We start from the raw sequence: 230686 nt of genomic DNA, 5'->3' as shown, positions 1-230686 counted from the left end.
GGTCGTCCTGATGAAAATCAACGCACCATTGAACGGTTATTTTCTATTTTATAGGGACAAGGGAACAACAGGAAGTTATGATGCAACGCTATTTTAAAATTTTAACCTTATTTTGGGAAACTGCGATTTCGGCAGAACTAGAATATCGGGTAAATTTTTTGATTTCTGCTATCACTAGCTTAGGGAGTTTAATTGGCAGTATGTTTAGCCTGTTTCTATTTTATAGAACCGGGTATAGTTTTGAAGGATGGAGTTGGGAAGAAGCCTTAATTGTTCTGGGGATTTTTACAATTTTACAAGGAATTTCTACAACAATATTAGTTCCCAATTTAAACAGAATTGTTACCCATGTTCAAGATGGAACCTTAGATTTTGTCTTACTTAAACCCCTCAGTAGTCAATTTTGGCTATCCACCCGGATGATTTCTCCTTGGGGAACCCCAGATTTAATTTTTGGTTGTTCAATTGTTGTCTATGAAGGTAATAAACTCGGCTTAACTGGAAGAGATTATCTCGATAGTTTATTGCCTTTATCCTTTGGCATTATGAGTTTATACAGTATATGGTTTATCTTAGGAGCAACCAGTATTTGGTTTGTTAAAATTTATAATGTCACCGAGGTATTACGGGGATTATTAGAAGCCGGACGATATCCAATGGTGGCTTATCCCATGGCTTATCGTTTCTTTTTTACCTTTATTGTTCCCGTCGCATTTTTAACAACAATTCCCGCCGAATCTATTTTAGGACGAACGCAAATCTCCTGGGTGATGGGTTCAGGATTATTAGCTTTAGGGCTATTAATATTTTCGGCAAAGTTTTGGGAATTTGCTTTAAAATACTATACCAGCGCATCAAGTTAATTTCCAATTATAACCCCGCTTTATTATCCAATAATTCCAACTAAATTGGCAACTGTAAACAATAATTCATGGGATTCTACAGGTTTTGCCAAATGAGCGTGAAATCCTGCCGAAAATGCTGCTGTGCGGTCTTCAGCTTTGGCATAAGCCGTCAACGCTAAAGCCGGAATTTGACCTCCTTCTTCTGGGGGTAATAAACGAATTCGACGTAATAAAGAATAACCGTCTCCTTGAGGCATTCCAATATCACTCACTAAGATATGAAATGGAGATGTACTACTGTTGTCTTTTAATAAATTAAATGCTTCTTCAGCACTACCTGCCGTCACCACATTTGCCCCACAATTTTGTAAAATATGAGCCACTAAATCACGAGCATCAACTTCATCATCAACGACTAACACTCGTATTCCTTTTAATTTAAAACAACTTTCTAGGAGCAAATCATTATCACTGAGAAAATCTTGAAAATCATCATTTTCTTCTAATAACTCTGATGTCATAAAAGGTAACTTGACCGTAAAGGTTGTACCCTGTCCTAACCCAGGACTATCAACGCTAACAGTTCCCCCATGCAGTTCAACTAAATGACGCACAATGGCTAATCCTAATCCTAATCCCCCTTGTTTGCGAGTAATAGAACCATCAGCTTGTCGAAAACGCTCAAATACAAAAGGTAAAAAATCTGGACTAATTCCTTGTCCTGTATCACTCACTTGAATTTCTCCATATTCTACCTTTTCAACTCCTTCCGAAAACGACCCATTCCGTTGAGTTAGAGAATCTAAACGAGAACCGGAATTTTCCTCTTGAAACTTACCAAGTCGCACTTCAATTTTTCCGCCTTCTGAGCTAAATTTCACTGCATTTGTGAGTAGATTCCAAATCACCTGCTGTAAACGATTGCTATCCCCCATCACAATCCCAATATTAGATTGAAGAGAAACATGAATCTTAATATTTTTTGCCTCCGCCGCCGGACGTACTGTGTCAATGGCAGCTTCAATAATTGGAATTAAAGAAGTTGGAGCCAGACTTAAATGTAATTTGCCACTCATAATTCGAGAGACATCTAATAAATCCTCAATGAGTTGAGCTAAAGAACGGGTATTGCGGTTAATTGTTTCTGTAGCTCGATTAAAAGTTTCTGCATCTAAATGTTTCGACATTAATAGTTGTGTCCATCCCAACATGGCATTCAACGGTGTTCGTAATTCATGGGAAAGTGTTGCTAAAAATTCATCTTTGAGACGGTTTGCTTCCGCTAACTCTTCCGCACGGGTGCGGAGTTGAGCTTCTAATTGTTTACGGTTGGTAATATCGCGTAAAGCCGTTACTTGAACTTGACGTCCTTTATAAACATGGGGACGACCGATAATTTCTAAATTAAATTTTATCCCATCTTTTTTTAAGCCAAAAGCCTCAACTGGAGCTTCTAAATTCTTCCGCAAATTGTGTAAAATTAAAGCGTGACTATCAGGAGTAACAAAATCTAAAAAAGACGCTCCAATCATGTTTTCTAAACAGCAATCAAACATAATAGCTGCCCCTTGATTAGCCTCTAAAATCATCCCATTTTCATGAATAATAATTCCATCAAACGTCGTTTCAATTAACGTTCTAAACCGAGCTTCACTTTCTTGTAATTCTTCTTCTGCGTGTTTTCGTTCTGTAATATCTTCATAGATAAAAACCACTTCCCGAATTTGACCAATTTCATCCCGCACCGGATAAATATAAGCTTGTATCCAACGTTGAGCATAGCTATAACGAGATAATCCTGGGAAGGTTTCATGGGGATCATACAAAATCGGAGGAATGGTCACCGATTCCCCAGCAAATCCCCGTTTAATATAAGAGATAATTTCTTTTTCAATGAATTGTTTATCGTTAAAAAGATTGTAATCTTTGATATTTTCTCCTTTAATTCCCCACAAATCTTCCCAGGCCCGGTTGACACGCTGAACAGAGCCATCTACCGATAAAATTAAAATACTCAAAGGAGATTGTTCAACCATCGTTCGATATTGCACTTCTGAACGACGTAATAAAGCTTCCGCTTGACGGCTTTCTGTGCGGTCAATCGCCACCCCCCCGACTAACGGCTGTCCGTAAGCATCCCAAATCGGAAATTGATAAACTAAAAATTCTCCCATAGTGCCATCCCGTCTAGGGACAGACTTAATCACTTCTAAAACACGGTTTTCTGAAGCAACAATAGAAATACAATCGAGGAATTCTGAAGCTAAGTGGGAAGGAAATAGATCAACAACTGTTGTTCCTAAAGCTTCCTTGAAAACATTAAAGGTTTGAGTATAGCTTTTACTAAAATATAACATTCGACCTTGGCGATCGCAAATCCAAGCGCTGGCTGGACTATAATCCATAAAAGCTTGAAATCGGGCTTCACTATCTCGCAACGCTTTTTCGGATTTTCTTAATTCTGTTGCCGTTTTTTCAGCAATACGTCGGGCTTGAATTTGCGATCGCATTAATCCAAATAAAATAATACCGACTAAACTCCCTGACAAGGCAATATAGGGAGCAATCAAACGTTGAGAATTAAAATCCAGTTCCGGGCGAGACGTATATTTAATTGTCCAAGTTTGTCCAGCAATCGAAATCATTTTCCGTCGCTCAAATCGAGGCTTGAATCCAAAGGGATGCTGCTGAGAATTAGAATCATACAAAAGATGGGCTGGGGTAATCGCTAAACCATCATAAATTTCAAAATCAATCAAAGACTCTCGATTACTCCCGAAAAGTCCTTGCATCAAATCTCCCATCCGAAATGGACTATAGATAAATCCCCGTAATTTCTGCCGTCTTTCTGCTACCGTTGGCGGAATAGAATTGCCTTGATAAATGGGAAAATAGATTAAAAAACCCGCTTGTTTTTTCTGGTCAATTTCTTGGCGAAGAATGACTCGACCGGATGCGATGGGTAGACCCGCATCACGAGCACGTTCCATCGCCTTACGACGCACAGGTTCGCTAAACATATCAAAACCAATAGCGGCTTGGTTGCGTTGATCTAAGGGTTCTAGGTAGATAATGGCATAATATTCCGGGCGAGGATAATCAGGATGAGGCGTAAAGTTGGACATCCCTTCCTGTCGCATTCGGTCAATTAATTGATCTTTTTCCGAGGGCGAAAACCGAATACTAAATCCAATCCCTTGAATACCCGGATATTCTTCACGCAGTTGTAACCGTTCCATGTAGGCGCGAAACGTTTCTCGATCTACAGTCTCTTGAGCCGCAAATAATCCACTTCCCGCCCGCAGTAAGGCAATATAGGTTTTAACATGATCTCGGATTAAATTTTCTGTGCGTTGGATAGAAGAGTCAAATCGCAACCGATCTTGAGTACGCGCCGTAGATTCCACATAATAGGTTGCCAGTGCCGTCAGCAGCAATGTGCTTAACAGAACCAGATACGGAACAATCTGCCGATTGGGTGACAAGAACTTATAGAGCCATTTACGCTTCATAGAGGCATAATCGAACGTCTGATGATTAGGAACGCAGGTAGACAATAAGTGATCTGGGCTACTTCAATTATTACTCTTTCTGAGCGGATCAGACTTACATCGCCTATTTTGATTGTGATGCAGGCTTGGCTCTAATGTCACATTCATTTAACAAATACTTAGATTTTCTATCCGTAGACAGACTGATCTCATACCCTTTTCAATTTCTGAAGGGAACAAGGAACAGAGATAATACTTCTGGCTGTTTCATGTCAGTTGTAAATTATTAAAATCTATTTGGGATTGCTATAGGTGCTGATTTTTAAAGGCTAATTCTGTTTTTTATTATTCTCTATTTCGTTTTTTAATCACTAACTTCCTCTAATAAATACCCCAGTGCTTCTATTTCTTAAAAAAAAGTGTAGGGGGGAATCAAAGCTCAGATTGATGGGAACTTCGATTTTATCTACTTCCGCCCCTACTTACAAACCCGCTACCACATCTTTCAACAGGGATGCTACCGGATTGAGTCTACATCTGGCTCCTCTGAGTCACTTAAGGAGATTAAGTTCTAACCTAGAAATTCCTTAAGTGCATAGGACACATCTCTCTGCTACTGTGCGCCTATTATCTCAATGAAACTAGAGGCTTGAAAATCCATAAAGTTAACAAGTTGCATCTGTAAAATTACTGATCCTTGTACATTGGGAGCAAAGACACATATTTTGTGTATTTTGTCAATATACACAAATGGGTGTTTTTGTAGACAAAATTCAGAAGATGATACAAAAAATGTAGCCAATATTTTCAAAATTGTATTCAAAAAGTAATGCTGTAACTCTCCATCCCCAAAATTTCCTGAATCTGTAGGCCAGCCGAAGGAAAGATCCGGTTAAAGATTCCTCTGAAGCGTTTAGCTTTCTTCTGCTATGAGAGTTCATCCTCGATTCATTGCTCTACTCGGTGTTCTGTGTTTACTTCCGGCTGAACCCCTCTATGCCTTTCCCCTCCAAGCAAACAACAATTCAGTTCCTGTTGCTCAGTTTGTGAATCCCTCTAATCCTTTGACTTCTGACTTTCCAATATCCCTTGCAGCTTTGGTCAAACAAAAAGCTATGGAACTTACTGGTGTTCCTGCATCGAGTGTCACCCTTCTCAATGCAGAACGTCGCATCTGGCCTAATGGCTGTTTAGGTCTTTCCTTTCCCGACATCGCCTGTTCCCAAAGCCAAGTCGAAGGCTGGTTAGTCACCGTTAAGAGTGGCGAAAAAGGTTTACTATTTCGCACGAATAACCGAGGGAATACAATTTATCTGGAAAATGGTTTGAGTGTTTTACCTGTTTCTGTAAAAGAAGCCGTATTAAAAGCGGCACAGTCCCAGTCAGGAATTCCCCGGAATCAACTTCAAATTATTCAAGCCAATTCTCGTCTTTGGGATGGATGTTTAGGCGTTCATCAACCTGATCAAATGTGTCCTCAAATTGCAATTTTCGGTTGGCAAATCACCGTCAGAGGTAGGGGTCAACGTTGGATTTACCATACAAATCAGGATGGATTTCAAGTCCGACTTTATAGCACCACGGCTCAAGGAAATAGCAATATTGGAACCCTGCAACCGATTCCCTTTAGTCCCACTGAAGTCTCTCCTTCCTTACCCAGAGGTGCTGTATTTCAGACCATTTCTTCTGGGGGAATTACGGGAGGTTTGTCTAAAGTAACGTTGTGGTCAGATGGATGGATTACTTCCCAACAATTAAACGGAGGTCAACCTTCTATCATTAAACGGAATTGGATTCCACCCCAAGAAGTTCAGGCTTTCCAAAGACTGCTGACTACACAACCGTTCACTCAATATGATCGTCTCAGTTTTCCCGCGCCTTCAGGAGCCGCTGATTTCATCACCGTAACCTTAGTGGGACAAGCCACCGTAACCCGCTATGCCGATTTAAACGTTCAATTTCTCCCCCAACCCTTACGCACTATTATTACCGCTTGGGAACAGATTCAAAACTGAAGGTAAATGATTGATAGTTTCTTTCCCCAAACGTCTTTCAATTCTTAACGGTTTATTTACAAAACTTTGCACAACTGTTAAAGTATTTGTCATTTTCGTAACAAAATTTCGATAAGGGATAAAGTGGAATTAAAAAAGAAATAGAAAAGTTTGGGGAGGAAAACCTACAATGTTTATCAATCTTTACTGGAGGAAACCCCTTTCTCATCCACACCTAGAAAAACCGACCCTAGAAACGCCGATTTTGACCCAGACCCAAAGCAAAAGCCTCGCCAAAAAAGGACAATTAGTGGCGCGTTGGGTAAAGGATGAAAATTCTCGGCTTTCTTGCCAATGGGTGAATGAGTAGTTTTATCGTCCAAAAACATTCAACAATTTATGCAAGTTCACAGTATTAACCGATCAGGACACCATGCTTCTGATCGGTTTAAACATTTTTAGAGTTTCATTTCTTTCAAGCTGCTGCGGGGATTAAACGTCCGAGTCGCGCGAATTTTTTCATAATATTCTCGTTCATTGGGATTAAGTTCTTTAGGGGGAACTACAACAATTTTAACTAATTGATCCGTGCGTCCTCCTCCCTTGGGTTTTGGCCATCCTTTGCCTCGCAATCGCAAGGACTGTCCTGAACGAATTCCCGGTGGAATATTCATCGTTACCATCCCATCGGGTGTAGGAACTTCAACAGAGGTTCCTAAAACCACTTCATCCGGGGTTAAAGGCAGTTCACAAACCAAATTTTCCCCGTCAAATTGGAAAAAAGGATGGGGTTGCAGTTCCACTTTCAGGTATAAATCCCCCCGTTGTTGGGTGTAGGGATCGAGTTGACCTTGACCACGAACTCTAATTTTACTCCCCGGTTTTACTCCCGCCGGAATCGTGACTTCCCCGGTTCCATAGCGTTTTTGGGTTCCATGAAAGGCTTCACTGAGAGAGAGCGTGACAATCGCTTCCGAATCGGCGATGGCAGAAGTGTTGCGGCTATTAAATCCAGAGGAAAAATCATTATAAGCACCCCCTCCAAATCCCGAAGGATTTCCGGGTTGGGTACGATAGGAATAACTGCGACTGCTACTTGCTCCAGGTCTTGGCCCTCCACCCGCACGGCCTAAAAGAGCATTAATAAATTCATCAAAACTGTTAAATTGGCTAAAGTCAAATCCGCTAAAATCTACGTTGGAACCTGCCCCACCGGGCCATCCGGCACTTCCGGCTTGATTCCAATATTGACCAAATTGATCGTATTTTCCCCGTTTATCAGTGTCGGACAAAACTTCATAGGCTTCGTTCACTTCTTTAAAACGGGCTTCGGCTTGTTTATTCCCTGGATTCATATCCGGGTGATATTTCCGGGCAAGTTTACGGTAGGCTTTTTTAATATCATCAGCCGTTGCCACTTTCTCCAATCCTAAAATCGCGTAGTAGTCTTTATAGTCAGTCCCAGGCATTCTTCCCCTCTCCTCAATACAGTGATCCTGAAGCCAGTTGTTTTTTGATTAATATTCTTTAATATAGTTCAGCAGATTAATTTCCTAAGCTGCTCCTGATCTCAATTTAGGGGTTTAATCAGGCTGGATTTCCCGACGCTCAACATCCCCTATCTCAGTGCTGCTTAATCTTTACTTACAAGGTATCAAGGTTTTTAAGGCAATTGGGTTCGGTTGTTGCTGATGGAATCAGCGCAATGTCCGAACTTTACGAAATCAGGATCTCAACGGAAACATCACCCAAGATCGCCAGGAATCGGTAGGATCAGTAGAGATAGAGTTCTGAAAAAACTCGGTAATTCATACCGTTACCAGGAGAATCGTTCATGAGTCTGGTTATACTCCAGAATGGATTAGATAATATATCCTTTGCCCTTTTATTTGCCACCCTGTTATTGTATTGGGTGGGGGCTGCATTTCCTAATATTCCTTATCTCTGGGCGTTGGGAACCGCAGGAATGGCGATCGCTAATCTTTCGATTGCAGCCCTATTGGGAGCGAGATGGATTGAGGCAGGTTACTTTCCTATTAGTAATTTATATGAATCGCTATTTTTCCTAACGTGGGGTATTACAACGATTCATCTGATTGCTGAAAATATGAGTCGTAGCCGTTTAGTGGGAGTTGTAACTTCTCCTGTGGCGATGGCAATTGTAGCCTTTGCAGCTTTAAAATTACCGCCCCAAATGCGCGTGGCTGAACCGTTAGTACCCGCTTTAAAATCTAACTGGTTAATGATGCACGTCAGCGTCATGATGTTAAGTTATGCCACCTTAATGGTCGGTTCTTTGTTAGCGATCGCCTTTTTAATTCTGACACGGGGACAGGAAGTTGAATTAAGTGGTAGTTCTCTCGGAACCCGCATTTCTCGAAATCATCAGAAACCGGTTACTAATTTAGTCACCTATTCTCTGTCCACGGTTACAGACTCCAACCCCCAAGGGTTAACAACGAATGGAAATAGTACAACGGCTGTCTTAGAAGCGGTTAAACTCACAGATAATCTTCTCTCTGTTCAACCTCTGTCTCCACAGCGATTAACGTTAGTGGAAACGATTGATAATATCAGTTATCGGATTATTGGATTAGGATTTCCGCTTTTAACCATTGGGATTATCGCTGGGGCTGTTTGGGCGAATGAAGCTTGGGGTTCCTATTGGAGTTGGGATCCCAAAGAAACCTGGGCGTTAATTACTTGGTTAGTGTTCGCCGCTTATTTACACGCACGCATTACTCGCGGTTGGCAAGGACGGAAACCTGCTATTTTAGCAGCCACAGGATTCGTCGTGGTGTGGGTGTGCTATTTAGGAGTTAATCTATTAGGAAAAGGGTTACATTCCTACGGTTGGTTCTTCTAAATGAATTTGAACCCTTTTGAGGGTAATTCCCTTGCACAAAAGACAATTTACAGGACACAGAAATGAGCGATTCAACTTATATTCTCAATGATGATGATGTGATTAATACCAGTGAAAGTGCCTTGATGTTTCAATGCACATTTAAAGCTAGTGAATTTTTGTCTATTATGGAATCTAAGTTAGAGGAGGAAAATTTATTTAAGGAAGGGATCGAGTGTCAACTGCTACGTCCTGGTAAATCTTGGCAAACCGGGAAGTTTCGGATTCGTTTAGAATTTTGCCCCGATGAACCCGATGCAGAACCTAAAGGTATTCCCACGTCGGAATTTACTTCCCCCCCAACAACTCCTGCTGTTCCATCTGACTCTGATTCGGATATTCCTCCTTTTGTTCCTCGACCCACTAAGAGTGTAGGAATGTGGAGTTAAGGATTAGAGTTATTCCTCTCAAATTTGCCGAATTTTATCAAGGCTCATGATTCAAAGTTCAAGAAATTGGATTTTGAATTTTGAGCTTTAACTTTTGAGGTGAAAACACCGAACACCTATCTCCTGGCTTCTGTAGAGATAGGATTAATTCTCCCAGTTTTTTAAAAGAGTCTTCTATAATGGAACCAACATAAAGTAGTGATAGATGGGATTTCCTTGTCTTCTGATCTGACAGAAGATTTTGACGATGGGGAAAACTGCAAGCGAACTGTTCAAATTTAGATCGTCAACTGGAGGATATAACCATGAATCCACAGAATTCGACGTTTTTTCCGATTACAGAAACCACTGTAGCGGGAGATGACGCAATTGCTGCATTATTTAAACGCATGGCGCGTTATCCTTTACTCAAACCCAATGAAGAAATAGAACTCGGTCGTCATATTCAAACCCTGGTTAAAATTGAAGAATTACAAACTCGACTGACCCTGGAATTAGGGTACTTACCTACTCCCGTAGAACTCGCCACGTTTCTAGGCATTACGGAAACAGAACTCAAACATCAACTAAAATTAGGAACGGCGGCTAAAAGTCGGATGATTAGTTCTAATTTACGGTTAGTGGTTTCTATTGCTAAACGTTATATTAATCGAGGGGTTCCGTTTTTAGATTTAATTCAAGAAGGGGCTTTAGGACTCAACCGCGCTACGGAGAAATTTGATCCAGATAAAGGATATAAATTTTCTACCTATGCTTATTGGTGGATTCGTCAAGGGATTACCCGAACCATTGCTAATCAAGGACGCACCATTCGATTACCCGTTCATGTTGTTGAACAATTGAATAAACTCAAGATAGCTTACCGAGATTTAAAGCGATCGCTTCAACGAAAACCTACGGAAGAAGAATTAGCAGAAGCTGTTGCGATTACCCCCCAACAAATTCGCATTCTTGAACAAGTTCATCGGAAATCTCTATCATTAAATCACCGAATTGGGACGGAAGAGAACTCGGAATTAATGGATATTTTAGAAGATCAAGAAACTCAAACCCCTGAAGCTCAAATGAATGAAATGATGATGCGTCAGGATTTATTGGAAGTTTTAGGAACGGTTTTAACGGAACGGGAAAAAGATGTTTTAGCTTTGCGATTTGGATTAACCACCGGAGTTCCTTACACCTTAGAAGAAGTGAGTGGTCTTTATGATCTTTCACGGGAACGAGTGCGACAAATTCAAGCCAGAGCCATGCGAAAGTTACGTCGTCCTCATATTGCAGAACGGTTAAAAGGTTGGATTAAATAATTTTTTCCGGTAGGATTGATTTGAATTGTTGTATACTGACAAAAATCTAACACGTTAGAAAAAATTTGATTGTCATTATCAACTGTTCAAAATCGGATATGTCAAAATCAGCAATTTTAAGACCAGCAACCCTTGAGGATATTCCTGTTTTATTCCAACTGATTCAAGCCTTAGCGGAATACGAAAACCTATCCCATGAAGTGAGTGGAAGTGCGGAAAACTTAAAACAACATTTATTGGGTTCTCCATCCTATATAGAAGCAATTTTAGCTGAAGTTAAAGGAAAAGCCGTTGGTTTTGCCTTATTTTTTCATAACTATTCTACGTTTTTAACCCAACCTGGAATTTATTTAGAAGATTTATTTGTCCTTCCTGAATATCGTCGTCAAGGGATTGGTAAAGCCTTAATCACTCATGTAGCAGAATTAGCAGTATCCAGAGGGTGTGGACGTTTAGAATGGTCTGTTTTAGATTGGAATCAACCCGCTATTGATTTTTATGAAAAAATAGGCGCGAAAATTTTCCCCGACTGGCGCATTTGTCGGGTCACTGGAGCTTCTTTAGCAGCATTGGGAAACCCAAAATAATCTGTCCTTTTTACTTTTTTGAGCCTTGTGCTTGAATGTTGATAAAATAAAAGCCATTCATGGGTATTGAGTCAGGAGAAAATTTACAATGACCATTTGGGTAAATGAACAACTTGATCCGATGGGAATCGTCTATTCTTGTATTGCTTGTTGTGATGAGAAGCAAGCTCAAGATTGCCATCAGTCCTTTCAAAGAAACTTAACAGAAATCCAAAAACAACAAGGTTGGGTTGCTATTCTGAGAACCGTTGAATCTTGGGATGATGTTCCTGTCAGTGCCTTAAAATTAAATTAAGTTTGTATGAGTCAAATCACTGGCTAGGCATGATTGAGATCACAGTATAACATCCTAAGAATCACAATTGTTATTGAGGTTTAATCACGTCTTTGAAGCCCAAACTCTGAAATAATAGCTGTAAAGATTAAAAGTTCAAACCCCCTTATTTAATAGTTCTCATCGAATTACAGGCTAAAACTCTACAGAATTATCTCTAAATCTGTGGAGTTTTCCAAATTCTCGATTCTCCATCATCACATCAATTCAGTTATCCCAACTAACCGGATCATGGAACCACCTATTTGTTTAATTGAGTCCGCACTCAGCGAATTGTTCGTTAAAGTTAATGAAACAGGTCAGATCACATTAGCTGATCGCTATGGGTTATTGGCTGCAATTTTTGATGAGAGTTTAACGGAAGAGGAATTGCGATCGCTCAGTCGAATTTATCGGTCTATTGCACGCAAACAAATTGAAGTGGTGGATGAAATTTCTAGCCTTCAAGAGTAAATTGTGATTCAATCTCTGTAAGTTCATTTGCCAACACCCTATTTCCCTTGAACAATCAATACCGCACAGGGGGCATGATGGACAACATGATAACTCACACTCCCTAAAAGTGTTTCCATAACCGCACTTTTTCCACGTCTTCCCATGACGATAATATCAGCATTCCAATTTTTAGCGACCTGACAAATCAAACGTCCTGCATTCCCTTCTTTCCAATCCCATTCGGCTTGAATTCCTGCTTCAATGGCACGGTTTTCTAACCCAGTTAACCATAACCGCACTTTTTCTAAATCTTGTTCTAACTTCTCTTGAACAAATTTATAATGGTGAACAATCTTTTCAACTTGCACACTGGTATAAGTATAACTTTCCGGTTCGTCCAAAGACAAACGGTGAAAAATCATCAACTGTCCCGATGATTTCCGCGCTAATTCTAACGCGGCTTCAAATACCATTTTACTTTGCACTGACTGATCAATGGCGACTAAAATTCGTTGATAATTCATACACCGTTTTTGTGCTTTAGCACCTCCTCTTTGAATTCATTTTAACCTAAAAAGTAAACACTCAGAAACCGGGTTTCTCACTAGACTGTTAGCTCTAACGAAGAAATACTATTAGAAACCCGGTTTCTAACTCATTGAATTAACGTTGAGTTACAACTTCTTTTTCCTTAGCTAAGAATTTTTCTAATTCTGTTAACGCATCCGCATCAACTTTCGTTTGCATCGGACAGAATTTAGGGCCACACATCGAACAGAATTCAGCCGTTTTGTAGATATCCGCCGGAAGGGTTTCGTCATGATATTCCTTCGCCCGTTCTGGGTCTAAGGATAACTCAAATTGACGAGTCCAATCAAAATTATATCGCGCTGTGGATAACTCATCATCTCGGTCACGGGCTCCAATGCGATGACGGGCAATATCGGCAGCATGGGCGGCAATTTTATAGGCAATTAACCCATTTCTGACGTCTTCTGCATTGGGTAAACCGAGGTGTTCTTTTGGCGTGACATAACATAACATTGCAGTTCCGTGCCAACCTGCGATCGCCGCCCCAATAGCTGAGGTAATATGATCATAACCGGGGGCAATATCTGTTACTAACGGCCCTAAAACATAGAAGGGCGCTTCTGAACACTCCTCCATTTGTTTTTTAACATTAAATTCAATTTGATCCATCGGAACGTGACCGGGGCCTTCTACCATCACTTGTACATCATGTTCCCAGGCGCGGCGAGTTAATTGTCCGAGGGTTTTGAGTTCGGAAAGTTGAGCATCATCGGAGGCGTCATGGGTACAACCCGGACGTAGAGAGTCTCCTAAACTAAAGGAAACATCGTATTTTTTGAAGATTTCAATAATATCGTCAAAGTGGGTATAAAGGGGATTTTGTTTATGATGATGGAGCATCCAACGAGCAATAATTCCGCCACCACGAGACACAATTCCGGTAATTCGACTTCTGACTAACGGCAGATATTCAATTAATAATCCCGCATGAATCGTCATATAATCCACACCTTGTTGGGCGTGTTTTTCAATCACATGGAGAAAATCATCGGGGGTGAGATTTTCAATTTTACCGTGAACACTTTCTAAAACTTGATAAATGGGAACTGTACCAATGGGAACTGGAGAAGCCTTAATAATTGCCGTCCGAATTTCATCTAAATTACCGCCTCCAGTGGATAAATCCATCACGGTATCGGCACCATATTTAACGGCTAAATTCAGTTTAGCAACTTCTTCATCTAAATTAGAAGAATTAGGAGAGGCGCCAATATTAGCATTAACTTTACATTTAGAGGCAATTCCTATCGCCATCGGTTCCAAATTGGGATGATTAATATTAGCAGGAATAATCATCCGTCCCCGTGCGACTTCTTCCCGAATTAACTCAGCCGGAAGGTTTTCCCGTTGAGCAACATAGTTCATTTCTTCCGTAATAACCCCTTGACGGGCGTAGTGCATTTGAGAAACGTTGCTCTGTCCATGCCGTTTGGCAATCCATTCTGTCCGCATCTTGAATTTCCTCTTATTAACAGCTTCCCTCCGCCGGTACTAACCGGACTCAGGTTCCAAGGGTGTCTTTTCTCAGCCTGAACCTAGCAGGCACCCCTAGCTTATTAGCTGAAAATGGTATCACAATTTTTGTTAAATGAGTACAATTTAATTAAATCTTTGGAAAATTAGGAATATTTAGGGCGTAATTATACTCATTTAATTCAATCCTAATACATCTTCATAAATTTCTGAGACAGAACAACTAAAATTAATACTTTCTAATTGAAGAGTTTCCTGGGGTTTATAGGTAAACAATTCCCATCGTCCGTCTGAATTTCGTCTAAAACATTCAATATTAATTTTATTTTGGCTAATCAATACATATTCTTGTAAGGTTTCAATCTGTCGATAGTCGGCAAATTTATCACCTCGGTTAAAGGCTTCAGTTGAGGCAGATAATACTTCAATAATTAAACTCGGATATTGTTTAAAATAACCATTATTTCTGTCGCGGGAGTCACAAGTTACCATAATATCAGGATAATAATAAACGTCTGCGGTTTTGTCGGTTATCAAATTAAATGTCGCATTTACCACATTAATGTCGCTTTGAGAAACAGGACTAAAACCCTTTATTGATAAGCATTATAGCATTTTTTTGAGTAAAAGACCCTTCGCTTCAGATTCACACATTATGTGTCGCTCTTTGAGAATTTAACAATTTAGTTGTCGTTTCTTAGAAAAATGCCAATTTTGAGTAGTTTTCTACTTTCCACAAAATAGATGTCGTTTTCTATAATATTGATTAGGTAATCAATTTGATGCAAGGGTCAACTTCTCTGATTCAACTTTAGCCTTGGCCCTATGTTCTGCTCAGATAGATTCTCCTGATGGCTCTCCTCAATAAATAGTGTAAAATGTAGCGTAAGCTACGTTTTACACTCCGACTGAATATGGACTTTCAACTAGAGCGTTTGCTCAACCTCCCGAATATTACGGTGTTCACTTGTCAAGAACAAGAAGGTTTTATTGTTCTTAAATTAGACTTATTAAACGAGGGAATTACTTGTCCACATTGTCAAAATTATACCGATCATATTCATCAAACTCGCTCGATGTTAATCCGAGATCTATCTATTTGTGGGCAGGGAGTTTATCTGCATCTACCCCGTCGCCAATTTTATTGTGCTGGATGTAAAAAATATCCAACAGAACCCTTAGAATTTGTAGAGAAAAGGAGGAATTACACCATTCGTTATAATGAGAGCCAAGGTCAAAGAGGTTTCTGTGGATATGTGGGGAGGATTTAAAAAAGTGATTCGGGAAGTTTTTCCTAATGCTTTAATTGTCATTGACCGATTTCATGTGATGAAGTTAGTCAACAGTTCTCTGAATCAACTTCGACTTAAATTAGAACTAAAAGGCTTAAAAAATCGGTGCTTACTGCTCAAAAATTATGTCGATTTAACCCCCGAAGAGAGAAGGGATCTGAAACTGTTGTTAAAGGCCTCCCCCTGTTTGAGTATCGCTTATGAATTAAAAGAGGAACTCCGAGATATTTATGAAAGCAGTACAACGGTTCTTAGGGGAATGAGAAGATTAAAGAAATGGCTCAATTCGGCTCTTATTGTTTTTGGAAAAACCGCCCAAACTCTTAAACACCATCTTCCCGATATTTGCCATTATTTTATTAATCGAACAACCAGTGGAGTTATGGAGGGATTAAACAACCGGATCAAATTAATTCTTCGTCAAAGCTATGGCTTCAAAAATTTTGAGATGATGCGCCAAAAGCTACTAGCCTGTCTTTTTATATAAGCCTTACTTATAACCATAAGTATAGGAGAGCCATTAAGTTAAACGACATTAATTTGTTAATCAGCCTGTTGAACGACAATCAAGTGTGAAAAACGACACTAATTTGTGAATAACGACAAATAATGTGATAAACGACATTAACCAAAACTTGACGATTGCCAAAATATTGTCTACTATAGTAATAGTGCAAGGGGCATTACTGGTTTCGACAGGGTAAGGAAAGCTACCAAGTGATGCAGGCCGAGAGTGAGTCACCTCTCGTAAATCCAGGCTCAAACAAAATGTAACTGCGAACAATATCGTTCCTTTTGCTCGTAAATCAGCCGCTGTTGCTGCCTAAACACCTCTTGTAGGTTCGAGCGTCTATCGTTTGACTCCGTTAAGGACAATAGACCAACCCCCAACGGATGCTCTAACTTCGTTCCTCTGGTTGAGAGTTAGCTAAGATTTAACCAGTGCATCCCACCCTTCGGGATAATGAGGGGTTCCCGCCTTGAGGATCAGAAAGGCTAAGTCTGTGAATGAGCAAGGAGTAAATACTTGTTCTGGACATGGGTTCGATTCCCATATGCTCCATTCCCCTACACCCTAAAAAACCACCTTGGTAAATTCCGAGGTGGTTTTTTATTGAGGTTCTATTAATTCTGGGTGGAAACGGAAGAAATCGTTTGATTTTGTTGATAACGGATAGCGAGTTCGGACGCATGGGACAGGAATTGACGCACCAAAACTTCCTTCCCGGAGTGGGGAACATGGGAATGATCCCAAAACGGTAACTGGGGTAAAGATACACCGAGTATTAAAGTCATCAGCGCTAGAAGACCATATTGGAAGATAGGTCGGCTGAATCGTCCTTTAGGATTGAAAGACACCATAGGAGTTGAAAACCAATCTAAACAAAAATCTCCCTCTCAGTTGGCACTGCGGGAGATAAATTCAGGGTGCATCTACTTAATAATTGAAGTATAACACATAAAATGAGGGGTGTCACCCCCTAGTGTAAAAACCCCTTGTTTTGCAGGAAGTTTGACGGCAATTAACGCTGACAACGGCATTCTGAAGGGGTTTCAGAGGTTAAAGAGTCCTGACACTGTTTAACTAATGTGGCTAAATTGGGCCGTCCTGTTAACTTTAGTCGCCAGTCAGCCCAAATTTCATAGAGTGTATTCATAACGGGGCCAATTAATGGCCAACGAGTGGGTGCATAAATCCAACCGAGTCCCAGAAGTTGATAAATTTGATAAAATACCTCTAAATTTTGGATGATTGTGCCATCAGGAAGTAAGCCATGAATTCGTCCCATTGCGGCTTCAAAAGAAATCCCGCCATGATCTTCAGGACGATAATTAATATCACTAATATTAACAAAGGCAATTAATCCTCGTCCTGCGTCCCGTTTCTGTAAAAAATTTACTTCTCGTAAACATAAGGGACATTCACCATCATAAAGCAATTTAATTTTCCAAGAAGTTGATGTGATTGAAGATGGATTCGGGTTTTCTAAGGTGGGATTCATAAACAACAATAACAATTAAGAGGTAATGCTATTGTATAGCAATCCCAAATAGAGTGTAATAATTTACAACTAATATGAAACAGCCAGAAGTATTATCTCTGTTCCCTGTTCCCTGTTCCCTGTTCCCTTTTGCTCAAGAATTTTGAACACAACTCAAATAGGATTGCTATAGATAAATTTATCAAAAATCACATCTATTTTGACCCCGCTTGGGGAAGGGTAAAGGTAAACGAGGTTTGACCCAATTGAGGGGGATCTAACGTCAGATCTCCTTGGTGGGCGCGGGCAATTTCTCGTGCTAAACTTAATCCTAATCCGATCCCTTCAATTTGGCGAGTTCGCGCCGGATCACCTCGATAGAAACGATCAAATAAACGATCTCGATCTTTAAGAGGAATATCTTTAGAGGTATTAGTAACAGTAATAATAACCTTTTTCCCCCGTTGATAACCTTGAATCTTGATCCAACCTTCCGGCAAATTATATTTAATCGCATTACCAATTAAATTTTGTAATACTTGGGTTAATAAATCTTGATCTCCTGATACAATGAGTTCAGGATTAATATCTGTTTTAAGTATTAAATCCGGTGCTAATAATTCTATATCTTCTATCTGGTCTGCTAACACTGAAGATAAGTTGACCGGGGTTTGATACAATCGCATTTGTCCAGCATCAGCTAAGGATAATAATAATAATTTTCGGGTTGTTCCTCCTAAACGTCTAACTTCATCTAAAAGATGACTTAAGGCTTGCTGTGTGGATGATTCTGTTTCTGCTTTTTGTAACATTTGTTCTAATTCTCCTTGAAGAATAGCCAGGGGAGTTTTGAGTTCATGAGCCGCATCTCCACTGAAGCGAGACGCTTGTTTAAAACTACGTTCTAAACGTTCTAACATTTGATTAAACACTTGAATTAATTCGACAAATTCAATATCTGTTGTATTAATAGGAACACGCTGATCTAGTCCTTTTGCTGTCACTTGTCGGATACTTTTTGTTAATCGTTGAATCGGGTGTAATGCACTACTGGATAAAAGCCAAGAAGCACCTACAATCATTAATAAAAGGATAGGAATTGACACTAAAAATCCATTCCGCATTGATGCCATTTCCTGTTCAATACCCCTGAAACTCACGGCGATCGCTACTTTTTGATGGGGAAACGTGACTAAACCGACACGCCACAACCCCGAAGAAGACCGTCGGGTCATAATTTTAGCTTCAGGAGGAGGGGGAGGGAAATGGGGTTCAAAATTACGGGGAGGACGTCGCAAACGACGGGGAGCATCGGGAAAATCGGGGGGACGAGACCTATCGGGAGTATGGGGAAAATCTAAATGATGGGGAGGTAAGGAGAATGGGGGAAAATCAGAAATTTCGAGGTTAAAATTTGGCATATTGGGGGAGCGATATTGAGTAAAACCCTCTCGATCAATGACCCAAATAGTGATAGGAATATCCTTAAAATGATGGCTTAATTGAGTTTCATAAACCTGTAATGAAGGTTGTCCTTGAATATGATCACTTTGTAATAGTTGATTTCTAAGTTCTGCGTCTAAACGGGCGAGATGAGCATTATAATTTAGCCCCCAAAATCCTAAACTAAAGGCGATTAAAGACCCTCCGGTTAGGGTTGCAGATAACAGCGCAATACGGACTCGAAAAGAATGGTGTTTCATGTTCATGACTCCGGTTTCCGAAAGCGATAACCTACACCGCGCACGCTTTCAATACAATCATTTCCTCCGATACAATCAATTTTTTTTCTAATGCGTTGAATACAGACATCGACAACATTTGTATTGGGATTGAAATCATACCCCCAAACGTGTTCTAAGATTTGTGTTCGAGTTAAGACTCGTCCCGGCGATCGCATTAAATATTCTAATAAATTAAACTCACGGGTGGTGAGTTCAACAATTTGTTGATCACAGGTCACTTCTCGGGTAATTCGATCTAATTTTAGAGCACCATAAGCAATAATATTTTGGCGTTCTCCGATGCTCCGACGGACAACTGCATGAATCCGCGCGATTAATTCTTCGACAAAGAAAGGTTTAGAAATATAGTCATCTGCACCTAAATTAAGTCCTTCCAGTCGGTCTTCTAATTCATTGCGTGCGGTGAGTAAAATAACCGGAATATTCCGTCCGGCTTTGCGGAGACTTTTGAGAATGGCTAATCCATCTTTTCCGGGGATCATAATATCGAGAACAATTACATCATAGTCATTGTTCATCGCTTCTAAATACCCGTCATCGCCGTTGTCACAATAGTTAACCACAAACCCTTGTTCTTTCAAACCCATTTGTACAAAATTGGCGATTTTGGGTTGATCTTCAATCAACAGGACATTCATAAGTTTGATGAGAATTGGATGAGAATTTGATGAAAGCTTCCTTAATAATAATGGGATTAATCAGCTTGTAATATTACAAATTTGTAATCTCCGTGAAAGGAAGTGGTAATTATAGCTTGGCTTAATAGAACTATTCAGGATGAGGGAATTAAGCCATGCAACTATTTCAACTTGAATTTAATCCAGTTTCTTTTGCAGCTTTATTAGGATTTTTAGCGGTTGGTGCTTATATTCTAACATTACTTCCAACCACGTTAAGAATTGTTTTCCCAGCCACGACTAAAACAGGGATTCCTAAATGGTTGTTGAAATATCGGCGTTGGATTGGTCTTTTATCATTTTGTTTAGCGGTTGGTCATGCTTATATTTATATTAAACAAAGAAATTTTGATTGGTTAGATATTAAAACCTATTGGTTCTATTTTCAAGGCACTTCAACGTTAACGATTTTTACGTTATTGGCAATTACTTCTAATGATTGGAGTGTTAAACGCCTCAAGAAAAATTGGAAGAAATTACAACAGTTAACGTATTGGGCAATGTTTTTATTAACCTGGCATATTTGGGCAATTATGGCTCACCATTGGACATATTTAACACCCTTTGGCATGGTGTCAATGTTAATCGTTATTATTTTATTTTTGTATCGTCAATGGATTGTTCATCATCAAAGCAATTCTCAAAAACAGGGTTTCTGTAAAAAAATTTAATTTATATCTAAAGATCTCGCTCAGAAACCCGTTTTTTTCTACAAGATTAATGGAGAAAATTTAGATGTTTATCAAACAAATTAATTGGAAAATTTCAACAGTTTTAGCAATGACAACCGCAGTTATTATGGGTGTTCCATTAGCAAAGAATTTCTCAAGATTAAATGCAACATCCCCTGAGCTTAAATCAAGTTTATCATTGTCCTCTATGCAAACCTTAAAAGATCATTCAGGATGGATTTATGCGATCGCAATGACTCCCGATGGTCAAACATTAATTAGTGGAGGTTATGGCGGTTTTATTAAAATTTGGAATTTGCAAACAGGTCAATTACAAAAAACCGTAAATGCTCACGTTGATGCCGTTGAATCTTTAGCGCTGAGTCCTGACGGAAAAGTGATCATTAGTGCGAGTTGGGATAATGAAATTAAACTGTGGAATTTTACAACAGGTCAACTGATTCAAACCCTTAAAGGTCATAGCGATGATATTAAAGCAATTGCCATTAGTCCCGATGGTAAATTGTTAGCTTCTGGGAGTACAGATCACACCATTCGGTTGTGGAATTTGTCTACAGGTCAACTTCTAAAAATCCTTGATAATAAAGATTGGGTGACTTCAATTGCCTTTAGTCCTGATCGTCAAACTTTAGCAACGGGAAGCGAAAATGGTAATATTACAATTTGGTCTTTAACCGATGAAGGAAACTATACCTTAATGCAGCATTCTGCGGCGGTTCACGCCTTAGCTTTTAGTCCTAATGGTACAATTTTAGCTAGTGGGAGTGCAGACCATAGCGTCAAATTGTGGAACTTTAAAACCGGGAAAGTTCTGCATTCGTTAAATCACCATTCCGCAGATGTTTTATCCGTTGTTTTTAGCCCCAATGGAGATATTTTAGCGAGTGGAAGTTATGACAAAACCATTAATTTATGGAATCCCACTACGGGGAAACTCTTAAACCATTTATCGGAACATCATCATCCTATTTGGTCATTAGTCTTTAATCCTGAAGGTACAATTTTAGCGAGTGCTAGTGGGGATGAAACGATTAAACTTTGGTCAATGCCTCATCCTCAACCTTTGGTACAAAAAGCACCTATACCGATTACTAATAGGGAATTAATTCAACACTTAAATCAACAACTTTATGATACAATTGATCAACGTTGGCAAGCTAATTTAATGCTTAAAAATTTATTGATTTATCAAGTTGTTTTAAATGAAAAAGGCAAAATCATTGCCTATAAACCCTTTAACTCAGCTGCTGTTCAGGAAATGCAAAAAACCGCCCCCTTGTTCCAACCGGATGCTCAATCTTCCCTTCAATCTTTTGCTCAATTTCAGGTGGTCTTATCTCCCTCTGGACTGCTGGAAGTTACGCCTTGGGAAGGGTGGAGATAATTGATGAATCGATAACTTTTGGGTTCCCTTCTATTTAATGTTGCCTGAATGGAGTAGACTATAAAGATAAACCCATAATCCAAAATCAAGCAGTATTGAAGGGAACGCCGTGTTAGATATTAAATTAATTCGGGAAAATCCAGTCGAAGTGCAAGAACGCCTAAAGGTACGAGGCGAGTATGATTTGCAACCGATTTTAACCTTAGATGAACAACGCCGCCAACTGGAACAGGAACGCATTGTATTGCAAACCCGAAGTAATGATATTGGTAAATTAGTTGGGGAGAAAATTAAATCAGGATGTGACCCGAAAGGGGAAGAAATTAAAGCCTTAAGAGAGGAAGGTCAACAACTCAAAATCCAGTTGAGTGAATTGGAACCGAAGGAAAAAGAAATTGATGCTCAAATCACTCAATTATTATTACCCATTCCTAATTTACCCAGTGAATCTACTCCGGTAGGAAAAGATGAACGGGAGAATGTAGAAATTAGACGCTGGGGAGATGAATATATTCCCCAAAATCCTAATATTTTGCATCATGCAGATATTGGAGAAAAACTGAATTTATTAGAGTTTAAACAGGCGGTTAAAGTTGCTCAAGCGAGATTTGTGGCGTTAAAAGGAGCAGGTGCTGCCTTAGAACGATCATTAATTCAGTTTATGTTAGACCGCCATACGAATAACGGTTATATTGAAGTCATGCCCCCGTTATTAGTGAATAGTACCTCCTTAACTGCAACGGGACAATTACCCAAATTTGCCGAAGAAAGTTTTAAATGTGATTCCGATGATTTATGGTTAATTCCAACCTCTGAAGTATCCGTGATGAATTTGTATCGAGATGAGATTTTAGAGGCGGAACAATTACCCATTTATCATTGTTCCTATACCCCTTGTTTTCGTCGAGAAGCCGGAAGTTATGGGAAAGATACCAGGGGGTTAATTCGGTTACACCAATTTAATAAAGTGGAAATGGTGAAACTGGTTCATCCTGAAACATCCGAAGCAGAACATGAGAAATTAGTACAGGATGCCGAAGGGGTTTTACAAGCGTTAAAATTACCTTATCGGGTGATAGAATTATGTACGGGAGATTTAGGATTTTCCGCCGCAAAATGTTATGATATTGAGGTGTGGTTGCCCTCGGCGGGAACCTACCGCGAGATTTCTAGTTGTTCCAATGTTAAGGACTTTCAAGCTCGACGTGCCAATATTCGCTTTAAAGAAGCGGGTAAAAAAGGCACACAATATATTCATGCGTTAAATGGTTCTGGGTTAGCCGTTGGTCGCACTATGGCTGCGATTTTAGAAAATTATCAACAACCCGATGAAACCATCCGTATTCCTGACGTTTTACAACCCTATTTAGGACGAGAAATCCTCTAATTCGTAGGGAACCCTTCAGGGTTCCCTATCCTTAATTTTAGGGCTTAAGCTGATCAATATTTAGACTGCATTTTAAAACTATTACTGCTATTTCCAGTACCGTTATTGTTCTAAGGCTGCGATCGCATTGCGGACTGTTGTACCATTTGCCGAGCTTGGTGACGGTAAGCTTCTGCGAGAGCCTGGGGTGCATTATTAAGGTCAATAGAAATCTATTGATGTTCCTCTCGAAGAACTTCAATCTGATTGTGAAACGCTGAAATTGCAGCCTCAAGCAATGGTTTCGATTTTGGTTGGGCCATATTTTGAGTTAATCTTGATTAACGGTTTGAGCAGTGGGTATCCCCTCTATATCAAAATTAGAAGCCTATTCCACGCAGAATTTAATGTTACTTAACTTTACATTTGAGAGAGTGTTAATGAATCAAATGATTAACTTTAGTTGATTTCACTTGCAATTCAGAGGAAGGTTTATTACAGTATTAACAGAAGCAAAGAAAGCTTCCCTGACAGATAAGCAAACGATGTTCAAACGGTTATATCTCATCTAAAAGGAGGTCATAAAAACGTTTTATTGGGCATCGAAGTTGAGTGAAATTAGGAGGTAAAAATACTGTTTCATCTAACGTCTGTCATCTTCCGCAGCACCTCTTCCTTTGGTTGCTGATATTTCCTCAAGTGAATCAACCGGGAGCAATGTAGCTTCGTGATTAACAAGTTTACAACTCCGAATTTGATAAATTGTAAATGAGGAAATTCCTCAGTTTGACTAGGAGGTAGGTTACGCTGTTAAACGTCAAAACAATTTGTTTCGTCGAAGTCGAATATAAACAACAGTACCCATCGTTAATCCTTACACTTCCCCCAATTATGGTAAAGGGAGCAATGCAACTAAGCATTAAACCTTAGTGCAACTCTACATCATCCAACACAGGAGAGGAAATCACTGAGGAAACCGGATTTGGGTACTGTTGTTTATTGTAAGTTAATAACTAATAACTGACAACTAATAACTGACAACTGACAACTGATAACTGACAACTGACAACTGATAACTGATAACTGATTAAAGTTGCCAGAAAAATAATAAACAGAATTGTCCGATTAACCGTTCCACCCTAGACCGACGTTGCCAATCTTTGCGATTCACCAAATAACTATTGGCAAAACCCTGTTTAAAAAACGTTTCTATTTGGGGAATCACTTCAGGTTCAGACGTAGAAAGATTTAACTCATCATTCTTAAACAAACTACGCGGATCAAAATTAGCACTACCTAAACTCACCCAATGCTCATCAACTAACCACGCCTTAGCGTGCATCATGCTTTTTTGATATTCATAAATCTCAATTCCTCCCTGCAATAAATAACCGTACAATTCACGGGACGTATAATGAACAAACGGTTTATCACAGGTTTTTCCCATCGTTAAAATCCGAATATCTACCCCTCTGCGCTTCGCCTCAAATAAAACTCTACGGGAACTCGGATCAGGTAAAAAATAGGGACTAGCAATCCAAAGTCGATATTGAGAAGCCTGAATTAAAGATTGATATAAAGAGCGAATTTCTGAATCTCGATAACTCGGATCTTCTCCGGGGGTAATAATTACCTTCGGTTCATGTTCAGGAGTCAAAACCAAAGGATCTAAAGCCAAATCCGCCACACCGCCACCATCCATCCAATGTTGTAGAAAAATACCGCGTAACCGGGCAACTAGAGGGCCTTCAAAGGCAATTTCATAGTCAAACCAAGGACAGCAACAACCATTCCCATCTAAACCATCCCACTCATCGGAAATTCCCGCCCCTCCAATCATCGCTAGATGTTGATCAATTAACAATAACTTCCGATGATTGCGTTTGAGATGATAGCTTAAATCTTTCCAACTTAATTCATTAAATAATTCAACTTCCACCCCGGCGGCTTCCAACCGTTGCCAATAGTCGGGAGACATCGATTGGCTGCCATAATTATCCGCTAACAGTTGAACTCTAACCCCCGCTTGAGCGCGTTCAACCAAGGCGGCTGCAAACTCATTAGCCCGTCGCCCCGGTGTCATCATATAAGTTTCAAACTGAATCACCGTTTGGGCTTTGCGAATAGCATCCAGTCGGGCTGCATAAATTTGATCCGCTTCGACCCAAAACCCGGTGACTTGTCCTGCGGTAATGTAGGAATCCGATAGACAGGCAACGGTAAAAGCAAAATTATCGGCGGTGGGTGGGGGTAAATTTCTAATCTGATAGTGGTGTTTGTCTCGAAAAACCCCTCGAAAATAAAGAATTAGAAGGATCACAATCACCACGATGAGGAGCATTGTTCCTACTGATATCAGATCCATCCCTAGCTGACTCATAGAATTCACGAAATAAGTTCACCCCCGTTGAACCCAGAAGGCTCAACCAAGGGTGAGTGGAAATTCTGGAGATTTAGTCGATATTAAGTTGGTTTCCCCGACGATATTGTTGGTACGCTGCGAAAAATAACCCTAACAGCGTCACGACAACTAAACCCAGAACAATTCCTGACAGTAATGGTTCTACCACTGGATCTCCTTCGGTGTTAACTTGAGCAATAACCCTCTATGATACCGTTAACGGTTAACGGTTAACTGTTGGGCGCTCTTGCTCTTCACTCATCAACGCTATAAGCTAGTTACAGTGTAAAGATTTTTGTAGATAATTCTCAAATTATTAGAAACACCTTGGATAACCAGCTTGCGATTACACAAATTGAAGTCCTGATTAAACGGGCCACCGTCGTCAGCCTAGCGTTGATGGTTTTTATCCTGGGTTGGATTTTTGTCCTTCCTAAGCTACAGGTTTTTGATCCCTATGTGGAAAGTGTTCTGTCCCTTAAAGGCGACCCGGTAAGGGGACAGGACATTTTCCTCTATAACTGTGCTGGGTGTCATGCTTGGCAAGCGAGTAGTCAAGTAGGGCCAAGTCTGCATGATGTTTCCCAACGGAAGTCAGAAGTCGGGATTATTCAGCAAGTTATTGGCGGTAATACCCCTCCCATGCCTAAGTTTCAACCCAATATTAAGGAAATGGCTGACCTGTTGAGTTATCTCGAAACCTTATAATTTAAAAAACTGCAAAAGGAGTTGATCAAAATTAACAACTTTTGCTATAGTAGAAGACGTTGCTGGTGTAGCTCAGTGGTAGAGCAGCTGATTTGTAATCAGCCGGTCGCAAGTTCAAATCTTGTCACCAGCTTTGCTTTGACCGACTGACTACAACACATCTTCTCTACTATTGAGCTAACAAACCCAATACCGTTGCTCAGAAACTACTCAACTTGTATTTAAACTAACAGCAAAACGAGTAACTCACCTTTAAAGATATTATTAGAATAGTTTATACAAATTACAGTGATCGCTTAATTTTTACTTATAATCCGTAAATAGACGATATTTATAAGTCATATCACCATTACCCTTACCTTCCCTGTCAACTTTCAGATTTACTTCCTGACGTATGTACTTAGGGAAGTAAAGAAAACTGGTTCTTCAGTCTTTCTTGTTTTCTCTGCTTATCTAACTCCTGATGGATTGGCTCTATCTCTAAAATTATTCCAATCCCTTTATGCTGATGACGTGAGACGACTTTTACTCCTTCTAGCTCCAGAAGTTCTGTGAGCATTTTAATTTCCCTTGAGGAAGCCATTGTTATCCCTTTACTCTAAAGTTACTCTTTTTCTGATTAATGATATCTCTTTTTCCTGCTGAATTTGCTCAAAAGCTAACAGTAATTAGTGTAGAGGAGATTTTAAACAAAATGCTAACCTCAAAGCTTAAGTTTAAACATAATTATTGATGATTTGCTTCAGCAAGTTCAAGCAACAACCTCCGATGATGCAGAAGCGTCCAAACCCGCACCTGACATTGTAGAAGTGGCATTAAGCAAAATCCAGCTTTCTTTCTCTGAGGTCGTGATGCTGGCCGACACCCCCTACGATATCCAATCTGCTCAAGGGGCTAACGTCGGTGTAATTGCCTTTCGTTCTGGTGGGTTCGATGATTCGCAACTGACGGGTGCACTGGCTATTTACGATCATCCCGCCGATTTATTAGCCCATTATGAGCATTCCCCTTTAGCTAAATCAGTTATTAGTTAATCAAACTATTTCCTAGAACCGTCTTTAACGGCTGCGAAACGAGAAATTGAAGAAGAACTTGGCATCAAAGCTGAAGCATTAATTGAGCTAGGATTCTTTGATTTAGATATCTCTATTGTTCATTGTCCCGTGCATTTATTTCTAGCTAAACAGTTCAGCTTTACTGAAACCCATCAAGAAGGAACGGAAACCATAGAAACGGTTTGTCTTCCTTTAGAACAAGCTGTCAAAATGGTGATCAATAGCCAAATTACCCATGCTCCAAGTTGTGTGTTAATTCTTAAAGCGATTCATGCAATTTAATCATCCCTTCATCAAATACTTGATCTTCAGGATCAATAGCGCGAATTATGAGATGATCAGCATAAATTTCAATCGCCGTAAATCCTAACGTTGAAGCGGAGGTTGCTGTCCATTCTGAACGTCCCACTGAGCGAATGGGTGCGCCTCCGATACCTGTTGTTAAATAAGTGGTACCCTCAATCGGTTTCGTGCGTTCATAATCATGTTCGTGACCATTCATATAAAGTTGAACCTTATATTTTTTAAATAATGGCGTTAATCGATTAATTAATTCTTCATTAACACCATATAAGCCAGAAGAATAAATGGGAAAATGACTATAAACAATTTTCCAAGGAGATTGACTTTTTTGCAGTTGGTTTTCTAACCAAGGCATTTGGTTTTCCCAGTCCGCATTCTGATTAGCATCTAAAACAAAAAATTCCACCGGATCATATTGAAAACTATAGTAACGACCCTTCATGTTAAATAAAGGATAAGTCACTTGACGATCTCCATTTTCTGTTCTAATATCGTGATTTCCTAAACACGCATAAAATTTAATATTTTCTTTGAGTAAGGGTTGATAGGGTTTCTCAAAAACAGCGTTGATTTTCTCAATTTCACCGTTTGTATAAATATTATCTCCTAGTAAAGTTACCACTTGAAAAGGATTGTTTTGATAATAGCGAAACATGGCATTAGCGACATCATATTGTCCTGTCTCTCCTGTCCCTGTATCTCCAATCGTGATAAAACGGAATAAAGGTTGAGGACTAGGAACTGCTGCGATCGCATGATCTGTTAACGGAATTTCTTGATGTGAAGTTTCAGAAGTCGTCAAAAACCGCTTTTTAATGTCCCATCCAATCACACTACACGCACTCAGACCACTTAACCATAAAAATTGACGGCGATTCAATGACATAAAGAGAAAGAAATTAACCCAATGTATCACTAATACAATAGTACATTTTGTAACCTTCGGCGAAACCCTCAAGATATCACAACGGTTTCTCCCCGGCGTTCGTAGCTTCCCGCTTTTATCAACCGTCTGTAAACAAACTCTACAGTTAAAGTTAGATACATTATAAATTATTGATTACCTAGAAGATTGAGTGGTGCAAAATCCAGTAGAAGGTTTACCAATCATGATTTTAAAGCGAAGATTTCGATCTGTGATGAAATCAGGGGGAACTTTCTGATTTCAGAATCGTCTAAGATGGATTTTGCATCTGATTATCTCAAATATCAAGATTTAATCATAATAATGTTCATAATAATCTTTCTTTAGAAAGATGTATTATCTCCGTGTAAGTACGGAGAATAAAAACGTAATTTCTACAGCAATAACCTCACCATTTCGTAACGAGATGTCAACAAAAATGAATAAAATTAACTTGATCGTTGAGACTTGTTTAGAGACAGGCTATCTAACAGTCGATGCTGAAGAGCGTTTGCGGAACCTTTTGCAAACAACAAAATACAGTATGGAGGATTTCCATGCCTTTTTCAAACTACAAGAAGCGGTTATTGAGGGATTAGTCCGTCAGGAATCACGGGAACTAATTTTTAATAACAGTTCCGTTTCTAATTTATTAATTGTCTAACTGTTAAGCTGAATCTGAATCGGAAGAATAGGAGTCAGAAGGCAAGATTCAACAACAGTGGAGCAATGAAAAGGATGCTTAAGGGTTCAGGATCACAGCCATTATTAATTTCATAATGGTCAGGCGAAGTTGCTATATTTTCCAATTTTCTGGTAGAAATTAAATCATAAGATTGCACCTCTGTTTCCTTCAAACACTATGCAATTCCAGGGTTTTGGATCTAAGGTTTAGATTGAGTTGGAACGTTTCGATTGCTAAAATAGGTTTTAAAAATGTCATGGGCAATTGGAGCCGCAGAAACTGCTCCAAACCCTCCCGCTTCCACCACCACAGCGATCGCAATTTCCGGTTTATTTGCAGGCCCAAACCCAACATACATGGAATTATCCGGCTGTCCAGGGATTTCAACTGTTCCCGTTTTTCCCCCCGTTAAAGGAATTGTGCCATCATTTAATCCTCGTCCCGTTCCTTTTTTCACCACATCAATTAATCCAGCCCGAATCAGATTAAGAGTGGATGCAGAAATTTTTGTTTTAATCGGTTTGGTTTCAGATGTATTTGTTTGAGACATTAATAAATGGGGTTGAACTCGCCAACCATTATTAGCAACAGTAGAAATCATCACCGCCAATTCTAAGGGGGTAACTAAGACTAAACCTTGACCAATTGCCATCGTTACCGTATCCCCTACATACCAAGGTTCTCCATATAACTTTTCCTTTTCTTTAGGGGTAGGAATTTGCCCATGATTCGCTCCATCTAACCCCAATAAATCTAAATTAATCGTTCCCGCCAGTCCCAATTCTTTGCCCCATTTTGCTATATTTTCTGGCCCTGTTTTCATTCCCACTTGATAGAAAAAGGTATTACTACTAAAAGCTAAAGCATCTTTAAATCCAATCACCCCATAACCATTTCCATGTTCATGAAAGGCAATCCCGCCAATATTAATCGCTGAAGCAGTTGCTAATTTAGAAGTGAGTGAAAATTGTCGTGATTCAATCCCCGCCGTTGTCGTCACAATTTTAAAGGTACTACCGGGGGGATATCCCTGTAAGGCTCGATTTAATAAAGGTTGTTCAGCACGTTGGAGTTGTTTCCATTCCTGGGAAGTCACTTGATCAGTAAACAGATTGGGATCAAAAGTCGGCCCACTGGTTAATGCTAAAATTCCTCCGGTTTTAACATCTAAAACCACAACCGCCCCTCGACGATTGGCTAAGGCTTTTTCGGCGGTTTTTTGTAAAGCTAAATCTACCGTTAAACGCATAGATTCTCCTTGTTGAGGAGATTGCAATCCTAACTCTTGAATTTCCTGTCCTTGCGCATCCACTTCAATTAATCGATTTCCCCAAACTCCCTGGATTTTAGAATTGGCTAATTTTTCAATCCCCATTTTTCCAACCATCATTCCCATGGGATAATCAGGATTTGCTTTTAATTCTTCCGATGTTGCTTCCCCAATATAACCTAAAATATGAGCCAATAAATTGCCATTAGGATAACTTCTTCGGGATTCTCCCCGCACTTCCACACCGCGTAAATTTTCCACTTTCTCGGCTAAACCAATAAACATTCGGGGGGATAAATTCGGGCTAACCCGCACCGGAATTCGAGAACGATAACCGGTTTTTTCTAATTTTTCCCGAATCTCAGAAGCGGGAACTTTTAAAATAGATTGCAGTTGTTGGGCGGTAATTTTCCATTCTTGAGGAGATTGTTCTTGGGGCCATAAATAAACCGAGCGAGACAGTTGACTTCCTGCCAATAAAAACCCGTTTCGATCTAAAATTTGACCTCGTTTTGCAGGCACAGGAATCAAACGTAAGCGATTATTTTCGGCTCGAACTCGATGATATTCTCCTTGAATTAATTGTAACCGGGCGAGTTGAATTCCTAAACCGCTAAAAAAACATCCGATTAATAATAAGAAAGCAACGCTTTGGTGCATCCGGCGACGTCGGATCGTTGGGTGTTGTTGTTCAGCAATTGTGACATAATGGGATTGACCCGGAAATAGGGATTCGTTAGCCATAGTTTAAGATTTCTCAGGGTAAGCTTCATCATTCTTAATTCTTCATTCCTGTTTCTTGCTTTAAAATCAGAATAAACCGCTACGTTTTAATCGGGGTCAGACGAATGAGTAGTAGTCATCATCTCGTTTTTCCTCCCCAGAGTTATTCTTGGGAATGTCTTACTGCCTCTGAGGTTTTAACTCAACAAAACTCTCCCAACGGGGATCTCCGGGTCGGGAATGATTTACTGATGTTTTTAGCTTTACAAGCTCTGCAACGACAAGTTCCGCCTCGTCTGAACTGTTTTAAGACTTTTTCTCCCGAAATTCAACAAGAAATTTATAATTATTTTGGCAGTTACCAACAAACTTGTCTGATTGTTGAGCAACTGTTATTAAATCTGCAAAACCCGACTTTTATTAGTCAATCTTGTCAGCAAAGTTCCTTGGGAAAAAAACTTCCCAATGCCTTATATATTCATCGTTCAGCTTTGTGTGACTTAAATATTGTGTTACGAGTTTATGAACAATTAAGCCGTTTTTATTTACCCTTGCTCAAACCCTTTACTCTTATCAAATTTCATACCAATCAACCGGTTATTTCTTATTTGTTTTATCCTGACTTTGATCAAGATCCCCATCCAGCTTTAACCGCCAGTTTTCAAGTTAATGTCAAAACCGGACAAGTGAATCTTATGGATTATTCTAATAGTGATAATCCGCCGATTTTACATCGAAAAGAAACCTTTGTGAGTGCTGATTATCCCCATTATGAAAAATTCACCCAACTGACTCAAACTGAAGAAAAATTAGGATTATTAGAACCTCGGCGAATATCCGTCTCTGCTTTGGATGCAGAATTGATTCAATCAGAACAACGTCTCTATCGAACCATTGGAACTCGCAAAGGATGGCAACAACACTTAAATAAACATGGGGTAGAAATTCAAGATCATCAGGTGATCAAAATTGGAGATCAGGGCGATCATTTAATTCCGATTAATTCCGATGATCCCTTAGCTTTCATCCCTAAAATTGAACGTCATCGTGCTGCCCTTCCTCGTAAAACCTTATCCCGTCCGGTTCGTTTAGCCATAGAAGCAGAACTCTTTCAACAAGAGACTACTTTTTTTGATTATGGCTGTGGATATGGGGGAGATATTCAACGATTAGCAGAACAGGGATATATTAGCACCGGATGGGATCCTTATTATTCTCCCCAGACCCCTCGCGTTGAATCAGATATTGTTAATTTAGGGTATGTGATTAACGTGATTGAATGTCAAACGGAACGACGGGAAGCGTTAATTCAGGCGTGGAATTTAACCCGAAAGGTGTTAATTATCGCAGCACAAGTATTAGTCGATACTCAAGAAAAAGGCATCATGGTTTATGGAGATGGAGTGATTACCAGTCGAAATACCTTTCAGAAATATTATCAACAGGAAGAACTCAAAGTTTATATTGATCAGGTGTTAAATGTTGATGCAATTCCTTTAGATTTAGGAATTTATATTGTTTTTCGGGATGAAACAGAAGCTGAAAAATTTCGCGCCTCTCGCTTTCGTTCGCGGTTAACTTCTCCCAAAGTCCGGTTAAATATTAAACGCTTTGAAGATTATCAAGATTTACTGCAACCCTTGATTCAATTTGTTAGCGATCGCGGTCGTTTACCAGTAGAAACCGAACTTCCAGAAGAAGAGCCGATTAAACAAGAATTCGGCAGCCTGAAACGTGCATTTCAACTAATTTTACAAGCAACAAATCCCGATGAATGGGATGTAATCGCCCATAAACGCCGTCAAGATCTACTGGTTTATATTGCCTTAAGTCGGTTTGGTCGTCGTCCTAAACTGTTTCAGCTTTCAGAACAAATGAAAAATGATATAAAAGGTTTATTCGGTAGTTATAAAAAATCTTGTAATTTAGCTGATCTAATGTTATATACTCTTGGTGATCCTAAAATTATTGCCAACCATTGCCAAAATAGCGCGGTCGGTCAAAAACGAGCCAATTCCCTCTGGATTCATATTTCAGCGCTGGAAAAACTTGATCCTTTACTGCGACTCTATGAGGGATGCGCGAGTCAAACTCTAGGTCGTCCCGAAGGTGCAAACTTAATTAAGTTTCATATCAAAACCCCCAAAATTTCTTATTTATTTTCCCCCGATTTTGATCTTGAACCTCATCCGACTCTGAGCACTTGTATGCAAATTGACTTGCGGGATCTTCAGGTGAGCTATCAAGCCTATGATGGCCCCAATCCCCCCATATTGCATCGCAAAGAAACCTTAGTCACGCCGGAGTATCCCCACTATCAACAGTTGGTTAGACTTAGTGACCAAGAAGAAAAATGGGGACTGTTGGATAACTTTCGTTTGATTCGGACGCGCCTGGGTTGGTTAAAATGTTTAGAAGATCATTGTGCTGAAATCAGGGGTTATCGTGTCTACTGGCGTACCGATGCCGATCCTTACCGGGTTAAATTATTGCGTTCTGCTCGTCGGGCTCGAAAGAAATTACAGTCCTGTGATCCATAAGGGGATATTGGCATCAGTACCGACTTCAGTTTCTAGTCAGACTAACACGAATTAAACAAAATATTAGAGAATGGACATTAAACAATTAGTTGAAAAATATACTCACGGGGAAAGGGATTTTCGAGGTGCTATCTTAATTGGGGTTCAACTCAATGGTGTTGATTTGAGTAGCGTCGATTTAAGTGGTGCAAATCTCATTAATGCCGACTTACAGGGAGCAGATTTGAGTGAAGCCGATTTAACGGGAGTCAACTTAATTAATGCTAATTTAAGTGGTGCGGATTTAAGCGGATCAGATCTCAGCCGTGCTTATCTCAATGGGGCTAAATTAGTCGGTGCTTATCTCAATCGTAGCCATTTAGTTAATACCTATTTAAGTGGAGCTAACTTAATCTATACTAAATTGATTGGCGCGAATTTAACAGGAGCTAATCTCACGAATGTTAAATTAATTAATGCCAATCTCACCCGTGCCACTTTGACGAATTCTAATCTCACAGGAGTTAATTTAATTGGTGCAGATCTTAAGGGTGCTATTCTGACTGGTGCGGATCTCAGAGGTGCGAATTTAAGTGGCACTTTAATTGATGAAACCACCGAACTGAGTGAGAAATGGCGTCTGGTTCAGGAAATTGTCACCGAAGGTGGAATTGAACGGGATTTGAGTTATACCGATTTGAGAGATGCTAACTTAATTGGAGCAAATTTAACAGGGGCAAATTTATCGTTTGCTGATTTAAGTGGCTCTAATTTAAGCGGTATTTATCTCACCGATTCTATTGTGGAAAATGCTAAATTTTTAGGGGTTGTGGGACTGTCTCCTGAAGCAAAACTCAACCTCAAACAACGGGGTGCTATCTTAGATTAGCGATTTCTGTAGGGTGCGTAAGCCTAGCACACGCACCCCCTAATCTAATATTATAACAACGCCAAACTTTATTAGCTGGTAGAATCTGCTAAAATATCTAAAAACTCACCAGCACTTACAATAGGAATTGGGATTTTTTCTCTAATATTCATTAGAGAACCTGGAAAGGCTTACCTCGCCAAAAAAGCTCAGAAATTACAGTATTAGTATCTAAAATAATTCGCATAAACTTAAGCCAAGTTTCGCTTTTCTTGCTTATAAGCTTGAATTTCCTCTTGAATTTCTTCCTCAGAAATTGGATCAATTTCATTCAGTTTAGAGAGACGATCTGCAATTTCAAAAAAACTTAAAGATCCCTCTAAATCAACAGTTTTTTGATGTTCAATAAACTCATTTAATAAAGGCTTTTTAACCTTTTTTAAAATAATAATATCTTCTTCTTCCCACAGGACAAACTCATCTCCTGGGTGCAACTTAGAACGGATTTCCGGTGGAAGTTCTAACTGTCCATCTGCTGTACCTTCCCTCTAACTGTTAATTTACTTCAAAGCTTGTAAATTTTGCCAAGCTGAAATAATATTACCCTGCATCAATTGAGCAACCCCTAATAAAGCTTTAAATTCCGGTTGATTGGGTTTTAACTCTAAGGCAGGTTTTAACGCCTGTTCTGCTAATTTTGGCTGTAAATTATACAGATAAACAAATGCTAAATAAGCATGAGCATTGGGGTTTTTACTGTCTAGTTGAGTGACTTGTTTTAAAGCGGTGATCGCTCCTTTTGCATCCTGTTGTAAAACATTTGCTAACCCTAAATTATACGCTAAATCTAAACGGAATGGTTCTTGTTTTAATCGATATTCTAACGCTATTTCCGCTTGATGGGTATAATCTTGAGTCGGATCATATTGATTAATCCGTCCCACCTCGGCAAAAATCGGATCTAACCCTTTTATTCCTTGAGGTAAATTCACTGATAATATTCTTAACTGCGTCACTAAATCTAATTCTGGTGCTGTTATTGGAGGAGCTTTAGGATTAATATTTAAGGTAATATTAGGAGATTCTATTTTATAAGTTTCACCTGTTTTTCGGTTTAAATAAGTAGCTTCTAATTGATAATTTCCAGGGATAAGATTAACTGGAGGAAGCATCGCCATCTGTTCTGTCACTTGATAACTCTGATTTGATGAATGACCATATAATTCTCCCATACCAATACCATGATCATGAATCCAAGAGGATAAACCTTCTTTTTGAGGAAGGGTCAATTTCCAGGTTAAAATTACTATTCCTTCCTGCAATTGTTGTAATGATCCTTGCCATTGATAAGTCACAGGAACCGCAATCCCTGGGGGTGCTTGTTTAGGAATTAAAATTTGTTTTAGCTGTACTTTAGATAAGGATTGTTTCAGGGGGTCAACTTTGACAAACGGAATGATTCTTTGATATAAATTTAAAAAACTATTATCGGGTAATAGCCATTGTTTTTTTAAGTTAAATTCTGGACTGGTTTCTAAAGTTTGCATGGTCATTTGTTGAGCATCCTGAACCCTATCTACTGAACCTTGTTGTCCAGTTTTAGTAACAAACCAAGACAATGACCGCACATCTTGTAAAACGTTTTTTTTCTGGGTTCCTACTTGTCTGGCGTAAACTTGAGAATCTTGTAACGAACCATAATAGTTTAAATTATGCTGATTAATTTCTGGCATTGAAGGTAATACCCCTAAATTAGCTTTTAAATAAGGTTGAGATTGAATAATTTCTGCAATCACTTGTTCATTCGGCCAAGGCTTTCCTAAATAAACATGATGTTCATTTCCAGGGTTTAAAGTTCTCATAACTTGTCTAACTGGATAACTGCCGATGGGCCATAAATTAAAAATCATTAATATTATGCCTAAACTAACCGTAAACCAGCGAATTTGTCGTCCCCATCGTTGCGGAAATAAGGTTAAAAAATAAGCTAAAATAATCGCTAAAACCGGAAGCAAGGGTAAAGTATACCGAAAATCCTTATTAATATTTAAGGTAGAAATAAAATATCCCCCAAACCAAAATATAGCTAACCAGTTTAAGGATATCCAGTTTAAGTCTAATTTAGGAAAGTGGGAAAAGGGATGATGTTGTTGATTTGCAGACAAAGAATAATGTTTGATAATATAGAATAATAATCCTATAATCGGGATAATTAATAACGGCCAGGAAAGATGAGCCGGAAGTAATTTAAAATAATAAGTCCAAGCGTCTAAACTGGTTAACGCTGGATCGCCTTCTGCGATCGCAGAATCAATGGTTGCTCTTTTTCCAGAGGTTAACATTAATAACCAATTAGTTCTCGCCCAAGGGAAAATAACGGCGATTGATAATAATAACGCGATCGCTAATTGTAAAAAACGTTGCCATTGACGCTGTTTAAAAATTGTCGCTGTTATCCATAATAAAGGAATAAATAGGAAAAATAAGGCGGTTTGTTTGGTTAAAAGAGCCAGTCCAAAGGTTAACCCAAATCCAATCGAAAATCGCCAAGATTGATTAGACTTAGAAAACCACCACAGCGTTAAGCCATAAAAACTTAACGTCACCATTGCGGTTAACGGATAATCTAATAGAAATTGTAAGCGGTGGTGATAAAGTCCGGGGAAAATCGCGCATAAAACTGTTGCCCAAAATCCCACATTTGGGTTAAATAAGCGGGTTCCTAAAGCATAAACCGAAGCGAATAAAATTGCACTAAATAATAAATGAACTGCATTGGTTTGATCCGATCCTAATCCTAATAAATTTTGAAAGGGAATCGTTAATAAATAGGTTAAAGGTGGGATTTTCGGTGACAGCATCCACATCTGAGTCCACCAGTCCCCGGAAAACCATTGGGGATGTTGCCACACTCGCCAATAATCTAGGGCACTATTGAGATAATCGGCTTGATCCCAAGCGGGCACCGAACGATCCATCCTAAACCAGATGCGATCGCTCACCGCCACCAAAAGCCAAATTAAGCTGACCCCAATGAGCTCTACAGGGGGTTTTTTGTGCCTCATGCTGCTATCCCATCTGCTGTCTCATTCACTGTATCAAAAAATTTCTCTTCAGGGGGTTGCCAAACGCGATTAGATTTGCTAGATTAATAAAAGTGAAAAACAAGCCGGGATAGCTCAGTCGGTAGAGCAGAGGACTGAAAATCCTCGTGTCGGCGGTTCAAGTCCGCCTCCTGGCACTCCATAAAACCCCTTAAAGTGTTAACATTTTGAGGGGTTTTTCCTTTCTACTTCCTCAATCTCTTTAATATAGCCAATACAAGTATTGGTATCAAGCAAATTCTAATCCCAGTTTCAGCTTTATTTCTAGCTGACAACTGGCTTTTAAATTGTTTCAAATATTTATAAATTGAACATAATATTTCTAATTCGAGGGGGTGTTAGTAGGATAGAATCAGATCATACAATCCTTGATTAGGATCAAAGTATCAGAATGCTGATTACCGTTATTATCATCAATATTTTAATTTCTTTAGTCTGTTTGTATATCGCTCGAAAAATCTGGCTCTTTACTTTAATGATTAATCGTTTAGATAAACGGTTAATTTTAATGGAGCGTAACACCCGATTTTTTTTAGAAAGAGCACCGAATTTTATTGATTATGGACAACAGGGAAGTGTTCAACTCAGGCAAAATTATAAGCAACTTCAACGACAACTGCAACAACTTAACCAAGCAATGGCGTTAGTTTCCTTTGCGGTTCGATTTTGGCCAAGAGGCAGACCCGGAAGCAGATCAACCTTCTAGGAACAAAATTGCTTACAATAAATAATGCTGAGGACTTATTTATTCTAGGTTTCAATCCCTCAAAGGGATTAGTGGTTATTATAACCTCCCAAAAGACCCGGCTGACCGAACAGCAAATTGTTTCAATCCCTGAAAGGGATTAGTGGTTATTATAACATTGCACACTAGCTTCAAGTACCCCCAACAAGATGTTTCAATCCCTGAAAGGGATTAGTGGTTATTATAACATCGTGTCAAGATCAATGGTGCTGTATCAATTATCGAGGTTTCAATCCCTGAAAGGGATTAGTGGTTATTATAACGCTTCAGGAGCATTCATCGCCGCAAGATTAACCGGAAGTAGTTTCAATCCCTGAAAGGGATTAGTGGTTATTATAACAAAAGTTTAAATCTCAAATAGAATCAGATCCCGATGTTTCAATCCCTGAAAGGGATTAGTGGTTATTATAACCTCATCCCTACTCAAGAATTGGAAGAATTTTCACAGTTTCAATCCCTGAAAGGGATTAGTGGTTATTATAACTAAGGATAATCGTTATGTTCCTGATAAGTCAGCCTATAAGGTTTCAATCCCTGAAAGGGATTAGTGGTTATTATAACGTTTACCCAAAATAACACCACATAATAAGCCATTAGTTTCAATCCCTGAAAGGGATTAGTGGTTATTATAACCCCTCAGTTTTATTGTAAAAATATCCCCAACTTGAGTTTCAATCCCTGAAAGGGATTAGTGGTTATTATAACTCCACAGTTTCATCGTTTCCCGTAGAACAAGGATCAGAATTGTTTCAATCCCTGAAAGGGATTAGTGGTTATTATAACTGTTGTTTGACCAACATAAGACAGTCCGGTTTCTTGTTTCAATCCCTGAAAGGGATTAGTGGTTATTATAACAACAACTGGAATTAAACCTTGATGACTGTGAGCAGTTTCAATCCCTGAAAGGGATTAGTGGTTATTATAACCCGAAATCTATCAGGAGGAATTCTAACCATGGGCAAGTTGTTTCAATCCCTGAAAGGGATTAGTGGTTATTATAACTCTGTTGCATTTCTGCACTGGTCGTTGCATTTCTGGTTTCAATCCCTGAAAGGGATTAGTGGTTATTATAACTCTAACTTGTTAGCCTCTAAATCTTCTGGTTTTGCGCTGTTTCAATCCCTGAAAGGGATTAGTGGTTATTATAACCTGCGACCTGATGGAACCATTCAAGGGAGACTTTGTTTCAATCCCTGAAAGGGATTAGTGGTTATTATAACAGTGCTTTTGTAACCTTCACCCCATCCTTTTACCTGTTTCAATCCCTGAAAGGGATTAGTGGTTATTATAACCCGTATCTACAGCATCCGCAGGTTTTGAGTCGTTTAATACTACGTTTCAATCCCTGAAAGGGATTAGTGGTTATTATAACTAAACAAGAAAGGCAGTACACGTCGTTTAAGTTCGTTGTTTCAATCCCTGAAAGGGATTAGTGGTTATTATAACCCCATTGCTGAGGATTGAGAATTGAAACTTATAGTCTTACGTTTCAATCCCTGAAAGGGATTAGTGGTTATTATAACTTAGATCCCAATCGCCCTTCAGTAATTTAGTGGCTGTTTCAATCCCTGAAAGGGATTAGTGGTTATTATAACACGCGAACGACTGGGTTAACCATGACCCCAGCAATGTTTCAATCCCTGAAAGGGATTAGTGGTTATTATAACTATTAAAATTCTGAGCTTTTGCCTCTTTTATGCAGTTTCAATCCCTGAAAGGGATTAGTGGTTATTATAACTACCCACGAAAAACCCCCGGAAACCGAGGGCCAAGTTTCAATCCCTGAAAGGGATTAGTGGTTATTATAACTACCTTAATCCAATGGCTCACTTTAAGACCTCAACGTTTCAATCCCTGAAAGGGATTAGTGGTTATTATAACCCAGCAATAGGAGGAGGGAGTCTATCTAGTTGCCCGTTTCAATCCCTGAAAGGGATTAGTGGTTATTATAACCAACGTTTCTGGGGTACTTCATAAGAAAAAGACTGGTTTCAATCCCTGAAAGGGATTAGTGGTTATTATAACGCTTTAAGCCATCGAGGATTGATTTTGCTTATGATGTTTCAATCCCTGAAAGGGATTAGTGGTTATTATAACCAGCTTGCTCAGTAGGAAGTCGGATGGCTTTTGTAGCGTTGTTTCAATCCCTGAAAGGGATTAGTGGTTATTATAACGCTAAATTCTAAATATGCCGCCAAAAAACAAAAAAGTTTCAATCCCTGAAAGGGATTAGTGGTTATTATAACAAACCCATTAGGGAAGAAATTAAAAAGTATAGATACGTTTCAATCCCTGAAAGGGATTAGTGGTTATTATAACCGCAGGCTCCTGAAACCGTTAATTTATATAGTTTTCGAGGTGCGATCGCGCCAACTTGATCTGAATATACCATTTCAGCCATCGACTTGACAATAAGGAAAAACCAAAAAACGCTGAAAGCCTTATATAGTATTGCTTTCAAAAGTTGCGCCAACCTCAAAAGATAACCAACAGAGTTCAAACCCTCAACAGACAACAGTTTCAGCCCTGAAATTTCCCCATGAGTTTTGAACAGCGATAGGTTGTCGCAACTTAGAGTAGTCAAAATTCATTAGTTTTGCTGCTGAGTCATGACAGATGACTGATCATTATTCTGGCGTTGACGTTGGAGATAAGACACAATTGCAGGTAAGAACAGACAAATCATGCCATTAATCAGAGCCAGTAATAATCCGTAGGTTACGTCTGTATTCATTTTTACTAAGTCTCCAGAAACGATAGTTTTTGTGTTGCTTGTATTTGCTTATTATGAACCCCAAACCTGGAAAACGCCTACCCTGTAATGGTTTGAATTACTTTTAGATTTGATAAGTTCTCTAAATCAATGACACGCTCAAGCCTGAAGACAGCCTCATGTCCCCACTTCTCTCCTTTCCTGATGACCCAGAAAACGCGGAAAATCCCCAGTTTTTCCTCAGTATAAATACGGAGTCAATTTCTGCTGCACTCCTGAGATACATTGAGATTGCTCAAATTTTAAGTATAAATACGAATCAACTTTCTTCAGACCCACCTTATTATTGTTCAACTTGATACCCTAAATCCGCTAACTGACTGCGGGACTGTCGCCATTTCGGTTGAACTTTCACAAACAATTCTAAATAGACTTTTCCGTCAATTAACTTTTGAATTTGTTGACGCGCATCACTTCCAATGGTTTTAAGCATACTTCCCTGATGACCAATTAAAATTCCTTTTTGGGAAGGTCGCTCAACATGAATGGTCGCTAAAATTCGAGTAATTTTAGGATCTTCCTCCACACGGTCAACGGAAATCGCAACAGAATGGGGGACTTCTTCGCGGGTATTGTATAAAATTTGTTCTCGAATCAATTCCCCAATAATGAAACGTTCAGGTTGATCCGTCACTAAATCAGGGGGATAATAATAGGGGCCAGGTTCTAAACGATCAATTAATAACCGTTGTAAATTATCAACACCTTCCCCGGTTAAAGCAGAAAATTTAGCAATCGGCCATTGATAAGGTTGGGCGAGTTGTTGATAGGTTTGATCAAGATATTGATAATCGGAAGGTTGTTGATCTTGTTTATTGAGTCCCAGAATTACCGGAACCTGGACGTGTTCAAGTAATTCTACAATATAGCGATCGCCTCCGCCCGCATCCACCGAACTATCAACGACAAATAATAAAACATCAACAGACTGAATCGCTAATTTAGCATTTTGAACTAAAACCTTACCCAATTGATGATGGGGTTTATGAATTCCAGGGGTATCAACAAAAATAATTTGAGCGTCGGGAGTGGTGAGAATTCCGCGCAAACGGTTGCGTGTCGTTTGAGCAACAGGGGACGTGATGGCGATTTTTTGACCCACCATCTGATTCATTAAGGTTGATTTCCCGACATTCGGACGACCAATAATCCCGATAAATCCCGATTTATATCCCTCTGGCGGTAAGGGAATCGTTACACCTTCAAACCCATCCATGAATATTGTGTTCCCGTTGATGTGGTAATCCTTTGTTCTATTCATTGTACTTGATTCTCCGCCCCCTCTTCCCGAACACCGGGTTCATAGGTGGCCTGCTTGTCCCCCATCTCCCTTGATATAGAGAGTAAAATTTGATAGAGTTGCCAAGTAACTCTATCTTAGTGATCTAAGATAGAAACCCAGTCCAACTCAAAAAGCGATTGCTTTGGTGTTAGATAATTCACGCTGGTGAGATTGAGGAGATGAAAACAATGAAGTCTAAACTGCTTGGTGGGTTATGCGCCCTAATCGCAGTAGGTTCACAATTACCTGCTGTGGCTCAAAATCCGATTGGGGTACCTGTGGTTCCCTCTGACTTTGACTATAAATATCAACCCAAAGATCCCGATACCGGACGGGTTGATCCCCCTATCTATGAAACTTTACCTGATTTAGCGTTACCGGATAGAACCTTACCTTCTGCATTCAAATATCCGATTATCTATGAATTAGGCGTTGATAAAAGCATTACCAGTGACGCGGTGATTACCGATACGGTGTTTATCCCCAACTTACCTCCGATCCCCAATGGTATTACCTTAGATGATGTTCCTCGGATTCGGGCTGAATATACCCGCAAAGTCGAAGAATGGGGAGAAGCGATTCAAGGATGTCTGGGTTTAAGTCCTTTACTCATCAAAACTGATACAGGCAACCCGATCTTAATTCAACAAAAACCAGCCGGAACAATTGTTCTCAACGCCAATAATATTGCTGTTTGCCCCAAATAAGCGGATTTAACCCTCCTTATTTTTTCACCTTCCTGTTAATCACGGGGAGGTGATTTTATTATCAAAACAAAAACCCGGTTTCTGAATCAATCCATTAATTTCAGGTTCAGGGGAAGCCAAAGAAACCGGGTTTTTCAGAAAATGGCACAATAACAGTAGGGCAATAGGGTAAAACCAATGATAGAACTTGAACAAGTGGCAGAAGCCCTAGACCGTCAGGACTACCGCCAAGCCGCAAAACTCTTAAAGCAACTGCAACAGCAAGTACCCCAAAATCCTTGGGTAAAATTGTATGCGGGGCGTTGGTATGAAGGCACAGATAAACTGGAAACGGCGGAAAAGGTTTATCGAAAATTATTGAAGGATGCCACTAACCCTAAAATCGTTGCCCAGGCGCGTCAGGGATTACAACGAATTGAAACCATTGAACAAAATCGACGCCAACAGGCCATTGTTGACGCTAAAGCTGATCCGAGTAATACTGAACCCGGTGTTTTAATTTTAGAACCTCTGGCCCCCGAACAAAAGCAAAATGCCGCTAAAACCCTGGCGCGAATGTTAAAAACCGATCCCTATACCGCCCGAATGCAGCTACAAAGTCGGGGTTGGCGACTGTATAAAACAGGGGAAATGGGAGAATTAAAAGTCTATGGTCAAGAAATGTTAGAGGCGGGAATTCCTGTGTTTTGGGTCGCCTTAACAGAGATTCAAAATCTTCATGTATTTCGGGTTCAATCCCTGCAATCTTTATCGCCACAACCGACAATTATTTGTCAAAATGAACAGGATCAATTGGGTTCTCTGACGTTTAGTTGGCAAGAAGTTAGTCAACGGGTTGAAGGAGTATTACCGTTATTTATAGAAATGTTTGATTATGATCCACGTCGTCGAAAATCAGATCGATTTCGGCATAAAGAAATGACTCAAGATTATGCTCAAATTTTGGATTTACATTTACCAAAACGACGTTGTATTTTAAGATTTTGTGATCACAGTTATAATTTTCAAGACGGAATAGATTTTAGTCAATTTTCTCAGGAAACTCAAGCCCTTCCCCAAAGCCAAAACACCACTCGCATTAACTGGAATTTGTTAACTGAACAGTTAAATCAATCTTTAACCCAGACTCAACTGTGGTCAGAATTTACGCCTTTTGCAGAAACCACCTTAGATTATACTCAACTTCTAGGCCGTCTTATCCCTTATATTGATGTACCTCGTAAATCGGAAAGTCTTTGGGATAATGCCTTTCATCTTTATAGTGGTTTAGTTTTTTTTAAACAATTATAGAAACCCGATTTCTTCAAGAAACCGGGCTTCTGATGGCGTGGTTTTTATTGATTTTTAAGCCTTAATTAAAGTTGAGCATTCACATCATTAGAATGGGTCGTATCCATGAAATCCCGACGTCCACCACCTCGGTCGGGTTCATAGGGGCCATTGAGTCGGGTGCGGGCGGAAAGTAATTGTTGGTCAGTTAGAATATCTGATAATTGATGGGCACTAGGATTAACAGCTAAAGCGTTAGTTGTCAGACCAATCAATAAAGAAACTGATAAAACTAAAGATGTATAGGTTTGCATAATAGAGTGTCCGTTTAAGTCTATCCACTTCTGTATACAAACCCTGAGTCTTTAGATCAGGATTAGTCGGAAAACGTTTTTGACTTCTCCTGATTTAATCCGGGTATTAACCCTTTTTTAACGGGTGTAAAAGTTAGAAATCAGTCTGATCAATAAACTGACATCAATTAACTTTCAGAAAACCGCTTTTAAGGGTTTTGAATGGAATTCAAGGTTTCTACAATTAACCAATTTCCTGAAAGATTGAATCGTCCGTAAAGCGTTAAGGTTGAGGGACTAATAAGGTTTTGTAATTGTTCGTTAATTTCTGGGTGTAACGTGACTAATTTTGCCGTTTGACCTGTAAATTTTCCTTGAGTTAGGGTAAAGGTATAATCTTGATCCTGTTGACGCTGAAAAACACCTGAAAAAGGCTGACTATTCGGAGAAGGATAGGAAGAAATTCCAAATGCGGGACAATTAGCATCAATCGGATATAATTCAGGGTGATCTAAATAATAATATTGCCACTTTAACCAATCAGGGTGATCGGGAGTTAAATTAAATAAAGGAATCACCGCTTGCGGAGCAATTCTATCAGTTAGCAAAGCATTTTGTAACGTTCTAACCGATAATTCATGGGGTTTTATTCCTTGTTCAATACATAACGCTGCTGCCATTCCTGTCGCCTGTCCTATTCCTAATACCACAGGTTGTAAACGAGTCGCACCGTTAGCAATATGGGAAACAGAAATATTTTTTTCACAGACGAATAAATTATTAACACTAATAGGAATTAACGCTCGATAGGGAATAGTAAAAGGAGTTCCTGTCCAACGTCCTCCCCAACGTAAACTTTTAGGTTTTACAAGCCATTCAAAAGTGGTATAATGATGATCATTAGCATAATTTCCAATAGCGATCGCTTCACATTCTCCCCTTTCATTGATGGGTAATAAAGCCGTATAACCCTTGTCAGTCGGTAAAATATCCTGTTCTCGAATGGTAGTTAATCCTTGAACTCGACGGCTTTCTCGATAATAAGGATGTAAAGCAAAAGCGGATAAAATAGTTGGATTTGTATTAAAATTAGGTCGATTTTCTATGGGGAAAGTTCCCGTTGCTAACCCATAACGTCGTCCGAGTTGTTGTTGAATAAACCGGGCAAAACTTAAACTATGCCAAAAACTTTCTTGCCAAAATTGTAACCGTTCAGTTTCGGAACCGATTAAACGATCTAATTTTTGATCATAATCATTTCCGTGAATCGGCCAATTAATCATAAATCGTTCACCCGGAAGTTTCCCATAGTTGAGAAACGATTCTGCACCGTAATTTTTCCAAGCATTTGTAAATAATTCTGGAGTCTCAATTGGAGGTGCTGGAATTTCTGGGGCGATTTGATTTTCTCCAAAATCCTGCATCATAAACACCCAGGTAGGAGCTTGAATAGGGGTATTTTTGATGATGGGGAATTCTCCTAGAGGAGCGCTGGGTTCTTGCCATTGAGTTTGTAATTCCCATCCCCAACGATAGGGAATTTCAGCGAGTTCTAAAAGGTCGCCTAATTCTGTTGCATCTAAGATGATTTTCGCTTTAATTATATAAGATTGAAATCGAACCTCTGTAATAGAATTTTCTTGTTTAACAACTTCTAAAGGGTACTGTCCTGAAATCCATAATAAATTAGGTTCTGCTTTCACCCAATCTGCTAAAATATTAGCTCCTATTTTGGGATGATAAGTAAAGAAACTCACCCAAGCATAATCTAATCCTCCCGGTTGACGCTGGTTTAATTCCCGGAGAAATGCCCCCCAAATTCCCGTTTGAAATGCTACTAATTCATTACCATCCGGCGCTGGAACTCCCCCAGATGTTAACATTCCTCCTAACATTGACCATTGACTGACTAAAATCGTCTTTGCCCCTCGACGAGCGGCTTGTAATGCTGCCGCAGTTCCCCCTGTTCCTCCCCCAACCACTAAAACATCCGCTTGTAATTGATTCATGAGAAGTTTTTTAACAAAAACAACGATAAAAATTATCGGTTAAAATCAGGTTTAGTGTCAGGGTGATTTGTTAATTCTTGTAGTAAGCCCTTCAGGGCTGAATACAAAAGATGGGGGAAAAGCCCTAAAGGGCTTACTACGCATAATATTTGGATTCAATGGCAAAAATTCTATTTTCAAAACCCAAATTAACCCTATGGGGGTTTTTCGTGACCGTTGCGGTCATCGTTGGACATTCATCAACAACCCAGGCTCAATCGCCCTTTTCTCAAGCGATACAGGTTCCTCCATCAACCGGAAATTTCCCCGTTGAAGATAGCCAAGGTTATACCCTAGGGCCAGGAGATTTGCTCCAACTGGATATTTTTAATGTTCCTGAATATAGTGGCAATAATGGTCAGCATCAAGTTGGAATTGATGGTTCTGTAAATTTGCCCTTAATTGGGAATTTGGTGGTGAAAGGGCTCACCTTAGACCAAGTAACCGCCATTGTTCAACAACGCTACGGGGAATATTTACAACGACCTTTATTAACGGTGCAATTACTCGCAGCCCGTCCTCTACAAATTGCTGTGACTGGAGAGGTTCAACGTCCGGGGTCTTATATGTTGTCTGCGAGTACAGACGCGCCATGGCGCGTCTCTACGAACAATTCCTTAATGGCGACTCCAGAAGTGCAGAAGATGGGGGGGCGTTTACCAACCATTACCCGTGTTTTGCAAATGGCCGGAGGAATTACCGCCTCGGCGGATGTTCGACAGGTGAAAATTCGTCGTTCTCTGGGAAATGGGGGAGAAAAAATTCTGAATTTGGATTTATGGGAATTGGTACAAACGGGGGATTTACGCCAGGATATTACTTTGCGCGATGGTGACACGATATATATTCCCACCGCCACAGAACACAATGCGCTGGAATCTTCCCAATTAGTTACGGCTAATTTTGCCAGTAATAACAATCAACCGATTAATGTAGCGGTTGTTGGGGCGGTTAATCGCCCTGGAACCCATACCTTAAGGGCTGAACCCATTCCCCAAGTTTCCCCAGAACCGGGTCAATTAACTGAAGGTGTTGTTTCAACGGCCAGTGGGGGAATATTGACTGTAACACAAGCCTTGAAAGTGGCGGGGGGAATTACGTCCCAAGCGGATATTAGAAATATTCAGGTAAGACGTCTGACCCGGACGGGAACAGAACAACACATTCAGGTTGACTTGTGGAAACTTTTACAGGAAGGGGATGTCACTCAAGATGCGATGTTACAACAGGGAGATACAATTATTGTGCCAACGGCGACAACGGCTGAAACGGAAGAAAATGCAGAAGTAGCCGCCGCGAGTTTTTCTCCCGATACGCTAAAAATTAGTATTGTGGGTGAAGTGGTCTCCCCAGGAGCGAAAAGCGTTGCTCCGAATACATCCCTCAATCAAGCATTGGTGGAGGCGGGGGGATTTAATGAATCTCGTGCTAATAAGAAAGAGGTGGAGTTAATTCGCTTACATCCCAATGGAACAGTTTCTCGACGACCAATTCCGATTAATTTATCGGCGCAAGTAAACGAAGAAACGAATCCTAAGCTGAGAAATAATGATGTTATTGTTGTCGGTCGGTCGGGGGGGGCTTCCTTCCGAGATGGTTTAGGAACAGTGTTAAATTCCTTAAGTCCGATTAACAATTTCTTGGGATTATTTCGGTTTGTTAATATTTTTTAGGAGAGGGAATAGGGAATTACGAATTAAGAATTACGAATTACAAAACTTAAATTGTTGAAATTACCCCCAAAATTAAGATGAAAACTAGGAAATTATCTCGGTTATCTGCTGCTCATCCTCAAAATAAACCGCTCTATTCTGTAGAAAGAATTCCGTCCGGGAGTCCTGTATATTATGATGCAGATTTATATCCTTTGGAATATAATCCGGGAGAAAAATTTAATTTTTGGCAGGTTTTATGGAAACGAGCTATTGCGGTTTTAGGAGTGACAACAGCCGTTACTACTGGAGTTTATCTGTGGACAATTAATCAAACTCCTGAATATAAAGGGTCGTTTCAAATTTTAGTTGAATCTCAGCCTCAACTTCAGCCTAAATCCTCTGAGGTAGAGGGGAAGACCGATTTAGATTATTATTCCCAAATCGAAATTTTACAAAGTCCTAAATTAATGTCAGGAATTCTGAAAGCGATTCAAACCCGCTATCCTGAAGTGACTTATGATTCTCTGTTTAATAAAACAACAGGACAAACCTTTTGGAAACATGATATTCTCTCAATTAAACCGTTAAAAGCAACTCGAATTGTAGAGGTAAGTTATCAAGATGCTGAACCTCAGAAAGTGCAATTTGTTTTAGAAAAACTTGCTGAGGGCTATTTAAAATATAGTATTCCTGAAGATAAAAAGGCTCAAGATCGGGAACAAAAATTCAAGTTAATTCAACAGCAAATTACTCAATTAGAGAAAAAAATTCCGCAATTTCAGCAAGAAATTCAAAAAATACAACAACAATATAAATTTATTGACCCCCAACTCCAAACTCAATATTTAGCTCAACAAAATAGTCAAATACAATCCCAAAAGTTAGAAACTCAAGCTCAACTTCAGCAACAGGAATCTCAATATCAAACCTTACAACAACAATTAGGATTAAAACCCGAACAAGCATTACTCGCATCCGCCTTAAGTCAATCTCCCCAATATCAAAGCTTATTGCAAGAGTTACTACAATTAGAGACAAAAATTGCCATTGAATCTGCCCGTTTTAAAGGAAATGCTCCTCAAATTCAAGTATTATTAGATCAGCGATCGCAATTATTACCCTTATTAGAACAGGAAGCGAAACGGATTTTAGGAAAAAATTCTGATCAGGTTGATCCTAATATTATCCGGTTTCAAGATTCTATTAGAATGGAACTCATCCAGCAGTTAGTGATGACGGCTAATAATATTGAGATGTTGAAGGTGAGAAATGAAGTTTTAGAAAAAGCGGCTCAAGAATTTAACCAATATTCTCAAGTGTTTCCGGTGGTTTTTAGTCGTTATAACAGTTTACAACAACAGTTAAAAACCACGAATACTCAACTGACAGAACTCACCAATAAACGCCAAGCCATGCAATTAGAAGTTGTTCCCAAAACGAAACCGGAACCTTGGGAACTAATTGCACCTCCTCGCATTCCCAGCCAAACCAATGGCGAATTACTGGCTGTTTCTCCCAATGTTCCTTTAAATTTAGCATTAGGAGGATTAGCGGGATTATTCTTAGGAGCAATTACGGCTCAAATTCTGGAACGATTCAATAATGTTTATCGCACGACCCATGAAGTTACTGATAGTATTGGTTTACCCTTATTAGGGGTAATTCCAGCCAGTAATGAGGCGTTAATGCTTCCGGGTTCTGTTGCACCGACTCTTGATATTTCTAATATCACCTATCCCGCTTGTAGCCCATTCCAAGAGGCATTCCGAGCTTTAAATACAAATTTACGCTTACTCAATCCTGAAGGAACTGTGCGTTCCTGTGTGATTACATCTGCAACTCCATCTGATGGAAAATCTACCATTGCCATGAATTTAGCACAAGGAGCAGCAGCAATGGGTCAACGGGTTTTGTTAGTTGATGCTGATTTACGTTGTCCTCGAATTCATACCATGTTAGAGCTTTTAAATCAACAAGGTTTAACTAATATTATTACAGAAAAACTAGAGTTTAAAACCGTGATTAAACAAGCTCCTAACGAGGATAATTTATATGTCTTAACCGCCGGAGACTTTTATCCTGATCCGACTCGGTTATTATCCTCAAAACAAATGCAAGAGTTAATGAAGCAATTGCAGGAATCTTTTGATTTAATTATTTACGATACCGCTCCAATTTTAGGGTTAGCTGATGCTAATTTATTAGCACCTCATACGGATGGGTTAATGATGGTTGTGGGTTTAGGAAAAACTGACCGAGAAGCTTTTAGTTTAGCTTTGAGAGAAATTAACACCGCCGGGGTTCCTGTATTAGGAATGGTTGCTAATGGAGATAAACAAGAAACCCATTATTATCGAGATTATTAAACCCATTGTCGAACTTCGGTCATGGAATATTTTTCTTGAACAATGGGAATGTTCAATCTCAATAAATTTAGTTGAATTAGAGCTTGATTTAGCCTAGAAAGATAAAGATTTAAGGTTATTAATTCTCTGTTTAAAGTTTAATCAAAACAAATAAAACGAACTCAACTTCTGAGTTTTGAAGATGATAAGATATAATAACTTTCAAGTTTTTTCATCTATCTTTAGATAGAATCATTCTATCTAGTCTCCCCTTTACCCAAACCTGAGCTCGTGAACAACAAATATACGCAAGTCAAAGAAGTTCTCAGTCTGTGTTTACCTGCTGAAAATGTTGTCTCCTTGTTGGAGCAAGTTCATCTTCAACTGGATGCCGATCCTGATACCGTGCTGGAAGTTGTAACAACAATTCGAGATTTTTCCCAGCGTCAGGGTTGTTCCTTTGGAACCGCTTTTTCCCTATTTCGGCAGTGTCGTAACTTAGGCGATTGGCAACGATTAAAAAACTTATAATCTTATATCAGATTCTAGCATTTTTTTACTCAATTGCCAACTCTGCATGACTTTTCTTTAAGTACAGAGGTCAGAATTTTTTACAATTTCTATTAGCTTTTATTAACCCCTAACCCCACCCCAGTTTATCCCCAAGCGGAATAATTGAGGTGGGGTTTCTGTTAACTTCTTCAGCTTAGGTGGTACTCGGAAGATCGGTTGGGTTAGGGTTGGAAGAACTGGGAACGTAATACTCAGCCGAACTGGGAGCCACACCGCCCGCACCATTGGGGCCTTTTCCTTCGTTGGCATTTTTTGCTTCTTCTTGAGTAATGGTAGGATTACGATTAATGGCGGCGACTCTCGCACCTGGATTTTGGGCGACTTCTTCGGGTAAAGTCTCCGAATTTTCAGTTTGATTTTGACTCATCATTTTCTCCTGATTTTATATCCAATTTTGAGTATCTTTTTACTAAGATAATGATGTTAAATCAATCATCCTTCCTCCAAAAGATGTAAATTTTTCTCTATTTTTTACCCCAGGGACTAGGAAAAATCAACATCTATTGATACACTAAACAACGTGATCAATACGGGGGGTTTCTGATGTCTACTTATGATGTCATCATCATTGGTGCAGGCCATAACGGGTTGGTTTGTGCCGCTTATCTTCTCAAAGCTGGGTATAGCGTTTTATTGTTAGAAAAACGTCCCGTTCCAGGGGGGGCTGCTACGACAGAAGAAGTCATCCCCGAAGAGGCACCGGGATTTAAGTTTAACCTCTGTGCTATTGATCATGAATTTATCCATCTTGGCCCCGTTGTAGAAGAATTAGAATTAACAAAATATGGCTTAGAGTATTTATATTGTGACCCCGTTGTGTTTTGTCCTCATCCCGATGGACGCTATTTTTTAGCTCATCGTTCTGTGGAAAAAACCTGTGCAGAAATTGCTCGATATAGTGAACGAGATGCCCGCAAATATAAAGAATTTGTTGAGTATTGGCAACGATTAATGAATGCCGTTAGCCCTTTATTTAATGCGCCTCCGACTTCAATTCTTGATATTGCCAAAAACTTTGACCGAGAAGCATTTATTGATTTATTAGCAGTCTTGGGAGGAAAAGATAAAATCTTAGATTTTGTCAGAACCATGTTAATTAGTCCAGAGGATTTAGTGAATGAATGGTTTGATACCGAAATTGTTAAAGCTCCTTTAGCAAGATTAGCATCAGAAATTGGCGCTCCTCCCTCTCAAAAAGGCATTTCTGTCGGCGCAAGTATGTTAGCAATGCGTCATCATCCGGGAATGTCTCGACCTCGCGGGGGTACAGGTGCATTAACTCAAGCCTTAGTGAATTTAGTTAAACATTTAGGAGGCGTTATTTTAACAGACACTCCGGTTCAAAAATTATTAATTGATAACGGTCGTGCTGTTGGGGTTAGAGTTTCAAACCAGCAAGAATATCGTGCCCAACGGGGAGTGATTTCTAATATTGATGCGCGACGGTTATTTTTACAGTGTTTAGATGCGGCAGATGTGGATGCGGCTGATCCCAATTTACGAGAACGGTTAGACCGTAAAATGATTAATAATAATGAAACGATTCTCAAAATTGATTGTGCATTATCTGAACCTTTACGATTTGATGCCTATAATCATCAAGATAGTTATTTAATCGGATCAGTTTTAATTGCAGATTCTGTTAATCATGTTGAAAAAGCCCATAATTTATGTACCGTTGGGGAAATTCCTGATCATGATCCTTCTGTTTATTTAGTAGTTCCAACAATCTTAGATCCCTCTATGGCTCCTGAAGGAAAACATACCTTATGGATTGAATTTTTTGCCCCCTATCAAATAGCAGGAGCCGAAGGAACGGGGTTAAATGGAACCGGATGGACGGATGAGTTAAAATATAAAGTCGCTGATCGAGTGCTGGATAAAATTGCTGAATATTCTCCTAATCTCAAGCATTCAATTTTAGCGCGTCGGGTCGAAAGTCCGGCGGAATTGGGAGAACGGTTAGGGTCTTATAAAGGCAATTGTTATCATATTGATATGACCTTAGATCAAATGATTTTTTTCCGTCCCCTCCCTGAATTAGCCAATTATACCACCCCCATTCAAGGTTTATTTTTAACGGGTGCAGGCACTCATCCAGGAGGATCAATTTCAGGAATGCCGGGTCGCAATTGCGCTCGTGTATTTCTTCAAGCTCAAAAACCCCTGAATCAAGTTTTAAAACAGACTCAAAATTCCTTCAAGTCGATTTGGCAGTCCCTAGGACAAGGTTAATCATGGAGATCTATTAAGGTAGCATTTAATTCAGGATTTTTTTAGCTGAACGTTAATCCTTGACACAGACTCAATTCCAGAATTGCGATTAAATTTGAGTTTCAGGGATTTTGTTACAAAAATAAGTGATCGCTGATTTTTGTAACTTCAAGTCATTTTTTATACCTTTTAAGAGTATAAATACTGATCAATTATTAATAATCTCGTTCATAAAATGGCTTGTGTTCCTGATCAGAATTTTTCTGTTGGTAATAACATCAGTCTGAGTCTCTCGGTGGATAAAAATTAAAGAATTACCCAGTATCCACTTTGAGTTATAACAGAAGTATAGTTATAAACGCTTAATCATAAATCCCATGAAGCCAACAAAACATAGTCCGACCTCTATTTTAATGAGCTCTCGTGAATTATTAGATCGTTATGCAACAGGAAAACGGGGTTTTATTGGGGTGAATTTGCAGGGTGCTGATTTAAGAGGCGCCGTATTAAAAAGTATTTTGCTTTGGCAAAGTAATTTAAAATCGGCGAATTTAAGTGGCGCTGATTTAAGCAATTCTCATTTATTTGCTAACTTAATTGAAACCAATTTAAGTGGTGCTGATTTGTCGAGCGCTAAATTAATTTATGCCGACCTCAGAAAGGCAGATTTAACCTGTGCTAAATTATTTAAAACCAATTTGAAAGGCGCCGATTTAAGAGGGGCTGATTTAAGAGGAGCTAAATTAATTTATACAGATCTCGAAGATGCTAATTTAATAGGAGCTAATTTAAGGGGGGTAATTTTATTTGCGGTTAATTTGAATCAAGCTAATTTAGCTGGAACTGATTTAAGTCAAACTACATTTATTAAAACTGAGACTACATCTGCTATTTTATCAGATCCAGAAGCCAACTGAAAACAAAATATCTGAATCTTAAAACAGTCAGTTTTTGTAATAGCTTGATTCTCAGCACTAGGGGCATTTATCAAAACAGGATTTCAAGCCTAAAATTTTTAAATTTAAAATAGTTTCTACGGTTAATTGTTGATCGGTTTTAAGGTTGGTTTGGGAATAGCGATCGCTTAAATAATCCAGATGTTTATGTTCTCCAGTCGAAACACTGAATAAGCGATTTTCTTGTTTTGCTTTTGTAAAAACTGTGGTATAATCACCTCGATTGAGTAATAATATTTCACCTAATTTTGCCCAATAATCTTGATTTCCCACAAGATGAAACAACTGATCCATATCATTTAATCCTGGAGATAACCCAAACACGCCTCCGTAAGAAATAATAATCAATTCAGAGGAAAGATATTGTTTTAAATAAGGGAGGGAAGCCAACGCCATTCCTGTCCCTGTACTTCCGCATAAAAAGATCAGTTGACTAGGAGTAGATTTTGGTAAACCCAAGCGGTTTAATACACAGTGTGCAATATCTTTGCCATAATAATTAGTAAACCCTAAAATTAAAAGGGTTTGCCAAAAGTTGTGTAAAGACATCACCCATAAAGGTAGGGGTTGAAGGTGTAAAAACTTCCAAAATTGGGATAAAATTAAGGTTTTATGGGTCAACGGTTGCCAAGGAAAGGGTTCAGCAATAATTTGATCAATTTGATAACTTTGGGTAATTTTATGAATAAAATTGATTTGTTCTGGGTCTAAATTTTCTTGGGTATAGTCACTAATTCCAGTAATAAAAACTAACGCAGTTTGCCAAGGTTTGGTGGGTATTTGGGTTTGTTGAGATTGTTGATGCCAGGTATACCACCATAGCATCGTTTCTATTCCGGTGAAAAATAGAATGAATGCGATCGCACTGAATATAATGTCTATAACTAATATCATTGCTTTAAACAGAATCTCGACGTTGAATAAATTCAAACCCTCCCTCTTCGGTTAATTGCATAATATGTCCTCTCCAGTTAATAGTTCGGGGTAAAAACAGGGAAATAATAATATGAAGGGGTAGTAAAATTTGCACAAGAATTAAGACGATAATATGGGTCTTGGGTGTTGCATTCCGCAGATAATTTTGATTAAAGTTGCTTAATAGGGCATAATTTAAACCAAAGTAAATTAGTCCATAGATTAACCCATAAACGGAAGGAAAGAATAGAGTATAAAGGAAGACGATAAAAGGAAACAGAGTGGGCAAAAATGCCATTAAATAAAAGACAATTAATTCTTGAACAGAAGAGGATTTTAAAATTGAGGCTTGAGGAAAAATAAACCAGCGTGTGATCAAGTTAAAATAGTGGGTAGAATCTTGAATTTGGGTACTAATTCCATGACAAACGGGAGTTTGGGCGAGTTGATAACCCTGTTGGCGGAAGTGTTGGGCGATGGCATAATCATCTACAATAAATTTATCTAAAGTTGCAAATCCATTCACTTTTTCTAACACCTCTCGTTTGATTACAAAAAACATTCCATTAATTGTAAAGGGATTAATTAGATAAGTATAGGGAATATAGGTGAGTAAGTTATTCCCATTCACAACACTGGAGACTAAGGTTGACCAAAAATTAGAAAAATTGATATAATAAGGTAAACCAAAAACAACACCAATCTCCGGTTTTTGTAAATAGGGAAGACACTGATCAAAAGCTTGATTGGGTAACATCGTGTCATCGTCTAAAACCGCAATAATATTACCCGTTGCCGCCTTCAGTCCGGCAATGAGTTTAAACATTTTTGGACTAATTTGATTGGGAGATGGAGGTAGAGAAATTAATTTAACCTTAACATCAGGATAGGTTTCTATCAATTGATGACATCCCACCTGTGCGACTGGATCATTGTCATCTATTAACCAAATAAATTCTAGTTGATCAGATGTTTTTAGAGCTAAATTGTGGCTCAGACAGTCCCATAATGTCGGATCACCGCTTAAAATGGGTTGTAAGATAGAAATTGTATAGGTTTCCAGTGGGAGGAAAGATTCAGACTCAAGTTTGGCTTTTTGAAAAAATTGTTGAATTAAAATCCATTTGATCACCCGTTCTGCTAATCCAATTAACCCTAAAATTAATATCAACAAATTCATAATTTTCTCTCATTAAGTTAGCTACAAATTAACAGTTTAATATTCTAAAACCATCCCCCCAACGGAAAATCCGGCGGAGGTTCCTAATAATAAAATGCGATCGCCTCGATGAATTTTATCTTGTTGAATCGCTTCATGGAGGGTCATCGGAATCGAAGCCGCGATGGTATTTCCGTGATTGTGAGCAATAACCATCCATTTTTCTTCAGGAATATTTAATCCTTTACGAATTAAACCCATTGCCATTAAACTCGCTTGATGGGGAATAACAAAATCAATCTCTTCTAAGGTTAACCCCGCAGGTTGTAACAATCGTTCCAAAAATCCGGGTAAAATTTGAGAAGCTAAACGGTAAATTGCCCGACCTTGCATTTTAAATAAAAATCGATCCAGATTGTCCGAATATTCACGGGGATGATAACGATTTCCTCCGGCTAAACATTGGGATAATTCTGCACCTTCACTATAGGTTTCTTGGCGAGAACAGATAATTTTTGAACCCTCTTGGGGATCAGTTTTACTAATAATTGCAGCAGCGGCCCCATCTCCAAATAAGGTACTGGTTTCTCGATTGTTCCAATCAACAGCTAAGGCAATTTCTGAAGCCACTAAGAGCACCCGTGAATAGCGTCCTGCATCTACTAAATAAGAGAGGGTATCTAACCCAACAACAAAGCTTAAACAAGTTGAATTAATATCAAAAGTTGCAATTCCTGAAGACTCTCCTCCCAGTTGTTTTTGGACTAAAGCAGCAGTACAAGGAATAGACTGTTCAGGAACACTACTGGTACAAACAATACAATCAATATCATTTAAGGATAATCCCGCCGTTTCTAATGCTTTTTTAGCTGCCATTGCTCCCATTTGAGAAGCGGTTTCATCTTGAACAAAGTGACGAACTTTGACCCCAGATTTCTTTTCAATCCAAGCGGCTTCAATTCCTAATTTTTGCCCTAATTGTTCAGCAGTAACTTGATTTTTAGGTAAGTATTTTCCCGTTGCTAAGAGTTTCACTTGTCTAACTTGGGCTAAGTGATGAGCAGATTGGGAAGTTTCTAGGGTTTTTGTCCTGAAATGGGGAGAATTATTGAGATGGCTACGACTAATCACCATATTGTTCTGGACTTTGCTAATATTCCCAAAGCCTATCATTGTTTTTTTGAGGTTGAGAACAATTTAAAGATTAAATTTAGATTCTTTAGGTCTGTTCCTTTTGAGTTTTGATGGCAGACCCGAAAAGTTGAATTCCGATGCCAAAGTTGAGCTTGAGGAACAGATCAAATCTAACGGAATTTTCCGGTCTAAACTGTCTGATCTCCGCCATTAGAAAGGGGGAAATCCTCTTCACTTTTAACTTAGACCCACCTATCCGATTACAAACGGCTGTTGTCGGGATGGCCGTTGTCGGTTTCCGGATCAGAAAGACTGTTCTGCCCACTAGAGCTAAAATTACTCCAGGTGCTATCGTCAGAGATGAAAAGCGGATTCCATCTGAATCGCTCTTTTCCAACTTGGGAGCATAAAAACTTAAAATTCTGAAATTAGCTCATAAAACCGAGAAGATATGCTAAACTTAAAATTGAGAGTTCTTGAGTTTTTGGGCAAATTGCTCAATGCAGAATAGAGCTATTTTCAAGGGTTGGCAGGATAGTTAGGAACACAACTCAAACTTGTTCTAGCTTGATTTTCCTTGTCCGACGATCACCCCAGATTGATCCTTTGTTGCTCTTGTCAATCGATAGAAACTTACTCGGATTGACAAGAGGAGAATTTAGCATCAAGCTGGCATTCAATCTTAAAATTTATTAGGTTAAATTGGATATGGTACCCAGAGAATTTTTAAAGACTGTAGCCACGAGAGTAGGAATTTCCGACAATGAACTCGAAGTCATGGCACGGGCAATCCAAGGCGAACCCATGACCACAATTTCTAAGCATTTAGGAGTTCGCAAGGACGCCTTGCAGAAACGTTTAGGAGAAGTGTATAGGAAATTAAACATTACCGGGGCTGGCCCAGGAAAGTTAGCCAAACTTCAGCAACGGTTATTAGCAGAATATCAATCGGAAGGAAATCAACTCGGCGGACAAAACGGCCAATCGGGTCGCAAAAAACGCTTACTGGGAGGGGGTGATGCTCAGGGTTTCAGTAGTAATGTCCAAATTGATTGGGGTAGCGCGCCTCGATTAGGAGCTTTTTATGGCCGTTCAGAACCCTTAGCCACCTTAAAACAAGGATTAGTGACAGAACGTGTTCCTCTGATGATGCTGGAAGGGATTGGAGGAATTGGAAAAACCGCATTAGGGGTAAAATTAGTCCAAGAAATTGCCCCCGACTTTGACCAAGTAATTTGGCGATCGCTGCGAGATAAACCCTCTCCCAGTGAATTTATTGCCGCTACGTTTCCCGCTACCTCAAAACCCCCCTTAGATTGGGATGATTCGGAACAAATTGCTGAATTCATCAAAACCCTATCCAATTCTCGATATTTACTGATTATCGATGAAGTGGAATATATTTCACAACTGGGAAGTAAAGATGCAGCCTTCAAAAGTTATGAATTCCTCCTGCAACAATTGAGCGAATCTTCCCATCGCAGTAGCGTGTTATTAATGGGTTGGGAAATTCCTCCCTCCTGGCAAAAATTTGCCTCTAAACCGTCTATTCAGTTAACAGGCTTATCTGAACAAGACTCTCAACAAATGTTACTTTCCGGTCAGGAAACCCTCTATTTGGATGGAAAATACCTGTCAGAGTTAGTGCATTTATGTGGGGGTAATCCCTTAATCTTAAAATTATGGTCGGCTAAAATTCCGGATTTAACGATAGGAAATCTGACCAAATTAATCAAGCAAAATACCTTAGTGATTGAAGAATTGGTTCGTCAATATCTGCGAGCCGATCAAGAATTGTCAGAGCTTGAAATTCGTTTAGTTTGTTGGTTAGCCGTGAATCCCAAACCAGCCACCTTAAGTGAGTTGGCAACGGATTTGATCCTCTCGGAAACCGGAACGGAAGTTCAAATTTCCTTAGATTTCTTAATCGAGCGATCGCTGTTAGAAGCCGTCCCATGTCAACCCATTAGTTACACCATTAACAGCAATTTCAAGAAAGAAATTTGGTATCAATTGATGGGTAAATCCTTCAATGAACTGGGTTATAAACACTATTTAGAAGGAGAATTCCAATCCGCTAAAACTGATTTATTGCAAGCCGTTCGTTATCATCCCGCCTTAAGTGCAGGTCATTATAACCTGGGGTCTACTTACGAGAAACTAGAACAGTTTGAACCCGCGAAAAAACATTATCAAATTCTCGTTGATGTTGACAATAACCGGGCAGCACAAGCGGCTGTTAATAATTTAGCTCGGTTAGAAATTTTAGAAGGCAAAACCCACGAAGCTATTGATAAATTAGAAAAAACCCTCGTACAGGTTAAAGATAAAGGAGTTCGCTCTGCTTTACATAAAAATCTGGGCTGGGCTTATTTCTTGCAAAATAATCCTAAACAAGCTGAAGTTGAGTTACGTCAATCTTTAGAATTAAAAGAATCTAATGCCGTAGCTTACTATATTTTAGCTCAAGTTTTAGAAGCCCAAAACCGTCACAAACAAGCCCTAGCATTTTGGAAAACGGCTTTAGAACAGGACGAAACGGATCAACAATCTAACGGCGTTACCTGGCGTTTACCCGAATTACTCACCTGGCGCATGATGGCCCGTCAACGCTTACAATAAAAACGTTTAGAAACCAGAGGGGGATGTAGGATATTAACAGTTAACCGTTAAAAATCTCTTCCCCCATCTCCCCATCTCCCCATCTCCCCATCCCCTCATCCCCTCATCCCCTCATCCCCTCATCCCCTCATCCCCTCATCCCCTCATCCCCTCATCCCCTTGTCCCCTTGTCCCCCCGTCCCCATCTCCCCCCAACAAAAAAAAGGGCAAATCAATACAGATGCCCTGATATTCAAAGAATTCTACAGTTAAGTTTTAATTACGCCCACATTAGAAGATTAAGTCAATCATTTGCGTTTTTACCCATGATTTTATTTTGGAGATGGGTAGAACCTAGCATGAAATTTAAAATTATCCTTATTCTTTATAATATTTTAAGATTTAACCCCTAAAAAAGGATCTTCTGATTGAAAAACATCAGATTTTGTATCCTGCTTACTAAAGGAATACGAAGCGAAAACTGTACGATTTGAAAATAGGGTTTATGCAGGTGGATTTCAGGTGTTTCCAACCAGTTCTTAAGAAGATCAAAGGTCTGGCAGAAACACACTCAAATTTTTAAATCAACCCGTTTGTACTCAAACAGAAACGGGTTAATTCAGCGTCGTTATCAGGACGGGAAATCACTATGAACTCTACTTTTCTGAATCCCCCTAAAACCGCCACAATCGCGATCATCGGTGGTGGTTTTAGTGGTGCTTTGGTCGCCACCCATTTACTCAAGACCGCAACTCAACCTCTCACCATTAAGTTGATTGAGCGTAGTCATTCCTTTGGCAAGGGAATTGCTTACAGCACTGATGCCACCTGTCATTTACTGAATGTATCCGCAGGTAATATGAGTGCCTTTCCCAACGATCCAGGACATCTACTCCGTTGGCTTCAACACAATAAAAACACCTTAAAACCTCTCCTTGGTGCAGAGGTTAATCCCAGTACCTTCATTCCCCGCAAAGTTTATGGTTTATACATTCAGTCGATTTTGGCAGAAGCAGAAGCCACAGCCAATAGCGATATTCGCTTAGAGCGATTAACCGATGAAGTGGTTGCGATCGCCCCGTCAGGAACAGATGCAATCCTGTCTCTGGCAAGTGGTGACTCCTTTTATGCGAATAAAGTCGTTTTAGCATTAGGGAACACACCTTTTACCTGCCATGCCAACGAGAATATAGCCAGCTATCAACGCCATGCTTGGTCAGCCGATGCCCTAACGGATCTCGCTCAAGACGCACCAGTTTTGATCATGGGTACGGGACTGACGATGGTAGATATGGTTTTGTCTCTCCATGAACAAAAGCATCAAGGCAAAATTTATGCCGTGTCTCGACGAGGATTGTTTCCCCAGCGACATCAAGCCACTCAATTTTATCCCAGCTTTCTGACTCCAGAAACAGCACCCACAACAGCCCTGAGTTTACTGCATCGAGTTCGTGCTGAGGTGAAGTCTGCTGTGTCCTTGGGCTATGACTGGCGAGGAGTGATTGATTCTCTGCGCCCCATTACTCCCCAACTCTGGCAGCAACTATCAACGGTTGAACAGCAGCGTTTTCTACTTCATATTGCCCCTTATTGGGATGTTCATCGTCACCGAATTGCTCAAAAAGTAGCAGATATCTTAGGGGAACTGTTAGATTCCGGTCAATTGACGATTACAGCAGGGCGGATTCAAGATTATCAACAATTACCCGATGGTGTAGCCGTCACGGTTCGCCAACGCAACACTCAAACGAATACTATTTTCAACGTTAGCCGTGTGGTGAATTGCACAGGCATAACGGTTGATTATCGGAAATTTGACCATCCTCTAATTACCAGTTTGCGATCACAAGGGCTCATTCGTCCGAATCCTCTTGGCTTAGGATTAGATACCGCCGTCAACGGGGCTCTCTGGTCAGCCGATGGACAGATTTCGACTCTCTTTTATACCCTAGGAACTCCACGCAAAGGGGATTTGTGGGAAACGATCGCCGTTCCAGAAATTCGAGAACAAGTCCAAGCCTTAGCCGAGACGTTATTGCGCTCACTCCCGTTGTCTGTCCGTTCTATTCCTACTATCCATCTATACCCCTTGTCGCGAGAGGATCGTCAAGTTGTAGAAGAACTCAGCCCAGGAATTTTCCCCTCAAACTTACTCTTTCGCCAATTCTTTGACCCGGAAACCAGTAGCTACACATACTTGATTGCTGATCAACAAACAGGAGATGCGGTTTTGGTCGATCCCGTTTTAGAGCAGGTTGACCGTGACTTACGAGTATTAGATGAACTGGAATTGAAATTAAAGTATTGTTTGGAAACCCATCTCCATGCCGATCATATTACAGGGGCTGGCAAGCTGAGAAAACAAACGGGTGCTCAGGTGATTGTTCCCCAGAATCCGACAGTAACCAAAGCCGATCATTCCTGGGTCGGTGGTGAAACGATCAACATCGGCTCCGTCATGATTGAGGCGATCGCCACACCCGGCCATACGGCTAGTCACATCGCCTATTTAGTGAATAAGACCCATCTGTTAACAGGGGATGCCTTATTGATTCGGGGTTGTGGACGCACGGATTTTCAAGGAGGCGATCCGGGAACCCTCTATGATGGGGTAACGCAACGGTTATTTACCTTGCCAGACGAAACGTTAGTTTATCCGGCCCATGACTATAAAGGCTGGACTGTTTCCACCATTGGCGAAGAAAAGCGACAAAACCCTCGGTTTGCTGATCGTAGCCGTGAGCAGTTTATAACGATTATGAACAATCTCAATTTAAGTTATCCCAAAAAGATGAAGGCTGCCGTACCGGCCAATGAATATTGTGGGGATTTCATCTCTGACGATCCCTCAAGCCTGGCCACAAGTTCTGCCACCGAGGAAGAACAAAAACAAATAGAACTAACTGTTTCCACCAATACTGAAATTTACAATGATTATTTTGCTATGTATATCTAAAATAGTTAGCTCTCAACACTCTCAATTTTAAGGAATTACTGATGCCTGATCAATATCGTTTTGAAACGCTACAAATTCATGCGGGTCAAGAACCTGATCCAACGACCAATGCTAGGGCTGTTCCCATTTACCAAACCACATCCTACGTTTTTAATAATGCTGAACATGGGGCGAAGTTATTTGGTCTTGAGGAATTTGGCAATATCTATACTCGGATTATGAATCCGACAACGGATGTCTTTGAAAAGCGGGTTGCAGCCTTGGAAGGTGGAGTTGCAGCCTTAGCCACCTCAAGTGGTCAAGCGGCGCAGTTTTTAACGATTAGCACCATTGCCCAAGCTGGAGATAATATCGTTTCCACCAGTTATCTGTATGGCGGAACCTATAACCAGTTTAAGGTCAGTCTGCCCCGTTTGGGAATTGACGTCAAGTTTGTTGATGGGGATAATGTCGAAGATTTTCGGGCTGCTATTGATGACCACACCAAAGCCCTTTATGTGGAAACCATTGGTAATCCCCAGTTTAATATTCCTGATTTTGTGGCTCTGGCTCAGGTGGCTCACGAAAATAATATTCCTTTAATTGTGGATAATACCTTTGGCTGTGTCGGCTATTTAGCGCGACCCATTGACTACGGAGCCGATATTGTGGTGCAGTCTGCGACTAAGTGGATTGGTGGTCATGGAACCTCAATTGGTGGGGTAATTGTGGATTCAGGGAAGTTTAATTGGGGAAATGGCAAGTTTCCTTTATTTACTGAACCAGCACCGGGCTATCACGGTTTAATTTTTCAAGATGCCTTTGGCCCCGATAGCCCCTTTGGCAATATTGCTTTTATTATTCGCGCCCGGGTAGAAGGATTACGAGATTTAGGCCCAACTTTGAGTCCGTTTAATGCCTTTTTGTTATTACAAGGTCTGGAAACTCTCTCGTTACGAGTTGATCGCCATGTCGAGAATGCACTGGCTTTAGCCCATTGGTTAGAAAGCCATCCCCAGGTGGCATGGGTGAGTTATCCAGGGTTAGAAAGTCACTGTTATCACGAACGAGCCAAAAAATATCTCAAACATGGTTTTGGAGGCGTTTTAACCTTTGGAATTCAAGGCGGATTAGCGGCAGGGCGCAAGTTTATCGACAGTGTTAAACTGGCCAGTCATCTGGCAAATGTGGGGGATGCTAAAACCCTCGTCATCCATCCGGCTTCGACCACCCATCAACAATTAAGTGAGGCAGAACAGCGATCATCGGGGGTAACACCTGAATTAGTTCGGGTTTCCGTTGGTTTGGAACATATTGAGGATATTAAGGCTGATTTTGAGCAAGCGTTTCAACAGACATTGAGCCTTTAATCTCATTTTGTCTAAGTCTAGCTTCGTTTTAATGCTGTGACTATCCTCCCTGTTCCGCTTGCTCAGGGGGGATCACAGCTTAATCGGGATCACTTCAACAGGGTAGAAAGCATGGATTACCAACAATTTATTTCACCTTTAACCCAGTTTTATCAACTCCCTCAACCGTTTCAACTTGAATCCGGGGCGGTTTTGGAGAACGTTCAGATTGCCTATCGTACCTGGGGAACCCTCAACCCAGCAGGGGATAACGGGGTTTTGGTTTGTCATGCCTTTACGGGTTGGGCAGATTTAGAGAATTGGTGGAGTCCATTGTTGGGAACGGGGCAAGCTTTGAATCCAGACCAGGATTTTATTGTCTGTAGCAATATTTTGGGCAGTTGCTACGGTACAACGGGGCCGACTTCGATCAATCCCCAAACTGGGCAACCCTACGGCCCCACGTTTCCTAATATTACGATTCGGGATATGGTTCATCTCCAGGCTCAGTTAGTTGCAGCCCTGGGAATTCGCTCCTTGCGTCTGGTCATTGGTGGGTCATTAGGAGGGATGCAGGTTTTGGAGTGGGCTTTGCTTTATCCCTCACGGCTACGGGCGATCGCTGTCATTGCGGCATCGGGTCGGCACTCGGCTTGGTGTATTGGGTTAAGTGAAGCTCAACGTCAGGCAATTTATGTCGATCCAAATTGGCAAGGTGGTTATTATTCGCCTGAAAAACCACCTCATCAAGGTTTAAAGGTGGCTCGGATGATTGCCATGACCACTTATCGTTCCTGGCCTAGTTTTAGTGAACGTTTTGGCCGTCAAACCCAAGCTGAAGCTAAATTTGCGATCGCTAATTATTTAAACCATCAGGGGGATAAATTAGTCGAACGGTTTGATGCGAATACTTACATCACGTTGACTCGAGCAATGGATTCTCATGATGTTACCCGTCCCGAAAAAACCTATGAAGCGGTTTTACAAAGTATTTCTCATCCCACGTTAATTATCGCCATTGACTCGGATGTTCTGTACCCCGTTGTTGAACAGGAAGAGTTGGCTGCTTTGATTCCCCAGGCTAAGTTAGTATTTTTGGACTCCCATCATGGTCACGATGCGTTTTTAATGGATATGGATGCTTTGAACCGTCTGTTACTAAGGTTTCAAGCTGACATTTGATTGGAAATATCAGCCCAACAGAGAAAACAATCCGTCTGTCAAATCGTTATCATAGTTTGGATAAACATAAAATTATTGATTAGCCCATCCTAGAAAATCTCAGATTTTGATATGAGAGAGGTTTCCGTGTCCGTCTGTCCAGTTCCCCCTGAACAACGTCCTGTAAATGAATATCAAGAATTGAAAGCATCTTGGTTTTTTAGTTGGGTGATGCTCAACTGGCCCCAATATTTGAGAAAATTAGTTTGGGTGTGGTTTATTAGCTGGGTGATTTTTTGTCCTGTAGCTGCTGCTAGTTTTGCCCCTAGTAAATACCCAGGCCAATTAATACTCAGTGCGGCGACAGGAGCAAGTTTTATTTTAACCTTAGTCGTGATTCGGTTATCTTTAGGCTGGTACTATATTAGATCCCGTCTGTTGAGTTCTAGAATTTTTTATGAAGAATCAGGATGGTATGATGGCCAAACTTGGCTCAAAACCCCTGAATTTTTACTTCAAGATCAACTTATTCTTACCCACCAAGTTCAACCGATTCTGACTCGATTACGAAAAACTTATTACGGTTTAGCAGGATTGTTGGCAGGAGGCGGACTAATCTGGATCTTATTGTAAAGACTCACCGAATCCAATTCAAATATAATCTTAAATATGACACGGGGAAAACGAACACAAGCCAAAGAACTGGAAGTTAGACTCCTGCGGGAAGGACTCGTTGAGTCTACCCATCGGGTGCAAGCGACCGTCTGTGATAGCCGAGGACGAGTATTATCTGTTGCGGGAAATTCCGACACGGCGACTTTTATCCGGTCTGCCCTAAAACCGTTTCAAGCCTTAGCGGTGATCACAACAGGCACACTGGAACGATATGATTTAACCGATATTGACTTAGCGATTATTTGTAGTTCTCATCAAGGAACCATCGAGCAAGCGCGACAAGCGTTTAATATTCTCTGGCGAGCAGATGTTGACCCCGTACAACTCCAGTGTCCCATTCCTGAAGGCAAAAATAGCCGTTTGCAGCATGGCTGTTCTGGGAAACACGCCGGAATGTTAGCGGTTTGTCAACAATGCCATTGGCCGTTAGAAAGTTATTTACAACGGAAACATCCTCTACAACAACTCATTATCGGTAAAGTCGGAGAATTATTAGCATTACCCCCCGATGAGTTCCTCAGCGCTAGGGATGACTGTGGAGCACCTACCTATTATCTGGAATTAAGCCAAATGGCGATACTCTATGCTCAGTTGACATCGGGGGATAACCTGGATCGAGAGAGAATTGTTCGCGCCATGACCCATCACCCGGAAATGGTCGCAGGAGTTGGACACTTTGATACGGAATTAATGCGTTTAACCGAAGGAGAACTCGTCAGTAAATCTGGAGCCGAAGGGGTGCAATGTGTTGGACGCATTGGCGAAGGTATGGGATTAGCGATTAAAGTCATGGATGGCTCACATCGCGCTAAATATGCCACCGCCATTCATCTATTAAAACAAATGGGATGGATTACCCCCACCATCGCCGAAACCCTTGGTGAAAAATTTCTCACCCTCAACGACTTCAAACGCTTAGATGTCATGGGGGAATTGTCGTTTCTTTAAAGTGAGCTATTGACAGCTTGACACTGCGCTGCCCTGAGCCTGTCGAAGGGAGACTTCGGCCTCCCTCATCTCTCCTTGTCCCCTTGTCCCCTTGTCCCCTTGTCCCCTTGTCCCCTTGTCCCCAAAAAATATTTTAAAAAAGGGGTTGTCAAATCCAGAAGGTTATGGTTATACTAGGAAAGGAACAAGCGACGCGGGGTAGAGCAGCCTGGTAGCTCGTCGGGCTCATAACCCGAAGGTCAGTGGTTCAAATCCGCTCCCCGCCATTTTAGAGGTTCTGGAATACGAGAGTTAATCTGGATTGACAAATTGTTGTCCACTTTAACACAATAGTCTCCTATTTGTCTTTTGAACAAGAACTTGCTAATGGCATGGCGAGTTCTTGTTTCTATTGGGTAGATTCTCCTTCTTCTGTCACTTTGAAAATGATTTCCCAGCATTTTTCCATATCTGGAAAATCCGTCAACCGATAATCAGTCCAACCCAGTTGTTGTTTACGTTTGGGGTCATTTCGGTGACTGTCCCCATCCTACTGATTAAGTGCTGATCGCCTCCTCTATCAGTAGGGATAGAATTTTTTAATAAGCCAGGTTAGCCTTGATATCTTAATACCGGGGGGTTTTTCAATTTCCCTCAAAAAGGTCTAAAGTGATAGAAACCTAGACAACCCAAAACACAACGAATGACTTCCATCCTTGTTAAACCGTCTTCGTCTCGACCGATTAATACCCCAACTGTTCATCACCTCTCAAATGGTTTAACCATTGTGGCGGAACAGTTACCTGTGGATGCTGTCAATCTCAACGTTTGGATTAATATCGGTTCGGCGATTGAATCCAATGATATCAACGGGATGGCGCATTTTTTAGAACATATCGTTTTTAAAGGCACACCCCATCTCCAGTTGGGAGAATTTGAACAAAAAATTGAACAACGGGGTGCGGTTACCAATGCTGCCACCAGCCAAGACTATACCCATTACTACATTACCACTGCCCCTCAAGACTTGGCGGATTTAGCTCCTTTACAGTTTGATGTAGTTCTCAATGCTAGTATTGCGGATGAGGCGTTTGAACGAGAACGATTTGTGGTGTTAGAAGAAATTCGTCGTTCTGAGGATAACCCCGGTAGGCGTTCTTTTCGCCAGTCCATGGAAATCGCCTTTGAGCAGCTTCCCTATCGTCGTCCGGTCTTGGGGCCAGCATCGGTAATTGAGCAGTTACATCCTCAACAAATGCGAGATTTCCATCGCACCTGGTATCAGCCTCGCTCTATGACGGTAGCAGTGGTGGGAAATTTACCCGTTGATTCTCTGATTCAAACCGTAGAAGATGCCGTTACTTCAGTTTATCCCGGATCAATCAGTTCTGCCCTCCCAGAGCGTAAACACTGGACTCCTGAAGCCAGTTTTCAGAGCATTGTCCGTCAAGAAATTATTGATGATACGTTACAACAAGCTCGATTATTAATGCTGTGGCGTGTCCCGGGTTTAGAAGAACTGTCCGAAACTTACCCCTTAGATGTTTTAGCGTATATTTTAGGCCAAGGAAGAACAGCACGACTGTTTCAAGATCTCCGCGAAAATCGGGGGTTAGTTTCGTCGATTTCTGCGAGTAATATGACTCAGCGTTTGCAAGGGGTCTTTTATATTTCAGCCCGTTTACCCGTAGAAAATCTGACCGAGGTTGAAGCGATTCTGTGTGATCATATCTCTCAACTTCAAAACGAACCAATTACAGAAGAGGAAATGACAAAAGTTAGGACACAAGTGGCAAATCGGTTTATCTTTAGTAATGAAACACCGAGCGATCGCGCGGGATTATATGGCTATTACCAATCCTTAGTCGGGGATTTAACCCCAGGTCTGTATTATCCTGATCATATTCAAGCATTGAGTTCTACAGAAATTCAACAGGCAGCACAACAGTATTTATCGGCTCATGCTTATGGAATCGTCATCCTGAAACCTCCTGTTCACAGCACAGATTTAGAGGGATGATCGGGATATCTCTAAATTCTTCCCGAATATCGGTAAAATTGTCCTGACAACTTTGATGTCTATGCTTTTGAGTCATTGATGAGAACCAGCCCCTATGAAACTACAGGATTTTATCGGTAAAAATACTCGATATGATATTAAAGCCATTGCTGAAGATGACGAACTCACTCGTCAGATCCAAACTCAACTCATTGGGTTAGGTTTGCTTGATCCCCCAGCCGATGGCATTTTTGGCCCTAAATCAACAGCTTCATTACATCAATTCCAAAAGTTGATGGAGTGTGGTGAAGCGGGTTATCTGGGTGCAATTACTGCGAAAAAGTTAATCGAAACAAAACGGGAACAGATTCCCGTTACCACCCCGATATTGAAAACCCTTAAAAGTACCGTTTTTAAGGTTAAACCGATTGCTTCTTCTCAACTAAATGACTCAGAAAAATTTTCGATTCCTGGCGGAAAAGAATTTGCTGTTTTAGCCTATGACCCCATTCGTGGACATTTACGAGTCGCTTTACGAAATGAGTCTTTTGGAGGATATTCGGTTTTATATATTTGGGGAGAACACGCCCAAATTTATGACAATGGAAAACTGGTTTATCCTAAACCGATTCCATCCAGTTATCGTCTCAATGTTCCCTATAAATCTCAATTAGACAACTGGTTTAATCCCACGGGTTCATGCAATGTGACTTCCATCTCAATGTGTTTGGAATATTTCAAAGCTCGTCGTAAAACCAGTTCGGGTCAACTGGAAGATGAACTTTATGAATATGCGATTAATAAAGGCTATAGTCGTCATGATCCTTATGATTTAGCTCGAATTGTTCGAGATTATGGTTGTCAGGATTATTTTACTGACAATGGAACTATAGACGATATTAAAGATTGGATTGCGGCTGGAAATCCGGCTGTTATTCATGGGTATTTTACTTCCTTTGGCCATATCATCGTTGTTGTGGGTTATGACGAATACGGATTTATTGTTCATGACCCCTATGGGGAATGGTTCTCCTCTGGTTATCGCACCGATTTGAGTGGATCTTATTTACATTATTCTTATCGCTTGATCACGCGAGTTTGCATCCCTGATGGGAATTTTTGGGTGCATTTTATTTCTAAGTAGCCTTTATCAAAAGCTCAGAATTCCCCCTAATTCAGGGGGATTTTCTTTAAGAATATTTAAGCTTAAAATTTCATCGGGGTTATCAAGTTTGAGGATGTTAAATTTTCATGCTTAAATCTAACCAAGTTGAACGGGTAATGGGGGCACTGGTTGAAATATAATCCACCCCGGTTTCTGCAACGGAATGAATAGTTTCTAAGGTAATATTTCCCGATGCTTCTATTTTAATACCAGGATTATTCTGACGAATTAGATGAACTGCTTCCTTCATTAATTCTAAAGACATATTATCTAACATAATAATATCCGCTTGATGTTCTAAGGCGATTTTGACCTGTTCTAAAGTTTCTGTTTCTACTTCAATTGTTAAAGGATAAGGCATGATTTCTCGAATTTGAGTGATCGCTTTTCCAATTCCACCCACCGCCGCAATATGATTATCTTTAATCATAATTGCATCATCTAATCCCATGCGATGATTTTTTGCACCCCCCACTTGAATCGCATATTTTTCTAATACTCTTAATCCGGGTGTTGTTTTGCGAGTATCAACTAATTGACAAGGTAAATCTGCGATCGCTTCTACATATTTTCTCGTTGCTGTCGCTATTCCACTCAATCGCATCGCTAAATTTAATGCCACTCGCTCACCCGTTAATAAGGCTTCTAAACTTCCTTCTAAAGTTGCAATTTTTGTCTCTTTTTCACAATATTCTCCATCCTGAATTAAAGGTGTAAATTGCATCTGATGATCTAAGAGTTGAAATACTCTCGCCGCTACGGATAACCCAGCAATGACACCCTTTTCTTTAACAATCCAATCCGCCGATTTTATCTGATTTCCAATTAATAATCCTGCGGTACTATGATCGCCTCTTCCGATATCTTCTAATAACCATTGTTGTAATAGAGGATCTAAAATAATTCCAGGGGGTAATATCGCCTTCATATTCAATCTATTAGGAATCTCAAAATATCATATAATACCAGGGGTCAAAGAAACCGGGTTTCTAGGCAGTAGGGTAAAAGACTAAAGCCTCCTTCCGATTTATCACTGGAAGAAGGCTTTAGTTGGATATTAACCTGGCACCGAGCTATTTTTCCAGGCGGCTACCCGCCAAGTATCTTCGCCGTATCAGCGTTTCACAGCCGAGTTCGAGATGGGTCGGAGTGGTTCCACTGAGCCATAGGCACCAGGAAAGCTTTACAAACTTTTCGGTGATGATTGAGGAGTTAGCAGTTTTGTGTTTCGCTTGTTTTCCTCTCACAATTTACTAATCTACTCCCTTTCTCGATGAATGTCAACCCCTTTATCAAAAAAAATTTTTGATCGAACTCACGTCACGTTAAAATATAAAATGTCTTGCTATGCGATCGCTTTGAAACTCTCCGCCGTAACTAAGCTAGATGCAACACCATTGAGGCTAACGAGAACTTCTTGGTTAAAAGAGATTAACGTTCCGGTCGCCCCTTGAGTTATCGAAAGTTGCGCGAAAGTTAAACCTTCTGGCAATCCCAAGACATCAACCTTATTCTCAAAGTCAGTCACCACATCGCCACCACCACCAGAGCGCAAAACGAAAGTATCGCTACCTGAATTACCCGTTAAGGTGTCGTTACCTAAATCTCCGAAAAGGATATCGTTACCTTCGTCGCCATTAAGAACATCATTTCCCGCGCCTCCAAAAACAGTATCGTCACCCCCTAGACCCGAAATTTGATCATCGTTGCGATTGCCATTGATGAGATCAGCCTCAGCCGAACCCGTGATGATATCGTTACCATCGAGCGATCGCAGTCCACCCAGTCGTCCCGCCAGCAATCCTGACGCCACTGTAAACACATTATCGTCATCATTCAAGTTAAAAAACTCCGAGGCGAGAGCCGTATCGCTGCGAACCGTCAAGTTTTGAATGCGCTCGTCTTCGGCTGCTGGCACATCGGCCTCGTTGAACAATCCAATCGCCGCCAGATAATCCGCAACCGCCTTTTGCTCCCGACCTGGGGTATTAAAAGTTGAGTCAGATCCTGCCGCTGCGAGGCTGACCGGGTTAGAGGTAGCCGCAAAGTCTGGGAAGGGATAGCCATCGCCTCCATCTGCCAGAAACTTCAGGGTTACAGTACGGAAAGAGCGGTTCGGGTCGCCGACTAACTGACCATTTTCTACCACAATATCCGTAACACTGCCCGATTCATCTCGTAGCGAGAGAGCACGCAAGCGCTGTCCTACAGGTAAACTGGCATCGAAGCTAAACGCCATCCCCCCAACTTGTGGGAACTGACCCGGAGTTGCCCCGGCTGCTGTTTTCGCCAAGCCATGCTCAATTACTTGTTGCAGTTGCGATGCCGTTAGGGTCAGCACCGTTAACTCATTATTGAATCGCATAACGTTTTCAATATCGAGTTGGGAAACTTGTCCCGCTTCCTTCCCAGCAATAGGATTAGCGATCGGTGGGATTTTTTCACCCTCGCTACTAATAGCCCCGATGGAGTAGCGGATACTTCCCCCATTTTTAATTGAGATCGCTACACTCGGATCGACTTGGCGAGCCGCAAACAAATTAGCATCGGCGCCGAGATTACCCAGATTGGTTTCTTGGGTGCGAACATCGCTGGTGTCGCCGTTGAGAAATACCTCGCTGCGGCCAAAGGTATTCCCGTCTTTGGGAACAATGGAAAGTTGTCCCGCAGCCAAGCCAACCGATAATTCCTCATTGGGTGGGACGTTTCCCGTCTCGATCACCCCCGTTTCGTCCGTAGCAAAAGCTCCACTGATCTTGGGGTCAATGCTTGAGGGAATTAGAACCCCATTATCATCAAAATCCGCTACCAAACGCCCCACATACTTATAGTTGCCCTTAGTATTCACAATCGCAACGGGTTGCCCGGTGGCGGAGGTTGTGAGGATGGGGTAGAGACCATCAGCCGTATCTCCGACTCGCAGACGGTCAGTAGCATCCGCCAATATATCGTTAGATCCCCCCGCCACAATCACATCCACATCCCGCAGGCCAGAGGCAAGTTCCTGGTCAATATTCAGGTCTCTCAGATGGGACAACAGAACAATTTTGTTAATCCCTTGGGCGGTGAGGGCATCAATAGAGGGTTGAATGGTGGCCGCCAGAGCCTCGATATCGTTAGGGTCTGAGGGGGATATACCAATATTGCCAGGAGACGAGAGGCTGCCCAAAAGAGGAGTTGTAGCCCCAACAATGCCGATGGGTTGCCCTTGCACGTCAATCACTGTGCTTTTGGCGATGCTGTTGGGTTGGGGGGGCTGTCCGTCAGGAACCACAAATTTTGCTAAATTACTGTCGGTGCTGAAGTCGAGGTTTGCACTCAAAAAGGGGAATTTAGAACCTGGATAGTTATAGACTCCTTCGATAACGGGGTCTGCGGGAATCAAGGAGGCGAGGAGACCCGTACCGAGGTCAAATTCATGACTGCCGAAGGTGGCGGCGTCAAAGAACAAGCCATTGTTAGTTTCAATATCGGCTCGTCCTGCACCGGGTTTACCAATAACATCGCTCAGTGCGGGATCGCTACTGGCGAAGAAAAACGGGCCGGGAATGTATAAATCTCCTGAAGTTAGAGCCAGGGTTTGTTCAGGAAATTGAGAACGCAGGCCGTTGATGACGCTGGAAAAAGGGAGGATATCTTCTAGGGCTTCAACCCCTGCCTCTTGGTCGGATGTATGCAGAATTTGGAGAGTAAAAGTCATAATTTAAACTAACAGTAATATGTTGATATTCACCATACCAGATCCATCTTGAGGTTTAGCTGTTTTGACGCTCTCAGGGCTAAAGTCACTGAGATTTTTTAATCAAAAAAATGACTTGCTCAGGCAGGATTCTTTAACCGGAGTAGAGGACTTATCTCCTAAAGCGTTGCTATAGCGCTACCCATTACGGTTAGGATATTTCTGAATTCTCAAACCCTTTCACCTCTTGCTGTTCCCTGTTCCCTGTTCCCTGTTCCCTGTTCCCTCTTCAAGTAGCGCTATAGATCTTGAAAGAAACCTGGTTTCTGAGAGTGTTAAAAGACTAAAGCCTCCTTCCGATTTATCACTGGAAGAAGGCTTTAGTTTGATATTAACCTGGCACCGAGCTATTTTTCCAGGCGGCTACCCGCCAAGTATCTTCGCCGTGTCAGCGTTTCACAGCCGAGTTCGAGATGGATCGGAGTGGTTCCACTGAGCCATAGGCACCAGGAAAGCTTTACAAACTTTTCGGTGATGATTGAGGTGTTAGCAATTTTGCGATTGGCTTGCTTTCCTCTCACAATTTACTAATCTACTCTGTTTCTCGATGAATGTCAACCCCTTTTTCAAAATTTTTTTCTAGCCTCAACCTGAGCTACAACCTTAAAGCCTGAAACGGCTAGTTTAACGTTGAGTCAAATTGGCCATGATTATGGGGGTTGGTTTGGTTTTCAATCCTTATATGACAAAATTGTAGCAACAGAACCGGATTAATTAGAATAATATTCTAATTGAGGAGATTTGATTATGCCAATTGATTTACCTTGGGCTTTAGCATTTGTGATTGTTTCTGGCTTAATTCCCGCCTTAAAAGCCATTTCAAATCCTTCTCTTTCTCCAACTTCCAACTCATCTCAACATTCTGCCTCTGTAATTGTAACTCAAAATTCAGGATTCACCGTGAGTGATGTTAAATTAGTGCGAGTTGGAGAAGGAACATTAATTCGTTATTCCATTGAGGGAAAGGTTAAAAATAATAGTACAACTTCAATGCGATCGCTGAAAGTTAACTATCGAGAATATCAACAACAGAATGATCAATTAGTCCCATTAGAAGCCGGAGAAGCAACCGTTAATCCCACAGAACTTAAACCCGGAGAAACGGGAATATTTGGTCGTGTCGTCAATAGTCCATTGGAAGTCATACTTATTGAAAGTTTAGTATCTCCTGATCATGGAGAAATTGCTATTAACCAATGTTATGCTAATAATTTAGAACGGCGAGAAATGTGTCGTAGACAATTGAATCCTCAAGGGGTTTATCCTTTATTATAATAATGTGAATTCGAGGGATTAAAAACAGTATGAGATAATGCAGTTAGGTTTTTTGAGTAGATCAGTATAAGCCACCAAAGCCGCCAACAAGTTGAGCAGAAAATTAAAGCGATCGCAACCCATCGAACTCACGTTATTTTAGCAACGTGCAAAAAACTAAGTTTCTGTGAGGAGATTTGGGGTTAAGAGAAGTTGAAAAAATACGATTTATGAAATTCAAAGGATACTTTCTGGTATAATGCCTAACTAAAGTTAATCTCTATATACATGGATATAGATATATTGGCATGAATAAAAGCCAAGAAATTCAGAGCATTATCGCCCAACGTCAGCCCCTCGCCCAAAAGCTGGCAGACATTGAAACGGGGTTATCATCGCTTTATGCTTCGCTCCAGCGATTAGAACAAGAACGCGATCGCCAGCTTCCTCATTGGTCAGGAGATGAGGCTACCAAGTCCAAACTCCAAAAACTGGATTTTGCCAGTTTTGAGCAAAAAATCAGGGAACAGTTAGCCTCACTGCGTAGACTCCAGGGGAGATTTTCCCGCAAAACCCTAAATATTGGGGTAATTGGTCAGATGGGACAAGGCAAAAGCACCCTATTACAGAGTTTGACTGGACTAGAAAATGAGGTAATTCCAGCCCTCCCAGGAAAAGCTTGTACTGCTGCACGGAGTACCATTTGTCATCAATCGGGGAATTTAACCACCGCAGAGATTCAATTTCATGATCACCACTCATTTTTACAAGAAGTCATTATTCCCTATTATGAGAAACTGGGACTGATACCAATTCCCAGTTCTTTGGAAGCCTTTGTTCATGGGGAAATTCCGAGTTTACCCCAAGGCACGAATCAAACGAACATTAATATTTATAATCGCCTCAAAGATGATTATCACACTAATGGTAAAAAATACCAAGAATACTTGGGACGCGGTTCTTTGAATATTCAAGACCCGTCGCAAATTTCTAATTATGTGGCATCAAAATATAATCAAGATTATCAACTGATTAACCATGAATGTTTGGCGGTGAAGCACGTTAAAATTTCTTGTCCGTTTCCTCTGGATGAAATTGGCGCGATCGCTCTGGTGGATGTTCCCGGTTTAGGGGATTTTCGCTTAGGAGATGAGAGTTTAGTCATTGAAGCCCTGGCCCAAGAAGTGGATTTTATTCTATTTATTCGCAAGCCGTCCAAAGACCGGGCAAACTTCGAGCGAAGCGACACAGAATTATATAATTTGGCGAATGAAGCTTTAAACGATTTGCCTTCTCGGTCTATTTTTGTCCTCAATGCTGATCGCAATGGAGAAAATCATGTAAGTTGCCGTTCTCTGAAACGAGATATTGATTCGGAAACGGTGAAAATGCCCGTCCTGGATTGTGTGATTGCTGATTGTTCTTCCCCAGAAGATGCCAATAACAAAGTGCTTCAAGCAGTTCTGGATAATCTGCGATCAAATGTGACGGAATTAGATCGGAATTATACTCAACAAAAAATCACCGATTTGCAAGCCAGTCTGACAAAATTACAGCAGCAATTGCAACTAGCCCAGGGAATCTTACCGGATATCGATGAAGATGAAATGGCTAATGAGTATGATGATTTATTTGATGAATTTTGGGGCAAAATTACCGATGAAATGACCGCATTGCAAAAGGAGCTGATTAAAACTCGCGAAAACCACGATGAAAACCTAAAAGAGCAAATTGAGACCGTACTGCAAGACTGTCGGCAAAATGTGGAAATGCCCACTACTGAAGAAGTGGAAAGACGCCGCAACCGGCTGGATTCTTACGCCAGCACTTACAGTGAATACTTGAAAGAATTAAGAACCAATCTATCGCGAAAATTTCTGGATATGGATAAAGGATTGAAAAAAACCATTGAAGGAACCAAAGCGAAAGTCGCTGATGTTTTAGTAGAAAAGTGTGATTTAGGTGGATTGGCAAAATCTCGCGGGGCAGACTTTCTGGCGGAAGTTGCCAGTCAAATTTCTCCAGACTATACGGAACTGAAAAAAGGTTTTGATATTCTGTCAGGATTTAATCTCTCTTATCGAGGATTAATTCAGCATCGGATTCGCTTGCAATTAGATCCGTTAACCCCGGATAAAACCGCAGAATTGAAAACAGAAGGGGCGAATGCTCAAAATATTTTAGACCACTTACACGAACTGTATCAAGAAACACTTTACAACTGTGAAAATGCCTTGAATGGATTTTTATCAGAACCAAGTCAAGCGTCTTTTGCAATAGTGGAAGAATTTGCTGATCGTGTCCTCCGGGCAAAAAGCGCAGAGAAGGAGTGGAAACGATTTTTGCGACGCAAGCGGGGTCAGATTTGGGAAGATTTTGAGAACCTGCAAAAGCAAATTGATGCCAGTCGAGAATGGTCAAGACTTTTAGACTCAGTTTCTAGCCATATCGATGACTTAGAAGGGTCTTTAAAGAATTTGTAGAATCATCAAAAAACCAGAGTAACGTTGTGAGGAGCGTCAATGACATCTTTTTGGAAAACTCTATTCAATATTCCCCAGGAGCTACCAGTGCTAAACGTCACCATGCTTGGCCCCACTGGAGTTGGGAAAACCAGTTTGCTGACAGCCATGTATGATCAATTTGAAAATGTCAGTCAGGATTTACAGCTTTATGCTGAGGAGGAAAATAAATCTGAGTTAAATACAAGACTCAAAGAACTGAAAAGTCTAGTGGATTGCAGCACCATTAAATTAAAAGATGGTGTTACACAAACAAAAGGTAAACCACGCTCATTCAAGTTTGAGTTTGGACAAACGGGAACAGCACCCGCTCTAAAAATTAATTTCCAAGATTATCCAGGAGAATGGTTAGGAGAAGACGACAACAAAAACAAGGTGAAAGACTTGATTCGAGAATCCGTAGCCATATTGATTCCCATTGAGACCCCAGCTTTAATGGAAAGGGGAGGAAAATACCATGACGATTTTAATCAGCCCACGCAATTAAATGAGCTATTCAAAACTCTCTACAAGGATTTAGATTCACCTCGTTTAGTAATTCTGGTGCCGATCAAATGTGAAAAATACATGAAAAACCCCACAGAGTTATTCAGAAAGGTGAGAAAAAATTATCAGAAAATGCTGAATCAGTTTGCCAGTGAGAAGTTATTGTCCAAAGTGGCGGTAGTGATTACTCCAGTTCAAACCGTTGGCAGTGTGGTGTTTTCACGTGTTGAGGAAATTGACAATCAGCCAATTTTCTACTATCGCAAACCCCAGCCTAGCGACCCCTATCAGCCGAAAAATACTGAACTTCCTTTGCGGTATCTATTGCGCTTTTTGCTGAAATTACATCTGGATAAGAGACGCGCTTCTATATTTACCAGAATTCTCGATTTTTTTGGCCAAAATGATGGGCTGAGAAATGCAGTGAGTCGCTTTGCGGAACCCAAACCCGATGAAGCTGAGATTGTTCAAGGGATAGAGTTATTGAAACTATAAGGAGATAAATTATGGATATTTATGTGCAAAGCCGAGGGGTTTCTAAGGGATATTGCTGGTTAGATAAAGATCAAAAGAAAATTTCCGATCTGCCGGATAATTTAAAGCGGATGCTCGAAATGGTGGATGGCGATTATTTTTCACTGGTGATTTACCGTGCCAATGGTCAGTTATCTTTATTGGTTACAGCCTTGAAATCGCAAAATCGCATCGATAACCGGACTCGGAAAATTTGTAATTCGCTTTTGTGGGTTGGTGATAATTCTAATTCTGATGAAGCCACTTTGCGATCGCTTTCCATTCAAGCTCTGAATGACGAGTTAGCGGCTAAAATTGATCAAGCTGTTGTTTCTGAAAATAATACTCAAGGGTTTAAAGTCAATTTTGAGAAATTAGAACCGAAGAATCTTGGTCTTCCGTCTGTTGAAAATAACGGCTCTGATTCCTCTAAAAAAATCGGCAACTTATCCGCCTTGAAAGATAGCCTAATTGACGACCTGAAAAAATATTCTTTGCCCAAACATGACGGAATGTTAGTTGTAGTGTGTTCAACGGTATCTAAAGATAATCTTGAGCAAAAACAAGTTTGGCGTGGTTTGTCCGATCAAATTTCTGATGATGAGTGGATTGACTTACCCGTAAAGGGGGATAAAGATGACAACTTTCGCCATCAACCTTCTGATTCTAATCGTGATACTAATACATCTTCACAGTCAGAAAAAAGGAAATCTGGAACTACTTCTACGCCTTCTGCGGGTTTACCGACATCTTTTTCAGCCTCTTCAAGAAGTGATAAAAGAAGTTCAGAAGATTCTCCCCTGAAAAAATGGATACCGATTATTGTTGCTTTTGTAATCGGTTTATTAATTGGTATAGTTGGACATTACTTATATTACAGTAATATTCCCAATATGCAAAAAAAACAAATTGAACAAAATGAAAAAACAATTGGCGAACAGGGAGACAAAATTGCCAAGCAGGACAAAACAATTAATGATCAGAAAGACATCATAGACAAAAAAGCAAAAACTATAAAACAAGAAGAAAAACTAATCGAAGACATCTTTAATTATACTAAGGAATTTAGTGATAAAAGCTCACACTTAATAGAGCGTATCAATGGAATTCAAAAATAAATAACCACTAGAAATTGTATAGTGATCGCCCATAATTGGGTCAACAGCCGTTGACCCCTAACCGGGTTTCTTGATCCCACGCGATCGCCCTCAAAATAAGTTACAATTAAAAGACGCAATAACTCCAACTCTTAAGTAGGAGACAAATATGCAAATTCAAAGCAACAATGAAATGGGAAAAGTTTTCGCCACTCTAACAATTACTAACCGCGCCGACCAAATTCTAGCAGAGGCTGGGGTTAAATCAGAAGACCAAATACGCTCAATTACCCTCAAAAATGTATTAGTAGACACGGGTGCAACTACCCTATGTTTACCACAAGAAGCGATCGCCAAACTGGGGCTAAAACTCCTAAAAGAAGTGGACGTAGCCACCGCAATGGGTATTGGTAAAGCCAGAATTTTCCGAGATGCTACCCTATCAATATTTGAGCGGGAAGGAACCTTCGAGTGCTTAGAATTACCAGGAGGTCAAGATGCTCTTTTAGGAGTCATACCTTTAGAAGCTTTGGGGTTAGAAATCGACTTAAAAAATCAAACCTTGAAGGCGTTACCCATCAGTCCAACAGAAACTTATTTAACGATTTTGTAGCAGAAGAAAAAGGAAGGAGGAAGCAATTAAGAACGTCCTAACATCTGCTGCGACTGCTATAGCGCTACTTGAAGAGGGAACAGGGAACAGGGAACAGGGAACAGTAATAATTGAAAGGGTTTCAGGATTTAAAAATGTCCTAACTGTAATGCGTAGTGCTATATATAAACCTATAATTTACTAGAAAATTGGGCTAAAGCCCAACAACAAAAAAGCCCCTCTCCTGTTAGGAGAAGGGTTTCAAAAAAGATAGAATTAAACCAAATTAAGACTCAGCGCCTTGAGGTAACAATTCCCGGTCAGCAGGACTTTGAAGCACCACCACTTGACCGTTTTCATCCACATCAACAACAGCAGTATCCCCTTCTTTGATGCGTCCAGACAGAATTTCTTCTGCTAAACTATCTTCGAGTAACCGCATAATGGCTCGACGCAGAGGACGCGCCCCATAACTGGGGTTGTAACCTTCTTCCACTAACCGTTCTTTGAACTTGTCCGTCACTTCCAAGGTAATGCCTTTTTCGACCAAGCGTCCGAAGACTTCTTTTAACATGATCACCGCAATTTCCTTGACTTCTTCCTTGTTCAACTGACGGAAGACAATAATTTCATCTAAACGGTTGAGGAACTCAGGACGGAAGTATTGTTTCAGTTCTTCATTCACCAAATTGCGGATGCGGTTGTATTGAGCATCGTTTTCGTTTTCGGAGAACTCGAACCCTAAACCACCGCCACCTTTTTCGATCACCTTCGATCCAATATTAGACGTCATAATGATCAAGGTATTCTTAAAGTCCACCGTCCGACCTTTAGCATCGGTCAAACGACCATCTTCTAAGATTTGCAACAACATATTGAAGACGTCGGGGTGGGCTTTTTCAATTTCATCAAACAGCACCACCGTATAGGGACGCCGACGCACCGCTTCCGTCAGTTGTCCGCCTTCGTTATAGCCCACATAGCCTGGAGGCGACCCAATTAACTTAGAAACGGTGTGACGTTCCATATATTCGGACATATCCAAGCGGATCATCGCTTCTTCTGACCCGAAGAAATAGGACGCTAACGCCTTGGTTAATTCGGTTTTACCCACCCCTGTAGGCCCAGAGAAGATAAAACTGGCGATGGGTCGGTTGGGGTTCTTCAGACCGACACGGGCACGACGAATGGCGCGGGACACGGCTTTAACGGCTTCATCCTGACCAATTAACCGTTGATGCAGGGTTCCTTCCATATTCAGCAGTTTCTCGGACTCGGACTCGGTGAGTTTGTTCACCGGAACCCCTGTCCAACTGGCGACAATTTGGGCGATGTCTTCTTCTGTAACGATAGGGCTATCGTCTTCACTGCGGGTGGTTTCGGATTTTTTGGTTTGGCTAATGGAACGAATTTGCGATTTAATTTCCATTTCGCGATCGCGCAATTCTCCGGCCCGATCAAAGTCTTGGGAACGTACCGCCTCGTCTTTTTCTTTCAGAACTTGCCGCAGTTCCTTATCCAATTCTTTCGCTGCTGGAGGCAGTTGAGAATTGATTAAGCGTACCCGTGAACCCGCTTCATCAACTAAGTCAATGGCTTTATCCGGTAAATAGCGATCGCTAATATACCGATCCGAGAGTTTAGCCGCTGCTTCTAACGCTTCATCGGAAATTTTCAGTTTATGGTGTTGCTCATAGCGTTCGCGCAACCCATAAAGAATTTCAATTGTTTCAGCAACGGACGGTTCACCCACCATCACGGGTTGGAACCGACGTTCTAACGCCGCATCTCGTTCAATGTGTTTGCGGTATTCATCTAAGGTCGTCGCCCCGATGCACTGTAACTCACCCCGTGCTAAAGCGGGTTTGAGGATATTCGCGGCATCAATGGCACCTTCGGCTGCACCCGCGCCGATGAGGGTATGAACTTCATCAATTACCAGGATCACATTTCCGGCAGAGCGGATCTCATCCATGATTTTTTTCAGACGTTCTTCAAATTCCCCCCGGTATTTAGTTCCAGCCACCAACAAACCGATATCTAAGGTAACAACCCGTTTTTCTTCTAAAATATCGGGAATATCATTGGTGGCGATCCGTTGGGCTAACCCTTCTGCAATGGCGGTTTTACCCACGCCGGGTTCCCCAATTAACACGGGGTTATTTTTCGTCCGCCGACCGAGAATTTGGATCACCCGTTCAATTTCTTTTTGACGACCGACCACCGGATCGAGTTTGCCTTCGGCGGCCATTTGGGTTAAATTTGATCCAAACTCATCTAAAGTTGGAGTCTTGGTGCGGCTGTTACTGCCACCCGCGGCAACTTCAGCCGTTTCACCCAACATCCGAATCACTTGAGTCCGAACTTTCGAGAGGTCAACCCCAAGGTTTTCTAAGACTCTAGCCGCCACACCTTCCCCTTCGCGGATCAGACCGAGAAGAAGGTGTTCTGTACCAATATAGTTATGTCCGAGTTGGCGAGCTTCTTCCAGGGACAGTTCCAGGACTCGCTTGGCGCGAGGGGTAAAGGGAATCTCAACGGCGACAAACCCAGACCCACGACCAATGATTTTTTCTACCTCGATCCGGGCATCTTTGAGATTGACTCCCATTGATTTTAGGACTTTGGCAGCAACACCTGTGCCTTCCCCAATCAGACCCAAGAGGATCTGCTCGGTTCCAACAAAGTTATGTCCCAGGCGGCGTGCTTCCTCCTGGGCTAACATAATGACTTTAATGGCTTTTTCTGTGAAGCGTTCAAACATGGCTAATTCCCATCACCTGCTGCTTACCCGTTACGCTAATTTTAGCGTGAGACTCCTAACTTCGGAAAAATTAAAACGTTTGCTAAAAAATGAAAGGGTTCATTTTGGCACTTTAATTTCTCGCGCTAGTCAGGTTCTAGGTTGGCGTTGCCTGGTCTCCTTCAACTGGGAATCTTTGCCCAACTTGGGGTTGACCTACAACCTTCCTAGAAATTCTGAGAAGATTGATTTTGCAGGAAAAAATATCCTGCCCTACGGTTGTTTTTTATAAAGTTAGACACAACGACTGACTCAAAGGTGAGCCTAAATCCTTATTCCTCCTCTTGAATCGGCAAGATCAGGATAGGGATCAAGACTTGAATAGAGACAGCTTACTCTAAATAGAATTTTGATTCTGTATAGAGGTTGTCTCTCTGCAAGCCTCAACTGTGTTGTGGCTAACGGGATGACTTTCGATTATTAGGGGTCGAGGGGGGCTTTACAACCCCCGACTCCCATTCAAAACCGTGAAGAGCGACTTTCACCGCACACGGCTTAAGAGTCTAGTTAACTGTTGTCATCAGAACATCCGGTTTCTTTTGAGTTGTAAGACCCATCAGTTGCCGTTTTAGTTGTAATATTCTTTTTTGTTGATGCTTACATAGATTCTTGACATTGCGTCATGGGCTGAACGTCCGGGTCTAAATCCATAGCTCTCACCCTCGAATCTGGCTTCCCACTGAGGTTCTAAAGCAGATTTAACCAAGGCTTGCCTCACTCTATCTTGTATAGTTGGGATACCTAGGGGTCGTTTCTCTCCGTTGGGTTTGGGTATCCATTTCCTACGGAGTGGTTTTGCCTTTTGGTATTTACTCAAGTTGTTGGCAAGTTCTAATCGCTGTTTGGGTGTAATGGATTTTATTCCATCGACCCCGGCTGTCTTCTTGCCTTGATTATCCTGAGTCACCTTTCTAATTGATAAAAGTTTGGCGTAATATGACTTGACTAGAAGTTTTTGGAGCTTCCGAGCTTTTGCATTTTGTCCCGATAATGATGCCTGGTAAATTCTCTTTTGCAGCTTAAATACTACCCGTTGGACTTTCGCCCAATTGATAGAATTCCATGCACTCGTAGTCTTGGTTATACTCGTTTTCACCGTTTTAACTGCTAATTGAAACCTTACCTAACAACTAAACCGGAATCTATCAGCGTATCCTGGACATTACATCTAGGCTTTGGCTTCTGACTCCATCTCTCGCCCTCATAACATCCGCCTTAGATTTGTGGCTACCTAGCAGTCTTCGACCTCTGTAGGAGTAGATGAGGGGTTTTAACGTTCCTTGAAAATGGGTTTATTGCCTTTAGAATCATCCTATCTGCCGGGGTACTTTTGGGAGTCTTAGTAAGTGTTGCAAATATAACCTTACCTTTGTAGATGAACAGTAAAATCTCTACCTTTCCCCTTGTTCTTTTGAACGCAGCGTAATCAAGTCAATTTCGCTACTTCATCCTTTCGACAGTTCAAGCCGGATGTTCACTTTCGTTATTCTTGGGCAATTGGCTAGAGAACTACTTAGATATTTGACTTATTAGTTTTTTATGGAGAACACATTGGACGCGAAAATTGGGAATTTCCCTTGGTTAAACTCCTGTCCTGGCTAACTTTACTCGTGGGTTTATTATTCTTGCTCTTGATTCCTCTAGGCGTTTTTAATACAATTCGCTTGGATAAACAAGCTCAAAGTCAAATTAGCTCTCAAGTCCAGCAAAATATTACCCAAATTCAGGAAGTCAAAAAACAACTGGCTACAACCCAAACGGCTGAAGAGATGAAAGCTTTATTGCGCCGTTTGGATAATCAAGGTCGCGCTCCTGATATTCAAACCTCAGAACAACTCCAAAAAGTCAAAGATGAACTTTCTAATTTTATCTCTAAAACGGAAAATCAATTGTCAAACCAAGCCAGTATAGTTCAGTCTGGTCAACGTCTAACATTGCTGAAAAATTCCATTAAGTGGAACTTGGGTGCTTTAATTTCAGGGACACTTTTCATTATTATCTGGCGTTCTACCCGTTGGGCTCGTTAGCTCAAGTTTGGTATTTCTGGAGGTGACTTTATATTTACCCCCCTTATGTAAAGTCCTCCAGATTGATTTTCCCCAAAAAATTTATAAATTTAGATTATGGAATATTCCCCTGTTTAGGAAATTTAGCCTAGGGAAGAACAGAAGAAAACATAAAATTCTGGATTTATCAGCCAAACGATCCTCTCAAACTGTATTTAAAGCTACTTTTTCAGGATTGTTATATAAAAAAAAATTATAATCCCCCAATTTTAAAGAGTTGATGAACTTGTTGCGTGAAGCAATTGAGTTTAGCAAGTTAAGTATATTCTTAAAGAGATAGAACAAAATTACATCTACTCAAAGACATAAACTATGAAATTCAATACTATTCTTCCTTCTTTCTTTATGGCTGCCAGTGTTGCAGTTGCAACCAGCTTACCCGCTCAAGCGTTAACTTTTGATTTCTCCGGTACCGATAATGGGGGAACAGGTTCAGCCACGATGAACTTTACAGGCTTAGGAACCCAAAATGTTACGGTTGATTTGTGGAATACTTCTCCTACCACGTTGAATAACAATACTGGTTCTAATGCTTCAGCTATTACTGGCTTTGGCTTCAATAATTTAGGAACATCTGATCCAGGAATCACTTCTTGGACGCTGCAAGCGTTAAATAGTTCAGGTGTTATGGAGACCATTGGTAGCAGTAGCAACAGCAGCTTACCTTGGGGCCGGGTATCTGACAACAACGTAGCTGGTGTTAGCCTCGATTATATATTTGCCGCTCTCAACAACGCTGGTAATGAGGCCCAGATTAAAGGAGCACTCTATAACCCTGATGCTATCGGTTCAAGTGCTTTAGCTGCTTTACCTAATTACTTTACTAAAGCCACTATGAATTTGACGTTTGCCTCCAATTTCACGCTTGATACCGCCGGTATGAGTCCCTTTGTCAGAATGCAAAACGTGGGTAATGGTGGAAGCTTGAAATTGGATGGTACGCCACAGAAAGAAGTCCCCGAACCTCTGACCATTTTAGGTTCAGCCGCTGCTTTAGGGTTTGGTTCAGTCTTGAAAAAGCAAGCCAATAAAAACAAAAATAAAGCCGCCACTAAAGACACAATCTCAGTATAAATTTACAATTTTCAAGTATCGATCAATATCTATGAATATAGATCAAAACTGTGGAGCGGGTATTTAGCCCGCTTTTCGTATTTCTTTACAATAACCTCAAACAAATCTCTTGATACCACTGATGGAGAACTTGGGGAAAATGGGGACGATGAAGATCCCCTCGCCAGAGAATTAAGGCATCTTCTCCGGTATCTTGGTAATAGCCTTTGCGGCGGCCTGCTTCTTTAAAACCAAATTTCTGATATAAATTAATTGCCCGTTGATTAGAAACTTTAACTTCTAGGGTAGCGCGTTCGAGTTTCCGTTTCCAAGCTGATACTAATAATTGAAATAATAACGCTTCACCTAACCCTTTTCCTTGATAGTCTGGATCAATGGCTAAAATTGTAATATGCGCTTCTTCTAAGATTGCCCATAAACACCCAATTCCTATAATTTCATTACCCGAACTTCCCGGATTTTTTAATTCTATTTTAGGTAATTTTAAGTCTTCTAAGATCGGTTGTGAATTTTCGGTTTCATTAACTCGTTTCCAAATGATTAAATCACTATTAGGGCTATCAATTTCTCGTTGATATCCGTCTATTGTCCAAAGTCCTCCTAAACAGCGTTGATCGAGTTCGACAACCGCAGAAAGTTGATCATCGCTTAAAAGTTGTAATTCTAAATATTGTTTTCCCATTGCTCCTACAATCTTCTAATTCAGATTAGACCCTAGATTAACTAATGATTAAACTTATACTCAATAGACATCTCCATCCTGAGTGATTATAATCTTAATACATTCATCGAAAATTTCTATTTCCCTCCTATGGCTGGTGAGGGGGGACAACTTTAAGGTAAAATCAGATCCATAGAAGTGTTAATATAGTATTTCCTGTGCAAAATTCTGGACTGCAATACCTATCGGCATCAACGGATGCCAGTGAAACGCGATCGCCTAATCAACATCTACTCCCTCTAACGGCGAAAGTCAACCCCCAAGATCACTTAGAAATTGGCGGTTGTGATGTTACTGCTTTAGTTGAACAATTTGGCACACCCCTTTATATTGTTGATGAAACCACCCTGCGAACGGCTTGTCAACAATACCGGGAAGCCTTCAAACGTCATTATCCGGGTGAATCTTTAGTTTTGTATGCCTCCAAAGCCTGGAATTGTTTAGCGATTTGTGCAATTGTCGCCTCTGAAGGATTAGGCATTGATGTGGTTTCAGGAGGCGAACTCTATACCGCTTTACAAGCAGGAGTTCTACCCCAGAAAACCTACTTACATGGTAATAATAAATCCTCAGAAGAAATTCAATTAGCCATTGAAAATGAATGTACGGTTGTTGCAGATAATTGGTCAGATTTAAAGATTCTGGCTCAACTGAGTCAACAATCGATTGTTGATCATCCGATTCGGGTTATGATTCGGTTTACCCCAGGAATTGAATGTCATACCCATGAATATATCCGCACCGGACATTTAGATAGTAAATTTGGTTTTGATCCCGGTCAATTGGATGAAGTGTTTCAATTTATCAGTCAACAACCGGGTTTAGTTTGTATTGGGGTTCATGCTCATATTGGTTCGCAAATTTTTGAATTACAACCCCACGAAGATTTAGGATATGTCATTATTGATACATTGACAAAAGCGAATCAATATGGTTTAAATCTTTCAGAAGTTAATATTGGTGGGGGTTTGGGTATTTGTTATACTGAATCAGATGACCCTCCAAGCATTGAAGAATGGGTAAAAATTGTTACCGATTCCATTGTAAACGCTTGTCAACAGAAACAATATCCCCTACCGCGATTATTATGTGAACCGGGACGGTCGATTATTGGGTCTAGTTGCGTTACAGCTTATACCGTTGGTTCTCAAAAACAAGTCCCTGGAATTCGCACCTATATTGCTGTAGATGGCGGAATGTCCGATAATCCCCGTCCGATTACCTATCAGTCCTTATACCGAGTGGTATTGGCGAATCAAATGTCTGCACCCATGACTGAACCAGTCACCCTGGCAGGAAAACATTGTGAATCTGGGGATATTTTAATTAAGGATGCTCAACTTCCGAAAGTTGAATCTGGGGATATTCTCGTGGTGATGGCAACCGGAGCCTACAACTATAGTATGGCATCGAACTATAACCGACTGTCTAAACCTGCGGCGATTTTAGTCAACGATGGCGATGCTAACGTGATTATTGAACGAGAATCTTACCAAGATTTAATCGGAAAAGATCGACTTCCCGAACGGTTGACACTCAACCCTTAACGATTAACAGTTGACGGTTGACAGTTGATACTTTAACAATCAAGAGTCAACCGTTAACCACTAACAATTTAACTCTAAAATTTGATAATAATTTTCGATGAATACGGCGCCTATTCATGACAAAGCAAGGAATTCCTCCCTGGTTGATTCAAAGTCTTGATATTGGATTAGTTTTTGCCGTCGCTTATGTGGTCTTAGTCATCATTGGAGAACGCCGTACTCTATGGATGGTGCGAGGGTTTATTATTCTGATGTTGGCAACGGCTCTGAGTAACTGGGCTAATTTAAGGTTATTGTATATTGCCCTCAATAGTTTAGTTACAGGGTCTGCCGTAGCGATGGCAGTCATGTTACAGTCGGAATTTCGCCAATTTTTAGAACAATTGGGTCGGGGAGAAGTTTCGCAACTGTTTGGTCAAGGTCGCCGTGTGATTCCCGAACCCGATGGAGTGATTGATCAAATTGTAGAAGCTGTTAAAGAACTTTCACAAAACCGCACAGGTGCATTAATTATTATTGAAACAGCCAGCCCCATTGATGAACGGGATTTTTCGGTTCCGGGGGTTAAACTAAATGCAGAAGTCTCCAGGGAACTGTTACAAACCATTTTTCAACCCAAAACCCTGTTACATGATGGGGCGGTGTTAATTCGGGCGTCTCGAATTGCGGCGGCGGGGGTAATTCTACCACTATCTGAACGAATGGCGTCTCGACAATTGGGAACTCGTCATCGAGCCGCGATGGGAATTACGGAACGGGTGGCAAAATGTATGTGTATTGTAGTGTCAGAAGAAACGGGTTCAATTTCTTTGGCGGAGAAAGGAGTCCTCAATCGACCCTTAACTAGCAGTAAACTGAAAGAGCTATTAGAAGCTCGGTCTTGGACATCCAATGATGACAGAACTGCTGCTTCAATTTCGATTACCCATTGGGGAAACCGCATTGGTTCCCAAGGAAGGGCTTTAGTATCTGGCCTATTCCGTCCTCGTTCCAAAGCTTCTCGGGAGAAAAAATGAGTGCTAAAACAAGGGTTATATATGAATTACCCGCAGATTTAGACCAAAGCCGTTTGCCCAAACACATTGCTGTGATTATGGATGGCAATGGTCGTTGGGCGAAACGTCGGGGTTTACCGCGAACAATGGGTCATCGTCGGGGAGTGGATGCCCTCAAAGAAGCCTTACGCTGTTGTCGAGATTGGGGTGTGCAAGCACTAACAGCTTATGCCTTTTCTACAGAAAATTGGGGCCGTCCGTTAGAAGAAGTGGATTTTTTAATGGCGTTGTTTGAGCGGGTTTTAATGCGTGAACTACGGGAAATGATGGAAGAGGAAGTGCAAATTCAGTTTGTGGGAAATTTAACGGCACTTCCCCAGTCTCTACAGAAAAAAATAGAATATTCAATGGAGGAAACGAAAACCAATAAGGGGATTCTATTTACCATTGCTACGAATTATGGCGGACGACAAGAAATTTTAACGGCTTGTAGAGAAATTGCAAATCAAGTTAAACAAGGGTTCATTCAACCGGAAGATATTGATGAAACGCTGTTTGAACAACATTTATATACAGCCGGAATGTGTCACCCAGATTTATTAATTCGCACCAGTGGAGAATTGCGAATTAGTAATTTTTTATTATGGCAACTTGCCTATGCAGAAATTTATGTTACCGATACTCTCTGGCCGGATTTTGATCATCAGGAACTCCATCTAGCCTTATCTTCCTATCAAAAACGGGAGCGGAGGTTTGGGAAAGTTTGAATCAGTTATCAGTTATCAGTTATCAGTTGAGATGTTAGTTGGGTTGCAGAAGTTTTGGAGAGATTGGGGACGACAGAGGGAAAAATGATTTTTGCACTTCTTAAAAAGACTCGAATCAGGGATTACTATTTCGTCAGCAGTTATGAATAATTACTGTAATTACGTTATGCCTAATCGACAACAAATACTCACCCATAACTGATAACTGATAACTGATAACTGATAACTGATTATGGCCCGCCAAAAATAGCTGCTTCGAGATCTCGGCGAGATAGGGAATATTTAAAGGAACGTTGAATATCTTGACCGTTGTTGGCGGCTCCAATATAACGCACGGTAATTTGGTCAACATCTAACCACAAATCTGCTGTCCAATTTGGGTTTTTAATGCGCCAATAATGAAGCTCTTTACTATTTTGTTCCCCCCCATGAGAGCGTAACCAGTTTTCTATATCGGGTAAGGGATGATTATATAACGGTGTATCGGAACTGGGCAAGGTCATAAACAAGAGATAGGAGAACGAATTTGTCCTAAATGTTAATTATAGCATTTTTTACAAATCTTAATAAATCAATGTTTTAAAATATTAAAAACCCTAGAGGTTGGATGGATTCTACCCCACTCCCGGAACGAGTTAAACCGATAAAAATAGCTAAGAATAAACACCCGATTAAACTCAGTCCCATGAGAAATAATGCAAAAATCTCTCCGGCGGAAAGGGGACGGTCTGTTGGGTCTAAATAAGCAGAAGATTTAGGATAAGGATGGGTTTTAGATAATGGTTGATTAAAATTAGTCGGAACCTGAATGACATGATATCGAGAATAGCCAATTGTTAGATCATAAGATTGACGTCGTTGTGGGTTGCTTAAGGTGGCGTAAGCTTCATTGAGTGTTTGAAATTTTGCCGTTGCGATCGCTTTTGATAAGGTTGTTGTATCAGGATGGTAAAGTTTACTCAATTCCCGATAGGCGCGTCGAATTTCTATGGGGGTGGCGCTAGGATGAACCCCTAAGAGCGTGTAATAACTAGAATTGAGTGCGGGATGGTTTTCGGGTTGGGGTTGCTGTTGGGATGAAGTTCCTGGGGAAGTCACGGCTATCTACTCAACATCACATAAACAGTTCTTTTATTATATGGGATGTAGAAGACAGAAGACAGAAAATCAGAAAATCGGTAGAGGAATTATAGGGAACGCCTCTACAAAATCCTGGAATTAGAGCAATTATTTATTCATCCGACGAAAAATTACGCTCTAGGAAATCTAACGCATAGTTTCGTAATTCATAATATTCCGATGATTCTCGGAGTTGATGGCGATCGCGAGGATGAGAAAACGGAACTTCTAATATTTCTCCAATATTAGCATGGGGGCCATTGGTCATCAAAACAATTCGATCAGACATATAAATAGCTTCATCAACATCATGGGTAATCATCATCACCGCTTGACGATTTTGTTCCCAAATATCTAAAACTTGTTTTTGTAATTTTCCTCGTGTTAACGCATCTAATGCTCCAAACGGTTCATCCATTAATAACATTTTAGGCTGAATGGCTAAAGCTCGTGCAATTCCCACCCGTTGTTTCATTCCGCCTGAAATTTCATGGGGATATTTATCAGCAGCAGCCGTTAAATTCACCATAGCAATATGTTCATTGACTAAACTCATTTTTTCCGCAGAAGACATATTTTTCAGAACTTCATCAACGGCTAAACGGATATTTTCTCGAACGGTTAACCAAGGTAATAAAGAATAATGTTGAAATACCATCATTCGATCTGAACCGGGTTTGCGAATTTCTTTTCCTTCAATTCGGACAGAACCCGATGTTGATTTCTCCAACCCCGCTACTATTTTTAATAGGGTTGACTTTCCACAACCGGAATGACCGATCACCGAGATAAATTCATCCTCACCAATGGTGAGATTGATTTGATCTAAAACCACAAATTCTCCGCCATTGGCATTAGGGTAGGATTTTACTAAATTCTCAATAGTTAAAAATCCAGAGGCGTTTAAAGTAGAAGTTGGGGTTGAGATTGAAGTTGGGAATTGTTTCATAATAAACCTCACGAGATATTCAAGATAAACTAAGATAAAAATAAAGATTGAGGACGATTAGCCCGAATTTCAAAACTCTTAAGATAACCGACTGGATCACTCGGATCAAAAGCTTTTTTATCAATAAAAAATTCAGCAGGTTCGATTTTATAATCCTCCTTCGGACATTCAATTCCCATTTCGTTTGCAATCTCTCGATATAAATCCGTTCGCCAAGCTTGGTGGGCTTTTTTCTCAGCATCTTTAGGTATTTCTTTAATTTGTCCCCAACGAGCCGCTTGAGTCATTAACCAAAGGCTTTGAGACTGCCATAAAAACGTAGAATGAATCCCTGGAATATACGATAAGCTGTTGTGTATTTAAACTGTGATTATAGCATTACCTTTGTTTTTAAGTTTACGTCCCCATTTAATAGATAACTGTCCTTCATTTAAAAGCTGATGTAATAAACACTCTAGCTCATCAACTGATTTAAAGAGTCGATGAGCTATATATTCTTTAGCTGAATGCCAGACTAATTCAATTAAATTATAATCTGGACTATATGCTGGAAGAAATTCTAAATAGACATTCGGCATTTCTGCTTTAATTTTTTCTAGGTACTCTTCTTTTTTGTGAAAACTTGCATTGTCAAGAATAATCAGGATCTTAGCTCCTTTTTCTACAAATTCTTCTGCTTGATTTCCCGCTAATACCCATTCATAAATTAGCTCTTGATAAAAACTTTTTAACACTTGATAAAAATTATCTGCATTTCCTTTATCCAGAAATTCTACAAATCTTTTTTTATCCGAGTACCTCAATCCTCCCATCACATTAACTCTTCCTTTCCTCCTGTCTCCTCTAATCTGTTTCCTCTTCCCTTTTTTACACCAATTCTTTCTTTTTATCACTCTTAAATTAAATCCACTTTCATCCCAAAACCATACCTGTAATTGTTCTGGACTTTCTTTTGCTATTTTCAAATATTCTTCTATTTTATCTTTAAATAATTTTCTTTTTTCTGGATCTCTTTTCTCTTCTAAGCTATACTTTGCCCACAAATAAACATACTTTTTTTCCTTTAATATCTTTCTCACTTGTGAACTACTTAATTTGATTCCTGTGATTTGTTCTAAATAAGTTGCCAATCTTTCTCCTGTCCATCTCCCAAATTCATATCCTAATTCTTCCGGTTCTTTTTCTACTGTTTCTAATAATATCTCTATATATTTGTCTGTGGCTTTTCTATAATTTCCTTTCATTCTTTCATCTTTTAGGCTTTCTAATTTGTCAGGGTCTCCATGTACACACCAATAACATACTTTGTTTAATGAGCAGCCCAAAAACTTGGCAATTTCACTTTGCTTTTTACCATCATTTAGCAATAATAAAATCAAGATTCTTTCTCGGATTTGTCCATTTTCTTCCTCTTTCAATCTTTTCTGTAGTTTCTCTACTTGCTTTTCATTTAAATGATTTTTAGCAGGCATCTTTTGATTGATTTTTCTAAACTTGGTTTTTCATTATACCCTATTTAGATGCTTAACAGCTTAACTTCGGAGGAGAATCATAAAAAATTGTCGTATAGGGATCAGAAATAATTCGTTGTTGGTTATCAAATCCGCCATAATTATAATCCCCCACAATTCCAGGTTTAGTAAATTTATCAATGGCTCCTTTTTTCGGTTTTGCTCCCGTAAAAGAAGGGTCAGTAATTAGTTGAGCAACTTCCGGTCGATTAGCAGGATTACTACAATATTGACAAGCCTCAATCATCGCTTTTACTAAACTGCGATAAGTTTTGGGATTTTCATTAATAAATGATTCCATCACACCTAATAATCGATCAGGGTGTCCATACCAAATTTCAGAGCCTTGAGCAAAGGTAAAACCCACATTTTCATTGCCTGTAATGGCGCGAGTATTCCAAGGTTCTGCCACCATATAAGCTTGCATGGCGCCAATTCTAATATTGTTCACCATTTGAGGTGGGGGAATAATAATAATCCGAAATTCTTGGATCGGATCAACCCCAGCCGCCGCCGATAAATAGCGGGCAAAATATTCATAAATTGCCGAACTTAAGACAACTGCCCAGATGCGTTGTTCAGGAGGCAAAGCATCAAAATAGCCTCGAAAATCTCGCCCAAATTCCTCTAAATTGCCGTTATATTCATGCCAAGGACGCAAACCATAATCCCACATGGCTTTATTCATCGTCATGGCGTTTCCGTGGCGGTGAATGGTCATGGCGGCACACAAGGGGGCTTTTCGTGCACCTTCGGCTCCAATACGGGCGTTGGTAACAGCACCCGAAACGACGGGAGACGCATCTAAACGCCCGAAAATAATACCATCCCGGGAATTAGCCCAACTTGCCTCACGGGATAAGGTAACATTGAGTCCGTATTTGCGGAAAAATCCCTTTTCATAGGCAACAGCAAAAGGCGCGCAATCATTAACAGGAACGTAACCAACGGTAATATTGGGCTTTTCTAAGGTTTTGGGGTCAACAACGGGTTCAACGGCTAAGGCGGCTTCCGATAATTGGGCGGTGGGAGGTTTACCCACGTTGCAGGAATACAACGCCAGTCCCGTCGCCGTCAGTCCCATTGCGTGTAAAAATTGACGTCGGGTAGTCATATTGTTTTTGGATTTTGAATTGAACTTTTATGAAATTAAACTCATGCTTGTACGCGGTGATGAGTTACTAATGCTTGAATTTGACCTAAACCGTAATCGAGTAATAATCCGGTTATTCCGATTACAAATACGGCTAAGAATACCGAACTTAAATTCAAGCGATTCCATTGATCCCAAACAAAGAATCCAATCCCCACACCTCCGGTTAACATTTCCACCGCTACAATCACTAACCAAGCAATCCCTAAACTAATCCTTAATCCGGTAAAAATATAAGGTAAACTGGCGGGTAAAATGATTTTAATCACTCGTTTCCATTGAGGCATTTCTAACACTCTGGCTACATCTAAATAATCAGGATTAACGCTGGCAACTCCTAGTGCTGTATTGATAATAGTCGGCCATAAAGACGTAATAAAAATCACAAAAATGGCGGAGGGTTCAGCTAAGTTAAAAATGGCTAACGCAATGGGCAACCACGCCAAAGGAGAAACAGGTTTAAAAATTTGAACTAAAGGATTTAACGCTAAAAATGCAGGGCGTGACATTCCAATTAAAAACCCTAATGGAATTGCCACCACAGCCCCTAATAAAAACCCTAAGATCACTCGGCGTAAACTGGCAATTAATAGCCAACCTAATCCTAAATTACCCGGCCCTTTTCTGAAAAAAGGATTAGCATATTCTCGGCTATCGATTAAGGCTTCTAAAGGGGTTGGCATTAAGTCTGTGAGGAATGTTGCCGCAAACCACCATAGAAAAATTACCCCTAAAAATCCTAACGTTGGTAATAGAAACGTATCCCGAAATAAGATGGGCTTGGTTTTTTTCCACGCCATCTGTCCAGCGACTGCGAGAGTCGCAAGATTCAATTGTAAGAACATTAATTTTCCTCAGAGTCTAGGTCAGTGAATGCGAAGAAAAAGATACTGGCCTGGAACACTGAATCTCGTCAGATTATGAATAATTCTGACTGTTTCAGTCTCCTCCCAATGCCTACGGAGTTAGCTGACGGGCTGGGGTTGAGAGATACCCTTCTCTTTATTATTTATCAAAAGAGATTAGCCCCAAAAATTTGGTTCCCCCGCTCTTGCTGACTATCGCTAGTCAACAGCAAGACTCGGCTGACTTCTTCGCCATATTTGACTATGACGTTAACACATCGTTTTTAAAGTTGCAAGGGTAAAGTTGAAATTTGCTCTGAGTTCTAACGTATTTCTCTGGGATTTAAAAACAGAAATTCTTTCAGACTAAAGGTTTCAGCCCGATTTTAATTTTCCCCTGCAATAGCCGTGTTCTATCTTTAGAAATAAGTAATTGTAGGATTTCCTTTAAGCTTTAATAAATAGTTTGGATAGAAAATTACAACTCTTACCGAGGGTTTAAAGTGTTGAAGCTATTGCCAATATAATCATCAAAAATTGCACCCCTACTAATGAGATCATTCTTGGCTTCTGGTGAAATCCCTAGGTTCGATCTAAATTGAGTCTTTTTAACAATAGCTCCACTCAAGTTCGTGAGACTTAAATTAGCGAGATTTAGAGAGGCAAAACACAAATTAGCCAAACTTAAATTCGCTTGAAACAAATTTGCTCTCGTTAAGTTTGCTCGGCTAATATTACTTTCCACTAAATTTATTTTCGTTAAGTTGGCTTCACTTAAATTCGCTCCCATCAAGTTAGTTCCGCTTAAGTTCGCTCCCATCAAATTTGTTTTATTTAAGTTGGCTCGACTGAGGTTGGCTCCACTTAAATCCGCATAACTTAAATCAGCTTCACTGAGATTTGCTCCCATAAAATAAGCTTCACTGAGATTAAGTCCACTTAGGTTGACTCCTTTTAAGTTGGCTTGACTTAAATAAACTTGATTCAGGTCAGTTTCGATTAAATTGGCATTTCCTAAATAGACTCCACTGAGGTAAGCTTTACTTAAGTCTGCGCCACTCAGATTTGTGTAGCTGAGATAAGCTTCACTCAAGTCTGCTTCTCTGAGGTTTGCTGCTTTTAAATTGGTGTGAATGAGATTAGAGTTACTGAGGTTGGCTCCACTTAAATTTGCATTCTCTAAGTTGGCTCCCATTAAGTTAACACCACTTAAATTCGCTTGGCTTAAGTTGGCTTGACTGAGGTTGGCTTCAGTTAGGTTAACGCGACTTAAGTTGGCTTGACTCAGGTTAACATTTCTTAAGTCAGTTTTTGCCAAATTAAGACCCTTTAAATCAATACCCACTAAATCTTTTGTCAGGTCAATTCCGATGAGTTTTGCTAATTCTAATAAACTATCTGTGTTGGCATTAAAAAGGGTCTTAATATAGCTTTTTGCTTCTTCTTGAATCTGTTTGTCATTCATGGCTAAAACTCCATTATTTTTGAGTTAGATTTGATTTTATCAATCATTAATATAGTAGAATTCATTGTTATCATACCGAGCAAGATTAGGAGTGAGAGTTGAGGAAAGAGAAGCTCTTCTCTGTTTTAGCTGGAAACACCAAGCTTTTCTTTGATAGTGTTGAGGGTGTTTACCCGTTTGACTGTCCTTTGTTTATAGTTTGTGTTTTTTTTAATATAACATTATCTTCACTCATTTTAAAACGCCCTATCAAAACTTAAGAATTTTTGAAAAGATTTTTTAATAGAAATGGTAACGTCTTCCCGCAGTAACTCTTTTCCTGATCCCCGGTCAATATTTACCCGGTTGTCCCTCCTAAATTGTTCAAACTGGATTAATATTCTGAATCAAAATCAAGTCTTCTGGCTGCGATGAAACTTGATTCTATATCAGCTATAATATAATGAGAAAAGGTTCAACCCTTCTGGAATGTAGGGTGCGTCAGTGACAAACGCACACACCATTTCTCAACACCCAACCTCCAACCCCTGACAACCAGATTATGAATTTCCTAGAGAGTATCAAAATGGCAACTACAACGCTATTAGCCAATAAAATGCGAAGTAGTTTAACCATGTTAGGAATTATTATTGGGAATGCCTCTGTTATTGCCATGATTGGTATTGGAGAAGGAGCTCAGAAATTTGTCAATAATCAAGTGAATTCTTTGGGGCCAAATGTTTTATTTGTGTTACCTGGAAGTCCAGAATCTCAACGTCGTCCGGTATTTCCCCCCCAAAATTTAGTCTTAGAAGATGCAAGAGCGATCGCAGAACAAGTCCCATCTGTTGAACAAGTTGCTCCCTCTTTGAATGGCAGTGAATTAATGACTTATCGCAGTAATAATGCCTCGGCTGCGGTCGTCGGAACAACACCGGAATATTTATCGGTGCGGAATTTTGATATTGCTAAAGGTCGATTTATTACGGATTTAGACTTAAAACGTAATGAACAAGTTGTAGCATTAGGATCGGAATTAGCTCAACAATTATTTGGCAATGAAGACCCCATTGGTAAATCTGTTCGACTGCGAAATATGAGCTTACAAGTGGTGGGAGTCATGCAGCCAAAAGGCTCCAGTTTTGGCAGTAATGAAGATATGAATGCCTTTGTCCCCTTAACTACAATGGCGAATCGAATTATCGGGAATAAATCACCTTATGGAACTCAAGTAACGTTTATTTCCATTGCCATTGATAGCCAAGATAATATGGCTGCGGCTCAATTCCAAATAGAAAATTTACTGCGGTTACGTCATAAAGTGATTGATGAAGATGATTTTACCGTTCGTAACCAAAAAGATTTAATGAATATTTTGGGAAGTATTGCCGGAGCTTTAACCATTTTGTTAGCAGCAACCGCCGCCATTTCTTTGTTAGTGGGTGGGATTGGAATTATGAATATTATGTTGGTTTCGGTGACGGAAAGAACCCAAGAAATTGGCTTAAGAAAAGCGATTGGAGCCACCCAATCTGATATTTTAATTCAGTTTATGATTGAATCTGTAATTTTATCCGCCGCCGGGGGTTTAATTGGAACCTTGATTGGGGTGGGTGGTATTTTATTAGTAGGTGCGTTCACTCCTTTAGAAGCCGGAATTTCTACCGTTGCGATTGTAACAGCCGTTAGCATCTCTGGGGGAATTGGATTATTTTTTGGTGTTGTTCCCGCCAAACAAGCGGCTCAACTTGACCCTATTGTTGCTTTAAGAAGTGTTTAAGCTGTCAACATTAAATTATGAAAACATCAATTTCCACCCAACCAGAAAATCAAGATTTACAACCCAAACCTGTTATTATTCATTTAGAAAATGTTACCAAAGTTTATGGCATGGGTGATATTCAAGTTCAGGCGTTAAAAGGGGTAACTTTAACCGTAGAACAAGGAGAATATTGTTCTATTATGGGGGCATCGGGTTCGGGAAAATCAACGGCGATGAATATTATTGGTTGTTTGGATCGTCCCTCCACAGGTTCCTATTATTTGGATGGGGTGAATGTAGCGAAAATGTCAGAAAATAATTTAGCCAAAATTAGAAATATTAAATTAGGATTTGTGTTCCAACAATTCCATCTTTTACCGCAACTGAGTGCCTTAGACAATGTGATTTTACCGATGATGTATGCAGGAATTCCCGCCACAGAACGTCGAGAACGCGCTAAAGAAGCGTTAATTCGAGTTGGGTTAGAAAATCGGTTAAATAATAAACCCAATCAACTCTCAGGGGGTCAACAACAACGGGTCGCCATCGCTCGTGCAATTGTTAATCGTCCGGTGTTATTATTAGCAGATGAACCCACCGGGGCGTTAGATTCTCAAACGACTCAAGAAGTCATGGATATTTTTACAGAATTAAATGCCAGTGGAATGACCGTTGTAATGGTAACTCATGAACCCGATGTTGCCCGTCAAACTCATCGCATTGTTTGGTTTAAAGATGGGGAAGTAATTCATTCCCATCTTAAGCCCAATGATTTACACAGTGCTATTTTTTAATTTTTTTTAATCAGCTAGAATTTTACCGACAAACCGGATTTCTTCAAGAAACCCGGTTCTTCTGTCTAGGGATAAAATGGCTATATGTCTTATTTTAGACTTTTGTTCTTTTTCAACAGTAATCCTAACCCTAATCCGGTTAAAGCAAATACGGTACTGGGTTCAGGAACAGACTTAGAATTGAATTCTTTTTCAATAGTTGCATAAGCAGCATCCGCTATTAATTTGTGACCTGCCGTTGTCGGGTGGAAATCATCCCAGAATAAGTATTCATTAGGATTAGTACAACCGACTAACAAACATCCATTAGTAACATTTGTCAACCCGTACTTAGAAGGTTTTTTGATCACATCTTTGAACACGTTATTAACATCAAACAGGGCAATATTAGAATTAAATAATGATTGATTTAAGTCTTTGATTTCTTTTTTGAGTAAAGCATTATGAGCTTTAACTGTCTGTTGTAATTCATCGGCTGGAACTAATACACCACTACTTCCTAAAGGAGTTTTGCTTAAATCGGGTAAATTGCCAATTAAGAAATTTCTGGCACCGACACTATATAAACTATTGATTGCCCAAGATAAATTACTAACAACTTCTGTAGTATTCTTATTACCGTCATAGGTATAATCATTCCCTCCAGCCCAAAGAACATACAAACCATTGGGGTCAGCAGTTTGACCTTGTTGTAATAAGGGTTGAATAAAGGCTCCGATTTCTTGCTGTACACCGGGTAATGGAGGAAGACCAGGTTTCAGCTTATTAATAATGTTTGTACTTCCTGTAGTTGCTCCACCAAAGGCATAGTTAACCCCTTGGCTTGAGGTAATTCCACTGGTATAAGGAGTGGGGTTAAGTTCTAAATCCTCTGCTAAATACTCTGTCCAAATATCACCATTAGAAAAATGTCCTTGATAATAAGCTGCTGGAGGAGCAGGAATTAACCCACCCGTCAGATTAAACATATTACCGGGGTCACTTAAACTATCCCCAAAAATGTTAAGCTGTTGTGTATTTAAACTGTGATTATAGCATTACCTTTGTTTTTAAGTTTACGTCCCCATTTAATAGATAACTGTCCTTCATTTAAAAGCTGATGTAATAAACACTCTAGCTCATCAACTGATTTAAAGAGTCGATGAGCTATATATTCTTTAGCTGAATGCCAGACTAATTCAATTAAATTATAATCTGGACTATATGCTGGAAGAAATTCTAAATAGACATTCGGCATTTCTGCTTTAATTTTTTCTAGGTACTCTTCTTTTTTGTGAAAACTTGCATTGTCAAGAATAATCAGGATCTTAGCTCCTTTTTCTACAAATTCTTCTGCTTGATTTCCCGCTAATACCCATTCATAAATTAGCTCTTGATAAAAACTTTTTAACACTTGATAAAAATTATCTGCATTTCCTTTATCCAGAAATTCTACAAATCTTTTTTTATCCGAGTACCTCAATCCTCCCATCACATTAACTCTTCCTTTCCTCCTGTCTCCTCTAATCTGTTTCCTCTTCCCTTTTTTACACCAATTCTTTCTTTTTATCACTCTTAAATTAAATCCACTTTCATCCCAAAACCATACCTGTAATTGTTCTGGACTTTCTTTTGCTATTTTCAAATATTCTTCTATTTTATCTTTAAATAATTTTCTTTTTTCTGGATCTCTTTTCTCTTCTAAGCTATACTTTGCCCACAAATAAACATACTTTTTTTCCTTTAATATCTTTCTCACTTGTGAACTACTTAATTTGATTCCTGTGATTTGTTCTAAATAAGTTGCCAATCTTTCTCCTGTCCATCTCCCAAATTCATATCCTAATTCTTCCGGTTCTTTTTCTACTGTTTCTAATAATATCTCTATATATTTGTCTGTGGCTTTTCTATAATTTCCTTTCATTCTTTCATCTTTTAGGCTTTCTAATTTGTCAGGGTCTCCATGTACACACCAATAACATACTTTGTTTAATGAGCAGCCCAAAAACTTGGCAATTTCACTTTGCTTTTTACCATCATTTAGCAATAATAAAATCAAGATTCTTTCTCGGATTTGTCCATTTTCTTCCTCTTTCAATCTTTTCTGTAGTTTCTCTACTTGCTTTTCATTTAAATGATTTTTAGCAGGCATCTTTTGATTGATTTTTCTAAACTTGGTTTTTCATTATACCCTATTTAGATGCTTAACAGCTTATGCGCTTGTTCCTCCGTAATATCACGGGGGTTTTGTAAAGTTTAAGGAAAGCTATTGTAAAATTTTGGTAAACATCCAAAGAGTTGACAGTCTTGGCTTTTCTGCCTGTCTTTGTCCCCTGTTGATAAATTCATGATCACTTCTGTACCCCAAGACTCGTAAAATAGTGAAGTTAAGACTTTGCTCCTGCAATTTGGGTAAAATTCAGTCCCCAGGAGTGAACTTTTGTTAACATCACCCCTATACACAAGCTGCATCATGGTATTGGCAAGCGAAATTAACTCGCCGTTGGAGAACTCTCAGTTTGATTTATCGGCGTATCTGACCCAACGGCAGACCCTGGTAGAACAGGCTTTAGATGCGTCTCTTCCTCTAACCTACCCTGAAAAAATCTATGAGGCAATGCGTTATTCCTTGCTGGCTGGAGGAAAACGTCTACGACCGATTTTGTGCCTTGCCACTTGTGAGTTAGTCGGTGGGACTGTAGAGATGGCGATGCCGACCGCTTGCGCCTTAGAAATGATTCATACCATGTCCTTGATTCATGATGATCTTCCGGCTATGGATAATGATGATTATCGTCGGGGAAAACTGACGAACCATAAGGTTTATGGAGAGGATATTGCGATTTTAGCCGGGGATGGTTTATTGAGTTATTCCTTTGAATTTGTTGCCACCCAAACTCCTAACGTTCCTGCCAATCAAGTATTACAGGTAATTGCCCGTTTAGGTCGGGCGGTGGGGGCCGCAGGCTTAGTGGGGGGACAGGTCGTGGATTTAGACTCTGAAGGATTAACGGATGTTTCCGAAGAAACCCTGACGTTTATTCATACCCATAAAACCGGGGCGTTATTAGAAGCTTGTGTCGTCTGTGGCGCAATTTTAGCAGGTGCGAGTGAAACCGATATTGAACGCTTATCTCGGTATGCGCGTAATATTGGTTTGGCGTTTCAGATTGTCGATGATATTCTCGATATTACCGCAACTCAGGAGGAACTCGGAAAAACCGCCGGGAAGGATTTAACCGCCCAAAAAGTGACCTATCCCAGTTTATGGGGAATAGAAGAATCCAAACGTCAAGCCCATCAGTTAATTGCAGACGCAAAAGCGGAATTATCTCACTATGGAGACCGGGCAATTCCCTTGTTAGCGATCGCCGATTTTATCACTAATCGCACTCACTAAAGCTATTTTTTCTAGTTTATGCAAGATTTTGCTCAAATCCTCGATAACCAAGTGTTATGGGTTGCCCTGTTAGCCTGTATTCTAGCTCAACTGTCTAAATTAGCGGTTGAGTTAGTCCAACATGGCAAAATTAATTTGCGGGTGTTAGTGACAACAGGAGGGATGCCCAGTTCCCACTCCGCTTTTGTCGGGGCTTTAGCAACGGGAGTAGGCAAAACAATGGGATGGGGAAGTCCTGATTTTGCCATTGCTGTTGTTTTCGCAGTGATTGTCATGTATGATGCCGCCGGAGTTCGTCAAGCGGCGGGAAAACAAGCACGAATTTTAAATCAAATCATTGATGAAGTTTTTGAAGAACATAAACAGTTAAGTGAAGAACGATTAATTGAATTATTAGGTCATACCCCATTTCAAGTGATTGTCGGTTTAGGATTAGGCATTGTCATTGGTTCGCTTGCCGAATTAAATTGGCCTTTGCATTTTATCCAAGCTTCATTGTAGAAACAGGGAACAGGGAACAGGGAACAGGGAACAGGGAACAGGGAACAGTCAAGAGTTGGAGTTTCCAGATGCAATTTAGAAGCCTATGCGCTTAAGGTTTAATTGCAGGACTAATTACTGTTACCCGATTACTATCGACTAACATTGACCAAAAGCCACGACTACTTAATTGTTTTAAGGTTGCTGTTGCTTTGTCAGAATTTGTGGTATATTCTACTAATAAATAAGGTCGTTGACCATAGGAAACTAAACCCACATCTCCGCCAATAACTGTTCGTAATTGTAGGGCTAATTCCGGTTGATTAAAATAATCCACTAAAACTGCATAACCTGACCCCAAAGGTTGAGGATTATATCTTGTTGATTCTGGCTTAGAGGCGGAGGAGGGAGGGGTTTCTCGAACAACCGGGGTTGAGTTAGAACTGGGACGAGATACCGGGGTAGCTTCCTGTTTAACAACATAGGCAGGTAACTTGACTTTATCTTGCAGGTACGCCGCCCAATCTTCAGCAACCAGTTGATCATCAAACCCCCCTACCCTAGTCACTAAATTACTCAAATAGCGACACACTTCACTCTTGATATCATTCGGTAACGTGCGCTGCACCAATTTCTGTTCCTCTGGAGTGTTACTGACAATCAATAACAGATATTCTCCCGGTTTTGGTGCTACACACGTTTCCTGAGCTAAACTGCTTCGGGCTGCTAGACTCCAACTGCTGATCGTTAGAAGACTAAAAACGAGTATTGTGGACAACCCTTGAACACCATTTTGACGCATAAACAGGAGGTCTACCAAAAAATTAATTAGGTTTAAAGCCCGTAAGTTCTACTTAGGCTTTATTGTAGTTATTCTAGTTTAATGTATAAAGATTCGTCACATCCCAACCTTCTTTTAACATATTGACATGAATAACTATTTCTGTCGGTTCATCGGGATGTTCTACTTTCCCCATTTATCTTTTTCCAGTAGAGAGGGTGCAAGACGATAGTATCGAAATCCACCGCCTCCTTTCCAGTTTACTGCTTTACTAATTCCCCCTTGATCTTCACCATCAATGACTTTTTTAAGTCGGGGAATAATATGGGTATGGCAATGTTCTCCTAGTTCAATCATAATCCAACGTCTTCCCATTTTGTGCGCGACTGCGCCTGTAGTTCCTGAGCCTGCAAAGGAATCAAGAACAATATCATTAGGATTAGTTGCTAAAAAAATAATACGGTGAATTAATTTTTCTGGTTTAGGGGTATCAAACGCCTTAATGTCATTAAATATAGTTTTTATTTCTGCTTTTGATGTTCGATTACTGCCCACATCTGTATGATTCCAAATCGTTTCTGGAGGGCGAAAGGATTGAACATCTCCATAAATACGATAATAAGGAGACCAACCCTTTCTACTTTTAATCCACTCAATTAAATGTTGATCAGATTCAGTTCTCTCTTGACTCCATCGCCATCTCCCCTCACTCCCATCTTTTCTAATAGGGAAGACATCAGAAGCGTCTGGTGCAGTCAGTGGAAAAAATAAGGTCGGTCTAGCTTCTCTTGAATCATCTCCTCCCATTGCTCTAAGAGGTTTTAAATAATAAGGTCTTCCTGCATCATCAACTTTATCATAATGTTTAGCTAAACCTTCTTCATTCACTGATATTTTATTAATGACAAACTTTTTTTTGTTTTTGGCAAAAACTAAAATATGGTCATGTCTTGTAGAAAAAAAATGTGCATCCATCCTAGGACTATCGGCTTTTTCCCATATAATATTTGAGATAAAATTATGTCTTTCAAAAATTTCATCACACATCACTTTCAAATAATGGGCTTCATGATCATCAATCGTAATCCACAGAGATCCATCTTCTGATAATAAACGACGAATAATTTCTAAGCGATCGCGCATTAAAGACAACCAAATTGAATGTTCAACCCCATCATCATAATGTTCAAAAGCTGATCCTGTATTGTAGGGCGGATCAATAAAAACACATTTAATTTTTCCTGCAAACTCTGACTCTAACGCCTTAAGAGCTAACAAATTATCCCCAAAAATCAAGCGGTTATCAAAACTATCATTTTCACTCATCCGATGGTCAGCATGATAGGATTTATCTGGATCTTCAAGCAAAATTCGAGGCTCCAATTTGGGGCGAATTTCTTTACCAATCCAGGTTAATTCTAATCTTTGCTTCTGACTCATATTTTGTAGTAACTACTATTTCTGTGTTACCGCTAAAAGCTGTGAGCTAACCCTGTGTTATATCAATAGGGAACCTTATTTTAATTTTTCAAGATCACAACTATTTTACTGATCATTTGATTCCACAGGAAATCACTGATGTACTTATTAACAGGCAAGATGCCTGTTCTACAAAAATTGAGGAGCCGGATGCAGGGAAACGTTCACATCCGGTTTATCAGACTAGCCAGAGAGTCATCTTTCTGACTTAGTTTAACTGCTGTTCTCCAAGGGGGCAGATTTTAAAGAATAAAGCAACAGCTTTCATTGTCCTGACTCAGGGTACAACTATTGAACCCTTGATTTTTAAGAGGCTGTTGCTAACGAGGCTAAAGCATCAGGAATACCAGCAGTTGGGGCTTGAAATTCTCCGGTGAGCACATACTCTAAACGTAATTTCAACCAAGTCACCACTTGTTTATTGGTAGAAACAATGGCGACCGCAGGTTGAGGGCATTGAGCTTTAACGTCTGCCATGGAAGGTGCTTCCAAAAAGGCAGGTTGCTGCACTAACCAAAAATCAAGTTCCTTTTCATTTTCCTGATAGTTGCGGGTGCGTTCCCGTAACACTTCTTCTAAGGGTTCTTCCTCAATCAAAAATTTGCGACTGCCTAAAACGTAGTAATAAGTCTGCATGGTGAATCATTGTAAATGCTGCAATGGGACGATTTGGGGGTTAGAGTTTCCCGTTAATCGCTTGTTTCATTTCTCGAACGGCTTGATCTAAACCGACGAGAACTGCCCGACTTATTATTGTATGACCAATGTTGAGTTCTTCCATCCCTTCTATCGCCGCAACGGGGTAAACATTCCAATAAGTTAACCCGTGACCTGCATTCACCCGCAGTCCCGCTTCTAAGGCTAACTTGCAACCTGTCGCTAAAATCTCTAATTCTCTGGTTTGGTCTTCCCCTTTCGCCTCCGCATAACATCCCGTATGCAGTTCAATAAATTTTGCCTTAACTTGCGCCGAGGCTTCAATTTGTTGGGGGTTGGCATCAATAAACAAACTCACCGGAATTCCAGCACCCTGTAGAGTGTTGACTACATCAGTCATCCGAGGAATTTGTCCCGCAATATCTAACCCCCCTTCGGTGGTAATTTCCTCCCGGTGTTCAGGAACTAAGGTAATATAGTCGGGCTTGATGTCCAATGCGATGGCCACCATTTCATCAGTCGCCGCCATTTCTAAATTCAGATGGGTTCTTACCGTTTGTCGCAACAGTCGCACATCTCGATCTTGAATATGGCGTCGATCTTCGCGTAAATGCACCGTAATACCATCAGCACCTGCTAATTCAGCAATGATAGCCGCCGCAACGGGATCAGGTTCAACGGTGCGACGGGCTTGGCGAATGGTGGCAATATGATCAATATTGACTCCTAAAGTCGGCAATTGTCTTTTCTCCTTGCTGCTATACCGTCTTTCACCTTGCCAAAAAATTCAACTCAGGTCAAGTCTATAGCGCTACTTGAAGAGGGAACAGGGAACAGGGAACAGTAAGAAGTGAAAGGGTTTCAGGGTTTAAAAATGTCCTAACCGTCAGGCGTAGCGCTCTATTAGAGATTAGTTTAAGTGTTGGGAAAGAGTATCTTATGAGTCATGCCAGTTCAAAATTAATCGGATTTGACTCACTACATCTGGTGCTTTAAAAGGTTTAGTAATAATGCCAGCGATCGCTAATTGAGCAAACCGATTTCGATCACTTGCTTGTGCTTTAGCCGTCAGCAAAATAGTAGGAATTGACCTACTTATAGGATTAGATTGCATTTTATTAAAAGCCGTAATCCCATCCATTTCAGGCATCATAACATCCAGCAAAATCGCATCTAGTGGTTCAGTTTCAGCAAGAGCAATACCAGCTTGACAAGAATCTGCAACAACTGTTTCCCAGGAAGCAATCACTCGAAATGCAACAGGGAGGACTTGACGAATTCCAGGTTCATCATCAATCAATAAAATCCGTTTCTTTACCATCTTGATCACCCTCTAAAATTGGTAAAGTGAAATAAAAACAACTCCCTTTTCTGATTTGTAAGTTGCTTTCTGCCCAGATTCGTCCTCCATGTTGTTCAATGATACTTCGGCAAATTGCTAATCCTAAGCCTGTTCCGCCTTTTGAGCGCGAATCAGAAGCATCCAATTGCTGAAACCGTTCAAAAATGCTTTCTAGCTGATGACTGGGAATGCCACGCCCTTGATCCTGAATCATAAACTGTAAACAGGTGACAGGAGATAAATCCTCCACAGACAGTGAAGAAAACTTCTCTACCTGAATTTTAATAATCGAATCGCAAGGAGAGAAACGAATCGCATTACTCAGTAAATTAGTTAGAACTTGGATAAGACGATCGGGATCAGCCTGAATTGGATAGGAGACCACAGACACCTCAAACTGAATATCGGATTGATTTGCCAAGTCCTTCATTTGGTTGATGGCAGTCTGAATCAGATCGTTAGGGTAACAAGACTGTTTTTCAAGGTGAACCTTACCGGAGTCGAGCCGTTCTAAATCGAGGATATCATTCACCAAACGCACCAAGCGATCAACTCCTTCGGCCGTTACATGAATCATCCCTTGTCCCTCTTCCGATGTCGGATCAACCCATTTTTGATCGAGCAAACTCAAAGCAACTTGCATAGAAGTTAGGGGAGTCCGCAGTTCATGACTAACAATAGAAACAAACTCACTTTTGAGTCGTTCCAATTTATGCTGTTCGGTAATATCTTTACCAATCCCAATAATACCGATTACGCTAGTCTGTACGGGAGAACCTATTGGATTTCCAGTCGTATCTTGCAAAACGGTATTATTCCAGACAATGATTCGTTCTTCCCCAGATTTCGTGATAATTCTATTCTGATAATGGGAATAAGGAACGTGCTGCTCCAGCAAATCAACAAAATGGGTTCGTGACACTTGCCATTCTTCAGCAACCACAAACGTTTTAAACCACTCTTGACCCATCACTTCTGGCTCGGTGTAACCCGTAACTTGCAAGAAAAAAGGGTTAACATACTCCACCACCCCTTGAGTATCTAATCCCACCACCATCAGTTGTACCTGATCTAACAGACTTCGCCATCTCCGATTTGATTCTTGCAAGGTGGCTTCGACTCGTTTGCGATCAGTCACATCCAATACCGTACCAAATAACCAAATCAGTTCTCCTCGCTCATTAAAAATTCCCGGTTCTGCTCTGGCTTCGATGTAGCGTACCTCTCCATCAGGACGGATAATTCGCAGATCAAATTCATAAGCCTCCCCTCTGACTGATGCGTTAAACATAGCTTGATGAATGTCTAAATCATCAGGATGGATATATTTATCCCGCTTTTGGGCATCCGGTACAGCACTATTGGGATCAAGTCCGTGAATGCGATAGATTTCCTCAGACCAGATAATCTTTTCATTGTCTTGTTCCCATTGCCAACTGCCTACATGGGCAATCCGTTGGGCTTCTCGTAGGGCAAATTCACTTTGACGGAGTGCCTGTTCTACCCGCTTACGCTCCGTGACATCCAGCACCGTGCCATACAAGTGTAATAATTCTCCCTGAGCATTGAAAATTCCAGGTTCTCCTCGTGCTTCAATATAGCGAATTTCCCCGTTAGGGCGAATGATGCGTAAATCCACTTCAAAGGAGTGCCCAGCCAGCGCTCGCTCAATTAACTGTTGATAATCAGCAAAGTCGTCTGGATGGATGTAAGGTTCAAGTTCTTTGCCTTGAGGCGGAGATTGGTTAAGATCGCACCCATGAATCTGATACATTTCTTCTGACCAGATGACGGTGTTTGTAATTTGATCCCAATGCCAACTTCCGACATGAGCAATTCTTTGGGCTGTACGCAGATTAAATTCACTCTGTTGTAATGCTTCGATGACTTGTTTATACTCAGTGATTTCTAGGACGATACCACCGACAGCAATGACATCACCCGTAGTGCTGGAAATGGGAAAAAAAGAGTTGATGCAATGTCGTAAAACTCCGGGTTGACTGGGTACATAACCCGATATTTCTAAATTTGAGATCGGCTGTCTGGTTTCAATGAGAGTTTGCAGTAAAGGTGTTAGGGTCGGGGCAAGTTCGGGTAACAAATTGGCTAATAATTGACCTAAATGCTCCTGAATAGAATACCCGTTGATGTCTGCTAAGACTTGATTAATATGGAGGAATCGTAGGTTTTTGTCAACAATAAATAATCCCACGTTGGACTGAGTTGCCGCATTAAAAAAGCCTGCAAACAATTGCTCTGATTGAAGAAACTCTTGATCGGGTTGTTCAGATGACGGCAAGACCCCGGACTTTTGCTTCAGCATCGCAACCTCGGCTCTCAGGGCTTGCAACTCTTCAATCAATTCGGTTTTGGTCTTGGCATCATCGTCCATCCTGACGTTCTCCTTTGTATCCCTATCAATTTTAAGGGGTTTAGGACTGATACCTTGACTAATTTGATCCACCTGGCAATTAGAACAGGGTTAGCGGTTAAAGATTACTTTTTTAATAGTATAACTGGCAAAGCTGAAAAGGGATTAGAAATCTCTGTGATTTCTGTTGTGGAAGTAGAAACTCGTTTAGCTTATACTTTTAGTTTATCTCTGGGATACTCGCTCTAAAAAATCTCCAAAAATAGCTTTATTATTTAGCACTTGCGCTTACTCCCTTAAAACGATATAATAGAGGGAGTTATAACCTTAAAATAAGCTATTTGAGGTAATCAAATATTAGGCATGACTTTAGAACAAGTAATTCAACAAGCAAAACAACTTTCCGCTTTGGAAAAAATGCGTTTAATTCAAGCGATCGCACCCGATGTTGAAAAAGAATTAATTCCAACTGAAATTAAACCTCGCCGTTCTTTATGGGGAATTTGTGCTGATTTAGGACAAGCTCCCTCAGCAGAAGATATTGATCAAGTTCGTCAGGAGATAGGGTTAGGCTTTGAGAGAGAGGATATATAATGTTAAAGGCGATCGCTGATACTCATACTATTATTTGGTATATTTTCGCTGATTCTCGTCTTTCACAAACAGCGCGCTCAACAATTGATAATCTTGCGGCTAATGGTGATTGGGTAGGATTTTCTATAATTACTATTGTTGAAATTATTTATGGTTCTTCAGTATTTAGTATGCTAAAGATTTAGTTAAAATGCCAATTCAGTAAACATCTTGATTGAAAGTTTTTGAAATTCCTGAATCCATAAGCCGAGCGTTTAATCAGTTTCAGCTTGTTATTAATTCCCTCCACTACCCCACTGGTTGTTCTGTGATCAAAGTAAGCAATATAAGCTTCTGTATCCTTTCCACAGATCTATGCTGACTTCTTCTACCTTTTCTAGCACCTCTGTTCCCCATCCCAGCAACACTTTTTTGATTTCTTCTTGTGTTCTTTTTTGGAGAATTGCAATTAACTTCGACTTATCTAAATCTATTAAAACTGCACAATAATTTCCTTTTCCTTTAATCAATGCTATTTCATCTATTCCTAATCTTTTTAAATCGGTGGGTTTGAACTCAGCTAATTCTGATGATGCGTCTTTTAACATCCTTTCTATTTCTTCTGTTGTCACTAATCCTTTTTTGGCAACACTGTTTATATCCTTTTCTAAAACTTCTTGTACGATTCTATTAGCCAATCTTTTTGTATAAGTCCTTCTTTTTTCCACGAAATCTAACTCCTCACTAAACGGCCTTTTACATTTCTTACATTTGAACTGTCGTCTATTTATTTCCAAAAATACTGGCGATTCTCCCCAAGGTAAATCTTTAATTATATATCGATGGTTTTGATGTAATTTATGACTTTTTTCCCCACAACGAGGACAAATACTTTCCTGATGGATTGGCTCTATCTCTAAAATTATTCCAATCCCTTTATGCTGATGACGTGAGACTACTTTTACTCCTTCTAGCTCCAGAAGCTCTGTGAGCATTTTAATTTCCCTTGAGGAAGTCATTGTTACTGATTTACCCTGAATTTACCATTTTTCTGATTTTAGTTAACAACACAGATGGCTTAACTGTCAACCGGAAAAAGCTTTTCAGCTAGGGGTAGATATATTTTTTGTCTTTCTTGATTTTATTAACTATAATTTTAGCATACTAGATACTGAAGAACCAAAAAAAAATTGATCAGCTTACAGCAAAGTTATGGGAAGTAACAGATGAAGAACTAGAATCAATTCAATTAGTCTTATTAGAAAAAAAAGAGGTTGATAAAGGTAAAAAAATTATAGTATCTGATGCTGAAGAAGATTAGGCTTTAATTTTAATGTATGTAATAGCAATAACATGACTGATTACTGCTTCAGTCTTTGGCTACGTCGAATGCGATTGCAAACTTGAGTCGATAGTTCTTCGGGTACAATTGGCTTGGCTAAATAGTCATCTGCACCACAGGCAAACACCTGTTGTACCGTCTGGCGATCCGTTTGAACGGTCAGAATTAGAATGGGTAACCAACTCCATTGTGCTGTTTCTCGAATGAGTTGGCAGATCTCTAATCCATTCATCTCAGGCATATTAATATCTAAAATTAACAAATTGGGCTGAACATTTTCTAAGGTTTCCCAAATTTGTGTTGGTTTTTCTAATGTAGTCACTTGAATTCCCTCATTTTCCAGAATTTGTTTAACTAAGATAAGAATTATGGCATCATCATCGACTGCCATGATCCGGATCGGCTGAGTATCAAAAGGGAAATCCTGGGAAGAATTAAGTTGAATCAAAGAATTTTCTTCATGAATAGAATTAATGGGTTGCTGTTCTAACTCTAGCCGTAAAGTTTTGACTAATTGAGTGAGTGAATGTGTCGTTTTTAGGTGTATAGCCTGATTTTGTAATAGGATTTCTATTGCCTTAGCGATATAAGCAGCGGCTTCAAAACCAAAGGTAGCAACTGTACCTGCAAGCTGATGAGCACTTTTTTGGGCTGTTTGTAGCTGATTTTGATCTAATATTTGAGATTGCAAACTTGTGACAGCTTGTTCTAACGTTTTAAGATGATTAAACACTCCTTCTCGAATATTTTGCCAAATTTGAGCAATCGCATTCTCTAATTCTTTTCCTGGCTCCGCAGACAAAGGAGAACGAGAGGAGGAATCCTGTAAAAAACTTGGATTAATTCGATAACCATGTCCATACAAAGTTTCAATTAAATCTTCTGCTCCCACAGCTTTTAATTTGTTGCGAATGCGACGGATATGGGATTTTACAGTATCTTCCGTAGGCAGTTTATCCAATGACCAAAGATGATCAACAATATCCATTCGGCTAAAAACACGACAAGGATGACGTATAAATAATTCTATTAATAAATATTCTTTGCGACTAAAAGGTATAACTTGCCCCTGATAAGTAATTTGTCGCATTTCGGGATTGAGCCGAATATCTCCACAGGAAAAAATGATTGTTGATTGTTCTGTTAATCGACGAGAGAACACTCGAATTCGAGCCAGCAACTCTTGAATATCAAAGGGTTTTATTAAGTAATCATCGGCTCCGCTATCCAATCCCATTAGTTTATCGGTCAAGGAATCCTTTGCTGTGATCAGCATAACCGGAACTTGTAGATTGTGTTCTCGTAAGCGACGACATAAACTAATGCCATCCAACTTCGGCAATATAATATCGAGTAATACTAAATCATAAGAAATGATATTCATCATCTCCCAACCCATTTCACCGTCAGTTGAAACATCCAAAATATAATTGTGTTTACTGAGAACGGCACTCAATGCTTGAGCTAAATTATGGTCATCTTCAACCAGTAGAATTCGCATATTTTCCCAATGCTTCACTTTGATTAAATAGGAATTAATAAAAATTTCCTATTCAGATTCAGGATTGGTATAGGGATCAATATTGGGGTCTTTCACGGGTTCAGGATGAGGATTAGTATAGGGTTCTAAGTTAGGGTCTGTATTAGAATTGGGATCAGGATTAGTATAGGGATCGATATTTGGATCTTCGACTTCTTCAGGATGGGGATTGCTATAAGGCTCTGTATTGGGATCTACATTGGGTTGAGGATGACTAGAAGTAGACATTAGCTTATAACCTCATGAATTTTAGATAGGTCTTTTGTTCAAATCGGGGTCTAAACAGTAAATTTTCCTAGAAGAAATTTACTTTTTTAAACTAATCTGTAACCAGATCCTATATTCTATCCTGCAAAAGTAACAAAGTGGTGACAATTCAAGGGGTCTTTTCTTTGAGTTTAGCTGATCAACAAGACACAACATTACTGGCACAATAGAAATCAATAATGCACCTGAAGATGACAATAACATTAGGATTACTACGAGGATTTTGTTATGCCTTATGCCTTTGAACAACTGCGATTTCACTTTATTGAACATACCGTTCGCCGAGTCTGGTATGAAGGGAATACGAAAGATGAATTGATTCATGCCATCCGTAGTCAATTGCAGCAGGAGTTAACCGATGACGAACATTTAGCCCTACAGGATCACGTCAACTTCCTTTGTAACGAAACGGAAAAGCTATTACGCAGCCGCATTCCCCATGATATTGCGCCTAGGGAGACTGCAATCGAACTGTGGGGATATCAGCAAATCCAACCCTTGGCTCCCAATCTCTACATCCATCATAACCAACCGACCCAGCAGGATTTTGAGCAGCATTTTCAACTTCCCCCAGGAGAAGTCTGGGCGTGGAATGTGGTTTATACGACGACTGGGCCTTATTATGGCGTGCAGACCAATACAGAAGGAACACCCGCAACCCATTATCAGGATTTAGGGTCAGCATCGTTTTTGTTGGATCTAGCAGCAACGTTAAAATCGTTCAAGGGATGTAAAGTATTGGGGGATCTCACCTGGGATAATATGGATGGTTTTACCCTCGAATTTGATGAATGTAAGGCAATCTATGAAACACTACAGAGTCAGAATGATGTCCTTAAAACCGCCCTCAATCCATTAATTGAGGAAAACCCAACCTTTAATCAGTCGGAACAGCTAATCGCCACGTTAGCTTCCCCCTTAAAAAGTGCTTTAAACAATGGTATTGCTCAATTTAAACGGGGAAGAATGCTCTAGTTAGAAACAGGGGGCGCAGGGAGAGCAGGGGAGGCAGAGGGAGAAGGGGGAGCAGACAATTTTTGCTTGTCTTCAAACTAATAACGGGTGACTAAAAGCCTCCCGTCCCCACTTTTTCTGATAACTGATAACTGATAACTGATAACTGATAACTGATAACTGATTATGGCTGCTCAAGATTTTAAAGATTACTACGCCATCTTAGGTGTTGATAAAGCAGTTGATCAGGATGCTATTAAGAAAGCCTATCGAAAACTGGCTCGTCAATATCATCCTGATCTCAATCCTAATGATAAAAAGGCAGAAGAACGGTTTAAGGAAATTAACGAAGCCTACGAAGTTCTATCTAATGAAGAAAACCGCAAGAAGTATGACCAGTACGGACAATATTGGAAATATGCCCAGGAGGGAATGCCACCGCCAGGGACAGGCGCGACCCAGTATGAAGATACGGACTTTGGACAATATGGGGATTTCAATGACTTTATTAATCAACTGTTGAATCGTTATGGTCAGGGCGATCGCCAGGGTCGTCGCGCTTATCGTTATTACACCAGCGATGGCTACCCAGAAGAGACAGACGAATTTGATCCGGGGTATCGTTCCCCCTATCATAGCTATGCGCCCCAACCTGACGTTGAAGCGGCGATTGTTCTGACGATGGCAGAAGCCTTTCAAGGTGTGGTTAAACAGTTGCAACTCGAAGGAGAACCGTCGTTTAAAGTCCGGGTTCCCCCTGGTGCTAAACCAGGTAGCCGGATTCGCATTAAGGGAAAAGGGCGAATGAATCCCTTTACCAAAGAACACGGCGATCTATATGTGACGATTGATCTCGCTCCCCATCCCTTCTTTAAGCTGGACGACCAAACGAATATTACCTGTGAAATTAACCTCGCGCCCGATGAAGCGGTATTAGGAACTGACCTTCAGGTTCCGACACCCGATGGACTGGTGACGATGAAAATTCCCCCCGGTGTAAAATCAGGACAGGTCTTAAGGTTGCGGGGTAAGGGATGGAAATTACTTAAAGGGGAGCGTACCGATCAACTGGTCAAACTGATGATTGTGGCTCCCAAGGAAAATGAGTTGAGTGAGATTGAACGCACCAGCTATGAAACGATTCGCGCCCATCGGATGTTTAACCCCCATGCCAATCTGGAGAATATCACCCTATGAACGAAGACATGATTGATTTAGTCTCCTCCGAATCCGCCACTGGGGAGGAGCGTTGCTATACCGTTGAACAGGTAGCCACCCTGACGGCGGTTTCTGTGACTTTGGTACGTCGGTTAGTGGCTTTGAATGTGATTGAAGCGGAACAGGATCAGTTACCCGCCAGAGAAATTACTCGCCTGACCCAAATTTTACGGCTGCGACGGGATCTAAGCGTTAATTGGATTGGGGCTCAAATGGTTCTCGATATGAGCCAGGAAATAGCTCGCCTCAAGGCGCTTTTGCAAGCCTATGAATCCCACAGTGCCCGTAACAATTTTGAGAAATGATGACGAAAACTTCCCTCTCCGGTGTTAGCGTTTGTATTCTTACCCCTAGCAGAAGCACGATGGGTTTCGTTGCTCATGACCTTGTTGCTGTTGATCCTGTTGGGATATGGTCGCGCTCGAATTGGGATGCGTGCAGTGTTACCAACGGTTCTACAAACCGTCGGGATTGCTGGATTAGCAGCGATCGCAGGTGTTCTAATCGGGAAACTGATTGATCTGCACTTTTGATCAATACCTCACAGGACTGAAAACCGCTATAAATTAATAGGATTTTGCACGGTTTTGTCACTTTTTTGCAATAAACTCCAGTCAATTATGGTGATGATTCTCCTAATTTTGTCTATCTATCGAATGGACTAGCAAAATCATGTTTAATTTTTTTAACAAATTGAGTTTTGTAGCGATAGGAACAGTGTTACTCTTTCCTAGCCTTCCAGTTCAAATAGCGTCAGCCGCTCCCAGTTTAGGTGATGGAATTATCTGTGTTGCCAAAGGTAGGACAAATCAAGGTCATAAAATTTACTTTTATACCTCTGTCATCGATAACAATAGCATGGAGAAAAAACAACCTGTTTCAGTCACCATAAATGAATCTATAAATGGACAAATGCAGCCGGCTGGATTAGCCTCTACAACCTATCAAGGGAACGATACTTATAGTGGAAAATCTCAAGCTGGAAGTCCTATTAGTTTTAGTTTATTGGGTAACTATAGTGTAATTCAAATTCAGCATAGTGGTCAAACCTTTACCGGAATTTGTCACTAAGATTTGGGTGAATTACTAATTAATAGGAAGCCAGAAAATTTGAATGATGATCTTTGTGAAATTTATCATTAGGATGATCATTCAACTTCATTTAAAAAATACGATGATTAATGGAGTACATTCAGACAATGGGAGCCAGAAGAACCGCACCAAACTAAAAGCTTTTTTCGTTGGTGCTGGTTATATGAAATCTTTAAATATTTGCTACAAATAACTAATCGGATAACTCATCACTTTTTCCGCTCCCCTATTCCCGATTTTCTTTTCCCCCCTGTTCCCTGTTCCCTTTTATAGCATTCTTTTCAAGATTTCATATTACTTTACTTTTTTAATCTTCGTTCCAAAAGCACTGAGTAAATCGGTCTTCCTCCCAATCCCTCAGCCGTAGCACTAGCCATAAAACAACTGACTAAAATTGGCAAAATTAACTGATAATTAGCCGTCATTTCTAAGGTTAATAAAATTGCCGTTAGGGGAGCGCGGACGGTGGCAGAAACCAATGCTCCCATCCCAGTAATTGTTAAGACTTGAGGTACGGGTAAAATACTCGGAAACCAAAGATAAATTTGTTTAGCAACACCTAACGAGAATAAAGTTGCAATTGAAAGCATGGGCGCAAAAATTCCGCCCGGAGCACCAGACCCATAGCACAGAATAGTCATTCCAAATCGAACCATAAATAATAATAAGAGAAAATCAGTAGGTTCTACATTATTAAACGACCAGATGATCATCTCTTCCCCACCGCCAGTCGTCGGGGCATAAAGCCAACTCATTAACCCAATAAAACCCCCCACAAATAGCCCCGTTAGTTGATAGGGAATGCCGCGCAAACTTGAAAAAAAATCTAAACTTTTCACTAAGAAAGCATTAAAATAATACCCAATTATCCCAAAGGCAACTCCTAAAAGGGCAAAAATCCACAACGAGGCGAGGGGTGGCGTTTCAAATTGAGTCAGTTTTAAAACAGGCCCAGTCCCCAAGATGAGTTGCTGTCCAATCGTTGCGGTAATACACGATAATGTTATGGCTCGATACGCATGAACTTGATCCTCAAACACGGGTTTCATTTCTTCAAACACAAACAGAATTCCCGCCAAAGGCGCGTTGAAAGCCGTTGCTAGTCCCGCTCCGGCGTTAGCTGCAACCAACACTCTCGTTTGTTCGTGAGAAGCCCGAAACCAAGTACCGACCATCTTGCCGATACTGCCTCCCATCTGAATCGTTGGCCCTTCCCGTCCCATCACCATGCCACTACCCAGGATGAGAAGACCCGTAGCGAACTTAATCGGCAGTACCCGTTGCCAAACTAGGGGTAAATGCCCTGATAGCATCCCTTCAATTTGGGGAATGCCACTACCGGAGGTATCTGGAGCAAAGCGTCGCATCAAGCCAAATCCCAGATAGACCATGACACTTGATACAACAATCGAGATAATCGCCCCTTTTCCAGGCATCTGATCTAAAGAATGAATCCAACGCACCCGGTTATCTAGGATTACTGAGACTAGAAACCGAAAGCTACCCCCAATCAATCCGGTCATCAATCCGGCTAGAGCCGCCCAAAACAGAATCGGGTTGAGTTTTCCCAGGATAGCTTTGAAAGCTGTGGATCGGAAAATTGAGTGAAGTAGGTTGATATTTTGAGGATTAGGTTTAGATTCCATAGCCGCAGGAATAACTGAAATGTTCCGTTCAAGGGTGAATGGGGATGGGTTCCGATGGAATCAATTTTGGTGAACTACCAACACCGCCCTAATCGGGTCGGTGTTGGCTTCTGAATTCACAGACCGATGCCCCTTACTTGAAAAGTAGGTGGTCTTACACAGCCTCCATCAGCAAAAACGGGGTTCCCTCCGCCTTCAGTTAATATTCTGATGCCTTCATTCCTGATATTAAGTGCAGCGTTTTCATCACGGTCATGGTGAGTTTGGCAATTTGGGCAATCCCATTCTCTGATATCCAGAGGCAACTCACTTAGTATATGACCGCAACTCGAACAAGTTTTAGAGCTAGGGAAAAAGCGATCAATTTCTATAAATTCGCCGTTTTTTTGCTTCAGCTTATAATCAACAAAGTTGACAAATTTTCCCCAACCCACATCAGATATCGACTTAGATAACTTTCGGTTCTTAACCATTCCCTTGACGTTGAGGTTTTCAACGACAATCACTTGGCTTTCGTTTACCAATTCTCTTGATAATTTATGCAAGAAATCTTGGCGGGAGTTGGTTATTTTCTCGTGAACCTTAGCAATAATTTTTCTGAATTTCTCTCTCGATTTACTACCTTTGGTTTTTCGGGAGAGTTTTTTCTGTTTCCGGGCTAGATTTTTCTGATGACGCTTTAAATGTTTTGGATTAGCGTATTTGGTTACTTTTTGTCCATCATGAACAATTGCGAAATCCTTTAGCCCTAAATCAATTCCAATAACTTTATTTCCCGATTCCTTGACTCCATTTGATTCTACTTCACACAGAATAGAAGCAAAGTATTTATTACTTGAAGTCTTGGAAATTGTTACTGTTTTAATTTTTCCTGTAATCTCTCGGTGAAATATTGCTTTGATTTCACCAATCTTGGGAACTTTTAGATATTCACCGTTAACAGTAACACTTTGAGGATACTGAATTGATTGCTTGTGATGTTTAGATTTGAAATTAGGAAATTTAGCTCGTCCCTCAAAAAAGTTTTTGTAAGCTCTGTCTAGGTTGATTGCGATACACTGGAGAACCGATGAGTAGCAATCCTCTTTAAGCCAAGGATACTCTTTTTTAAGTTGAGGTAACATTCCCTTATAAGATGCTAATTTTAGGCTTTTGCCAGTTTCTTGATAGTGCTGAATACAGGCGTTTAAGGCAAAATTCCTTTTGCGATCTTGCACAACCCAATGACTTAGCCAATGCTAATGCCTGTTCTGTTGTTGGATATAGCCTAACTTTTGTTGCCTTCAGCACTTTGGATCACCTCCTTTTGTTAATTATTATAATCTATTTTACAATCATAAAACCCAACCGCAATTCATCCCACGCTGCCCTAACGGGTCAGACGTGGGGCACGAGTGCGGAAGAAGCTAAACAATTAATGGACAACCCCGGAAAAGTTTACAGAACAAAAGTGTCAAACCCGTGCAATAAAAAGATGTCGTGGCTGAAGTTATAAGGATTAGATAATGTAGCGTTAAGTATAAGGTAGGCAGTTCTTGAAAAAAATTGACTTAGGAGTGAAATTGACCTGAGTTTGTCACTTTTCTTTGTTAGAGTTGCAAGTGCTTTTAGAAGATATGTCCAAATCATTGAAAATATCAGTTTTGTCTCAACGTTCAACAAAGGAAAACTTAAATTATGGCAGCATTGACGGTCTGGAAATTTAATACGGCTGATGGTGCAGATAACGCCCTCAACAAATTACAAGACCTGCAAAAACAGCAACTAATTCAAGTTCTTGATGCGGCAATTGTCTCTTGGCCAGAGGGTCGCAAACGTCCTAAAACCTATCAGGCGATGGACACAACAGGAGCAGGAGCATTAGGGGGAGCATTCTGGGGAATGCTGTTTGGACTCATCTTCTTTATGCCCTTTCTGGGAATGGCAATGGGAGCCGCCATTGGTGCGCTTTCAGGTCATTTTACAGACTATGGAATTAATGACGACTTTATCAATGATGTCAAAAGCAAGGTTACAGAAGGAACTTCTGCCCTTTTCTTGCTGACGGGTCAAGTCACAATTGATAAGGTGGAAGACGCTTTTACACCTGAAGAACGAGGCGAATTAATTCAATCTAACCTCACCCACGAGCAGGAAGCCAAACTGCGCCAAGATTTTGGCGTCGAGGAATAGTTCGGGCAAATATTATTAGCTAGTTTTTAGACTACAAAAACCGGGTTTCTAGTTCAGATTTTATCAATACAATCGAGATTTTTTCGTCAGAAACCCGGTTTCTGTTTTAACGAATATTTAACGATATGAACGCTGAACAAAAGCGAGTTCAAGAAAATAGTGAATCACAAGTCTGGAGTCAATGGGGCCCTTATTTAAGCGAGCGCCAGTGGGGAACGGTACGAGAAGATTATTCACCTCATGGTAATGCCTGGGATTACTTTCCCCATGACCATGCTCGTTCCAGGGTTTACCGTTGGGGTGAAGACGGGTTAGGGGGATTTTGCGACGCTGCGGGCGAAATCTGCTTTGCCTTAGCGTTTTGGAACGGACAGGATTCTATTTTAAAAGAACGGTTGTTTGGGCTAACGAATGCTCAAGGCAATCATGGTGAGGATGTCAAAGAGTATTACTATTATGTAGATAATACTCCCAGTCATTCTTATATGCGCTGGGTTTATAAATATCCACAACAAGCTTATCCTTATACCGAATTAGTTAATGTTAATGCAGCCCGAACCCGACAACAAGGAGAATATGAATTAATCGATACAGGCATCTTTAAGGATAATCGCTATTTTGATATTACGGCAGAATATGCAAAAGCGACTCCAGACGATATTTGTATCCGAATTCATATTGTCAATCGAAGCCCAGAAACTGCCGAAATTGATGTTTTACCCACCCTCTGGTTTCGCAATACTTGGTCATGGACAGGTCGTAAACCGACCCAACAACTGACAGCAACGGATGGGGGCATTAAACTTTATCATCCCGACTATGGGGACTATTGGCTGTATTGCGATCACGTTTTTGGCAATAGCCCCTCGCTCTTATTTACCGAAAATGAGACAAATTTTAAACGCTTGTTTGGGAGCGAAAATCCGACCTCTTATGTCAAAGATGCTTTTCACACCTATCTGATTCAGGGTCAGTCAGAAGCTATAAACCCTAACCAAATTGGCACTAAATCGGCAGCCCACTATCATCTCACCCTCACGGCGGGAGAGCGCGTAACGCTGCAATTGCGATTCACCCATCAACCCGTTGAGGCAGCATTCGGCTCTGAATTTGCAGCCCTATTTAACCAACGGCAACAGGAAGCAGATCAGTTTTATACAAACTTATTTCCGGGGTTAAATGAGGATGATCGCACGATTCAGCGACAAGCCTTTGCAGCATTGCTGTGGAGTAAACAGTTTTATGACTATGACGTACATACCTGGTTACAGGGTGATCCTGGGCAGCCTCCTCCTCCGACCGAACGCTTGACGGGACGAAACAAAGAATGGCAAACGCTCTATACCAAAGCCGTGATTTCGATGCCGGATAAATGGGAATATCCTTGGTTTGCCGCTTGGGATTGGTCGTTTCACTGCGTTGTCTTTGCCTTAATTGATCCTGGGTTTGCTAAACAACAATTACTCCTATTATGCAGTGACGAATGTATCAATTTACAGGGGCAAATTCCGGCTTATGAATGGTGTTTTAGTGATGTCAATCCCCCTGTACAAGCTTGGGCAGCTTGGAAGATTTATCAATATGAAAAACAGAAAACTGGACAAGGCGATCGCAACTTTCTCGAACAGATCTTTCAGACATTACAAGCCAATTACTATTGGTGGCTAAATCGGGAAGACAAAGATCAAAAAAATCTATTTCAGGGTGGTTTCCTGGGGTTAGATAACATCACCATCTTTAACCGCAGTGCCGCGTTACCCACGGGCGGTTATCTGCAACAGTCCGATGGGACTGCCTGGATGGGAATGTTTTCCCTCAACATGATGATAATTGCCCTGGAGTTAGGCCGTAGCGATGGCGTTTATCGGCAAACAGCCCTGAGTTTTTTGCGTCACTTCCTGAATATTGCCCAAGCGATGGATCGGGTCGGAGACGATCATCATCTTAGCCTCTGGGACGAAACCGCAGGCTTTTTCTTTAGTGCCTTAACTCTACCCGATGGGCAAGAAATCTCCCTCAAAATCTATTCCCTAGTCGGGTTAGCTCCGTTACTGGCGGTTTGTACCCTGGAACCGGAAGTTCTCGAACAATTTCCCGACTTTCAAGCCGGGATGGAAAAATTGATCCAACGTCGTCCCGATTTAATGCAACATATTGCTTCCCTGAAGCTCAAAGGCAAATCAGAACGACGGTTGTGTGCCATTGCTACACCGGAAGAACTGAAACGAATCCTCAAACATTTATTGGATGAATCGGAGTTTCTGTCTTCCTATGGGATTCGATCGGTATCACAATATCACCGACAGCATCCCTATCACTTAAATAACCAGGGACATGACTATGTAATCGACTATGAACCCGCCGAATCCACCACAGGGGAATTTGGAGGAAATTCTAACTGGCGTGGCCCGATCTGGTTTCCGATGAATTATTTACTGATTGAATCCATGCAGCGATATTACCGCTATCTGGGGGATGATTTTCGCGTGGAATGCCCGACGGGATCAGGCAATCTGATGACGTTGAAGGAAGTCGCCGAAGAACTATCGCAACGGCTGATTAACTTGTTTCGTAAGGGCGCAGAAGGTCGTCCGATATACGGTGATATCACCAAATTCCAACAAGATCCCCACTGGCGAGATTTACTTCGGTTTCATGAATATTTTCAGGGCGACAATGGCGTCGGATTGGGAGCCAGTCAACAAGCGGGATGGACGGCACTGGTCGCCAAACTGATTCAGGAGGTGAATGATAAAGCCTTTTATGACCAGCTTGGGCAAATGCTTTTGTTTTAGCTCCCCTGATTTCATCACTCAATTTTCAGCAGATTAACCATTGAAATCCCACGATTATCAGGATTGTTATTATGGCGCAAACATCATCAACCTCTCAACCTGTTCCATCTGGAACCCATCATCAGGTCTCTCGGTTTGTCATTATTGTTTCGGCGATCGCAGCTATTGGCGGACTGCTGTTTGGCTACGATACGGGGGTCATTTCAGGAGCAATTTTGTTCATTAAAGAGCAATTTCGCTTAGATTCCACCATGCAGGAATTTGTCGTCAGTTCGGTGCTGGTGGGTTCAGTGACCGGAGCGGCTTTAGGTGGACTGCTGGGCGATCGCTTTGGACGGCGACACATGATTATTCTCGCTGGCATCATTTTTGGTTTGGGTGCGTTGTTAACAGCCTTTACGCCTAACCTAACTATTTTGGTGATCGGACGGATTATTGTTGGGGTTGGGATTGGGATCGCGTCTTTTATTTCTCCAATGTACATTTCGGAAGTTGCACCTAAGAGTATTCGGGGAACACTGGTTTTCCTGAATCAATTAGCCTTAACCCTGGGAATTTTGCTGTCTTATTGGGTCGATTACCTGTTTACTAATGTGTCAGAGGGTTGGCGTCTGATGCTAGGGTTGGCAATTGTTCCCGCTTTAGCACTGGCTTTGGGGATGGCAAAAATGCCCGATAGTCCCCGTTGGTTGATCATGCGAAATCGGGGCGGACAGGCGCGCAAGGTGTTACATCAGATTCGCGGTACTCAAAATGTCGATGCAGAACTGGAGGAGATTCACAGTAGTTTGGCAACGGAAGGTTCATCGCAATGGTCTGATTTGCTTAAACCCGCATTACGATTACCGTTGATGATTGGCATTGGGTTGGCAATATTCCAGCAAGTCACCGGAATTAATACCGTGATTTACTACGCACCGACGATTATGGAATTTTCCGGTTTAAAATCGGCTGGGGCTTCAATTCTAGCAACAACGGGGGTCGGGGTGATTAACGTGCTGTTTACTATTGTTGGCTCTTGGTTTGTTGATCGAGCCGGACGGCGACCCTTGCTGTTAACCAGTTTGATTGGGATGGCAATTTCTCTGGCTTTATTGGCAGTTTCCTTTCAATTGCCCCAACTAGCTTCGTCTCTGGGTGTTGCGGTTGTTATAATTCTAATGCTGTATGTGGCATCGTTTGCCATTGGTTTAGGCCCTGTGTTCTGGCTATTAATTTCTGAGATTTATCCGCTTAATATTCGCTCTAAAGCTATGAGTGTGGCGACGGTTGCCAACTGGGGCGCAAACCTAATCGTGGCGATGACGTTCCTCTCTATTGTCAACGCCTTGGGGCGTCCGGGTGCCTTCTGGCTCTATGCTGTACTTACCCTTTGCTCGGTAGTCTTTACCTACTTACTGGTTCCAGAAACCAAAGGTCGGACGCTGGAGCAAATTCAAGAAGAATTGAAAACCCATCATCTCAAATAGCGGATTCTGAAACTAAGGGAACAGGGAACAGGGAAGAGGGAACAGGGAACAGGGAACAGTAAGAAATACCATTAATGGATACACAACTTCTCAGTACATTTGCAGCTAGTTTATTTGCACTGCTCAATCCTTTGGGGGTTTTGCCCGTTTTTATCAGTTACACCGCTAAAGAAAACAAAGGGGTACAAAAATGGCTCGCAGTCTTACTTTCACTCACTGTATTAGGCTTGCTTCTGCTGTTTTTATTGACGGGATCGTCTCTCCTTCAGTTCTTTGGCATTACCTTAGATTCATTCCGAATTGCTGGGGGTATTTTGCTGTTACTAATTGGGATTAACTTGGTAACAGGTAATATGAAAGGTAAGGTGCAAGATGTTGCTGAACAGGACAATCAAAGTGATTTGGAAGAAGCGAAGTCTGTTTATAGAAAGATTGTGATTCCCTTGGCAATGCCCCTGCTGGTGGGGCCAGGTGTAATTGCCAATGTGATTCTCTATGCCAATGAAATTCAGGCTAACAAAGATGGATTTCAGATTGTTGAATTGGCTGCTGTTTGTGTCTTTATTTCATCTATTGTCTGTGCCATTTTGCTTTCAGGACAATGGTTGCAACGAATATTAGGTAATGTGGGGTTAAGTATTGCGACTCGGATTTTAGGCTTACTGGTTGCTTCTATTGGGGTGCAATTTATTACAAGTGGATTAACTAGCATTCTGGTTCATCAAATCGCCCCCCAACTCCGACTATGACCGAATGTCCTCTCTGATGTAGTATATTTGAAGTTAAGCTATATTTCAAGGCTTGACAAAACTAGACGGTACAGTCTATCCTAATTTTAGGAAAAGACTATACGGTCTAGTTAATTAGCGTGAGGGTTTACTCATGGATATTATTTCTTTAACCATACTCTTAGGTGTAATTGTAGCGACAGATGAAATTCTCAATAATCAATTGAAAGTGTCAAAACGCTTATTAGATTGGCTAGATAAGCAAGAAACCCCCGAAAAAAAGTCTAATGAACTGATCCGCTAAACCCTGATCACAGGTTAACAGGGTTAACAGGCAAGATGCCTGTTCCACATTTTTTCTTAAATCTATTTCTAAAGATAGATGTTAATAACGGTTAATTTTAGGTTCCTTTCATCGTAAAATCAAACTAGGGCACCGAATTTAAACTGTTGTGTCATTTTCAATATGTCTTATTATATTTCACCTCGCTTTCTCGATAAACTGGCTGTTCATATCACCAAAAATTTCTTACAATTACCTGGTGTCCGGGTTCCTCTAATATTAGGAATTCACGGACGCAAGGGAGAAGGAAAAACCTTTCAATGTGAATTAGTTTTTGAGAAAATGGGATTTGAACCCGTGATGATATCCGGTGGGGAATTAGAAAGTCCTGATGCGGGAGATCCGGCGCGATTAATTCGATTAAGATATCGGGAAGCCTCGGAACAAGTGAAAGTTCGGGGACAAATGTGTGCTTTATTTATTAATGATTTAGATGCGGGTGCTGGACGGTTTGATTCGGGTACTCAATATACCGTGAATACGCAATTAGTGAACGCTACATTAATGAATATTGCGGATAATCCCACTAATGTTCAATTACCGGGAAGTTATGATGAAACCCCCTTACATCGGATTCCCATTATTGTCACCGGAAATGATTTTTCCACATTATACGCGCCCTTAATTCGGGATGGACGCATGGAAAAATTTTATTGGGAACCTACAAGGGAGGAACGCATTGGCGTGTTACGGGGAATTTTCCAAACCGATGAATTATCCCAACAAGATATTACTCAATTAGTTGATACTTTCCCTGAACAATCCATTGACTTTTTTAGTGCTGTGCGATCGCGAATTTATGATGAACAAATTCGAGATTTTATTCATAAACAGGGAGTTGAACGTATTTCTAAACGGATTGTGAATAGTGCGGAAAAAGCTCCTGAATTCCAGAAACCCAACTTTAAACTACCCCATTTAATTGAAATGGGTCAACTGATGGTTGCGGAACAAAAACGGATTCAAGAAATGCGATTAGTCGAAGAATATAATCAATTTCGCACGTTTAATAGTCAATTTGGAGCTTCCCCCATTCCCCAAGAAAATCGTCAACAATCGTTAAATCCCATTCCTCATAACCCCTATAATCCCATTATGCCTCCCCATAGTATTAATAGTACAGGGGCAACCGTAATGCAAGGAGATGCCAGTGGCAGTACATTAGTGAGTGGGGGAAAATGCGTTAGTACAAATTTAGGGATTGAAGTCTTAGAACAAATTGATCAGATTATATCCAGTGGCTATCGGGTTGGATTAGAATACGCCGATAAACGACGGTTTAAAACTGGATCTTGGAATAGCTGCGGGTTAAATGGTAATCAATCAGAAGGAGATATTCTTCGAGGAATTGAAACTTGTTTAACAGAACATCCCCAAGATTATATTCGCTTATTGGGAATTGACCCCATTGCTAAACGGCGAGTTGTAGAAATGATTATTCAAAAACCCCAATAGATCAGGGTATCAAGCGTTAGATCAAAATCGGGATTCTCGTTAGTTAAAAACAGGCTATGCCTCTGGGGGTGTCAAGTCTTGTGAGTTCAATTTAGTATTTTGTTCTGAATGGGTAGAAAATCCCTTGAATCAACGAAAGGAAATCACAACTTAGGGGTGAAAACCCTCTTGAGGGAATGTTCTCTACGTTGTTATTTTCCTTTCTATCTTTTGAGCAGAATTTATTACTATCAAGGGACTCACCATGACAACACCTGTGGAATTTTCAGCCCCAACAAACTTATCAGAAGTTAATTTAAAACCTCGTGGTAAAGTTTATCCCAGCCCTGACGACTGGCGCGATCAAATCTTGTATTTTCTGTTACCAGATCGCTTCAGTGATGGGGAAGAATCCAAACGCCCCCTGTTCGATCGCCATCATCCCGAAGACTGGAAAACCCTAGATAAAGCAGCTTGGATGAAAGCTGGAACCAAGTTTTCAGGGGGAACATTAAAAGGAATTGAAAGTAAATTAGATTACTTAAAAGAACTCGGTATAACTACCCTTTGGATCGGCCCAATTTGGAAACAACGGTGTGATTTACAAACCTATCATGGCTATGGAATTCAAAACTTTTTAGAAATAGATCCTCGGTTTGGAACTCGTCAAGATTTAAGAGATTTAGTTGATGCGGCCCATGAACGGGGAATGTACGTTTTACTCGATATTATTTATAATCACACCGGAAATAACTGGTTTTATCAAGACGAAAACGGTGAACACAAAGATACCCTTTCCTATCGCTATTCTCCGGCTCATCCGGTTGCTGGATGGCGTTCTCAAACTGGAGACTGTATTGATAAACCCCAGTCTATTGAAGATGGCGTTTGGCCGCAAGAATTTCAAAATTGGGACTGGTATACTCGCGCCGGAAAAATTGAACATTGGGACGCAGCTGCTTGGGAAAATGTCATGCACCCAGATGTTGAATTCCGCCGGGGTGACTTTTTTGATTTAAAAGATCTTTGCCTTTCAAAAGATGAAGTTTTATCCGCTATTATTAAGGTTTATCAATATTGGATTGCCTTAAGTGATTGTGATGGATTCCGTATTGATACCGTTGAACTGTATCAAAATCGAACCGCCGTTCATGTGAACTTGCCCCCGGCGGGAATGGTAATTCTAGCGTAATCTTATCAACCTTATTAAAATACCCCAGCCTCCCTGAGAAACTGGGGTTTTATACTATCCCTTTTCCTAAAATTATCACGTTGTCATGATAGAAATTGGTAGTCTAGTATAATAGATTAATTGATTCCAATGAACCAACCAAAAATTAATTAATCTGGCTCTATATAAGGTATATCTAAACGTTTGAAATCTCGATCAAAAGAAGCAATAAATTCATTTTCTTTACGAGCTACTTCTGCAAGATAAGCATCAACAAAATCAACATTTGCTGTTGCCATACTATCAAGGGCTGTTATTACTTGCTCACTAGATTCAAGAATAATACCCTCTGATGTTAACAAACCTATCAAAACATCTGCAACTTGTTGTCGAGAATAACCATAAAAAGAAATTAATACCCAAACCACTTCAGCCACAACAATTGAAGATACCTTGAGTGTAATTTCTCCTTGTTCAGCTTTCTGTAAAAATTTAGCAGCTCGTTCAGCGAGAGCGAGAGGATCATTAGTAATGAACCTTAATAAAATATTGGCATCTACCCAATAATTACTCATGATTATAACTGATTAGATTTCTGAGCTAAAGATTGAGCTACAGCTTGGCGTATAGTTGTCTTACCCGGATAAGCTTGAGTGGCGGGTAAAACTCCTCGGAATTCACTCAGCCGTTTTCTTTTAATGGGTTGTAACCTAATTTCATTTCCGGTAACAATTAATAGGAATTCATCTCCCTGTTTCAGTTCTAAACGCTCACGAATTTTAGAAGGTATAGTAATCTGTCCCTCTTGATTAAGTTGTGTTTTCATGATTGAGCTATTTTCTGAGATGGGTTGTTTTGATTATATCTTAAGCGATCGCTCTCTTGACCATGATTAAAAGCGAGCCCCAAAACACTCTTTTTAGGTATACTCAATGCTGAGAAACCGGGTTTCTTAACAACAATCTCAGTTGGGAGACAAAAGCTTTTTGAGAAACCGGGTTTTTTAGTCCCTACTGAACTTCATCCGTATGAAAATCGCTGTAATACAGAACATGGTATAATATCTCACAAAGCAAACTCTAACTTTTATACCACCTATCTAACTAGCGAAGATATGATTGATATTCCTATTTCTATTCTGATTCAAGTCGCTAAAGATATCTATGTATTTCTTAACAAAGATAATAATCCTGACGGTCTTAGTGGTGATACTTTAGCATTTTTTCAAGGATTTAAAAAAGCTTATGAAAGTAAGGATTTGGAGGAAATAGGAAAGCTGATTTCAACCTCTTATTCAGGAAATTTTTTTTATACTAGCAACCGAGAAGAATTGTTAAAAACATTTGATTTAATTTTTAAAAAAGTTCCTGATCTATGCCAATTAAAACTTATAATTAAAAGACATCTCCGAAAATCTCCAAATGCCCTCTATCGCTACTTTTGGAATCTCTAGCACTCCTGTGCCGGCTTCTCCAAAAGTAACGGATTCATAGGCTTTTTCAGTCACATTAATAATAACTAATGAATTTTATCTCTGATATACAATTATTTCTCAAAAGAATTCTGGGCAATTCTTAGATGGTAATACAATCGCTCCTATTCGCCATCTTATTAATCCACATACTGTCAAGATTACTGCTTCATAATTTTGCCTCTTTAACCGAAATCTTTCTGAAGCAACTCGATAAATTTTTATCAGTCTTATTAAATGTTCAACTACAATCCTTTGTTGGGCTTTTAACCGATTTTCTTCTCGCTTTTCCGCCGACATCTCTTGATTCCTCGGTTTCTTATACGGTGTATTAATTGCTGTTTCTCCTACATAAGCTTTATCCCCTCTGTATTTTTGATTATTCCCCAATTCCTGGCTTCTTTCTCTCCACAATTTCAGATCACTTGTTGCTCCGGTATAACCCACAGCTACATCCACTATTTCTTTTCCATTTGGCATGACAATGACTTGATTTTTAAAGGTATGTGTCTTTTTCTTTCCTGAGTAATATTTTTTCTGCTCTTCATTGTCTGTTGGTCTTTCCCTGGGCTGTTCATAGCTATCTACTACTAACTCAAATTCCACCAGAATTTTTTCTACCCACTCCCAATCACTCTCGTTTTTTTTTACTTGCTCTAGCAAACTCGCTGGTAGTAATTCTCTCAAGATTTTTATCCAGTTATGGAAAATATCATTCGCTGTTGATTCACTGACTTCAAACTGTAACCCTAACATTTGAAATGTCGGCATTTGATGCAGATAAATTAGAGTCAGTAAGATTTGTTCCTCCACAGATAATTTCTGCCGACGACCCCCACCTGCTTTAATCAACCTGATTTTAGTTTTTTCTTTTTCCTGTCGTTTTTCTTCTTCTAATAACTCCGCAGCTTGAATGAGTTCTATCATCTGTTCATATTCCATCCCTAATAGCCTTTTTGCTTGCTGGGGATTCTTGTCCAGATAGTCTCTTAATTTACTCATCTCTAATCCGGGGTAAAATTTAATTTTATCATCTTTTTACCCCTCCTTTTTTCTATTTTGGAGATGTCTAATGAATTAACTGTTTAACCGTTAAATTTTGAATTGGAATATTTTCGGCTTCTGAAGCTTTTTTTAAAGGATTTAATGAAGCCATTAATAACTGAGTAAAGAAACTATCGAAATTGGCATCAAATTCAATATTTTCTTGAAAACTAGAATCATTTCTAACCCAATTCTGGACTTGTTCGGGTTTAATATCTTCAATAATAATATCTTCGCTTTGAGAAATTTGTTTCAAACAGCGTAACGCATAAATCGCTAACCGCGTTGAGAACTTATCCTTAGAGGATAATAACGCCGCATCCACTTGAATGGCTTCATCCTGAGTTAAAAATTCCATAGCTTTATGTAATAATTGAATATAGGAGTCGCTCAAGTAGGGTTAGGACAAAGATTGTTGCAGAAAACCAGATATTATGTCTGTCTTTTCCTCCCTGTTCCCTGTTCCCTGTTCCCTGTTCTCTCCTATAATTAAATACCCACACCGATGTTCCCCATTCACAATCCAATGGGTTCTTTCTACGGTACAATCTTCTAAAATTGCCCCAAACATTTCTAATTCATGACCACAAACACTGGGAAATGATTCCGCCACATTAGAAATGGCACAATTATGTTCCGTTAAAATATAACGTTCTCGCGGAGTATCCAGTTGTTCTGACTCCACCAAATACCACTCCGCCATATATCCTTCGGCTTTCCGCAATTCCACTAATTTTTCCACTCGTTCTTTGAGCGAACCCTTCCCAACTTTTTGTCGATATTCAATAGCTTTACGCTGCCATTGTTTCTGTAAAATTTGACTAACCTGTTCATGTCCGACGGTTTGCGCTAAAGTATCCAAAAAGGAAATCGCAAACTCATCATAACGGTTCGGAAAACGTTCCCGTCCTTGAGTCGTCAATTCATAAACGTGCTGAGGTCGCCCCATCCCCACCTGAACCGAGTTATAGGCAATTAACCCCTCCAGTTCCAAATCTTTGAGATGACGACGAATGGCTTGGGGACTAATCTCAAGGGTTTCCGCTAACTCCTGGGCCGTCGCCTGTCCCTGTTTGAGAAGGAGTTGCAGAATATCGTGTTTTGTGGACTGCTGCTGAGTGGTGGCCATCGTCTTAACAAAAATTTATAAATTTGGACTTTGACAATGCACTTGTTGTTAATGTAGCTTAAAATAGACTTAAGTAACAAATCTGTTGCTTAAGTCAACAGCCTACCACCCGTCTGCCATCCTTTGAGAACTATCGAACACTAAATTTAAGGTTATGAGTGCTTCCGTTAAAACCCTAGTCAACCAGCCGTATAAATACGGTTTTGTTACCGATATTGAGTCAGACACCATTCCCCGTGGACTCAGTGAGGATGTTGTCCGCCTGATTTCGGCTAAAAAAAATGAACCGGAATTTATGCTTAACTTCCGTCTACGAGCCTATCGACAATGGCTGAAGATGGCAGAACCCACTTGGCCCCACGTCAACTATCCGCCCATTGACTATCAATCTATTATCTACTATTCCGCTCCCAAAGTTGAAAACAAAAAAGCAAGTTTAGAAGAAGTTGACCCCACTTTATTAGAAACCTTTGAGAAATTAGGTATTCCTTTAAGCGAACAGAAGCGTCTTTCTAATGTAGCCGTTGATGCGGTTTTTGATAGTGTTTCCATTGCCACAACTTTTAAAGAAAAATTAGCTGAAGACGGGGTAATTTTCTGTTCCATTTCCGAAGCCGTTAAGGAACATCCTGAACTGGTGGAAAAATATTTAGGAAGTGTCGTTCCCGTTGGCGATAATTTCTTTGCTGCATTGAATTCTGCCGTTTTTAGTGATGGATCATTTGTTTATATTCCCAAAGGTGTCCAATGTCCGATGGATTTGTCTACCTATTTTCGGATTAATAACGGTGATTCTGGACAGTTTGAACGGACTTTAATTATTGCAGAAGAAGAAAGTTCTGTCACCTATTTAGAAGGCTGTACCGCCCCCATGTTTGATACCAATCAACTGCACGCCGCCGTTGTAGAATTAGTCGCGTTAGATAATGCGGAAATTAAATATTCTACGGTGCAAAATTGGTACGCTGGAGATGAAGAAGGCAAAGGCGGAATTTACAACTTTGTCACCAAACGGGGATTATGCAAAGGAGTGAATTCTAAGATTTCTTGGACACAGGTAGAAACGGGGTCTGCTATTACTTGGAAATATCCCAGTTGTGTGTTAGCTGGGGATAATTCAGTGGGTGAATTTTATTCCGTTGCGCTGACGAATAATAAACAACAAGCGGACACCGGAACCAAAATGATCCATATTGGGAAAAATACCCGCAGCACGATTATTTCTAAAGGAATTTCTGCTGGAAAATCCGCTAATAGTTATCGCGGGTTAGTGAAAATGGGGCCGAAAGCCGAAGGCGCGAGAAATTATTCTCAATGTGATTCTATGTTAATCGGAGATCGAGCCCAGGCGAATACGTTTCCCTATATTCAAGTGGAAAATAATAGCGCTAAAGTCGAGCATGAAGCCTCTACGTCTAAAATTGGAGAAGACCAGCTTTTCTATTTTGCACAACGGGGAATTTCTGCTGAAGATGCTGTCTCCATGATGATTAGCGGTTTCTGCAAAGATGTGTTCAATAAATTGCCGATGGAATTTGCCGTTGAAGCCGATAAATTATTGAGCTTGAAATTAGAAGGAACCGTTGGTTAATCATTCCCCGACCCCCCCCTCGTTTCTAGGTTCTACCTAGAAATGAGAAATAGAGGCTCTGCCTCTAGTAAAAAAGGAGGCGGAGCCTCCCGACTACATTCCCTGGTAGAACCAGGGAACTAGAAAACTAGAAAAAATCTCACAACGGACAACCATGATTAAAGAGAACAGTGAAATTATTCTATCCGTTAAAAATTTAACGGCTAATATTGACGACAAACAAATCCTTAAGGGGTTTAATTTAGAAATCAAAGCCGGAGAAATCCACGCTATTATGGGTTTAAATGGTTCAGGGAAAAGTACCTTTTCTAAAGTTTTAAGCGGACATCCGAGCTACGAAGTCACTGGAGGGGAAATTACCTTTTTAGGTCAAAATTTATTAGAATTAGAACCTGAAGAACGCGCCTTAGCCGGAATTTTCTTGGCGTTTCAATATCCCATTGAAATTCCGGGAGTGAGTAATTTAGACTTTCTGAGAGTTGCTTATAATGCTCATCAAAAACATAAAGGATTAGAAGAATTAGATGCCTTTGATTTTGATGAATTAGTGCGGGAAAAATTAGACATTGTTAAAATGCGCGATGAATTTTTAGAACGCAGCGTTAATGAAGGATTCTCTGGGGGAGAGAAAAAACGCAATGAAATTTTACAAATGGCGTTATTAGAACCCAAATTAGCCGTTTTAGATGAAACAGATTCGGGTTTAGATATTGATGCGTTGCGAATTGTTGCCAATGGTGTTAATCAGTTAGCCAACGAAAATAACGCCTTGTTAGTGATTACCCATTATCAACGGTTACTCGATTATATTGTGCCGGATTATGTTCATGTTGTGTCCGATGGACGCATTATTAAAACGGGGACAAAAGAACTCGCCTTAGAACTGGAAGAAAAAGGCTATGATGATGTTGTTGCTTCGGCAATGGTGGGGGTTTAATGAACAATAGTACAATCACAGAAAAACAGGAAGTGTCCTATTTAAACCATCTGTTAGAACAAATTCAAAGCGAAGTCTCTCAACCGTCTCTTCAAAGCTCCTTGGCATCGGAAGTTACCCTTCAATTGCAAAATATTCGGGATCATGCCTTAACTTGGGTTAAAGAATTAGAAATCCCTACCAGACAAGATGAAGAATGGCGGTTTACCGATTTATCTTCGTTATTAGAATATCAATTTCAAGTCGCTCCTTTTGTTCAATTACAACCCGAAGCGATCGCCTCTTTAATTGTACCGGAAGCCGAACACAAACGGATTGTCTTTATTAATGGGATTTATGCTCCCCATCTTTCCGATCTTCAAGACATTCCCGACGGGGTTTTTATTGGAAATTTAGCACAACTTCCTGAAAAATTACAAGAAAATCTTCCCCATTATCTCAGCCAACAACAAGGAAACCAAGACGTTTTTGCTACTCTTAATACCACTGGGTTTAAGGATGTTGCTGTTGTTTGGGTTGAAAAGAATAAAACAATTGAAACCCCGATTCATTTATTATTCATCGCCTTACCGGATAACCGCCCGGTGATCAATCAACCCAGAGCATTAATTGTAGCAGAAACAGGAAGTTCATCTACTGTTATTGAACATTATGCAACCGCCGAAGTATTCGGATGTTCTGATCAGGTAAAAGTTCAACCCTATTTTACCAATGCCGTAACTGAAATTTACCTCGAAGAAAATGCCGAAGTCAACCATACAAGGCTACAACGGGGAGCAGGCACAGCATTTCATATTGGTAAAAATGTTGTTTTCCAAGGTCGAAATAGTCGCTATACTTGCCATGCTGTGAGTTTAGGTGCTAAACTATCCCGCCATAATTTAGAGATTTATCAACGGGGAGAAGCAACGGAAACGACGCTCAACGGATTAACATTAATTGGCAGTGAACAGTTGGCTGATACCCACAGTGCCATGATACTTAATCATCAACATGGGACATTTAATCAAGTCCATAAATGTATTATAGATCACAAAGCACATGGCGTTTTTAATGGTAAAGTCTTTGTGCCACAAACGGCACAGTTCACCAATGCTAATCAACTGAGTCGGAATTTATTGCTATCTTCAAAAGGAAGAATAGACACCAAACCTCAGTTAGAAATTGTGGCAGATAATGTCAAATGTTCCCATGGTGCAACCGTCAGTCAATTAGAAGAAGATGAAGTCTTCTATTTACGCAGTCGGGGGTTAAGTGAACTGATGAGTCGTCATCTGTTAATTGATGCTTTCGCGGCAGAAATTCTAGGCAAATTACCATCCGAAACGTTAAAACAGGTCTTATCCCGTTGCGTTTCTTGTCGCACTGAGTTTAGTTAACTCCAAAAACCGGGTTTCTCATCAAAATTTTTAGTTCAGAAACCTGGTTTCTATAGGAGCCTAAAATTAAATTTAAGGATCTTCAAAATAATGCTAACTCAAGAAAAAACACTTGCTGAAATTGTTCGTCAAGATTTCCCAATTTTGCATCAGGAAATCAACGGTCAACCCTTAGTTTATTTAGATAATGCCGCTACATCTCAAAAACCCTTAGCGGTCTTAAATGCTATTCAAGAGTATTATCAAAATTATAATTCTAATGTGCATCGGGGAGTTCATGTCTTAAGTGCAAAAGCAACGGATGCCTATGAAGCTGCACGGGTTAAAGTTGCTCAATTTATTAATGCTAAATCCTATCAAGAAATTGTCTATACCCGCAATGCCAGTGAAGCCATTAATTTAGTTGCCTATTCTTGGGGTTTAAATACCTTACAAGCCGGGGATGAAATTATTCTCAGCGTCATGGAACATCATAGTAATTTAGTTCCTTGGCAAATGGTTGCCCAAAAAACCGGGGCTGTGATCAAATTTGTGGAATTAACAGAAACTCAAGAATTCGACTTAGAACAGTTTAAAACCTTAATCTCAGACCGAACAAAATTAGTGTCTGTTGTGCATATTTCTAATACTTTAGGTTGCATTAATCCCATTGAAGAAATTACTCAAATTGCCCATGAATACGGTGCAAAAGTATTAATTGATGGTTGCCAAAGTGCGCCCCATACCCCCTTAGACGTGCAGAAAATTGATTGTGATTGGTTAGTGGCATCCGGTCATAAAATGTGTGCTCCAACGGGGATAGGCTTTTTATACGGCAAATTAGAAGTATTAGAAGCCATGCCACCCTTTTTTGGAGGGGGAGAAATGATTGCTGAGGTGTATTTAGATCATTTTACCGTCGGAGAATTACCCCATAAATTTGAAGCTGGAACTCCAGCCATTGGAGAAGCGATCGCTTTAGGGGCTGCTATTGATTATTTAATGTCAATTGGCATGGATAAAATCGCTGATTATGAACATGAATTAACGGCTTATTTGTATGAAAGATTGCGAGAAATTCCTGAGTTAAAACTCTATGGCCCCCTCCCCAATACTCAGGGAGAAGGAAGAGCCGCCTTAGCGTCTTTTAGTGTGGATGGAATTCATGCCAATGATTTATCAACCATGTTAGATGATGCGGGGGTTGCCATTCGTTCAGGACATCATTGTACCCAACCTTTACATCGTTATTTAGGGGTTAATGCTACCGCCAGAGCGAGTTTGTATTTCTACAATACAAAAGCCGAAATTGATGCGTTTATTGTGGCGTTAAAAGATGCGATCGCATTTTTTAAACAAATGATGAATTAAAACAGGGGTAGGGTGTGTCCGCGTTGACCCTATCTTAATTTTGAGCTTGGATACCCGGAAGCATTGATCACAACAACCGAATCACTCTAGCATTAACAACAGGGTAAACTTATGCAGCAGAATCTAACCATCAATGAAATCAACTATTTGGGAACTCGATTTTTATAGTCGCCCCCTGCGGGACGAAGAAGGTAAAAAAGTTTGGGAAGTCTTAATCTGTGAAACCCCGGTCAATATTGAAGATCGCGCTGAAACCATGTTTCGCTACACCCAGTTTTGTCCCAGTAACCAAGTTAACTCAATTTGGTTAAAAGAAGCACTTGAAACGGCGATCGCCCAAGCCCCTACCTCCCCCTCTCGCATTCGCTTTTTCCGCCGTCCCATGGCGAATATGATTTCCAAATCTTGTAAAGAATTAGCCATTCCTGCCTATGCGAGTCGGCGTACCTATGCCCTTTATCAATGGTTACAGGAACGGATGGAAAAATTGTATCCGACTTTAGAAAATTATCAAGAAGGTGCTAATCCTTCCGTTCAGTTTGTTCCATCTCAACCTCAACCCCTTCCTGATGCTTTGCGGGGGGATAAATGGGCATTTGTAACCTTAGAAGCTAGTGCTTTTTCTGATATGTCAGAATGGGATATTAGTTTTGGGGAAGCCTTCGGATTATCGATGGTGGGTTTAGCACCAGAAACCTTGATTCCAGGGTTCATTATTTACTCCTCTAGGGCGACTCCTTTAGCTGCTTGGATGTCAGGATTAGAATTAGCATATTTACGATTAGATAGCGGTTCTCGTCCGAGTTTATTATTAGAAACAGGGGAAAGTGAAAGCTGGATTTTAGCTAATTTACCCGATGCTAAAACCCAAGAGGAAGCTAAAAATTTTGAACTCACCAAAGAAAAGGCAAAAAATGTACATTTTTTAGCGGTTCAATCTAATCCCAATTCGGAATCCTTCGCCGGATTTTGGCTATTACAAGAACTAAAATTCTAATCCATCAGGTGCGTCAGCCTAGTGCCCGCACCACTCCTCAACTTAATGTTAAAATAAAATATACGTTCTCTTAAAATTAGGATGAAACCATGACAACTCTAGTTTCTATTCCTGAATTGGCTCAAACTCCTCAATGGCAACCTGCCACTTGGGAAGATTATTTAAGTTATGTTAATAATCGTTCTTTAGAAACCGTTAATATTACTTTTGATCAAGGATATTTGTGGATTGATATGGGAAATGAAGGAATTAATCACTCTAATGTGAACGATTTATTGAGTTTTTTATTTTATGTTTGGTTTTCGCGGGAACCTGGGGTATTAGCAAATTCCTTTAGTGGTTGTGTGATCGAAAAACCCAACCAACGGGCTGCTTCACCGGATAAAGTGTTATATATTGGTGAAAATTCTCCCAAATGGCAAGAAGGAGAACTACGCAGAATTAATTTAGAAAAGTGGCGAGTTCCTGATTTAGTTGGGGAAATTTCAGATACGACTTTAGCGATGGATTTAGATGAGAAAAAACAACTTTATGCAGCATTAGGAATTCCTGAATATTGGGTGATTGATATTCGCGGAAAACGGGTGATTGCGTTTCGCTTACAAGACAATGGTAAATACCAGGAAATTACCACGTCCATTGCTTTAAACGGTTTACCCATTGCTTTATTAGAATTAACCTTAGAACAATTAGAAAAAACCAATAATTTTAACGCCGCATTCTGGTTTTCTCAACAAATTTCTAATTTACAAAATCCCTCTTAGAAACCCAGTTTCTTCAAAAAACCGGGTTTCTAAGATTTCTGAATTAACTTTTTAATAACCGTAAACCACTTAATGTGACTAATACCGTTGATCCTTCATGTCCAATCACCCCAATTGGCATATTAATAGAACCGAAAAAGTTAGAAATTAATAAAATTACAATAAATGAAAGTGCAAAGGCAATATTTTGTTTAATAATACGGTTAGCCCGACGACCCAGTTTAATCGCTTTTAATATCTTACCCAATTGATCCGTCATTAACACAATATCAGCCGTTTCTAACGCCACATCATTTCCCGCACCCCCCATGGCAATGCCCACATCTGCTAAGGCTAAAGCGGGAGCGTCATTAATGCCATCTCCCACCATTGCCACCCCTTGATAACGGGTTTTTAATTGTCGAACAATGGTTAATTTATCCTCTGGTAATAAGTTAGCATAAACCAAATCAATATTCAACTGTTTTGCCACACTATCTGCGGTTCTTTGATGATCTCCCGTCAGCATAACAACTTGTTCAATGCCAAATTTTTTCAAATTTTTAATTAAGGTTTTTGCCTCTAACCGCACGGTATCAGCCACCGCAATTAACCCTAAAGTTTGCTGATTTTTAGCAATCCAAACCACTGTTTTTCCATCGGTTTCTAAATGATCACTAATTTCTATTAACTCAGGATTAACCTGAATCTGATGTTGCTCAATCCATTCTAATTTGCCGATAAAAATCTGGTCATCATCCACTTTTCCAATAATCCCTTCCCCGATTTGAGTGGCGACATTAACGGCGGTAATTCGAGGAATATTTTTTTCCACAGCAAATTTAGCAATAGCTTGTCCGATGGGATGTTCTGAAACGGATTCTACTGCGACCGCTAATTGTAATAATTCACTTTCTAAAACCCCAGCCGATGGAATAATATCGACAACTGTTAATTTTCCGGTTGTTAAGGTTCCCGTTTTATCAAAGGCGATGGCTTTTATGCGTCCAATTTTTTCTAATTGCGCCCCATTTTTAAATAAAATTCCATGTCTTGCCCCCGTAGCAATTCCTGATAATAATGCGGGCATAATAGAAGCCATTAAGGCACAGGGAGAAGCCACGACTAAAAAAATTAAGGCGCGATAAATCGTAGTTTCCCAATCCCATCCCAGGAATAAAGGCGGTAAAATTCCTAATGCTAGACCCATTAAAACAATGACTTGAGCATAACTTCGTTCAAATTTTTCCATCCATTGCTGAGAGGGAGGAGCATCGGTTTGGGCTTGTTCTACTAAATGAATCACCCGTTGAATTAAACTACTTTCAGGAGGTTGATGAACTTTTAATTGCAGTGCCCCATTTCCATTTAAAGTTCCCGCAAAAACCTCATCTCCAACGGTTTTATCAACGGGAATGGATTCTCCGGTAATGGGAGCTTGATTAAGGGTACTATTCCCCGATATAATAACAGCATCGGTGGGAATTCGTTCTCCCGGTTTGACTAAAATAATATCTCCAATTTTTAATTGATGAATCGGAATTTTTTGCTCTTGTTGATCCTTAATAACAGTAGCCGTATCAGGGGTTAATTCCATTAATTTATGGATATTGCGTTCTGTTTGCTGCATGGCAATACTTTCTAAAGCACCACTAATGGCAAAAATTAAAATTAAAATTCCGCCATCAATCATTAAAAAATAATCTTGTTTCCAAACCCCTAAAATAGCGGCTCCTAAAGCCGCAACAATCATTAATAAATCGACATCAAATTGTTTCTCTTTAAGAAGTGTGCTTAACCCATCTTTGGCACTTTCATAACCCCCAATCACATAAGCAATGGGTAATACTAAAAATGCGAATCCGACCCAGCCGAATTGTAAGCAAACCCAACCCATTAAGACCAAAATGGCACAAACTATTGCTGCAATTGCTTCAGGATAGTGCTGGAAAAAGTCCCGCACAGAGACTAGGGAATTAGAACGTTGATTCATCACCGGAGAATAAAGACTGCTGTTCTTAGGATAAACCGTGACCAGGAATTTTGAATTTTAGATTTTTGAGTGCAGGTTACTCCTGAAGATAGGGGAAACCCCCTTCCCAAAAAAAATGAAAACGATTATCATTATAGTTAAGTCAAGTTCCATGCCAAGGGTGCTAGTTCGCGGCGGGTGCTTGGTAAAGTGAGCAAGAAGGTACATTGAGGACATCAACATGAGGTTGTGCGTTTATCCCCCAATGGTAATGCTATTATTGGGGATCGGTTTAATCAGTGGGTGTAACACCGTTTCTACACCTAAAAATTTGGCTGAAAATAACCCCTCACCCGCAACAAAAACATCAACGGAAACTGCTAATTCTGTAATAGATATTACGGTTAGTATTATGCCACAAAAATATTTTGTAGAAAAAATTGGGGGGAAGAATGTTCGAGTTAATGTAATGATTCCCCCAGGGGTGGATTTACATAATTATGAACCCAAACCTCAACAATTACAAGCATTAAATGATGCCGAAGCTTATATAACCATTGGTGTTTCCTTTGAAACCGCTTGGATGGATCGAATTAAAGCCGCGAATCAAACAATGTTAATCGTGGATTCAACTCAAGGAATTGAGAGGATTCCAATGGTGGAACATCACCATGAAGAAGGAGAAAGTCACGGGGTTGAAGAAACTTTAGATCCTCATATTTGGTTATCTCCTAAATTAGTTAAAATTCAAGCTCAAAATATTTATAATGGATTAGTTAAAATTGATCCTAAACATCAAGCTGAATATCAAGCCAACTTAAATCAGTTTCTCACAGAAATTGATCAACTGAATCAACAAATTAGCCAAAACTTAACTCCCCTCAAAAATCGAAAGTTTATGGTCTTTCATCCCGCTTGGGGTTATTTTGCTAAGGATTATAACTTGGAACAGGAAGCCATTGAAGTTGGGGGACAAGAACCCAGTGCTGCGGAGTTAGCAGATTTAATTTCTGAGGCTAAACAAGACAATATTAAAATTATTTTTACCCAACCTGAATTTAGTCCGCGTTCTGCGGAAACCTTAGCGAAAGAAATCGGAGGTCAAGTTGTGTTCATTAGTGATTTAGATGAAAATTGGTCTGATAATTTATTAAAAGTTTCTGAAACCTTATCTCAAAGTTCAAACCCCTAATCATTTTAAAGTTAGCCATGATTTTACTTCCTAAATTTACCTTTGTACCTGTGTCAAATTCTCAAGATTTACCCCCAAACCCTTATCTAAAAAACGAAGTCATCCGTTTAAACCAAGTTTGGGCGGGTTATGATCCCCATGAACCCATTTTAGAAGAGATTAACTTAACGGTTCATGAATTAGATTTTTTAGGATTAATTGGCCCTAATGGAGGCGGGAAAACAACCTTAATTAAAGTGCTTTTAGGGTTACTTAAACCGTTAAAAGGAGAGGTTAAAATTATGGGTCGTTCTGTAATCCAAGGTCGGCGTTATTTGGGTTATGTTCCTCAAATTTTAGAGTTTGATCGCAATTTTCCCGTCCGGGTGGATGAAGTGGTGAGAATGGGACGGTTAGGAAAGCGTTCTTTATTCCAACCCTATACAAAAAAAGATGAAGAAATCGTGATTCAGGCTTTAGAAAAAGTAGAAATGTTAAACTTAAGAAATCGACCTATTGGGGAATTATCGGGAGGACAACGACAACGGGTTTATATTGCGAGAGCCTTAGCGAGTGAACCGCAAATTTTACTCTTAGATGAACCTACGGCTAGTGTTGACCCTAAAATGTGCAGCAGTATTTATGAGTTATTATTAAAATTAAATGAATATATCACCATTGTAATGATTACTCATGATATTAATACCATGTCTTCCTATGTTAAAACTATTGGCTGTTTAAATCGACGTTTACACTATCATGGAGAACAACAGATTACCCCGAAAATGTTAGAACAAACTTATCAAAATATAGCATTAGGGAGCAGGGAACAGGGAACAGGGAACAGGGAACAGTAAGCTGTAAAAAGGTTTCATGATTTAGACTTTCTTAAATTATTAATTATTTAATTCATCCGCTTTTTGTTGGGCTTGTTCTTGATTTTTACGATATAATATGGCGCGATCTTGGGCTATTTTATAACGTTCAAAATCAGGAGAGACTTCCGCCATTAAATCAGCAGCTTGTTGCCATTTTTGAGCAATTTCTAACCATTCTTGACGGGTATCCGCAACTTGTCCTTCGGCGGCGGCTTCAATTGCAAGTTTTACGCCTTGGGTAAACTGTTCTGCTGAAGATAAAGGTTGTTGAGGGGAAGGAGACACTTCAACCTTGTATTTTCGGTGAGATTGTAAGGCGTTGAATAATTGAAATTGTAACTCGCTGTATAGCCACAATCCTATTAATCCTAATAGTAAACTTACCCCAATACCTAAAATTAAACTCAGTGAAAATTGACGTTTTTCAGGCTTAGAATTTGAGGATAAATTGTTGACAATGGGTTGATTAGGGCTAGAACGATTAAACCACCGTTTAAAAAGATTGGGTTTTTTGAGAATAATATCTTCTGACCAGAGTAACTGCTCTTCTGGATCTTGGCTAATGGTTTCTAACCAAAGTAATTGCTGTTCTTTCAAGATGCGACTATTAATTCGGACTCGGCGAATATTACGCGGAGAAATAGACTCCAAAATTTCACGAATTTTAGTAACAATGGTTGTTTTTTCTAAAGATTCAGGATTTTTCGCCTCACAAAGCAGTTGCAAAACATCATGGGTAAAAACAGCACGAGTTCTTACCCCTAAATCAGTCATTTGTTCATTAATTACTTGAATGATGGCTGCAACACGACCATTATGGGCTTGTTTAGCAATGTCATTCATAGAATTTGACATATAACAGTTATCAAGTATCCGCATCATCAGTTATCAGTTATCAGGGGAAGATTTAACAGTTTATATCAAGAGTTGTTTGCTAAAAACTAAAAACTGATGACTGATGAGAGATTATTTTTGAATAAACTCTCCTAATTTACGAGTGATAGTTTCAATTAATTCTGTTTTAGAATGGGAGGGACTATCCATCTCAGATTCCAGACGTTGAACCACTTCTGGAGGGAGATTCAGTAATTGCAATAATTTCTGATAAGCCGCTGCTTCTTCCGGGTTGATTTTAGGTTCATCGGGGGTACGAGAACTAGAGTTAATCACTTCATACCCTAAAACGAGTACCAGTTCGCGTTCGGCTTGAGTTTCAAGTTTTGGAATTAACTCGTCTAAGGGAATATTTTGCATTAAATAATCCCTTAATTCCTGTTGAAGTTGTTGCTGTTGTTGTTCCTGTTTGGCGAACAAACGACTAAACTGATTCAACATCACGTCAACTTCTTCTGTTGCTAATTCTCCATCTGACCAAGCCATCGAGGTTACAACCCGCAATAGATTCATTTGACGGGGTGTAATTGAAGGAGGGGGTGGTACTTCCATCGCTTAACCTCTGAAATATTTTCCCCCATCATCTCATAAATTCTCATAAGTTGTGATAAGCACATCCTAACCAGCCTTCAAAATTTCGTTTTTGTTGAGGGGTGGGTTGGCTAACAGAAACGATTTTGTAATGATTAGGACGGGGAGATGTCAACGTAGCTTGACAAGTTCGCAACAAATCTTGATGAAAAAAGGTTAATTCTACTGTATCTCCCGGTTTGTAATCTTTTAAGCGTTCCTGGAATTGGTCAGAGGTGACTTTAAATCCATTGATGGCTAAAAGTTCATCGTGAATATCTAATCCTGCGGCTTCAGCCGGACTCCCGATTTCCACAAATTTAATGATTTCTCGACCTTTTTCCAATGCAAGTTTGCAGCCTAAATAGGGCGTTTCATCCGTTGTTTCAGCAATTAATTGTAAACCAAAGGGTTCTAAATATTGATTGTAGGAAAGTTCATCCAGTCCATACAAATACTTTTGGAAGAAATCGTTTAAAGAGGTTTCAGCAATAGATTCAATTACCTGTTCTAATTGTTCAGGAGTAAAACCAATTTCCGGCTGACCAAATTCTGACCACATTTGGCGCATGACATCATCGAGCGATCGCTGATTTCCCTGTTTTTCTCTGATTAATAAATCCAGTAAAAATGATACTAATTCCCCTTTTAAATAATAAGAGATTTGATTATTATCACTATGGGATTCTCGGCGATAAAGTTTAATCCAAGTATCCCAACTCGATTCACTTAAGGGTTGAACTAACCGCCCTGGAATTGTTTGTAACCGAGTAATATCTTTAGCGATCGCATTCAGAAAACCTTTAACATCAAAAATTCCCGCCCGGTAGGGAATCACCATATCATAATAACTGGTTGTCCCTTCCGAAAACCACAAAGAAGAAGTATAATTTTCCTGCTCATAATCAAAGACTTCCAACGCTTTTGGACGAATCCGTTTAACATTCCATAAATGGAAAAATTCATGGGCGACTAACTGCATAAACCGATTATATTTATCGGTGTTGCGAAACCCAAACCGAGAATAAATTAACGAACAAGAATCTTTATGTTCTAAACCGCCAAACCCTTGATTAGAAAGATGCAATAAAAACAAATAACGTTCGTAGGGTAATCCATCAAATAATTCTGATTCTACGGTAATAATTTTTTGAAAATCCGTCAGTAACCTTTCAGGATTAACATTCCCATCGCCCCAAATTGCTAATTGATGGGATTTTCCTTCAACTTGAAATTCATATAATCGATGGGTTCCAATTTCAAAGGGACTATCAACTAACGTATCAAAATCAGCCGCATAAAACGTATTAATTTGATGAGAAACCGTTGGTAAAATTGTGGTAACTATCCAATTTTTAGGGGGTTCTATAGTAACTTGAATCGGGTGTTGTTCATATCCGGGTACATACAGAAATAAAGCCGCCCCATTAAAATAACCATGAGATGAATCTAAATGATTGGTTCTAACACTTAATTCATTAGCAAAAATGCGATAGGAAACTCTAACTTCTGTTGCCGATTTCGAGTGAATTTGCCAATGATTTTTACTAACTTTTCTCCATTTTAAGGGGTTTCCGTCCTGATCACAAACGCCCCAATCTTGTAAATGTCGGGAATATTCCCGCACCAAATAAGACCCTGGAGTCCAAACGGGCATTTTTAGCGCTAAGGGGGAGGATGAAAGAATATCTCCTCGAATCTGTAACTTAATTTCAAATAAATGGGATTCGGGTTGAGGCATTCCCACCCAATATTGTAAAACAGGAGTAACCTCAGTCAAAGAATCAGGACGAGTTTGAGTTGCTTCAGTCATAATTTTGAGTGATTAAAAATAAGTTTATCCAAGAAATAGGGAATAGAAAACAGGGAGTTCATTCTATTTTCCCTATTCCCTATTCCCTATTCCCTATCTATTAAAATAGTTTCGGCTTTATTGACTGGCAAGATGGTTTAAATGTTTGAGATTGAGCAAATGAATCACTTGCCGTTCTTCATCAATCGTCATCCAGCCTTTACTCATAATTTTATCCATTATTTTGCTTGTTTCTTCCAAAGAAATATCTGTAACATCCGCTAAATCTTGGAAGGGAATATTAAAAATATCTGCCCCTTTTTCAGTGGGCTGACCGTAATTTTCAGCTAATTCTACGAGGGTATTGGCGAGTTTTACGGCTGGAGGTCGGTGACGAATTTGATAGCGTTGGTTGGTTTGGCGCAAACGACGCACCATCAATTGCAACATTCGATGATGAAGTTGGGGATCTTTAAACAACGTCTGGATAAAGCGTTGGGCAGAAACACTAATTAATCGGACTGACGATAAGGCGATAACATCATTAGCACGGGGAGATTCATCTAAAATCGCCATTTCTCCAAAAAAATCTCCGTGTCCTAAAATGGCTAATGTCACCACTTCATCTCCAGATAAGCGACGGACTTTCACCCATCCAGAAACGACAAAATAAACGGCATTTCCCCAAGCATCTTCCATGACAACAGCCCGGTCGGCGGGATATTCATGTTTGACAGCAACGGATAGTAGCCATTCTAATGTTTCAGGATTGGCCCCCTTGAATAGTGGAAAAAGCTCGCTAAAAGCTTCAGTTTGCATGAGAATTCGCTACGTTTTTTAAGTAGTAGATTACCGATCCACTATGATGAATATTACTAAGATATCTCATAAATTGATCCAGTTGCAAATAGAAAAACGGGTTAACCCGTGTAAATTTGGTTAACCCGCCAGCTTGGGAACGCTTTGACCAACTATTTTTGGACGACCAATTTCACGTTGGCATTTTGCAGACCGCGCTGTTTGACATCAGCTAAGGTCTTGTTAACGGCGTACTTTTGATTAATGGAGTTGATCAGTTCGGTCTGGTTGTGTTTTTTAGCAACACCCCACAGATCAGCAATTAAATCGTAGGTACCATCGCTGTTGCGAGACCAGCCCAGATCATATTCGCCTTCAAGGACTGCAACCAAGTCGGCACGAACCCGTTGGCCATTGTAACCCCGGACATCTGCGCTGGTTTTGGTGCTAATGCCGAGATCACGCAGAGAAGCTTTCAGGATTTCGGAATCGGTGATTTTGGTACGCAGTGTGCTAAAGTGAGACATTTAGGTATCCTCCGTGGAACTGAAAACGAAACAACAACGGTTTGGTTAGAATCAATGCCGCCTTTATCAGGGGACGGCTTTTTTTTTGGGAACTGCTAGCCTATTTTGGGGACTAGCCTTACCTCCTATTTGGACTAGGAGTAAGCTTTTAGAACTCCATGCGCTGATATTCAGCGACGGAGGACGCAGCCGGACGTGCACGCTGTCTTGCCCAATCTCGTAGTGCGGTGACCTGTTCGTTCATGGTCTTGGACAAGGGCAAAGTGGACTTAATCGCGGCAATGATATCAAGCTGCGTAAACTCGCGGTCTTGAGCAAAAGCCTCGTACATCGAAGCGATTACGGCTTGCTCAATTTCTGCTCCAGAAAAGCCTTCGGAAACGGTAGAAAGTTGTTCTAAATCGAAGCGTTCAATTTCCCGACGGCGTTTGGACAGATGAATTCTAAAAATATCTTGGCGTTCTTCTTTGGTGGGGAGATCTACAAAGAAGATTTCATCAAATCGGCCTTTTCTGAGGAATTCTCCGGGTAAACGTTCAACGCGGTTCGCCGTTGCCATCACAAATACAGGAGAGCTTTTTTCCTGCATCCAGGTGAGGAATGATCCAAAGATCCGGCTAGAAGTTCCGCCATCTGAGTCCGCACTTCCGGCACTTCCGGCAAAGGATTTATCTAATTCATCGATAAATAGAATCACCGGGGAAATAGATTCAGCCGTTTTTAAAGCGTTTCTCAGGTTGGCTTCGGAACGTCCCACCATTGAACCGTCATACACCCGACCCATATCTAATCGGAGTAAGGGTAATCCCCATAAACGAGAAGTGGTTTTTGCAATCAGGGACTTTCCGCATCCGGGTATCCCTAAGATTAACATTCCCTTGGGTTGAGGCAGACCGTATTCCCGTGCCCGTTCAGTGAAAGCGTTGGAACGTTGGTGCAGCCACCGCTTGAGTTCTTCTAAACCGCCCACTGAATCGATAGTTTCATCGACATCAATGTATTCTAAAATTCCATTGCGTCGAATCAGTTGCTTTTTCTCAGTGAGAACAACATCAACTTCTTCTTCAGTGAGATGTCCGGCGGTGACTTGAGCTTTCCGGTAGACTTTCTCAGCCTCATCCCGGGTTAAGCCTAATGCTGCTTTGAGCAGTTTTTCGCGTCCTTCGGTGGTTAAACGTCGAGACCGGGCTTGTTCGAGTTGGGCCGTTAACACTTGATTGAGTTCCTTCATATCGGGCAGAGCGAAGTCCAGAACCACAACTTCTTTCTCTAGCTCGATGGGAATGGATTGAATCGGCGACATCAAGATGATCGTCTTGTTTGTGCCTTTGAAGCTTGCGATCGCATCCCGTAAACACCGGGTCACTTCAGGAGAATCTTTGAAGGGATGCAAATCTTTAAAAATATAGATACCTCCGCTTACGTTAGGCTCTCTATGTCGAATCACCCATTCAATCGCCGCTTGAGGGGAAACGGTGTTGGACTGAACTGCTGTTCGTGCTTGATCATATTTGACTAAGCCACGAGTAACTGTCCACACATAAACCTCTCTCTGGCGTTTGGCTTGCGCGATTTTGGCGATAGCCTGCTCAGACCGCTCTTCCTCAGAGGTGACGAGGTAGATCAGAGGATATCGGGCTTCAATTAAGATACTAAGTTCTTCTTGCATAGTCCTCGATCCAATAGAGACGGTGTAACGTTTACAGAATTTCCGATTCCTAACGTCCGATTCTGAACACAACTCGCGCCAGCATCGAAGCCAGGGATTTAGCAGGGAACCAGTTCTTCTTCTCCCGATTGGGCCGTTGTCGATTCAACATCTCTGACGGATTGGACGGGGAGTTCATCATCGGATAGGACACTGGGTTGTTCTCTTAATGAGGTCAATTCCCCTTCCTTCATGACAATGGAACTGGAACAATCTGGACAGGAGTAAACCCGATGGGTTTGTCCGTAGGATGTCTCCACTTCGTCTACCAATTCGGGATTAGTCAGGTAGAAAACAATGGCTCGTTCAGCAATGGATGACATCGGTTCTGATTCAACTGCCGCTTTAATTTTTAATTTGCGGTGCAGTTCAGGCGGGAGATAGAGAGTTACCTTTTGCTTATTTTGCATAGGACAGTGAACTTGTGTACCCGGGTATGTATTTCAAGATAACGAACCCCTTCTCAGATGTCAAGACGCTATACCTCTATGACGGCATTATTGTAATATTTCGTTACATTGTGGAATTGACTCTATATATATAGAGTCAGAAACCGGGTTTCTCAACAGGTTTCTGGGTAGGTTAGCCATATCAACGCAGAAACCCGGTTTCTCTGGGATGTAGATGTTTCCCTCGTTTCTAGGTTCGACCTAGAAATGCTCATCAGGAGGCTCTGCCTCCCATACAATAGAATTAATTTGGAGGTAGAATCCCCTGAACCATTCCCAAGCTTTAGCCTGGGAACGATGATCAGTCTTGTTTCTTGAGGTTTTGAGCATGAACAATCACCCCAGACAACCCAGAGAAGCATTAAATAAAGCGTTTCTGAAAGTTAAAGTCAGCAGGAGCGATATTGAACAATTTAAAGCTAATTTGATTAATCTCCTTGATCACATTAATGAAAAGGAGTCAGAAGAATTTCATAAAAATCTCATGGCTGATTTCCTGAAAAATACCTATTATAGTCCTAACTATTTTATTAATACTAAAGAACGAAATGATCTGGTTATTCACAATCAAAAAGAGTCTAAAAGCAGTGTCGGTATTATTTTAGAAGTTAAAAAACCCAAAAATAAAGCTGAAATGGTGAAGGTTGAAAACCTTAATGCTAAAGCTTTACAAGAGTTAGTTTTATATTTTTTAAGAGAACGAATTAACAATAAAAACCTAGAAATTAAATATTTAATTATTACTAATATTTATGAATGGTTTATTTTTGATGCTCAGAGTTTTGAAAAATATTTTTGTGAAAATAAACCATTAATTCAACAATTTGAAGATTTTGAAGCCGGACGCTTAACGGGTAAAACAACGGATTTTTTCTATAAAGAAATTGCTAAACCTGCCATTGAAGCTATTAAAGATGAAATAATATTTACTTATTTTGATATTCGAGATTATGAACAATTTGTTAGAAATAATAACCCTGAAGATGATGAAAAATTGATTGCTTTATTTAAGTTACTGTCTCCTCAACATTTATTAAAATTACCCATTGCGAATGATAGTAATACTTTAGATAAAGGGTTTTATAGTGAATTACTGTATATTATTGGTTTAACTGAAACCAAAGAAAAGAATAAAAAACTAATCCAACGTCTACCCAAAGATAAACAAAATCCGGGTTCACTGATTGAAAATGCTATTTTACAACTCGATAGTTTAGATAAAATTTCTCGACTGGAAAACCCCGAACAATTTGGAGAAACTGAACCCGAAAAACTTTTTAATATTGCGTTAGAATTATCGATTACTTGGGTCAACCGGATTTTATTCTTAAAATTATTAGAATCTCAATTAATCACTTACCATAAAGGAAATCGTGATTTTGCTTTTTTAAATACAAATAAAATTCATGATTTGGGTGATTTAGATCGGTTATTTTTCCAAGTCTTAGCGGTTAAATCCAGTGAACGAAAACCGGATTTAACAGGAATATTTTCTCAGGTTCCTTATTTGAATAGTTCCCTGTTTGAACCCACTGAACTTGAACATCAAACTATTGTTATTAGTAATCTTAGAGAAGAAAAACTCCCGATTTTTTCATCAACGGTTTTAAAAGATGCTAACGGAAATAAACGGACGGGAGAACTCAACACCCTACACTATTTATTTGAGTTTCTGGATGCTTATGATTTTAGTAGCGAAGGGTCAGAAGGAATTCAAGAGGAACAAAAAACCTTAATTAATGCGTCGGTTTTAGGATTAATTTTCGAGAAAATTAACGGTTATAAAGATGGGTCATATTTTACCCCAGGTTTTATTACCATGTATATGTGTCGAGAAACTCTGCGGAAAGCGGTTGTTCAGAAATTTAATGAAATTAAAGGTTGGAATTGTCAAACATTGGATGATTTGTATGATAAAATTGAAGATAGAACCGAAGCAAATCAAATTATCAACCGTCTTAAAATTTGTGATCCGGCGGTGGGGTCAGGACATTTTTTAGTGTCAGCGTTAAACGAACTGATCGCCATTAAGCATGATTTGAAGATTTTACAAGATCAAGAGGGAAAGCGATTAAAAGAATATCAAATTACGGTAGAAAATGATGAATTAATCATTACCGACGAAGATAATCAACCGTTTAAATATACCCCTCAAAATAAAGAAAGTCAACGTATCCAAGAAACTTTATTTCACGAAAAACAAACGATTATCGAAAATTGTTTATTTGGGGTAGATATTAACCCGAACTCGGTTAAAATTTGTCGGTTAAGGTTATGGATAGAATTGTTAAAAAATGCCTATTATAAAGTGGAGAGTAATTACACGGAATTGGAAACTTTACCGAATATTGATATTAATATAAAATGCGGTAACTCGTTAATTAGTCGGTTTCCTTTGGATGCGGATTTAAAACCAGCATTAAAGAAAAATAAAATTGATATTGAAACTTATCAAAATGCGGTTGAAACCTATCGTCATGCTGAGAATAAACAGCAAAAGCGAGAGATGGAAAAGTTTATGAATACCATTAAAGGTAATTTTAAAACCACCCTTCAAGGAACTGACCCCAAGAAAACGAAGTTAAGACAGTTAGAGGGAGAAATTGATAAATTAGAGAATCAACTTTTATTATTTGAGGAAACTAAAGCGGAACAGAAAGCACGGGAAAGGAAAATTGCTAAGTTAAATAATGAGATTGATAAATTAAGGATAGAAATTGAGGAAATCGAAAGCGGTAAGATTTATGAAAATGCGTTTGAATGGCGGTTTGAGTTTCCTGAAGTTTTGGATGATATAGGAAGGTTTATTGGGTTTGATGTTGTGATAGGTAATCCGCCTTATATTAGACAAGAAGAGATTAAGGAATTTAAGGCAATTTTACAGAAAAATTATCAATGTTATACAGGTATTAGTGATATATTTGTTTACTTTTATGAATTAGGTTTGCATATATTAAAAGCAAAAGGTAATTTAATTTATATCTCCTCTAATAAATATTTGAGAGCAGGTTATGGTGAAAAGTTACGTCAACTTTTGACAGATAAAACAACGATTTATCATTTAATCGATTTCGGTGATTTTCCGGTTTTTGAAGAAGCGATCGCTTATCCTAGCATTATCTCTTTAAGTAAATTTAAATCTGACGCGAATGAATTAAAAGCTTTATCATGGGATCTAACAAAAAAACAAAATATTGCACAATTTGTGACGGTTTTAGAGCAGGATAGTTTGATAATTCCTCAGAGAAACTTAAAATCTGATGGTTGGCGACTAGAATCTTCTCAGGTATTGGACTTGCTTGCGAAACTACAAAATACTGGTACACCGTTAGGAGAATATGTAAATGGTAGATTTTATTATGGTATTAAAACAGGATTTAACGAGGCTTTTATCATTGATCGCCAAACAAGAGATAAATTAATTGCTGAACATTCTTCGTCTGCGGAAGTTATTAAACCTTTGCTGCGTGGTCGTGATGTTAAAAGATGGCGAGTAGATTTTGCTGATCAATATTTGATCAAAATTGAATCTTCTGAAAATAAAAAACATCCTTGGTCTGATCAACCAGAAAAAGAAGCAGAAAAGATTTTTTATAACACATACCCTGCGATTTATCAATATTTTAATCAATTTAAGGAAGCCTTAATTAAAAGATGCGATCAAGGTAAATTCTTTTGGGAATTGCGATCTTGTATTTACTGGAAAAAATTTGAACAATCTAAGATTATCTATCCAAATATTTGTAAGAGTAATGAATTTGCTTGGGATGAATTAGGCTATTATACAAACCAGAAAGCATTTATTATTCCTACCAATGATAAATTTCTACTAGCAGTTCTTAACTCTAGCGTAGTGCGATTTTTGTTTGAGAATTTACTATCAAAATTACAGGGTGATTTCTACGAACCAAGCTCAATATTTATGAAAGATTTCCCTATTCCCTCCTCCAGCCAATCAGAGCGTGAAGCCATAACAAACCTTGTTCAAAAATGTCTTAATCCTCAAGAGGAAGATGTTAATAAGATCGAAACGGAAATCGATAAACTGGTTTATCAATTATATGGATTAACAGAAGAAGAAATTAAAATTGTTGAGGGGATAACAGATTAGGGAATTAAGATATAATAGAAAGCGATCGCTTAACCTTGAATGATAATCCAGTATCCGCGTCCTCACTCACTGACTATCTAGGGCAATTTATTATAGTTTTTCCCATTCATCTCGGCTAATATTTGCCTGACGTAACAGCCGACTCAGTAAATTTTTACTAATATCACCTTGATGGGGATTAGGAATAGTTAACCTGACTTCATCCTTAATCATATATTGATGTTTTCCCCCAGGATATGGCCCTTGAAAACCAGCTAGTTTCAAATAACGCACAAAATCTTTCCATTTAATTGCAGAAAATGGTGGCATTAAGCAACCTCGTTTTCAAAATTTAAGTTAATCTGGTCTAAAATCGGTAATCGATGACCCAAACGTAACCCTAAAATGATCCATCCTTCTAACGCATCTTGTAAATTTTCCCGACATTCTTCTAAGGTTTTACCACTACTCCAAACACCCTGACAGTCGGGTATTTCTCCATAAAATATCCCATCCTCTAAGATCTCATATTTTGCTCGATTCATGGCTGCATAAATATAATCTGTTAACATCATTTAAAGTTTCCTTAAGAATAAGTTAAACTCAACCTTTGATTCTTTTAAAATCCAGCCTTTTCTAACCAAGATTTTATAAAATTTTTTCCCAGAAATTGATTTCATACTGCAATTTCCACAATGCGGTCAGTTTCTTTTTCCTTTAGACTTTCATTTGCCACCTCTAACCAACCTTGTATCGCTTCTTGCAGATTTTTCATCACTTCTTCCCAAGTTTCTCCTTGGGTCACACATCCAGGGAGTGCAGGAACTTCTGCCCAATACCCTCCCTCTTCAGCTTCGTGAACAATAGCTTTAATATTCATAATTGAGTAAAGTCGCTATTTTTTCTATTTTCGGATTTTAGCATTGATGCAATCCTTTCGGGTTTGTCCAACGCCATTCTATCCCCTATTCCCCGATCTTCTGTTAAATTGATTCAAGATATAGAAATGTATAGAGGCGGTAACTTCCATGCAATATGTTGTTCTGAATGTGAATGATCTGCGGGTTGAGTTTGACACCGATGAACGGACTGTTACCGCCGTTGATGGAATTTCCTTTCAGGTGGGACGGGGAGAAACGTTAGGAATTGTGGGAGAGTCCGGTTCAGGAAAATCCGTGACCGCCTTGGCAATTATGGGGTTACTTTCCACCGCCACCGCGAAAGTAGAGGGAGAAATTGAGTTTCAAATTCCTGAATCTGAAGATTATAGTCCCTATTCCCAACCTGTTAATTTATTGCAACTTTCACCGACTCAAAAACAAACCTATCGAGGCGGTCAAATTTCCATGATTTTTCAGGAACCCATGACCTCTTTAAACCCCGTTTTTACCATTGGGTTTCAATTAACAGAAGCCATTATGCAGCATGAACAGGTTTCTCCAAAACAGGCGATGTGGAAAGCCGCATCATTATTACAGGAAGTGAAATTACTCCCCAGTGATGATGAATTAATGCAGCAAGCGTTAGAAGCACAAAAACATCAATCAATCTCTCGTTCTCCCCAGGAATTACAAGATAAACGGAGCCGAAAACGGGAAGTGATTCAACAAATTAATGCTCAAAAACGAGCCATGTTAGATCGATATCCCCATGAATTATCCGGGGGACAATTGCAACGGGTGATGATTGCCATGGCAATTTCTTGTAACCCGATATTATTAATTGCAGATGAACCGACAACGGCGTTAGATGTGACGGTACAAGCAACAATATTAGATTTACTTCAAGAATTACAAGAACGCCGAGGAATGGCGATGATTTTTATTACCCATGATTTAGGAATTGTGGCTCAAATTGCGGATCAAGTGGCGGTGATGTTCCAAGGGAAAATAGTTGAATCTGGAACAATTCAGCAAATTTTTACAACCCCTCAAAATCCCTATACAAAAGGATTATTAGCTTGTCGTCCAACGTTAGATACTCCGGCTGAACGTTTACCAACGGTGGCTGATTTTATGGATATTATTACGCTGGATAATGGAGAGGTAGAAATCCGAGAAAAGACTTTAGTAGAACCTGTTAAAAGTTATAATAATATTGCTTTAAAATCTAAGGCATTTTTATCTAGTTTACCCTCAGATCAACCTCTTTTATCGGTTAAAAATTTAAGAGTTGCGTTTAAAATCCCAGGAATATTAGGAAAAACCAAACGATTATTAATGGCGGTTAATGATGTTTCATTTGATGTTTATTCGGGGGAAACATTAGGGTTAGTGGGAGAGTCAGGATGTGGAAAAAGTACCTTATCCAGAGCGATTTTACAACTGATTAGACCCTTGAGTGGTCAAGTCTTTTTTGAAGGTCAGCATATTACGGCTCCTCCGTTAGAAACCTCAATGTTCAGTGGGTTGAAAAATTATCGAAATCAACAACAATTTAATCAAAAAATGCGTTGGGTCAGACGGAATCTGCAAATTATTTTTCAAGATCCTTTTAGTTCCCTTGACCCTAGAATCAGCATTGGGGATGCGGTCATGGAACCGTTAATTATTCATTCAGTCGGACAAACGTTTCAGGACAAATGCGATCGCGTTGCTTATTTATTAGAACGAGTCGGGTTAAATCCTGATTTAATGCGACGTTATCCCCATGAATTTTCCGGGGGACAACGCCAACGAATTTGTATCGCCAGAGCCTTAGCATTGAACCCTAAATTTATTATTTGTGATGAATCTGTTTCAGCGTTAGATGTGTCGGTACAGGCGCAAGTATTGAACTTATTAAAAGAGTTACAAGCGGAATTTAATCTCACTTATATTTTTATTTCCCATGATTTAAGTGTGGTTAAATTTATGAGTGATCGCATGATTGTAATGAATCAAGGAAAAATCGAAGAAATGGGAACCGCCGATGAAATTTATCGCCATCCCAAACAAGCCTATACTCGTCAATTAATTGCTTCTATTCCTTCAGGAAATATTAGAAGTAGTAACTTTAATTGATTAGATACAGGCTAAATCCTTTTCGAGTATCAATATTAAACTTTAATCCCACTTCTGTAGGAGAAGATATTTTAACTTCATTTCTAGGTTGACTGTCTATTTGAATACTCTCAATTCTCGTCAAAGAACAATAAGAGGATTCTTCATTTACTAGAAATAACTTATCTCCTACAGATAAAGTTATATTCTCTACTATTACGATGGCTGCTTTTTGCTTTTTAAACCACTCCGTAACTCGTCCAACTTTTTGAGCTTGTCCAATGGATACTTTTTTTAAAAGGATTTGATAAGTTACTAATTCAGCTAAAGCTTGGCATAATGCTTCGACAAAATCTGCTAAATATAGCAATTCTTGAATTCCTAAAATTTCATTAATTGATCCATGTGCTGCTTTATTCCGATAGTGAATAAATTGTTGAAGTTCTGCTTCGGCGGTATTTTGATTTCCTCGGACTTGCTCTATAAAATATTTAATCTGTCGATGGTGAATAATCCATTCCCAAGCCTTTTCAATTCCCGCTTTAGTGAATAATTCCACTAACGCATCCTTTCTTAAATTTTGTTCATGGAATATAAAAATTTCAGGCAGTAACTCGTATTTTTCATGATCACTAATGGCAGCCAAAAACCCTTGAACCACTTTTTTATAATAAATAGATAGATTTTGGTTTTCAGGGTCTTCAAATCGTATCTTTTTCGGGTATATTAATAATCGTCCTATTCCCTCTCGATGGGTATTTTGAATTGTTTCATCTAAATCGGAATAACTGGAAATTAACTCAGGTAAAAGTTGTAACCATTCGGAGATTAAATCTTCAACAAATCGTTCATAAATGGCGTACAATCGCATTACAGTAGCACAGTGGTCATAGATTTTCCATTCAATTTCTCCAGGAAATTCTTGAGCCAATTCCAGAAAATCATTATTTTCCGGCAATGGATCTTTATTTAAACTTTGTTTTCCAAAAACAATTGCCCTAAGTCTATCATTAGTCTGGAGCATTGCACGAACAGTTGCAATTTTTATACTGGATGTTTCTAAAAGATTCTCAAACATTGCAAGCTATTCTCCAATAACCTGCGATAGCATATCATCAAAGATTTGGATTCGTTGTTGAATTTCTGCTTTACTTTTTCCACCTCCTGTTAAAAGACGTGATTCTTCCCGTTCAAAGAGTTTCTGGGTTTCTTCAATAATTTTTGTTTTTTGATCAATTAAAATTTTAGTTTTATCCAAATGTCGATTAAATCCAACCATGACCGCATCATAATAAGCTTTATAGGAATCTTTCTTCCAAGTCCTAGATTTTGGATCAAAGGGTTTGAATAAATTATCGTTATAAATTTGGTAAGCTAGATTAATTGTTTTTAAAAATACTTCCTTTAGGATTAAAATATCCTCATCAGAAAAATTTGAACTTTTGATCATATAAAGATCAAGAAATCCTTCCATTCCTCGTTGAAAATGGTCTACATTTCTCAAGGCAAAGAAACGAAGCACTAATTCTGCATCTTCCATTTTTTTATAAAGATTATTGTTTAATAAATCAGGGTCATTTTCATCGATAGGAATTCCCCAAGATTGAGTAAAGATAGGATTACGAGATAATTCTAGTAATAATGAATTAAACTTCCCATGATACAAACAATTCCGTACTTCCTGCTGACTTAAATCTACGCCTCCGGTATTAAAACGTTCAAAACTTTTCTGTTTGAGGAACAAAGCTGTTTCAGGATCAGAAGTTGATTCTGCAATAATAACAATAGATGAGATGGATCGACGATCAATTCCTGCTTTAACTTTAATTGGAAGTTGATCATAAGTACGTCCATTGATTTCTGGCCAAAGTTCGAGTCCTGTTAGTTTGAGTTTGTTTTCATAGAACTCTTTAATTGCTGTAATTCTCTGTTGACCATCCATGACTTCATAAGAATTGTAATCTATTTCAAACAGAATAATGGGTGGAACAGGGATATTAATTAGGAATGACTCAATTAATCGTGACTTCATCTTGTCATCCCATCGAGGTCTTCTTTGGTAAACGGGCTGTACATTCATATATCCGTTTTTTTTTAAAGCCTCAGCAAAGCTAGGCAGCTTTTCACGATTAATTTCAGTTAGGATGCGGTTTTCTTGGGAGGAGTATTTATCATTAATTTCTCCATCCGACATTTTTTTTTGACGTTTTGAGGAAGATTTCTCCCACATTTTTCCTTCAACGGGCGCAAATAGCATTTTCTCAATTCTCCATTGGCATCTTTATTATGAGGTATTTTAGCATTCCTAAGCTCAGATGACAAATTACCACATTCGAGAGTTAAACTTATTTTGAATACAATAAAAGATCTCAACCCAGACTCGCTGAATAGAGATCTTAAAAAAATATAGAAAAAACTTTATACAATCTGTAAATCATTTAAGCTTACTGCCAATATTCGTTATATCTTCCAGGGGAAGGACGGGAAAATAAGCCTAATAACGGCCCCAGAATTGCCCCGAAAACGAATCCGCCAGCGTGTGCCCAATAGGCAACACCGCCTTGCTGCATTCCCACATTAGCAGGAACTCCTAATGAAATTAATCCATTAAAGGCTTGTTGTACAAACCAAAATCCTAGGAAAAAAATGGCAGGAACTCGAATCGTATAGAAAAAGAATCCTAATGGAATTAAGGTTAATATTTTAGCTTGGGGAAACTTGAGAATATAAGCTCCCATGACTCCGGCGATCGCTCCACTGGCTCCTAAAGAAGGAATCGAAGATTGAGGAGAGAAAAACCATTGAGTCAAAACCGCCAAGGCTCCACAAAGGATATAAAAAATTAAAAATTTAATGTGTCCTAATTCCTGCTCAATATTGTTTCCAAAAATCCATAAAAATAACAGATTAAAACCGACGTGCATAATTCCAGCATGAAGGAATTGAGAGGAAATTAAAGTAAAAGGTTCGGGGACGGATTGATCAACAGAAACCCCATCAAAACTGGCACTGAGTTGATTAGGAACGACGGCATACAACTGAAAGAATTTTTCTAATTGAGGAGGAGTTAAACTCAGTTCATAGAAAAAAACCAGAACATTAATTATGATTAATATATAAGTAACAATCGGTGTAATTCGGATCGGATTTTCATCGTTTAAAGGAACCATTGATTTTTTCCTAAAGCTTGAATGAGCAAGATTGGGAATAAATAGTTATCAGTCAACAATGAACAATTCATGTTATATTGTGTTAAATGAGCGATAATAATTCACTCAAAATTTGATAATAAATTGCGATTTATTGCGGACTGATAACTATTTAAAGACCGTTTTTAAGTCAAATTTTTTTACATCACACTGGCTGCAACAGCTTTTTGATTGACATTAGAGCGTCTACCATTAGACTCTAAACCTTCCCCTTCAATAAAGGAACGCAACATCCAGGCCATTTGTTCATGTTGCTCCATTAATCCTGTTAGGAAATCGGCTGTTCCTGCATCATGAAATTCTTCTGCACATTGATCAATATGTTCACGAAGATTGCGAATAATTTGCTCATGATCATTCACTAATCGTTGAACCATTTCGGTTGTGTTTGGAAGATCTCCAGCGTGTTCTTCAATGGAAGCCAGTTTTAAAAATCCTTCCGCCGTCCCAACCGGATAACCCCCTAATGTCCGAACTCGTTCCGCCGTTACATCAATATTTTCGGTTAAGGCTTCATAATGTTCTTCCCAGAGTTGATGTAGGGTACGAAATTGCGGCCCAACCACATCCCAATGGTATTTTTTAGTTTTGATTAAGAGCAGATACATATTGGATATATCTGCATTTAATAATTCTATAACCCCTTGCATTTGCTCTTCAGTTAAACCAATATTTAACTTAGGCATACTTTCAAACCTCCTTTTTAATTTGCAAATCTCTTTCCTATTCAAACGAGTCTGTTTATTCCAAACATCTACCTTGTGAGAGAACTCTCAGAATTTATAACTTATGAATCTGCTTGTTTTGGGTTTAAATCTTCCTCAAGAAAGATAGACTGCAAAAACAAGTTAATCCTGAATTAGAATCGGGGAATTTAAACCTAAGCGATCTCTAACATTAAACCCTACAGAACTAAATAATACCCAGGAAATGGACTAATCCATCCGAGGATAGATGGAAACAACAATAAAAATTGATTACTGTTTAGAAAGTTAATAAATGCTGTTTTGAATCGGAATTTAATTCTCAAGACAGTTAAGCCATTTAATTTTGGAGAAACCAATAATCATGAGCACTGAAGAAAAAGGAAAAGCCACCTTAAAAAATGTAGAAGGAAAAGTCCAAGAAGCGGCTGGAAATATTACGGGCGATCCTGAAGATAAAGCAGAAGGAAAAATGAAGCAAACAGAAGCTGCTGCACAACATACGGTGGAAAATGTTAAAGATGCGGTCAAAGAAGAGATCGATAAACATTAATTGGGTTTTGTTCCGGTGTTGAGCCCTATAAAATCGAATTGATAAATTTTGTCTAGGTAACTGACTCAGTTACCTAGATCTGTTGTGTATAGATTAAATTCCTGTAAACGAATTTCCATGAATTGCAGATCATCCCTCAGATTTCAACTGTTAATCTTTCGGTATCAATGAGTTTAGTTTGATTTCAACTGAATTTCCCATCCGAGGTTTTTGGAAGTTGAGTCGTGTTACACCGTGTACATCCAAACTCTATTGATTTGTGTTAAGGTATTTTTTAGATTTCTAGGAATCCTAATCTTAGTCAGTCTATGAAGCCAATTGAATCGGGCGAACTATTCTACAATTTCCTGGGCTAGACTTTAGGAGCTTTGGTCAAAAAATACCTAATTGACTTGAACTGTATGTTAGCTCCTGTTTCCCCTTTTTTACTCATTCGGTGAGCCTACAGTTGTGATTTTATACTTCTTTTTCACCAGTTTAGTTTTAGTTGCTTTAGGATGGGCTTGGCAACAAAGACAACTAGCCTTGGGCTGGAAAGCGAGCTTAACTGAATTACAGTCGATGATTGAACACCTTGACTGTATGGTAATCGGTTTATCCGTTGATTACTGCATTCAACAATGGAACCTTAGTGCAGCAAAACATTATGGATATCAACGTCATGAAGTTTGGGGTAAAAATTACTTAAAGTTATTTGTTCCGCCCTCGATGGAAACAGAAGTGATAACTCATTATGAATATGTTTTAACTACAAAAAAATCCGTTCAGTTTCAACAGTTAGTTTCACTGGCGAATGCAGAAGAAGGGTTAATTCACTGGAATATTAATCCTTGGTTAAACCCCCAAGGTAAAATTAAAGGTTTACTTCTGCATGGCTATGTAGAAAATGCGAACTTTGTTTGGGAACAGAGGATAGTAGAGATTAGAGATCTGATTTTCCAATTTCCCATTGCGATCGCCATTTTTGATACCCAAATGCGCTATTTAGCCTATTCTCAAATTTGGCTGTCTCAATATAACTTAGAAGATCAAAACTTGCTTGGAAAAAGCCATTATGAAGTCTTTCCCGATATCAAATTAGACTGGAAAATAGCTCATCAACAAGCACTCAAAGGGGAAACAATTTCTCAAGGAGAAGATACTTGGGAACGAGAGGATGGAACCCAGTTTCAACAAAGTTGGGTGATTCAACCTTGGTATAAAAAGCCGGGTAAAATCGGCGGTTTAATTTTAGCAACAACACCCATTAGTCAACTGATTGAAGAACGGGAAGCCGCCTTAGAATCAGCTAGGCATAAATCTCACTTTCTGGCTCAAATGAGCCATGAAATTCGTACTCCCATGAATGGGGTTTTAGGGATGGTTGAATTACTCTTAGAGACTCAACTAACTCCCCAACAACGGGACTATACCTCAACGATTTATTGTAGTGCTCAACATTTATTGACGGTTATTAATGAAATTTTGGATTTTTCTAAACTAGAAGCGGGAGAAGCTCGTTTAGAAACGGTCAATTTTGATTTAGATAGCTGTCTGGAAACGGTGATTGATTTATTAACGGTCAAAGCCGAAGAAAAAAACTTAGAGTTAATTGTCCAAATTGATAGCGATTTACCCCGCCAACTCAAGGGTGATGCTTTACGTTTGCATCAAATTCTACTGAATTTAATTAGTAATGCGATTAAATTTACCGAAAAAGGTAACGTTATATTAACGCTTAAAATATTGGCAAACTATTCTGATAGAATCAAAGTTAAGTTTGCTGTTAAAGATACAGGAATTGGAATTGCTCAAGATTTACAAGCTCAAATTTTTCAACCCTTTTCTTTGGCAAGTTCTAACACCAACCGTCAATATGGGGGGACGGGGTTAGGGCTATCTATCTGCCGACATTTAGTGGATCTGATGGGGGGTGAAATTGGGTTTGAAAGTGCTTTAGGTGAAGGGTCTAATTTCTGGTTTAATGTAGAATTATCGAAAGCTGAAACCATTGCTTCAAACCGAGTTCCAGAGTTGGAACAGGTGAAATTATTAGTAGTTGATAGTAATCCTTTAGTTCGTGAGTCTATCTGTTCCTTTGCTCAAACTTGGGGAATTCAGATTGATGAAGTCGAGGATGGAAACACGGCTTTAACCGTTTGGAAAACAGCCCTTGAAAAAGGTAATCCTTATGATATTATTTTAATTGATTTACCTTTATTAAATCGAGAAGGGGTTAAATTAGTTCGGGCTTTACATCATTGTGATGAAAAATCCTCGACTAAAATGATTTTAATGAGTAAACTCAATCAACGCGATCGCGCGGAACAAGTGGTTAATTTAGGAGATTATAGCTATTTATTAAAACCCGTCGCGCCTTTACGTTTTTTACAAACCTTGGTTTTGACCCTAAATCTGAAATCTCCGGCTATTTTAACTCGTCTACATCAATGGCAGCATCAAACCCATCGCATAGAATCGTTTCAAAATCGCGATCAACGGTTTAACCTGCAAGCTCATACTCTGAAAATCCTTTTAGCAGAAGATGATCCGATTAACCAAAAAGTGATTTTGAGTCAACTTAAACTTTTGGGTTATGATGCCGATTTAGTCAATAATGGACAAAGTGTTTTAGAGCGATTAACCTATAAAGATTACGATCTGATTCTGATGGACTGTCAGATGCCTATTCTCGATGGCTATGAAGCCACTCGGCGCTTACGCCAGCATCCTGACCTGATTCATCGACAGCCAATCGTAATCGCCCTCACGGCCAGTGCCATGTCTTCGGATCGAGAACGTTGCATAGAAGCGGGAATGGATGATTATGTTAGTAAACCTGTAGAATTGAATGCTCTGGGAAAAATATTACAGCGCTGGAGTTCTTGCAAACTCTCAGACCCTGATCCGAGTCTTTCGGTTCTACAGTCGGTGAATTCATCTGATCGACACCCTGCTTTTGCATTTGAAACCTCTACCTTAGAATCAAATCCTATGAGTGCCTTGACATTTGCCGAAAGTCCTGTCAATTTAGAACGTCTCAATCGTTTACTCAAAGGAAATCTTCAACTGCAACACCGGCTGCTGAATTTGTTCATCGAACAAGCTCAAATCCGAATTCAGAATTTGCATCAAGCTATCCTGAATCAAGATTATAGCGGCATAAAACAACAGGCCCATGCGTTGAAGGGTTCAAGTGCGAGTGCAGCAGTCTTAGAAATGCCAGAAATCGCGAAACAACTTGAAGATCTCGCTCAAGAACAAACTTTAGAGGGTGCAACGGAATTAGTTGAAAAATTGCAACAGTGTTTAAATCGAGTTCAAGTCTTTGTGCAAGAGGAAATTTCATTCCGCTCCAGCTAACATTGATTTAGATTCAATTGATTAAGCAGACTTTTCTCTGAACGTCGAGCACCTTTGATGTTCAGTCTTTTTTTGTTTGATTTTGAGCATCATATTGACTTGATTCAGTAGTTCATCAATATCAATGGGTTTATAAATGACACCATTAGCTTCTCCTTTTGATTCCTGTTTAACTTCAAAAAAACTACAAGCCGTCATGACTAAAATTGGAATAAAAGGTAACTCCGAATTTTGGCAAATTCTTTGAATGACATCATAGCCACTTAAACCGGGCATCATCACATCGACAATAACCAGGTCGGGAGGAGAGTCTTTCACTTGATCTAAAGCAATATAGCCATTTTCAGCACATTTAACATGATAGCCCGCCCCTTGTAGAATAGCTTCTACTAAAAATAAAATATCAGGCGAATCATCAACGACTAAAATTGTTGTTGAGGGCAACGAATTAAAATTTGACCAGGATGTAGACATGAAAAATTTTTTTAATGAATTGAATAAGTTTTGACTTGCATTCCGCAAAATAGGGAACTGTGAAAATTAGTTAATTTTAGAACTGTTAGAGATAAAAACAGTCTTAAAATCTTCTTATTTTCCCAATATTTAATCTCAACTCAGAATTGATTGTTTTTACATACTATTTCTAGTACATTTTAAGAACGTGGGGAAGTTAACCCCCTTGTAAGTTACATCGTAAACCCCAGTCAGAATAACCGTTATCTGTCTGATGATGTAAATCCTACTTGTGTTTTTTTAAACGATTAACAAACTAAACCTTAAAAACTTTAATGTTCAGTTTTTTCTAATTTTTTATAGAATTTAATCCTTTATTCCTAAGTTCGCTAAAGTTAACAACTTTACTTTTGAGTCTGGAGTTATTTGGTAACAATTGTAACATAGCTACCCGGAATGTCGTCAACGGTTTACCCTGCTATTGGGCACAAATGTATCTTGCGGTAGAGGTAGCTACAAAGCGTTATCGCTTATTCTCTGGATTAACCCTGGAAATTGTAAGTTTAACTGCGTTTTAACCCCTGGTGAATTAAGCAGGCTGGAGCATATCCTTGCCTTAATTGTAGTGAAAGATAGAATCCCCCTCTCAAAATTTAAACAATATTTCCAATTTTCTGTTTAGCTTAAGCGAATCGGAAAGAGGAAATACGGTACAGGGAACAGGATTTTAGTTTTATCCGGTTTAAATCTGTGGTTTAAGTGCTGATTGGGTTAACCTCTCTAAATTAAGCAACCTTGCTGTTTTACAGGTTTGAGGTTGTAAGTTTTGCCATGAACATTAAAATTTTAAACTCAAAATTTAAGGCTCATTGATCAGTTAACTTTTGTGAAAATCAAATGATCTTCAAGCTTTTAAATTTTCAGGCTATTTTCAACAAAGGATAAAAATTTTATTTTTATATCTCCCCTACCTAGAAAAGGATGAGCCTATAGAATTATTGCCTGTAATTTCAATTATTTTCCTCAATATAATCCTGTTAAAGCTGATACTTTTTGGGGTATTAGTTAAATTAATTTAATCAGGGAGAAATTTTTATGCTTTAAAATTATGATCGTTCAAACCACAAAGTTATTGTTATCAATAAACCCTTAAATTGGATAATTTAAAGAATATTTTTACTGTTTTTAATGATTTTAATACTATTTTTAAATGTCGCCATAAAATAAAAATATTTCTAATATTTTAAAATTGATTTATACCCTGTTTATTTTATAAAATTTTGCAAAGATAAAGTCTCCATTTTTACTGTCATTTTATGATAAGAATAAATTAAATTATTTTAGATAATTAAACAATTTGTATTAAAGTAGTTTTTGTTATAATTAAAATTATAAAATATTTTTTGTATTTTGCAAAAAATAGAAAATTAAAGGACAGAAAATAGTTAGAATGAAGAAAATTTTTTAGTAACTTTATAAAAAACAAATAAAATATAGTTAAAAAACTCTTCATTCTAACTTAAACTCAATCAAAAAATCTTACTCAATCCAACCTGAACGTAAAGCACGAACTGCTGCCTGTGTGCGATCATCAGCACAAAGCTTATTTAAAATACTGCGAACATGAGTCTTAACCGTTCCCACAGTAATATAGAGTTTTTCGGCAATTTCAGCGTTACTACGTCCAGCAACAATTAATTCCAAAACCTCTAATTCTCGTTCAGTTAAAGGGCAAGATTGCAGAAAATCTTGATATTCCGCTTCTACCGCATTAATGGTTACAGTTTTGATATCGCTAGGTGCTACAACCTCCGGTGGTTTTTTCTTAGCCTGCTTCAGAACAGTGCGAGCAATGATCGGATCAATCCAAGCATTTCCTTCAAAAGTTGTGTAAATAGCATCCTTAAGTTTATCAATGCTAACATCCTTAACACTGTAAGAATCTGCACCCGCAGCAAAGGCTCCCATAACAGCATCATCATTATCGTGCATCGTTAAAATTAGAACCTTTGTTTCTCGAACTCCTCCATTAGAGATATATTGTTTAAATTTTTGAGTTAATTCAATCCCATCCATATCCGGTAAACCAATATCAATAATGGCAATATCCGGCTGGGTCTGTTTAAGAATTTCTAAACCACTCTTAGCATTAGCTGCCTCCCCAACAACCTGAATATTATTTTCTTGTTGTAGGGCAGTTCGTAAGCCTACCCGTGTCAAATCATGGTCTTCTACAAGGACAACACGAATTTCACTCATGGTTGATTTTCCCTTAATGATCTCATTGTCTTTATTATTGACAGATTTTTTGTTAAAATCAATAACAAATGTGCTCGACAAGATTAATCTTGTAACTTAGTTGGCGTAAAAAACACGTTTTTCAAAATCATGTCCCTTTTTATTGCCCCCCCTTTAAAATCTAGTGATCGAATTCTGGCCGTTGATGATTCCCCGGATAACTTATTTTTAATCGAGGCAATATTAGCTGAAGAAGGATACGAAGTTGTCTGTAAGTCTGATGGAAGTTCAGCATTAGCCTCTATTAACGCCGACCCTCCCGATTTAGTATTACTCGATGTTATGATGCCGGGAATTGATGGCTATGAAGTTACTCGGCGGATTCGGACTAATCCCCATCTTCCGTTTATTCCCATTTTGTTAATTACGGCCCATGATCATTCCAGTGTGGTCGAAGGCTTGGATGCAGGGGCAGATGACTTTATTCGCAAACCTGTTGAGGTTGATGAACTTTTAGCACGGGTGCGATCGCTGCTTCGACTTAAACATAGCATTGATCAACAGATGGCGATGTCCCGCCAAAGGGAGGATTTTGTCTCCCGTCTCACCCATGATCTACGAACTCCTCTAGTCGCGGCAGATCGGATGTTACATTTGGTTCTTCAGGGGGCTTTAGGAGAGATCTCACCGACCATTGAAGACGCGATCACCTCGATGATCAACAGTAATCAAAATTTATTACAAATGGTAAATACTTTACTGGAGGTTTATCGGTATGAAGCGGGTCGCAAAACCTTAACCTTTTCCTCTTTTGATTTAGGGAAAATTATTCAAGAGGTCATTCAAGAACTGACTCCCCTAGCTCAAGAAAAAGAATTAACCCTTAAATTTAATCCGATTAGCAATTGTTTAACAGACTCACCGATTATTATGGGTGATCCGTTAGAAATCAGACGGGTGGTGACAAATTTAGTGGGAAATGCGATTAAATTTACGGATATGGGTGCGATAGAAATTCGTTTAGATCGCAAGAAGATTTTCCTCGATACCCAAGATCAACCCACCGATGGAGTGATTTTGGAAGTGGAAGATAGCGGGGTTGGGATGTCTCCCGAAGATCAAGCGATTATCTTTGAACGATTCCGCCAAGGAAATAATAAACGAGCGGGAAGTGGTTTAGGATTGCATTTAGTTTCACGAATTGTAGAAGCCCACAGAGGCACGATTCACGTTCAATCGAAAATAAGTCAGGGTAGCCTATTCACCGTTTGTTTACCTGTAAACCCAGAATAGATAGAGTGTTGACGATTGACGGGTAGGGGCTTGTGTCATCAGTGTCAACTTAAGTTGAAAAGCCTTGAAATCAATTTCAGTAGAGAGACGCGCCATGTAACCCCCTCTACGCTAAAACCCGTTAAAACGGGTTAATGAAGAATGATCTGAGTCATCTTTAGATGCCGATCGCTTTTAGCCCGAACTTGAGTTCAGGGCTAACGTGGGTTAAGTTGACGGACTTTGCGTCCTACCTTACCCCTACGACTGTTAATCGTTTAGGGTTGACTTTTAACAAATAACTAATGGATGACGGGTGACGGTCTTTAATCTATACTGATAAGTTGCCCTGATTTAATTTAAACCTTAGTCTAACTTTCATTAAGAGTCATGCGAACCCACTACTGCGGCAATCTCCGATCTACCGATATTGGCGAAACTGTTACCCTCTGCGGATGGGTTGATCGACGCCGCGATCATGGTGGTGTAATCTTTTTAGATTTACGCGATCGCACGGGTATTGTTCAAATTGTCAGCGATCCTGAACGCACCCCCGACTCCTACAACACCGCCGAGAGTCTGCGGAATGAATATGTTGTTAAAATTACCGGGCGAGTTTCCCAACGCCCCCCAGAGTCCCTCAACCCCAAATTAGCCACCGGGGAAATCGAAATTTACGCCGATCAGATTCAACTTCTCAATGCACTCGGAAAACAATTACCTTTCCAAATTTCCGCCTCAGAAACCGAAAGCGTTCGAGAAGATTTACGCCTCAAATATCGCTATTTAGATTTACGTCGAGAACGCATGACCCGCAACTTACAATTGCGTCATGAAGTCGTTAAAGCCATGCGACGTTTCTTAGAAGATCAAGAGCATTTTATTGAAGTAGAAACCCCCATTCTCACCCGTTCAACTCCCGAAGGGGCTAGGGATTATTTAGTTCCTAGTCGAGTTAATCCGGGGGAATGGTTTGCGTTACCCCAATCTCCCCAACTGTTCAAACAATTATTAATGGTATCGGGATTTGATCGCTATTATCAAATCGCCCGGTGTTTCCGAGATGAAGATTTACGCGCCGACCGACAACCGGAATTTACCCAATTAGATATGGAAATGAGCTTCATGACCCAGGAACAAATTCTGGCGTTAAATGAAGCCTTAGTTGCTCATATTTTTAAAGCCGTTAAAGGCGTTGAAATTCCCCTTCCCTTCCCCCGTTTAACGTATAAAGAAGCCCTAGAACGTTATGGAAGTGATAAACCGGATACTCGCTATGGTTTAGAGTTAGTCGATGTTTCTGATATTGTCAAAGATTGCGGCTTTAAAGTGTTTTCTGGGGCTGTTGCTTCGGGCGGAATTGTTAAAATATTACCGATTCCTGGGGGAAATGAAGCCATTTCTAATATGCGAATTAAACCCGGTGGAGATATCTTTAAAGAAGCGTGTGAGGCGGGAGCAAAAGGGTTAGCCTTTATTCGCGTTCGAGAAGATGGGATTGATACCATTGGCGCAATTAAAGACAATTTAAGCAACGAACAAAAACAGGAAATTCTGACCCGGACAAATGCAAAACCGGGAGATTTACTGTTATTTGGGGCGGGAGATATTGCAACGGTGAATAAAACCCTAGACCGTCTGCGTCAATTTATGGCTAAAGAATTGGAACTCATTGATGCTAATAAAATTAATTTATTGTGGATTGTTGAGTTCCCGATGTTTGAATGGAATGAAGATGAAAAACGGTTAGAAGCATTACATCACCCCTTCACGTCTCCCTATCTTGATGATATTAATGATTTACCCCACGCCAGAGCGCAAGCTTATGATTTAGTCTTAAATGGCTATGAAATCGGCGGTGGTAGTCTACGGATTTATAAACGAGAGATTCAAGAAAAAGTATTTTCAACTATTGGATTAACCATGGAGGAAGCCTACAATAAATTCGGCTTTTTATTAGAAGCTTTTGAATACGGGACTCCCCCTCACGGCGGTATTGCTTACGGTTTAGATCGATTAGTAATGTTATTATCGGGAGAGGAATCGATTCGAGATGTGATCGCATTTCCGAAGACTCAACAAGCGGGTTGTTTATTAACAAATGCACCTTCTGGCGTAGACCAAAAACAGTTAAAGGAACTCTACGTTGCTTCAACTTACAAACCCAAAACCGACAAATAAATCCTAGTTAAGCTACTGAGTCTAAAAAAAGGGCTCAGTAGTGAAATTTATAGGTTTCAATCCCTGATAGGGATTAATAGTTATTATAACTCTATTTGGGGATTGAAGAAAATTGCAGCAGAACGTTTCAATCCCTGATAGGGATTAATAGTTATTATAACATGGAAAGGATTAAGAGAGTTAGCCGATGTGGTTTGGTTTGTTTCAATCCCTGATAGGGATTAATAGTTATTATAACTTTTTGAGGGATCCCTTTCAATATCTTGAATCAACGGTTTCAATCCCTGATAGGGATTAATAGTTATTATAACACCGATCTTACAACCTTGGCGATCGCCAGTTTTGGTTATGTTTCAATCCCTGATAGGGATTAATAGTTATTATAACTTAATATGAAGCTTGTCTGGGAAGGTTTGGGTGATTATGAGTTTCAATCCCTGATAGGGATTAATAGTTATTATAACGAGAACGGCAAGGGTAAACTTCAGAGGATTCTACGCAGCGAAGTTTCAATCCCTGATAGGGATTAATAGTTATTATAACGTCCATCCCCCACAATATTGATATTGTGGCAGAAGCTCCCCGTTTCAATCCCTGATAGGGATTAATAGTTATTATAACAAAAACTATAGAATTAGATTCCTATGGTGTGGGTAATGTGTTTCAATCCCTGATAGGGATTAATAGTTATTATAACTGATGGAATCTGCAAGCTTTAATTCTAAGTTGTTAGTTTCAATCCCTGATAGGGATTAATAGTTATTATAACCTCTAAGAAATCTGTCCTCTATGGCCTCTTAAAAGCCTTTGGTTTCAATCCCTGATAGGGATTAATAGTTATTATAACCATCAGCGACAGACCCGGAGTTAGTTGTAAGTTTCAATCCCTGATAGGGATTAATAGTTATTATAACGTCGCCCAATATTTGATAAATACTTTTTCAAAAATCAACAAGAATGTTTCAATCCCTGATAGGGATTAATAGTTATTATAACGATCAAGTAAATTCCCGACCGAAAAGTCGCTTAAACTATTTGTTTCAATCCCTGATAGGGATTAATAGTTATTATAACCTCCTGAGATTATGCAAGTCTCTGCTACTGGCAATGTTTCAATCCCTGATAGGGATTAATAGTTATTATAACTGTTCAATATCTTCCTGCTCATCATCCATCATCTGTTTCAATCCCTGATAGGGATTAATAGTTATTATAACCGATTATATTCCCTGGTTTTCACTGTGCGACATTCTCGTTTCAATCCCTGATAGGGATTAATAGTTATTATAACATCTGAGTTATGGTTTCTAGGTCAATCTAAAGGGTTTCAATCCCTGATAGGGATTAATAGTTATTATAACAAAGAACTTTCGATAGTTTTCTTTGCGATTGGGATGACTTCGAGTTTCAATCCCTGATAGGGATTAATAGTTATTATAACCATTAATTCTTTAGCGTGAATTGTTTCGGATTGATGACTGATACCTGATGTTTCAATCCCTGATAGGGATTAATAGTTATTATAACATCATTAGTTTCGTTCCCCGTTGCTGCTCTGGTTAGTTTCAATCCCTGATAGGGATTAATAGTTATTATAACCCCTTGATATTTTTGTCCCGGTCTATGACTTTGATTCTCCAGAGTTTCAATCCCTGATAGGGATTAATAGTTATTATAACTTGCCATATATGAGCTTAGACTCATTTGGCAGGTTGTTTCAATCCCTGATAGGGATTAATAGTTATTATAACCTTCTCACTATCACCCATCATCTTCTCATTTACCACCGTTTCAATCCCTGATAGGGATTAATAGTTATTATAACGTTCCTAATGCTACGATGGTCTCCGTTGCTGAATCGTTTCAATCCCTGATAGGGATTAATAGTTATTATAACACGGTTAATCCTAGGTCTTTCTGCATCATTTACTTCACCTATAGTTTCAATCCCTGATAGGGATTAATAGTTATTATAACGCTTTATGCTACCCGAAGCTTGCCGGAGTATTGGTTTCAATCCCTGATAGGGATTAATAGTTATTATAACCCTACGGGCAAGGATGAGTTAAACCAGAGAATCTAGAGGATGTTTCAATCCCTGATAGGGATTAATAGTTATTATAACCGCAGGCTTCTGAAACCCTTGATATATTTAGTTTTCAAGGTGCGATTCCGACAACCTGATCAGAATATACCATTTCAGCCATCGACTTGACAATAGGCAAAACTAAAAAAACGCTGAAACTGTTTCAGGATAAGGCTTACAAGAATTGCGACAACCTCAAAAGATGAGCGAAACAGTTTAAACCCAGAACCGATAACGGTTTCAGCGATTATTTTAGCATTTCTTTTCCCAACAGCCACAGGTAGGCGCAACTAAGCAAAGAAAATCGTATGATCTCGTATAGGTTCGCCGCCAATGCGTTCAACCTTTCCCTGACAACAAGCACAGAGGAAATAAAAGCGAATACTATCGGTTTCAGGGTTAATAATTTTGTTGAGACGCGATCGCAATTTAGCATATTGAGTGTTAGTCAACTCACACTCAAAAACACTGTACTGCATCCATTGACCATAGGATTTTAAGATCGAATGAATTTTCGTGCGACGTTTATCCTCAGAAATATCGTAAGACACCACAACAAACATGATTATTTTAACACCAAAGGCGGATATTTTTCAATGTCACCCATCAAATATTTCCCTAACAAACGAGCTTGAATTTCAAACGCCTCTTGATAAGTACATTGTTGACCTAACACCGGATGCTTGAACTTAGATTGTTTTTTCTGTTCATATAATTTCAGAAACGTTCGCCGTCCTTCAGGAGACATTAAAACCGCATTGCTAATCGGTTCTATTGTAAAATCATCAGGTGTTAACTGCTTTAAATTAATCGCACTCAACACCATCGAATCTACAATTAACGGTCGAAACTCCTCCATTAAATCCAAAGCTAAACTCGGACGACCATAATGTTGAACATGAAGATAACCCAAATAGGGATCAAACCCGACTAAATTAACCGCACTTTGCACATCATGACACAATAAAGAATAACCAAAACTCAGTAAAGAATTAACTGGGTCAGTTGGCGGGCGACGGTTACGACAATTAAAACTAAAGCCATCTCCCCGAATTAACTGATCAAATGCACCAAAATAAGCCGCACTTCCCGCCCCTTCTAAACCGCGTAAAGAGTTAATATTATTGGTATAAGAAATAGGAGCGATCGCATTATCCAACCGAGTCAAAGCAGCCTCTAAATCCAGTTCAGAATATTTACGTCCTTGTCGCAATAAAATCATCCGATAATTCTTCAATTTTCCCCGCACAAACCCCCGGACTAAATGTAACGCCTTTTCCGACTCTCCGGCTGCTTCCCATTGCGCTTTTCTCACAAAAATATTCTTGGTCATTTCTGGTTCTAACCGTCCTAAATAACGCCCCGTATCTGTTAAAAAGGTTAACGGGATATGACGTTCTAAAAGTTCCTGAACCACCGCAGGAGATACCGTTGAGCGTCCTAAAATAACAATTCCATCTACTTTTATTAACGGCACATCCAGAACATTTTTCTTATCCGCCTTTACCGTTAACCGTTCATCCGTTTTGCCAATAAACGAATCATTAACCGTAACATAAACCGTTCCCATTGTATTAACCTCAAAAAAATAGTAGGTTGTGTAAGCGAACCGCACGCAACAGAATTACTGTCTATGATCTATAAAGTAAATACTAGCGAGCGAGGACGCTCGCACTACAATATTTACCTTAAACAATCACCTCTTGATACCGACTAACTTTTGCAGCAATTTTCGGTAAACAAGATTCATACAAACTGCAACCTTTACAGCGTTTTTGATAACTTGCTAAAGGTTGATGACCCGTTTGTAAAAGAGCGAAAACTTGATCAATAATATTAATTGCTTGTTCTCGTAATATTGAGGAAATTTCCACAGGTTGACGTTGATGGGATTGGGCATAATAAATATAACCCTTTGTGACAGTTTTACCCGTCATTTCTTCTAAACATAACGCTTGCGCTACCACCTGCATTTCATCATTATCCCATTCCCCTTTGCGTCCCCGTTTATATTCTACGGGGTAAAATTCTCCCGATTGTGATTCAATTAAATCCGATTTTCCAATTAATTTATAACGTTCAGATTTCAACCAAACCGCCCGAACTTGCCAAAGTTCCTCACGATTTTGTTCTCCAAAACTATGAACGCGATCGTGCAAACTGGTTCCTTCTATGGTATACTGATTATCAACAAATTCCCCTGCACAAAACATTCGCCAACAGCGATGGGGACAATAAGAAAAATGATTCAAAGACGAAATCGGAATATAATCAATGGTTTCCATAATTCACCTAACCTTATTGAGCAAAAAACAGATAATTCAGTCAACTTTCAACCATTACCAATTCTCCTGACCATTCCCATTCCCATCGGTGTTTTCCGTCCCACACCGCTATACAGAGCAAAATCCGCTAAGGTATTAATTTGTTTAATAACCATTGGGTCTACATCTCCCAAAATTCTAAAATTCATTATTCCCACACAGCCAATAAATTTACTGCGAGAATCTGCTAAAATCTCGGTTCTAATATTGAAGAAACTCGGAAAAATAGGTTCAATTAAAGTATCTTCAAAAGGAATCCCGCTATATTGATTCCAACGTCTTAATAACGACCCAAACACACTATCTCGCGTTGGTAAAGCCGAATCAAAATTACTTTGACGAAAGGCGGTTGGGGTACAGAATATTAATTCTATTTGTCGGTTTTCATCAGATGCTTGTTCATACAATTGACGATAGGATGAAAAATTAGCCCAAGGTTGAGTCGATTGAGGTGTGCCTAAAATGCTGGTAATTTGTAAATCAGCAGGGCCTAAATGCCAAGGTGTTTTAGGATTAAGATTTAACCATAAACCACTCAAATGACTAAATAGATTATCATCCAATAAAGAAATTCTTAACCAGCAAGGAGTTTCACTGGAAATCGGTTTCTTATGTTGCCATTGCAGAACGTTCTGATGAATCGTTTTGCTGATTTGTAACGGACTTAAGGTAAACGCTTTATCTGTTTTTTGTTCATGTAAATAAGTTCCTAATTCGGGGTCAACGGAACTGACTAATGTTAGAAATAACGCATGAATATGTCGTCCCGTTAAATAGTTTAAGGGAATAGAAGAAAGGGGCAAAAGATTGAGAACAAGACTATGGGGCATAATTTTACCTTAATAATTTGTAGCGTAGCTGAGAGAATGAAAGAAAATAGTTAAGACTGATTAATTAACTTATTCATCTACCTTAAGGGTTAGTTAAAGCTATAATTAATTAAGCAATCCAGAAGTTTTCTTCATCGAGTAAGCGTATTTTTAAGCCACTCATAGCAACGGTTAAGATCCCTGCTATTCCTGGTAAAAAAGCATACTCTTTTTCTACATCATTACATCTAACGGTAATAGGATAAGATGGAATTCGCTCTTTTTTAAGACGATAAAAAGCTACAGCACTGCTAATAGGACAAATGATTACCCCAGGTAACAAGCTTTTTTCTAATTGATTGAGTAAGGGAGTGGGAGCGATCGCATCTCCCATTTTTCGTTCAATATTACAATTTTTCAAAACAATCAGTTTGTTGATTTGAGTGTTAATAAACTCTTGACGACTTCCAGAATAACGCCAACGGAAACTGATTTGATAGGGGATTTCTGCACGACTTGTAACTACAATGTCTTCATCTTGAGTTGCAAATTCATAATAACGGAGTAGATGAATCGGATCTAAATCAGTTTCTTCCGATTGATCCAGTAACAGTCCATAAGGGTCACGAATATGCAGGCTTTCAAATAAACTAAAACGAAACTGGAAGATCGGTGTATAGCTAATACTTAATTCTTCAGCAAAAGTTTTGAGTTCTTCAGCCGCATCTTCATATTCCCTGAATTCTTCCTCCCATTCTTCTAAAGTGACTATTCCCGCATCAATTTCTTGTAAGCGTTCAGGATATTTAGCCCCTAAAAATCTTTTAATTAAGGCTTGACCTCCTTTTATATATTTCCATTCTTTCTTGATTGACTTTAAAGAAGTTTTACTTAATTTATCAGCAGCGCGTAAAACTTTCATCCGATAGCGGTAGTCTTGCCAAGTGCGTTTACCCCCTAAAGTTAATTTGAGAGTTTCAAAAAGCTGTAGAATTAATTCACTACCGGATAAATTATCAAGCATTTCTTCCATTTCCAACAAAGGACGAGCAATTTCAAGAAATGCTTCTGATTGCCAATAAGCTTTTAGAAAAGGACGTTCAAGACAAGGAAGTTCTGAAAGTTTTTGTTTGAGAGCTTCTCGCCCTCCTGAAAGATCTAAATCTGTTAATCCTTGTTCCCACGCGATATCAGGTAAATAGGCGATCGCATCTGAAGGAATATTCGTTTCAATTTTACCTAAAACACGCCCGACACGACCGATTCTTTGCCAGAATGAAGCGCGATCGCGAGTTGAAAAAATTAACCAATCTAAATTCTGACGAGGGGGATCAGGATGGCGTTCAAAATTAAATCCGACATCAACGGTACTGGTTGCTAAAATAATCGGTTGTTGGGCAGCCCAGAGGCGTTCTTTGGCAGGTGTAGAGCCTGTAATTCTGCCAAAAGATTGACCATAACCTCTGGCTTTTAATAAATCTGCTAATCGATTAACGTAATCTTTGGAGTCTAAAATAACAGCCCCATTTTGGTTGGGATTATCTTTAAATCGTTGGCAAATTTCATCAGCGATTTCTTTTAAAAACTGATCTCGTTCTGGTTCAGGTCGCAATTGTAATTGTACAGAGGTTTGAGAGGGGAGAAGATGAGTATTTTCTGCTTCTCCATCAATTCGAGCAATTTTAACTCCTTCTGCTTCTAAACTTTTAAAGGCTTCCTCACAGGCGGGTTCAGGTGTTGCGGTTAACAAAACAACTCGCCGACCCTGTTTAAAGAAACCAAAAACTTTTGAAAGGGCTAGATAAAACAACAAACTGACTAACTGTTTAGCATCGTATAAATGAAACTCATCAAAGATGATGGTTGCAAATTTGTTGTAAAAACTGCTGGCAATATTGACTTGATCAAGTTTGTTATAGGCAAAGAATATTGCATAATAGAAAAGGTCTGGATTTGTTACTAATAAAACAGGTCGATTGGCGCCAATCTCAGGAAAAATTGTTGCAGGATTACGGAGTAAATTATAGATTTTTTCCCCTGGGCGCGAACCGACTCTATCGTTAGACCATGCTCGAACCTCTTTGGCAGAAGCAGAAATGACAACATGATTCAATCCAGCATCACGAACAAGCTTTTCTGCGGCTTCTTTCTGTTGATAAACTAAAGCATTGGTTGGTGCGATGTAGATTGCTGTTTTATTCGGTTGATGTAGAAGAACTGATAACCCTGCTTTTGTTTTCCCTGTTCCAGTGGGAGCTAAATCAATAATAATGTCATGATCACGGGATTTAAGAAAAACATCAACTTGGTGTTGAAGGGCATTTCCTAAAAATGTGAGTTCAGGCGGTAAATTAGAACAAGCTGCAATACTTTTAGGCTCCAATGTTAAGGTTAATGGTTCACGGTTCATAATTCGATCTTCCTCCACAAAAACATAAATTGGCTGGGATCGTCCAATCTCCTATCTGCCATGCTGCTCCAGAAAAATGAAGGTTTTTAAGTAGGGATGTAGGAGGGATGGAAATTAAATCAAAAGACAGGAGATTTAACTCAGATGGTAAGTCAGCTACGCTTAAGTAAGCTTTACTGTCATACTCGCTTTCAGGTAAAGAAATAATAGGCATTTGATTCAATACCTTAATGCGAACTTTGCTGCGAAATTTCCCTAAACGAATATATTCTGGTATTTCTCGTTCTCCTAATACTAAAGTATGAAAACAGTTGCCTCGATCAATTAAACGTAAACGACCTGTTTGAGGATAGTTACTCGGTCGAAATGTATTCAATTTTTTGCCCTGTCGCCAGAGTGGAACATCTTCACGAGCCGTTGCGACGCGATTATTTGTCATTGCATACCAATAGGCATCAGAAAGCGCGTTAAATCGTTCAACTCGAAACGTTACTTTTCCTTCGGCTGGCCAAGCAGGTAAGATGTAACATTCTTGCGCTAAAGGAACTAAATCTTCTAAATAGGTTGGTCGTCCTGTGGCTTTTCCAGTTAAGCGATAAGGAGAATGTACCCAACCCATTGCATAAGCCAGTGCATAGTTACCAAATGCTCCTTCAGTGTAATAACAATCAGATAACTCTCTGGAGGCAAAAAACACAGGTTCAGCACACCATAATTCAATTAATCTTGCCTGTTTAAAAGAAATTTTAGGTGGTGTTACTGAATCAAAAAGGCTGAGTTGTTTGGCTTCTGGCATAATTTAACTCTCTGTTTCACTTGTGGTTTCTTTGCCTTTATTTTTCCGTTTTTTGCTCTCTGCTGTCGCTGAAACTTTTCGGAAGGTTTCATAGGATTGATTTAAACGTTTGAGAAAGGATTCTCGATCAGATTCTGACCAATGTTGATCAACATCAGCAATCAATTCAGTTAATTCAGTTTGAGAAAGTTGCACTGATATTCCTCGTTTATTGATCCAACTTGAAATCACTTGTTGAGTGGCAGTAATTACAGCATTACTATCCAGGGGATGTTCTAATAATGTGCCTGAATGAGTTAAGGTTTCATAAACACCTTGTACTAATTCCAGAGAACTTGGCAGTTCAGTAATTCCACCAAAAACACCCAAAATCTGATTTTCCATGCGACCAATACGGCTGGAAACAGCCCCATATCGACTGGTTAATAAAATATTGCCAATCACATATCGTAATTCATCGGCTGTAACATCTTTGAGAGTAACAACATCGAGGAAATGAACGCCCGGTTTAATGTATTCACTGGTGTTTAAAGCGGTAGATGCAGTGCCTTTTTCATCTCGCATGGTTCCATTTTCAAAAAGGGCATTAATCGTGCGATCGCCAATGGTATCTGTAGCAGGTAAAATACTAAAAGCATCCTCAGTCCAAATTCGACTTTTCTGAGCGCCTCCACCCCCCGCAGCAAAACCGTATAGAAAGCAATCGATACACATTTCACAAGGGGCATTTGTATTCATTGAACAAATCGATTCTTCTTCTTTTTTCTTAATGGTGTAGAGTAAATCATAAGCTCGTAAAAATTCCCGTCCCCGACGACGTTCAGGAGCAATTTGTTTGCGTTTCGTCATGACTAGACGAGGAATAATCTTTTTCGTATCTGTTACCCCAGCCTGTACAAATTCCCGACACATTGGCTCTCCGCTTCCTTCTGTCCGTAAAACTAATTCAGACAAAGAAGTTCTTAAAACCACTAAACCAATTGTTCTCCCTTTGGGGAAGTTTTCATAAGTCGGGGCGAGAAATGAAGTTAACTGATTAATTGACATAGGATTCTCCTTTTGAAATTGATAAGGGGTAGTTAATTGAATTAAGCCTTAGAAGCTTCAGCTTTATTTTCAGGTTTGTTTTTAAGTTCTTGACGAGCTTCTTCTAGGAAAAATAAGTAAGCTGATTCTAAAGCTTTTTGATCAACTAACAACTTTTCAGGTCGAGCTTGATAAACTTCTTCATAAAGTTTTCTGATGACGCTGTAATAGTTTTTAATTTGCTCAAGTTTTGTTTTAGTGCCTCCATAATCGCTAATTCGATCCAAACGATGATGATAGTCTTGTACAAGAGCCGCAAACAAAAACTCTAAATCCATATAGGATTTTTGGGAACGAACCTGTGATATAAAATTAGCAAAAGGTTCCACTTGGGCAGTCCGTTTAAATGAACTTCCCTGCAAATGAGCTTCAGCAGCAATTAGAGCCGCTTCCTTCAAATATTTCGTTAACAAACTAGCATTTTCATCGGGCATAAGACTCTCCAATAATGTATTCAAAGGTTCACGAATTCGACTCCACATTAACGCAAGATTGGGTTCTTCTTGTTCGCGTAAAATCCAGCGTAGAAGAACGTAGTACAAACTAAAGGGTTGTGCAGCAGCACAAGCTAAGTCATACAAACAGTCATCAAATTTTCTCAAGCTTACAGTTGCTTGTACAAGATTACCCAAACATCCTAACCGCTTAAGAATAACTTCAGCTTCCTGACGGTTATAATGTCCAGATTGATAATTTTCAGTTGTGAGGAGAGGTTGTAAGGCACTTGGAATTCCTTCAACTTGTCCATAAGCATTCGTAGATGTTTCTACCTGCATATTAGAACTGAGGATAAAGGGAAATCCAAATTCTGATGATAGAGAAAGTTCTAAAGCTAATCTTAGAGATTTGAGCAGTGCAACAGAAGCATTGGTATCTCCCCAAGTTAGAGGAATAATAACGGTTGCATGAACAAATTCTGGACGTTTTGGGAAGGCAAACCCAACTATTTTTTCTGTTCTAAACTCAAAACTATTCTCTTTATACAATTTCAACCAATCAATGCTGACTGGCCCTCCATCGCCATTGGTTGCTGCCCAGTTTTGTAAACACTCCCGCCAGATTCTTAGGAGTTCTGGAGAAGACCCTTTTGGTAATGTCAAATGTAAGTAATAGGGAGGTTCTTTTTTAACACTGGGAAAGTTAGCACCCACTGTCATTAATTGGTAAGCTAAAGATGTTATTGGTTCTGCCTGTCTTCTAGGGTCGCCATTCATTCCACCCGGAAGACGATTAGAAAAAACTTGCACCTTTGTTCCTGTTGGCATTTCTGCCAAGTCTTCTGTTTCACTTTTCGTAGGCCCTAAAGAACAACGCTCTCTGGGATTAGCATTAATATATGCTGTTAATTCTTTAGATAAGTCTAATCCACTAACGAAAGGGCAATTTAAAGTTTGAGCAACGGCTTCAATTAATTCTTCAGGAACATCACCACCTTTCTGTTGTTGTAAGCACTCTTTTCTCATCTGCAAAGATTCAAGAATTGCTGCTTTTATCCCCTCTAAATCGGTTTGAACTGCTTTAGCTGCAAATAAAGGTCGCCCATACTGAGCATCAAACACTTCCAGTGCAGATAATTGTTCTGGAGAAAAGCCAACATGAACGCCTATTTTCTCCCAAACCTGACGAGGGGAAAGTTCTGGTTTGACTTGGCGATAGCTTAAATAGGCTGCTTTAAGTCCTTCTGCTAAAGCAAATTCATCAGAGTTACTAATGGGAAGCAAACCAACGGAAGCCGCATGATCAAGTTCAGCTTTATCAACTTTCTGTTTCCCCCATTTATCAAGGTCTGCGTTAACTTTATCGAGTTTAAAATTTGCTTTTTTCTTTTCTAATAAAGCTAAGACAGTATTTAAAACTTCTTGATGATCATGCTGAATAGCAGGAGTACGAATTTTAATTCCGTCTTTCGTTGGTTTTACCAACTGATCAATATTATTTCCAAAAACTGCATCAATTTTAGCTTGCCAACTCGCTGCAATTTCTCTCGTTAGGTCTTGTTTAGGTGCTATTTCTCCCTCAAATAATTCCCCATCTGGGAAAATAGTCAATGGCGTTAATCCATAAGTTCTTAAAACTTCATCACACGCACCTAATAACAAGGCGGTCATATACCCTCGATCTTCACTGACTCGAACTCGGAATAGGTGACTTGATCTTCCTAGCGCAACCGTAAGTTCTGTCTGAAGTTTTCGGAAAAGTTGCTCTTGGTTTTCAAGTCCTAAATCCAGTAAATCCGCAGCAATAAGTATCGCTGTTAGACGTTCAAGATCATCATCTTCTTGAGGCAAAAATATTGATCCATCGCTAACATTATGACCAGAGTGGCGTTCAATTAAACGTCTAGCCAGTTCTAGTTCAGTGTCACTGTTAATTAAAATATCGACACCAGCTTGTTTGAGTTGTTCTTGTAAAAAGGTTTTATCTCTAGCTAACTGCTTAACTTTCCGACCAGAAGGATCAATTTTGTTGAGGTCATGTACTGCGGTTGCTGCTAATAGAACAGCCCGTTTTTGCTCTGTAATTCCAGCAAGCTTACTAACAGTTAGAACAAACTGACAAGCAGAATCAAAGTGTTCTGCTAGAGTTCTACCTTTTCTGACTCCAGTTTGATGATGATCACCATGAAGTTCATAGAGTTTAGAACGAATTTCGCTAAAATAGCGTTCTTCTAAAGTTTGAGGTAATCGGTTAAAAAGTCGAGGACGGTTTGACATAAATATTGTTTAACTTCTCCTTTATTAATGTCTACATAGACCAGAGAAACCGGGTTTCTTGTTCAAATTTGGTCGATGAAGTCCAGATTTTCCTTAAGAAACCCGGTTTCTGCGTAAATGTCACCCCCTCCAACGGTTCAGAGCTTGGACAGGAATAAACAGGCTTGAGTGTGATAGAGTAAGTATCCACAATTAAACTTTCCTGTTTGAGACTAGAATGTATTGACATCTACTACTATCACACACTCATCTATAAATTGCAAGTACATTTTGTAATTATTTTTGAAAATGCCCAGAAAAAAAGAAACCCTAACTTTGTCTGTCCCCCCAGGAACGAAAGAAAAGCTCGAAGACATCGCCCAACGTCTGGATATCAAATGGGGCGATAAACCCAGTGCATCGGGGTTAATTGGTGCGATCGCCCTTGGACAACTCGAAGTCGGAGAACCCTTTACCCTCGATGCGAATCAGGTCACAGCCTTAAAAAAAGCAACGGAAGTGTTAGTGGATTCGGGTTCTGTAGAGGAAGCTCAGATTTTATTATCCCTATTGGTCAACCGAGGCAACTTACAAGCTCCTTTGCGTCAGTCTCTCCTCCAAAAAGTCAGTCAACCCACTCAAGCATGGCGGATTTTAGTCGATCAGCAAATTGCCCGAAAACAGCCGTTTCACGTTGTTTATACCAACTCTCAAAAACAGCAAATGGAGTACACCGCCCGTTATGCTGAAATCTGCTTTTATGAGAAACGCTATTACTTACAAATATGGTGTGATGAAACCGAAGATAGCGAAGACGGGCCAGAACTCCATCACAATCGATGTTTGAGGTTAGACCGAATTAACGGAATTTTACCGATTGAGGGAGAATGGCGCGAATCGCTGGATTCTATAAAAGTGTACTTACACTTTAAAAAATGGTTAGTCAATGCCTATGAACCGAAACCGGACGATCTGGAAAACAAGGTTTTGGGTGAGGTGCGTCAGGTGGTGCGACGGGTTGTGAATCCGTTTTGGTTAATTCGGGAGGTGTTTCGCTATGGCCCAGATTGTGAAATTGTGGCACCGGATGCGGTACGACAACGATTTAAACAGGAAGTTACTAAACTTTATCAGCTATATCAAGATTAATCTCAATTCTGAGTGAAGGGTAAAATGGAGAATCAAAGATTATGGGTTAACATTACGAGGAGTTTCAAGAAGCTAGAACTCTAAGACACATCAGAATGATTTTCTATTCTTTACTCGGAACGTAAAACCTTCTCAAAGGGTTGGGGACGGCTGAGATAGTAACCTTGAGCGTAGTTAATACCCAGAGCTTTAACGCTTTGAAAAATCGCTTCAGTTTCTACATCTTCAGCAATGGTTTTTAATCCCATTTTTTGGGCTAAATAATGGATCATTTCAACAATGCTTCTATCTGTTAAATCATTCAGCATATTCCGAATAAAAATCCCCGGAATTTTGATATAATCTACAGGCAGATGTTTGAGATAAGATAAGGAAGATAATCCTCGACCAAAATCATCCAAAGTAAAGTAATATCCTAAACTTTGAAGATAGGTAATTAAATCAGAAGCAATTTCTAAATTAGATAAAGCAACTGTTTCATTGATTTCAAAACAAATCACTTCAGGAGAAATATCTAATTGTTTTAATTGTTGATGAATCCTACTAACAAAATCAACTTTATTGATACTGTGTCGCGATAAGTTAATCGCAAAAGAACTGTTATTGAGTAGGTCAGCCTCAATTTTAGCTAAGGATTCCAGAAGGTTCTCAACCAACCAACGATCCAGATCAGGTAGTAAATAATATCGTTCCGCCACCGGAAGAAAAACTGAGGGAGGAATCACCCGACCATTGGGATCAAATAATCGTACAGAAACTTCATAATATCGTCGAGAATCAGGTTCTGCTAAAGAAATAACATCCTGAAGATATAAAGCACAACGATTATCTGATATTGCATTTTCAATTAATTGAATCCATTCAACATCACTGGTTAATCGAACGAGTTTAGGATTATCTGGAGTAGGAGATGGATTCCGATGAGCTTTCCAATCGGAGGAAAACATGGTTAACTAAAACTCCAGTAATAGTAAAGATAGATGCAACAATCACGAACTCTATTGATGATAGTAACCCTTGAAGGTGAACGAGCGATGAAGGGTTGATGAGAAAAAATTCATGCAAATTCACTTAGTTTTTAGGGAACCTCAATTGAGCAATAGAGGCATCTTTTTATCTGGAGCTAAAGTTTCTCCCAACAGACTCTACTTAATAATTTTTTGGGACAGAACAATTCTTCCCATATCGATTTGCAGTGCGACACCTGTTGTGGATGCTGGTTTAGAGCTTAACCAGTTGACACCAAACTGTAAATGAAGAGCCAAGGTCACAAAAGCGGCTAACAATAATTTTTCTAACATGATTAACTCCCCCCTAAATCACTTTCTGATCGCACCCTATTCTCTACCTATATCTATAGTAATAAGACAACACATCCTGTCTGTATGATTCCGTACAATCTGTATTTATGATATAATTCACATAAAATTGGTGATTCAAATCACAACAAGTTTCCATTGACAATGGACAGTGGCTGTTAACTGCCTACAGCCAACACCATTCCCTAGATTCTGTTAACCGTTAACAGTTAACGGTAAAATAACTCCATAACAGGTTCCTTGATAGAGTGGGAGGGAAAAATGCTGGCGTATATCCTAGCGATCGCAGTGGGTTTAGGAAGTTTTGCCCTTTATATGGCGGCCTTCTTCTTTCCAGAAGTTCACCGCAAAAGTGATTTTGTCTGGAGTGGAGTCGGATTGTTTTATGCACTGGTGCTCTGGGCCTGTGCTGGACGAATTACAGGGGCCGTGCTTTTAGGCCAAGTGGCGAGTGTATCATTATTAGTTTGGTTTGGATGGGAAGCTCTGATGCTACGCCGAGCCGGAACCCCTGTAGCCCAACAAACCCCCATTCCGGCGGATGTTAAAGAACGACTCAACAGCTTTTTAAGTCCTCAACCTCCGGTGATTTCACCTCAATCTAAACCCCCGGTCAATATTGTTAATCCTCCTCAACCTGCATCTAAAATTAATCCTGTTATTCCTGAACCCCCTGTAGAAACCCGAGGGGAACCCAAACCTGAACCAGAAATCATTGCAACCGCTCCTGATGTCGCAGCAGTTCAGGATGATATCGTTGTAGAGGAACCCCCGATTTCTGCTGTCACTCCCGAACTAGAAGTTACTGTTGAGGAAATCGCAGTTACCCCCAATCTTGAACCCACTCCCTCCCCTGTAGAAACACCTCAAAAATTGGAACAAAAACCTCCAATTTCTTCAGGAAGAACACCATCAAAAACCGTTGCTAAACCGCAGAAATCTATCCCAGAACTGGCTGGAATGGTATCGGGTTGGGTGGGAAACTTAACAGGGTTATTCAATAAAAAACCCAAAATCAAAACCCCGAAACCGACAACTACAGCTAAATCTCCTAAACCCGATTCTGCCCCCTCGACTTCAACGGTTGTAGAATCAACTCCATCGAGTCAGGCTGATTCTGTAGGATCAGAATTTGCAGAATTTGAGGATATAGAAACAACGGTTTCTTCAACCCCTAATATCCCAGAAGTTGTTGGAATTGAAACCGAACCCCCAACAAAACCAGAAGCGACGGAAACCGTTGAGAAACCCACTCCTTCACCCTTTGAACAACTTGCTGCACCCCAGGTGGAAGTTGTGGTTGAGATTACCGCAGAACAGGTGAATCTTATTGTTGAAGACACCCAGGAATCTGTAGTTGTCGATCCCGCAGACTCAGAAACCGTTGAGGAAACGATCACAGTGTCAGAAGCTGAAACTTCCGCCGAAGCCACTGAATCTGAGGAAACCACCCCTCCGGCTTTAGTTCGTCCCCATCCTCCCAACCCAGATTTAAAAGCCGCCACCCAAAAACCAACGGACTCTAATTCTCCTTCTGAACCCAAACCGGAATAATGGCAAATTGGCTTTGTGTAAAACAATGTGGGGCGTGCTGTCATCTCGATCCGAGTGAACGCCCTGAGTTAGAGGACTATTTAACCCCAGAGGACTTACAACTGTATTTAAGTTTAGTTGGGGAAGATGGATGGTGTATTCATTTTGATACGGAAGCCAGAGAATGCAACATCTATGAGCAACGCCCTCGATTTTGTCGGGTACAACCGGATGTTTTTCAAGAGTTATATGGCATAGAACCGGAAGAGTTAAACGATTTTGCCATTGATTGTTGTCAACAACAAATTGAAGGGGTTTATGGGGATTCTTCCCCGGAAATGGAGCGTTTTAATCAGGCGGTTGAGGGGTAACCCGAACAGTGTTCCTTGTTCGTCTATTGCGGGATTGGGGAAAATATGAAAAGATTATGATATAGTCTTGCTCAATACTCTGACCCTCAACCTATGAGTTCATCCCCTATCCTTGTTAACGTTCAGGAAGACCGACTGACCGCATCCTCAGCGATTGCTAGTTCTGCCAAAAAGACCCATCCCTTTCAAAATTTAGTGAGTCCTAAGACTTGGAAAATTTTTGTTTCCACTTTTATTACTATTTTTTTAGCAGAAATTGGGGATAAAACCCAACTCACGACTTTATTGATGACGGCAGAATCTCACGCGCCTTGGGTTGTTTTTGCGGGTGCAGGAAGTGCCTTGGTATTAACCAGTTTATTAGGGGTTTTACTGGGTCAATGGTTAGCTACACGCATCTCTCCCCGAACCTTAGAACGGTTAGCCGGAAGCAGTTTATTATTGATTTCTGCATTATTAATTTGGGAAGTTTTACACTCATAAAATTAGAATAAATCTATGGATTTTCAACTATTAGGATTGAGTTTTATCACGGTTTTCTTATCAGAATTAGGGGATAAAAGTCAAGTAGCGGCGATCGCTTTAAGTGGAAGTACCAAATCCCCCCGTCCGATCTTTTTGGGTACAGCCGCCGCCCTATTATTAGCAAGTTTTTTAGGAGTGATGGTAGGACAAGGGGTTGCAGAAGTTTTACCCACCCATCTTGTTAAAACTGCTGCTGCTATTGGGTTTGGAGTGTTAGGAATTCGATTGCTATGGTTTAATCAAGGGGAACATTCAGAAACCGATTTTTCAGAGTAGCATCGCAAAAATTAATCAGTCTGATTTGAGAGATACAAATTCATGTATCTCTATTTTTTTATGGGCTTTCAATGCTTCTGAAAAATTTATCCTGAATCCTAGGAAATAAAAGTGCAAAATTAAGATAACTAACCGATTTATCAGTCGCACTTCGGATATTCTGGATATGTTTAAAAAAATTATTAATTTTGTCAGTAATGTAATTTGGCCTGTTGCTGAACCCCTAATTTTCACATTTTTTCCCCAATATGAACCTTTATATAAAACCATTCTGCCCATTGCCGAGCCTTGGGTTCAGAAACTCTTAGAAAAAAATCCTCAACTTACTCTCAATACAGCCCCAACTTTGGAAGTTAAACCCAGTCAAATTCTCAGCGATATTAATATTTTAAGCAGTTATAAAACCCTAACCCAATTATCAGGACAATCCTCGCAATTATTTATATTAACAGATGATATTGACGTTCTAGCACCCCCCAATACGTTTAATTTTCCCCAACAGCCGAGTGGCATGATTTTACCGGAATGGACAATCAATAATCCCGGAGGAATATTAGCCTTAGCAGGAGATGATATTTTAGTCGGTTCTAATCAAACTGATGTTATGAATGGAAACACAGGAAATGATCAATTATTTGGTGCAGAAGGCATTGATTTACTTCGGGGCGGTCAGGGAAATGATACCCTTAAAGGTGATAGTGGAAACGATATTATTAATGGGAATCGTGAGGATGATTTCTTAATGGGAGGGGAGGGAGAAGATTTATTAAGAGGAGGGAAAGGAAAAGATAGTTTAGATGGAGGTGGGGGACGGGATATTTTAATTGGAGATTTAGACTTTGATATTTTAACCGGAGGCACTGAGGCGGATATATTTATTTTAGGTGCAAACCCCGCAGAAGTTCCTCTAAACCCCACTCAAGCCGATTTAATTACTGATTTTAATGCCACAGAAAGCGATAAAATTTTGATTGTTGCTAATCTCACCTCCGAAGAACTTACCTTGGAAACCTTTGATCAAACTGCCAATTTCCAAATCGCCACTGGAGCCTCCCAAGGAATTATTATTCGTCAAACAACAACGGGGAATATTTTTGGTGTTGTTGCTAATACCATCGATATTAATAGTGTTAAAAATAGTATTAATATTGTTGATATTAGTGATAATTTGTTAGGAATTGGCTAAAAAAAACAATTCCTGCTAAACTTGTAGAATAGACCCCGGACTAACTTTAGTGTTGCATCCTCAGAGAAGTTGTTAATTTTTTCTCTCACCCCTATCAACAGTGAGGCAAATTTCAGGTACAATCAATCAGGATAGCTGAGGATGAATCATGAACTGGATGCGCTACATTGCTGTTGCTTTAATTAATGCTTTCGGTGTAGTTGTTGGAATTATTTTGGTTCCCGCCCCTCCAACTTTCGCTCAGTCCGCACCAACGGATTTGGATTTAGAGTATCACATTAACGATTCAGGACTGCAATTGCAAGGATTTGAAACCGATACTCGCAAAAATCCTAATTTTGAAACCATCGAAATTACACCGAAATCCTTAGCTGAATTATATCAACTGCGCGATCGCATTCAAGCCGAATTAAAGAAAGTCTCAAATCCTCCCGATATTAATAGTAATTTAGAAGCTTGGGAATATCAACTGCAACTCAAACAATATGAAACCTTAGTTAAAGCAAACCGTCAAGTTGAAACTCAAATTAAATTTGAAGAAACAACCCTAGAAACTTGGAATCAAGCGATTAAAATCGCTACGGAAGCGGCAACCTTTGGTAAACAACCCGAAACCCATACTGTTAAAGATTGGGAAACAGCACAACAATTATGGGTTCAAGCCATTGATACTTTAAGAAAAATTCCTAGAGAATCTTTTTTAAGTGCTAAAGCCATTGATAAAATTGTAGAATATCAAGGGTATTTAGCGATCGCAACTTATCAACGAGCGTTAGCACAACAATCTCAAAAAGAACAACCTGAAAAACCGCAAACCATTTCCCCTATTTCCACCGCTAATCCTCAATTTCCAGGGTTTAAACTGTATGGAGATACAAACCGAGATGGTGTTGTTAATGAAGTCGATGAACAACGCCCAGAACAATGGTCTTTATCCGTTGGGCCGTTAGTCTTATTTAATAATGATGATGATGATCGTGATGGCTTACCCGACTGGCGAGAAAAAGGGGTGAATGGGGCTGAAGATGAAAAGGATTTAGCTATAGTTCATTTTAAAGTCTCTCAAGATTATAACGGTTCAGAATTATTGATGAGTGTTGATGAAGCAGCAAGACCTTATATTAATTTATTCCAAAAAACCTCAACCGGATGGAAAGCCGTTGATTTATCCGGTACAACCCCTTTAGAATTTAGTTCAGATATTATTTTAGGGGTAGAAGCGAAACAATTTGCCAATCAAAATTGGTCAGGTTTAATTAATTTAAAAGCCACCGCCCGTAAACAGGGAATTATCATGGCGACAGATACCATTTCAATGGGTGTAGCCCCTTGGATTATGTCTCCCAATACTGCACCGGTTTCTGAAGTTCATATTAGCGATCGCGGTGACAATCAAGCCATTGTTCAAGAGGTAAAAACAATCGTTGAAAAAACCGGAGCTAATGTTAAAGTGACACCAGGGGCAACCTTATGGATGAAAGGAACTCAAGAAATTGGTTATGTTCAATTTCCGAATACTGAAGGTTTAAAGGAATATCCCGTTGTTTTAAAAGGAAACCGGAGTACAGAAAGTGATGATTATGCTCAATCTTTAATGAATCAAAATTTTGGCTGGTTTGAAGTCGGTAAACCCCGCCAATTAGATGTATTTAATCAATGGGCAGATTGGTATAATAATTTAGCCGTCACTCCCGCTTTACCGAAATATCCATTAGGCAGAATTTATTATGGTACAGCCGATAATGTTAGTTTAAATCCCGAAGTTCTTGAATTTTTAAAAGCCCAAAAAATTCAAGGTGATCCCGTTGCGATTGATACCTCTTGGTTAATGGTGCGTCATGTCGATGAAATTATTAATTTTATTCCCAGTCCCTCCGGTGAACCTTTAATGTTAATTGCCAGTCCAGGGGAAGGCATTAAACTCCTCAAAGACCTGGAAAAACAAGGCTATGAAGGAGCCGCAATTAATCGAGAATTAAGCACTCAAACCACCGTCAGGGCAGCTTTAAATAATCAATTATTGATGCAACATAATCAGAATTTACAAAAGCAAAAAATCGATCCTCTAATTAATCAACTCAAAAAAGAATTTAATCTGAGAACTGATCAAATTATTGAAATTCCGGCAATCTTTAGTTATAGTGGGTATGCGTGGTGGCCGAATTTAATTAATTGTGTTTATGTGAATGGTGAATTATTAGTTTCTAATCCCAAAGGGCCCTTAATTGATGGGCGAGACTATACCCAAGAATATTTTAAACGCCGGGTTGCCGTAGCTGGAATTAATGTTGATTTCCTAGAGGATGATTACTATCAAGAATTACAAGGTAATATTTACAGTGCCACAAATACCACTCGTCTCGGAAATGAACAACCCTTCTGGCAAGATATATCTACCCCATAATCATTAAATTTTAGACTCAAAATAGCCCTACCTTGCTTCCCATGCTCTTTTTTCCTACCCCAACTGTCCCACCTCACCCCCCTGTTCTTGCCCTATACCCATTCCCTGCTAATATAGCTACATCAGTTTCTCACCGTTGGGGAAGTGGCCCGTGCGTATTCCACTCGATTATTACCGAATATTAGGCTTACCGATTCAAGCAACTCCTGAACAACTTAAGCAAGCGCACCGTGATCGCACTTTGCAACTTCCTAGACGGGAGTATTCTGATCAGGCGATCACCGCACGCAAGCAATTGATTGATGAGGCGTATGCAGTTCTATCGGATGCCGATCAACGTCAAGCTTATGATATGGGGTTTTTAGCCAAAACCTACGAACCCGAATCAGAAGTTAAAACTCCCACTTTTGGCAAACGTGTCGCCAGTCAAGGGACGGCGTTAGAACCCGTCATCGACTCTCACACACCGAGTATTGAGATCGAGGATAAACAATTTGTGGGGGCTTTATTACTGCTCCATGAATTAGGGGAATATGAATTAGTGGTGAAATTATGTCACCCCTATCTTAGTAATGGCAGTATTGGCCTCAAAGATGGTCGTTTTGGTGATCCGGCTCTGATTGTTCCTGATATTATATTGACCGTTACCTCAGCCTATTTAGAATTGGGTCGGGAGCAATGGCAACAAGGACAATATGAAAATGCGGCTTCTTCCTTAGAGGCTGGACAAAATCTATTACTACGAGAAAGCTTGTTTGCCAGTTTGAGAGGTGAAATGCAAACGGATCTCTACAAACTCCGTCCCTACCGGATTTTAGAATTACTCCAACTACCCTTAGAAAAAGCCACAGAACGTCGCAAAGGATTGCAACTCCTGCGGGAAATGCTTCACGAAAGAGGTGGCATTGATGGTCAAGGGGAGGATCAATCCGGGTTAGGGGTCGAAGACTTCCTGCGGTTTGTGCAGCAACTCCGTCGCTACATGACCACCACTGAACAACAAGGGTTGTTTGAAGCCGAAGCTCGTCGCCCCTCTGCCGTTGCCACCTATTTAGCGGTTTATGCCTTAATTGCCCAAGGCTTTGCTGAAGCTCAACCCGCCTTGATTCGCAAAGCCAAATTAATGCTGATGCAGTTAGGACGGCGGCAAGATGTGCATTTAGAAAAAGCCGTTTGTGCTTTATTGTTGGGGCAAACGGAAGAAGCTAGTCGTTCTTTGGAATTAAGTCAGGAACGGGAACCTATTGCCTTTATCCGAGAAAATTCCCAGAATTCCCCTGATTTGTTACCGGGATTATGTCTCTACGCGGAAAGTTGGTTACAAGATGAGGTCTTTCCGCATTTTCGGGATTTGCTGGATAAGTCGGTTTCTTTAAAAGATTATTTTGCTGATCCTCATGTCCAAGCTTATCTCGAAGCCCTACCAAATGAAACGGGCAGCCCTTCCAATGAGTGGGTTGTGGTTCAGCCTCGTCGTCCTGGTACACCCTCAACTTCCGCCTCCAAGTCCACAACGTCAAAATCCAGCCCAACCCCCACAAATATTCAACTGACCAACACGTCCCTAGAGTCTCCCCTGACAACGGGATCTCCTGTGAATTCGGAAATGTCAGGAGTTCAGGTTAACGAATCCATTGCCCCCCTCTTGTCCGCCCCTCCCCCTCCGAGTATTCGGACTTCCGTTGAAACAAGTTCTGCCTCAACGTCGTTACAGGGAAGTCGTAAACCTGAATCTTCCCGTCGCAGTTCTTCCACATCCAAGGAAACTCCGCCTTCTACGGTTCCTGAACCTACATCATCGGGGACTACCCCGCCCACCCCAACACCAACCACTGCACCTCCCCCAGCGAATAGCAGTAGCCTCCGTCGTATTCAACGGAAAAATGATGCGAGTAAATGGCGTCGGTTGTTAATTCTGGGTGTAGGGGGATTGCTGGGGCTTTGGTTACTGTGGTTTTTACTCTCCCTCGTTTTTGGAGCCTTAGCAGATGTTTTGGGCTGGTCTGGGCCGAAATTGAAAGGGGAACAAGCAATGGTGCAGTTAAACCAACCTCCCTTACCCATTCCCGAACCCAAACCCGTAACCGCAGAACCCGAAAAAATTACCCCGGAAGTGGCTGAAGCCAAACTTAACCAATGGTTGTCGGTGAAATCGGCGGCTATGGGGCCTGAACATCAAGTCGAAGGATTGCGACAAATTTTAGTTGATCCAGCCCTAGCTCGTTGGGTGGGGATGACAGAAACAATGAAACAAGACGGTTCCCATCGCACGTACAAACATAGTGTGAAAGTTACTGAAGTGCAGATGGATCAAGCCAATCCGAATCAAGCTGTTGCTTATGCGGATGTTGATGAGCAGGCTCAATTTTACAGCCAAGGTCAACTCCAAAATACTGAAAATGCTTCTTTGCAAATTCAATATCGCTTTATTCGCAAGGATGGCGAATGGCGAATTGAAGATTGGCAAGTAATCCGCTAATTTATTTCCGATCCCGGTTTCCCTCTTTGATCCCAAAGAGGATTTTTTTTCCTCAAAATGTCAGGGTTTCATGACATAATGATCCCCAAAACCATTAAAACTGTGTATATTTACTCATCAATACCTCTAGTTACCCCTTGACCAAATTCAATATTTTCTGCAACATGGTCAGTAATCAAGCGATCCCCATGATCCCGAAGAATTTCTACAGAGTTATCCATCTGCTGTTTAAACCAATGGAGATCACCCTTTTATGCCAAAGGAACGTCCACCTTTAGAAGATATGACCCTCCGGCAACTCCGCAAGGTCGCAAGTGAATATGGCATTTCTCGCTATAGCCGAATGCGTAAATCTCAGCTTTTAGAAGCTATTCAAGAAATCGAAAGTCAAAAGTTTGGAACCCCTAATCCATCACGCGCATTGGAGGCACAAGAAGAAGTGGAAGTCGCAAAGTTTTCCGTCGTCAGTCAAAACTATCAGATCGATGATTCCTTATCCTCAGTAGATGAGGGGTTAGTGGATTTACCGATTGGATATGGTGAAAGCCAAATCGTCATGATGCCCAGAGATCCTGAATGGGCCTATGCCTACTGGGATGTCTCTAACGAACACAAAGAAATGTTTCGGCGTCAAGGTGGACAACAACTCGCTCTACGGATCTATGATGTTACCGATATTGAGTTAGAGTCTCAAAGTCCCCACAGTATTCAAGAATATCCCTGTGATGAATTAGCACGGGAATGGTATTTACCAGTTCCTGTCAGTGACCGCGACTATGTAGTTGAAATTGGTTATCGCTGTGTTGATGGCCGTTGGTTAGGATTAGCGCGTTCTGCTGCAACTCGTATTCCTCCGGTTTATCCCGCAGAATGGATTGACGATCAATTTATTACCGTTTCTTGGGACGAAGAATTACAAGGGAAAACCTTTTATGAATTCCCTGTCCCCAGCAAAACCTATGTTCTGGCTGGGGTTCACGACGATTTATTTGGGTTATCCAGGGAAGCAGAAGCCAAACGCATTGCCGGTTCTCTGTTTGGTTCCATGCACCAAGTCGTCAAACCCCAAGAGACTGTGAGTTCCTTCATCTTCCCTTCGGGTGTGGGAATGTGGGCTTCTGGAGTGGGTGAAACCCTGTCCGGTGTCGGAATGTCCGGTGTTGGACAAATGATGTCCGGTGCGGGTATTGGGCAAATTATGTCCGGTATCGGGATGTCGGGCGCAGGTTTGGGTTATACCCAGTCCGGCGTAGGTTACACCACTTCCGGTGTCGGGATGTCCGGCGCAGGTTTAGGTATCGGTCAAACCCTGTCTGGTATCGGAATGTCGGGCGCAGGTTTGGGTTATACCCAGTCCGGCGTAGGTTACACCACTTCCGGTGTCGGGATGTCCGGCGCAGGTTTAGGTATCGGTCAAACCCTGTCTGGTATCGGAATGTCGGGCGCAGGTTTGGGTTATACCCAGTCCGGCGTAGGTTACACCACTTCCGGTGTCGGGATGTCCGGCGCAGGTTTAGGTATCGGTCAAACCCTGTCTGGTATCGGAATGTCGGGCGCAGGTTTGGGTTATACCCAGTCCGGCGTAGGTTACACCACTTCCGGTGTCGGGATGTCCGGCGCAGGTTTAGGTATCGGTCAAACCCTGTCTGGTATCGGAATGTCGGGCGCAGGTTTGGGTTATACCCAGTCCGGCGTAGGTTACACCACTTCCGGTGTCGGGATGTCCGGCGCAGGTTTAGGTATCGGTCAAACTATGTCTGGTATCGGAATGTCGGGCGCAGGTTTGGGTTATACCCAGTCCGGCGTAGGTTACACCACTTCCGGTGTCGGGATGTCCGGCGCAGGTTTAGGTATTGGTCAAACCCTGTCTGGTATCGGGATGTCGGGCGCAGGTTTGGGTTATACCCAGTCCGGCGTAGGTTACACCACTTCCGGTGTCGGGATGTCCGGCGCAGGTTTAGGTATCGGTCAAACCCTGTCTGGTATCGGAATGTCGGGCGCAGGTTTGGGTTATACCCAGTCCGGCGTAGGTTACACCACTTCCGGTGTCGGGATGTCCGGCGCAGGTTTAGGTATCGGTCAAACTATGTCTGGTATCGGAATGTCGGGCGCAGGTTTGGGTTATACCCAGTCCGGCGTAGGTTACACCACTTCCGGTGTCGGGATGTCCGGCGCAGGTTTAGGTATCGGTCAAACCCTGTCTGGTATCGGAATGTCGGGCGCAGGTTTGGGTTATACCCAGTCCGGCGTAGGTTATACCACTTCCGGTGTCGGGATGTCCGGCGCAGGTTTAGGTATCGGTCAAACCCTGTCTGGTATCGGAATGTCGGGCGCAGGTTTGGGTTATACCCAGTCCGGCGTAGGTTATACCCAATCAGGTATTGGACAAATTATGTCCGGTGTCGGTATCGGTCAAACCCTGTCTGGTATCGGAATGTCCGGGGTCGGTTTAGGTTATACCCAGTCCGGCGTAGGTTATACCCAATCAGGTATTGGACAAATTATGTCCGGTGTCGGTATCGGTCAAACTATGTCTGGTATCGGAATGTCCGGGGTCGGTTTAGGTTATACCCAGTCCGGTGTGGGCTATACTCAATCCGGTGTGGGCTATACTCAATCCGGTGTGGGTTATACTCAATCCGGTGTCGGTTACACTCAATCTGGTGTGGGCTATACTCAATCTGGTGTGGGCTATACTCAATCTGGTGTGGGTTATACCCAGTCTGGTGTGGGCTATACTCAATCCGGTGTCGGTTACACTCAATCTGGTGTGGGTTATACCCAGTCTGGTGTGGGCTATACTCAATCCGGTGTAGGTTACACTCAATCCGGTGTAGGTTACACTCAATCCGGTGTAGGTTACACTCAATCCGGTGTAGGTTACACTCAATCTGGTGTAGGTTACACTCAATCCGGTGTAGGACAAACCATGTCTGGTGCTGGAATGAGTATGTCCGGTGCGGGATTAGGCTATACCATGTCCGGTATGGGAATGTCCGGTATTGGGATGGGTTCTTCAATGCCACCGATACGTCCTCGCGAGTTCTGGTTAGTCGCTGATGCTGAACTGATTATTTATGGTGCGACCGAACCCGATGCAAACTTAACCATTGGCGGACGCCCCATCAAACTTAACCCCGATGGTACATTCCGGTTACAAATGTCCTTCCAAGACGGTTTACTCGATTTCCCCATTTTCGCCGTTGCTGCGGATGGAGAGCAAACCCGTTCTGTTCACCTCAAGTTTGTGCGTGAAACCCCTGAACGTCGCACTAACACGAAAGAAGAAGCAATACCTGAATGGCTGCACTAATTTCAAATCAAAATGTTAACAACTTAATGCTTTAAAATGATCAACCCCTCACTGCTTTTTGAGGGGTTTTTCAATAACGAATCATCGTTGAATGAATCGAATTAAGAGAATCAAGCATTTGATTGAGTTCAATCCCTAAAATTGTATAATCTTTTAAAATTTGACGGGTAGGGGTATAGTTTTGCTCTCGTGCAAACTCTTGTAGGCGAGTTGCTTGTAAGGCGTGTAAATGGTTTTGTATCGCTTGGATAGAAGGTTCAAAATTGGGTAAGGCTGGCGGTAAAGTTCCGGTTAAAATGGCATTAACTAATTGATCAAAAAATTGATTCACTTGTTCAACAAAAGTGGCTAATTCAGGATGGGGTTCAGTCCCTGTAAAATGTTCTAATTGTGCTAATAAAACACTGACAGAGCGGCTAAACCGATGCAAATAAATTAATAAGGTCATTTTCGGTTCGATTTCCGCAGTGGAGGTATTGGGATCACTACTTAACTGCTGTAATGCCGCTTGAGCATTAAAATAAGCTAAACGGGTTTTTTGTCGTTGTTTGGTTATTCGGTTTAAATCATCGGGTGCGGTTCCTAAATAAACTGATAAAACCGTATTAAAATAATCATTGGAGGCTGTAATTGCCTTAATTAATTTAGCGGATAGCTGTTCTTTTTCCTGGGATCTAAACAACACAAATGCACCGACAAATGCTAACGCAGCACCTACACAAGTCCAGAGAAAACGAACCATTGCTACTTGCCAATTTCCCCCATCTTTACTCATTTCTAATCCAATGGCAAAAATAGAAATAAAAAATACAGCTAAACCATAATGAAAGGGAACTAAAGAAAATCCCAAAATAATAGAACCCAAATTAATACTTTCTAAAATTAATGGATTGGGAATACTTATCCAAAGAATAGGCGTAATGATTGAGCCTAAAATTGTTCCAAACATTCGATGGAAAAATCGTTGAAACGTTCCACCAAAATTAGGTTGTAGGACGACTAAAATTGTGATTGTTAACCAATTTCCCTGGGGAAGTTCAGCTAGACTATAAATAGCAACCCCAATGGTTGTCATAATTCCTAACCGTAACCCATGACGAAAAAAGCTAGAATCTAAGGTAAAGTTATCTCGCAAGGGTTCTAACCCAGAAATAATTTTAAATGGGGATAAAGTTTCCGTTTCTGCGGATAATATTTTGGCTTTTTGGGGGTGATTAATCGATTGATTTTTTCTAATTTGAGTGAGGGTCTTAGCTGTACAATCTAATTGACGAATAATCGTTTCTAAGGTTGAAACAATTCGTTCTATAACTACTAAAGCCGGATAATCTTCAACCTGATTGCCAATCGTTTGTTGTTGTAGTTGTTTTTGTTGTGCGATCGCCATTACAATACGTTTTAAATTAGAACTATCAACAGAAACCGATTGATTCCATAAAAGTTTAATTAAATTTTGACAAAATAAAGCTATTTTCTCCAAAGCATCATCAACTAAAAGACCAACGGTGATAAATTGGGGATCATGTTGATGAAGTTGGACTAATTCAGTTAAGGTGACAATGGATGTAATTAAATGATCAGCATCCTGAACTAAAATAATAACCGCTTCCCCTAATGGCGTATTTCCTAACCTTAATTTACGGTTTAATGCCCAGGATTGACGCGCATTTTGTAAAGTTTCTCGAAGTTGACTCACCCGTTTTAATTCTTCTGTCGGAGAACAATTTTTACCCGGATTAATATAATCTGCAATAGCTTGATAACATTGACTAATAGATTTTTTTAAGGGGAGATAGGGATTTAACGGCCAAATTCCTAAACATAATATCATTGTCCATCCTCCCGCCATCAGACAAATTATCGCTCTTTCACTGGCAGTTTCCCAACCTCCAGCAGGTAAATATAAGGTTACTAAAGTAAATAACCCAATCACAATTCCCGACAAAACTCCAGGATGTCCAAATAAAGCAATATACCCGGCAAAAAATAAGCTAAAAAATGTTAATATTAATTTTAAAAATAGGATATTTGAAACTAAGGTTGCTAACGTAACTAATCCCGTAGAAATTATAATCGTAAATAGTAGAGAAATTGCCCGGGTTGAATAAAATCCCCCCGCATCACTCAGAAGAAAAAATAAGCTATCAATTCCGACCGCAAAACCGACATCAGGATGACCTGTTAATTGTCCAACGGCGAGGGAAACCGATAATGCAATAGTTAATCTTAATCCCCTTGCTAATTTAAGATTACCACTAGGTTTGAGAAGAAAACGAAATTGTTTGTCAGCCAGAATTTCAGTCATAAAAAAATGTTATAAAAATTGACTCATTAACGTACATTCCCAAACTAATCGCGGTTGAACATAATTTAATAAATATTTTCGAGCTTTTTCTAACTGTTTTAAAAATTGATCATCAATAATTCCCTTTTTTTGTTGGTTTTGCCAATCACAATGTTGTAAATAATCCACTAACCACAATTGTCCTTCACTATCCAAGGTTTGACTAATTTCTTTAGCCAACTCTAAAGCTGCTCTTAAATTAGAGGGGGGTTTTTTAACTTTATTTAAAAATTCTTCTGGAATAGTTTGTAATTGTTGCCAATGAGAAATCGCTTGTCCGGGACTTCCTTGCGCCATTGCTAAAATTTCAGGATGGGACAAAATATCGGTTAAGTTTTGTTGTTTTAAAACCTGCTTCATGCCTTCATCTGTTAACCGATAAAACGGGATTTTTGCACACCGAGATACTAATGTTGGTAATAACGAATCAATTCCCGGTGCAATTAAAACAATCGTTGCTTTCCCAGGTTCTTCTAACGTTTTTAATAATCCATTGGCGGCGGATTCTGCCATCGATTCTGCGTGTTCAACTACTACTATTAATCGAGATGCTTCTAAAGGAGGACGACTTAAAAATTGACTAATTTCTCGAATTTGTTCAATGCGAATTTGAGGTGGTGCTTTCCGTTTCACTCCCGCTTCTGCGGCTTCTTTTGCAGACAGACGTTTTCCCTGATGTAAATAAGTGGGTTCTACCCAAAGAATATCCGGGTGATTTCTTTGTTGAATTCGAGAACGAATTTGTTTTTCATCAAGTTTTTGATCAGGATTTTGACAAAATAAAAATTCAATAAAACAGTTCGCTGCTAACGTTCGACCAATACCATCCACCCCCGCAAATAAATAAGCGGGAGCAATACGATTTTGGGCTACTACTTGTGTTAACAACTCAATAGCAGGTTGTTGTTCAATTAACCGAGCAAAAAAAGTATTCATTTGGTATTAATTAAGCCCTGAATCCCCATTCTATTAATTTTTGACTTAAAATCCATTGAATTTTTTCGGTCACTTCGTCAACCTTTAGAGTTCCATCAATGGTTATAATGCGCTCTGGATAAGTTTCAGCTAATCGTTGAAATCCCTGCTTTACACGCTGATGAAATTCCAGAGTTGCTTGTTCCATACGATCCATTTTGCCTCTAGCGCGAGTTCTGGCAAGTCCTAGTTCCACATCCACATCTAACCATAACGTTAAATCACTCTCTAAACCTTGGGTGGCAATTTGATTTAATTGTTCAATTAAACTCAAATCTAAACCTCGACCATAGCCTTGATAAGCAATAGTTGAGTCTGTGTAGCGATCGCATAAAATAATCGTTCCCTGATATAATAACGGTTTAAGAAACCCCTCAACGTGTTGAGCGCGATCGGCAGCATACATCAACAATTCTGCCCGATCTTGAATCGGTTCTTCCCCCTGATATTCTAATAATAAACGTCTCAACTCTTGGCCTAAGACAGTTCCCCCCGGTTCGCGGGTCATGACCACAGGTGCATCCGTCACGGTTTGCAACCAAAGCTGAATCCTCTGCATTTGAGTTGTTTTTCCGCCCCCTTCAACCCCTTCAAAAACAATTAATTTTCCCCGCATCGGCTGACAGCCTCCCCCTGAAATCAATAATGATCGTCCGATATTTCAAACCTTCTCTAAATATGATAAGGTCTATTCCAGACCATGATGTTGAAATGGTTTAATCACTGAGGTTAAATTTACCCTCAATTTTTTAGACTCAAAATTGCCTGTTGCACCTCTGGAGTTCTCTATGGCCCGCTACACTGGATTTTTTATTGTTAATGTCGGGATTGAAGATCTACGACCGATGATGATTGATATCCTAGAATCTTGTAATCTGGAGATCACTTATCAAACCCCAAGCTCAATTATTGCACGGGAAGCTTTAGGGCAAGTCACCGTACAAGAATTAGTTATTGCTGAGGTGGTGTTTGATACGGCAACTTCGACGGTTAATGAAACCAAAATGACCGTTTATATTAAAAATGAAGCTTTAGCATTACAAAGTACCAATCATTGTCGCGGAATCTTTGAACAAGTGAGTCAATTAATTATTGATAACCGTCACTGGGTTTTGTTAGAAAGTATTGCCTTATAAGAAGAAGAGACGCGCCTTTGCACGTCTCTAAATTTTACTGAACTTTAAGCAAATACTTTCCTTTTCCTTTGCTATCATAGGCATTAACAATCACCCGATAGGTTCCTGTTTTCGGTAACGTAACTGTAATTTGAGAATTGGAATTATTTTGATTAATATCATCATGTTCTTGCAGTAATTGATTGTCTGGGGTATAAACCGCTAGATAAGTATCAAACTCAGAACTTTCTAAAGAAATCGTAACTTGTTGACCTTGTTGTCCTTCAAAGGTGTATTCATCATACAAACTTTTATCCGAAGGTAAAACCTTATCTCCTTCCTGCAATTCCCCTTGCTTATCTAACAATATTGGATTAGGAGTCGGTGTCGGAGGTGTTTCAGTAGGAGACGGTTGAGGAGTTGGGGTTGGGTTGGGTGCAGGTGTTTCTTCAACCTCCGGTACAGGACTCGGACTTACTGAAGGCTGGGGAGTCGGTGTTTCCTGAGCTAAAACGTTTTCAGGTATTAACCCTCTCCAGGGTTCAATTTTAGAAATATTCAGAACATTCAACAATGGTGTTTGAAGGAAAACCAATACACCCATTGTTGTTGTCCAAATTAACATTTTTTGCATAAAAAACCTCAGCGTAGCGGGGAACAGAACCAGATTTCACCTCAGCATTAGTCTATGTCAATCCCCCCTATTTGGGTGATGACTTGAGATAGAATCATGCAGGAGTTAACGAACCGTTAATAAATATTGACCTCGACCCGTTTTATCATAAGCATTGACAACTACACGATACCGACCCGTTGCAGGTAATGTAACTCGAATGGATGAGTTTTTCTCTGACCGACTCGCATCATCATTTTCAGCAATTAAGTTTCCCTGGGGGTCAAATAATGCTAAATAGGGATCAAAATCCCGACTTTCCAAACGAATCAAAATAGACTGACCTTGCTGTCCATCAAAGGTATATTCGTCATACAAACTGCCATCGGATGATAATACCGAGTCTTTATTTTCTAATTCTCCTTCTTGATTTAAAATCAGACCTTTTGTAGGATCATTGGGTGAAAATGCAGTTGCTTTCAACTTTAAACGATAAGAACCCGATTCTCCCGCTTCGTAGGAATTGACTAATAAAATATAAGTCCCATCCGTCGGTAAAGTGATACTAATTTTGGCATTTTTCTCTCCCCCACTATCATCATCTTGAGCTAATTCACTTCCATCTTCACTTAACAAAATTAAATAGGAATCAACCTCCTTACTATTCATTTCAATAGTGACTTGTTGACCCGCTTTTCCGGTAAAAGCATAAACATGATAAAAACTATTATCAACGGGTAAAACTTTATCTCCTTGTTTCAAGGTATCTGTAACTTCCGGGCCGTTTAATTCAATTTGTTTAGCATTTTGAGTTTCAAAAGCCGGAGTTTCTGGTGGAGCGGTGCGAGGTGCCCGTCCCTCTCGAACAGCTTGCAAAAATGGGGGGACTTTATCAACGGAAATCGCAAAACCAATGCCAATATTACCCCCCCCTTGACCCCGTGTAAAAATCGCTGTATTCACCCCAATTAATTCCCCAGCACTGTTGAGTAAGGGGCCACCCGAATTACCGGGGTTAATGGCGGCATCGGTTTGAATTAAATTCCGCTCTTTATCCAGGCGGCTAACAATTCCCACCGTTAAGGTGTTTTGGAATTGACCAAAGGGGTTACCAATAGCAAAGGCCCGTTGACCGACTTTCACTGAATTGGGACTCGCAATTGGAATAGTCGGTAAATTGCTCCCATTGCGAATTTTCACAACCGCTAAATCAAGTCCATCTTCTCCAAAAGCTATGACATCCGCTTCTAACTTACGGCCATCGGCTAAGGTAACGGTGACAGTTCCGCCACTAGAGACAACATGGGCATTCGTTAACACTAAACCATCGGGACTAATAATCGTTCCACTGCCATTGGTTTTTTCCGTATCGATGGAAACGACAGCCGGACTAGCCTTTTCATACACATGAATATTGGTTTCTTCTTCCGTTGCATCTTGAGCCAAAATAAGGCGGGAATCACCTGAATTGGAGATAAAATCGGCAGAGGGAACTGAGGATTGAGGTAAAATCGAAATTGTTTTTGATAAACTGGCGTTGGCAACCGGGACATAAATCAAGGCTCCAACAGAGAACAGTCCAAATGTTGCAAATCTCAAAAATAAGGAATTCATAGGTCTTTGTTTCTGGCTGGCTATCCCACCTTAAGTATACTGGGTTGAAAATGTATCTTGTTTCTCTAAGAGAAACCGGGGTTTCCATCTGTATCCGATGACCCGTTCATCTTTAGATGAACCCCATACCAACCATAACAGTCCCTTTAATCAATATTCAGCCTATTTAGAATTAAAACGCTCAATTTCCTGTTCAAATATTTCTTTAAAAATTTGAATGGCTTGAGGTTGAATAATTTGCGAGACTCGTTGCATCGATTCTACCAATAGTTCTGGCATGACAGTAATCGTTTTTTTACCCGTTGGGGTATTATAGAAATCAATCATGGCTTGCAAATCTTCTTCGGTAAAATATTTATCATAAAGGGGATAATAAACCGTTTCCATAATTTTATTAAAATCAAGTTGTTCCATTAATCGCTGATTATATTGGCTAACAATTCGATTCATATCTTGATTTATTGTCTTGATCATTTCTTCTTTCTTTGCTTCTGAAATTCCCGATGATTCAGGAATTATTGATTGTAAAATCCCATTAATTTCTTGTTGCATTTGTGCAGAGGTAATTTGGCTGACATTGCGAAACATTTGTTCACCGCCTGTCAGTTCAATTAATTCCTTGATGAGTTGACGTTTCTGCTCAGGAACCGATTGTTGAGATAATTGTAATTGGGGTTCGCGAACAGATTGCGCGTTGACGGGTGCAGGGACAACCACACCTAAAGATAAAACAGTTGCGAGTAATAAAAGTCGGTTGAAAAACACACTAAACCTCCTGATTTTTGAGAAAATATCGCTAAAAATGCGATCACTCAGTCAATTTCAATCTCTCTATGTTAGCAAAAATAATCAAAAATCTCCTGCATTCCGTGGAAGCCCACCGAAAGCAGTGATTGATATCATCAGGAGGAAGAATATATTTTAATAGGGACAAAGAGAACACTGTTCCACACAGGTTCCTGAATTATTAGTATGGATTCTCAGATCATATAACCGATCAACCGCTTCATTAATTAAATGCTTCGCCGTAGCATCTTCCGAGGCATCTTGCGCGGAATCAAGGAGATGAATAATATCAGTAATCTGTTGAAACGCTGCGGTTTTATCTTGATGTAATTGATAAGGACAGAATAGACAACGCATAATCACGCCTAACTCATAAATCTATCTTTGGAGAAAGAGTTGATTGATGTCATCTGTCCAGAGAAGTAAAAAACTGTAGTCAAGGCTTCAGAAGCAAGATGAGTCTGGAAAAGAGGTATAATATCTTACAGGATATACAGAATTTCTTAAGATTAACGATGACACCTTCACAACAATTTGATTATCAAAACATCCAACCGATTAGTCAACCCATTGAACCTAAGAAACAAGGCGCGATTCGAGAAATTCAGTTAACGTGAGTTCGATGGAGCGCGATCGCCACAAAACCAGCGATTGTTATGCAGAGTTGCCGAAAATCTTGATTTTTCGTGATTTGAGCGTAAGTAATGACAAAATTTGGATCTCATCTGCTAATTTGTCCTGATAGCATCTAGTCATTTAGAAAAGAAAGGGTAGATGCACCTGGATTGATAATTCCCGACCAATTTGGGTCGTTGTTTTTTATTGGCTACAGAATTCCCCGTCAGATCGAGAAACTTTCTACAATTCAACTTATCATTTTTGGATTTGAAAAGTAGTAACAAATTTTCCGAAATGGCAGTTGAATAAAGAGTAGCTTATATTAAGGAACTGCACAAAAGGAGATCCAAGATCATGATTAACTTGAAAAATTTCAAAACTCTCTTTGGAAGTGTGGTGAATTCTGACAAGGGGAATGCGTCACAAAGTACCCAAACCGGATTAAATATTATTATCAGCAGTGCTCTAGTTTTAGCATTAGGAGGAGCGTGGGGATTAGGTCTTCGCATTAAGCTCAATCCTCAAGGGATACAAATTGGGGGTGATATTCAGCCCCAACAAACACAACTTACCAAGTAGAACCTATATCTGGCTTTGTAAAGATTCATGCTAAAAAACTCTGAGGGAACTAAAGAGTTTTTTCTGTGGTTAACTTTTTATCTACCAAGCACTAATAAAACTATGTCACAACAAAATCTTAGTCAGACTATCTTTAATGCTGGTCAGAGTATCCTCAATGCTGGACATGATGCTATTCAGTATATTATCAAAATCAACCTTGTATCTGGAAATGCTGTTTTGGTTTTAGGCGTGTTAATGGGGGGAGGTATGATAATCAATAAGATTAACGTCCAACCTATCCCCGGATCACCAATAGTAACAACCAGTCCCAGCACACCATCCATTGCTCCCATGCCAGAGCCTGAGACAGCACAACCCAGTCCCGCCACACCGGATATTAGCGACCAAGCCAGAAACACTCAACCCATCATTAATAATTTAGATAAAGCGTCGCAAACGGCTCCTTTAGTTACACCAATAACGGTTAGAAATACTTCTACCCAGATAGGAACTTCGGAATGGAATTGGACGGCTTATGTAGAGTCTGATTCACAAACGCTATCACAGATTGACTGCGTTGAATATACCTTACACCCAACCTTCCCTAACCCAATACGTCAAGTATGCACAAGTCAAAATAATTTTGCTTTGAGTGCAAGAGGCTGGGGTGCTTTTTACATAAAAGTTAGGGTGTTCCTTAAAGATGGAACAGTCAGAGATTTGTCACCTTATTTACTACAGGGAGTCGGAGTTTAGAAATTTAACGTGACGTGAGTTCGACAGAGTGCGATCGCCTCTTAAAAGTAGAGTAGAAAAGCACTCGTCTCTCAACAGCACAGTAGAAAAGCGATTAGTAGCCGTCATAAAAATCACAGTTTGAGCAGAATACTCAAATACCAAGTATAATATAAGGCTGGTTGTGTAATCTTTAGATAGAATTTTATTAGAATGGCAACTCAGCCAACGATTGCGATCTCTCACCTTGGTTGCGAAAAAAATCGCATTGACTCCGAACATATCCTCGGTTTACTGGTACAAGCAGGCTATCAAGTCGATTCTAACGAAGAATTAGCCGATTACGTTATTGTCAATACCTGTAGTTTTATTGAAGCCGCGCGGGAAGAATCCGTTCGCACCTTAGTAGAATTAGCAGATGCCAAGAAAAAAATTGTGATCACAGGCTGTATGGCGCAGCACTTCCAAGAACAACTGTTAGACGAACTCCCGGAAGCTGTCGCTGTTGTGGGAACTGGAGATTATCATAAAATTGTCGATGTGATCAAACGGGTCGAACAGGGAGAACGGGTTAAAGAAATTTCGGCCGAACCCACCTATATTGCGGATGAAACCGTTCCTCGTTATCGTACCACTAGCGAGGGGGTTGCCTATTTGCGAGTCGCAGAAGGCTGTGACTATCGCTGTGCCTTTTGTATTATTCCCCACTTGCGCGGAAACCAGCGATCGCGTACTATAGAATCAATTGTTACTGAAGCCCAGCAATTAGCCGATCAAGGGGTTCAGGAAATAATACTCATTTCCCAAATTACCACCAACTACGGACTGGATCTCTACGGTGAACCCAAACTGGCAGAATTATTACGGGCATTAGGAAAAGTTGATATTCCCTGGATACGGATGCACTATGCCTATCCAACGGGGCTAACCCCAAACGTAATTGCAGCAATTCAAGACACCCCGAACGTTTTACCTTATTTAGATTTACCGCTACAACATTCACACCCCGATGTGTTACGGGCGATGAACCGTCCTTGGCAAGGACGAGTCAACGATCAGATTATTGAAAAACTGAAAACCGCCATCCCAGATGCGGTACTGCGTACCACCTTTATTGTTGGCTTTCCAGGGGAAACTGAGGAACACTTTGAACACCTCCGCGAATTTGTGCAACGTCACGAATTTGATCACGTGGGCGTGTTTACCTTCTCTCCCGAAGAAGGAACCCCGGCTTATCAGTTACCCAATCAACTGCCACAAGAGGTTATGGATGCGCGTCGGGATGCCTTAATGCAGGTACAGCAACCCATTTCCTTGAAACAAAATCAAAAATCTATCGGACAGGTGGTGGATGTTCTCATTGAACAACAACAGCCGCAAACCGGGGAACTCATCGGTCGTTCATCCCGTTTCGCCCCGGAAGTAGACGGGTTAGTCTATATTGAAGGCGAGGCTCGTTTAGGTTCACTGATCAAAGTCCAAATCACCGACGCCGATATTTATGATCTCTATGGGTACGTCTTAGAATAGGTTGTCAATTGAGGGTTAACCCTCAACCGTCAGCCAATTTAAAGAAAACGCGGCAAATTTTAAGAAATTTGTTGTAATGTTTCTGAATATTAAGCGTTATCCTAGAGAGAGATGGTCTATTAAAGGGTCTGATTGACTAGACAACCCCAAAGGTTGTGACTAAGAGTGACTTCAGGAACTTTGAAGACCTTGGAATGTAATTAGGTTCCAAGATGCCCCTGAGACAACGTAACTCGACTTCTGTAGAGAGCTACGTCAAGCGTTATAGCAAAACCAATAAACCTCTGCATCAGAGTACAAGTGTCTCGATTGAATAGGGCAATGGAAGGAACCGGGCTAAAACACATAGACAGGAGAATTAATGAGTCCATCTTTTGCAAGCTTAGGAATTTCCGAAGAACGAGCGAGTTATCTGGAAACAATAGGCTTTACTGAACCAACCGCCATTCAAGTCGAAGCAATTCCCCATATATTGTCTGGACGTGATGTGGTGGGACTGGCTCAAACCGGGACGGGCAAAACAGCCGCCTTCTCATTGCCCATTCTGGAGCAACTAGACACAAGTGCGAAAGGCGTACAAGCGTTAATCCTGACCCCAACTCGTGAGTTGGCCATGCAAGTTAAAGAAGCGATTCGGAAAATGACCGATGATCGCAGCTTGTATGTGTTAACCGTATACGGCGGTCAGTCCATTGAGCGACAAATTCAACGCTTACAACAAGGCGTTCAAATTGTGGTGGGGACACCGGGACGGATTTTAGATTTACTCAATCGCGGCGATCTAAAATTAAACCGGATTAAGTGGTTAGTGTTGGATGAAGCCGATGAAATGTTAAGCATGGGCTTTATTCAAGATGTGGAAAAAATTCTTGAATCTGTAGCGGAAGAACGTCAAACGGCGTTTTTCTCTGCGACGATGGAGCCTTCGATTTGGAAACTGGTGAAGAAATTCCTGAAAAATCCAGTCACCATTAAAGCCGAAAATCCCAAAGCCACTCCCAAACGCATTGAACAGCGTGCTTATATGGCCCCGCGTGGCTGGTCAAAAGCCCGGGCGTTGCAACCGATTTTAGAATTAGAAGATCCAGAATCGGCGATTATTTTTGTCCGCACAAAACAAGCCGCTGCGGAATTAACCACATTCCTGCAATCGGCGGGTCATAGTGTGGATGAATATCATGGCAACTTGAACCAAGCCCAACGGGAACGACTGCTGCAACGCTTCCGCCGTCGTCAAGTGCGGTGGATTGTGGCTACCGACATTGCAGCACGAGGATTAGATGTGGATCATCTTACCCACGTCATTAACTACGATTTACCCGATAACGCGGAAAGTTATGTTCACCGCATTGGTCGGACAGGTCGCGCCGGACGGGATGGGATTGCGATTACGCTGATTCAACCGATTGATCGCCGGAAACTGCGGTTAATCGAGCGTCATTTGCGCCATAACTTTACGGTGTTATCCATTCCTAAGCGCTCGCAAATTGAAGCCCGTTATATTGAACGTCTGCAAGGACGGGTGCGGGAAGCGTTATCCGGTGAACGGGTGGCATCTTTCTTGCCGATTGTGGCGCAATTGGGTGAGGAATACGATCCTCATGCGATCGCCGCCGCCGCCTTACAACTGGCCTACGATCAAACTCGTCCCAGTTGGCTAGATTCTGACTTTGATGCTCCGGAGGAAGAAGCTCAATTAGTGACTTCTAAACCTAAATTAAACCGTCGGATTTCTCGTCCCTCGGTGTCTCAAGGCGTTGAATAACATTCATCGTTAACGGCTCAAAGTCGATTAAAGCAGATTCAGAGACGCGATTTATCGTGTCTCTCAATTTTTTTTGTTAGAGCCGTTGCTATAAAGCTACGCATGACAGTTAGGACAGGCCTCAATCCAGCAAACCCTCTCACCGCTTACAGTCAATCGCTGTTCCCTGTTCCCTGTTCCCTGTTCCCTATTCCCTGCTATATTTTCCAAGAGCAATGCAGACTAATTCTCAGGACTCTAATTTTAACTCGGTCAGACAATGGGCAAATATAACAGCAATTTTAGCCGCATTCGGAATTAATGTATTAGCGAATATAGCTCCTTTTAATGGGTTAACAATTGGAGAAATTTCTAATACTATTTTTAGGAATGTTAAAATTATTCCGGCTAATTATGCCTTTGCAATTTGGGGTTTAATTTATGTAGGATTATTTGCGTTTGCGGGTTATCAAGGATTACCTCAAAACCGTGAAAATCCTCGATTACAAAAATTGGGTTTTTCCATTGTTTTAGCTTGTATTGCCCAGATTATCTGGGTATTTTTATTTCAATATCAAATGTTTTTTCTGTCCCTAGGGGCAATGTTGGCTATTTTAAATTCCTTAATTGTGGGATATTTACGGTTAAATATTGGGAAAGTTAGAGTTGCCAAAAAGGAACGCTGGTGTGTCGATATTCCCATTAGTATTTATTTCGGTTGGATTACTGTTGCCACGATTGTTAATGTCGCTTTAGTTTTAGAAACTTGGCAATGGACAGGGGGAGGAATTTCACCCGAACTCTGGACAGCAATTTTATTAGTCATTGCGGGAACATTAGCCGCTATTTTAATCATTAGACATCTCCGAAAATCTCCAAATGCCCTCTATCGCTACTTTTGGAATCTCTAGCACTCCTGTGCCGGCTTCTCCAAAAGTAACGGATTCATAGGCTTTTTCAGTCACATTAATAATAACTAATGAATTTTATCTCTGATATGCAATCATTTCTCAAAAGAATTCTGGGCAATTCTTAGATGGTAATACAATCGCTCCTATTCGCCATCTTATTAATCCACATACTGTCAAGATTATTGCTTCATAATTTTGCCTCTTTAACCGAAATCTTTCTGAAGCAACTCGATAAATTTTTATCAGTCTTATTAAATGTTCGACTACAATCCTTTGTTTAGCTTTTAATCGATTTTCTTCTTGCTTTTCAGCCGATATCTCTTGATTCCTCGGTTTCTTATGTGGTGTATTAATTGCTGTTTCTCCTACATAAGCTTTATCCCCTCTGTATTTTTGATTATTCCCCAATTCCTGGCTTCTTTCTCTCCACAATTTCAGATCACTTGTTGCTCCGGTATAACCCACAGCTACATCCACTATTTCTTTTCCATTTGGCATGACAATGACTTGATTTTTAAAGGTATGTGTCTTTTTCTTTCCTGAGTAATATTTTTTCTGCTCTTCATTGTCTGTTGGTCTTTCCCTGGGCTGTTCATAGCTATCTACTACTAACTCAAATTCCACCAGAATTTTTTCTACCCACTCCCAATCACTCTCGTTTTTTTTTACTTGCTCTAGCAAACTCGCTGGTAGTAATTCTCTCAAGATTTTTATCCAGTTATGGAAAATATCATTCGCTGTTGATTCACTGACTTCAAACTGTAACCCTAACATTTGAAATGTGGGCATTTGATGCAGATAAATTAGAGTCAGTAAGATTTGTTCCTCCACAGATAATTTCTGCCGACGACCCCCACCTGCTTTAATCAACCTGATTTTAGTTTTTTCTTTTTCCTGTCGTTTTTCTTCTTCTAATAACTCCGCAGCTTGAATGAGTTCTATCATCTGTTCATATTCCATCCCTAATAGCCTTTTTGCTTGCTGGGGATTCTTGTCCAGATAGTCTCTTAATTTACTCATCTCTAATCCGGGGTAAAATTTAATTTTATCATCTTTTTACCCCTCCTTTTTTCTATTTTGGAGATGTCTATTGAACGGGATGAAATAGCTTATCCCTTTGTAATTATGTGGGCACTTTGTGCGATCGCAGTTCGCCAAGCGACGCAACCCATGATTTTAGTCACAGCCATCGCCGTATCCTTATCATTAGGATTATTTGGATTAAGTTTAACCCTTCTGCGTCATCGGAAATCAGTAATTAGTAATTAGTCATGAAGTGGACAGTTGATTAGCACTTCACTCTTACACTGATAACTGATAACTGATTTTGCATCAACCCAAACCCGAAATGTGTCAAACTATAAAAGATGGGTTGGAGAACTCGGACTTGGTTAAACAGACAAAGCTATTCACGCAACAGTATCAACGGTTTGATGCTGAGGCTATCTCTGATAAGCGTCTTGATTTTTTGGCGTGGGTATCTCGCAGCAGCGTTATCCTGACTTTAGTATTACTGTCGGCGGGAGTTAGCGTTGCTCAGTCTAAACCGCCAAAGTCTCCAGAACCGAAACCCACAACTCCGACCGAAACCCTGTCCCCCAAGGATCGCAAGGAACTCGAACAACTGCGAGAACAGCAACGTTTACAAGAACAGGTTCAAGCAGAAGCTCAACGAGCCTTTAAACAGACTATGACGCTGTTTAATTTGTTATTAGCGCTGTTAGGGGTATTATTAGCAGCAACGTTGGTGGGGTTATGGTTATTGCGACGGTCTGTTGTCCGAGAAGTCACCATTATTGTTAAAAATCATCTCAATGAATTAGGGGATTTAGAAGGAAAAATAGCAGCCGCAAATCGACAAATGCAAGCGGTGATTCAGGAAACGGATCGAATTGCTCAAGATCTACATTTAGAAGCTGATAATTTCCAGAATGAATTAGGAGACCATCGCAGTCAGATCGGGGAATGGTTAACAGAATTAACCCAGGTTCGTCAACAAGCGATCCAAGAGTTTCAACAGGAAGCGCAAGAAGCGGAACAGGAAATTCATCGCTTAGAAATTGAATTTTCTAAACAATTAGCAGAGTTACAAAATCGAGCCAGTAATCAACAGGATGTAATCTTACAAAATTTAGATAAACTGGGAACAAATTACGGTAATCATTTGGCAGGATTACAAAAAGATGCGGATCAACAACAGAATACAGTTTTAGAGCATTTTAAACAATCAGAAGCGGCTTTAACCACACAATTATCGGAGTTACAACATCAAGTTCAAAACCAACGCGATCGCTTATTCCAAACCTTAGAACAAGTTAGTGCAGACTTTAAAAAGACGGTATCGAGTTGGCAAACGGATGTTCAAGGACAAAAAAATACCGTTGGCAAGAATTTACAACAAATTGAAGCCGAATTAGTTCAAGAGTTATCCCAACTGCAAAAACAAGCCGAAACCCAAAAAGATCGGGTATTTGCTCGTTTAGAACGATATGAAACGGATTTCGCACCCCAATTAGAAGAAGTTCGGATTAAATCTGAACAAAAAGCTCAGGAACAAATTGATTTAGCTTTGAGAAATTTAGAGAAATTTGGCAATGATGCCGTTACGAAACTCTCTGATTCTCAAGGAAAAATTCAGGGACAAATGGAGCAGAAACTCCAACGCATTCAACAGTTAGAACAACAAGCGGAAACTCAACTCGCCACCTATCAACAACAAGTCCAAAGCCAAGTAGATGAAAAGTTACAACGATTACAACAATTAGAAGCAGATTATGCTGCGATTATTGCCGATAGTCAGACAGGATGGAAAACCCAAAAAGAACGTATTGTCCAACGGTTAGAGAAGTTTGATCAAGATGTGAATGGGGTGATTGAACAGTTAAGAGAAGATTTGCAAACCCGCAAGGATTCTACCTTTAAGAAATTAGATAAATTTGACACGATGTTAACCGAACAGTTAACAGAAGTTCAAGCGGATGCTAATACTCAAAAAGCGGGAATTTACCAAGAATTAGTCGCCATGCAGTCGGAAGCCTTAACAAGAAAAGATGAAATTCTCAAGGAATTAGCCGCAATTTCTCCGACGAATTTAGTCGAATCGGCGGTATCAGAAATGATGCAAAAAATTGAAACGATTACGGAGCAATTAGATCGGTTAAAATCCAACAAACCAGAGTTGTTTTTAAATGTTGAAGATTTTGTTCAGCAGGGAAATGTTTTATTTGCAGAAGGACGTTATGAAGAAGCTTTAGGCGCGTTTCATCAAGTCGTAGAATTGCAACCTACTGATTATCGAGCTTGGCTAAATCGAGGTATGGCTTTAAGTCGATTAAAACGGCAAAATGAAGCGATCACATCCTATAAAAAAGCCTTAGAAATTAAACCCGATTATCATCAAGCTTGGGTGGATTTAGGGGTAACTTATGGTAAATTACAAAAACATCAAGAAGCCTTTGAAGCTTTTGATCAAGCGGTGAAAACTAAACCCGAAGATGGGGTGGCGTGGTTAAATCGGGGGATGGCGTTACAAGCCATTGAACGCTATGCTGATGCGGTGACATCTTTTGATCAAGCGATTGAATTTGATCCTGATAATTCTAAAGCCTGGAATTATCGAGGGTATGTTTTAATTAAGTTAAAACGGGGGAAAGAAGCGTTAGAAAGTTTAGATCGAGCCTTAGAATTAAAGCCTGATTATGCCGATGCTTACTATAATAAAGCCATTAGTTATGCTCAACAACGTCAAACGGAATTAGCCGTTGAACATTTAGAACAGGCGATTGATTTTAATCCCCGGTATCGAGAAGAAGCTAAAACCGACCCGGATTTATATGGGATTGTGAAGTTTTTGCGTCCGAAAGCTAAACTTCAATCTTGAAGGGAACAGGGAACAGGGAACAGGGAACAGTAAGTTATGACCCTTGTTACAAGGTTTAGTATTGCCAAACACCTTATTTAACAATAGGTGGTCAAGCTGGAGCGACAACAGATAAACCTTGAGATTCCCGATTTGCGACTTCTAAATTTAATTCTAATAGAAACTTTAAGGGATCATCGTTGGCTTTGATACCGTAGGCTTTACAAACAAGTTGATCTAATTGAGCGTGGAGTTTAGCAAGTTGACTAGCAGATTCATTAAAAAACTGGTTATAGAGTTGGGTAATTCCCCACTGTTTGCGCTCCATTTGTTCCGTGCGGTAATCATGGATAGCCTGCATTGCTACTCGGATTTCAGTTTTAGTTTTTTCGGGGCAATTTTGAGGAAAAGGAAAGGTTTCAAAACAGGTATTGTGAGTGTAGGCAATATCTGCTTTAAGTGTGGATTTTTGTGCGTGCATCCAGATGCGATGAGCGTTAGAAGTTAGGATACCAAGAACATAAAAATCATCAGAAGCCACAACAACTGATTTATCACCGGCTAACCAATTTGATGGAAATGGAATAAAAATTGCCCATTTCGATACTCTAGGAACTGCGAAACAATAAGGTAAAATTGCTAGAGCTTTTCGCATTTCGCCACGAGTTCTGTGAAAAGTCCACCAAAGTTGTTTAGCCCTACTGTCTCTATTAGTATCTCGCTCTGGTTTTACATTGGTTTTAACATGGTTGAAAGGAAGTTTGTATTCACTAGCGTCTTCTAAACTCATATCATCAAAATCAATAATCCATCGATCAGGTTTACCGTGAGGATTTTGTGCTAAGTTTGCACCCATCGAAAAGAGTTTGAGAACTTTTTGATTTGTGGGATCGGTTTTAATCCATTGTTGTACTTCTTTTTCTGTTACAATAAATCCCTTACCGTTAGGAATCACACCTTGAAAACACAAGTTAAGATTTGCCTTCAGTCGCACGGCTTGAGAAACATCAACCTCGGCTTTCAAAGCAGAATTAATGTTTGAGACAATTTTATGATCTATCCGGTAAGTTAATTCTTGATTGTCAGAAGTTTTCAGCCAATTAATAATACTGATATGTACTTTAGCTTCACCAGACCAAGGTTGTGTAGAAATAACATCATAAATACAGCCCCCATTTTGAGTAATATAATCTAAGGAAACTTTACGGCTTTTCCCCTGAGAAATAGAATTAGTTGCTACTAAACCAGCACGGCAATTTTCCCCCAAATGATTATGGGTAAGACGAAACCAGTAAGTACAAAAATCCACATCTTTAACATCAGGAAATTTGGCAAAAATGCGATCAACATATTCATCACCTAAAACTAAACGAATATGCTTACCGCCCAAAAATGGAGGATTACCAACGACTACATTAACAGGTTCCCAATCACAAAATAAAGCATCATCACAGCGAATATTTTGATCTAAATTATCAAGAGGTAATGCCTGATCTAAGTCTAATGCTAAGTTCATCTGTACCACATTTAGCAAATTATTTTCTTCATCCAGGGCTAATTTTTTAGCCAACATTAAGGTTACTTTAGTTGAGAAAATTCCCCCATTAAAATAAGGTACATTGTGATAGTAACTGTCTTGAGGAGCAGGGCGATTACTTCCCATCTGTCGAAATAAACCCCCAATCAAATCATAAGAACTAAATTTATTTGTCTGGCAATTTGTTAAAAATTCAGTGAATAAACCTCTGGGGAGTAAATCAATATCTTCTGCAAACAAAGCCACTACACACTGAAGAATAAACCGTTGAGCGGTTTCTACGGTTTCCCCTCGCTCTACTAAACGATTGAAAACTTGAGCTACTTTATTAGCAGCATTTCGAGTTACATCAATTTTATTATTATTAAATAAAGGCTTTTTATTTTCACGAAACAGAAAGTTAAAAGCCGTAAAACGAGCAGGTAATTCTTCCAAACTCACCCGATCTACAGGTTCCCTAAGCTGAAGATCAAAATCATAAATCCAAAATTCATCAAAATTACAAAGCACTACATATTGAGGACGTTGTGGCACTAATTCCAACCAATATTCAAAAGCTTGCTGATAGTGTTTTTCTAGTTTTTCACCCCGTTTTTTCATTTCTAATAATAATCGAGGTAGCCACAATAAATCAGCAAATTTTGTCGTTTTCCCTTTAGCTTTCACCCGATATTCTAGTTCGGCTCCTGCTTCTTTATAGCCTTGATGACCGAAGGCTTGAAACAGGCGATCGCAAAATACTTGTGCCTCCCCTTTTTCGTCACCTTTCAAAGTTCGGGCGTAGTCAATAAAGGTGTTAATATTAGTTAGTGTATTTGTCATTATAACAGTATAAGTATCAGACATCGCCTTTAACATTATATATCCTCATGCTCAAAAGCCGACCTGATTTCATTAATTATTAATAGTGCTAACCCTAGGAGATACTTTTTCTTTTTTTTCGATAATCCTTGACTTTTTGGAGTTTTTCTATTAGAGTATTTAAGGGTGCTTTTCTTATATTGGTGATCCTCAATTAGTTGTTATGGTTTTAACAAATTCCTCTCCTAACCCTGTTCCTATTTCCCTGAATTTATCAGGTGGAATTGCACTCGGAGCTTATATGGCGGGGGTATGTTTTGAATTAGTAAGACAAGCCAGAAAAGACAATGCTCCGTTGTTAATTGATTTGATCACAGGTGCTTCTGCGGGAGCGATGACAGGAGCAATTACGGCTTATTATTTATTAAATCGAGAGATTTTAGATAGTGACTATGAAGCTCAGAATTTATTAGCCCAAGCGTGGGTTGAACGGGCGGATATGAAAGATATTGATACGGTTTTCGCCATTGAAGATTACCGTCAAGCTTTAAAGAATGTATTTAAAAGTGAGAATGAAAGTTTATTATCTCAAAAAGGAATTAAAAATATTGCCAATTTAATTACTCAAAATACAGACCAACTTAAGATTCATCAACCGTTGGCTTTAGTGATGACGGTTACGAACTTACAAGGTTTATTAGTCACCTATGAAAATAAATGTCGGAATTATTCAGGAATTCCCGCTATTAATCATGCAGAAACTCGTCGCTTTTTGTTTCATTCTGAGTTAAATCGTCAAGGCGATCGCTTACAAAAAATCTGGAATAAAGTTGTTGATAGTAGTTTAATTTCTGGGGCTTTTCCTCTGGCTTTTCCTCCCGTTGAAGATCGATCAAATATTAAAAGTTATAACTTAAAAAATTTAAGTCCAGCTTATTTTACAATTTGTTCTAAATCTGGTGAACAACAGTTAGATCCGACTTTACCGATGTTTTGTCCCCAGGAAAATCTGAAATTTTGGTATACTGATGGGGGAATTTTAGATAATTTACCGATTTTAAAAGCCATTGATTTAGAAGCGAATATTCGATTAAGTTCTTTGCCGAATTCAGAGTCTTTCCTTCAAGAAGAAGGTCGAGATTTTCTTAAGTTTAGTCATGAATTTAACCGCAAAGTTAAAACAGAGCGAGATGATCGATTGTATGTTTATGTTTCTCCCTATTCTTTAGAAAATTTAGATAGTAAACCTAGTTTGAAGAAGAATCAGTTTAATCTTTTGGATTTGTTGTTTAAAGGATTGAAAATTCCCTCCATTCAACAGGATGCGATGCAGTTAAAACAAATTGTTCAAATTAATGAACAAGTGGATTATAAAGAAAAGATATTATCGAGTTTAGAAACGTTATCAGAACATTCACCGGAAGACACACTTTCTCAAATTAAAGCTGACCTAGAAAAAGCTATCCCCTATCATCATATTCAACTCTCACCTATTACACCTTTAATTTTAAATCAAATTAGTTTGATTGAGGATATAGAAGCTCGAACGCAACTGGAAGCCCTTTATCAAAAATTTCGTTCTTTGTTTAAAACTCCGATTGTAGAAGAACCCAAGGATGCAGATGAACTATTAGCATCGGATTTTCTCAACGCTTTTGGCGGTTTTTTTGATAAAAAATATCGAGAACAGGATTTTATTTTAGGGCGACTGTGTGGTTTAACTTGGCTCCATTTAAACTTTTCAAAAATTGATACCCAAGACTCTATTTTAACATTAAATCAACTGTTTAATTCGGGTCAAGTTCAATTTGATAATCCTAAGTTTAAAGATCTCAAGATTAGCTATAGAATTCGCTTAATCCGAATTTTAGTTCGAGCGCTGCGAATGATGACCGCCCAAACTCAAATGAAACAAAGCAAGAAAGTTATACTCTGGATCGTTCAAGTCATTTTCCTTCCCTTATTTTTAATCATTGAACTTCTATTAACCTTGGCTTTAATGTTGACTGAAGTTATTGAAGTTTTTTTAGCAAAAATGATTAAAAAATAAGAAAGATTCCCGAAAATACCCGACACCCCCAAAACTTATCGATCTAATTTATTTGGAATTCCTTCGCAACCTCCGGGGATGGTTTTTCGAGATTTAGAACCGCACCATGCACAGCAATAATAGCGATTTTCTTCTGATAGATTTTCAATCCCAGTAAAGTCAGCATTTTCCACAACAGCCCCTGTATGTTCTCCGGTATTAAAATTAGGAATTAAGGTTTTACTGCGAGGAGAAGCTGTTTCTGGCGAACCATAAAACAGTCTGATAGCACGCAAATTTGTATAAGATAAATTGGCTTCATAGAGAATCGATCTGGCTAAATTAGCGCGAACTAAATCACATCCCTGTAAATTAGCTTTGACTAAATTCGCATCACTGAGATCCGTGCGTCGGAGGTCAGTTTGAGATAAATCTGCACCCGCTAACATCGCCCCTAAATCAATCACTCGTACCCCATGATCTCGATCTTCTGCATAATTGCCATTTCCATCTAACATTGGACGTCCTAAATGGCGATCGCGTTGTAATGGAGTAATTAATTTAGCTTGGGATAAAAACCTCAGAATTTTGGCTTTTCCTTCCGCATCAACACTTTTAATAATCGCCGATGTTCGTCCTTCTGCAATTACTCGTTCTTGGGGCCAATCTTCTAATAATCCTTGTTCTCCTAATGCTAAATCTGAGACTCCCTGAAAATAAGCATCAATCGTTTGTTGTTGAGTAATTCGGTTTTGTTGAATCGTTAAATCTCTGGAAATAATATACTGTCGCCAAGCTACATAAACGGCAAGAATCGCAATTAAAATTTGACCTAATGCTCCTCCTAAATCCCCTAAAGCGCCAATTGCATCCCAATTAATCGTAATATTACTGACTTCATTTGCGGTGTTAGCATTACTAAAAATAACTAACCCAATTAAAGAGCCTAAAATCCCAAAACAAGCAATAATTAAACTACGCCAGCTTGCTGGAATTAAAGTTGTCCAAACTTTACCCCAACCTGACCAGATCAAGCGCAGGGAAACTACCAATGTTGCCAAAGCACTGACATATCCTAGGGTAATATTATCGATTCCTAGCCCTAAAATCATCAAAGCCATCGCTGATAGCACGACGATTGAACCCGATACAGAACTGGGATGATCCTCCAAAATTGGGTTTTGGGTCTCGATCTCCCAAGATTCCCCAGAATTCAGTTGTATTTCCTCCATGGGGGGGGGTAGATGGGGGGAATCGTGTGGCTGAAGTACCCCACCATTAAGGCTTTCAGGGTTCTCCTGAACTTCTTGGGAATGAGACGAGGATGAATTGGGATCCATTGTCATTGATTAACCTTAGTTATATTGATTTTGTTGTCTAGTGTCTGGTGTCTGTTATCTGTTAACGGTCAACTCTCAACAGTTAAAAACCCGATAGCTGACAAATAATTTCAAGTTAAATTATCCTGATTTTAACTAAATCTGTCTTAACATTGGATCATTCTTTGGGAATGTGAGTTTTGTGGATAGTTAATATTCAACTCCAGAGGGTACAAATTAGACAATTTTGCATTGATAGATTAATTGTACCTTAAATTGCCAATAAAGTTAACTAAAATTATGGTTAATAATTCGTTTAAAAGAGAGCCCCGAAAATGAATTAGCTCGAAAGTTATCAATCTACCTGTAAAAAAACAGATATTTAGAGGAGCCATCAATTTATGCGTGAACAACTTAAATTATTTTTTAAACTTCTAAATGCTCGACTTTCTGCAACCATCACACTTTGGGTATTTTTGAGTTTGGTGTTTGTCGAGATTTTAATTCTAATTCCTTCAGTGTATCAACGTCAGCAGGAATTGTTGAAACGCTTACCTACAATGTCGGCGGGTAAAATTGCCTGGATGATTGAAACCTATCCTTATCAATCCGATGCTGAACTTCTACAACAATTAAGTCATTTACATTATTTGAATCCTGAGATTTTAGGCGGTGCTGTTTATCGAAATACCGGAGAATTAATCGGTGAATTTGGTGAACCCCCCCTTCTAAGCTTTGCACAGGCGGTGAAAGGTGAAACATTATATTTGCGTCAAGAACAAGGCGATCGCTATGATGTTGCTTGTAATACACTTCTGATCAAAAATAAATACCTTGTGATTATTCGTCATGACGCTTCCAGCATCAATGCTGATATTTACGCTTATATTTTAAGAATTGCTGGGTTGGTTTTAATTATTGCTATTTTTGTCACCTCAACAACTTTATTTGTTTTAGGGAAAACGGTTATTGTCCCAATTTTGAAACTACGATTAGATTTAATGGAAGCGGGAAAAGCTATTGTTAATAACAAACCTGCACCTAAATTTTATTCCCAATTAATTCAAAGAAATGATGAACTCGGTGATGTCATTGCTACCTTTAAAACGATGTTTAACCAAATTTATCAAGCCACCCTAGAACGGAATCAAGCAGAAATGGCTCTGCGGTTAGAAAAAGATAAATCTGAGCAATTATTACTGAATATTTTACCCTTTGCCATTGCTGAAAAGCTCAAAAAAGAGCAAGGTTGTATTGCTGATCGATTTGAAGAAACGACGATTTTATTTGCAGACCTAACGGATTTTACAGGAATGGCTTCTCGTCGTTCTCCTACACAAATTGTAACGTTTTTGAACGAAATTTTTTCTGAATTTGATCGTTTGGCAGATAAATATCAGTTAGAAAAAATTAAAACCATTGGTGATGCTTATATGGTGGTGGGTGGTATTCCCATGCCTCGATTGGATCATGCAGAAGCGATCGCAGAAATGGCGTTAGAAATGCAATCTATTATTCAACAATTTCGCCAACAAGATAATCAATTATTAAACCTTAGAATTGGGATTAATACAGGGCCAGTTGTTGCTGGAGTGATTGGATTAAAAAAATTTAGTTATGATTTATGGGGAGATGCCGTTAATATTGCCTCTCGGATGGAATCTCATGGTTTATCAGGACAAATTCAAGTCAGTCAAACCACCTATCAAAAACTTCAAGAAAACTATTTATTTGAAGAACGGGGGATAATTTTAATTAAAGGGAAAGGCGAAATGCGAACCTATTGGTTAATAGGGAAAAAATAAACCCTGCTTTATCGACGAATTATTTAGCTAAGGGAAGGCAAAATTGAAAGGTACTGCCTTCTCCTAAACGACTGGAAACGGCAATTCTTCCCCCTTGTAATTCTACCAAACGGCGAGTAATTGCTAATCCAATTCCAGTTCCTCCTGAATTCCGAGAACGAGAACGATCAGCCCGCCAAAAGCGTTCAAAAACATGGGGTAAATCTTCTGGAGAAATACCAATTCCAGTGTCCATAACAGCAACCCAGAAAAAGTTTAAATCATTACCTGTTTTAACAAGAATGGTTCCCGTTTCAGTATAGCGAATCGCATTGCCTAATAAATTAACTAAAATTTGTTCAGTTCGGTCTAAATCTGCTAATACTAGCGGTGAATCAGGTTTAGAATCTAACTGAAGAGTCGGCCCTTCTTCTAAGAGTTGATCTGAAAAACGTTGGACTAAAGATGTTAATAAAGGATATAAATTAACGGGTTTTTGATGAATGGGTAAATAGCCGGATTCAACTTTTGAAAGTTCTTGTAAATCATTGACTAATCGTTCTAAGCGTTTAGTTTCTTTCGCTAATTGTTGATAAATTAATGGAGAAGGTTCAATATGACCATCGGCTATTTCTTCCAAATATCCCCTAACAATGGTTAACGGAGTTCTTAATTCATGGGTTAAATCACTAATTAATTCTCTTCGTTCTTTCTCAACATTTTGTAAACTAGCAGCCATTTTATTAAAACTTAAGGCTAATTGATTTAACTCAGGAATATCGCTGAAAGACATTCGTTCTGACCATTCTCCAGAGGCAAATTTCTGAGTAATTTCTTCCATTTGGGTGAGTGGTTTAGTAATGCGTTGGGTTAACCAATAACTCAGCCCTACGGCGGCAGTTGTTCCCGCTAAAACTGACCAAAAGGTGCTGCGGTTCCAAGCAATTTCAAAGCCTTCTATTAGACGAGTACGAATATATTGTAACCGAAATCCTGGGCCTTCAAGTTGTTCTAAATTACTGACAAAAAAGCGAGGAGAAGATATTTTTCCAATAATCACTAAGGATGTTACCCCAATTAACATCACTAACAAATGGGATAAAAATAAACGTCCTCGTAAACCAACTTTAGCCATATTTGAGATCTTGCTTCTGGAATTCATTTCATCATAAAGCAGGATTGGCTTTTTTAGGAGGGGAATCACCGCAGCCGAGTTGGAAGTCAATATTGTACCGAATTTTCTCCAACTCAATAGCTATCATTCCTGAATTTAAACTTAAAGAATGATATAGCAATCCCAAATAGGTTGTAATCATTTAAAACTGATATGAAACAGCTAGAAGTATTACCCCTTTTCCCTGTTCCCAGTTAAGCTGTTCCCTTTTGAGCAGAAATTTTGGATACAAATCAAATAGGATTGCTATAGCTAACGATATTAATGAAGAGTCATATTTTAAGCTTTTTTACTCAGGGAATTGACTAAGGATTTGTATTGACTGCTTTCAGTTAAAGCAGGATTAATTCCAAACCAACGACCGTCTTGATCCCGATATTCAAAAACGAACATACTCCGCAGTAAAGTTTGACATTCATCTTCTCCCGTTACTTTTTGAGTTTTCACGACTCTTAACAATAATTCCCATTCTTCATGGTTAATTGCCCCTAAAAGATCATCTCGATATTCTTGAATAACTTGCTCTAAACAAGAACGGGTAAAAGGGGGATCTTCTTGTTGTAAACAACTGTACATCAACATCAATAAACGTCGAATATGACCCCCACTAATCCAACATAATCGCTCTAGGGTTTCAGGACTATCAAATAAAACAGAAATCTGAGATAAACGATTTTCTGGTGGCAGATCAGGAAAGGCTCGTGCTAGAACCATTTGTTGTAATTTTATCATGCCATTGGGATTCTGCACCCCATCCCGAAGACGGACGGGAACCATCGGTAACACTTTAGGTTTGACTCCAAACCGACTGGAAAGCCGATCATAATCATTAGAAAACATTAAGGTTAGGGGAATGGTAAAAACCACATGACAATTGAGACGTTTGAGTTGTTCACCTCGATCTACAAATAAATATTCCGGTTGAGTTCTTCCCCAAGGTTTAGGAGAACTATCAATCCGATCTAAATTATCTACAATAACGACAATTCCTTTTTTTCCTTTCGCCTGTAACGCACTATTAGCTCGTCCCAAAAGTTCATCATTAATCGCGTCTAAAATACTACTGGTGCGCGGTTCTAAATATTGCCGTAACTGAGACCGTAATTTTGGAGAATCTTTAGTTTTGGCCGTAATTTTAGCAATTCCAACGGATAATTCGGCTTCCGCAGATAGCTGAATGGGCGTTTGCATCAACTCAGAAATTTCTGTAAATAAGTTGGCAAAGTATCCCGGTTTCAGACGAATTTGAGTCGCTTCTAAACTTTCGCTCACCTGACGAGCAATCATTAATAAAATATCGCTAATATCCACATCTGCCATATCGAGATTTTGAGAAGATTCAAAATAAACGACATGATAGTCCTGACGCTCTAACAGATCTTTAAGACGAAATAATTCTGTTGATTTCCCACATCCTATATGACCACTAAACAATTGACAGGTGGGTTCATCATGGGAGAGTAAAGTAATAGTTCGGCTCAATTCTCGGATGATATCACTCCCTCGGACAGATGAAAAATCGATGTAATATTTTCGATCTTCCGGGTTTGCCATGTCAATGGTCTTACTGGGATTACACGCTTTATAGAATCTACTTAAATCAAGCTCAATCACAATTAGACTCTTAACCTCTGTATCAATTTAACGGTCAACTCTTACTCTTAGTTTACCGATAGCAAGCAGGTTTTAGGATGAGGGGGATCAGTCATTGGGGGGGACAGGGGACAGTTACATCGAGAAAGGTTTATAATAATTTCTGCGTGAAAATACAGATAAAATAAGGATTAAGAATACAATACAATCAAGTTAATACACAAAATAAACCCTTAATCTCAGGGTAGAAAGCGATCGCTCAACTCCAACCGATCACAGACACAGCGAGAGCGAATATGTTAAATTATCTGCGAAACCTTGAAATGATGGGGAATCAAAAACCAGTGATAAGGTGGAAATCCTGGCAAATGGGTAACAAGCAATGACCAATCTGGGATCTGTTTCAACGAATGAATTAGGACGTCGGCGTCAGCAGTTACGGCGTCAACGGCGGATTAAATTAGTTCAAGTGCTTTGGCAAGTTATGGCGGTCAGTAGTTTGACCGGAGGTTTATTTTGGTTGATTAATCAACCCATCTGGTTTATTCGCCAACCCGAACAAATCAAAGTTGAAGGAAATCAACTGTTATCGGATCAAATGGTTCGCTCTTTATTGCCCCTATCTTATCCCGAATCCCTGTGGAAAATTCAACCCCAAGCCTTAGCAGAAAGCCTAGAATCACGGGGACAAATTGCCTCAGCTAATGTGACTCGTCAGTTATTTCCTCCGAGTTTAATGATCAATATTCAAGAACGACAACCTGTTGCAGTTGCTTATCCCACCTCAAACGTTTCTGATAATAGAAACAATCAGCAAATTGGATGGTTAGATGCGACCGGGGATTGGATGCCGTTGGAGAACTATACAGAATTAGAAAAATCCAAACAATTACCGAGTTTGAAAGTGATTGGAAATATTAACCAATATCATCCCTACTGGTCACTTGTTTATCAAGCTCTAATTCGCAGTCCTGTGAAAATTCAGCAAATCAATTGGGAAGATCCCAATAATTTAATTCTGGAAACAGAAATTGGTACAGTTCATCTAGGCCCCTATAGTTCTAAATTTCCTGAACAGTTACGAGTGATTGATCGGATGAGAAATGTTCCTCAAAAATTAGATAAAAGCAAAATGATGTATTTTGATCTAAAAAATCCTAATCAACCCCTTGTACAAATGCGACCGGAAAGTACCGCCCAACGAACGGCTGCTGAGGAGGAATCCACGTCTAATTAAACTAAAAGAATCGGGGATATAAAAATCAGAAATATCACAATATTTCAACGGCTTCATCAAGGGGTAAAATACAGTCCGGTTGATTATAGGTTGCACGATTAACTTTAGAACTCACCGGATAAACCCTTAAGTTAGGATTGTGTTGAACCAAGGATAAAATAGTTTCAGAATCTTTGAGAGTAGGATCAAGCCATTGAGAATAAACGGTAGGAGATAAAATAATCGGCATTCGTTCATGAACAAGACGAACTGTTTCGTTAGCAGCTTGGGTTAAAATTGTACAAGAAACATTTTCTTCTCCGTTAGGATTGTTCCAACGTTCCCATAATCCCGCAAATCCAAAGGGTTGATGATTCTCTAACTGAAAATAATAAGGTTGTTTGGTTTTACCTTGATGTTGCCATTCATAGAACCCATCCGCTAAGGAATGAAAAATCAATAAATGGATTAATGAGTGAGTTGAGGTACGGCTCGATAGTTCCATTTGGGTAAATATTCATCAAAAACAATTTTCAGAGTTTTTTTGAAATGATCAGTTACCTTCCGACCCGTTTGATAGACCTGATCAACGACATTAACAACGACAGATAGCCCTGTATTAGTACGAGTTTTTTCCATGAGAGTTTTGACCAAACCAAGACTGGTAAAAATCACTCCTTGACAAGCTCGAGTTAGATGAGGAAAAAGTCGATGTTCAATGGGATTATATTTAGATGTATAGGGAGGGTAATGAGCAATTCTGATCTCAATTCCAATTTCATCCACTAACTTTTGTAAATCTTGTTTAAAAATATAATGATTAGCATTATTACTGCCACCCCCATCACACTTAGCTAAAATCGAATTGGCATGAGGATAGAGAGCTTTTCCATAATGATTCCACCAATGTTTAAGAGCATTACAAGCAAATTCACTGGTATCTTTACTGTTACCTAATGTTACATATCCTCGGTTTTTTTGAGTATCGTAAATGCCATGGGGAATGACTTTTCCATGACCTAAGCTCCAAAAATCATGATCCCAAGTAGTAACAGGCTCAGTTGTATACAGAGTACCTGGACGATATAAATTCCCTAAAACTTCTTTCTTTTTAGTGTCAAAACTAATAATAGGATTACCGGCTTCTCTATACAGGGTATCGAGTCTAGCAATATTTTCAAATTGAGCATTTCGGTCTTTATTAATTCCTGTAGTTTGCTTTTTTTGTGCTTTTCGCTTGACATACCCATGCTTTTTTAAGAGTTTCTTTACGGTGGGAGGACTGATATTAAATCCGGCTTCCTTAAGTCCCAAAGCAATTTCTTTGTGGGTTAAATTAGTCCATTTAATTGACTCGTTCATAGGATCTCCGGCTGTGCGGGACTTTAACACTTCTAAAAAGGCTTCATCTATTCCAATTTGGGTGGAAAAAATACTTTTTCTTCCTCCTCCTTTTTTTCTAATTCTTACATCATTAATAGTCTGTTCATCCAGTTCTTTTAACTCTTTTATTCCTCGGACGATTGTGTTTCGAGTACAACCCAACAGTTTGATGATATAACTAATTCCTCCCCATCCCAGTTTTTGAGCCTCTATCGCTGCATATCTTCTTTTATCCTTTTCTGATAAAGAGTTATAAAACTTTTTCATTTCTTCCTCAATTGAACTAGAATAAAACATAGGTTTTAAGTTAAGTTGTGTAGTTTAATCGAAAAATCCGTTGCCCGGTTCTCTCAATTTTTGTAAAATCTGCCATCAGTGCCTATACTTCATTATACCTGAAGCCCATCAAGTTATTACTTTTTCATTCCTAAAATCAAACATCTTTGAGAACGAATTGCTTGCCGAAATGCTGGTTTTTCTGTAACGGTTTCTACCCTAGCATTGATGAGTTTGTATCCAATCTTTTCATCTTTTGCCCAATGAGGAATTAACCCCCAGTGCATGAGTTGAAACTGTCGTTCTTGCTGTTCTAAATCCTGTCTAATGGTAGCAATGGTTTGGGCTGGAGCAATGTTATATTGAGGGATAAAATCAGGAACCGATGATACATTAAAGGTTTGAGCGATCGCTGTTTTTGAACAGACTAAACTAAAACGTCCACACATAATAAAATCCTCTATGACATCTGAAAAAATTAACCGAAATTCCCTCAATATTGACTTACCGGATGGTTGTGTTTTACGTCCAGCAACCCCCCAAGATAGCCTGAAAATTTTGTGGTTAGTATTAAAGGATATGCTTGATCCAACTCAATTACGCTGGCAACAATTTTGGGTGATAGAATCCCATAAACAAATTATAGCTTGTGGACAACTGCGACAGTTTACGGATGTTGAAGAATTGGGGAGTTTGGTGGTTAGTCGAGCTTGGCGAGGGAAAAGTTTAGGGGCTATTTTAGTGGAACATTTAATTCAAGAATCTACAAAACCTCTTTATTTGGAATGTCTAGGACAAAACTTGGCTAATTTCTATACTCGTTTTGGGTTTATTCCCGTCGATTTTTCGGCTTTACCCACTTCTATTAAACCCAAATTTGGCATTTCCAATTGGGCAAAAATTTTATTGAAAATTCCGGTTATTTTTATGTATAGAAGGGAACAGGGAACGGGGAACAGAAAGAAACAAAGTTCGCCCTATAGATAGGTTTGAGCATTTGTCTTTGTAAAAGACAGTTTTTGCTACTCGTATATAGTGTTTACAAACCAAACCCTTGAGATTAATCAATGTTGAAAATTCAATCCAGCTTGACGG

Annotated in this window: 196 protein-coding genes, 3 tRNA genes, 2 rRNA genes, 1 other RNA gene, 7 pseudogenes, 2 CRISPR repeat arrays and 2 riboswitches (2 of these 213 cut by a window edge); of the genes and pseudogenes, 108 read left to right on the top strand and 101 right to left on the bottom strand. The window is 39.8% G+C overall.

The features are described 5' to 3' along the window. A protein-coding gene (locus tag NMK36_RS01690) for a histidinol-phosphate transaminase (protein ID WP_072719097.1) crosses the window boundary here: on the top strand, positions 1-54 show its end. The gene continues 1077 nt to the left of window position 1, outside the view; only the last 54 of its 1131 coding nucleotides appear in the window; the start codon falls outside the window, past its left edge; it ends in the stop codon at positions 52-54. A 26-nt stretch (positions 55-80) separates the two neighbouring features. Next, positions 81-863 (top strand): ABC transporter permease, encoded by a 783-nt coding sequence (locus tag NMK36_RS01685; RefSeq protein ID WP_072719096.1) that lies wholly within the window; start codon positions 81-83, stop codon positions 861-863. Between the two features lie 23 nt (positions 864-886). Here the strand turns inward: NMK36_RS01685 and NMK36_RS01680 are convergent, their stop codons facing one another. Beyond that, positions 887-4357, bottom strand: coding sequence for a hybrid sensor histidine kinase/response regulator (locus NMK36_RS01680; protein ID WP_083579989.1), 3471 nt, complete (start codon positions 4355-4357; stop codon positions 887-889). 908 nt (positions 4358-5265) lie between these two features. Here NMK36_RS01680 and NMK36_RS01675 point away from each other — a divergent pair. Both NMK36_RS01675 and NMK36_RS01670 read left to right on the top strand, forming a co-directional pair. After that, complete coding sequence (locus NMK36_RS01675) at positions 5266-6351, top strand: hypothetical protein (protein WP_072719094.1); 1086 nt, start codon at positions 5266-5268, stop codon at positions 6349-6351. 169 nt (positions 6352-6520) lie between these two features. Continuing rightward, positions 6521-6700, top strand: coding sequence for a hypothetical protein (locus NMK36_RS01670; RefSeq protein WP_072719093.1), 180 nt, complete (start codon positions 6521-6523; stop codon positions 6698-6700). Positions 6701-6788: 88 nt separating this feature from the next. Here the strand turns inward: NMK36_RS01670 and NMK36_RS01665 are convergent, their stop codons facing one another. Continuing rightward, positions 6789-7799 (bottom strand): DnaJ C-terminal domain-containing protein, encoded by a 1011-nt coding sequence (locus tag NMK36_RS01665; protein ID WP_072719092.1) that lies wholly within the window; start codon positions 7797-7799, stop codon positions 6789-6791. A gap of 365 nt (positions 7800-8164) precedes the next feature. Here NMK36_RS01665 and ccsB point away from each other — a divergent pair, with 365 nt between their 5' ends. The 6 genes from ccsB to NMK36_RS01635 all read left to right on the top strand — a co-directional run bounded on the left by ccsB (position 8165) and on the right by NMK36_RS01635 (position 12302). After that, positions 8165-9196, top strand: a complete 1032-nt coding sequence (gene ccsB, locus NMK36_RS01660) for a c-type cytochrome biogenesis protein CcsB (protein ID WP_072719091.1) — start codon at positions 8165-8167, stop codon at positions 9194-9196. Positions 9197-9258: 62 nt separating this feature from the next. Next, on the top strand, positions 9259-9624 hold the full coding sequence (locus tag NMK36_RS01655; RefSeq protein WP_072719090.1) for a KGK domain-containing protein: 366 nt from the start codon (positions 9259-9261) through the stop codon (positions 9622-9624). Between the two features lie 305 nt (positions 9625-9929). Next, on the top strand, positions 9930-10928 hold the full coding sequence (locus tag NMK36_RS01650) for an RNA polymerase sigma factor, RpoD/SigA family (protein WP_072719089.1): 999 nt from the start codon (positions 9930-9932) through the stop codon (positions 10926-10928). A gap of 98 nt (positions 10929-11026) precedes the next feature. Then, positions 11027-11515: a GNAT family N-acetyltransferase gene (locus NMK36_RS01645; protein ID WP_072719088.1), complete on the top strand. Its 489-nt coding sequence runs from the start codon at positions 11027-11029 to the stop codon at positions 11513-11515. A gap of 88 nt (positions 11516-11603) precedes the next feature. After that, positions 11604-11810: a glycogen debranching protein gene (locus tag NMK36_RS01640; protein ID WP_072719087.1), complete on the top strand. Its 207-nt coding sequence runs from the start codon at positions 11604-11606 to the stop codon at positions 11808-11810. 270 nt (positions 11811-12080) lie between these two features. Next, positions 12081-12302: a hypothetical protein gene (locus NMK36_RS01635; RefSeq protein WP_072719086.1), complete on the top strand. Its 222-nt coding sequence runs from the start codon at positions 12081-12083 to the stop codon at positions 12300-12302. Between the two features lie 38 nt (positions 12303-12340). Here NMK36_RS01635 and NMK36_RS01630 read toward each other — a convergent pair whose 3' ends face one another. The 3 genes and pseudogenes from NMK36_RS01630 to NMK36_RS01620 all read right to left on the bottom strand — a co-directional run bounded on the left by NMK36_RS01630 (position 12341) and on the right by NMK36_RS01620 (position 14906). Then, positions 12341-12808 (bottom strand): universal stress protein, encoded by a 468-nt coding sequence (locus NMK36_RS01630; protein ID WP_254172850.1) that lies wholly within the window; start codon positions 12806-12808, stop codon positions 12341-12343. Between the two features lie 139 nt (positions 12809-12947). Then, positions 12948-14336, bottom strand: a pseudogene (gene thiC / locus NMK36_RS01625) (phosphomethylpyrimidine synthase); the annotation flags it as partial. After that, positions 14336-14435: riboswitch (TPP riboswitch) on the bottom strand. Its footprint overlaps the pseudogene before it by 1 nt. A 90-nt stretch (positions 14436-14525) precedes the next feature. Further along, positions 14526-14906: a Uma2 family endonuclease gene (locus tag NMK36_RS01620; protein ID WP_072719083.1), complete on the bottom strand. Its 381-nt coding sequence runs from the start codon at positions 14904-14906 to the stop codon at positions 14526-14528. A 356-nt stretch (positions 14907-15262) separates the two neighbouring features. Here NMK36_RS01620 and NMK36_RS29070 point away from each other — a divergent pair, with 356 nt between their 5' ends. From NMK36_RS29070 to ssrA, 3 genes are all read left to right on the top strand, one after another. Next, the gene (locus NMK36_RS29070) at positions 15263-15619 is read left to right on the top strand and encodes a transposase family protein (RefSeq protein WP_437126739.1); all 357 of its coding nucleotides are present in this window, start codon (positions 15263-15265) and stop codon (positions 15617-15619) included. Next, the gene (locus tag NMK36_RS29065; RefSeq protein WP_437126719.1) at positions 15570-16127 is read left to right on the top strand and encodes a transposase; all 558 of its coding nucleotides are present in this window, start codon (positions 15570-15572) and stop codon (positions 16125-16127) included. Before NMK36_RS29070 ends, NMK36_RS29065 begins: the two co-directional genes overlap by 50 nt. A gap of 190 nt (positions 16128-16317) precedes the next feature. Further along, positions 16318-16706, top strand: a transfer-messenger RNA (tmRNA) gene (gene ssrA / locus NMK36_RS01610). A gap of 59 nt (positions 16707-16765) precedes the next feature. Here the strand turns inward: ssrA and NMK36_RS01605 are convergent. The 4 genes from NMK36_RS01605 to NMK36_RS01590 form a co-directional block, all read right to left on the bottom strand. Further along, positions 16766-17002 (bottom strand): hypothetical protein, encoded by a 237-nt coding sequence (locus NMK36_RS01605; protein ID WP_254172848.1) that lies wholly within the window; start codon positions 17000-17002, stop codon positions 16766-16768. A 161-nt stretch (positions 17003-17163) separates the two neighbouring features. Continuing rightward, the gene (locus NMK36_RS01600) at positions 17164-17643 is read right to left on the bottom strand and encodes a thiol-disulfide oxidoreductase DCC family protein (RefSeq protein WP_254172847.1); all 480 of its coding nucleotides are present in this window, start codon (positions 17641-17643) and stop codon (positions 17164-17166) included. Positions 17644-17837: 194 nt separating this feature from the next. Continuing rightward, positions 17838-19325 carry a sensor histidine kinase gene (locus tag NMK36_RS01595; RefSeq protein WP_254172846.1) on the bottom strand — a complete coding sequence of 496 codons (1488 nt, stop codon included), beginning with the start codon at positions 19323-19325 and terminating at the stop codon, positions 17838-17840. A 2-nt stretch (positions 19326-19327) separates the two neighbouring features. Next, positions 19328-20005 carry a response regulator transcription factor gene (locus NMK36_RS01590; RefSeq protein ID WP_254172845.1) on the bottom strand — a complete coding sequence of 226 codons (678 nt, stop codon included), beginning with the start codon at positions 20003-20005 and terminating at the stop codon, positions 19328-19330. A 155-nt stretch (positions 20006-20160) separates the two neighbouring features. Here NMK36_RS01590 and NMK36_RS01585 point away from each other — a divergent pair, with 155 nt between their 5' ends. From NMK36_RS01585 to serS, 3 genes are all read left to right on the top strand, one after another. Further along, on the top strand, positions 20161-20715 hold the full coding sequence (locus NMK36_RS01585; RefSeq protein ID WP_190517969.1) for a ferric reductase-like transmembrane domain-containing protein: 555 nt from the start codon (positions 20161-20163) through the stop codon (positions 20713-20715). A 64-nt stretch (positions 20716-20779) separates the two neighbouring features. Beyond that, positions 20780-22120, top strand: a complete 1341-nt coding sequence (locus NMK36_RS01580) for a WD40 repeat domain-containing protein (protein ID WP_254172844.1) — start codon at positions 20780-20782, stop codon at positions 22118-22120. Between the two features lie 109 nt (positions 22121-22229). Then, positions 22230-23507, top strand: coding sequence for a serine--tRNA ligase (gene serS / locus NMK36_RS01575; protein ID WP_254172843.1), 1278 nt, complete (start codon positions 22230-22232; stop codon positions 23505-23507). 1066 nt (positions 23508-24573) lie between these two features. Here the strand turns inward: serS and NMK36_RS01570 are convergent. Together NMK36_RS01570 and petG are read right to left on the bottom strand one after the other, a co-directional pair. Beyond that, entirely contained in the window at positions 24574-25851 is a 1278-nt protein-coding gene (locus NMK36_RS01570) for a phospholipase D-like domain-containing protein (RefSeq protein ID WP_072719075.1), read from the bottom strand. An 88-nt stretch (positions 25852-25939) separates the two neighbouring features. Beyond that, positions 25940-26056, bottom strand: coding sequence for a cytochrome b6-f complex subunit V (petG, locus tag NMK36_RS01565; RefSeq protein WP_072719074.1), 117 nt, complete (start codon positions 26054-26056; stop codon positions 25940-25942). 158 nt (positions 26057-26214) lie between these two features. Between petG and NMK36_RS01560 the strand changes: the two genes are divergently transcribed. Together NMK36_RS01560 and NMK36_RS01555 are read left to right on the top strand one after the other, a co-directional pair. After that, positions 26215-26595: a c-type cytochrome gene (locus tag NMK36_RS01560; protein WP_072719073.1), complete on the top strand. Its 381-nt coding sequence runs from the start codon at positions 26215-26217 to the stop codon at positions 26593-26595. A gap of 61 nt (positions 26596-26656) precedes the next feature. Further along, a tRNA-Thr gene (locus NMK36_RS01555) sits at positions 26657-26728 on the top strand. Positions 26729-26995: 267 nt separating this feature from the next. On the opposite strand, the gene NMK36_RS01550 is transcribed toward NMK36_RS01555, so the two are convergent. After that, positions 26996-27154: a hypothetical protein gene (locus NMK36_RS01550; protein ID WP_186440348.1), complete on the bottom strand. Its 159-nt coding sequence runs from the start codon at positions 27152-27154 to the stop codon at positions 26996-26998. Positions 27155-27332: 178 nt separating this feature from the next. Here NMK36_RS01550 and NMK36_RS01545 point away from each other — a divergent pair, with 178 nt between their 5' ends. Both NMK36_RS01545 and NMK36_RS01540 read left to right on the top strand, forming a co-directional pair. Further along, a complete protein-coding gene (locus NMK36_RS01545) occupies positions 27333-27629 on the top strand; it encodes an HAD family hydrolase (RefSeq protein WP_072719071.1) in 297 nt (98 codons plus the stop codon). Positions 27630-27665: 36 nt separating this feature from the next. Continuing rightward, positions 27666-27932: pseudogene (locus NMK36_RS01540) on the top strand (hypothetical protein); the annotation flags it as partial. Here NMK36_RS01540 and NMK36_RS01535 read toward each other — a convergent pair. Then, complete coding sequence (locus NMK36_RS01535) at positions 27910-28839, bottom strand: metallophosphoesterase family protein (protein ID WP_254172842.1); 930 nt, start codon at positions 28837-28839, stop codon at positions 27910-27912. The pseudogene NMK36_RS01540 and the gene NMK36_RS01535 overlap by 23 nt on opposite strands. A gap of 457 nt (positions 28840-29296) precedes the next feature. On the opposite strand from NMK36_RS01535, the gene NMK36_RS01530 reads away from it, so the two are divergent. Beyond that, positions 29297-29521, top strand: a complete 225-nt coding sequence (locus NMK36_RS01530) for a hypothetical protein (RefSeq protein WP_072719068.1) — start codon at positions 29297-29299, stop codon at positions 29519-29521. A 220-nt stretch (positions 29522-29741) separates the two neighbouring features. Here the strand turns inward: NMK36_RS01530 and mrdA are convergent, their stop codons facing one another. Further along, the gene (mrdA, locus tag NMK36_RS01525) at positions 29742-31556 is read right to left on the bottom strand and encodes a penicillin-binding protein 2 (RefSeq protein WP_254172841.1); all 1815 of its coding nucleotides are present in this window, start codon (positions 31554-31556) and stop codon (positions 29742-29744) included. A gap of 104 nt (positions 31557-31660) precedes the next feature. Between mrdA and NMK36_RS01520 the strand changes: the two genes are divergently transcribed. Continuing rightward, entirely contained in the window at positions 31661-34075 is a 2415-nt protein-coding gene (locus tag NMK36_RS01520) for a DNA phosphorothioation-associated putative methyltransferase (RefSeq protein ID WP_072719066.1), read from the top strand. Between the two features lie 70 nt (positions 34076-34145). After that, positions 34146-34943 (top strand): pentapeptide repeat-containing protein, encoded by a 798-nt coding sequence (locus tag NMK36_RS01515; RefSeq protein ID WP_072719065.1) that lies wholly within the window; start codon positions 34146-34148, stop codon positions 34941-34943. Positions 34944-35173: 230 nt separating this feature from the next. Here the strand turns inward: NMK36_RS01515 and NMK36_RS01510 are convergent, their stop codons facing one another. Further along, positions 35174-35416 (bottom strand): hypothetical protein, encoded by a 243-nt coding sequence (locus NMK36_RS01510; RefSeq protein ID WP_072719064.1) that lies wholly within the window; start codon positions 35414-35416, stop codon positions 35174-35176. Between the two features lie 66 nt (positions 35417-35482). Next, complete coding sequence (locus NMK36_RS01505) at positions 35483-37987, bottom strand: glycosyltransferase family 39 protein (protein ID WP_254172840.1); 2505 nt, start codon at positions 37985-37987, stop codon at positions 35483-35485. Between the two features lie 103 nt (positions 37988-38090). Here NMK36_RS01505 and NMK36_RS01500 point away from each other — a divergent pair. Next, positions 38091-38163: transfer RNA gene (locus tag NMK36_RS01500), tRNA-Phe, on the top strand. A 254-nt stretch (positions 38164-38417) separates the two neighbouring features. After that, a complete protein-coding gene (locus NMK36_RS01495) occupies positions 38418-38732 on the top strand; it encodes a hypothetical protein (protein WP_254172839.1) in 315 nt (104 codons plus the stop codon). A gap of 48 nt (positions 38733-38780) precedes the next feature. Further along, a CRISPR array of direct repeats spans positions 38781-41090; the repeat unit is 37 nt; unit sequence GTTTCAATCCCTGAAAGGGATTAGTGGTTATTATAAC. 271 nt (positions 41091-41361) lie between these two features. Here NMK36_RS01495 and NMK36_RS01490 read toward each other — a convergent pair. Beyond that, positions 41362-41505, bottom strand: a complete 144-nt coding sequence (locus NMK36_RS01490) for a hypothetical protein (protein WP_186440347.1) — start codon at positions 41503-41505, stop codon at positions 41362-41364. A gap of 322 nt (positions 41506-41827) precedes the next feature. Beyond that, positions 41828-42760, bottom strand: a complete 933-nt coding sequence (gene era, locus NMK36_RS01485; protein ID WP_072719061.1) for a GTPase Era — start codon at positions 42758-42760, stop codon at positions 41828-41830. A gap of 254 nt (positions 42761-43014) precedes the next feature. Here era and NMK36_RS01480 point away from each other — a divergent pair, with 254 nt between their 5' ends. Continuing rightward, positions 43015-43533: a hypothetical protein gene (locus NMK36_RS01480; RefSeq protein WP_072719133.1), complete on the top strand. Its 519-nt coding sequence runs from the start codon at positions 43015-43017 to the stop codon at positions 43531-43533. 177 nt (positions 43534-43710) lie between these two features. Next, complete coding sequence (locus NMK36_RS01475; protein ID WP_072719060.1) at positions 43711-44823, top strand: tetratricopeptide repeat protein; 1113 nt, start codon at positions 43711-43713, stop codon at positions 44821-44823. Positions 44824-44888: 65 nt separating this feature from the next. Here the strand turns inward: NMK36_RS01475 and patX are convergent, their stop codons facing one another. Next, positions 44889-45116 carry a heterocyst-inhibiting protein PatX gene (gene patX / locus NMK36_RS01470; protein ID WP_072719059.1) on the bottom strand — a complete coding sequence of 76 codons (228 nt, stop codon included), beginning with the start codon at positions 45114-45116 and terminating at the stop codon, positions 44889-44891. A gap of 188 nt (positions 45117-45304) precedes the next feature. Then, entirely contained in the window at positions 45305-47104 is a 1800-nt protein-coding gene (locus tag NMK36_RS01465; protein ID WP_254172838.1) for an FAD-dependent oxidoreductase, read from the bottom strand. Positions 47105-47262: 158 nt separating this feature from the next. On the opposite strand from NMK36_RS01465, the gene NMK36_RS01460 reads away from it, so the two are divergent. The 3 genes from NMK36_RS01460 (at position 47263) to NMK36_RS01450 (ending at position 51674) form a co-directional block, all read left to right on the top strand. After that, positions 47263-48816 carry an SLBB domain-containing protein gene (locus NMK36_RS01460; protein ID WP_072719057.1) on the top strand — a complete coding sequence of 518 codons (1554 nt, stop codon included), beginning with the start codon at positions 47263-47265 and terminating at the stop codon, positions 48814-48816. Positions 48817-48893: 77 nt separating this feature from the next. Beyond that, on the top strand, positions 48894-51164 hold the full coding sequence (locus tag NMK36_RS01455; protein ID WP_254172837.1) for a polysaccharide biosynthesis tyrosine autokinase: 2271 nt from the start codon (positions 48894-48896) through the stop codon (positions 51162-51164). A 270-nt stretch (positions 51165-51434) separates the two neighbouring features. Continuing rightward, positions 51435-51674, top strand: a complete 240-nt coding sequence (locus NMK36_RS01450) for a hypothetical protein (protein WP_072719055.1) — start codon at positions 51435-51437, stop codon at positions 51672-51674. Between the two features lie 175 nt (positions 51675-51849). On the opposite strand, the gene NMK36_RS01445 is transcribed toward NMK36_RS01450, so the two are convergent. After that, positions 51850-52086, bottom strand: coding sequence for a hypothetical protein (locus NMK36_RS01445; RefSeq protein WP_222425231.1), 237 nt, complete (start codon positions 52084-52086; stop codon positions 51850-51852). A 173-nt stretch (positions 52087-52259) separates the two neighbouring features. Between NMK36_RS01445 and crtO the strand changes: the two genes are divergently transcribed. Together crtO and NMK36_RS01435 are read left to right on the top strand one after the other, a co-directional pair. Continuing rightward, entirely contained in the window at positions 52260-53951 is a 1692-nt protein-coding gene (gene crtO / locus NMK36_RS01440) for a beta-carotene ketolase CrtO (protein ID WP_254172836.1), read from the top strand. Between the two features lie 356 nt (positions 53952-54307). Beyond that, complete coding sequence (locus NMK36_RS01435) at positions 54308-54847, top strand: pentapeptide repeat-containing protein (RefSeq protein ID WP_193870827.1); 540 nt, start codon at positions 54308-54310, stop codon at positions 54845-54847. A 57-nt stretch (positions 54848-54904) separates the two neighbouring features. Here NMK36_RS01435 and NMK36_RS01430 read toward each other — a convergent pair whose 3' ends face one another. The 3 genes from NMK36_RS01430 to NMK36_RS01420 are packed head-to-tail and all read right to left on the bottom strand — an operon-like array spanning position 54905 to position 58133. Beyond that, complete coding sequence (locus tag NMK36_RS01430; RefSeq protein ID WP_254172835.1) at positions 54905-55780, bottom strand: hypothetical protein; 876 nt, start codon at positions 55778-55780, stop codon at positions 54905-54907. A 4-nt stretch (positions 55781-55784) separates the two neighbouring features. Beyond that, positions 55785-56981: a glycosyltransferase family 2 protein gene (locus NMK36_RS01425; protein WP_254172834.1), complete on the bottom strand. Its 1197-nt coding sequence runs from the start codon at positions 56979-56981 to the stop codon at positions 55785-55787. A 36-nt stretch (positions 56982-57017) separates the two neighbouring features. Continuing rightward, positions 57018-58133, bottom strand: coding sequence for a beta-ketoacyl-ACP synthase III (locus tag NMK36_RS01420; RefSeq protein WP_254172833.1), 1116 nt, complete (start codon positions 58131-58133; stop codon positions 57018-57020). A gap of 669 nt (positions 58134-58802) precedes the next feature. Here NMK36_RS01420 and NMK36_RS01415 point away from each other — a divergent pair. The 10 genes and pseudogenes from NMK36_RS01415 (at position 58803) to NMK36_RS01370 (ending at position 70885) form a co-directional block, all read left to right on the top strand. Further along, entirely contained in the window at positions 58803-60716 is a 1914-nt protein-coding gene (locus NMK36_RS01415) for a tetratricopeptide repeat protein (protein WP_254172832.1), read from the top strand. 628 nt (positions 60717-61344) lie between these two features. Further along, positions 61345-61842 (top strand): annotated as a pseudogene (locus NMK36_RS01410) (FAD/NAD(P)-binding protein); the annotation flags it as partial. A gap of 987 nt (positions 61843-62829) precedes the next feature. Then, positions 62830-63522 (top strand): annotated as a pseudogene (locus NMK36_RS01405) (MBL fold metallo-hydrolase); the annotation flags it as partial. Positions 63523-63692: 170 nt separating this feature from the next. Next, on the top strand, positions 63693-65000 hold the full coding sequence (locus tag NMK36_RS01400) for an O-acetylhomoserine aminocarboxypropyltransferase/cysteine synthase family protein (RefSeq protein WP_072719046.1): 1308 nt from the start codon (positions 63693-63695) through the stop codon (positions 64998-65000). A 111-nt stretch (positions 65001-65111) separates the two neighbouring features. Beyond that, positions 65112-66161 carry a homoserine O-acetyltransferase MetX gene (metX, locus tag NMK36_RS01395; protein ID WP_254172831.1) on the top strand — a complete coding sequence of 350 codons (1050 nt, stop codon included), beginning with the start codon at positions 65112-65114 and terminating at the stop codon, positions 66159-66161. 111 nt (positions 66162-66272) lie between these two features. Beyond that, a complete protein-coding gene (locus NMK36_RS01390; protein WP_072719044.1) occupies positions 66273-66773 on the top strand; it encodes a CGLD27 family protein in 501 nt (166 codons plus the stop codon). A 36-nt stretch (positions 66774-66809) separates the two neighbouring features. After that, positions 66810-67763 carry an asparaginase gene (locus NMK36_RS01385; protein ID WP_072719043.1) on the top strand — a complete coding sequence of 318 codons (954 nt, stop codon included), beginning with the start codon at positions 66810-66812 and terminating at the stop codon, positions 67761-67763. Positions 67764-67955: 192 nt separating this feature from the next. Continuing rightward, a tRNA-Met gene (locus NMK36_RS01380) sits at positions 67956-68029 on the top strand. Between the two features lie 416 nt (positions 68030-68445). Continuing rightward, complete coding sequence (locus NMK36_RS01375; protein WP_072719042.1) at positions 68446-69762, top strand: M16 family metallopeptidase; 1317 nt, start codon at positions 68446-68448, stop codon at positions 69760-69762. Positions 69763-69856: 94 nt separating this feature from the next. Beyond that, on the top strand, positions 69857-70885 hold the full coding sequence (locus NMK36_RS01370; protein ID WP_072719041.1) for a C39 family peptidase: 1029 nt from the start codon (positions 69857-69859) through the stop codon (positions 70883-70885). Positions 70886-70982: 97 nt separating this feature from the next. On the opposite strand, the gene nadC is transcribed toward NMK36_RS01370, so the two are convergent. From nadC to rrf (NMK36_RS01350), 4 genes are all read right to left on the bottom strand, one after another. After that, positions 70983-71834, bottom strand: coding sequence for a carboxylating nicotinate-nucleotide diphosphorylase (gene nadC / locus NMK36_RS01365; RefSeq protein WP_072719040.1), 852 nt, complete (start codon positions 71832-71834; stop codon positions 70983-70985). A 132-nt stretch (positions 71835-71966) separates the two neighbouring features. Continuing rightward, positions 71967-72083: ribosomal RNA gene (gene rrf, locus NMK36_RS01360) — 5S ribosomal RNA — on the bottom strand. Between the two features lie 168 nt (positions 72084-72251). Next, the gene (locus tag NMK36_RS01355; RefSeq protein WP_254172830.1) at positions 72252-74606 is read right to left on the bottom strand and encodes a 5'-nucleotidase C-terminal domain-containing protein; all 2355 of its coding nucleotides are present in this window, start codon (positions 74604-74606) and stop codon (positions 72252-72254) included. A gap of 373 nt (positions 74607-74979) precedes the next feature. After that, positions 74980-75096, bottom strand: a 5S ribosomal RNA gene (gene rrf, locus NMK36_RS01350). 296 nt (positions 75097-75392) lie between these two features. Between rrf (NMK36_RS01350) and NMK36_RS01345 the strand changes: the two genes are divergently transcribed. The 5 genes from NMK36_RS01345 to NMK36_RS01325 all read left to right on the top strand — a co-directional run bounded on the left by NMK36_RS01345 (position 75393) and on the right by NMK36_RS01325 (position 81130). Then, positions 75393-75920: an FxLYD domain-containing protein gene (locus tag NMK36_RS01345; RefSeq protein WP_254172829.1), complete on the top strand. Its 528-nt coding sequence runs from the start codon at positions 75393-75395 to the stop codon at positions 75918-75920. A 287-nt stretch (positions 75921-76207) separates the two neighbouring features. After that, positions 76208-78382 (top strand): dynamin family protein, encoded by a 2175-nt coding sequence (locus tag NMK36_RS01340; RefSeq protein WP_254172828.1) that lies wholly within the window; start codon positions 76208-76210, stop codon positions 78380-78382. A gap of 39 nt (positions 78383-78421) precedes the next feature. Continuing rightward, on the top strand, positions 78422-79402 hold the full coding sequence (locus NMK36_RS01335) for a TRAFAC clade GTPase domain-containing protein (RefSeq protein WP_254172827.1): 981 nt from the start codon (positions 78422-78424) through the stop codon (positions 79400-79402). 11 nt (positions 79403-79413) lie between these two features. Next, a complete protein-coding gene (locus tag NMK36_RS01330) occupies positions 79414-80538 on the top strand; it encodes a hypothetical protein (RefSeq protein WP_254172826.1) in 1125 nt (374 codons plus the stop codon). A gap of 148 nt (positions 80539-80686) precedes the next feature. Then, positions 80687-81130 carry a retroviral-like aspartic protease family protein gene (locus NMK36_RS01325; protein ID WP_072719036.1) on the top strand — a complete coding sequence of 148 codons (444 nt, stop codon included), beginning with the start codon at positions 80687-80689 and terminating at the stop codon, positions 81128-81130. Between the two features lie 265 nt (positions 81131-81395). Here NMK36_RS01325 and NMK36_RS01320 read toward each other — a convergent pair whose 3' ends face one another. After that, positions 81396-83873 carry an ATP-dependent Clp protease ATP-binding subunit gene (locus NMK36_RS01320; protein WP_254172825.1) on the bottom strand — a complete coding sequence of 826 codons (2478 nt, stop codon included), beginning with the start codon at positions 83871-83873 and terminating at the stop codon, positions 81396-81398. Here NMK36_RS01320 and NMK36_RS01315 point away from each other — a divergent pair. Next, on the top strand, positions 83872-84144 hold the full coding sequence (locus NMK36_RS01315; RefSeq protein ID WP_072719034.1) for a hypothetical protein: 273 nt from the start codon (positions 83872-83874) through the stop codon (positions 84142-84144). The genes NMK36_RS01320 and NMK36_RS01315 overlap by 2 nt on opposite strands. A gap of 342 nt (positions 84145-84486) precedes the next feature. Here NMK36_RS01315 and NMK36_RS01310 read toward each other — a convergent pair. Beyond that, a pseudogene (locus NMK36_RS01310) lies at positions 84487-85008 on the bottom strand (reverse transcriptase N-terminal domain-containing protein); the annotation flags it as partial. A 421-nt stretch (positions 85009-85429) separates the two neighbouring features. Here NMK36_RS01310 and hpsJ-A point away from each other — a divergent pair. After that, positions 85430-85939: an HpsJ-like protein, cyanoexosortase A-associated gene (hpsJ-A, locus tag NMK36_RS01305; protein ID WP_302184684.1), complete on the top strand. Its 510-nt coding sequence runs from the start codon at positions 85430-85432 to the stop codon at positions 85937-85939. A gap of 351 nt (positions 85940-86290) precedes the next feature. After that, on the top strand, positions 86291-87052 hold the full coding sequence (locus NMK36_RS01300) for a PEP-CTERM sorting domain-containing protein (protein WP_254172823.1): 762 nt from the start codon (positions 86291-86293) through the stop codon (positions 87050-87052). Positions 87053-87137: 85 nt separating this feature from the next. Here the strand turns inward: NMK36_RS01300 and rimI are convergent, their stop codons facing one another. Further along, the gene (rimI, locus tag NMK36_RS01295; protein ID WP_254172822.1) at positions 87138-87734 is read right to left on the bottom strand and encodes a ribosomal protein S18-alanine N-acetyltransferase; all 597 of its coding nucleotides are present in this window, start codon (positions 87732-87734) and stop codon (positions 87138-87140) included. Between the two features lie 197 nt (positions 87735-87931). On the opposite strand from rimI, the gene lysA reads away from it, so the two are divergent. The 3 genes from lysA to NMK36_RS01280 all read left to right on the top strand — a co-directional run bounded on the left by lysA (position 87932) and on the right by NMK36_RS01280 (position 91082). Beyond that, positions 87932-89320 carry a diaminopimelate decarboxylase gene (gene lysA, locus NMK36_RS01290; RefSeq protein WP_254172821.1) on the top strand — a complete coding sequence of 463 codons (1389 nt, stop codon included), beginning with the start codon at positions 87932-87934 and terminating at the stop codon, positions 89318-89320. A 116-nt stretch (positions 89321-89436) separates the two neighbouring features. Continuing rightward, positions 89437-90336, top strand: coding sequence for a diadenylate cyclase CdaA (gene cdaA / locus NMK36_RS01285; protein ID WP_072719027.1), 900 nt, complete (start codon positions 89437-89439; stop codon positions 90334-90336). Continuing rightward, positions 90333-91082 (top strand): isoprenyl transferase, encoded by a 750-nt coding sequence (locus NMK36_RS01280; RefSeq protein WP_072719026.1) that lies wholly within the window; start codon positions 90333-90335, stop codon positions 91080-91082. Before cdaA ends, NMK36_RS01280 begins: the two co-directional genes overlap by 4 nt. 230 nt (positions 91083-91312) lie before the next feature. Here NMK36_RS01280 and NMK36_RS01275 read toward each other — a convergent pair whose 3' ends face one another. From NMK36_RS01275 to NMK36_RS01240, 8 genes are all read right to left on the bottom strand, one after another. Then, positions 91313-91585 carry a DUF3143 domain-containing protein gene (locus tag NMK36_RS01275; RefSeq protein ID WP_072719025.1) on the bottom strand — a complete coding sequence of 91 codons (273 nt, stop codon included), beginning with the start codon at positions 91583-91585 and terminating at the stop codon, positions 91313-91315. A gap of 76 nt (positions 91586-91661) precedes the next feature. After that, positions 91662-92072, bottom strand: a complete 411-nt coding sequence (locus NMK36_RS01270; protein WP_437126758.1) for a J domain-containing protein — start codon at positions 92070-92072, stop codon at positions 91662-91664. Positions 92073-92313: 241 nt separating this feature from the next. Next, a complete protein-coding gene (locus NMK36_RS01265; RefSeq protein ID WP_254172820.1) occupies positions 92314-93150 on the bottom strand; it encodes an ABC transporter ATP-binding protein in 837 nt (278 codons plus the stop codon). Positions 93151-93179: 29 nt separating this feature from the next. Continuing rightward, complete coding sequence (locus NMK36_RS01260) at positions 93180-93437, bottom strand: hypothetical protein (RefSeq protein ID WP_254172819.1); 258 nt, start codon at positions 93435-93437, stop codon at positions 93180-93182. A 72-nt stretch (positions 93438-93509) separates the two neighbouring features. Beyond that, on the bottom strand, positions 93510-94622 hold the full coding sequence (locus NMK36_RS01255; protein WP_254172743.1) for an IS630 family transposase: 1113 nt from the start codon (positions 94620-94622) through the stop codon (positions 93510-93512). A 52-nt stretch (positions 94623-94674) separates the two neighbouring features. Then, positions 94675-95775, bottom strand: a complete 1101-nt coding sequence (locus NMK36_RS01250; RefSeq protein ID WP_254172818.1) for an ABC transporter substrate-binding protein — start codon at positions 95773-95775, stop codon at positions 94675-94677. Between the two features lie 41 nt (positions 95776-95816). Continuing rightward, positions 95817-96659 (bottom strand): nitrate ABC transporter permease, encoded by an 843-nt coding sequence (gene ntrB / locus NMK36_RS01245; protein WP_072719021.1) that lies wholly within the window; start codon positions 96657-96659, stop codon positions 95817-95819. 94 nt (positions 96660-96753) lie between these two features. Continuing rightward, a riboswitch (cyclic di-AMP (ydaO/yuaA leader) is annotated at positions 96754-96911 on the bottom strand. Between the two features lie 235 nt (positions 96912-97146). Beyond that, positions 97147-98124, bottom strand: coding sequence for a pentapeptide repeat-containing protein (locus tag NMK36_RS01240; protein ID WP_254172817.1), 978 nt, complete (start codon positions 98122-98124; stop codon positions 97147-97149). A gap of 541 nt (positions 98125-98665) precedes the next feature. On the opposite strand from NMK36_RS01240, the gene NMK36_RS01235 reads away from it, so the two are divergent. Both NMK36_RS01235 and NMK36_RS01230 read left to right on the top strand, forming a co-directional pair. Beyond that, positions 98666-99883 carry an ABC transporter permease gene (locus NMK36_RS01235; protein ID WP_072719019.1) on the top strand — a complete coding sequence of 406 codons (1218 nt, stop codon included), beginning with the start codon at positions 98666-98668 and terminating at the stop codon, positions 99881-99883. Between the two features lie 17 nt (positions 99884-99900). Further along, entirely contained in the window at positions 99901-100659 is a 759-nt protein-coding gene (locus NMK36_RS01230; RefSeq protein WP_072719018.1) for an ABC transporter ATP-binding protein, read from the top strand. A gap of 89 nt (positions 100660-100748) precedes the next feature. On the opposite strand, the gene NMK36_RS01225 is transcribed toward NMK36_RS01230, so the two are convergent. Continuing rightward, positions 100749-101660, bottom strand: a complete 912-nt coding sequence (locus NMK36_RS01225; RefSeq protein ID WP_302184683.1) for an SGNH/GDSL hydrolase family protein — start codon at positions 101658-101660, stop codon at positions 100749-100751. Positions 101661-101677: 17 nt separating this feature from the next. Further along, the gene (locus tag NMK36_RS01220) at positions 101678-102790 is read right to left on the bottom strand and encodes an IS630 family transposase (protein ID WP_254172743.1); all 1113 of its coding nucleotides are present in this window, start codon (positions 102788-102790) and stop codon (positions 101678-101680) included. A 321-nt stretch (positions 102791-103111) separates the two neighbouring features. On the opposite strand from NMK36_RS01220, the gene crtE reads away from it, so the two are divergent. Together crtE and NMK36_RS01210 are read left to right on the top strand one after the other, a co-directional pair. Beyond that, positions 103112-104038 carry a geranylgeranyl diphosphate synthase CrtE gene (gene crtE / locus NMK36_RS01215; RefSeq protein WP_072719017.1) on the top strand — a complete coding sequence of 309 codons (927 nt, stop codon included), beginning with the start codon at positions 103112-103114 and terminating at the stop codon, positions 104036-104038. A gap of 18 nt (positions 104039-104056) precedes the next feature. Further along, positions 104057-104539 (top strand): divergent PAP2 family protein, encoded by a 483-nt coding sequence (locus NMK36_RS01210; RefSeq protein ID WP_072719016.1) that lies wholly within the window; start codon positions 104057-104059, stop codon positions 104537-104539. Positions 104540-104630: 91 nt separating this feature from the next. Here the strand turns inward: NMK36_RS01210 and NMK36_RS01205 are convergent, their stop codons facing one another. From NMK36_RS01205 to NMK36_RS01180, 6 genes are all read right to left on the bottom strand, one after another. Continuing rightward, entirely contained in the window at positions 104631-105320 is a 690-nt protein-coding gene (locus NMK36_RS01205) for a hypothetical protein (protein ID WP_072719015.1), read from the bottom strand. A gap of 162 nt (positions 105321-105482) precedes the next feature. Continuing rightward, entirely contained in the window at positions 105483-106739 is a 1257-nt protein-coding gene (locus tag NMK36_RS01200) for a site-specific DNA-methyltransferase (RefSeq protein WP_083579983.1), read from the bottom strand. A gap of 345 nt (positions 106740-107084) precedes the next feature. Continuing rightward, entirely contained in the window at positions 107085-107414 is a 330-nt protein-coding gene (locus NMK36_RS01195; protein WP_072719014.1) for an MgPME-cyclase complex family protein, read from the bottom strand. Positions 107415-107454: 40 nt separating this feature from the next. Then, on the bottom strand, positions 107455-108174 hold the full coding sequence (locus NMK36_RS01190) for a pyridoxine 5'-phosphate synthase (RefSeq protein WP_072719013.1): 720 nt from the start codon (positions 108172-108174) through the stop codon (positions 107455-107457). 198 nt (positions 108175-108372) lie between these two features. After that, on the bottom strand, positions 108373-108756 hold the full coding sequence (locus tag NMK36_RS01185) for a response regulator (RefSeq protein WP_072719012.1): 384 nt from the start codon (positions 108754-108756) through the stop codon (positions 108373-108375). Then, entirely contained in the window at positions 108728-111169 is a 2442-nt protein-coding gene (locus tag NMK36_RS01180; RefSeq protein ID WP_072719011.1) for a PAS domain S-box protein, read from the bottom strand. Before NMK36_RS01180 ends, NMK36_RS01185 begins: the two co-directional genes overlap by 29 nt. Positions 111170-111223: 54 nt before the next feature. Here NMK36_RS01180 and NMK36_RS01175 point away from each other — a divergent pair, with 54 nt between their 5' ends. The 3 genes from NMK36_RS01175 (at position 111224) to NMK36_RS01165 (ending at position 111927) form a co-directional block, all read left to right on the top strand. Beyond that, positions 111224-111397, top strand: a complete 174-nt coding sequence (locus NMK36_RS01175; RefSeq protein ID WP_186440346.1) for a hypothetical protein — start codon at positions 111224-111226, stop codon at positions 111395-111397. Between the two features lie 114 nt (positions 111398-111511). Next, positions 111512-111742: a hypothetical protein gene (locus tag NMK36_RS01170; RefSeq protein ID WP_072719010.1), complete on the top strand. Its 231-nt coding sequence runs from the start codon at positions 111512-111514 to the stop codon at positions 111740-111742. After that, positions 111742-111927, top strand: coding sequence for a hypothetical protein (locus NMK36_RS01165; RefSeq protein WP_072719009.1), 186 nt, complete (start codon positions 111742-111744; stop codon positions 111925-111927). The genes NMK36_RS01170 and NMK36_RS01165 overlap by 1 nt, the downstream gene beginning before the upstream one ends. On the opposite strand, the pseudogene NMK36_RS01160 reads toward NMK36_RS01165, so the two are convergent. The 3 genes and pseudogenes from NMK36_RS01160 to NMK36_RS01150 form a co-directional block, all read right to left on the bottom strand. Further along, positions 111924-112740 (bottom strand): annotated as a pseudogene (locus tag NMK36_RS01160) (transposase). The gene NMK36_RS01165 and the pseudogene NMK36_RS01160 overlap by 4 nt on opposite strands. A 342-nt stretch (positions 112741-113082) precedes the next feature. Beyond that, the gene (locus NMK36_RS01155) at positions 113083-114564 is read right to left on the bottom strand and encodes a response regulator (protein WP_072719008.1); all 1482 of its coding nucleotides are present in this window, start codon (positions 114562-114564) and stop codon (positions 113083-113085) included. 48 nt (positions 114565-114612) lie between these two features. Further along, entirely contained in the window at positions 114613-114831 is a 219-nt protein-coding gene (locus tag NMK36_RS01150; protein ID WP_072719007.1) for a hypothetical protein, read from the bottom strand. Positions 114832-115098: 267 nt separating this feature from the next. Between NMK36_RS01150 and NMK36_RS01145 the strand changes: the two genes are divergently transcribed. The 5 genes from NMK36_RS01145 (at position 115099) to NMK36_RS01125 (ending at position 118113) form a co-directional block, all read left to right on the top strand. Further along, a complete protein-coding gene (locus NMK36_RS01145) occupies positions 115099-115845 on the top strand; it encodes a hypothetical protein (RefSeq protein ID WP_254172815.1) in 747 nt (248 codons plus the stop codon). A gap of 165 nt (positions 115846-116010) precedes the next feature. Beyond that, entirely contained in the window at positions 116011-117021 is a 1011-nt protein-coding gene (locus tag NMK36_RS01140) for a DnaJ C-terminal domain-containing protein (protein ID WP_072719004.1), read from the top strand. Then, entirely contained in the window at positions 117018-117347 is a 330-nt protein-coding gene (locus tag NMK36_RS01135) for a chaperone modulator CbpM (RefSeq protein WP_072719003.1), read from the top strand. The genes NMK36_RS01140 and NMK36_RS01135 overlap by 4 nt, the downstream gene beginning before the upstream one ends. A 21-nt stretch (positions 117348-117368) precedes the next feature. Then, a complete protein-coding gene (locus tag NMK36_RS01130; RefSeq protein ID WP_072719002.1) occupies positions 117369-117575 on the top strand; it encodes a VIT1/CCC1 transporter family protein in 207 nt (68 codons plus the stop codon). Between the two features lie 139 nt (positions 117576-117714). Next, a complete protein-coding gene (locus tag NMK36_RS01125) occupies positions 117715-118113 on the top strand; it encodes a hypothetical protein (protein WP_222425230.1) in 399 nt (132 codons plus the stop codon). 320 nt (positions 118114-118433) lie between these two features. On the opposite strand, the gene clcA is transcribed toward NMK36_RS01125, so the two are convergent. From clcA to NMK36_RS28905, 3 genes and pseudogenes are all read right to left on the bottom strand, one after another. Then, positions 118434-119780, bottom strand: a complete 1347-nt coding sequence (gene clcA / locus NMK36_RS01120; RefSeq protein ID WP_083579982.1) for a H(+)/Cl(-) exchange transporter ClcA — start codon at positions 119778-119780, stop codon at positions 118434-118436. Positions 119781-119896: 116 nt separating this feature from the next. Further along, entirely contained in the window at positions 119897-120997 is a 1101-nt protein-coding gene (locus NMK36_RS01115) for an RNA-guided endonuclease InsQ/TnpB family protein (protein ID WP_367400310.1), read from the bottom strand. 28 nt (positions 120998-121025) lie between these two features. Then, positions 121026-121070, bottom strand: a pseudogene (locus NMK36_RS28905) (helix-turn-helix domain-containing protein); the annotation flags it as partial. Positions 121071-121457: 387 nt separating this feature from the next. On the opposite strand from NMK36_RS28905, the gene NMK36_RS01110 reads away from it, so the two are divergent. The 7 genes from NMK36_RS01110 (at position 121458) to NMK36_RS01080 (ending at position 129913) form a co-directional block, all read left to right on the top strand. Beyond that, positions 121458-121952 (top strand): DUF1269 domain-containing protein, encoded by a 495-nt coding sequence (locus tag NMK36_RS01110; RefSeq protein ID WP_072719001.1) that lies wholly within the window; start codon positions 121458-121460, stop codon positions 121950-121952. Positions 121953-122077: 125 nt separating this feature from the next. Continuing rightward, complete coding sequence (locus NMK36_RS01105) at positions 122078-124747, top strand: MGH1-like glycoside hydrolase domain-containing protein (RefSeq protein ID WP_254172814.1); 2670 nt, start codon at positions 122078-122080, stop codon at positions 124745-124747. Between the two features lie 71 nt (positions 124748-124818). After that, positions 124819-126216: a sugar porter family MFS transporter gene (locus NMK36_RS01100; RefSeq protein WP_254172813.1), complete on the top strand. Its 1398-nt coding sequence runs from the start codon at positions 124819-124821 to the stop codon at positions 126214-126216. A 74-nt stretch (positions 126217-126290) separates the two neighbouring features. Beyond that, positions 126291-126965 carry a MarC family protein gene (locus NMK36_RS01095; protein WP_072718998.1) on the top strand — a complete coding sequence of 225 codons (675 nt, stop codon included), beginning with the start codon at positions 126291-126293 and terminating at the stop codon, positions 126963-126965. A gap of 133 nt (positions 126966-127098) precedes the next feature. Then, a complete protein-coding gene (locus tag NMK36_RS01090) occupies positions 127099-127248 on the top strand; it encodes a hypothetical protein (protein ID WP_186440345.1) in 150 nt (49 codons plus the stop codon). Between the two features lie 162 nt (positions 127249-127410). Further along, a complete protein-coding gene (locus tag NMK36_RS01085) occupies positions 127411-128742 on the top strand; it encodes a ribulose bisphosphate carboxylase small subunit (protein ID WP_254172812.1) in 1332 nt (443 codons plus the stop codon). Between the two features lie 244 nt (positions 128743-128986). Continuing rightward, positions 128987-129913, top strand: coding sequence for an alpha-amylase family glycosyl hydrolase (locus NMK36_RS01080; RefSeq protein WP_072718996.1), 927 nt, complete (start codon positions 128987-128989; stop codon positions 129911-129913). Positions 129914-130062: 149 nt separating this feature from the next. Here NMK36_RS01080 and NMK36_RS01075 read toward each other — a convergent pair whose 3' ends face one another. Both NMK36_RS01075 and NMK36_RS01070 read right to left on the bottom strand, forming a co-directional pair. Then, on the bottom strand, positions 130063-130467 hold the full coding sequence (locus NMK36_RS01075) for a PIN domain-containing protein (RefSeq protein WP_254172811.1): 405 nt from the start codon (positions 130465-130467) through the stop codon (positions 130063-130065). Between the two features lie 2 nt (positions 130468-130469). Continuing rightward, entirely contained in the window at positions 130470-130718 is a 249-nt protein-coding gene (locus NMK36_RS01070) for an AbrB/MazE/SpoVT family DNA-binding domain-containing protein (protein WP_083579981.1), read from the bottom strand. 288 nt (positions 130719-131006) lie between these two features. On the opposite strand from NMK36_RS01070, the gene NMK36_RS01065 reads away from it, so the two are divergent. Next, a complete protein-coding gene (locus NMK36_RS01065) occupies positions 131007-131345 on the top strand; it encodes a hypothetical protein (protein ID WP_254172810.1) in 339 nt (112 codons plus the stop codon). Positions 131346-131444: 99 nt separating this feature from the next. On the opposite strand, the gene NMK36_RS01060 is transcribed toward NMK36_RS01065, so the two are convergent. The 3 genes from NMK36_RS01060 to sufR all read right to left on the bottom strand — a co-directional run bounded on the left by NMK36_RS01060 (position 131445) and on the right by sufR (position 133536). After that, positions 131445-132365 carry an IS5/IS1182 family transposase gene (locus tag NMK36_RS01060; RefSeq protein WP_072717485.1) on the bottom strand — a complete coding sequence of 307 codons (921 nt, stop codon included), beginning with the start codon at positions 132363-132365 and terminating at the stop codon, positions 131445-131447. A gap of 67 nt (positions 132366-132432) precedes the next feature. After that, on the bottom strand, positions 132433-132765 hold the full coding sequence (locus NMK36_RS01055) for a hypothetical protein (RefSeq protein ID WP_254172809.1): 333 nt from the start codon (positions 132763-132765) through the stop codon (positions 132433-132435). A gap of 42 nt (positions 132766-132807) precedes the next feature. Beyond that, complete coding sequence (gene sufR / locus NMK36_RS01050; RefSeq protein WP_072718989.1) at positions 132808-133536, bottom strand: iron-sulfur cluster biosynthesis transcriptional regulator SufR; 729 nt, start codon at positions 133534-133536, stop codon at positions 132808-132810. A gap of 154 nt (positions 133537-133690) precedes the next feature. On the opposite strand from sufR, the gene sufB reads away from it, so the two are divergent. The 6 genes from sufB to NMK36_RS01020 all read left to right on the top strand — a co-directional run bounded on the left by sufB (position 133691) and on the right by NMK36_RS01020 (position 140554). After that, positions 133691-135127 (top strand): Fe-S cluster assembly protein SufB, encoded by a 1437-nt coding sequence (gene sufB / locus NMK36_RS01045; RefSeq protein WP_072718988.1) that lies wholly within the window; start codon positions 133691-133693, stop codon positions 135125-135127. A gap of 154 nt (positions 135128-135281) precedes the next feature. Further along, positions 135282-136064 (top strand): Fe-S cluster assembly ATPase SufC, encoded by a 783-nt coding sequence (gene sufC, locus NMK36_RS01040; protein WP_254172808.1) that lies wholly within the window; start codon positions 135282-135284, stop codon positions 136062-136064. Beyond that, positions 136064-137443 (top strand): Fe-S cluster assembly protein SufD, encoded by a 1380-nt coding sequence (gene sufD, locus NMK36_RS01035; RefSeq protein WP_254172807.1) that lies wholly within the window; start codon positions 136064-136066, stop codon positions 137441-137443. Before sufC ends, sufD begins: the two co-directional genes overlap by 1 nt. An 87-nt stretch (positions 137444-137530) precedes the next feature. Continuing rightward, a complete protein-coding gene (locus NMK36_RS01030) occupies positions 137531-138793 on the top strand; it encodes a SufS family cysteine desulfurase (protein ID WP_072718985.1) in 1263 nt (420 codons plus the stop codon). A 133-nt stretch (positions 138794-138926) separates the two neighbouring features. Next, positions 138927-139790, top strand: a complete 864-nt coding sequence (locus NMK36_RS01025; RefSeq protein WP_254172806.1) for a Tab2/Atab2 family RNA-binding protein — start codon at positions 138927-138929, stop codon at positions 139788-139790. An 89-nt stretch (positions 139791-139879) separates the two neighbouring features. After that, positions 139880-140554: a Uma2 family endonuclease gene (locus NMK36_RS01020; RefSeq protein WP_254172805.1), complete on the top strand. Its 675-nt coding sequence runs from the start codon at positions 139880-139882 to the stop codon at positions 140552-140554. A gap of 43 nt (positions 140555-140597) precedes the next feature. Here the strand turns inward: NMK36_RS01020 and NMK36_RS01015 are convergent, their stop codons facing one another. After that, a complete protein-coding gene (locus NMK36_RS01015) occupies positions 140598-142526 on the bottom strand; it encodes a heavy metal translocating P-type ATPase (protein ID WP_193869005.1) in 1929 nt (642 codons plus the stop codon). Positions 142527-142746: 220 nt separating this feature from the next. Between NMK36_RS01015 and NMK36_RS01010 the strand changes: the two genes are divergently transcribed. Both NMK36_RS01010 and NMK36_RS01005 read left to right on the top strand, forming a co-directional pair. Then, positions 142747-143697: a metal ABC transporter solute-binding protein, Zn/Mn family gene (locus NMK36_RS01010; protein ID WP_254172804.1), complete on the top strand. Its 951-nt coding sequence runs from the start codon at positions 142747-142749 to the stop codon at positions 143695-143697. Between the two features lie 17 nt (positions 143698-143714). After that, a complete protein-coding gene (locus NMK36_RS01005; protein WP_254172803.1) occupies positions 143715-144533 on the top strand; it encodes a metal ABC transporter ATP-binding protein in 819 nt (272 codons plus the stop codon). A 39-nt stretch (positions 144534-144572) separates the two neighbouring features. On the opposite strand, the gene NMK36_RS01000 is transcribed toward NMK36_RS01005, so the two are convergent. The 7 genes from NMK36_RS01000 to NMK36_RS00970 all read right to left on the bottom strand — a co-directional run bounded on the left by NMK36_RS01000 (position 144573) and on the right by NMK36_RS00970 (position 151253). Further along, positions 144573-145409, bottom strand: a complete 837-nt coding sequence (locus tag NMK36_RS01000) for a hypothetical protein (protein ID WP_254172802.1) — start codon at positions 145407-145409, stop codon at positions 144573-144575. A 111-nt stretch (positions 145410-145520) separates the two neighbouring features. Then, the gene (locus tag NMK36_RS00995; RefSeq protein WP_072718979.1) at positions 145521-146000 is read right to left on the bottom strand and encodes a TerB family tellurite resistance protein; all 480 of its coding nucleotides are present in this window, start codon (positions 145998-146000) and stop codon (positions 145521-145523) included. Positions 146001-146043: 43 nt separating this feature from the next. Further along, entirely contained in the window at positions 146044-147831 is a 1788-nt protein-coding gene (locus tag NMK36_RS00990) for a M61 family metallopeptidase (protein WP_254172801.1), read from the bottom strand. Between the two features lie 117 nt (positions 147832-147948). Beyond that, the gene (locus tag NMK36_RS00985) at positions 147949-148629 is read right to left on the bottom strand and encodes a Crp/Fnr family transcriptional regulator (protein ID WP_072718977.1); all 681 of its coding nucleotides are present in this window, start codon (positions 148627-148629) and stop codon (positions 147949-147951) included. A 152-nt stretch (positions 148630-148781) separates the two neighbouring features. Then, on the bottom strand, positions 148782-149135 hold the full coding sequence (locus NMK36_RS00980; protein ID WP_072718976.1) for a DUF1257 domain-containing protein: 354 nt from the start codon (positions 149133-149135) through the stop codon (positions 148782-148784). A 148-nt stretch (positions 149136-149283) separates the two neighbouring features. After that, positions 149284-150804 carry a stress-responsive protein Ycf46 gene (ycf46, locus tag NMK36_RS00975; protein ID WP_072718975.1) on the bottom strand — a complete coding sequence of 507 codons (1521 nt, stop codon included), beginning with the start codon at positions 150802-150804 and terminating at the stop codon, positions 149284-149286. Positions 150805-150902: 98 nt separating this feature from the next. After that, on the bottom strand, positions 150903-151253 hold the full coding sequence (locus NMK36_RS00970; RefSeq protein ID WP_072718974.1) for a hypothetical protein: 351 nt from the start codon (positions 151251-151253) through the stop codon (positions 150903-150905). A gap of 367 nt (positions 151254-151620) precedes the next feature. Here NMK36_RS00970 and NMK36_RS00965 point away from each other — a divergent pair, with 367 nt between their 5' ends. After that, on the top strand, positions 151621-155403 hold the full coding sequence (locus NMK36_RS00965) for a DUF7149 domain-containing protein (RefSeq protein WP_254172800.1): 3783 nt from the start codon (positions 151621-151623) through the stop codon (positions 155401-155403). 90 nt (positions 155404-155493) lie between these two features. Here the strand turns inward: NMK36_RS00965 and NMK36_RS00960 are convergent, their stop codons facing one another. The 3 genes from NMK36_RS00960 to NMK36_RS00950 form a co-directional block, all read right to left on the bottom strand. Further along, positions 155494-155712 carry a type II toxin-antitoxin system HicA family toxin gene (locus NMK36_RS00960; protein ID WP_042152033.1) on the bottom strand — a complete coding sequence of 73 codons (219 nt, stop codon included), beginning with the start codon at positions 155710-155712 and terminating at the stop codon, positions 155494-155496. Continuing rightward, on the bottom strand, positions 155712-155957 hold the full coding sequence (locus tag NMK36_RS00955; RefSeq protein WP_254172799.1) for a type II toxin-antitoxin system HicB family antitoxin: 246 nt from the start codon (positions 155955-155957) through the stop codon (positions 155712-155714). The genes NMK36_RS00960 and NMK36_RS00955 overlap by 1 nt, the downstream gene beginning before the upstream one ends. A 101-nt stretch (positions 155958-156058) precedes the next feature. After that, positions 156059-156262: a type II toxin-antitoxin system HicB family antitoxin gene (locus tag NMK36_RS00950; RefSeq protein ID WP_072718972.1), complete on the bottom strand. Its 204-nt coding sequence runs from the start codon at positions 156260-156262 to the stop codon at positions 156059-156061. Positions 156263-156410: 148 nt separating this feature from the next. On the opposite strand from NMK36_RS00950, the gene NMK36_RS00945 reads away from it, so the two are divergent. Next, a complete protein-coding gene (locus tag NMK36_RS00945) occupies positions 156411-158384 on the top strand; it encodes an ABC transporter ATP-binding protein (RefSeq protein WP_254172798.1) in 1974 nt (657 codons plus the stop codon). Here the strand turns inward: NMK36_RS00945 and NMK36_RS00940 are convergent. From NMK36_RS00940 to NMK36_RS00925, 4 genes are all read right to left on the bottom strand, one after another. Beyond that, positions 158377-159441: an MAE_28990/MAE_18760 family HEPN-like nuclease gene (locus NMK36_RS00940; protein ID WP_254172797.1), complete on the bottom strand. Its 1065-nt coding sequence runs from the start codon at positions 159439-159441 to the stop codon at positions 158377-158379. The two genes, NMK36_RS00945 and NMK36_RS00940, sit on opposite strands and share 8 nt — an antisense overlap. A 6-nt stretch (positions 159442-159447) precedes the next feature. Further along, positions 159448-160620, bottom strand: coding sequence for a GmrSD restriction endonuclease domain-containing protein (locus NMK36_RS00935; protein ID WP_254172796.1), 1173 nt, complete (start codon positions 160618-160620; stop codon positions 159448-159450). A gap of 187 nt (positions 160621-160807) precedes the next feature. Continuing rightward, entirely contained in the window at positions 160808-161533 is a 726-nt protein-coding gene (locus tag NMK36_RS00930) for a rhomboid family intramembrane serine protease (protein ID WP_072718968.1), read from the bottom strand. 179 nt (positions 161534-161712) lie between these two features. After that, positions 161713-162258 carry a Dps family protein gene (locus NMK36_RS00925; RefSeq protein WP_254172795.1) on the bottom strand — a complete coding sequence of 182 codons (546 nt, stop codon included), beginning with the start codon at positions 162256-162258 and terminating at the stop codon, positions 161713-161715. Positions 162259-162640: 382 nt separating this feature from the next. Between NMK36_RS00925 and NMK36_RS00920 the strand changes: the two genes are divergently transcribed. Continuing rightward, positions 162641-162829 carry a CsbD family protein gene (locus NMK36_RS00920; protein ID WP_072718966.1) on the top strand — a complete coding sequence of 63 codons (189 nt, stop codon included), beginning with the start codon at positions 162641-162643 and terminating at the stop codon, positions 162827-162829. Positions 162830-163279: 450 nt separating this feature from the next. After that, positions 163280-166171, top strand: a complete 2892-nt coding sequence (locus NMK36_RS00915) for a response regulator (protein WP_083579978.1) — start codon at positions 163280-163282, stop codon at positions 166169-166171. Positions 166172-166192: 21 nt separating this feature from the next. Here the strand turns inward: NMK36_RS00915 and NMK36_RS00910 are convergent, their stop codons facing one another. Beyond that, positions 166193-166645: a response regulator gene (locus NMK36_RS00910; RefSeq protein WP_254172794.1), complete on the bottom strand. Its 453-nt coding sequence runs from the start codon at positions 166643-166645 to the stop codon at positions 166193-166195. Positions 166646-168163: 1518 nt separating this feature from the next. Continuing rightward, positions 168164-168883: a response regulator transcription factor gene (locus NMK36_RS00905; protein ID WP_072718964.1), complete on the bottom strand. Its 720-nt coding sequence runs from the start codon at positions 168881-168883 to the stop codon at positions 168164-168166. 129 nt (positions 168884-169012) lie between these two features. Between NMK36_RS00905 and NMK36_RS00900 the strand changes: the two genes are divergently transcribed. Together NMK36_RS00900 and aspS are read left to right on the top strand one after the other, a co-directional pair. Beyond that, positions 169013-170155 (top strand): sensor histidine kinase, encoded by a 1143-nt coding sequence (locus NMK36_RS00900; protein ID WP_072718963.1) that lies wholly within the window; start codon positions 169013-169015, stop codon positions 170153-170155. Positions 170156-170524: 369 nt separating this feature from the next. After that, entirely contained in the window at positions 170525-172315 is a 1791-nt protein-coding gene (gene aspS / locus NMK36_RS00895; RefSeq protein ID WP_254172793.1) for an aspartate--tRNA ligase, read from the top strand. A gap of 53 nt (positions 172316-172368) precedes the next feature. Next, positions 172369-174440: direct repeats of the CRISPR family, unit length 37 nt; unit sequence GTTTCAATCCCTGATAGGGATTAATAGTTATTATAAC. Positions 174441-174691: 251 nt separating this feature from the next. Here aspS and cas2 read toward each other — a convergent pair. The 8 genes from cas2 to NMK36_RS00855 form a co-directional block, all read right to left on the bottom strand. Continuing rightward, on the bottom strand, positions 174692-174964 hold the full coding sequence (gene cas2 / locus NMK36_RS00890; protein ID WP_254172792.1) for a CRISPR-associated endonuclease Cas2: 273 nt from the start codon (positions 174962-174964) through the stop codon (positions 174692-174694). A 2-nt stretch (positions 174965-174966) separates the two neighbouring features. After that, entirely contained in the window at positions 174967-175971 is a 1005-nt protein-coding gene (cas1d, locus tag NMK36_RS00885) for a type I-D CRISPR-associated endonuclease Cas1d (RefSeq protein WP_254172791.1), read from the bottom strand. A 118-nt stretch (positions 175972-176089) separates the two neighbouring features. Beyond that, positions 176090-176686, bottom strand: a complete 597-nt coding sequence (gene cas4 / locus NMK36_RS00880; protein ID WP_254172790.1) for a CRISPR-associated protein Cas4 — start codon at positions 176684-176686, stop codon at positions 176090-176092. Positions 176687-176733: 47 nt separating this feature from the next. Next, positions 176734-177555: a CRISPR-associated endoribonuclease Cas6 gene (gene cas6 / locus NMK36_RS00875; RefSeq protein ID WP_254172789.1), complete on the bottom strand. Its 822-nt coding sequence runs from the start codon at positions 177553-177555 to the stop codon at positions 176734-176736. Between the two features lie 109 nt (positions 177556-177664). Continuing rightward, entirely contained in the window at positions 177665-179944 is a 2280-nt protein-coding gene (cas3, locus tag NMK36_RS00870; RefSeq protein ID WP_254172788.1) for a type I-D CRISPR-associated helicase Cas3', read from the bottom strand. After that, on the bottom strand, positions 179934-180740 hold the full coding sequence (gene cas5d, locus NMK36_RS00865) for a type I-D CRISPR-associated protein Cas5/Csc1 (protein WP_254172787.1): 807 nt from the start codon (positions 180738-180740) through the stop codon (positions 179934-179936). Before cas5d ends, cas3 begins: the two co-directional genes overlap by 11 nt. 3 nt (positions 180741-180743) lie before the next feature. Further along, complete coding sequence (gene cas7d, locus NMK36_RS00860) at positions 180744-181787, bottom strand: type I-D CRISPR-associated protein Cas7/Csc2 (protein WP_254172786.1); 1044 nt, start codon at positions 181785-181787, stop codon at positions 180744-180746. Between the two features lie 41 nt (positions 181788-181828). Then, positions 181829-184540: a CRISPR-associated protein Csc3 gene (locus NMK36_RS00855; RefSeq protein WP_254172785.1), complete on the bottom strand. Its 2712-nt coding sequence runs from the start codon at positions 184538-184540 to the stop codon at positions 181829-181831. Between the two features lie 288 nt (positions 184541-184828). Between NMK36_RS00855 and NMK36_RS00850 the strand changes: the two genes are divergently transcribed. Continuing rightward, entirely contained in the window at positions 184829-185668 is an 840-nt protein-coding gene (locus tag NMK36_RS00850) for a helix-turn-helix transcriptional regulator (protein ID WP_254172784.1), read from the top strand. A gap of 110 nt (positions 185669-185778) precedes the next feature. On the opposite strand, the gene NMK36_RS00845 is transcribed toward NMK36_RS00850, so the two are convergent. Both NMK36_RS00845 and NMK36_RS00840 read right to left on the bottom strand, forming a co-directional pair. Continuing rightward, positions 185779-186615: an EAL domain-containing protein gene (locus tag NMK36_RS00845; protein ID WP_072718952.1), complete on the bottom strand. Its 837-nt coding sequence runs from the start codon at positions 186613-186615 to the stop codon at positions 185779-185781. 198 nt (positions 186616-186813) lie between these two features. Next, positions 186814-186969 (bottom strand): hypothetical protein, encoded by a 156-nt coding sequence (locus tag NMK36_RS00840; RefSeq protein ID WP_186440341.1) that lies wholly within the window; start codon positions 186967-186969, stop codon positions 186814-186816. Between the two features lie 279 nt (positions 186970-187248). Between NMK36_RS00840 and NMK36_RS00835 the strand changes: the two genes are divergently transcribed. The 8 genes from NMK36_RS00835 (at position 187249) to NMK36_RS28900 (ending at position 199074) form a co-directional block, all read left to right on the top strand. Then, on the top strand, positions 187249-188541 hold the full coding sequence (locus NMK36_RS00835) for a Ycf66 family protein (RefSeq protein ID WP_254172783.1): 1293 nt from the start codon (positions 187249-187251) through the stop codon (positions 188539-188541). After that, a complete protein-coding gene (locus NMK36_RS00830; protein WP_254172782.1) occupies positions 188541-188891 on the top strand; it encodes a YkgJ family cysteine cluster protein in 351 nt (116 codons plus the stop codon). Before NMK36_RS00835 ends, NMK36_RS00830 begins: the two co-directional genes overlap by 1 nt. Before the next feature lie 93 nt (positions 188892-188984). After that, the gene (locus tag NMK36_RS00825) at positions 188985-189374 is read left to right on the top strand and encodes a TMEM165/GDT1 family protein (protein WP_254172781.1); all 390 of its coding nucleotides are present in this window, start codon (positions 188985-188987) and stop codon (positions 189372-189374) included. A 15-nt stretch (positions 189375-189389) separates the two neighbouring features. Continuing rightward, positions 189390-189692: a TMEM165/GDT1 family protein gene (locus tag NMK36_RS00820; RefSeq protein WP_254172780.1), complete on the top strand. Its 303-nt coding sequence runs from the start codon at positions 189390-189392 to the stop codon at positions 189690-189692. Positions 189693-189858: 166 nt separating this feature from the next. After that, entirely contained in the window at positions 189859-190878 is a 1020-nt protein-coding gene (locus tag NMK36_RS00815) for a calcium-binding protein (RefSeq protein WP_254172779.1), read from the top strand. 148 nt (positions 190879-191026) lie between these two features. Next, a complete protein-coding gene (locus NMK36_RS00810; RefSeq protein WP_254172778.1) occupies positions 191027-193282 on the top strand; it encodes a protein-arginine deiminase domain-containing protein in 2256 nt (751 codons plus the stop codon). Positions 193283-193433: 151 nt separating this feature from the next. Continuing rightward, positions 193434-195761, top strand: a complete 2328-nt coding sequence (locus NMK36_RS00805; RefSeq protein ID WP_072718945.1) for an IMS domain-containing protein — start codon at positions 193434-193436, stop codon at positions 195759-195761. Positions 195762-196014: 253 nt separating this feature from the next. Continuing rightward, positions 196015-199074: a DUF4912 domain-containing protein gene (locus NMK36_RS28900; protein ID WP_367997160.1), complete on the top strand. Its 3060-nt coding sequence runs from the start codon at positions 196015-196017 to the stop codon at positions 199072-199074. A gap of 70 nt (positions 199075-199144) precedes the next feature. Here the strand turns inward: NMK36_RS28900 and NMK36_RS00790 are convergent, their stop codons facing one another. Genes NMK36_RS00790 through tmk form a run of 3 tightly spaced genes read right to left on the bottom strand, consistent with a single transcriptional unit; the run spans position 199145 to position 203009 of the window. Then, on the bottom strand, positions 199145-201379 hold the full coding sequence (locus NMK36_RS00790; protein ID WP_072718943.1) for an FUSC family protein: 2235 nt from the start codon (positions 201377-201379) through the stop codon (positions 199145-199147). A 9-nt stretch (positions 201380-201388) separates the two neighbouring features. Further along, the gene (locus NMK36_RS00785) at positions 201389-202354 is read right to left on the bottom strand and encodes a DNA polymerase III subunit delta' (protein ID WP_072718942.1); all 966 of its coding nucleotides are present in this window, start codon (positions 202352-202354) and stop codon (positions 201389-201391) included. Between the two features lie 10 nt (positions 202355-202364). Beyond that, the gene (tmk, locus tag NMK36_RS00780) at positions 202365-203009 is read right to left on the bottom strand and encodes a dTMP kinase (protein ID WP_072718941.1); all 645 of its coding nucleotides are present in this window, start codon (positions 203007-203009) and stop codon (positions 202365-202367) included. 172 nt (positions 203010-203181) lie between these two features. Between tmk and NMK36_RS00775 the strand changes: the two genes are divergently transcribed. Continuing rightward, positions 203182-203529 (top strand): hypothetical protein, encoded by a 348-nt coding sequence (locus tag NMK36_RS00775; RefSeq protein ID WP_072718940.1) that lies wholly within the window; start codon positions 203182-203184, stop codon positions 203527-203529. 34 nt (positions 203530-203563) lie between these two features. Here the strand turns inward: NMK36_RS00775 and NMK36_RS00770 are convergent, their stop codons facing one another. The 4 genes from NMK36_RS00770 to NMK36_RS00755 all read right to left on the bottom strand — a co-directional run bounded on the left by NMK36_RS00770 (position 203564) and on the right by NMK36_RS00755 (position 206878). Then, positions 203564-204142, bottom strand: a complete 579-nt coding sequence (locus tag NMK36_RS00770) for a PPC domain-containing protein (RefSeq protein WP_083579977.1) — start codon at positions 204140-204142, stop codon at positions 203564-203566. Positions 204143-204247: 105 nt separating this feature from the next. Then, positions 204248-205735 carry a DVUA0089 family protein gene (locus NMK36_RS00765; RefSeq protein ID WP_072718939.1) on the bottom strand — a complete coding sequence of 496 codons (1488 nt, stop codon included), beginning with the start codon at positions 205733-205735 and terminating at the stop codon, positions 204248-204250. Between the two features lie 162 nt (positions 205736-205897). Beyond that, positions 205898-206500: a DUF2059 domain-containing protein gene (locus NMK36_RS00760; protein WP_254172777.1), complete on the bottom strand. Its 603-nt coding sequence runs from the start codon at positions 206498-206500 to the stop codon at positions 205898-205900. Between the two features lie 156 nt (positions 206501-206656). Continuing rightward, complete coding sequence (locus NMK36_RS00755; RefSeq protein WP_254172776.1) at positions 206657-206878, bottom strand: hypothetical protein; 222 nt, start codon at positions 206876-206878, stop codon at positions 206657-206659. A 615-nt stretch (positions 206879-207493) separates the two neighbouring features. Between NMK36_RS00755 and NMK36_RS00750 the strand changes: the two genes are divergently transcribed. The 5 genes from NMK36_RS00750 to NMK36_RS00730 all read left to right on the top strand — a co-directional run bounded on the left by NMK36_RS00750 (position 207494) and on the right by NMK36_RS00730 (position 212620). Next, positions 207494-207718, top strand: a complete 225-nt coding sequence (locus tag NMK36_RS00750; RefSeq protein WP_254172775.1) for a hypothetical protein — start codon at positions 207494-207496, stop codon at positions 207716-207718. A gap of 102 nt (positions 207719-207820) precedes the next feature. Continuing rightward, positions 207821-208456 carry a pYEATS domain-containing protein gene (locus NMK36_RS00745; protein WP_254172774.1) on the top strand — a complete coding sequence of 212 codons (636 nt, stop codon included), beginning with the start codon at positions 207821-207823 and terminating at the stop codon, positions 208454-208456. A gap of 192 nt (positions 208457-208648) precedes the next feature. Continuing rightward, a complete protein-coding gene (rimO, locus tag NMK36_RS00740; RefSeq protein WP_254172773.1) occupies positions 208649-209965 on the top strand; it encodes a 30S ribosomal protein S12 methylthiotransferase RimO in 1317 nt (438 codons plus the stop codon). A gap of 361 nt (positions 209966-210326) precedes the next feature. Continuing rightward, positions 210327-211730 (top strand): DEAD/DEAH box helicase, encoded by a 1404-nt coding sequence (locus tag NMK36_RS00735; RefSeq protein WP_072718935.1) that lies wholly within the window; start codon positions 210327-210329, stop codon positions 211728-211730. A gap of 215 nt (positions 211731-211945) precedes the next feature. Further along, entirely contained in the window at positions 211946-212620 is a 675-nt protein-coding gene (locus NMK36_RS00730) for a tryptophan-rich sensory protein (RefSeq protein WP_254172772.1), read from the top strand. A gap of 99 nt (positions 212621-212719) precedes the next feature. Here NMK36_RS00730 and NMK36_RS00725 read toward each other — a convergent pair whose 3' ends face one another. Then, positions 212720-213640, bottom strand: coding sequence for a transposase (locus tag NMK36_RS00725; protein ID WP_254172698.1), 921 nt, complete (start codon positions 213638-213640; stop codon positions 212720-212722). Between the two features lie 63 nt (positions 213641-213703). Between NMK36_RS00725 and NMK36_RS00720 the strand changes: the two genes are divergently transcribed. Both NMK36_RS00720 and NMK36_RS00715 read left to right on the top strand, forming a co-directional pair. Beyond that, a complete protein-coding gene (locus NMK36_RS00720; RefSeq protein ID WP_254172771.1) occupies positions 213704-213889 on the top strand; it encodes a hypothetical protein in 186 nt (61 codons plus the stop codon). A gap of 118 nt (positions 213890-214007) precedes the next feature. Then, positions 214008-216500: a tetratricopeptide repeat protein gene (locus NMK36_RS00715; protein ID WP_254172770.1), complete on the top strand. Its 2493-nt coding sequence runs from the start codon at positions 214008-214010 to the stop codon at positions 216498-216500. Between the two features lie 91 nt (positions 216501-216591). Here the strand turns inward: NMK36_RS00715 and NMK36_RS00710 are convergent, their stop codons facing one another. Further along, a complete protein-coding gene (locus NMK36_RS00710) occupies positions 216592-218838 on the bottom strand; it encodes a type IIL restriction-modification enzyme MmeI (protein WP_254172769.1) in 2247 nt (748 codons plus the stop codon). Positions 218839-219040: 202 nt separating this feature from the next. Here NMK36_RS00710 and NMK36_RS00705 point away from each other — a divergent pair, with 202 nt between their 5' ends. Next, entirely contained in the window at positions 219041-220867 is a 1827-nt protein-coding gene (locus NMK36_RS00705) for a patatin-like phospholipase family protein (protein ID WP_072718933.1), read from the top strand. A 35-nt stretch (positions 220868-220902) separates the two neighbouring features. On the opposite strand, the gene NMK36_RS00700 is transcribed toward NMK36_RS00705, so the two are convergent. Beyond that, a complete protein-coding gene (locus NMK36_RS00700; RefSeq protein WP_083579975.1) occupies positions 220903-222192 on the bottom strand; it encodes a pentapeptide repeat-containing protein in 1290 nt (429 codons plus the stop codon). A gap of 374 nt (positions 222193-222566) precedes the next feature. Between NMK36_RS00700 and NMK36_RS00695 the strand changes: the two genes are divergently transcribed. Next, entirely contained in the window at positions 222567-223970 is a 1404-nt protein-coding gene (locus NMK36_RS00695; protein WP_072718931.1) for an adenylate/guanylate cyclase domain-containing protein, read from the top strand. 19 nt (positions 223971-223989) lie between these two features. On the opposite strand, the gene NMK36_RS00690 is transcribed toward NMK36_RS00695, so the two are convergent. Beyond that, positions 223990-225084 carry a sensor histidine kinase gene (locus NMK36_RS00690; protein ID WP_072718930.1) on the bottom strand — a complete coding sequence of 365 codons (1095 nt, stop codon included), beginning with the start codon at positions 225082-225084 and terminating at the stop codon, positions 223990-223992. A gap of 318 nt (positions 225085-225402) precedes the next feature. Further along, positions 225403-226677 carry a P-loop NTPase fold protein gene (locus NMK36_RS00685; protein WP_072718929.1) on the bottom strand — a complete coding sequence of 425 codons (1275 nt, stop codon included), beginning with the start codon at positions 226675-226677 and terminating at the stop codon, positions 225403-225405. Positions 226678-227098: 421 nt separating this feature from the next. Here NMK36_RS00685 and NMK36_RS00680 point away from each other — a divergent pair, with 421 nt between their 5' ends. Continuing rightward, entirely contained in the window at positions 227099-227953 is an 855-nt protein-coding gene (locus tag NMK36_RS00680; protein WP_072718928.1) for a cell division protein FtsQ/DivIB, read from the top strand. Between the two features lie 34 nt (positions 227954-227987). Here the strand turns inward: NMK36_RS00680 and NMK36_RS00675 are convergent, their stop codons facing one another. From NMK36_RS00675 to NMK36_RS00665, 3 genes are all read right to left on the bottom strand, one after another. Continuing rightward, positions 227988-228437 (bottom strand): SOS response-associated peptidase, encoded by a 450-nt coding sequence (locus NMK36_RS00675; RefSeq protein WP_254172768.1) that lies wholly within the window; start codon positions 228435-228437, stop codon positions 227988-227990. Then, a complete protein-coding gene (locus tag NMK36_RS00670) occupies positions 228401-229612 on the bottom strand; it encodes an ISAzo13 family transposase (protein WP_072721577.1) in 1212 nt (403 codons plus the stop codon). Before NMK36_RS00670 ends, NMK36_RS00675 begins: the two co-directional genes overlap by 37 nt. A 116-nt stretch (positions 229613-229728) precedes the next feature. After that, entirely contained in the window at positions 229729-230040 is a 312-nt protein-coding gene (locus NMK36_RS00665) for an SOS response-associated peptidase (protein WP_254172767.1), read from the bottom strand. Between the two features lie 13 nt (positions 230041-230053). Between NMK36_RS00665 and NMK36_RS00660 the strand changes: the two genes are divergently transcribed. Further along, positions 230054-230578, top strand: a complete 525-nt coding sequence (locus tag NMK36_RS00660) for a GNAT family N-acetyltransferase (protein WP_254172766.1) — start codon at positions 230054-230056, stop codon at positions 230576-230578. 77 nt (positions 230579-230655) lie between these two features. Here the strand turns inward: NMK36_RS00660 and mtnB are convergent, their stop codons facing one another. Continuing rightward, on the bottom strand, positions 230656-230686 hold the 3' end of the coding sequence (mtnB, locus tag NMK36_RS00655) for a methylthioribulose 1-phosphate dehydratase (RefSeq protein WP_072718925.1). It continues 596 nt past the right edge of the window; 31 of the gene's 627 nt are visible here — the last part of the coding sequence; its start codon lies beyond the right edge, outside the window — the gene reads right to left on this strand; it ends in the stop codon at positions 230656-230658.

The organism is Planktothrix pseudagardhii (assembly GCF_904830925.1).
In the GTDB taxonomy this organism is placed as follows: Bacteria; Cyanobacteriota; Cyanobacteriia; order Cyanobacteriales; family Microcoleaceae; genus Planktothrix; species Planktothrix tepida.
Note: the sequence above shows the minus strand (reverse complement) of the source record. Positions and strands in the feature narration are given on the sequence as shown.

Coding starts and splice junctions, on each gene's coding strand:
- NMK36_RS01685 (WP_072719096.1), top strand. CDS start 81: ATGCAACGCTATTTTAAAATTTTAACCTTATTTTGGGAAACTGCGATT.
- NMK36_RS01680 (WP_083579989.1), bottom strand. CDS start 4,357: ATGAAGCGTAAATGGCTCTATAAGTTCTTGTCACCCAATCGGCAGATT.
- NMK36_RS01675 (WP_072719094.1), top strand. CDS start 5,266: ATGAGAGTTCATCCTCGATTCATTGCTCTACTCGGTGTTCTGTGTTTA.
- NMK36_RS01670 (WP_072719093.1), top strand. CDS start 6,521: ATGTTTATCAATCTTTACTGGAGGAAACCCCTTTCTCATCCACACCTA.
- NMK36_RS01665 (WP_072719092.1), bottom strand. CDS start 7,799: ATGCCTGGGACTGACTATAAAGACTACTACGCGATTTTAGGATTGGAG.
- ccsB (WP_072719091.1), top strand. CDS start 8,165: ATGAGTCTGGTTATACTCCAGAATGGATTAGATAATATATCCTTTGCC.
- NMK36_RS01655 (WP_072719090.1), top strand. CDS start 9,259: ATGAGCGATTCAACTTATATTCTCAATGATGATGATGTGATTAATACC.
- NMK36_RS01650 (WP_072719089.1), top strand. CDS start 9,930: ATGAATCCACAGAATTCGACGTTTTTTCCGATTACAGAAACCACTGTA.
- NMK36_RS01645 (WP_072719088.1), top strand. CDS start 11,027: ATGTCAAAATCAGCAATTTTAAGACCAGCAACCCTTGAGGATATTCCT.
- NMK36_RS01640 (WP_072719087.1), top strand. CDS start 11,604: ATGACCATTTGGGTAAATGAACAACTTGATCCGATGGGAATCGTCTAT.
- NMK36_RS01635 (WP_072719086.1), top strand. CDS start 12,081: ATGGAACCACCTATTTGTTTAATTGAGTCCGCACTCAGCGAATTGTTC.
- NMK36_RS01630 (WP_254172850.1), bottom strand. CDS start 12,808: ATGAATTATCAACGAATTTTAGTCGCCATTGATCAGTCAGTGCAAAGT.
- NMK36_RS29070 (WP_437126739.1), top strand. CDS start 15,263: ATGGACTTTCAACTAGAGCGTTTGCTCAACCTCCCGAATATTACGGTG.
- NMK36_RS29065 (WP_437126719.1), top strand. CDS start 15,570: ATGAGAGCCAAGGTCAAAGAGGTTTCTGTGGATATGTGGGGAGGATTT.
- NMK36_RS01605 (WP_254172848.1), bottom strand. CDS start 17,002: ATGGTGTCTTTCAATCCTAAAGGACGATTCAGCCGACCTATCTTCCAA.
- NMK36_RS01600 (WP_254172847.1), bottom strand. CDS start 17,643: ATGAATCCCACCTTAGAAAACCCGAATCCATCTTCAATCACATCAACT.
- NMK36_RS01595 (WP_254172846.1), bottom strand. CDS start 19,325: ATGAAACACCATTCTTTTCGAGTCCGTATTGCGCTGTTATCTGCAACC.
- NMK36_RS01590 (WP_254172845.1), bottom strand. CDS start 20,005: ATGAATGTCCTGTTGATTGAAGATCAACCCAAAATCGCCAATTTTGTA.
- NMK36_RS01585 (WP_190517969.1), top strand. CDS start 20,161: ATGCAACTATTTCAACTTGAATTTAATCCAGTTTCTTTTGCAGCTTTA.
- NMK36_RS01580 (WP_254172844.1), top strand. CDS start 20,780: ATGTTTATCAAACAAATTAATTGGAAAATTTCAACAGTTTTAGCAATG.
- NMK36_RS01570 (WP_072719075.1), bottom strand. CDS start 25,851: ATGGATCTGATATCAGTAGGAACAATGCTCCTCATCGTGGTGATTGTG.
- NMK36_RS01550 (WP_186440348.1), bottom strand. CDS start 27,154: ATGCTCACAGAACTTCTGGAGCTAGAAGGAGTAAAAGTCGTCTCACGT.
- NMK36_RS01535 (WP_254172842.1), bottom strand. CDS start 28,839: ATGTCATTGAATCGCCGTCAATTTTTATGGTTAAGTGGTCTGAGTGCG.
- NMK36_RS01530 (WP_072719068.1), top strand. CDS start 29,297: ATGAATAAAATTAACTTGATCGTTGAGACTTGTTTAGAGACAGGCTAT.
- mrdA (WP_254172841.1), bottom strand. CDS start 31,556: ATGGCTAACGAATCCCTATTTCCGGGTCAATCCCATTATGTCACAATT.
- NMK36_RS01520 (WP_072719066.1), top strand. CDS start 31,661: ATGAGTAGTAGTCATCATCTCGTTTTTCCTCCCCAGAGTTATTCTTGG.
- NMK36_RS01515 (WP_072719065.1), top strand. CDS start 34,146: ATGGACATTAAACAATTAGTTGAAAAATATACTCACGGGGAAAGGGAT.
- NMK36_RS01505 (WP_254172840.1), bottom strand. CDS start 37,987: ATGAGGCACAAAAAACCCCCTGTAGAGCTCATTGGGGTCAGCTTAATT.
- NMK36_RS01495 (WP_254172839.1), top strand. CDS start 38,418: ATGCTGATTACCGTTATTATCATCAATATTTTAATTTCTTTAGTCTGT.
- NMK36_RS01490 (WP_186440347.1), bottom strand. CDS start 41,505: ATGAATACAGACGTAACCTACGGATTATTACTGGCTCTGATTAATGGC.
- era (WP_072719061.1), bottom strand. CDS start 42,760: ATGGATGGGTTTGAAGGTGTAACGATTCCCTTACCGCCAGAGGGATAT.
- NMK36_RS01480 (WP_072719133.1), top strand. CDS start 43,015: ATGAAGTCTAAACTGCTTGGTGGGTTATGCGCCCTAATCGCAGTAGGT.
- NMK36_RS01475 (WP_072719060.1), top strand. CDS start 43,711: ATGATAGAACTTGAACAAGTGGCAGAAGCCCTAGACCGTCAGGACTAC.
- patX (WP_072719059.1), bottom strand. CDS start 45,116: ATGCAAACCTATACATCTTTAGTTTTATCAGTTTCTTTATTGATTGGT.
- NMK36_RS01465 (WP_254172838.1), bottom strand. CDS start 47,104: ATGAATCAATTACAAGCGGATGTTTTAGTGGTTGGGGGAGGAACAGGG.
- NMK36_RS01460 (WP_072719057.1), top strand. CDS start 47,263: ATGGCAAAAATTCTATTTTCAAAACCCAAATTAACCCTATGGGGGTTT.
- NMK36_RS01455 (WP_254172837.1), top strand. CDS start 48,894: ATGAAAACTAGGAAATTATCTCGGTTATCTGCTGCTCATCCTCAAAAT.
- NMK36_RS01445 (WP_222425231.1), bottom strand. CDS start 52,086: ATGATGAGTCAAAATCAAACTGAAAATTCGGAGACTTTACCCGAAGAA.
- crtO (WP_254172836.1), top strand. CDS start 52,260: ATGTCTACTTATGATGTCATCATCATTGGTGCAGGCCATAACGGGTTG.
- NMK36_RS01435 (WP_193870827.1), top strand. CDS start 54,308: ATGAAGCCAACAAAACATAGTCCGACCTCTATTTTAATGAGCTCTCGT.
- NMK36_RS01430 (WP_254172835.1), bottom strand. CDS start 55,780: ATGATATTAGTTATAGACATTATATTCAGTGCGATCGCATTCATTCTA.
- NMK36_RS01425 (WP_254172834.1), bottom strand. CDS start 56,981: ATGAATTTGTTGATATTAATTTTAGGGTTAATTGGATTAGCAGAACGG.
- NMK36_RS01420 (WP_254172833.1), bottom strand. CDS start 58,133: ATGATAGGCTTTGGGAATATTAGCAAAGTCCAGAACAATATGGTGATT.
- NMK36_RS01415 (WP_254172832.1), top strand. CDS start 58,803: ATGGTACCCAGAGAATTTTTAAAGACTGTAGCCACGAGAGTAGGAATT.
- NMK36_RS01400 (WP_072719046.1), top strand. CDS start 63,693: ATGCCTGATCAATATCGTTTTGAAACGCTACAAATTCATGCGGGTCAA.
- metX (WP_254172831.1), top strand. CDS start 65,112: ATGGATTACCAACAATTTATTTCACCTTTAACCCAGTTTTATCAACTC.
- NMK36_RS01390 (WP_072719044.1), top strand. CDS start 66,273: ATGAGAGAGGTTTCCGTGTCCGTCTGTCCAGTTCCCCCTGAACAACGT.
- NMK36_RS01385 (WP_072719043.1), top strand. CDS start 66,810: ATGACACGGGGAAAACGAACACAAGCCAAAGAACTGGAAGTTAGACTC.
- NMK36_RS01375 (WP_072719042.1), top strand. CDS start 68,446: ATGACTTCCATCCTTGTTAAACCGTCTTCGTCTCGACCGATTAATACC.
- NMK36_RS01370 (WP_072719041.1), top strand. CDS start 69,857: ATGAAACTACAGGATTTTATCGGTAAAAATACTCGATATGATATTAAA.
- nadC (WP_072719040.1), bottom strand. CDS start 71,834: ATGAAGGCGATATTACCCCCTGGAATTATTTTAGATCCTCTATTACAA.
- NMK36_RS01355 (WP_254172830.1), bottom strand. CDS start 74,606: ATGACTTTTACTCTCCAAATTCTGCATACATCCGACCAAGAGGCAGGG.
- NMK36_RS01345 (WP_254172829.1), top strand. CDS start 75,393: ATGCCAATTGATTTACCTTGGGCTTTAGCATTTGTGATTGTTTCTGGC.
- NMK36_RS01340 (WP_254172828.1), top strand. CDS start 76,208: ATGAATAAAAGCCAAGAAATTCAGAGCATTATCGCCCAACGTCAGCCC.
- NMK36_RS01335 (WP_254172827.1), top strand. CDS start 78,422: ATGACATCTTTTTGGAAAACTCTATTCAATATTCCCCAGGAGCTACCA.
- NMK36_RS01330 (WP_254172826.1), top strand. CDS start 79,414: ATGGATATTTATGTGCAAAGCCGAGGGGTTTCTAAGGGATATTGCTGG.
- NMK36_RS01325 (WP_072719036.1), top strand. CDS start 80,687: ATGCAAATTCAAAGCAACAATGAAATGGGAAAAGTTTTCGCCACTCTA.
- NMK36_RS01315 (WP_072719034.1), top strand. CDS start 83,872: ATGGCTAATTCCCATCACCTGCTGCTTACCCGTTACGCTAATTTTAGC.
- NMK36_RS01320 (WP_254172825.1), bottom strand. CDS start 83,873: ATGTTTGAACGCTTCACAGAAAAAGCCATTAAAGTCATTATGTTAGCC.
- NMK36_RS01300 (WP_254172823.1), top strand. CDS start 86,291: ATGAAATTCAATACTATTCTTCCTTCTTTCTTTATGGCTGCCAGTGTT.
- rimI (WP_254172822.1), bottom strand. CDS start 87,734: ATGGGAAAACAATATTTAGAATTACAACTTTTAAGCGATGATCAACTT.
- cdaA (WP_072719027.1), top strand. CDS start 89,437: ATGACAAAGCAAGGAATTCCTCCCTGGTTGATTCAAAGTCTTGATATT.
- NMK36_RS01280 (WP_072719026.1), top strand. CDS start 90,333: ATGAGTGCTAAAACAAGGGTTATATATGAATTACCCGCAGATTTAGAC.
- NMK36_RS01275 (WP_072719025.1), bottom strand. CDS start 91,585: ATGACCTTGCCCAGTTCCGATACACCGTTATATAATCATCCCTTACCC.
- NMK36_RS01265 (WP_254172820.1), bottom strand. CDS start 93,150: ATGAAACAATTCCCAACTTCAATCTCAACCCCAACTTCTACTTTAAAC.
- NMK36_RS01260 (WP_254172819.1), bottom strand. CDS start 93,437: ATGACTCAAGCGGCTCGTTGGGGACAAATTAAAGAAATACCTAAAGAT.
- NMK36_RS01255 (WP_254172743.1), bottom strand. CDS start 94,622: ATGCCTGCTAAAAATCATTTAAATGAAAAGCAAGTAGAGAAACTACAG.
- NMK36_RS01250 (WP_254172818.1), bottom strand. CDS start 95,775: ATGACTACCCGACGTCAATTTTTACACGCAATGGGACTGACGGCGACG.
- ntrB (WP_072719021.1), bottom strand. CDS start 96,659: ATGTTCTTACAATTGAATCTTGCGACTCTCGCAGTCGCTGGACAGATG.
- NMK36_RS01240 (WP_254172817.1), bottom strand. CDS start 98,124: ATGAATGACAAACAGATTCAAGAAGAAGCAAAAAGCTATATTAAGACC.
- NMK36_RS01235 (WP_072719019.1), top strand. CDS start 98,666: ATGAATTTCCTAGAGAGTATCAAAATGGCAACTACAACGCTATTAGCC.
- NMK36_RS01230 (WP_072719018.1), top strand. CDS start 99,901: ATGAAAACATCAATTTCCACCCAACCAGAAAATCAAGATTTACAACCC.
- NMK36_RS01220 (WP_254172743.1), bottom strand. CDS start 102,790: ATGCCTGCTAAAAATCATTTAAATGAAAAGCAAGTAGAGAAACTACAG.
- crtE (WP_072719017.1), top strand. CDS start 103,112: ATGGTATTGGCAAGCGAAATTAACTCGCCGTTGGAGAACTCTCAGTTT.
- NMK36_RS01210 (WP_072719016.1), top strand. CDS start 104,057: ATGCAAGATTTTGCTCAAATCCTCGATAACCAAGTGTTATGGGTTGCC.
- NMK36_RS01205 (WP_072719015.1), bottom strand. CDS start 105,320: ATGCGTCAAAATGGTGTTCAAGGGTTGTCCACAATACTCGTTTTTAGT.
- NMK36_RS01200 (WP_083579983.1), bottom strand. CDS start 106,739: ATGAGTCAGAAGCAAAGATTAGAATTAACCTGGATTGGTAAAGAAATT.
- NMK36_RS01195 (WP_072719014.1), bottom strand. CDS start 107,414: ATGCAGACTTATTACTACGTTTTAGGCAGTCGCAAATTTTTGATTGAG.
- NMK36_RS01185 (WP_072719012.1), bottom strand. CDS start 108,756: ATGGTAAAGAAACGGATTTTATTGATTGATGATGAACCTGGAATTCGT.
- NMK36_RS01180 (WP_072719011.1), bottom strand. CDS start 111,169: ATGGACGATGATGCCAAGACCAAAACCGAATTGATTGAAGAGTTGCAA.
- NMK36_RS01170 (WP_072719010.1), top strand. CDS start 111,512: ATGACTTTAGAACAAGTAATTCAACAAGCAAAACAACTTTCCGCTTTG.
- NMK36_RS01165 (WP_072719009.1), top strand. CDS start 111,742: ATGTTAAAGGCGATCGCTGATACTCATACTATTATTTGGTATATTTTC.
- NMK36_RS01155 (WP_072719008.1), bottom strand. CDS start 114,564: ATGCGAATTCTACTGGTTGAAGATGACCATAATTTAGCTCAAGCATTG.
- NMK36_RS01150 (WP_072719007.1), bottom strand. CDS start 114,831: ATGTCTACTTCTAGTCATCCTCAACCCAATGTAGATCCCAATACAGAG.
- NMK36_RS01145 (WP_254172815.1), top strand. CDS start 115,099: ATGCCTTATGCCTTTGAACAACTGCGATTTCACTTTATTGAACATACC.
- NMK36_RS01140 (WP_072719004.1), top strand. CDS start 116,011: ATGGCTGCTCAAGATTTTAAAGATTACTACGCCATCTTAGGTGTTGAT.
- NMK36_RS01135 (WP_072719003.1), top strand. CDS start 117,018: ATGAACGAAGACATGATTGATTTAGTCTCCTCCGAATCCGCCACTGGG.
- NMK36_RS01125 (WP_222425230.1), top strand. CDS start 117,715: ATGTTTAATTTTTTTAACAAATTGAGTTTTGTAGCGATAGGAACAGTG.
- clcA (WP_083579982.1), bottom strand. CDS start 119,780: ATGGAATCTAAACCTAATCCTCAAAATATCAACCTACTTCACTCAATT.
- NMK36_RS01110 (WP_072719001.1), top strand. CDS start 121,458: ATGGCAGCATTGACGGTCTGGAAATTTAATACGGCTGATGGTGCAGAT.
- NMK36_RS01105 (WP_254172814.1), top strand. CDS start 122,078: ATGAACGCTGAACAAAAGCGAGTTCAAGAAAATAGTGAATCACAAGTC.
- NMK36_RS01100 (WP_254172813.1), top strand. CDS start 124,819: ATGGCGCAAACATCATCAACCTCTCAACCTGTTCCATCTGGAACCCAT.
- NMK36_RS01095 (WP_072718998.1), top strand. CDS start 126,291: ATGGATACACAACTTCTCAGTACATTTGCAGCTAGTTTATTTGCACTG.
- NMK36_RS01090 (WP_186440345.1), top strand. CDS start 127,099: ATGGATATTATTTCTTTAACCATACTCTTAGGTGTAATTGTAGCGACA.
- NMK36_RS01085 (WP_254172812.1), top strand. CDS start 127,411: ATGTCTTATTATATTTCACCTCGCTTTCTCGATAAACTGGCTGTTCAT.
- NMK36_RS01080 (WP_072718996.1), top strand. CDS start 128,987: ATGACAACACCTGTGGAATTTTCAGCCCCAACAAACTTATCAGAAGTT.
- NMK36_RS01075 (WP_254172811.1), bottom strand. CDS start 130,467: ATGAGTAATTATTGGGTAGATGCCAATATTTTATTAAGGTTCATTACT.
- NMK36_RS01070 (WP_083579981.1), bottom strand. CDS start 130,718: ATGAAAACACAACTTAATCAAGAGGGACAGATTACTATACCTTCTAAA.
- NMK36_RS01065 (WP_254172810.1), top strand. CDS start 131,007: ATGATTGATATTCCTATTTCTATTCTGATTCAAGTCGCTAAAGATATC.
- NMK36_RS01060 (WP_072717485.1), bottom strand. CDS start 132,365: ATGAGTAAATTAAGAGACTATCTGGACAAGAATCCCCAGCAAGCAAAA.
- NMK36_RS01055 (WP_254172809.1), bottom strand. CDS start 132,765: ATGGAATTTTTAACTCAGGATGAAGCCATTCAAGTGGATGCGGCGTTA.
- sufR (WP_072718989.1), bottom strand. CDS start 133,536: ATGGCCACCACTCAGCAGCAGTCCACAAAACACGATATTCTGCAACTC.
- sufB (WP_072718988.1), top strand. CDS start 133,691: ATGAGTGCTTCCGTTAAAACCCTAGTCAACCAGCCGTATAAATACGGT.
- sufC (WP_254172808.1), top strand. CDS start 135,282: ATGATTAAAGAGAACAGTGAAATTATTCTATCCGTTAAAAATTTAACG.
- sufD (WP_254172807.1), top strand. CDS start 136,064: ATGAACAATAGTACAATCACAGAAAAACAGGAAGTGTCCTATTTAAAC.
- NMK36_RS01025 (WP_254172806.1), top strand. CDS start 138,927: ATGAAATCAACTATTTGGGAACTCGATTTTTATAGTCGCCCCCTGCGG.
- NMK36_RS01020 (WP_254172805.1), top strand. CDS start 139,880: ATGACAACTCTAGTTTCTATTCCTGAATTGGCTCAAACTCCTCAATGG.
- NMK36_RS01015 (WP_193869005.1), bottom strand. CDS start 142,526: ATGAATCAACGTTCTAATTCCCTAGTCTCTGTGCGGGACTTTTTCCAG.
- NMK36_RS01010 (WP_254172804.1), top strand. CDS start 142,747: ATGAGGTTGTGCGTTTATCCCCCAATGGTAATGCTATTATTGGGGATC.
- NMK36_RS01005 (WP_254172803.1), top strand. CDS start 143,715: ATGATTTTACTTCCTAAATTTACCTTTGTACCTGTGTCAAATTCTCAA.
- NMK36_RS01000 (WP_254172802.1), bottom strand. CDS start 145,409: ATGTCAAATTCTATGAATGACATTGCTAAACAAGCCCATAATGGTCGT.
- NMK36_RS00995 (WP_072718979.1), bottom strand. CDS start 146,000: ATGGAAGTACCACCCCCTCCTTCAATTACACCCCGTCAAATGAATCTA.
- NMK36_RS00990 (WP_254172801.1), bottom strand. CDS start 147,831: ATGACTGAAGCAACTCAAACTCGTCCTGATTCTTTGACTGAGGTTACT.
- NMK36_RS00985 (WP_072718977.1), bottom strand. CDS start 148,629: ATGCAAACTGAAGCTTTTAGCGAGCTTTTTCCACTATTCAAGGGGGCC.
- NMK36_RS00980 (WP_072718976.1), bottom strand. CDS start 149,135: ATGTCTCACTTTAGCACACTGCGTACCAAAATCACCGATTCCGAAATC.
- ycf46 (WP_072718975.1), bottom strand. CDS start 150,804: ATGCAAGAAGAACTTAGTATCTTAATTGAAGCCCGATATCCTCTGATC.
- NMK36_RS00970 (WP_072718974.1), bottom strand. CDS start 151,253: ATGCAAAATAAGCAAAAGGTAACTCTCTATCTCCCGCCTGAACTGCAC.
- NMK36_RS00965 (WP_254172800.1), top strand. CDS start 151,621: ATGAACAATCACCCCAGACAACCCAGAGAAGCATTAAATAAAGCGTTT.
- NMK36_RS00960 (WP_042152033.1), bottom strand. CDS start 155,712: ATGCCACCATTTTCTGCAATTAAATGGAAAGATTTTGTGCGTTATTTG.
- NMK36_RS00955 (WP_254172799.1), bottom strand. CDS start 155,957: ATGATGTTAACAGATTATATTTATGCAGCCATGAATCGAGCAAAATAT.
- NMK36_RS00950 (WP_072718972.1), bottom strand. CDS start 156,262: ATGAATATTAAAGCTATTGTTCACGAAGCTGAAGAGGGAGGGTATTGG.
- NMK36_RS00945 (WP_254172798.1), top strand. CDS start 156,411: ATGCAATATGTTGTTCTGAATGTGAATGATCTGCGGGTTGAGTTTGAC.
- NMK36_RS00940 (WP_254172797.1), bottom strand. CDS start 159,441: ATGTTTGAGAATCTTTTAGAAACATCCAGTATAAAAATTGCAACTGTT.
- NMK36_RS00935 (WP_254172796.1), bottom strand. CDS start 160,620: ATGCTATTTGCGCCCGTTGAAGGAAAAATGTGGGAGAAATCTTCCTCA.
- NMK36_RS00930 (WP_072718968.1), bottom strand. CDS start 161,533: ATGGTTCCTTTAAACGATGAAAATCCGATCCGAATTACACCGATTGTT.
- NMK36_RS00925 (WP_254172795.1), bottom strand. CDS start 162,258: ATGCCTAAGTTAAATATTGGTTTAACTGAAGAGCAAATGCAAGGGGTT.
- NMK36_RS00920 (WP_072718966.1), top strand. CDS start 162,641: ATGAGCACTGAAGAAAAAGGAAAAGCCACCTTAAAAAATGTAGAAGGA.
- NMK36_RS00910 (WP_254172794.1), bottom strand. CDS start 166,645: ATGTCTACATCCTGGTCAAATTTTAATTCGTTGCCCTCAACAACAATT.
- NMK36_RS00905 (WP_072718964.1), bottom strand. CDS start 168,883: ATGAGTGAAATTCGTGTTGTCCTTGTAGAAGACCATGATTTGACACGG.
- NMK36_RS00900 (WP_072718963.1), top strand. CDS start 169,013: ATGTCCCTTTTTATTGCCCCCCCTTTAAAATCTAGTGATCGAATTCTG.
- aspS (WP_254172793.1), top strand. CDS start 170,525: ATGCGAACCCACTACTGCGGCAATCTCCGATCTACCGATATTGGCGAA.
- cas2 (WP_254172792.1), bottom strand. CDS start 174,964: ATGTTTGTTGTGGTGTCTTACGATATTTCTGAGGATAAACGTCGCACG.
- cas1d (WP_254172791.1), bottom strand. CDS start 175,971: ATGGGAACGGTTTATGTTACGGTTAATGATTCGTTTATTGGCAAAACG.
- cas4 (WP_254172790.1), bottom strand. CDS start 176,686: ATGGAAACCATTGATTATATTCCGATTTCGTCTTTGAATCATTTTTCT.
- cas6 (WP_254172789.1), bottom strand. CDS start 177,555: ATGCCCCATAGTCTTGTTCTCAATCTTTTGCCCCTTTCTTCTATTCCC.
- cas3 (WP_254172788.1), bottom strand. CDS start 179,944: ATGAACCGTGAACCATTAACCTTAACATTGGAGCCTAAAAGTATTGCA.
- cas5d (WP_254172787.1), bottom strand. CDS start 180,740: ATGCCAGAAGCCAAACAACTCAGCCTTTTTGATTCAGTAACACCACCT.
- cas7d (WP_254172786.1), bottom strand. CDS start 181,787: ATGTCAATTAATCAGTTAACTTCATTTCTCGCCCCGACTTATGAAAAC.
- NMK36_RS00855 (WP_254172785.1), bottom strand. CDS start 184,540: ATGTCAAACCGTCCTCGACTTTTTAACCGATTACCTCAAACTTTAGAA.
- NMK36_RS00850 (WP_254172784.1), top strand. CDS start 184,829: ATGCCCAGAAAAAAAGAAACCCTAACTTTGTCTGTCCCCCCAGGAACG.
- NMK36_RS00845 (WP_072718952.1), bottom strand. CDS start 186,615: ATGTTTTCCTCCGATTGGAAAGCTCATCGGAATCCATCTCCTACTCCA.
- NMK36_RS00840 (WP_186440341.1), bottom strand. CDS start 186,969: ATGTTAGAAAAATTATTGTTAGCCGCTTTTGTGACCTTGGCTCTTCAT.
- NMK36_RS00835 (WP_254172783.1), top strand. CDS start 187,249: ATGCTGGCGTATATCCTAGCGATCGCAGTGGGTTTAGGAAGTTTTGCC.
- NMK36_RS00830 (WP_254172782.1), top strand. CDS start 188,541: ATGGCAAATTGGCTTTGTGTAAAACAATGTGGGGCGTGCTGTCATCTC.
- NMK36_RS00825 (WP_254172781.1), top strand. CDS start 188,985: ATGAGTTCATCCCCTATCCTTGTTAACGTTCAGGAAGACCGACTGACC.
- NMK36_RS00820 (WP_254172780.1), top strand. CDS start 189,390: ATGGATTTTCAACTATTAGGATTGAGTTTTATCACGGTTTTCTTATCA.
- NMK36_RS00815 (WP_254172779.1), top strand. CDS start 189,859: ATGTTTAAAAAAATTATTAATTTTGTCAGTAATGTAATTTGGCCTGTT.
- NMK36_RS00810 (WP_254172778.1), top strand. CDS start 191,027: ATGAACTGGATGCGCTACATTGCTGTTGCTTTAATTAATGCTTTCGGT.
- NMK36_RS28900 (WP_367997160.1), top strand. CDS start 196,015: ATGCCAAAGGAACGTCCACCTTTAGAAGATATGACCCTCCGGCAACTC.
- NMK36_RS00790 (WP_072718943.1), bottom strand. CDS start 201,379: ATGACTGAAATTCTGGCTGACAAACAATTTCGTTTTCTTCTCAAACCT.
- NMK36_RS00785 (WP_072718942.1), bottom strand. CDS start 202,354: ATGAATACTTTTTTTGCTCGGTTAATTGAACAACAACCTGCTATTGAG.
- tmk (WP_072718941.1), bottom strand. CDS start 203,009: ATGCGGGGAAAATTAATTGTTTTTGAAGGGGTTGAAGGGGGCGGAAAA.
- NMK36_RS00775 (WP_072718940.1), top strand. CDS start 203,182: ATGGCCCGCTACACTGGATTTTTTATTGTTAATGTCGGGATTGAAGAT.
- NMK36_RS00770 (WP_083579977.1), bottom strand. CDS start 204,142: ATGCAAAAAATGTTAATTTGGACAACAACAATGGGTGTATTGGTTTTC.
- NMK36_RS00765 (WP_072718939.1), bottom strand. CDS start 205,735: ATGAATTCCTTATTTTTGAGATTTGCAACATTTGGACTGTTCTCTGTT.
- NMK36_RS00755 (WP_254172776.1), bottom strand. CDS start 206,878: ATGCGTTGTCTATTCTGTCCTTATCAATTACATCAAGATAAAACCGCA.
- NMK36_RS00750 (WP_254172775.1), top strand. CDS start 207,494: ATGATTAACTTGAAAAATTTCAAAACTCTCTTTGGAAGTGTGGTGAAT.
- NMK36_RS00745 (WP_254172774.1), top strand. CDS start 207,821: ATGTCACAACAAAATCTTAGTCAGACTATCTTTAATGCTGGTCAGAGT.
- rimO (WP_254172773.1), top strand. CDS start 208,649: ATGGCAACTCAGCCAACGATTGCGATCTCTCACCTTGGTTGCGAAAAA.
- NMK36_RS00735 (WP_072718935.1), top strand. CDS start 210,327: ATGAGTCCATCTTTTGCAAGCTTAGGAATTTCCGAAGAACGAGCGAGT.
- NMK36_RS00730 (WP_254172772.1), top strand. CDS start 211,946: ATGCAGACTAATTCTCAGGACTCTAATTTTAACTCGGTCAGACAATGG.
- NMK36_RS00725 (WP_254172698.1), bottom strand. CDS start 213,640: ATGAGTAAATTAAGAGACTATCTGGACAAGAATCCCCAGCAAGCAAAA.
- NMK36_RS00720 (WP_254172771.1), top strand. CDS start 213,704: ATGTCTATTGAACGGGATGAAATAGCTTATCCCTTTGTAATTATGTGG.
- NMK36_RS00710 (WP_254172769.1), bottom strand. CDS start 218,838: ATGACAAATACACTAACTAATATTAACACCTTTATTGACTACGCCCGA.
- NMK36_RS00705 (WP_072718933.1), top strand. CDS start 219,041: ATGGTTTTAACAAATTCCTCTCCTAACCCTGTTCCTATTTCCCTGAAT.
- NMK36_RS00700 (WP_083579975.1), bottom strand. CDS start 222,192: ATGACAATGGATCCCAATTCATCCTCGTCTCATTCCCAAGAAGTTCAG.
- NMK36_RS00695 (WP_072718931.1), top strand. CDS start 222,567: ATGCGTGAACAACTTAAATTATTTTTTAAACTTCTAAATGCTCGACTT.
- NMK36_RS00690 (WP_072718930.1), bottom strand. CDS start 225,084: ATGGCTAAAGTTGGTTTACGAGGACGTTTATTTTTATCCCATTTGTTA.
- NMK36_RS00685 (WP_072718929.1), bottom strand. CDS start 226,677: ATGGCAAACCCGGAAGATCGAAAATATTACATCGATTTTTCATCTGTC.
- NMK36_RS00680 (WP_072718928.1), top strand. CDS start 227,099: ATGACCAATCTGGGATCTGTTTCAACGAATGAATTAGGACGTCGGCGT.
- NMK36_RS00675 (WP_254172768.1), bottom strand. CDS start 228,437: ATGGAACTATCGAGCCGTACCTCAACTCACTCATTAATCCATTTATTG.
- NMK36_RS00670 (WP_072721577.1), bottom strand. CDS start 229,612: ATGTTTTATTCTAGTTCAATTGAGGAAGAAATGAAAAAGTTTTATAAC.
- NMK36_RS00665 (WP_254172767.1), bottom strand. CDS start 230,040: ATGTGTGGACGTTTTAGTTTAGTCTGTTCAAAAACAGCGATCGCTCAA.
- NMK36_RS00660 (WP_254172766.1), top strand. CDS start 230,054: ATGACATCTGAAAAAATTAACCGAAATTCCCTCAATATTGACTTACCG.